We start from the raw sequence: 229926 nt of genomic DNA on the forward strand, positions 1-229926 counted from the left end.
GGGCTTTGTGTTTCCGTGTTTCGCTTGTGTTGAAAGCTTAGCTGGTTCGTTTTCGCGGTGTCAAATCGGCCGGTTTCGGCTTCTCGGCTCCGCGATGAACTCGCTTTGCATTCAATTTGTTCTTGTTCCAGAGCCGAGGCAGCACCTTGTGCTACTTATTCGCTTCTGGAGGCTTGCGCCGCAGTAGTCTACTCGGCCCGATTCGCGGTGTCAACCGCTCGTTCCGAGGTTCTTGCTGGCGACTCGACAAAAGTTACTCACGACCTTGACCGATGTCAAATCGCCTGGTCAGCGGGCTGCGGGAGCGGTGCGGACCGGCGCGGCGACCTGCGGACCGGGGCCCTTGGGCGCCACCGGACGCGGTCGCAGCCACAGCGAGGTGGTCCGCATCCCCTGCATCGCGGCCACGATCTGCTCCGGTGAGGCCACCTCGCGGGTGGCCACCGGCACCAGGTCGTAGCCCCAGATCCGGAACTCCTTCAGGACCGTGACCGGATCGTCGCCGAAACCCTCCGTCGCCGAGGCGGAGAACTCCAGGAACACGTGCGGGCGATCCCGGCGCAGCAGGCGCACCAGTCCGGCCAACGCCCGGTGACCACGACCGGGAGCGTCCACCCGGACGACGGACAGCTTGCGGCCCTGCAACGCCGGCACGGCCTCCAGCTCCTTGTCGAGCCTGGTCGCACGCACCCTCGGCACGTCGTCCCCGGCGTCCTCCGGCAGCGGCGACACCGACACACCGCCGGTCAACGCCGGTTGGGTGGCCAGCTCGCCGGTGCTCTCCCACGCGGCGGCGTCCACCAGGACGAGCTGTTGGGCGAGCCGTTCGGGCAGGTTGACGTCGACGTTGTGCCGCAGCAGCGCCCGCGCGGACGGGCAGGGCTCGACCGCGACCACGGCGCCGCCCGTGCCGAACCGGCTGAGCATGCGCACGGTCTGGTAGCCGACGTACGCGCCGACGTCGAGGAAGATGCCGTCCGGCTCGACCACCGAATCGATCAGCTCCGACAGGTCGGTCTCCCACACCCCGTTGCTGGACAGCATCGGCAGCATGAACGCGTCGTCCGACGGCAGGCGCAGCAGGCCGACGTCGGTCAGCACGAGAGAACTGCGCGGCACGGTGTCGCTGTGCCGTTCGTGCTCGCGCACCACCACCCGGCGCAGCGCGTCGGCGGTCTGCTGGGCCTGGTTGGCCGCGCGCAGACCCGAGTCGAGCTTGGTGTCGCGGTCCCGGATCACGTCCACGACCTTGGACTCCAGCGAGTCGATCCGGTCGAGGGTGCGTTCGAGCGCGACGGCGAGCTTGTCGATGCGGTGGGCCAGGGCGTCGCTCTGCTTGGCGCGCTTGGCGGCCTCGCCCACCACGGCGTCCTCGATCTCGCGCAGCCGCCGTCCCTGGCCGGCCATGTCGGCGCGCACCCGGACCACGCCGTCGTCGATGCCGACGAGCTGGTCGGCGAGGTGGCCCTGGTGGTCGGCGTGCTGTTCGAGTTCGGCGCGCAACACCTCCAGTTCGCCGAGACCGACGCCGGTGGAGATGTCGTCCTGGCGGCGGACCAGCTCGGCGACCGTGCGCTCGACCCCGTCCACCAGAGAACCGAGCACGTCACGCATGTGGTTGTCGTAGTGGTCGAGCACGCGCAGGACCATCTTGCGCAGTTGCGGCGCCATGGGCGTGCGGCTGGCCGTGCCGACGTCCGGCTGGCGCAGCAGGGCGTGCTTCGCCGAGTGCAGCGCCTTCATCGGATCGACGGTCGGTGAGGGCTTGGCGCGGCGTGCGCGCCAGCCTCGGTAGGCGTGCTCGACGCGTTCGCGGAGGAGTTCGCCGACCTTGGCGACGTCGCGCGTGGCGCGGACGTGCTCGCGTCCCTTGCTGCCGATGGCGACGGCGGCGGGCAGGTCGTCGGCGAGGGCGTGCATGAGTTTGGCGGCGGCCTGGATGTCGGGTTCGACGCCCTGGCGGCACGGCACGAAGATCACGGCGGACTTGTCGAACAGCTCGACGACCGCGCCGTGCTGCGAAGTGAGGATCGGTGTGGCAACGGCCGCGTGCCGGGCGAGCGTGTGCGCGATCCGGTCGTCCGCGCCGCCCCGGTGCAGGTGGACGAGGCAGTCCACGGTGCCGAGGGTGTCGACCAGTTCGATGCGCGGGTCGCCGGCGGTGGCCAGGCGCAGTCGTTCGGCGGCCTCGGGGTGGGCTTGCGCGTGGGTGACCTCGATGCGCAGCGTCACGTCGGTGCGGTCCGGGAAGGCGGAGAGGAACGCCGAGACGGCCCCCAGCACGTTGCCCGCGCGGTCGATGGTGTGGTTGGCCAGGGCGCCGAAGATCACGCCTTCGTGCTCTTCGGGTTTCTTGGCGTCGGCTACCCGCACCGGGAGCGGGAGAACGCGGACGGCCGGGCCGCCTTGGCGTTCCCGGGCGACGCGGGTCGTCTCGGAGGGGACCCAGAGTTCGTTGGCGTCGGTCGGCTGGTCGTCGTCGTCCATGAGGTAGTCGACGACGAATCGGCTGTCCGGGACCTGGTCGTTGGTGCCGACGCGGACCACGACCGGGTAGCCGGCGGTGGTGGAGGTCGGCAGGCCGGAGGCGCGGGCGGCGGCGTGGACGAGTTCGGCGATCGGGCCGGTGCCGAGGACGGAGACGCCGAGCTGGTCGTGCAGGACGGGGGCTTCGGCTCGGGCACGCGGGATCGCGCTCACCGGCAACCGGCCCGCGGCCACGCCGACGCTCGCGCACCAGTCGCGGAAGGCCACGCTGTCCGCGCCGAACGGGTCGGGGAACTGGGTGCGCAGCGCCGGGTCGGAGCGCCAGAGGGCGGCGGCCCAGCGGGTGCTGCCCCGGAGTCCGGGTGCGGGCTCACTCGCCCAGGCCACGAAACCCGCTCCGCCGTCGGGACCGAAGGCGGGGGGTGGGGTGGTGCGGACGGCCGGGGATTGCGTGCGGCCGGAGGTTGGGGTGGTGGCTGGGGTGGTGGCTGGGGTGTGCTCGACCGGGCCGGGTTGGGGCCGGTCGGAGGCGGGCTTGGGGTGGTCTCCGAGGGTGCCCGGCTGGGGCGCGGGGGCGGTGCGGTCGGTAACCGAAGCGGCGACACCGGGCTGGATCCGACCGGACGCGGGCACGGTGCGGCCGGTGGTCGGCTTGGCCTCGACGGCGGCGGATTTCGCGGAGGTGTCCGGGGTGGCCTGGCTATCGGCCGACGTCGAGGCACCAACGGCCGGCGCGCTCGGGTCGGCGGGCTCAGCGGCTGATCGAGCGGCGTTCGTCGAGGTCGACGCAGGGGAATTCGGGGCTGCCGGGCTGTCGGCGGTGGTCTTGGCGTCGGCAGCGGACTGGAGTGCGTCGGCGGCTGGTTTGCCGGAGCCGGCCGGAGTCGGCGCGGACCCGTTCAAACTGGCCCGGCTGTCGACCGACATCGCGGTGCCGATGGCCGGCGTGCTCTGGTCGGCGGGCTCAGCGGTTGGCCGGGAGCCGTTCGCCGAGGTCACAGCCGGGGTGTTCGAGTTGACCAGGCTGTGCGCGGAGGTCGTGACGTCGGCGGCCGGCTCGGTGACCGGTCGGGCACGGTCGGCTGAGGGCGGCGCGGCGGGGGTCGTGGCGGGCTGGGTGTCGGCGGAAGTCGCGGCACCGGCGGGGTGGAGCGAGTCGGCGGGCTCGGCGGAGGAGGTCCAGCCTTCGGGGCTGAACGCTGAGCCGGGGTGGGTTCTGGCGGCTTGGCGGTAGTCCGCGCGCAGTTCGTCCGGGATCTGGGTGCCGTCGGCGAGTTGGCCGAAGCCGTAGCGCACCTTCTGCGGCGTGTGGCCCTTGCGGATCAGCTCCGCCCGGTACGTCGTGCACAGTTCGGCGAGGTGCGGGTGTTCCGACAGGAGCACGCGCGGGCGGTCGGCGAAGTGTGCGGAGAGCAGCCAGGGGCGTTGGGGGTCGAAGCCGGCGAAGTGGACGCTGCGCACCGGCTCGCCGAGGGTCGTCAACGCCCCGTCCGGGCTTCGGTGCAGGTCGCGTTGGGGCGCGTTCCACACCGACAGGCCGACCGTCGCGTCACGCAGCACGTGCAGGTTCACCAGCGCGGGCGCCATGTCGAGCACGGCCTTGGTGGCGTCCGGGGTTCGGCGCAGCTGCACGTCCAGGGACTGCAGGAACGGCTCGGCACCAGGCGCGACCAGCAGGAACCCGGGGTCGAAGACGCCCGTCTCCAGCAGTTCGGTCGGCGTGGGCCGCAGGCCGTCGTCCGGCAGCGGGCGCAGCGATCTGGGCAGCAGGACCAGCGGGCCGCGGCGGACGGCGGCCTCGACCAGTTCGGTGAGCGGGTTGAGGACCTGCACCCACGGGTCCAGGTACAGCACCGGCACGCCCTGGCCCAGCAGCTGTTCGAGGAGCTTGGGTCGCAGCACGCCGCACAGCTGCGCGGCGGTGCAGCCGGTCGCCAGCTCGGCCAGTTCCTCCCGGCTCATCCCCAGGTCGGCGGGGGTGACCAGGCCCGGACCGGAGTTCTCCGGCAGGGCGTCGACCACCAGCGCCAGGAACCTGGCCTGGGGGTGGTTGGCCAGGAACGAGCTGGACAGCACCTTCACGGCGGGCAGCTCGGCGGCGGTCGCCACCGTGCACGCGATGAACGTGGGACGGGATTCCGAACGCGCGGGCACCTCGGTCACGGTCTGCAAACCTAGCTTCTCCGAGTGGCCGGTGCGGACCACCCGCACAGGTGTTTCCCTCACAGGACCGGCAACAGGGTGCGCAACTCGTACGGCGTCACGCTGCGCCGGTACGCGTCCCACTCGGTGCGCTTGTTGCGCAGGAAGAAGTCGTACACGTGCTCACCCAGCGCTTCAGGGAGCAGTTCGGAGTTCTCCATCTCGGTCAACGCCTCGCCGAGGTTCTGCGGCAGGTTGTCGTACCCGGCCGCACGTCGTTCCCGGTCGGTCAACGACCACACGTCGTCCTCGGCGGGCGGCGGCAGCTCGTAGCCCTTCTCGATGCCCTTGAGGCCGGCCGCGAGGATCACCGCGTACGCCAGGTACGGGTTGCAGGCCGAGTCCAGCGTGCGGACCTCCACCCGACGTGACGACGACTTGCCCGGCGAGTACATCGGCACGCGGACCAGCGCGGACCGGTTCGCGTGGCCCCAGCACACCGCCGTCGGCGCCTCGCCACCCACGATCAGGCGCTTGTAGGAATTCACCCACTGGTTGGTCACACCGGAGATCTCCCGGGCGTGCTTCAACAGCCCGGCGACGAACATCTTGCCCGTGTCGGACAGCTGGTACGGGTCCTCGGCGTCGTAGAACGCGTTCCGGTCGCCCTCGAACAGGCTGACGTGCGTGTGCATGCCGCTGCCTGGCTGGTTGGTGAACGGCTTCGGCATGAACGAGGCCCGCACACCCTGGGTGATCGCGACCTCCTTCACCACGTACCGGAACGTCATCACGTTGTCGGCCATGGTCAGCGCGTCGGCGTAGCGCAGGTCGATCTCCTGCTGGCCGGGCGCGCCCTCGTGGTGGCTGAACTCGACCGAGATGCCCATCGCCTCCAGCGCCTCGATGGCGTGGCGGCGGAAGTGCGTCGCGGTCTCGTGGCTGGTCTGGTCGAAGAAACCGCCGTTGTCCGCCGGAATGGGCTCGGCCCCGTCGTCCGGCAGCCCCTTGAGCAGGAAGAACTCCATCTCTGGGTGCACGTAGCAGGTGAAGCCCGCCTCACTGGCCTTGGCCAGGGTGCGGCGCAGCACGTGCCGCGGGTCCGCCCACGACGGCGAGCCGTCCGGCATGGCGATGTCGCAGAACATCCGCGCCGAGTAGTGGCTCTTGTCCGGCGTCTGCCACGGCAGCACCTGGAACGTCGACGGATCCGGCTTGGCCACCATGTCGGATTCGTAGACCCGGGCGAAGCCCTCGATGGCCGAGCCGTCGAAGCCGATGCCCTCGCTGAAGGCGCCTTCGAGCTCGGCGGGCGCGATCGCGACCGACTTGAGGAAGCCCAGAACGTCCGTGAACCAGAGCCGGACGAACCGGATGTCGCGTTCCTCAAGGGTGCGGAGCACGAACTCCTGCTGGCGGTTCATGACACGAAGCCTAGGTAAGGACGGTTAACCTCGCGTTGCCGACTCGGCCGAACGTGCTGCACCGTTTGCCGCCTTGACCGGAAACCGCAGGTCATGGCCCCGATCGGGTGTTTTGCCCTGTCCCGTTCCAGTGGGATCTACGATTCACCCATGCTCCCTCGTCGCACCCTGATCGGGTCGCTCCTGCTCGCCCTCGTGGCGGGCTGCACGTCGTCGGGCGGCGGCGGTGGTGACCTGCCCGCCGGGTCGGAACTGGTGACCAAGGCCGCCGCGGGCATGAAGTCGGTGACCAGCACCCACTTCCTGATCAAGGTCGACGGCGAGCTGCCCGGCGTGCCCGTGAAGGACGCCGAGGGCGACCTGAACGCCGAGGGCGAGTCGAAGGGCCGGGCCAAGATCGACCAGTTCGGCCAGCTCATCGAGGTCGAGTACGTGCTCGTCGGGCAGGACCTGCACTTCAAGGGTCCGACCGGCGGGTTCACCAAGCTGCCCGCGGCGCTCGCGGGCCAGGTGTACGACCCGACCGCGATCCTCGACCCGGACAAGGGTGTGGCGCGGGTGCTGGCCGAGGCGCGTGACGCGAAGACCGTCAGTTCGGCGGACGGCGTTTCGGTGGTCACGGCGACCGTGCCGCGTGACATCGTCGCCGGGCTGGTGCCGGGTATCGACTCCGACGTGGCCTCCACGTTCACCGTGCGTGAGGACAAGCTGGAGAAGGCGCTGTTCGAGCTGCCGAGCGGGGCGAAGGTCACCGTCGAGCTGACCGACTTCAACAAGCCCGTCACCGTTACGCCGCCCGCGTGAGCTCGGCGGTGAACTCGGCGGTGAAGGCGCGGCGGTTGGCGATCGGCGCCGGTGCCCTCGCCGTGCTGCTGGGGGCGCTGGACGCGTACGTGGTCGTCGGCGTGCTCGTGGACATGGTGCGTGACCTGGGCATTCCGGTGAACCACCTGGAACGCGCGACGCCCGTGGTGACGGGGTACCTGCTCGGGTACGTGGCCGGGATGCCGTTGCTCGGGCAGCTGTCCGACCGGTTCGGGCGGCGGTTGGTGCTGCACCTGTGCCTGGTGTTCTTCGCGGTCGGGTCGGCGGTGACGGCGCTGGCCGGTGATCTGCCGCTGCTGGTGGCCGGGCGGGTGGTGCAGGGGCTGGCCGGTGGGGCGTTGCTGCCGGTGACGATGGCGTTGGTCGCGGATCTGTGGTCTTCGGAACGGCGGGCTTCGGCGCTGGGTGTGGTGGGTGCGGCGCAGGAGTTGGGCAGTGTGCTGGGCACGCTGTACGGCGTCGGTGTGGCGTCGTTGTTCAACGCCTGGTCGTTCTTCGAGTCGGTGGAGCCGCAGAGCTGGCGGTGGGTGTTCTGGGTGAACCTGCCGTTGGCCGTGGTCGCGATGGTGGTCGTGCAGTTGACCGTGCCGCGGTCTTCTTCGGCGTCGTCTTCGGGGTCGTCGGTGCGGATCGATTTCGTCGGCGGCGGGTTGTTGGCGTTGGCGCTGTCGTTGCTGGTCGTCGGGCTTTACAACCCTGATCCGTCACGTTCGGTGCTGCCTTCGTGGGGGCTGCCGGTGCTCGGTGCGGCGGTGGTGGTGTTCGTGGCGTTCGTGCTGTGGGAGCGGCGGTCGTCGGTGCGGCTGTTGGACCCGACGGGGGTGGCCATGCGGCCGTTCCTGGCGTCGCTGGGGGTGTCGTTGGCGGCCGGTGCGGCGTTGATGGTGACGTTGGTGGACGTGGAGCTGTTCGCGCAGACCGTGCTGGGGCGTGACTCGGCCGCGGCGGCGGGGATGTTGGCGCGGTTCCTGATCGCGTTGCCGGTGGGTGCGTTGGTCGGTGGGTGGTTGGCGGCGCGGACCCGGCTCGGTGACCGGTGGGTGTCGTTCGCCGGGTTGGCGGTGGCCTGCTCGGCTTACGTGTTGATCGCGCAGTGGCCGGCTTCGGTGTCGTCGTTCGTGGTCGGGCGGGACCTGGCGGTGGCCGGGTTCGGGCTGGGGTTGGTGATCGCGCCGGTGTCGGCGGCGGTGCTGCGGGCCGTGCCGTCCGCGCAGCACGGTGTCGCGTCGGCTGCGGTGGTGGTGGCGCGGATGACCGGGATGTTGGTCGGCGTGGCCGGGTTGTCGGCTTGGGGGCTGCACCGGTTCCAGGAGCTGACGGCGGACCTGGACACGCCGTTGCCGTTCGGGATGTCGCCGGAGGAGTTCGCCGAGAAGGCGGCGGCTTATCGGGAGGCGCTGACGGCGGCGTTGCTGACGGAGTACCACGAGATCTTCTGGATCACGGCGGCGATCTGCGCGTTGGGCGCGGCGGCGTCCCTGCTCCTACCCCGCACGACTTCGACCCGGACCAGGACTCGGACTCGATCTCGGGTTCGGTGAAGGCAACGATCCGGTTGGTTATCATCGCGACGTGGCCTGGAACACCGAGGAAACGCGTCGACGCCTGAAGGAGGCGGCAGTCGTGGAGTTCGCCGCGCACGGGCTGGCGGGCACTCGGGTGGAGCGGATCGCGGCGCGGGCCGGGGTGAACAAGGAACGGCTCTACAACTACTTCGGTGACAAGGAACAGCTGTTCACCACGGTGTTGTCGGACGAGCTGGCAAAAATCGCCGCAGCCACGCCGTTCGATTCCCTGCGGGACGTCGGCGAGTACGCGGGCCGGTGCTTCGACTACCACGTGGCCCACCCACACCTGGTGCGGTTGTTGCAGTGGGAGGCCCTGGAGTACGGAGACGCGGCGGTGCCCGACGAAGACGGACGGGTCGCGCACTACCGCCGCAAGGTCGAGGCTTTCCGTGCGGCGCAGGCGGACGGCTTGCTGGCACCTTCGCCGGTAGCCGCGGATCTCATGTTCATGATCGTGGCACTGGCCGCGTGGTGGGCCGCCGTCCCCCAACTGGCCCGGATGGTGACCGGCCCAGTGGACGTCGCACGGCGACGTGCGGCGGTGGTCGAGGCGGCTCACCGAATGGCATCATCTGCGCAGGTCACAGCCACGCGGTAGACTCGTGATGCCATGATCACCAGCAACACGATCGGGTGATCATGACCCGAACACCTACAAAAAACGCCGTTATCGACCGACTAAAACGTCGGTTGAAACAACGAGGACCGCGACCAACCCCCGACGTGCACCAACCACCCGACCACCAGCCACGAGCCGGTGGCGGCAACGACGAGCCGGCGGCGGCGCAGACGGACTGCCGGAAACAGACCCGGCACCAGCCGAACCGCCAGCCCCGAGCCTCAGCCCTGAGCGCCAGGCCGGACGGCGACACGCTCGGGCAGAAGCGATCTCGCGGCGTCAGGCCGCGGTGCGGCCCGGCCAGCGGCGACGGACCAGCGTCAGGTGCAGCCGTCGCCGGTGCCAGGGCGAGGGTGCAGCGGGCACCGGGCTGGGGCTAGGCACGGGGCCGCGGCAGGGCACCGAGGCTGGGGCTGTGCTTTAGGGCGCAGCAGACCGGAGCCGGGGCTGGGCTCAGGGCGCGGCAGGCCAGCCGGGGGTGTGGGCGGGTACCGGGGCGGGGGCTCGGGTGTGGGCGGGTACCGGCGCCGGCCCGGCTGGGGTCAGGGGGCGGCGGGTACTGGGGTTGGGCGGGCGCCGAGGGCGAGGGTGGCGGCGGCGAGGGTTAGTAGGGCGGCGAGGGTTAGGCAGATTGTGGCGAAGCCGGCTGGGGCTAGGGCGGTTACGAGGACTGGGCTGATGCCGCCGCCTAGACCGACCAGGAAGCCGTAGCCGGCCAGGCCTGCTCCTCTTGCCTCGCCGGAGGCTTGGCTGACCAGCGATACGAGTGCGGGGATGGTGACGGCCAGGCCTGCTACGAAGATCGCGCTGCCGACCAGCAGTACGGGGAGTGTGGGGGCGGTGGCTTCCAGGGCTAGGCCGGAGGCGGCTACGAGGAATGCGGCTGGGGCTACGCGGTGGGCGGTGAAGCGGGTGATCAGGGGGCCTGCGAACAGGCCTAGGGCGATGCCGGGTAGGCCGGGTAGGCGCAGTAGGAGGAGGTCGGTGGCGTTGTGGATGCCGTAGCGCTCGCCGACGGTTGTGGTCAGGGCGGTGTACATGCCTACGAAGGTGAGTAGGAGGGTGATTGCGCCTGCGTAGGCGACTAGTAGGGGTGGGCGGCGGAGGAGGTTGCCCAGGCGGGTGAATGTGGCGGTCAGGGCGGTGGGCGTTGGGCGGGGGATTTGGGGGAGGCGGGTGATGGCCAGGGCTACGGCTAGCAGCATGGGGACCAGTAGCCAGAAGACCCAGCGCCAGTTGATTGCCTTGTCAACGCCCAGGGCGTACGCCTGACCGATCAGGCCGGCCAGGAGGAACGAGCCGGACACTGCCGTCACGCCTACTGCTCGGCGTGCGGGTGGGAGGGCTTCGGCGGCGTAGGCGAGTGACACGGACGGGATCGCTGCGGCCAGGAAGCCTTGCGCGGTGCGGGCCGCCAGTAGTGGGGCGAAGGCGGTGGACGTGCCTGCGATCAGGCAGACCACGGCGCCTGCGGCCAGGCCGAAGGCCATCACGTGGCGTCGGTCGTAGCGGTCGGAGATGGTGCCGAAGACGAGGGTGCCCAGGGCGAACGCGAAGCCGAAGCCGCCGCCTACCCACGCGGCCGTGGAGAGGGGGACGTCGTAGCGCTCCGCCACCCCGGACAGCAGCGGCACGGTGAGGTAGAGCTGGCCGACCGCGAGGATCACGGCCGCTACCAGGACTGCGACCAGCACGGGTGGGCGGGCCAGCTCGGGTGGGCGGTTGAGGGAGGTTCGCAACAGCGGTCTCCAGACGTGGCGCGGGACCCTAATTCCAACCTTGGCGTTGGAATTAGAGTACGGCGGGTCGGCTACCGACTCCAACGGTGGAGATGGAATGTGACGGGGGGAACGGCGACCGCAGGACGGGCGACCGCAGGACGAAAGGTCCGGGGCGGTGGGTGCGCCTGTGGTCGGGCGGGCCCACGGTGTTCAAGGGCAAGTCGCGAAGGTGCCCAGGGGCGGGTCGTGAAGGTGCGTAGGGGTCAGGCGTGAAAGCAGGTAGCGGTCGCGTTGGTGGGGCGACCGCTACCTGGTGACGAGAACGGTCAGCCCTCGCGCCAGCCGCTGGTGATGGGGAGACGGCGGTCGCGGCCGAAGGCTTTGAAGGTGATCTTGGTGCCCGGCGGGTACTGGCGGCGCTTGTACTCGGCCTTGTCGACCATGCGCAGCACCTTGTCGACCAGTTCGTGCGAGAAGCCCATCGCGATCAGGTCGCGGTAGCCCTTGTCGCCCTCGACGTAGTCGTCCAGGACCGAGTCGAGCAGTTCGTAGTCCGGCAGCGAGTCGGTGTCGACCTGGCCGGGGCGCAGTTCGGCCGACGGCGGCTTGCTGATCGAGTTCTCCGGGATCGGCGGGAGTTCGCCGAGCTTCTCGGCCTCGGCGTTGCGCCAGCGCGCCAGGTCCCAGACGAGCGTCTTGAGGACGTCCTTGATCGGCGCGAAGCCGCCCACCGCGTCGCCGTAGATGGTCGAGTAGCCGACGGCCAGCTCGGTCTTGTTGCCGGTGGCCAGCACCAGGTGGCCGTGCTGGTTCGACAACCCCATCAACGTGACGCCGCGGCACCGTGCCTGGACGTTCTCCTCCGCCAGCCCGGTCAGGCCGAGCTGGTCGACGAACGCGCTGACCATGCCCGCGATCGGCTGCTCCGAGTAGTGGCAGCCGGTGCGCTGGGCAAGGTCGTACGCGTCGGACTTCGAGTGGTCCGACGAGTACACCGACGGCATGGAGACGCCGTACACGTTGTCGGGCCCCAGGGCGTCGACGGACAGCGCGGCGACGACCGCCGAGTCGATGCCGCCCGACAGCCCGAGAACGACCGAGCGGAAGCCGTTCTTGTGCACGTAGTCGCGCAGCCCGGTGACGAGCGCGTGCCACACCTCTGCCTCGTCGGACAGCGGCTCGGCGGGCTGCGGGACGGGCAGCGGGTCGTAGGCCGGGAGTGGGTCATGGGACAAGGATCGGCGGTGGACCATAAACCCGGCGTAACTACCTTCGGTTCGCGGCGCGCCACCGGGGAGGTCCAGGTCCAGGACCACCAGGCGCTCCACGAACTGCGGCGCCCGGGTGATCAGCGAGCCGTCCGCGGCGACGACCATCGTGTCGCCGTCGAACACCAGCTCGTCCTGCCCGCCGATCAGGTTCACGTACGCGAGAGGCGCACGGGCCTCGGCCGCGCGGCGCGCCACCATGGGCAGTCGGGCGTCGTCCTTCTTTCGCTCGTACGGCGAAGCGTTCGGCGAGACCACCAGGTCCACGCCCGCCTCACCGAGTGCGGCGGCCGGCCCGCCCTCCTGCCACAGGTCCTCGCAGATCGCCATGCCGACCTCGACGCCGTGCACCCGCACGACCTCCAGCGCGTCGCCCGGCGTGAAGTACCGGCGCTCGTCGAACACGCCGTAGTTCGGCAGGTGGTGCTTGTTCTGCCGCGCCACCACCTCGCCCCCGTGCAGCACGGCGGCGGAGTTGCGCATCCCGCGCTCGTCGCGGTCGAGGTAGCCGACGAACACCGCCAGGTCGCCGCACCCCGCCTCGTCCAGCCTGGTCGCGAGCTTGGTCAACGCCTCCTTGGACGCCTCCGCGAACGACACGCGCAGCGCGAGGTCCTCGACCGGATACCCGGTCAGCACCATTTCGGGGAAGACGGCCAGGTGGGCGCCGGCCTCGGCGGCCTTGCGGGACCACTCGACGACGAGTTCGGTGTTGCCCGCCAGGTCGCCGACACAGGCGTTGACCTGGGCGAGGGCGAGTCGGAGCTGTGGCATGGAGGCATTCTCGCTCACTCGGAGCAACCTTGGCGGGCGTTGTGGCCGACGAGTCACACATACGATCGAAGGTGTGCGCCGTCGGATGATGTTCTTCCTCGCCCTCCCGCTCCTCGCCTCGTGCACGAGTGTCGTGCCCGGGTCACCCACCGCCGGGACCGCGCTGGAGCAGCGAGGACCGGCCGGCGCCGTGCCCGCCGGGTTGGAGCGGTTCTACAGCCAGCAGCTGGGCTGGGAGGACTGCGAGCCGTACGCGACGACCGGGTCGACGTCGACGCTGTTCAAGAACAAGAAGTCGATCGAGTGCGCCCGGATGGAAGTGCCGCTCGACTACGCCAAGCCCGAAGGCCGCACGATCAAGATCGGCCTGCTGCGGCAACGCGCGCTGCAGGACCGGATCGGGTCGTTGATCATCAACCCGGGTGGTCCGGGCGCGTCCGGCATGGCCGCCGCGGCGGGGCTGGCCTCGGAGGTGAAGTCGTCTGCGCTGGGCGACCGGTTCGACCTGGTCGGCTTCGACCCGCGCGGTGTCGGGGCGAGCGAGCCGCAGGTCAAGTGCCTGACCGACGCGGAACGGGATGCCGACCGGCTGGACAACGACGTGGACGCGTCGCCGTCGGGGGTGGCGCAGACCGAGGCGGAGAACAAGGCGTACGCGGAGAAGTGCGCGTCGGTGACCGGGGTCGACGTGCTGGCCAACGTCGGTACCAGGGACGTGGTGCGGGACCTGGACGTGATGCGGTCCGCGTTGGGCGACGAGAAGCTGACCTACCTCGGCTACTCGTACGGGACGCACATCGGCGCGGCGTACGCGCAGGCGTTCCCGGGCAACGTGCGGGCGCTCGTGCTGGACGGCGCGGTGGACCCGACGCAGAACCAGGTGGAGTCGCTGATCGCGCAGGGCGCCGGGTTCCAGAAGGCGTTCGACGCGTTCGCCGCGTGGTGCGCCACTCGTCAGGACTGCGCGTTGGGCACCGATCCGTCGAAGGCCAACCAGGCGTTCCGCGATCTGACGTTGCCGCTGGTGCAGCAGCCGGTGGGGGTGGGCGACCGGAAGCTGTCGTACAACGACGCCATCACCGGTGCCATCCAGGCGATGTACTCGGAAGAGCTGTGGGCGCCGCTGAACGCCGGGTTGGCCGAGCTGAAGAACAACCGCGGTGACGTGCTGATGCTGTTGGCGGACAACTACTTCGACCGCGACAAGCAGGGCCGGTACTCCACGATCACCGACGCGTTCGTGGCCGTGAAGTGCGTGGACGAGCCGCGGATGACGGACAAGAACGTGCTCAACGACGTGGCGCGCCGGTACAAGGCGGCCGCGCCGTTCCTGGACGACGGTCAGCCGGCGGCGGCCGCGCTGGACGCGTGCGCGTTCTGGCCCGTGCCGCCGAGCGTGCAGGAGCACAAGGCCGTGGCCGGGCTGCCGCCGGTGCTGGTGATGTCGACGACCGGTGACCCGGCCACGCCGTACGAGGCGGGCGTGAGCCTGGCGAAGGAGTTGGGTGGCGGGCTGCTGACGTTCGAGGGCAACCAGCACACCGTGTACTTGCACGGCAACGCGTGCGTGGACGAGGCCGGGCACGAGTATTTGATCAACCTGAAGCTGCCGGCCGCGGGAACGCGCTGTTCCTGAGGGTCACGCTTCCACCGGGCGCGAGGTCGCCATTATCGAGCGGTCACGGGAATCAGGCGTCGACTGACGCGGCCCAGCTGGCCAGGAGTTTCAGGCGTTCCTCGGTGGGGGAGCCGACTTTGGCGGTGTACATGCCCAGGAACACGTCCGGGTCGCCGGTGGGTTGCAGGGTTTCGTAGTCGAGGTCCAGATCGCCGACCACCGGGTGGTTGATGAGCTTGGTGCCGTGGGTCTTCTCCTGGACCTTGTGCTGCGCCCACAGTTTGCGGAACGTCTCGTCCTTCACCGACAGCTCCCCCACTAACGCGGCCAGCCGTGCGTCGTCGGGGTTGCGGCCGGCGTCGAGCCTGAGGAAGGCCACCATGTCGGCGGCGACCGCGGGCCAGTCGCGGTAGAACGTGCGCGCATCGGGGCGCAGGAACGTGTGCCTGGCCGAGTTGCGCTCCTCCGGTGTCATGGCGGTGAAGCCGTAGAGGGCATCCGCCAACGGGTTCCACGCCAGGACGTCCGAGCGCCTGCCCATCACGAACGCGGGCACGTCGTCGGCCATCTCCAGCAACCGGCGCAGGCCGGGGCGGACGCGTTGCGGGGCGGGGCGTTTGGAGAGGGCCGGGCGGACGAGGTTGCGCAGGTGGGCGCGTTCGGTCTCGTCCAGGCGCAGCACGCGTGCGACGGCGTCCAAGACGGAGTCGGAGACGGCGGGGGTGCGGCCCTGTTCCAGGCGCATGTAGTAGTCCACGCTCACGCCCGCCAGCAACGCCAACTCCTCGCGGCGCAGGCCGGGGACGCGGCGGCGGCCACCGCCGGGCAGGCCCACGTCGGCCGGGCGGACGCGAGCCCGGCGGCTGCGGAGGAACTCGCCGAGGTCGTGGTTCACCCACCCAGTATGGCCGGCTGTGGCACACCTAGCCTGGGTACTGCCAGTCCTAGGGAACGCGGCTCCACAGGTAGAGCAGAACCTCTGGTACCCGCGGAGATCAGGTCCAGTGTTCTTGGCATGACCTACGACCTTGCCGATACCTACGACCTGACCGACCGCACAGCCGTTGTCACCGGTGCCGCGAGTGGCATCGGCGCCGAGATCGCGCTCGTCCTCGCCCGGTCGGGGGCGAAGGTCGCACTGCTGGCACGTCGGGCGGACCGGCTCACCGGGTTGGCCGAGAAGATCGCCGCCGAGGGCGGCCAGGCGCTTGCGGTGTCCGCCGACATCACCCAAGACCTGACCGAGGCCGTGGCGACGATCCACGCCGCCTTCGGGCGGGTGGACCTGGTGGTGAACAACGCGGGCGTCATGCTCGCCAACCCCATCACCGAGGGCCGGGACGACGAGTGGCACCGGATGATCGACACCAACGTCAAGGGCCTGCTGAACGTGACCAAGGCGTTCACCGACGACCTGGTCGAGGCCGGTGCGCAGGGCCCGGCGGACCTGGTGAACATCTCGTCCGTCGGCGCGCACCTGGCGTTCCCCAACTACGGCGTCTACACCGCCACCAAGGCCGCCGTCACGCACCTGTCGGCGAACCTGCGCACCGAGTTCGGTCCGCTGGGCGTGCGGGTGACCAACATCGAGCCCGGCCTGGTCGCGACGGAACTGGGCGACCACATGGACAACCCGGACGTGGACGCGCACCTGGAGGCGTGGCTGGAGCAGGTGCCGCCGCTGTCGCCGGCCGACATCGGTGACGTGGTCGGGTTCGCGACCAGCCGGCCCAAGCAGGTGAACCTGCGGCAGCTGATCGTGCTGCCCACCGTCCAGGTCTGACGAACCGCAACCGCCCGCCGCCCACCGGCCCGAGGAGGGGTCGGTGGGCGGTTCAGTTCGACTTCCGGCTGCGGTAGGCACGCTGCTGGCACCCGCGCGAGCAGTACGCGCGGGGACGTCCGGAGGCCGGCTGCTCGACCGGGTTGCCACATACCCGGCAGGTTTCATCACGCTTTACATCACGCTGTCGAACCAGGATCTCGATACCGTCGAGCAGCCGCGCCAAGCCGAACTCGAACGGCGCCACGGATTGGTCGAAGCCCCCGGCCTCCCACAGCCCGGACACGACCGGGTAGCGGTCGAACCGGGCGAACAGCGTGTCGCGGGCGCCCCACCACTCCTCGTCGCTCAACCCGGTGGTCCGCTCCACCTGCGCGGCCTCGACCAGCGCCAACGCCTCCGCATCCACGAAGCGGCCGACCAGGCCGACCGCCGCGACCACCTCGGCCGGGGCGAGGGCGGTGTCCGCGAGGATGGCCAACGCGTGCTCGTAGTGGGCCATCGCGTTGGGGCCCGGCAAGTGCCGATTGCCCCGCAGCTCGGCCAGCCACGGGTGCCGTTTCCGCAGCTCCCAGGCCAGTCGGGCGAAAGCCTCCAGGCGCGCCCGCCACCCGCCGCCCGGTATCGCCGGGGGTGGTTCGCCGAGCACGGCGTCGCGCATGAGGTCGACCAAGTGGTCGCGGCCGGGCACGTGGCGGTAGAGCGACATGGTGGTGAAGTCCAGCCGTTCGGCGACCTTGCGCATGGACAACCCGGCCAGGCCCTCGGCGTCGGCCACCTCGACCGCGGCGCCCACGATCCGCTCCAAGGTCAGCGCCGACCGCTCGCCCCACAGGAGCTCGACTCCGCGGTCGGGATCGTCGGCTTTCCCCATCACGCACCTCCGTGCCCATGATATACATCGGATCTGTTTACGTCATAAACATTGGAGGTGTGGACATGGTCGAGTTCTACGTCTCCCCCAGCGGGGACGATTCCACGGCAGGCACCGTCGAGCGGCCGTTCGCCACGTTAGAGCGCGCACGACGTGCGGCGAGGGAGGCCGGCGGTGACGTCGTCGTGCACCTCAGAGCGGGCACGCACGTGCTCACCGAACCGTTCGAGCTGACCGAGGACGACTCCGGCCGCGACGGGCACCGGATCGTCTACCAGGCGTTCGGCCACGGCACCGACGCGCAGGAGGAAGCCGTGATCAGCGGCGGGCGCGAGATCACCGGCCAACGGGACCAGGACGGCGTGTGGCGGGCCGACGTCGGCGACCTGGTCACCCGCCACCTCACCGTGAACGGCCGGCGGGTCGAGCGTGCCGGTATCGACGCGATCCCCGGCGACGTGCGCCGCACCACGACCGGTTACGTCACCGACAGCCCGCTGAACTGGCGGAACGCGGCAGCGGTCGAGTTCGTGCACCGGGGCGTCTACCCGTGGACCGAGGCCCGCATCCCGGTCGCGTCGGTCACCCGTGACGGCGGCGAGACCGTGATCACCATGGCGCAGCCCGCCTTCGGCTGGGCGATGGAGATCTACAACTCCGAGTGGTCCGGCCAGGTGATGGTCGGTCCCCAGGAGCCGACCCGGCTGGAGAACGACCCGTCGTTCCTCACCGAGCCCGGCACGTTCGCCCTGGACCGCTCACGGCCCGGTCACCACGTCCTGCACTACCTCCCCCACCCGGACGAGCAGCCGAACGTGGTCGCCCCCGCCCTGGAAGTGCTGCTGCACGCCACCGGCACCCAGAACGTGACGTTCCGGGGCCTGGTGTTCGCCGACACCACGTGGCTGCGGCCGGGCGGTGACCGGGGTTTCCTGCACTACCACGCGAACGGCTACTACGACGGGGGCACGATCGGGAAGGTGGTGTTGGACGACGGTGCCCTGGCGGTGCCGGAGGAGCAGGAACTGATCCCCGCCTGCGTGCGGCTCGACGGGACCACCGGTGTGCGGTTCGAGGGCTGCCGCTTCACCCGGCTGGGCGCGACGGCGCTCGGCGCGACCGGCGACGCGGACCTGGTGGTGCGCGGCTGCGATTTCGACACCCTCGCCGCCTCGGCCATCGCGGTCACCGGCGGCCGCGGGGTGCTGGTCGAGGACAACCTCGTCGAACGGGTGGGGCTGGACCACTCCGGCTCCCCCGGCATCGCCCTCCTGAACACGGAGGACTGCACCGTCGCGCACAACCACGTCCGGGACGTACCGCACAACGGCATCACCGCGGGTCCCGGGCAGGGCACCCGCATCCTGCGCAACCTCACCACCGACGCCATGGGCGTGCTGGCCGACGGCGGCGGCGTCTACCTGTCCGGGCCACAAGGCGACGCCGAGAACGGCGCGGTGATCAGCGGGAACGTCATCAAGGACGTCCGCACGCCGTACAACTTCGGCCTCTACACCGACTACGGGGCCACCTGGGTGCGGGTCGAGGACAACGTGGTCGCCCGCGCCGACAACACCTCCGTCCTCAACGTCAGCCCGCCGTTGGAGCACGTCGTCTACCAGGGCAACTTCTGGGACGCCGACCCGGTGGGCAGCGACGCCGTGCCGGCGGGCGTCACCTACCTGGACAACACCACGATCACCGACCCGACCGGACTGGACGCCGCCACGGCCGCCATCCAGGCCCACGCCGGCCTGCTCACGAAACGGGCCTGACGAACGGGAACAGCACGGTCTGCCGGATCGACGTGCCGGTGAGCATCATCAGCACCCGGTCCACGCCCATCCCGAGACCGCCGGTGGGTGGCATGCCGTGCTCCAGGGCGGCGAGGAAGTCCTCGTCCAGCTCCATCGCCTCGACGTCACCGCTGGCCGCCTTCAACGACTGCGCCTCCAGCCGCCGGCGCTGCTCCAGCGGGTCGGTCAGCTCCGAGTAGGCCGTGCCGATCTCCGTCCCGAACGCCACCAGGTCCCAGCGTTCGGCCAGGCGGGGGTCGGCGCGGTGCTGCCGGGTCAGGGGTGACACCGAGGTCGGGAAGTCGGTGTAGAAGGTGGGTTCGACGGTGTTCGGCTCCACCAGCTGGTCGTAGGCCGCCTGCACCAGCGCGCCGTGGTCGGCTTCGTCCCCGAGTGCGATGCCGTGGCCGACCAAGACCTCACGGAGCTCGGCCAACGGTGTGTCCGGCGTGATCGTCTCGCCCACCGCACGGGAGACCGCCGAGTGCACGAGGACGATCGGCCACTCCCCCGAGATGTCCACTTCCACACCGTCGCGGACGGCGATCATGCGGCCGTGCGCGGCGACGGCGGCGTGCTGCACCAGTTCCCGCATGAGGTGCAGCATCGTCGTGTAGTCGGCGTAGGACTGGTACGCCTCCAGCATGGTGAACTCGGGGTTGTGGCCGGCGTCCGCGCCCTCGTTGCGGAAGTTGCGGTTCAGCTCGAACACCCGGTCCACGCCCGCCACGCACAGCCGCTTCAGGTACAGCTCGGGCGCGATGCGCAGGTACATGCGCATGTCGTAGGCGTTGATGTGGGTGACGAACGGCCTCGCGTTCGCGCCTCCGTGCACGGCTTGCAGCATCGGCGTCTCGACTTCGAGGTACCCGCGGTCGTGCAGGAAGTCACGGATGCCGCGCACGACCTCGCTGCGCACCCACAGCATCCGCGCCGAGTCCTCGTTCACCACCAGGTCCAGGTACCGCCGGCGGACGCGGGCCTCCGGGTCGGACAGGCCCTTGCGCTTGTCCGGCAACGGGTGCAGGCACTTCGCGGTGACAGTCCACGAGTCGGCCAGCACGGACAGCTCGCCCCTCCGCGAGTAGATCACCTCGCCGCGCACGCCGACGTGGTCGCCGAGGTCCACGCCCGCCTTCCACGGGCCGAGGTCCACCCGTTGGGCGTCCAGCATGAGCTGGATCTCGCCGGTGAAGTCACGGATGCGGGCGAAGCACAGGCCGCCCAGTTCGCGCAGCGCCACCACCCGTCCGGTCACCGAGACGACCTCGCCGAACAGTTCCCGGGACCGCGCCACCGAGTGTTCGCGCGGGTAGGCCACCGGGTACGGGTCGATGCCGTCGGCGCGCAGGCGGTCGAGTTTGGCGATCCGGATGCGCACCTGTTCCGGGCGGCGGACCTGCCGGGGCTCGACCTTGATCGCGTCGATCTCCGCCACCTCTGCCGCGAAGCCCGCGTCGGCGGTCTCGTACTGCAGCGCGCGGGACGAGCCGCGTTGGAACAGCGCCTTCAGGTTCGGCACGAACCCCTCGGCGACGCCCGCCGCGATGCTCACCCTGGGCAGGTGGCGGGTGCGGGTGAAGCACAGGTAGCGGGGCAGCCAGTCCGGGCCGTACTTGACGTTGGACCGGTACAGCGATTCGAGCTGGAAGAACCTGGACCCGAGGCTCAGCACCCGACGCCACGCCCGCAGCACCGGCCCCGCGCCGATCTTCTCGCCCTCCTCGAACACCGCCCGGAACATGGCGAAGTTCAACGAGACCCGCTGCACGCCCAGCCGCGTGCCGGCCGCCACCACCTCGGCCACCATGTACTCGTTGAGGCCGTTCTCGGCGGCCCGGTCGCGGCGCATCAGGTCCAGCGACAGCCCGCGCCTGCCCCACGGCACGAACGACAGCAGTCCGCGCAGCTCACCGTCCGCGTCGTAGGCCTCGACCATCACGCACCGGCCGTCGGTCGGGTCGCCCAGCCTGCCCAGCGCCATGGAGAACCCGCGCTCGGTCGCCGCACCGCGCCAGCGTTGGGCCAGGTCGAGGATCGACGCCATCTCGTCGGCCGGGATCTCGGCGTGCCGGCGGACGCGGGAGGTGTAGCCGGCGCGTTCCACCCGGCTCACGGCCTGGCGCACGGCCCGGCGTTCCGGGCCGTTCAGGGTGAACTCGCGCACGTCGAGCACGGCCTCGTCGCCGATCTCCAACGCCTTCAAGCCCGCCGCCGCGTAGACGCGCGCGCCCCGTTCGCTGGCGCCGAGCACGCCGGGCAGCCAGCCGTACCGCCTGGCCTCGTCCAGCCACGCCTGCACGGCCTGCGGCCACGCCTCCTCGTCGCCGACCGGGTCGCCGCTGGCCAGCGTGGTGCCGGCGAGGACCCGGTAGGTGAGCGCGGCGCGGCCGTCCGGGGCGAACACCACGCTCTTGTCCCGGCGGGTGGCGAAGTAGCCGAGCGAGTCGGGTTCGCCGTGCGCGGCCAGCAGCCGCCGCACGTCCAGCTCCTCGGTGTCGGTGAGCGACCGCCTGGACCGCACCCCGCGGAAGAACACGTACAGCGCGGCGATCGCGACGAGCATGCCGCCGAAGCCGAGCAGCACGCCCAGCCACTCCGGGCCCTCGCCACCGCGGCGTTGCGGCAGCACCTCGCCGGTGATCTGGTTCGCCGCCCACACCAGCTTGTGCCAGGTGCCGTGCAGGTGGCCCGGGAACAGCTCGGCCAGACCCCAGCCGACCAGGCACAACGCCACGACCCCGGTGAGGAACACGACCAGCGCCTGCCACCACGCGCCCGGCGCCAGCTTGGCCGGGAACGCGTCCTTGATCACCAGCAGCAGCACGATGACCGCGACGGTGAAGACGACGAAACTGCCGAGATCGATCGTCACTTGTAGCCGATCGGGTGACTCGTCGCTGCCGAGGAACGGTGCCGGATCGATCCAATAGCGGACGAGGAGGAACAACACCGAGACCGCGTTGAGTGCTTCGAACAGCAGCAACGTCCACAGGGCGGCCCTCTTGCGCCGGCGCAGGGCCGCGCCGAGCACGACCAGCACCAGGACGATGAACAGATTCGCCTCTACGGGTAGGCCGAGCAGGTACGACACCGCCAGAATGCCCTGGGCGAGGTCGGATTCCTCGTCGATCAGGAACAGCAGGACCGACGCCAGGGCCGCCAGCTGCACGACCGTGGCGACGACACCCGCCGTCCGCGACTTCCACCTGGTCACAGCCACGACACGCTCCAAAGGAACTCGGGTTGTCAATGATTGCCTCACTCGCCGGTCGGGTGCACGTTCGCGCGTCCGGGCGTGTCGAGGGGCCGGTGGTGGTGCTCAGCTCGGCGTTGGGCGGGGCGTGGTTCGACTGGGACGCGGTGGTGGCGCTGCTGCCGGACGCGCACGTGCTGGCGTTCGACCGGCCGGGCACCGGGCTGTCCGGCCCGGCGCTCGCACCGGCCTCGCTGGCACGTGAGGTGGCCGTGCTGGACGCGGTGCTGGCCGGGGCGCCGTCGGCGGTGCTGGTGGGGCACTCGATGGCGGCGCTGCACGTGGAGGCGTGGGCACGGCTGCGGCCCGGTCGGGTGCGCGGGCTGGTGGTGGTGGACCCGGATCCGGAGGTGCCGGGCGCGGGGCGGCCGTTCGACCTGTCGGCGCTGGTGGCGCGGTGGGTGCTGCGGTCCGGGCTGGACCCGCTGGTGGCCGCTCAGGGGATGCGGCTGCGGCGGTGGGCGGTGCGGGGTTCGACGCTCGGGCGGCGTGATCCGGCGTCGGCCGCGGCGCTGCGGTCGGTCTACGGGCGGGCGACGGTGACGCGGGCGGTGCTGGACGAGTTGGCGTCGTACCCGGCGCAGGTGGGCGCGGTGGAGCGGCTGCGGGCGTTCCGGCCGTTGCCGCCGGTGCCGTTCACCGTGCTCACGGCGGGTCGGCGGGAGTTCCCCGAGCACGTGGCGCTGGCCGCGTTGACGCCGACCGGGCGCAACGTGCTGGTGCCCGGCAGCCGCCACATGGTGCCGGTGGACCGGCCCGACGCGGTGGCGTTGGCCGTGCTCAGGGCGCTACGCGGCGCTTGAGCAGGCAGAACTCGTTGCCCTCCGGGTCTTGCAGGACGTGCCAGCTCACGTCCTGCTGACCGATGTCCACCAGTCGTGCGCCCAGGGCGAGCAGGCGCTCAAGCTCGGCGTCCTGATCGCGGTCCGTGGCGTTGACGTCGATGTGGAATCGGAGCTTCTGGCTCTTGGGCTCGGGGACGACGCCGAAGACCAGCGTGGGGAACTCGCCTTCGCGACCGATCTCGACGCCGTCGTCGTCGCGGGTGAGCACCTGGTAGTCGAGCACCGCGCACCAGAACCGGGCGAGCGCTTCGGGATCGGTGCAGTCCAGGACCAACTCGGTGATGCGGCAAGCCATGCCGTGTGAAGCTACTCGCACTCCGTGCATTTCCTCTTGCGTCGGTGTCAGGCTGGTCGGGTAACCGTGCAACAAGGCCCGGGGACCCGCGACGAAGCAGGCCCCGAGGGAGGACGGTCGACGATGACCTCTGTCGAGGCATCCAACGAAGTAGCCGCGCCTTACGGCAGCGGGGCAGGCAAGAACGCCGCCGCGACTGGCAAGAAGGTGCGCATCCACCACCTGCGGGAGATGAAGGAACGCGGCGAGCCGTGGCCCATGCTCACCGCCTACGACATGTACACCGCGGAGCTCTTCGACGAGGCAGGCATCCCGGTGCTGCTGGTCGGCGACTCCGCGTCCAACAACGTCTACGGCTACGACACCTCGCTGCCGGTGACCGTGGACGAGCTGATCCCGCTGGTCCGGGGCGTGACCCGGTCGGTGAAGCGGGCGCTGGTCGTGGCCGACCTGCCGTTCGGCTCCTACCAGGTCTCGGTCGAACAGGCCGTCGCGACCGCCGTGCGGTTCATGAAGGAAGGCCGCGCGCACGCGGTGAAGCTCGAAGGCGGCAAGCACTTCGCCCCGCACATCGAGGCCATCGTGCGGGCGGGCATCCCGGTCATGGCGCACATCGGGTTCACCCCGCAGAGCGAGCACCAGCTCGGCGGCTACCGGGTGCAGGGGCGCAGCGACGCGTTCGACTCCGTGGTGGAGGACGCGCACGCCGTCGAGGCCGCGGGCGCGTTCGCGGTCGTGCTGGAGATGGTGACCGGCGAGGTCGCCAAGCAGATCACGCACGACCTGCACATCCCCACCGTCGGCATCGGCGCGGGACCGGACACGGACGCGCAGGTGCTCGTCTGGCAGGACATGATGGGCCTGCGCCGCGGCCGCGCGCCGCGGTTCGTGAAGCGGTACGCCGACGTGGCGGGCGTGATGAAGTCGGCGGCGGAGCAGTTCGCGGCCGAGGTGAAGGGCCACCAGTTCCCCGGCCCGGAGCACACCTTCCACTGATCTGGTTCTTCCGGGTCGCCGCGCGGGCTTCCGGTCGGCGCGGCGACACCGGTGTTGATCCACTCTCAGCCGGTCTGCGGCAGAGTGGGCGCATGTACCCCGAGATCGAGCCCTACGACCAGGGCCTGCTCGACGTCGGCGACGGCAACCGCGTCTACTGGGAAGTCTGCGGAAACCCTTACGGCAAGCCGGTCGTGTTCCTGCACGGCGGTCCGGGCGGCGGCTGCGCGCCGGTGCACCGCAGGCTGTTCGACCCGGCCGTGTACCGGATCGTGCTGCTGGACCAGCGGGGTTGCGGGCGGTCCTTGCCGCACGCCTCCGAGCCGGGTGCGGACCTGTCCGCGAACACCACCTGGCACCTCGTCTCGGACCTGGAGAAGGTCCGCGAACACCTGGGTGTGGACCGGTGGCAGGTGTTCGGCGGGTCGTGGGGCTCGACGCTGGCGCTGGCGTACGCCGAGCGGTTCCCGGAACAGGTCACCGAACTGGTGTTGCGCGGCATCTTCACGTTGCGGCGCAAGGAATTCGACTGGTACTACGGCGGCGGGGCCGGGTTCCTGTTCCCGGAGCTGTGGGAGCGGGTGACGGCACTCGTGCCCGAAGGCGACGACGTGATCGAGACCTACGGTCGGCTGCTGAACGACCCCGATCCCGCCGTGCACGAACCGGCCGCGGTGGCGTGGAGCGTGTGGGAGGGCTCGACGGTGACGCTGGTGCAGCGGCCGGAGTTGGTGGAGGCGTTCGCGCAGCCCCGGTACGCGTTGGCGTTCGCGCGGATCGAGAACCACTACTTCCGGCACGCCGGGTGGCTGGAGGAAGGGCAGCTACTGCGTGACGCGGGCAAGCTCGCCGGCATCCCGGGCGTGATCGTGCAAGGCCGGTACGACGTCGCCACGCCGGCCACTTCGGCGTGGGAGCTGCACAAGGCGTGGCCGGGGTCGGAGCTGGTGATGGTGCCGGACGCCGGGCACGCGTTCGACGAGCCGGGGATTCTGCGGGCGCTGCTCGACGCGACGGACCGGTTCCGGAAATTGTGATCCAGCACACTCCCGCTTGGACATGTGATCCGGTCCGCGATCAGACTCCCGCGAATGGATCTCCGACTGGAACCGGTCACACCCGACAACGTGCTGGACGCGTGCAGGCTGAAAGTCGAACCGCGGCAGGAGGAGTTCGTCGCGCCCGTCGCGGTGTCCCTCGCCGAGGCTTACGCGCAGCCCACGACAGCGTGGCCACGACTGGTCTACGACGGTGAGCGGCTCGTCGGTTTCATCATGGGAGGCTTCGACCCCGCCAGTCCGGTCGACTTCTTCCGCTGCGGGATCTGGCGGCTCAACATCGCGGCGGGCCACCAGCGCGCCGGGTACGGGCGGTTCGCCGTCGAGGAACTCTGCGCCGAGGCACGCCGTCGCGGCCAGAACCGGGTCACCGTCCTGTGGGTACCGCACCCCGACGGGCCCGAGCAGTTCTACCTGCGCACGGGCTTCACGCCGACCGGGCAGACCTTCCACGGCCAGGTGGTCGCCGAGCGGTTCCTCGACCGGGACTGACGCGGTGTGCCGTCGGGCCGTCAGGGCTTGAGCGCCGCTTCCAGTGCCGGGCGTGCTTCGACCAGCGACGGGCCGTACCAGGTGAGGTAGCGGCCGGAGACGTGCACCGGGCGCAGGTTCGGGAAGAACTGCGGGCCGTCGTCCGGGGTGAACAGGTACGGCTCGTCGGGCAGCACGACGATGTCGGCGTCCTGGAGTTCGTCGAGTTCCGGACGCGGGTAGCGCTCGGAGTGGTCGGCGAAGGCGTTGACCACCCCGAGGCGCAGCAGGACGTCACCGGCGAACGTGTCGCGGCCCAGCACCACCCACGGTTTGCGCCACACCGGGACCACCGCGCGGGTCCACGGTGGGGTGATGTCGCGCCACAGGCGTTCGGCCTGGACCAGCCAGTCCGGTTCCACGTCCCACACCGTGCCCAGCAGGCGGCGCAGCGAACCCAGGGCGGCGGGGACGGTGGCGGGCGCGGCCGTCACCCACACCGGGATGCCGTCGGCACGGAGACGTTCCACGTCCTCGTGGCGGTTCTCCTCGCTGTTGGCCACGACCAGGTCGGGTTCGAGGGCCAGCACCCGGTCGACCTTCGGGTACTTCGAGCCGCCGACCCTGGTCACGTCCAGGTCGGGCGGGTGGGTGCAGTAGTCGGTGGCGCCGATCAGCAGCGCCGGGTCGACGGTGACCAGGGCTTCGGTGAGCGACGGCACCAGGCTGACCACGCGTCGCGGCGGGCCGTGCAGGACGACCGGCTCGCCGAGGTCGTCGACCGGCAGCATCAGATATCGGTGATCTTCAGGCCGGCGTGCGCCTTGTACCGGCGGTTGATCGCGATGAGGTTCGCGGTGAACGCCTCCACCTGGTGGGCGTTGCGCAGCCGGCCGCCGTAGACGCCCCGGAAGCCGGGGATCGTGTCGGCCAGTGCGCGCACCAGGTCGGTGGCTTCGCGGTCGTCACCGAGGACCAGGATGTCGTTGTCGACGACGTCGATGCTCAGGTCGGCCAGGTTGACCGCGGAGACGTGGTGGAACGCGGCCGTGACGCGGGAGTCCGGCAGGAGCGCGGCGGCCTGCTGGGCGGCGCTGCCCTCCGGCACGGGCAGCGCGAACGGACCCTGCTTGTCGAAGCCGAGGGGGTTCACGCAGTCGATCACGATCTTGCCGGCGAGCGGCCCGCGCACCGACGCCACGGTGTCCGCGTGCCCGTCCCACGGCACCGCGATCAGCACCACGTCGGCCTGCACGGCGCAGCCTTCGTTGTCCGCGCCACTGACGTGCCCGACACCCGTCAGCTCCCGCACCTCCTCGGCCGCGGCTTCGGCACGCTCGGCGTTACGCGACCCGATGACAACCTTCAGCCCCGCCTTGGCCCACCGCACCGCCAGCCCCTTGCCCTGCGCACCCGTACCACCCAGGACCCCGACGGTGAGCTCACGAATATCAGTCACCCGGCCATCACATCACAGGTGCTGGACCACGGCCGCTCTCATCGGGGTCGGGCTGACCGGATCACAGGCGTTCGAAGACGACCTTGCGGCGTTCCTGGTCGGCCTCCACCAGCCGCACGGCGATGCGTTCGCCTTCGGGGAGGTTCTCGCCCGTGCAACGGCCCATCACGGGTGGTTGGGCGACGAAGACGTCGGCGCCGTTGGTGTCGGCGCGTAGCACGATCGCCTCGAACTCGTGGCCGACCCGGTCTGCCAGCACCCACGCCTCTACCTGGTCCAGACAAGCCCGGTCGACCTTGCTCGCCAACGTGTCCGAGCCGCCCATCAGGCCGGGCAGCAGGGGCAGGGCCTTGGTCAGCCACTCGGGTACTGCCTGGCCCGCCGTCACGGCCAGGCAGACCTCGGTGGCGAAACGGTCCACGAGACGCCGTAGCGGCGCGGTCACGTGGGTGTACGGGGCGGCCAGGCCCGCATGGGTGGAGATCGTGGGGATTTCGCCGTTGAACGCCGTGTACCCGGCACCGCGCAGGAGACGGGTCGCGTCGACGAAGAGCGCCAGCGCCTCCGGGCGGCTCGGGTCGAGGCTCGCCAGCAGTCGGGACGGGGTCACGCCCTCCGGCCACGGCACGCCCAGAGCATGCGCGGATCGGCGCAACGCGTCCACCGCGCCGTCGTCCGCGTCCGGCAGGGTGCGCAGCACGCCGACCTTCGCCGCCAGCATGATCTTCGCCGCCGCCATGCCGGTGAGCAGCGAGATCTCCGCGTTCCACGAGTCGACGTCGGCGCGCGGCCGGACCACGAGCTTCCAGTCGCCGTCCCCGTTCGGCACGATTTCCTGCTCGGGCAGCTGCAACTCGACCGCACCCCGGTCGGCCGCGCGTTCCCGCCGCAGCCGGCCGAAGTCCGGCAGGGCCTCGATCGACGGGTGCGGCGTGCCCGCGTCGAACGAAGCCTGCACGGTCTCGTAGTCGAACTGGGCGGTCGAGCGCACCACCGCCCGGCGCACCCGCACCTCGACCGGCTCGCCGTCCGGGCCGCAGTCGAACGTCCACAGCACCGCCGGCCGCGTCTGCCCCGGCAGCAGGCTCGCCGCGCCCTCCGACAGCACCGGCGGGTGCAGCGGCACGTTGCCGTCTGGCAGGTACAGCGTCTGGCCGCGCTTGCGCACCTCGGTGTCCAGCGCGCCACCGGGCACCACGAAGGCGCCCAGGTCGGCGATCGCGTAGTGCACCCCGAACCCGGTGCCGACCCGTTCCACCAGCAACGCCTGGTCCAGGTCCTTGGCGCCGGGCGGGTCGATCGTCACCAGCGGCAACGCGGTCGCGTCCTCGCGGTCGTCCCGGCCGACGTCACCGGACACCGCCGCCTGCGCCTCGGCCAGCGCGGCCGCCGGGAACTCCTCGGGCAGGTCGAACTCGGCCCGGATGCCGCCGAAGTCCAGGTCCGCCCGACCAGTGCGGATCACCATGTGCTGCACCCTGACGACCCTAAGCCGGCCTCAGCGCTTGCCCCACTCCTTATCCACTTTGTCCTCGGCTTTCGTCCGCTCGCGCGCCAACTCCAGCGCGCGCTGGGCGGTGGCCTCGTCGGGGTAGGGGCCCATGCGGTCGCCGCCCCGGCAGCCCACGCCGTGCTCGACCGTCCGGTGGGTCAGGCAGTAGTACCACGCGTTCGGATCAGACGCCATGAGTCAAGGTTTCCATGCGCGGGAGCGCATGTCATGTTCACCACTTGGGTGGCGGAGGCGTCTGCACCGGCGGTGCTTGCACCGGGAAGGCACCCGACTGGGGGTACGTCGGCTGCGGCACCACCGGCGGCTGCGGGAAACCGCGCGGCGGGGTGTTCTGGTTGGCGTTGGCGAAATCGCCCGGGATCGGGTCGAGCACCGACACCAGCACCGTCCTGTGCTCCGGATCGGTGATCAGCGCGCCGCTGCGGTCCCGGTACACCAGCTCGCCGTCCGAGTCGATCTCCACGATCGCGCCGACCTCGGCCAGCTGGTCCTCGTCCAGGTCGACCAGCCGTTCCATCCGGGACGGCACCACCCGGTACAGCGGCCAGTTGAGGTGCGCGTAGGTGCGGTGGAACTCGGCCAGCAGGTGCGCCATCTGCTGCTGCCACGGCAGCGGCATCGCCTCGACCAGCGACCGCGGCAGCACCGCGTACGCCTGGTCGGTGCCGGGCGGACGCGTGTTGAGGTAGTCCCGCGTCGGCGTGCTCGACGCGGGCGGCCCGGCCGGGCGCTGGATGGGTTCGTGGTTGAACACCGTCGTGCCTCCCCTACACGCCCGGCCGGACGGCCAGTGGCATCAACTCGTGGTAATCCCAGTTGATCTTGCTGATCTTCACCACGTCACCGGTCTGCGGCGCGTGGATGTACTCGTCGCCGCCCAGGTACATGGCCACGTGGTGGACGGTGACCGGGTCGGCCGGGTTGGTGGCCCAGAAGACCAGGTCACCGGCCTTGGCCTCGCGCACCGGCAGGTACGCCCCACCGGACATGTACTGGTCGTTCGCCACCCGGGGGATCTTCACGCCGGCCTTGGCGAACGCCTTGACCAGGATGCCGGAGCAGTCCCACGCGTCCGGGCCGTTGCCGCCCCACAGGTACGGCTCGCCCAGCTGCTCCTTGGTGAAGTCGATCGCGGTGCCCGCCGCGTTAGACGCCAGCAGGTACTCCCCCGCGCCCTCGCCGCAGCCCGCCGGGTCGGTGATGTCGCCTTCCTTGCTGATCAGGAAGGCGGCCATGGCCTCCCAGTTGTGGTACCGGTCGGGGAAGGCCGACCGCTCCACGTCCTGGGCCGAGTCGCCGGGCCGCTGCTCCTCCCAGTTCGGCAGCTTGAGCAGCACGTCGTAGAACTTGTTGATCGCGTACTCGGGGTTGGTCACCTCGGCGGGCGTGCCCCAGCCCATCGACGGCCGCATCTGGAAGATGCCCAACGAGTCGCGGTCGCCGTAGTCGAGGCTGCGCAGACCCGATTCGGTCATGCCCGCCTGGATGGCGATCTGCCACGCCAACGGCGGCAGCTCGCGCTTGCGGCCGATGGAGATGATGTTGGCGACGGTGGTGAGCTGCTCGTCGGTGAGCCGCTCCGCGTCGGTGCGGCCCTTCTCCTCGCCGCCGCTCCCCCACGGGCCGATCGAGGCGTTGCAGCTCGCCATGCGGATGCCGGCGGCTTCCTCCGACGGGGTGTTCTCGTTGATCACGGTGGACACGCCGTTGGCCACGGCAATAGCGACCACGGCGACGACCGCGACCACCACCAACCCGATCTTCAGCATGTCACCCCACCTTGGTCCACTCGGTCACGACCCAGCCCTCGGGGAGATTCGCCACCGTGACGATCAGCTTGCCGTCTTTCAGCTCGGCTTCGAAGTCCGCCGAAGCGGTGGACGACTTGACGGGCTTGACCGCCTCGGCGATCACCGCCGGCACATTCGCCGGGTCGACCGACGCCAATCGGGGGAACATCTCGTTCGACGTGTGCTTCTTGAGCCCGGCCAGCCACTGCTCCTTGGTGGTCTTGCCGGGCACGAAGCTGCTGAACGCGTCCACCCACAAGTCGGCGACGATCTGCGCGTTCGGGTTCACCGGGGCCGAACTGGGCGCGGCGGTGGGGCTCGGCGCCTTCGTCGGCAACGGCGAGGTGGTGACGGTCGGCAGCACGCCGATCTGGTTGCCGCCGCTGGTGCGGGTCTGCGCGGTCGACGTGACGCCGGGCAGGCTCCCGTTCGACCGCGGGGCGACCGCGTTCGGGATCACCACGCTGATCGTGGTGACGACCACGGTCACGCCGACGATCGCCGCGACGAGGTGCTTCGGTGACCGCAGCGGCCAGCCCCACAGGCGTCGGTACACGGCCGCCCGGCCGCGATTGGTCCGAATCGGCATCAGCTGTCCCTGACTTCGAGCCCGCGTGACGGCCGGTAGATCACGTGGACCTGCCGTCCCGCCACGACCTCCGTCTCAGCGCGACGCGGCCCCGGCACGACCGGGGTGTCCGCGACGCGGTTGAACCCGCTGGGGACGCGGGACGGCACGAGCACCGCGTCGTCGGCCCGGTCGTAGTTCCGGTCCGTGAAGGGCGGCGCGTCGACCACCCTCGACCGGCCGGACGGCAACGCCGCCTGGCCGCTGCGCGCGCCGGAGGGCAGCGCCGGAGCGCCGTTCCCGCTCACGCCCACACCCAGCTCGCCGATGCTGTTGCCCGCCCGGTCCAACCGCTGGGAGGTCGCGGCCACCGGGTTGGCCGCCTCGGGCCGCACCCGCCGCCGGTCCCGCTGCGGCACCTCGGGGCCGTCCGGGTCCGAGTCGCGCACGGTGTCCCAGAACTCCTCCTGCGGCGAAGGGCCTTCCTTCTGCTTGCGCAGCCTGGACAGGACGCCGCCGCGCATCGGCAGCGCGTTGCTCGCCGAGCCGACCGACATCTCGACCATCTGCCACATCCGGCGCAGCGGTTTGCCGACCATGAAGCAGACCACGGTGAGCATCAGCCCGAGCAGCGTCCTGGTCAGCAGCGACAGCCCGGTCGCGTTGAAGATCGCCTGGAGCAGCAGCGCGTGCGTGCCCGCGAGCACCGCGAGCACCAACACGTTGAACACCGTCACGGCCGCCGCACGGGCGACCTTGCGCAGCAGGTCGTGGTGCACCAACGCGACCAGGCCGATCAGCGGGCCGGCCAGCGTGAGCACCCGCAGCAGCAGCTGGGCCAGCAGCACCGCGGCCTTCGCGAACAGCTGGAACAACGAGAACGCGACGGCTTGCAGCAGCGACAGGAACCCGGCGCCGGTGCGGCCGCCGTCCTCACCGCTGAAGTAGCCCTTCGTCGGGCCGAGCTGCGAGTAGATGTTCTTGTACTCGGCCTTCTTCGCGTCGAGCGCGGCCTGGTCGCCGTCCTTGTGCTCGCCGAGTTCCTGCACCGTCCACGCCTGGGCGGCCAGCAGCTGCGGCCCGAACTGGGCGGCCTGCGGAGCCTCGGGCGCGCCGAACTCGCCGCGCAGCCAGCTCTGGTAGACCACGGAGTCGTGCAGCCGCGACGGCAGCACGTCGAGGTTGTCCTGGCCCTGGCTCACGTCGATGAAACCCGCCTGGATCTCCGACGTCTTGGTGACCAGGGTGCTGTCGAGCAGGTTGTAGAACTGGGGCAGCGCCAGCGTGGACGTGGCCAGCCACATCGCGGCCAGCGCCCACAGCCCGCGTTTGCTGATCGAGGCCAGGTCGCCCTGCCAGATCTGGCGGAACATCAACACCGCCAGGATCAACGCGACCAGGCCGAACCAGCGCAGGTAGACGTTGTCGTAGACCTTCTGGACGCCGTCCTTGACCGCCTCGTCCAGCGGCTGGAGCAGACCCTGGCCGACGACCGTGTAGTGCAGGGCGTTCGTCGCGCCGACGATGTTCTTGCCGACGTTGAACAGCTCGTTGCCCATCCAGGTGTCCAGCACCGGGGTGGCGTTGGGCACCAGGCACTTCTCCTGGTAGGTGTGCCAGACCATGCCCGCGTACCCGTAGGTCAGGTACGGCGTGTCCGGCAGGCCGTTGCCGATCGGCGGGTCGATCGCGCCGACCATGCCGGAACCGGGGCGTTCCGGGTTTGGCGCTTCACCGCAGGGGGCAGCCTGGGCGGGCGTGGCGCCGATGACCACTTGGAGGCCGACGACCGCCACCACCACGGCCATCGCGCGCCACCGGGCACGGCCAGGCCGGCCGTGCGCTTCGGCGTGTTCCTGAGCGCGTCTGAAACGCCGCCGCGCGTAGAGCGCGGCGGCGACCAGCGCCACCAAGAAGAGGGTGCTCATGCGCACACCTCGCTAGCGCTCGGTGTGGCAAGAGCACCGCGCGCTGTGTTGGATGATTCGCTCGCAAGCTCGCTCATGCGGCGCCTTCCCGGCCCGGTCGGCGGTTTCCTCCCTCGCCGTGCGCCGAATCGACCAACTCGTCGGTCAGGCCGACTTCCAGGTCGGCGGCCAGCTCGTCGTCGTACTCGTCGCTGTACTGCTCGGCGTAGGCGAACGGGTCCTGCGGCGGCGAGGAGACCTCGATCTCGGTCGACTCCGCGCCCTCGCGCAGGGCGTCCGGCGTGGTGTCGAGCGAGTTGCGCAGGTGCTCCAGGTGCGGTCCGGAGAAGTCGATCCGGACCCGCTCCACGCCGCCCGCGCCGTCGGCGAAGATGAACTGGCGCGGCGCGCGGTCGCGTTCGAGGTTGGTGCGGACACCGCCGGGGCGGCGGCCCAGGCTGGCCACGACCTGCTCGTAGCCGGCGCCGACGGGCACCTTGAGCAGCCGCAGCGCGTCGGCCTGCGCCTGGTCGTCGTCCAACCGGCCGACGAACACCGAGTCGAGCAGGGTGACGAAGCCCTGGATCTTCAGGAAGTCCGCCGGGATCTGCGAGGACAGCAGCACGCGGACGTTCCACTTGCGGGAGTCGCGGGCGAACCGGTTCATCAGCACGCGGCCGGTCGGCACCTCGGACAGGAAGAACGCCTCGTCGATCCAGACGCCCTTGCGCAGGTCCTTCGGCCGCTCGTAGATCGACCGCTGGGTCAGCCACGCGGCCAGGTTCAGCATCTCCACGCCGAGCGCTTCCGCGTCCGTCCAGTGCTCGCGGCCGGTGCCGTCCTTCGGCAGGTTCAGGCCCGCCATCGTCAGCACGGTGAGCCGGTCGTCACGCGCCTCGTTGTACGGGTCGGCGTCCTCTTCGGGGATGAGCAGCGACATGCGCTCCCGCATCTCGTCGAGGAAGTCGGCGACGACGACCGCGTGCTCGTGGTGCTCGCTCGCGTCCCGCCGCAGCGCCTCGAACACCTGGCCGGGGTGCGCGTCCGGCCGGCCGCCGACCGTGCGGACCGCGCGCAGCAGCACGATCCGGGTCTGCGGCAGCCGGGCCACCTCGAACGGCAGCAGGCCGGACAGCACGTCCAGCACCAGGCGACGGCGGGTGGCCGCGGCGAGGGCGCGTTCACGCCGCCACGCCCGTTCCGGGTCCTCCTCGTCCATGAAGTGGTCGAGCTGCGGCTCGGCCACCACCCGGTACGGGTTGAGGATGCCCGCCTGGGCGTTGAGCAGGTTGATCGGCCGCGCGTAGGGCTTCAGCTCGGGCAGCTCGCACAGCGCGGCCAGCGGACCCGACGGGTCCAGCAGCGTCCAGTGCGCGCCCGCGCGCAACGTCTTGTAGACGATGCCGCCGCCGAGGAACGACTTGCCGGCGCCGAGGCCCGCGACCATCGCGGTCAGACCGGACGAGTCGCGCAGTTCCTGCGCCATCCACGGGTCCCACGCCACCGGGCGGCGGGTCGCGGTCACCGTCTCGCCCAGCAGGATGCCCCGCCGGTCGCCCACCTCGGCGGTGGCGGTCGGCACGGCGGACGCCGCCCACAGCACCGAACCGCGGCGCAGGTAGGCCGACGCCGACAGCGGCTCGCCCGGGATGAACTCGCGGGCGATCGCGTACTGCGCCTCGGGGTGCTCGATGGCCACCTTCGGCTTGTAGAGGTCGAGCAGGCCCTGGGCCAGGCGCAGTGCCTCGCGCTCGGTCGGGCCGGAGACGGCCAGCCGCCACCAGCTGCGCACCCGCGTGCCCAGCGCGGTGAAGCCCGACGTCATCTCGTCGTCGATCTCCAGCACCCGGGACGCCTGGCGGGCCAGCGACTGCGGCGGGTCCAGCTCGTGCTCGTCGGTGTAGTGCCGCACCTGCGAGCGGACCTTGCTCATCTGCCGCTGGAGCTCACCGGAGACCTCTTCGGGCCGGCGGACGTAGATCCGCGCCGACCACTCGACGGCGGCGGGCAGCCGGTCCGACCGCTGCACCCACGGGTCGTCCTGCTCGGGGATCTGCAGACCGTGCATCAGGCCCACGGTCAGCACCGCGACGTGCCGCTTGATGCCCGCGTTCGAGCCGGTGCGGCCGCGCACGGTGACCGTCGGCGCGTAGGGCTCCTGGTGGAAGTCCGCCGCGTCGGTGAAGCTGGCCAGGTCCTCCGGCTCCCACGGCGCGCCGGGGACGGCGGGCAGGTTGCGCGGCGCGGGCAGGCCCAGCGAGCACGACCGGTGCATCAGCCAGGACATCTCCTCTGCCGTGGCCGGGCGGCCCTCCAGTCCGGCGGAGCCGATCACCTGGTCCAGGTGGTCGATCTCGGACTCGATGGCCACGAGTTCGGCGTCCACCGCGTCCGGGAAGACCTTGCGCAGCACGGGAGCGGCGCGTTCGACCGCGCGGTCCATCATGTTGCGGGTCTGCACCTGGACGCCGAGGTAGACCTCCTTCTCGGCCATCGACCGGCCCATGAGCTGCTGCTGCTCGCCGACCATGTAGTCGTCGAAGCTCAGCGTGCCCGGGGTGTCCGGCAGCCGGCGCACGGCGTTGTGCACGTGTGCCTCGGCCCACATCCGGATCGGGTACGGCCGGTTGGTCACGCGCAGGTGCATCCAGCGGCCCTGGAGTTCGGCGTACTGGCCCGCGATCGCCGCGATCAGGTCCTGCCGCTGCGAGTCCGACCGGAACGACCAGCGCTGCGGCGCCAGCCGGTACCAGGCGTAGACCTCCTGGCCGGTGCGCAGCAGGTGCCCGTCGATGCTGCGCGCGGAGATCGACGGCGTGTAGTTGGGCACGGCCTGCTCGCCCGGCAGGCGGCGCCCGCGCTTGCTGTAGACCTTCCGGTCGTCACGCGCGGCGGCGGCGTGCTGTGCCACGTGCGCAGCGGATCGTCGGTCACGGTCACGCCGGCGTCCGAACACCGCGCACCTCCTTCTGACGGCGGTCTTGCTGCCTGCGGTGCTGGGACGGGGTGGCGGCGCTCGCGCGCTTCGCCCTCTTCTTAGGACGTTTGCGGGGGCGCTGGTGGTTGACCCGGATCCGCGCGGCGCTGGCCGCGCCACCCCGACCCGATGTCGTCTCGCGCGGCGAGGTCAGCTCGCGCACCCACATCGTCATGACCGACGACAGCGGGCGCTCGTGGCTGATCCGCGAACAGATGAACCTGGTCAGGGCGATCGTGATCACGAAGCCCCAGCCGGTGTTGATGAAGTCGAAGCCGAAGCCGACCTGGCGCTGGACAGCGGTGACCAACAGGAACACCACGATGCCGACACCCCACGCGACGTAGCGCGCCCGCCACGGGAAGGTCGCCTTGGGCGGGCCGAGCCAGACGGCGTCGACCCGGTAGACCTCGTCGTCAGTGCGTACCCGCAAGGGTCACCCGCCGGTGAACAGGCCCGCGATCCACGAGCCGATGTTGGCACCCGCGTTCGTGGTCACGGCCAGTCCGATGATCGCCAACGCGATGATGACGCCGCCGAGGCGTCGCATGACCCCGGCGTTGTCCCCCTTGCCGCCGCCCAGCCAGAGCAGCAGGAGGGCGACTGTGAGCAAGAGGAGGGGAACCAGGTTGTCGAGGATCCACTGGCGCACCCCACCTGTGCCCAGGGCGGGCGGCTGCTGCTGGGCGAGTGTTACCAGGGTCATGGCGGTCATCTCGTACTCCTGAGTACGCAGGACTTCGCCGGGCGAGCCGAGGGGTGCCCGTCCGGTTGGTGCGCTATCGAGTAGAACACGTCTTGGTCACCAGGTGTGTCGGCCGGCTAGCCATGGGTAGATCAATAACCATTCCCCTGCGAGTCGATTACGTCTAATCTGGCCACAGACATCATGGTTGGGGCGGAGCCGGTGGAGAACCGACCTCCTCGGATTCTCCCGATTGCCGAGATAGTTCACCCGACTGCGAACCCCCTGGTCACGCACCGTGTGCACGACCTCCAGCTCTCTGTCCGCCCGCCATTCCGACTAACCCATCCGGCCGAGCGGCAGGCACCCGAATGGTCCGCACACCGGAATGACGACGCCGAGGAGGCTCGCCGATGACCCAGCCGCCCGAGGCCGTGCCCGATCCAGCCGCCGGAGTGAACGAAATCACCGTCTCCGTGGCCGTCTCGGGCAGTGATCAGGTTACCGGGCAGGACCGGCAAACCGGGCGGCGGGTGCAGCGGACGGTCAACTTCGACCAGGACGTGCTGGAGCGGGCACGGGCGGCGGCCACCTACCTGGCGGCGTACGAGGCGGAAGCCGACGTGCGCAGCCTGGCCGACATCGTCAACCCCGCCGTGGCGGCCTACGTGGCCGAACTCGAACGCCGCTACAACGGCGGCGAAGCCTTCCGCCCCGTCCTCCGCATGCCCCCCGGCCGCCCCTCCCGCCGCACCTGAACGCAGAACTCACCCGCTCCGAACGCAGGACCCCGAGTTCAACGCTCAGGACGGGTGCGGAAGCACGGAAGGGGTCCCTTGCCACCCCCCAGGCGCGGAAGGGACCCCTTTGGCGTGACGGGTCAGCTGGAGCCGGAGATCCGCCAGAAGCCGCCGGTCGGCAGGGTGTCCGGGCCGACCGGGCCCTTGTTCCAGAAGTAGTCGTCGAAGTTGGCCTGCCAGCCGCTGCCGATCGAGCCCGTGGTCGCCCACCGCACCGACGCGGGCTGGGTGTCGATCGACGCCTGCGCCCACGCGTCACGGACCTTGATACCGCGAACCACTCGAACGGCCTCACTTGTGTAACGCCGTTGGCGCGCAAGGGATGTACAGGCGGACCAGTAGGTCGACGGCCGTCACGGTGGGCCGGGTGAATCCCGGGGCAGGCGAATTCCAAGCCGGGCGAATCCCGGCCGGGCGAATCAGGGCGGATGAGTCGGCATGTAAGCCGGATTCTGTTCCCGGGCGCCTCGCGGCGGTCCCGTTCGGCGGCCATCCATCTCGGCCTGCCGTTGCCGACAGGCTCTTGCGGCCTACCCGCAGGCATCGGGCGGGCAGCCCTCGAACGCCTGCGCAGGTGCCCTGGGGCACCCTCTTGGCCTTGCTCCGGGTGGGGTTTACCTAGCCGTTCCCGTCACCGGGAACGCTGGTGGTCTCTTACACCACCGTTTCACCCTTACCCCGGCTCGCGCCGAGGCGGTCTGTTCTCTGTGGCACTGTCCCGAGGGTCGCCCCTGGTTGCCGTTGGCAACCACCCTGCCCTGTGGAGTCCGGACTTTCCTCGGCGACGGACGTGAATCCGTCGACGCGGCCGCCCTGCCGACTCATCCGCGCCACCAGGATACCGACGTGTTCCCAGGCTGTGGAACCAGGTGGGGGAAACCTTGTCGTGATGTGGACTTGCTGCTCTACTCGAAACCATGGCAGGAATCGGGGGACTCACCCGCCGTCGGCACGTGGACTTCGGTCGCACCGCCGCCGCGATCTGTCACGGCTGACACTTTCACCTCGTACTCCGAGCCTTTTCCCGAAAGGTGTCAGCGATCCATGTCGTCCATTCTGCTGATTTCCGGCGGCCCCTCCCCGACCGCCCGGACCGGTGTCGTCGTCTCGCACGTCGACGGGCTGCTGCGCGAGGCCGGTTACGGCGTCCGGACCCTGCACGTCCGCCAACTGCCGACGTTGCCGCTGCTCACCGAGGACCTGCGGGACCCGGAGATCGGTGACGCGGTCGCGGCCGTACTGCGCGCGGACGGCATCGTCGTGGCCAGCCCGGTCTACCGCGCGGCCTACAGCGGGCTCGTGAAAGCGCTGTTGGACATGTTGCCGAAGAAGGCATTGCGCGGCCGGGTGATCCTGCCCCTGGCCACCGGCGGCAGCCAGGGATTCCTCGTCGCGATGGACTACGCGCTGAACCCGCTGCTCGCGGGCAAAGGCGCGGATTCGGTACTCCGCGGTGAATTCGTGCTCGACTCGGACATCGACGGCGGGACCATCGCGCCGAAAGCCGCCGAAGCGATTCGCGGCGCGGTGGACCGGTTCACGCCGGCCGTCGAGGAGGCCCGGTTCCGGCGTGAGCGGACCCGGCTGCGGCCCGCCGGCTAGCCGAGGTGCGAGGTGTCGTTGATCAGCCGCACGGAGGCGTGGCCGTCGGGGTAGAACTCGACCACCGACAGCGACGCGAGGTCGAGGTGCAGCCGGAACAGCAGTGACGGGCCGACGTCCAGGGCCATCCGCAGCAGCGACTTGATCGGCGTGACGTGGCTGACCACGACGACGTTCGCGCCGCCGAAGCGGGAGACGATGGCGTTGCGCGCCCGCCGCACCCGGTGGTGCACCTGGTCGAAGCTCTCACCGCCCGGCGCGGGCACGGACGGGTCGCCGAGCCACCGCCGGTGCACGTCGGGGTCCCGTTCGGCGGCCTCGGTGAAGGTCAGCCCCTCCCACGCGCCGAAATCGGTCTCGATCAGGTCGTCGTTCGACGAGAGTTCGGCGCCGGTGGCCGCCGCGACCGCACGCGCCGTCTCCTGGGTCCGCCCCAACGGCGAGGACACCACGGCGGTCAGGCCCTCGATCTTGGCCAGCCGGCGTGCCGCAGCCTCGGCCTGTCCCCGTCCGGCCTCGGTCAACGGCGGGTTGCCGCGCCCGGAGTACTTGCGACCGACCGACAGCGCGGTCTGCCCGTGCCGCAGCAGGTAGAGCCGGGTCGGTTCGCCGACCGCGCCCGTCCACGACGTGGGTGACGTGGTCGCCGCGTCCGGCTGCTGCGGCTCCGGCCGCGCCGGCTTGTCCTTGTCCGCCCTTTCCACGCCCGCCTGGTCGTCCATCGCCTGGTTCGCCAGCCGGTCCGCGCGCTGGTTGCGCTCGCGCGGGATCCACTCGTAGCTCACCCGGTCGAACGCCCGCGCCAGCTCACGGGCCTGCGCGACGAGCGGCTGCATCGACGGGTGCTTGACCTTCCACCGGCCGGACATCTGCTCGACCACCAGCTTGGAGTCCATCCGCACGTCCACGACGGACGCGCCGACCTCCGCCGCCGCACGCAGCCCGGCGAGCAGCCCCTGGTACTCGGCGACGTTGTTGGTGGCGATGCCGATGCCGCCGAAGCGCTCGGCCAGCACCCCACCGGACGCGTCGAGCACCACGGCCCCGTACCCGGCCGGGCCGGGGTTGCCGCGTGAGCCGCCGTCGGCCTCGACGACGACCTTCACAGACCCGATTCCCCGGTGCGCACCATGATCGCGTCGCACTCCTCGCACTGGACGACCTCGTCCGCCGGCGAGTCCTTGACCTGGGCGAACGCGTGGCGGTCCAGCTCGATCCGGCACGCGCCGCAGCGCCGCGACTGGAGCAGTGCCGCGCCGATGCCCTTGTGCGTGCGCACCCGGTCGTACAGCGCCAGCAGCGGCACCGGGAACTGGGTGACCATGAGCTTGCGGTCGGCGGTGCGCTTGGTCTCGGTCGACTCCAGGTCGGCCAGCGCGCTGTCCCGGCGACGTGCCGCGTCGGACAGCGCCTCCTGAGCCTTGTCCAGCGAGACCCGGGCGTGCTGGATGTCGGCCTCGACGGCCTCGCGGCGTTCCATCAGCTCCAGCAGGTCGTCCTCCAGCGCGGCGCGGCGGCGGCCGAGGGTGGCCAGCTCGTGCTCCAGGTCGGTGAGCTGCTTGGCGCCCACGGAGCCCGCCTGCAGCAGCTTGCGGTCGCGCTCCTCGCGGGCGCGGACCTGGTCGATCTCGGTCTCCTGTCGCTTGACCTCGCGGTTGAGGTCGCCCAGGGTCGTCTCGATCGTGGTCAGCGCGTCCTGCTTGGCGCGGAACTGCTTCTCCGCCTCGGCGATCTCCGCGATCTCGGGCAGCGTGCGGCGCCGATGGGTGACGCGCGACAGTTCGGCGTCGACCTTCGCGAGGTCGAGCAGCCTGCGCTGCACGGCGGGATCGGCTTTCACTGGGATGATCCTCCTGTTCGGCTCGTCACGCCGACGGTCCACGGGTCGGTCCGGCGGGTCGAGACGAGGACTTCGACCGTACCGCCGAACGTGGTGCGCACGACGTGCGCCGCCTGCGCGCACCACGGCCATTCACTGGCCCAGTGCGCCACGTCGACCAGCGCCGGACCGCCCGCGGCCAGGTGCTCGCCCGCCGGGTGGTGGCGCAGGTCCGCGGTGACGTAGGCGTCCACGCCGGCGCGGGTCGCGGCGGACAGGTAGCTGTCGCCCGCGCCACCGCACACCGCGACCCGCTGGACGGGCCGGTCCGGGTCGCCGGCCGCGCGCACGCCCCACGCCGTCTCGGGCAGGGCGTCGGCGACGCGCCGGGCGAATTCGCGCAGCGGTTCGGGCCGGTCCAGCTCGCCGATCCGGCCGGTGCCGGTGTACGACGGCAGTTCGACGGTCTCCGGGCTGCCGGCGTCCGGTTCGTACGCGGGCACGAGCGGGCCGGTGACCCGCAGGCCGAGGGCCTCGGCCAGGGCGTCCGAGACGCCGGGGTTGGCCACGTCGGCGTTGGTGTGGGCGGTGTAGAGCGCGACGCCCGACCGGATGAGCCGGTGGACCAGCGCGCCCTTCGGGTCGTCGGCGGGCACGCCGGTGACGCCGCGCAGCATCAGCGGGTGGTGCGCCACCAGCAGTTGCGCACCGACCTCCAGTGCTTCGTCCACTGTGGACTCGACCGGGTCGACGCAGAACAGCACCTTGGACACCGGTTCGGCGCGGTCGCCGCAGACGAGGCCGACGGCGTCCCAGGACTCCGCGGTCGCGGGCGGGTAGGCGGCCTCCAGGGCGGCCAGCACGTCGCCCAGCGTGGTCGACGGAACCCCGGTCACCGGTCCTCCAACACGACTCGCAGCGCGTCCACCAGCACAGCGAACTCCTCCGGCGCGCGGACCGCGACCCGCAGGTGGTCGGCGGTCAGGCCGGGGAACGTGTCGCCCCGCCGCACCGCGATCCCCTTGTCCCGCAACGCCTGCCGCACCCGTTCACCCTCCGGCACGCGCAGCAGCACGAACGGCGCGTCCGGCGGCACGACCACCAGATCACCCAACCGTGCGACGGCGAGCGAGGTGTGTTCGCGCGCCTCCCAGGCGAACGCCTCGGCCTCCGTCACGGCCGACGGCTCGCAGCACGCCGTGACGGCCTCCAGCACCAGGCTGCTCACCGGCCACTGCGGACGGGGCAGCGCCAGCCGGGCCAGCAGCTCCGGCGCGCCGAGCAGGTAGCCGGCGCGCAGACCCGCCAGGCCCCACGTCTTGGTCAGGCTGCGCAGCACCAGCAGTCCGGGCACGTCGGCGCGTCCGGCCAGCGACTCCGGCTCGCCGGGGATGGCGTCGGCGAACGCCTCGTCCACCACCAGCACCCGGCCGGGCCGGCTCAGCGAGGCGACGACCTCCGCCGGGTGCAGCACGGACGTCGGGTTGGTCGGGTTGCCCAGCACCACCAGGTCGGCCTCGTCGGGCACCAGGTCGGGCCGCAGCGTGTAGCCGTTCTCGGGCCACAGCTGCACCCGCTGCACGGGCACGCCCGCGTCCCGCAGCGCGACCTCGGGCTCGGTGAACGACGGGTGCACCACGGCGGCCAGGCACGGGTGCAGGTTCGGCAGCAGCGCGAAGCCCTCCGCGGCGCCGTTGAGCACCAGGACCTCGTCGGCGGAACGGCCGTGCCTGGACGCGACGGCCTCGCGGGCGCGTTCGTCGGCGGCGGCGGCCGGGTAGGAGCCGAGGTGGTCCATCGCGGCGACCAGCCGGTCGCGCAGCCACGTGGGCGGCGCGGGCATCCGCACGTTCACCGCGAAGTCCGCGAGTCCGGGCGCGGCGTCGACGTCCCCGTGGTGGCGCAGCAGCGCCCGGCCCGAATCCTGGCTGGTCATCGCCGCGAGTCTAGGCGATCTGCGACGCAGCCCAGTCCAGGTAGGCCCCCGGCAGCTCGCGCAGGATGCCCAGCGCCTCCGGCTCGGGCAGGTCCGGCAGCGCGCGCACCGCCTGCGAGGCCAACGACGTGCAGTGGGCCAGCGTGTCGGCGACCATGCTGGTCTGCCGCAGCTCCGCCAGCAGCCCGGTCACCTCCGCGTCGGACAGCTCGCGGCCGCGTTCGGCCAGGAGCGTGCGCTGGTTCTCGGTCAACACCCGGAGCAGCGGGAACGTGTAGACGCCCTGGCGGATGTCGTTGCCGACCGGCTTGCCCAGCCGCTGCGCGGTGGACGCCAGGTCCAGCAGGTCGTCCAGGATCTGGAACATCAGCCCGAACAGCGCGCCGAAGCGGGCCATGGCGGTCGTGGTCGGCTCGTCCGCGTCGGCGCAGTGCGCGGCCAGCACGCAGCCGACCTCGAACAGCGCGCCGGTCTTCAGCTCGACGGACCGCAGCGCGTTGTCCGGGGTGCGGCGCACGTCGTAGAGGTCCATGACCTCCAGCACCTGGCCCTCGACCAGGTCGGTCACCGTCCGGGCGAGCCTGCTCGCGGCGAACGGCGAGATGTGCTCCAGCGCGGCCTGGTTGGCGCGGGCCAGCATGCTCGTGTTGACCGGGACGGCTCCGACCAGCACGGCCGGGCCGGGGCCCCAGTCGGCGTTGACCGTGCGCACGCCGCGGCGTTCCTCGGCGTTGTCCATCAGGTCGTCGTGCACGAGCGAGCCCGCGTGCAGCAGTTCGACGCACGCCGCGGCGGTGACGGCCTTGGCGCTGATGGTGCCCGACACGGCCAGCGAGCCGGACAGGACCAGCACCGAGCGCAGCCGCTTGCCGCCGGCCGCGGTGATGCGGCCGGAGAAGGTGTTCACGACCGGCAGTGACGACGACGTCGCCAGGGCCCGGATCTCGTCCTCGACCTTCGGCAGCGCACGGGCGAGCGACGGCATGGTCGGCATGGTCGACTGCCCCGGATTCGACGACTTCGACGACTTCACAGTGGACACCCGGCGATCGTCTCCCGCCACACCTGAGAGCCCGCTGAGATCGCGCCGGAGCCGCACCGGGATCGCCGCCGACCGCCTACACCATGGAACTGGCCATCGCGAAGAACACGATGACGAAGCTCACCACCAGGTGCGCGAGTGAGGGCAGCTCACACCGGCCCACCCGGCACAACGACGGCTCGTTCACCGGTCGCCCACCTTCCCTGGCCGCCACGGCCGGACGCGCCCCGACGCCACCCGCTCCGAATAGGACGGACGAACCCGGCGCACGACACATGTGCGAGTCATTCACATTCCTTCCCGACACATTCCCCACTGCATTGTCGTCGGAATTCCAGGCCTGTTCGTTACCCGTTCTCACGCTTGCGCAGACTCTCCTCCGCGGCGGACAGCAGTCGGGCCCGGTCCTGCCTGGCCCGCCGCCTCCGGTCCCGCTCACGCACCCAGGCCAGCACGTCGTCGGCCCCCAGGCCGACCGCCTCCCGGTAGAACTCGTCCTCGAACCACCACCACGCCCGAATACCGTGCCGGGCAATGCGCACGGGCTGTTCCCGACGCGACACGTCCAGTGACGGGAAATCCGGGACCAGCGCCGGCGGGCACCCCGTGCCGACGAAGAAATGCCTTTTCCGGAACAGGAAACCCCGGTCGGTGAAGAATCCGGCGTTCGGGTCGGGCGCCAGCCCACCGGGCGAGGTCACGGGGCGGGGCCGGGCGAACGCGGGTGTCTCGGGCCACGTGCGGCGGCGCAGCGCCATCGCCGCCGCGGCGGCCACCAGGACCCCGAGCAGCACGACGACACCGACCACGACCCCGGACATCCGAACTCCCCACGAGCGCCGGTCGATTCGATGGTCGGGCCCGTGGTGCGCCGCCGTCCAGCGCCCTCACCCGGAGCGCCCAACCTGGCAGACTCACCTGCCGTGACGCTGACCGTCTCGTTCATCTGCACCGGCAACATCTGCCGTTCCCCCGTAGCCGCGATCATATTCCGCGAACACCTCCGCCGCGCCGGACTGGGTGATCTTGTGGAGGTGACCAGCGCGGGCACCGGCGGCTGGCACGTCGGCGACCCGGCCGACCCGCGCGCGGCGAAGTCGCTGGCCGACAACGGCTACCCGACCGAACACACCGCCGCCCAGGTCGACAAGAACCACCTCGACGCCGACCTGCTGGTCGCGCTGGACTCCGGACACGCCCGTGAACTGCGGCGGATGGTCTCCGATCCGGAGCGGGTGAGGCTGCTGCGCTCGTTCGACCCGGACGCCGACGGCGTGGACGTGCCCGATCCGTACTACGGCGACAAGCCCGGCTTCGACCGCGTGGTCGAGATGGTCGAGGCCGCCGTCCCGGGCCTGCTGGCGTGGGTCCGCGAACGGCTGTGACGCCGGCGTGCCGAGCGGCGCGGGCTTCGACACACCGCCTGGCAGGGCTCCGCGGAGGTCCCCGCCAAGGGGACCCCTGCTTTGATCCTGCCAGGTAGGACCGACAATTCGGGGCGGCCGGGCCTCGCCTGTGGACAAGTGCGCCGGCGGGTCGTGGGCTGTGGACAAGGGTGGAGCGGTGGTGACGGCGGCGGAGGCGGCGGCTGAGTTGACCGGGGTGGCGGCGGTCGGGGTCAGGCAGGTCGGGGGGTCGGTCTACGAGGTGGATCTGGCCGACGGTGACCTGGTGGTCGTCAAGCGGCACGACGATCCGAACGCGGTGCTCGCGGAGGCGGCGTCGTTGGAGTGGCTGGCCGAGCCGGACGGGCCGCCGGTTCCTCAAGTGCGCGGCCACGGCGGGCAGTGGCTGGTGATGGACCAGGTCGAACGCGGTCACTCCTCGCCGGGGGCCGCTGAGGAGTTCGGGCGGCGGCTCGCCGCACTCCACGCGACCGGCGCGCCCGCGTTCGGTGCTCCCCCACCGGACGGGCCGGCCGACGCCGCCATCGGCCTCGCGCCCATGCGCAACGTCCCGTCCACGACCTGGGCGGACTGGTTCAAAGAACACCGCATCGCCTACTACGCCCGGCTGGCCGTCGACGCGGGCGCGTTGACGAGCGCCGAAGCCGAAGTCATCGAAAAGGTGCGGGTGGAGGCCCCCGACGAGCCACCGGCCCGGCTCCACGGCGACTTGTGGAACGGCAACGTGCACTGGGCCGCCGACGGCCGCGCGTGGCTCATCGACCCCGCTGCCCACGGTGGCCACCGGGAGAGCGATCTGGCCATGCTCGCCCTCTTCGGCTGCCCCCACCTGGACCGCATCCTGGGCGCCTACGACGAGGTCGCCCCGCTGGCCGGCGGCTGGCGCGAACGAATCCCGCTGCACCAGCTGTTCCCGGTGCTCGTGCACGCCGCCCTGTTCGGCCGCGGCTACGCCCAACAGGCCTTGTCCACGGCACGTTCGCTGCCAAGATGACCCGATGGGGATCACGGCGTTCGACCGCGACGACTGGCAGTGGCTCAACGAGCCTGCCTCCTGGAGTAACCAGGACGGGCTGACCCTCACCAGCGACCCGGACACCGACTTCTGGCGCACCACCCACTACGGCTACACCCGTGACTCCGGGCACGTCCTCGGCGTGCCCGTGACCGGCGACTTCACCATCGTCACCTCGTTCACCGCCGACTACGCCGCCCAGTACGACCAGGCCGGCATCGCGCTGTGGATCGACGACCGGAATTGGATCAAGGCGGGCGTCGAACTCGTGGACGGCGAGTTCCAGGTCAGCACGGTCGTGACGCGTGAGTTCTCGGACTGGTCGGTGGTGCCCGGCGGGCCGGTGCAGCGTGTGACGATGTCGGCGGTGCGGGAAGGCGACGCGGTGACCATCACCTACGGCGTCGGCGACGCCGAGCCGACGACCATGCTGCGGCTCGCGTACTTCCCGCCCGAGGTGGAGGCGCTGGTGGGCGTGATGGCGGCGGCGCCGACGGGTCCCGGTTTCGCCGCGCGTTTCGGCCGGGTGCGGGTCACAACGGCCTAGGGCTTACCGTGGTCGTGTGCGGTTGAAGTTCCTGTTGCAGCCCGGCTGGCTGGCGTTGACGCTGACGGTCTGGGTGTTCGCGGGCGCCTGCTTCACGCTGCTCGCGCCGTGGCAGTTCAGCCGCGACGCGGAACGCGAGGCGCAGAACAACGCGGTCACCTCGTCCGTCCGCACCGACCCGGTACCCGTCACCACGCTGCTCGACCGGCCCAACGCCGACGTCGAGTGGCGGCGCGTCACGCTCACCGGCCGCTACCTGCCCGAGGGCCAGGCGGTGGCACGGCTGCGGACCGTGCAGGGTGAGGCGGCGTTCGAGGTGCTGACCCCGTTCCAGCTGGACAACGGCACCGTCGTGCTGGTCGACCGGGGTTACGTGCGGCCGGTCAACGGCATCAAGGTGCCCGAGCTGAAGCCCGTGCCGACCGACCAGGTGAGCCTTACCGCGCTGGTACGCCGGGACGAGTCGGACACGCGTGACGCGTTCCAGGAAGACCGGCACCGTCAGGTCTACTCGGTGAACTCCGCCGTGGTCGGGCGCGCCGCGGGCCTGGACATCCGGCCGGGGTACTTCCAGCTCACCGAGGGCCAGCCCGGCGTCGAAGCGGAACTGCCGCTGCCCAAGCTCGACGCGGGACCGTTCTTCTCCTACGCGTTGCAGTGGATCGCGTTCGGCGCGATGGCGCTGGGCGGCTGGCTGTACTTCACCGTCCGCGAGATCCGCCCCGGCGGCGCGCTGCACGAGCCGAACGAGAACAAGGTCAAGCGGAAGTCCGTCGCCGAAATGCTCGCCGAAGACGAGGCCGCACCAGCGCGCTGACCGCGCTCACAGCCGCCGCCGACGCGCCGACCACCCGGGACAGCTCCACCGCGCGCGTCACGTGACCCGCGTCCGGGTTGCGGCCGTGCCCGAGCACCGGCCGGTCCTCCGCGCCGTGCGCGTACACCGTGCGGCCGCCCAGCCGGACCTCCAACGCCCCCGCGAACGCCGCCTCGACCTGGCCGGCGTTGGGGCTGGGGTGCGCCGCCGCGTCCCGCCGCCACGTCCGCCACGCCTCACCCGCGGACCCGCCGACGACCGGCGCGCCCGCCACCGTGAGCAGTGCGGCCAGCCGCGACGGCAGCAGGTTCGCCACGTCGTCCAGCCGGGCCGCGGCCCAGCCGAACCGGCGGTAGCGCTCGTTGCGGTGGCCGACCATGGCATCCAGGGTGTTCGCCGCCCGGTAGCCGAGCAGACCCGGCACTCCCGCGACCGCGCCCCAGAACAGCGGGGCCACCACGGCGTCGGACGTGTTCTCCGCCACGGATTCGACGGTCGCCTTCGCCAGGGCCAGCGTGTCCAGCCGCTGAGGCTCACGCCCGCACAGGTTGGGCAAACGATTGCGCGCCGCGTCGAGGTCGCCGCCGTCCAGCTCACGGCCCATCGCGGTGCCCTCGTCGGCCAACGACGACCCGCCGAGCACGATCCACGTCGCGGCGGCCGTGGTCAGGGCCTGCACCACCGGGCTGCGCTTGCCGAGCCGTTCCGCCGCGACACCGGCGACGACCGTGCCGCCGACCAGCACGACGGTGTGCACGACACCGCCCACCTGGTGATCGCGGTACAGCTTGCGCTCCAACGCCGCCGCCGCACGTCCGAATCCCGCCACCGGGTGATACCTCTTGGGGTCGCCGAACACCGCATCAGCGGCCACGCCCAGCACCAACCCCACCGCGCGCCCCAGACTCACACTGGCACGGTAGCCCGCACGTGTCAGACCGCAGCATTAGGGTGGCCCACCGTGGAACCAGCCGGCCGCCTCAAGCTGTACGCGTACTTGGACGCCCGCGATCACCAGCGCACGTACCTGGCGATCATGCGGCTGTTCACGTCCACGCTGCTGGCGGACCTGTCGGCGGGCGAGGTCGCGGGCGCGCTGGCCGGCGCCGAACGGGAGGGCCGGGTCGAGCCGGGCGAGTCGCGCATCGAGAACGTGATCAACCGGCTCCGGCAGCTGGTCGAGTGGGGCAACCTGGTGCAGGGCAGGCGCGAGGTGGTCGCCTCCAGCATCGCCGAGTTCCAGCACGGCAGCGTCCGCTACCAGGTCAGCAAGCTCGCCGTCCGGGTGCAGCGCGACGTGGACGAGCTGCTGCGCGTGCCCGAGGGCGCGCGAGAGGTGTCCCGCGAACTGCTGCCCGCCGTCGAGCGAGGTCTCGGTCAGCTGGGGCAGTCACTGTCGGAGGCGCTGGTCAGTGGCGCGCGTCGGCCGCGCGAGGTACTGGCCGAGCAGGTCACCACGCTGTTCCTGCAACACGCCGAGCTCGCCGCGACCGTGCGCGACTTCTACGCCTACCTGGGGCAGGTCGTGACGCGGCACCACCTGGCGCCCGAGGAGATCTCCGGGTTCCGGAACCTGCTCGTCGAGTACATCCAGATGGTCGTGGAGGACGTGCTGCGGCACACCCCGGCGATCGCGGACGCCCTGGCCCGGCTGAACTCCGCACGGTCCGAGCTGCTCCGACTCCTGGGCCGCGCCGACCTGGGCGAACAAGTCGAACGGGCACGTGGCCGCTCGGCGGAGGACTGGCAGGAGCTGACCGACTGGTTCGTGGACCGGCCCGGCCGGCCGAGCCAGGTGACGGCGCTGCGCGAGGCGACCGCGCGGGCCATCGGGTCGCTGCTGGCCAGCGTGAAGCGGGCCACGTCGGGCGGCGGGCTGCTGCCGAGCCGTCGGGCCGAGCTGCTGAAGCTGGCCGGGTGGTTCGACTCGGGGTCACGGTCGCAGGCGCACGAGCTGTACGCGGCGGCGTTCGGGCTGTACTCGGCGCGGCACGTGTCCCCGGCGCCCGAGCACGACAGCGACAACGAGCGCACGCCGTGGCGCGACGGGCCGGTGGTCGACGTCCCGGTGAGCGTGCGCAGCCGTGGTGATCGCGGCGCGCGCGGGCGGACGTCGAGAATCCTGGACGACCCGATGACCGAGCAGTCGCTGCTGGCCGAGGCACGGGAAGCGGACGAACGGCGGGCGGCTTCGGTGGCCGAGCTGGCGGCGGCGGCTCCCCGGCTGGCGTCGACGACGTTGTCCGGTGAGGCGCTCGGCGTGTTGTGCGAGCTGCTGACGTTGGCCATGGCGCAGCGCGACACGGCGGCCGACTCCGGTTCGGCGACGGACCCGGTGCGCGGGCTGCGGGTCACCGTCGAGCACACCCGAGGGCAGGCGACGCGCATCCACTCGGCCGCCGGCACGTTGACCCTGCACGATTCGACGCTGGTGCTCGACTGATGTTCGACGACCTCTCCGAGATCGACGCGGCGAACGTGGTGCGCTGCGCGCGCACCCTGCTGCGGCGGCCGTTGCTGCGCGCCGACGGGCCGGACGGCGAGCTGCTGACGCTCGTCTACCGGCACCGGGCCACGTTGCAGGACCTGTTCGCCCGGCTGCTCGGCTACCGGCTGGTGGTGGAACGGCGGTACGCCCGGCTCTACAAGTCCGGGCCGGGCGCCGACGACTCGCGCGGCGTGCTCGGCATGTCCCCGCGCGGGTACGCGTACGTGGCGTTGACCATGGCCGTGCTGACCGGGATCGGACGGCAGACGTTGCTGTCCCGGCTGGTGGCGGACATCCGTGCGGCGGCGGTGGAGGCCGGGATCACCGTGGTGGACGACGTGGCCGACCGGCGCGCGTTGACGGCGGCGTTGCGGCACCTGGTGTCGCTGGGCGTGCTGCACGAGACCGAGGGCACGGTGGACGTGCACGCCGAGGCGTTGATCACCATCGACACCGACCTGCTCGGGCAGCTGCTCACAGGGCCGGTGGCCGAGGCTTCTTCCCCTTCCCGATTGGTGGAGCTGGCCGCCCGGCCCGGACCGCGCGGCGTCGAGCACGCGGTGCGGCGCAAGCTGGTGGAGAACCCCGTGGTGCTGTACGCGGATCTCGCTCCGGAGCAGGCGGACTGGTTGCGCCGCAATCAGCGCAAGGAGTCGGCGTTGCTGGAGACGTGCTTCGGCCTGCGCACCGAGTGCCGGGCCGAGGGCGTGCTGGCGGCCGACCCCGAGGACTACCTGACCGACCTGTACTTCCCCGGCACGTCCACCGTGGCGCGGATCGCGCTGCTGGCGTTGCCCGAACTGCTGTCCGCGGAGCCGCGTTCGGACGGGCGGCACGTGGTGGCGTCGCCGGAGTTGCGGTCGGTGTGCGAGCGGTTGGTGGAGGACTACCCGACCGCGTGGTCCAAGCAGTTCACCGAAGACCTGGACCGGCTGACCGACGAGGTGCTGGAACTGTTGCGGCGCATGGGGCTGGCGGTGTCCTCCGAAGAGGGCTGGCTGCTCAACGCCGCCGCGCACCGGTGGATACCGGAGCCGGACGGCGACCCGGAACGCGAAGTGGAGCCAGTCGTGCTTGATGTGCCGCCGAGCTGGTCGTTGTTCGATGAGGAGACCGCGTGAACAGGTGGCGGCTGCACAGGGGCGGCATCGTCAACATCTGGCAGTACACCGAGCAGACGTTCGACTTCTCCGGTGGGCGCGCGATCTTCCAGGGCACCAACGGGTCCGGCAAGTCGCGCACGCTGGAGCTGCTGCTGCCGCTGTGCCTGGACGGCGACCTGCGGCAGGTCGGCTCGAAGGGCTTCGACACCGTGTCGCTGCGGCGGCTCATGCTCGACGACTACGACGGCGGACCGAATCGCATCGGGTACGCGTGGGTGGAGCTCACGCGTGACTCCGGCGAATACCTGACCTGCGGGTTGGGTGTGAAGGCGTCCAAGACGTCGCAGGCGATCACCGACTCGTGGCGGTTCATCACCTCTCTTCGCGTGGGCCACGACCTGGCGTTGGTGGGTGCGGACCGCACGCCGTTGGGGCCGACGCAGCTGCGTGACCTGATCGGCGCGGACTGCGTGCTGGAGGAGGCCGCGTTCCGGGCCCGTGTCGCCGAGACCGTGTACGGCGTGCCCGCGCCCCGGTACGGCGACCTGCTGCACCTCCAGCGCACGCTGCGCAACCCGGACGTCGGGCTGAAAGTGCTGGAAGGGCAGCTGGAGCAGATCCTGTCCGACGCGCTGCCGCCGTTGGACCAGGCTCTGGTCGAGCAGCTGGCGACGTCGTTCGACGATCTGGAGTCGATCCGGGAGAACATCACCCGGCTGTCGTCGGCGGACGCGGCGTTGGGGACGTTCCTGAAGACGTACTCGGACTACGCGTTCGGCGGGTTGCGGTCGGCGGCCGATCGGTTGGGTGCGGCCGAGGACGGGGTGCGCAAGCAGGAGCGGGCCTCGGCTCGGTTGTCGGCGTCGCTGGAGGAGACGCTGGCGGCGCGTACGGCGGCGGAGCACTCGTTGGCGGTTCTGGAGGCGGGTGAGCAGCAGGCCGAGGAGACCATCGGGGCGTTGAAGGAACTGCCCGCGTTCCGCGATCTCCAGGACTTGCAGACGCGCGAGAAGCTGGTCGCGGAGAAGCGTTCGTCGGCGGCGGCGGCGTTGGACATGGCGAACAAGCAGCGGTTGCAGGAGGACGGCGCGGTCGACGGCGTGCTGCGATTGCTGCGGCGGTTGGCCGAGGACCTGGGTGCGGCGGAGGAGCTGGTCGAGCCGCTGCGCCACCACCTGCGAGTGGCCGGTCTCGATCCGGCTGCGGTACCCGACGTGCCACGCGTGTCCACTTTGGACCCCCTGGTTCGGACGGAATCGGTTCGGGCGAAGCCTGATCCCGAAGCCGAACCACTGCCCATCGAACGCCGGGTGCCGCCGGTTGTCGAGGAGTTGGCGTTGGAGCCTCTCGCGGCGCGCACGTCTTCGATCGCGTCTTCGGCGCGGCAGCGGGGAGCTTTGGCGCTCGCGTTGGCCGCGCAGGCGGCCGAGCTGGATTCGGCGCAACGGCAGGTGGACGCCCTGCGTCAGACCGCGCGGGATGCGCAGCACGCGGCGACCGAGGCGGCGGCGTTGCGCAACCAGGAGGCGCAGGAACTGGCGTCGGTCGCACAGGGCTGGCTAGCGGATGTCGAGGCTTGGCGCACGTCCGGCCCGTTGTCGGCGACTCAGCCCGACTCACCGCTGGCCGTGCCCACGTCGGTGGACCCCGCGGCCGCGCGCTCTCTGGCAAGTGCCGCACGCGAGTGGGTCGGTCCTCTGGTGACGGCCGCACGGGACGGTGCGCACGCGGTCGTGCAGCGGCGGGCGGAGCTGGCGGCGTCGATCAACGCGCTGGACGCCGAACTGTCCGGGCTGCGGTCCGGAACGGCGCAGGTGCCCGAACGGGGCCGTTTCGTCGCGGCGGAGCGAGACGCGACGGCAGGTGCGCCGTTCTACCGCCTGGTCGACTTCCAGCCCACCGTGGACGCCGCCGAGCGGGCAGGACTGGAGGCGGCCCTGGAGGCCTCCGGCCTACTGGACGCCTGGGTAACCCCGCCCTCCCCCGACACACGATCGGGTGATCAAGCCCCGAAAATGTACGGAAACACCGTTACCGCCCCTCGGTTGAATCGAGGAACCGCAACCACCCCCAACCCCTCCGACCATCCACCCACCACCCAGCCCGCCAGCCAGACGAACGCCGCAGCAGCGGCCGACCGGTCGACGGACCTGCCGGCCGGAGATGCGACGGTCCAAGACGTGCTGGCCCTGCCCGGCACCCCGGTGGACGGCCCGTCCCTGGCATCCGTGCTGGTCCCGGCCGTCGAGCCGAACTCGCCCGTGCCCGCGACGGTCGTGGCCGACCTGCTCGCGTCGGTGTCCCTGTGGTCCCTGCCGTCGACCCCGTCGGCGAGCGCATCGTCGCCGTCGCCGTCGCCGGGCCTGCCACTGTCGGCAGACGCGCTGCCGTCGCAAGGCATGTCAGCATCGGCAGACGCATCGGCATCGCCATCGCCATCTGCGGACACGTTCACGGCATCGGCATCGGCATCGGCGGGCACGTTCGCGGTGTCGCCGGGCGGGTTCGCGGTGTCGCCCGACGGCCGTTGGCGGGCGGGCGTGCTGACGGGCGCGTGGCGCAAGGACGCGGCGGAGTTCATCGGCGCGGGTGCCCGGGAAGCCGCACGCCGGCGGCGGATCGCCGAACTCGAGGACGAACTGGCCGCCCTGCGCGCCGATCTCGGCGTGGCGGAAGCCGAGCTGGCCGCCGCGAAAAACCTGGTCGAGCAGTGGGAATCCCACCTCGAACGCTTCCCTGCCGACCGCGAACTGGTCGCGCGGCACGGCCGCCTCCAGGCCGCCCAGGAATCCGCCGAACGCGCCGCCCGCCGGGCCGAGGAGCTGCGCGACGAACTCGCCACCGCCCAGTCCCGGGGCGAGGCCGCCGCTGCCGAGGTGGTGCGCCAGGCCGGTGACGCGGGCCTGCCCGCCACCACCGAAGGCCTGCACCAGGCCCAGCAGGCCGCCGCCGAAGCGCAGCGCACCGCCGACCGGCTGGGTGACGTGCTGCGACGCCAGTGCCAGAGCACCGTGGCCGACCTCACCGACGCCACCCACCGGTACCACGCGGCGGTGGAGGATCGGGGGGCCGCTGAGTCCGACGCTGAGGCGCGGTGCGTGGACTACGCGTCGCAGGCCTCCACTTTGGCCGAGCTGACCGACGCGATCGGCGGCGAGGCAAGGGAAATCGCGGATCAGCTGTCCACTTTGGAGCGTTCGCGGCGGGAGATGCGCGGCGAGCTCAAGGGTGTGCGGGAAGAAGTCGTGTCGGCACGCGAGCAGGCCGCGAAGCTGAGCGCGCAACTGGAGACGTCGGCCGAACAGCTCACCCAGGCCCGCGACGGCCTGACGCGCGCGACCGAGCACTTCAAGGCGACCGTGCAGGCACCGGGTGTGCTGGTGGCGGCGTTGCCGGACGTGCCGGAGGACGTCACGTCGGTGCGCGCGGCGCTGATGGCGTCCGACCGGCGCGGCGCGGGCGAGACGACGGTGATCACGAAGCTCCAGGCGTTGCAGACGTCGCTCGCCGGCAGCCACGACATCGCCGCCGAGCAGCACGTCGGCCTGCTGACCGTCACGGTCACCGGCGAGGACGGTGCCCGGCCGGTCGCGGTCGCGGCCCGGCAGGTGACCACGAAACTGGCCGAACAGCGCGGTTTCCTGGACGAGCAGTACCAGAACATCTTCGCCGACTACCTGATCCGCGACCTGGCCGAGTGGCTGCGCGGGCAGATCGCCGTCGCCGAGGACCTGTGCAAGCGGATGAACGAGGTGCTGGGCCGGGCCCGGTCGAGCCAGGGCGTGCACGTGAAGCTGGCGTGGAAGCCGTCGGCGGCGTTGGACGAGGGGACGCGCGACGCGTTGGCGCTGGTCCGCCTGCCGTACGCGGAGCGCGACCCCGAGCAGGACGCGACGCTGCGGCGCGTGTTCACCGAGCGCATCGAGGCCGAACGCGACGCGCACACCGGCAACTACGCGGAAATCCTGTCCCGCGCGCTGGACTACCGGACGTGGCACCAGTTCACCGTCACCGTGGCCGACACCGGCCCGGACGGCGGCCCGCGCGAACGCCGGTTGCGGCAGCTGTCGTCCGGCGAGACGCGGCTGATCTCGTACGTGACGCTGTTCGCCGCGGCGGCGTCGTTCTACGACGCGGTGAGCGACGAGTTCTCGCCGTTGCGGCTGGTGCTGCTGGACGAGGCGTTCGAGCGGCTGGACGACCCGACCATCGCACGCATGCTCGGCCTGCTGGTGGACCTCGACATGGACTGGGTGATCACCTGGCCCAGCGGCTGGGGCGTGTCCGACAAGATCCCCCGCATGCACATCTACGACGTGCTGCGACCCAAGAACGGGCGCGGTGTGGCGTGCACGCAGACGACGTGGGACGGCGCCGCGCTGGACCGCATCGACCCCTAGACCACGGGGGTGGCCGTGCGGCGGCGCCGCTGCAACGTCAGTTCGAACACCTCGACCAGCACGTGCGTCTCGCCGACGTCGATGCCCACCACCGCCGCGTAGGCCGGGTTGACCCCGCAGCAGGACCCGCGGCCGGCCGCCGTCCGAGCGACCTGCCCTGCTTCGACCACGACACCGTCGGAGATCAACTCGCCGACCACGGTGCTGACCGACGCCTGGCTCAGCCCGGTGACACCCGCCAGTTCGTGCCGGCTGCGCGGCTGGTCGAAGTACAGCGCGCGCAACACCCGCGCCGGTTACCGGCACGCAGGTCGTGCCGGGGTCAGCCGACGGCGGCCCACGACTGGATCATCCGGTAGGCGATGGACGCCCCCGGCGCGAGCAGCAGGTCCGGCACACTGCCCGGCTCGGCGAGCGCCTGTCGCACGTCGGCCCGACTGACCCACCTGGCCTGGGCGATCTCACCGTCCGCGAGCCGCAGTGGGTCGGTCGGGTCGGCCACCGCCTCGAACCCCACCATCAACGACCGCGGGAACGGCCACGGCTGGCTGCCGAGGTAGCGGATACCGCCGACCTCGACGCCCACCTCCTCCACGATCTCCCGCGCCACGCACGCCTCCAGCGACTCGCCCGCCTCGACGAACCCGGCCAGCACCGAGTACCGGCCCTCGGGCCAGCCCGCGCCGCGGGCGAGCAGCACCTGGTCCGCGCCGTCGTGCACCAGGCAGATCACCGCCGCGTCGGTGCGCGGGTACTCCTCGCGCCCGCACAGCTCGCAGACCCGCGCCCAGCCCGACTTGATCGACTCCGTCGGCCCGCCGCACATCGCGCAGAACCTCGCCGACCGGTGCCAGTGGAACAACGCCACCGCCGAGGTGAACAGGCCCGCGCCGGTGTCGTCCAGCAACGCGCCGACCGCCCGCAGGTCGAGCCACTGCGGCTCGTCGGTCAGCTCCGGGTTGAACCAGGCCCGACCGGTGGGCGCCGAGACGTCCGTCTCGTCCTCGGTCAGCGGAACCGCCCAGTACGCCACGCCGTCCTGCTCGCCGAGCAGCACGGCGGTGTCCGGCGGACCGTCACCGAACTCGGTGGCGGGGCGGTCGACCAGGCGCGATGCCTGGTCGGCCACCAACGTCCGGCCGCGCGCGTCCACGGTGAGGACGCGCGCCTTCGGCCACAACTGCGCGATGCGCTGCACGTCGCCGCGCAACGGCTCCTGCCGATCCACGGTGAACCGCGACAGGGCCGGCAGTTCCACCAGCTCGAAGCTCACGGCAGGGTCACACCGCCCAGCGCCCGCAGCTGCGTGGCCAGCAGTTCCGCGTCGCCCACCAGCACGCCGGTGAACGAACTCGGCGCGAAGAACTCCAACGCCACCTCGGTGACCTGCTCGACGGTGACCTCCGCCAGCCGGGCCGGGTGGCCGGTGAACCACTCGATGCCCAGCCCCAGGCCGGCGAGGTTCACCAGGAACGACGCCAACCCGCCCTGCGAGGACGTCGCCGTCAGCAGCGACCCGATCGCGTACCGGCGGGCGGTGTCCACCTCGGAGTCCGACGGCGGCACCAGGCCGAGCCGGCCCAGCTCGTACCGGGTCTCCAGCAGCGCCGCCGCGGTCACCTCGCTCGCCGTGTCGGCGTCCACCAGCAGCGTCGCCCCACCCGGCGTGAACTCCGGGTGCGACCGCGCGCTGTAGGTGTAGCCCTTGTCCTCGCGGATGTTCTCCACCAGCCGGGAGGAGAAGAACCCGCCGAACACCAGGTTCGCCAGCTGCAACGCCGGGTACCGCTCGTCGGTGCGCTCCAGACCGCGACCGGCGAGCCGGATCTGCGACTGCACGGCGCCGGGCCGGTGCACCAGCTTCACGTCACCGCCCCGCACGACCGGCAGCGGCGACAACGTCACCGCGGTGCCCTCACCGGTCCAGCCGCCCAGCGCGTCCTCGACCGCCTTCACCGCCGCGTCCGGCGCCACGTCGCCCACGACGACGATCACCGACCCGCGCGGCAGCACGGCCGACGAGTGCAGCGCGAGCACGTCGTCGCGCGACACCGCCGCGACCTCTTCCGCCTCGGGCATCTCCTTGGCGAACGGGTGGTCGCCGTACAAGTGGCGCTGCAGCGCCTCCCGCGCGATCACGTTCGGCTGCGACCGCGCCAGCCGGATGCGCTCCACCAGCCGCGCCCGTTCCCGCTCGACCTCCTCGGCCGGGTAGGTCGCGCCGGTCAGCACGTCGCGCAGCACGTCGAGCACGGTGCCGAAACCGGACACCAGCGCGTTGCCGGAGAACGCCAGCCGCTCCGGGTCGACCACCGCGTCCAGCTCGCCGCCGACGAGCGCCAGCTCGGTGTCCACGTCGATCCGGCTGCGGGTCGCGGTGCCGGTGAGGACGGTGTTCGCCAGCACCTCGGCGCGGGCCGCGTGCGTCGAGCCGACGCTGGTCGACGCCGGGTCGCCGAACGGAATCCGCAGCCGCACCTCGACCAGCGGCACCGACGACCGGCGCACCGCGATCACCCGCAGGCCGTTGGCCAGCGTGGTGTCCACCGTGTCCAGGTCCACGGCCGCCCGCTGCTCGCCCAGCTCCGGGAACGGGCGAGGCCCGAGCGCCGTGCGGCCGATCTCGTCGGCACTGCGGTGCTTGGTCGGGGCGCTCACTCGGTACCTCCGTCAACAGCGGTGCCAGCAGGGTTGAGGATCAGGACGGCGCGCGAGTCCGGACGCAACGCCTTGGCCGCCGCGGCGACCTCGTCGGTGGTGATGCGGGACAGCTTCTCCGGCAGGTCGTACAGCAGCTCGGCCCGCCCGAACAGCAGCTCGGCCGACCCGAGTCCGAGCGTCCGGCTGGTCAGCCGGTCGTGCTCGCGGTGCATGGTGGACACCCAGCGGGCGGTGACCTTCGCCAGCTCCTGCTCCGTCGGCCCTTCCTCGGCCAACCGCAGCAGCTCCTCGTCCACCGCCGCGATCACGTCCTCGGAGGTGACCTCCGGCGGGTGGATCGCGGTGATGCTGAACGTGTCCGGGTCGCGCGCCTCCAACGGCCCGAACAGACCGCACCCGGCACCGACGTCGACCACGATCGCGTCCCGGTGCACCAGCCGCTGCTGGAGCCGCGACCCGTCGCCGTCGGTCAGCACACCGGCCAGGACCAGGTAGGTGAGGTAGCCCTCCACCTCGGTCACCGGGTCCGGGATGCGGTAGCCCAGGGCGATGGCGGGCATCGGCGCGTGCTGGTCGGTGTGCTCGGCACGCAGCTCGCCCTTCGGCGCCGCCTCGGCGAACGACGGCCGGGCCGGCACCGGACGGGCGGGCACGTCACCGAAGTGCTTCTCGACGAGTGCCTTCGCCCCCTCGGGGTCGAAGTCGCCCGCCACCGTCAGCACGGCGTTGCCCGGCGCGTAGTAGGTGTCGAAGAACGCGGCGCAGTCGTCCACGGTGGCGTTCTCCAGGTCGGTGAAGTCGCCGTAGCCGTTGTGCGCGTTCGGGAAGGTCTGGAACAGGACCGGTGGCAGGAGGATCCAGGGGAACCCCCCGTACGGTCGGTTCAGGACGTTGAGTCGGATCTCCTCCTTCACCACGTCGATCTGGTTGCGCAGGTTCTCTTCGGTCAGCTTCGGCGCCCGCATGCGGTCCGCCTCGAGGAACAGCGCCCGTTCGAGAGCCGCCGACGGCAGCACCTGGTAGTAGTCGGTGTAGTCGGGATGGGTGGAACCGTTGAACGTGCCGCCCGAGGACTGCACGTGCCGGAAGTGGGCCAGCTTTTCGAGGCTCTCGCTGCCCTGGAACATGAGGTGCTCGAAGAGGTGTGCGAACCCCGTCCGCCCCTCGGGTTCGGAGCGGAAGCCCACGTCGTAGTGCACGCTCACCCCGACGACCGGGGCGCTGCGGTCGGGTGCGAGCACCACCCGCAGACCGTTGGGAAGCGTGAACCTGTGCAGTTCGGGTAGCGCCATGAACGCAGCCTACGGGTTCACACCACCACCGGGCTCGACGGTCACCCGGCCGCTGCGACACCCCGCTGCGCCCAGCGCGAACCGACCGGGTTCGGACCGGTCGACCAGCGCGTGGACGGTCGATCCGGTGCCGGGAACACGCCCGCCCGGCCCGGACCAACGCCCGTCTCAACAGACCGCCCACCCGGTGGAGCCGGCGCGTGTGGACACCGGGTTGGTTTCGGCCTATCCCCTGGACCCTGAGGCGGGCGCCCCTCCGGCTCGGGTTCCGGGGATGGCTCCATTGTCGAACCTCTGTTCGACGGTTCGCAAGATCACTTTCGGGTGAGGTCGCGTCGGTCGTTCTCGCCCGCGACGCCGGAGGCGGCGCAATCCAACACCGTCAGCCGCGAAGCGACCGCAGGTGTCCCGCTTGCGCCAGCACTCCGTCCAGAGCGCCGAGGAACGCAGGGAACCGCTGCGCGAAACGCCGCAAGTCCCCGCCCTCCTCGGCCTCGCCGAACCAGTACAGCCCCGGCCGCGTGCCGGCGAACGTCGCCAGCCACCGCTCCGCCTCCCCCAGCACCACCGCGTAGGGCAGCGACCGCGAGAACACCATCTCCCGGTCGGAGTCCGGGATGTCCTCGGGCGTCGCCGTGTGCAGGTACCCGCGCAACCCCCGCACGTGCTCCAACAGGGCACTCCCGCGCTTGGTCCGAGCGGGCATGGAACGCGCGCCTACCGCCAACGCCACACCGGCCACCACGACCACCAGCCCGAACAACGCTGCCGCGCCGACCAGCGCCAACACCACCGTCAGCACCACGCCGACCCCACCCAGCGCGACCCCGGCCCACCACCACAGGTTGCGCTCGGCGTCCGGCCGCCGGGCGAACCAGTTCTTGGCCACCACGTCGGCGTACAGCTCGTCCCGCACGCGGGTAAGGTCGATCCGCCGGCCCCTGAGCTCGGACAACAGCACCGCGTCCACTCCGTCGGGCAACAAGGCGTCGTACACCGCGCGCTCGTACCCGGACAGCGACGGGTCGGCGGGGTTGCGCCGCACGAACCGCCAGTCGTGCCCGTCGACCTCCTCGATCCACACGTAGTTGCGCACCGCGAGGTCCACGATCGTCGCGGTCACGTCGACCACGTCCACGTGCTCGTCCACCACGGTCCCGACCTGGCCGGGCAGCACCCCGTCCGGCGAGGCGAACGCCATCCGCCCGGAACCGTCGGTGACCAGCACGTTCACCGGCCCGACGTCACCGGCCAACGCCCGCGCGTCACGGCCGCGGAGGTACCACAACAACAACCCGCCGCCGAGCAGCAGCACGACCAGCCCGCCGAGTCCGGCGCCGGTCACAGGCGTGAGCGCGAACGCCGCCGCGAGCCCGGACCTCTCCTCGACCAGCGCGTTGGCCGGCGCGGCGCCCTCCTGCAACCCGACCGCCACGTCGATCCGCTCACCGGCGCCCAGACCGATCTCGGTCGCCCGCACGCCGCGGCCGTCGCCCAGCTCCGCACTGGTGCACGGCTTGGACGTGCCCGGCTCGCCGGCCAGGCAGCTCACCGATTTCGGCGCGTCCGGCGTGATCACGGAGACCTTCACCGAGTCGAGCGCGGTGTCCCAGCCGCCCGCGGGCTGCCAGCGCAGCTCCAGGGTGTCGCCGATCTTCGCGACGGCGCCCACCACGGCGTACTTCACCGTGGACGTGCCCGCCTGTAGTGCGATCGTCAGCTCGTCGGCCGATGCTGCAGCCGTGCCCTTGCCTTCGACGGCGACGTCGCCGACCTGGAAGACGCGGTCGCGGTTGTCGCCGACCGGGACGCGCAGGGGCACCACCCGAGTGGCCGTCCGGCCGTCGGGGACGGTGACCACCTCGGTCACGGTCAGCCTGCCGTCGCGCTCCAGTTTGAGCCGCACGTCGGCGCCGACCGTCCCGGGCAGTCCGGCCGTACTGCTCGGCTGCGCCAACGCCGTGCCGGTACCCGCGCACAGCGCGACCGCGCAGAGGGCCGCCGCTCCCCAGTTTTTCAACACGGGCGCGGAGAATAGCGGAGTTCCCCTAAGCTCTTGTGCTGATTCGGGCATCCGCGATATGGGGGACGACCAGCGATGACGCAACCACCGCCGCCGGGTGGCTGGCCGCCACCACGACCGGTTGGGCCGCCGCCGATGTCCGCCCCGCTCAACCCCCAGCAACCCCAGCCGACCCGCCAGTGGCCGACGCAGCAGCCGCCGCCCGTGCAAGCACCCCAGACCGGCCCGCAACCCCGGCCGTCGTGGCCCCAGCAGGCCCCCGTGATGCCGCCGCCGATGGCCACTCCTCCCCCGATGGGCGCGCCGCAGCCGCCGCCCTCGAACTGGGGACCGCCGCCCGGCCCGCCTCCGGGCTGGGGTCCGCCGCCCATGCCGTACCCGCCGCTGCCGCGCCAGAAGAGCAAGGGCCCGTTGCTGGCGGTGCTGCTGATCGGTTTCCTGGTGCTCGGTGTCGCCACGATCGGCATCGTGGCCGCGACCAGCGGCTCCAAGGAGGCGAGCGAGTCCGGCAACGCCGGGTACTCGAGCTACACGTACACGCCGGAGCCGACGACAACGACCACCACGACGACGACCACGACCACGAGCAACAGCACGCGGCCCTCGTCGTCGACCAACGAGCCGAAAGCCGGCCCGAAGGCCTCCATCACCCTGGGCGACAACCCGATCCACGCGGCCGGTCTGGGTGCGTTCAACATCGACGGCTGCGCGTTGCCCTCGATGGACTACTCGCCCGGCGGTCAGGACCAGTTCCTCAGGGCCGCGCTGCCGTGCATCGAGGCGATGTGGAAGCCGTCGTTCGAGCGCGCGAACCTGCCCTACCAGCCGGTCGAGCTGGTCATGGTGACCTCCCAGATCACGAACACGTGCGGCTCCATGGGCCCGGACCGCACCGCCATGTACTGCGACGGAACGATCTACTGGACGCCGAACCACTACGCGAGCGAGCAGGGCGCGGCGAACCCGAACCACCCCGGCAAGTACCTGGGGCAGCTGGCGCACGAGTACGGCCACCACATCCAGTGGCTGTCGGGCATCCTGCGGGCGTCCAGCCAGGCGCAGTACGAGAAGGGCGGCTGGGACACCCCGGAAGGCCTGGACCTCAACCGGCGCAAGGAGCTCCAGGCCACGTGCTTCGGCGGGATGACGCTGGCGCCCCTGTCGCACGGCGCGGTGCCCGGTGATGTGATCTCGGTGGCGTTGACGGACGCGGGCAACCGCGGTGACTATCCGATCTACCCCAATCGGGACCACGGCGCGCCCGAGAAGAACGCCGCGTGGGTCAACCACGGCTTCAAGAGCAACGAGACGAGCGCGTGCAACACTTGGGTGGCGAGCGCGGCGGACGTCAGCTGACCCGACTGGAGGACCGTGCACACGCCCGAGGAGCCCAAGAACAACCCGATCGTCCTCGTCGGCGTGTTCTCGATGATCGTGTTGTGCGTGTTGGGCCTCGGTGGCGTCACGCAGCTCGAAACGTCCCGGCAGATCAGCGGCCGGGCGGTGGCGGCGCCGGGTGCGACCGCCGTGCCGAGCGCGCAGACCGAGGCGCCACGGCCGCGTGCGGTGCACCGGCTGGCCGACCACCCGCTGCTCACGACGCCCGTGCGGCTGCCCGCGGTGGCCTGCCCGTTGCCGGGGTTCGGGGTGTCGGATGCCGAACTGTCGGCGTACTACAAAGCCGGGGTGGCGTGCCTGGACCAGGCGTGGCGGCCGGTGCTGGAGCAGGCGAACCTGCCGTTCGACTCGCCCGCGCTGGACACGTCGCCGGACCTGAGCGAGGGCCCGTGCGGCTCGGCGCCCGCGGAGAGTGAGGCGGTCGCGTACTACTGCGGTCGCAACAGGACCATCTACATGCCGACGCGGCGGCTGCGGGACAACGGTGGCGGTGAGCGCGCCGGGTCGCACCTGGCGACGTTGGCGCACGAGTACGGGCACCACGTGCAGGCGTTGACGGGGATGCTGCGGGCGGCGGACAGCAAGATCGTCGACGCGGGCGAGCAGTCCCCGGCGGGTTTGGAGATGTCGCGGCGGATCGAGTTGCAGGCCAACTGCTTCGCCGGGATGTTCCTGGTAGCGGCGTCCGGATCGATCGGAACCGGGTTGGCCCAGGAGGCGGCGGAGGACTTCCGGTACGCCGTGGAGGAGCCGCCGGAGAAGAACGCGCACGGCAGCCCGGACAACCAGGCGAAGTGGGCGACGCAGGGGTTCGTGGTGGGCGAGACGACCTCGTGCAACACCTATGCGGCTTCGGCGGACGCGGTCGGCTGAGCGCGCCTGGTCAGCAGGTAGGCGTAGAGGCCGCCGGCGAGGCCGCTCAGGCACATCAGCAGCGCGGTCAGCCGGGCGTCGAACGGCATGCCCTCGGGGGTGTTGGCGGCGGCTTGGACGGTGAACTCGCCGCTGGTGTCGGCGGGGACGACGACTTCCACTACCTCGTTCTGCTGGTGGCCGCAGCCGTCGAGTTTCGCGGTGTGGGTCTGGTCACCGATCGTGAGTTCGACTCGGTCGTAGGCGTCGGCGCCACCGCAGGACGCGGGGGTGACGACGGTCGCGGCGACCCGCTGGACCTCGGCGGATGTGCCCGGCCACGACAACGCGACCGCTGCCGCGACGCCTGCCAGCCCCACGACCAGCAGGACCAGCGCCCATCTGACCGGGCTTCGCGGAACCGCCACAGGGTGGATGGTCGCAGACTCGGCGGTGGGTTGTCGTGGGGGCCGACGGTGTTCTCCGCCCGCCAAACATCACCTGATCGTGATCTTGCACACCCTCGAACTCCTGTTCGAAACTGGTTCCATGAACCTGAACGCGAAACCCACCGAACCCGTTCGGCCGCCGGCACATCGCCGAATGTCGTACCGGGCACGGCGGCGAGATCTCCGACCTTGGGCTTCTCTTCGTCCGCCATGGCGGCGAGGTCGAGGGCACGGGTGGAGCCACCGAAGTCGACGAGGGTGGCCCGGTCTCCGGCCGGCCCGGTCACCGTGCCTGGAGCGCGCGCCCGCCGCACGGCCGCCGTGAGCGCGGTGCCGTTCTCGACCCCGCGCGACGGACGCACCGGACCGGCGTGATGTCGGCCCACAACCAGGCAGGCCCAGCGCACACCCACCACCCAGGTCCGCGCACGAGCCGCCAGACCACCACCCGCATCGCCCGACCTTCGACGCGCCGTCCGCCCGCGGGGTGCCGAAGGGCCGCGATGCAACGTGCGGACCGCCGCAGCCTCGGGCACGTCGTCCACCAACGGTGTGCGGTGGGGTGTCAGCGGGTGTCAGCGGGTGCCGGCGGGCTGTGATGTGGGCGTTGGCGGGTGATGGGGATTGTTCAGGCTTGTCGCGGCCTCACCTCCGCGACGCGCGTCGGGACGCAGAATGAGGAGGTGTCGACTGCTGCCAGGGTGCTGGTGATCGAGGACGCGGAGGCGATTGGCGCCGCGGTGAGCTCCGCCCTGCGGGATGCGGGTTACCAGGTGCAGGTCCGACCGGACGGGCGTGATCTGGAAGGCGAGTTGGCCCGGTTCCGCCCGGATCTGGTGGTGCTCGACGTGATGCTGCCCGGTCGGGACGGCTTCACGCTCCTGGAGGTCATCCGGCGGACCAGCGGGGCCGGGGTGGTGATGTTGACCGCACGGGACGGGGTGTCCGATCGGCTGCGCGGGCTCGACCGGGGCGCGGACGACTACCTGGTGAAGCCGTTCGTGCTGGCGGAACTCATCGCCCGGGTGAGTGCGGTGTTGCGGCGGTTGGGGCGGACGCCGTCCACCGTGCAGATCGGCGACCTGGTGGTGGACGCCGACTCGGCGGTGGTCTTGCGGGGTGACGTGCCGATCGAGTTGACCGCCACCGAACTGCGCCTGCTGCGGTACCTGGCCGCGCAGCGGGGGCGGGTGGTGGGCAAGACCCAGATCCTCACCGCGGTGTGGGGGTACGAGGACTACGACCCGAATCTGGTGGAGGTGCACGTCAGCGCCCTGCGGCGGAAGTTGGAGGAGCACGGCCCGCGGCTTCTGCACACCGTGCGCGGCCTCGGTTACGTGCTCAGGGCGGACGAGACGTGAGCCTGCGCACCGTCTCGCTGCGCCGACGGATCGCGCTCTCCGCGATCGGTGTGCTCGGCGTGGTGCTGATCGGGGTCGTGTTGTTGGTGGACGCGCTGTTCGCGGCCCAGTCCAAGCGGGATGTGGACACCGCGTTGTTGGAGAAGTCCCGGGTCGCGCAGCAGCTGGTCAAGCAGCGGGTGCGCGGGGCGGATCTGGTGAACCGGCTGGAAGGCCGGGGTGTTGAGGTCCGGCTGGTCATGCCGGACGGGACGGTGTTCGGGAAAGCGCCGGGCGAGGAGGTGACGAACGAGGTCAGCCGGGAGTTGATCGACGGGTCGGAGATCACGGTCTACACCGAGTCGTCGGTGATCACGGCCGCGCAGGCGCGGTTGCGGCGGTTGTTGCTGCTGGTCGGATTGGGCGCGTTGGCGGTGACGGCCGGGGCGATGGTGTGGGTGGTCCGGCGGGCGTTGGCGCCGCTGGACACGATGACCACGCTGGCCCGGTCGATCGCGCGGGGCGACCGGGGGTACCGGCTCAACCCGTCGCGGGCGGACAACGAACTCGGTCGGATGGCGGCCGCGTTCGACGACATGGTCGATTCGCTGGAGGGATCGGAGGAGCGGACGAAGCGGTTCGTGGCCGACGCGGCGCACGAACTGCGGACGCCTATCGCGGGCGTGCAGGCGGTGGCGGAGGCTTTGATGCAGACCGCCGGCACCGAGGAGCGGGAGCGGTTGAACCTGCTGCTGGTGCGGGAGTCGCGGCGGGCCGGGCGGCTGGTGGACGACCTGCTGGCGTTGGCCCGGATCGAGGCTGGCCTGGAGCTGTACCGGGAGCGGGTGGACCTGCTGGCGTCGGCCGAGGCCGAGGTGGGGCGGACGCAGTTGCTCGCGCCCGACTTCGACATCGTGACCGAGGGCGAGTCGGCGTTCGTCTCCGGTGATCCGCAGCGGTTGGCGCAGGTACTGGCCAACCTGGCCGACAACGCTCGGCAGGCCACCGGGCCGTCGGGCCGGGTGCGGCTGCGGGTGTCGAAGGCCGGGAGTTTCGCGCTGCTGGTCGTGTCCGACAACGGGCCGGGCGTCGTGCCGGAGGACCGGGAGCGGATCTTCGACCGGCTGGTGCGGTTGGACGAGGCGCGGGACCAGGGCACCGGCGGGTCGGGCCTCGGGCTGCCGATCGCCCGTGGCGTGGTGCGGGCACACGGTGGGGAGTTGACCTGCATCGACCCCGACGAGGCGCGACGCAGCCAAGACTCCGGCTACCTCGCCCCGCGCGGCGCGCGGCCCAGTGCCACGACCGTGGACGCGCCGGAGGACGGCAGTCGGAGTGCGGAGATGCCGGTCCCGGCGGGTACGGGTACGGGTACGGGTACGGGTGTGAAGGTGTCCGGGGCCGCGTTCGAGGTGCGGATCCCGCTGGCGGATTGAGCACGCGCCGCCGACGGGTTCGGTGGCAAAGGGGGTGCGGTGCCGATGGGAGGAGGGGTGCCGAGGGGATTGCGGGTCAGGCTTCCTTCGGCGGCGTGACCTTCTTGACGTAGAGGAGGCGGTCGCCCGCTTCCACGGCGTCGGCCTCCGGAGCGTCCACTCGGTACAGGGTTCCGTCGCGCACTACGCCGAGCACGATGTCCGGCAGGTGGCGGGGTGAGCCGCCGATCTCGGACGGTTCCACGTCGCGTTCGGCGATGGACAGGCCTGCGTCTGGAGTCAGCAGGTCCTCCACCATGTCGACCACGGACGGGGTGGCGGTGGCCATGCCCAGCAGGCGGCCGGCCGTCTCGCTGGAGACGACCACCGAGTCGGCGCCGGACTGGCGCAGCAGGTGCTCGTTCTCGCGTTCCCGGACCGACGCGACGATCTGGGCCTTGGGCGCCAGTTCGCGTGCGGTGAGGGTTACCAGGACTGCGGTGTCGTCGCGGTTCGCCGCTACGACCACGGCCCGTGCACGAGAAACGCCCGCTACACGGAGGACGTCGTTACTCGTCCCGGAGCCGTGCACGGTGACCAGGCCGATGGCCGACGCCGCGTCCAGGGACTCCTGGGCGGTGTCGACCACGACGATCGAGCCCGGCTCCGCACCGTCGCCCATCAGGGCGCTGACAGCGGACCGGCCTTTGGTGCCGTACCCGATGACGACCACGTGGTCCCGCACCTTGGTCCTCCATTTTTGGATGCGCAGCGCTTGCCGCGAACGCTCGGTGAGCACTTCGAGGGTCGTACCGACCAGGACGATGAGGAACAACACCCGCAAGGGGGTGATCACCAGAACGTTGACCAACCGGGCCGAGGCGCTGGCCGGGGCGATGTCACCGTATCCGGTGGTCGACAGCGACACGGTGGCGTAGTACACGGCGTCCAGGAAGGACAGCCCGTCGCCGTTGATATCGCGATAACCGTCACGGTCGAGGTAGACGATCAGGACGGCGGCGAACAACGCGGCGAGCGCGCCGATGACCCGTTTCAGGATCGCGCGGACCGGGCTCTGCACCACGTCCGGCATCCTGACCACACCGACGAGCGAGTGCCCCGGCAGGTCGGCCAGTGCCTCACCGTGGCCGAAGCGGTGCATCATGACAACCTCTCCGGGAGTAGCCGCCACAGCCGTGCGGCGGCCTCGGCGCCGCGGAGCAGCAGTGGCACGACGACGCGCTCGTTGGGCGCGTGGATGCGATCATCCGGCAACGTCGCGCCGAGGTACACCACCGGCACACCGAGCCAACCGTGCAGCAGGGCCGCGGGACCGGAGCCACCCGTCCGGCTGAACCGCACGGGCTCGTCGAACACGGCCTGCACCGCGTCCCGGACCGCGCCCACCGCCGGGTGGAACACGTCCACCGCATAGGGCGGCGCGCCGTCACCGCGTGCGATCACCTCGGCGTGCAACCCGGCCGGCGTGTGCTTGGCGACGAACTCGCGCAGCGCGTCGGCGACACGTTCGGGCCGCTGGTCGGGCACGAGCCGGAACGACAGCTTCACCGACGCCTGCGCGGGCACGATCGTCTTCAGGCCGGGCCCGGTGTAGCCGCCGTGGATGCCGTTGACCTCGGCGGTCGGCCGCACCCACACGCGTTCCAGTGTGGACCAGCCGGGTTCGCCGGACAGCCCCTGCGCGCCGCCGGCGTTCGCGAGCCACACCGCCTCGTCGAACGGCAACGCGGCGTAGTCGGCGCGTTCGGCCTCGGTGGGTTCGGTCACGTCGGCGTAGAAATCGCGCAGCTGCACGCGGCCGTCGGCGTCGTGGAGCGCGGCCACGAGCCGGGCGATGGCAGTCGCCGGGTTGGGGATGCTGCCGCCCGCCCGGCCGGAGTGCACGTCGGACGTGCCGCCGGTGAACACCACGTCGGCGCCGAACACGCCGCGCTGACCGGTGCAGATCGTCGGCGCGTCACGCGCGTACAGCGGTGTGTCGGTGAACACCACCAAGTCGCACGCGAGGGCGGCGCGGTGCTCGTCGAGGAGTCGGGTCAGGTGCGGCGAACCGGACTCCTCCTCCCCTTCGATGAACAGCTTGAGCGTCACCGCGGGCTGTGCCGCGCCGGTCGCCGCGAGGTGTGCCTTGACGCCGAGCAGGTGCATCGCGACCTGCCCTTTGTCGTCGCTCGCACCCCGCGCGAACAGCTCCTCGCCGACCAACGTCGCCTCGAACGGCGGGTGCTGCCACTGCTCGACCGGGTCGACCGGCTGCACGTCGTGGTGGCCGTAGACCAGCACGGTCGGCGCGTCGGGGTCGGCGGCGGGCCAGTGGGCGTACACGGCGGGCAGCGCGGGCCCCTCGTCCCAGACCCGGACGTCGGGCCACCCGTCGCGGCGCAGCGTCTCGGCGAGCCAACGGGCGGAGGCGCCCACGTCACCGTGGTGCGCCGGGTCGGCGCCGATCGACGGAATGGCCAGCCACTCGCGCAGACCGACCAGGAAGTCGTCGGCGAGTGCGGCCACGGCCACCCGCTCGGGATGTTCGGGATGTTCGGGATTTTCGGAATCACCGCTCACGATGCGGGAGGATAACCCTGGGGACGCCGTGCGGCGGCCGACATGACAGGGTGATCCCATGGAACCCACTCGTTCCCGTTCCTGGTCGGCGCTCGCGCTGGCCGGGCTGCTCGGCGTCGCCGGAGTCACACACTTCGCGAAGCCGAAGCCGTACGACGCGATCGTGCCACGCGCGCTGCCGGGCAAGCCTCGGACCTGGACTTACCTGTCCGGGGCCGCCGAGGTGGCGTTGGCCGCGGCGGTCGTCGTGCCGCGCACGCGCAGCCTCGGCGGGAAACTGGCGGCCGGGTTCTTCGCGGCGGTGTTCCCGGCCAATGTGAAGATGGCCTACGACTACCGCACGAAGTCGCCGAAGGTGAAGGCCATCGCCTACGGCAGGTTGCCGCTCCAGGTGCCGCTCATCCTGTGGGCCTTGCGCGTGGGACGCTCAACTCCCTGATCACTCTCGGCACTGGGTCGGACACCCAGCGCGCCTGAGGGGCTGTCATTGAAACCGCAACAAGTCCTAGGATGCCCGAGTGCAACCGCTCCTCCACCATGCCGCGTCGGCGCTGGGTTGGCGCGGCATCGTCGTTCCCGACGTCGCCGTGCTGGGCCACCAGGTGTCGGCTGTCGTGCGGGTTCGTGCCGACGTGCACGAGTGGCGCAGCGCGAACGGCTGGCCGCCACAGGCGGACCCGTCCTGGTTCCGCTCGTGGTTCGAGCCGGCCGCACACGACCAGCTGCCGGTGCCCGCGGTCGAGCTGGTCGGCGTCCTGGTGGGTGAGTCCACGGTGGACCGGGCGTTGCAGTCGTGCGGGACGTTGATGACGCTGGCGCCGTGCTCGGTGGTGCTGCCCGCGCCGCAGGGCTCGCAGTCGTGGCCGCTGATCGAACTGGACTACTACGGCATCGGCGTGGTCGCGGTGGACTCGGCGGGCGCGGCCGAGCTGATGGTGCCGCCGGAGGACCGGTCGACCGAGTTCGGCCCGTCGCTGTTCGGGCGTTGGCTGCTGGAAGTGCTCTACGACCGGGTGTTGAAGGAAGTCCCGGCGCACGCCCGGGTGAACACCTGAGCCGCTGTTTCAGGGCGGCTAGTTCGGGATCGAGCGGATCAGCTCGCGCAGACCGTCCGCGTCCAGCAGGTCCGCCGGGCGCAGCGTGTGGTCTTGGCGGACGTAGTGGAACGCCGCCCGCACCTTCTCCACCGGCGTCCCGGTCAGGGCCGCCCACGCCAACCGGTACGCCGCGAGTTGCACCGACAGCGCGGGCAGGCGGTCCTCGTCCGGCACGGCGCCGGTCTTCCAGTCGACCACGGTCCAGCCGCCGTCGTCGTCGGCGAACACGGCGTCCATCCGGCCGCGCACGGACAGGCCGTCGATCTCCGCTTCGAACGGCACCTCGACGTCGTGCGGGACGCGATCGGCCCACCGGCTGGCCAGGAACGCCTCCTGGAGCCGGCTGAAGTCGACGTCCGGTGCCGCACCTTCGTCGGCCGCTCCGGGGAGTTCGTCCAGGTCGAACAGGCGGCTCGCGCCGAACCGCTGTTCCAGCCAGGTGTGGAACGCGGTGCCACGACGGGCCAGCGGGTTGGGCGGGAACGGCAGGGGGCGGCGCAGGCGGCGGGCGAGGAGGTCCGGGTCGGCGGCCAGTTCGACCAGTTGGCTGACCGAGAGGTGGTCGGGCAGCACGACGCGTTCACGGCGGTCGGCCGCGGCGGCGCGTTCGGCCAGCAGGACGTCCACGTCCCGTGCCCAGCCCTCGGGGTCGTCCTCGGGGCCGTCCGGGAACTCGACGGGATCGGGCTCGACAGGATCGGGCTCGACGGCGGCGTGAACGGTGTGCGAGGGGTCCGTGAATGTAGAACTCAGGGGTCCTGAAGATTCGACTCTCGGGACCTGAGTGCTCGACTCTCGGTCGTCTTGGGGGTCGGGTGGGGGCTCGAAGTCCGAGGGTTCCGGTGGCTCCAACAGGTCCAGCGCGTCCAGGGAGTCCAGGGAGGCGGGTGGGTAGGACGAGTCCAGTGGGTCTGGCGGTAGGTCGTCGTCGGGTGGTTCGGGTGGCAGGTGCGGCAGGTCGTGGTCGGTGATGTGGGGGTCTGCGGGCGGTTGGGCCAGGTGGCGTTCCAGGGCGGTCAGGACCAGCTCAGCGCCCTCGGCCACGGCGGCGCGGCGCTTGCCGAGCGGGTCGGTGGGCCACTGGGCCGTCTTCGTCTGCGACGCGAGGGGGTTGGGGTCGTCCTCGGCCGGACTGGGCGCCCAGTGCGCGATGTCGGCCGGCGGGTGGTCGGCGGCCAGCACCGACTCGCGGATCTCGGTGAGGAACGCCGACGGCCCCTTGGGCTTGTCGCCCGTCTCGCCCCACCAGTGCCCGGACACCAGCAGGCTGTGCTCGGACCTGGTCAGCGCGACGTACAGCAGCCGGCGTTCTTCCACCAGCCGGCGGGCGTCGAAGTCTTCCTCGTGCCGGATCAGCGCCTCCTCCACCTCCTTGCGGTTGGCGTCGGGGGCGATGCGGAGCTTCGGCAGGTCCTCGGCGTCACCACGCAGGTCGGCGGGCAGTTCGGCCACGGCGCGCAGCCAGCTGGACGACTTCTTCCGCCCTGGGAACACGTCCTTCACCACGTGCGGCACGGCGACGATGTGCCACTCCAGGCCCTTCGCCGAGTGCATGGTCAGCACCTGCACCCGGTTCTCGGCCACCTCCACCTCACCGGGTTCGAGGCCGTCCTCGGCCTGTTCGGCGGTGTAGAGGTAGTCGAGCAGGGCGGGCAGGGTGGCCGACGGGCTGGCCGCGGCGAAGTCGTTGACCACGTCGGCGAACGCGTCCAGGTGCGCGCGACCGACGCCACCCGGCCGGGCCATCGCCTCGATGTCCAGCAGCAGGGTGCGTTCGACGTCGGCGACGAGTTCGGGCAACGGCTGGACCAGGCGTCGGCGCAACGCCGACAGCTCGGCGCCCAGCCGGCGAATCCGGCGGTACCCCTCGGCGGAGTACGCGGTCGGGTCGCCCGGATCGTCCAGCGCGTCCGCGAGACCGGCCTGTTCGGCGTGTTCACCCGGTAGGGCGTCGGCGAGCACGGCCAGCGGGTCGTCCGCCACGGCTTGACGGCTGGGCGCGCCGGCCAGGTCACGCGCCCGCGTCCACAACGCCGCCAGGTCGTAGGCGGCGATGCGCCAACGGGAGCCGGTGAGGAGGCGGGCGGCGGCCGTGCCGGCCAGAGGATCGACCAGGACGCGCAAAGCGCTGGTCAGGTCGCGCACTTCCGGCTCGTCGAGCAGACCGCCGAGCCCGACGACCTCCACCGGCAGGCCGCGTTCGCGCAACGCCGCCGCGATGTTCGCCATGTCCGAACGGCGGCGCACCAGCACCGCCGCGGTCGGCGGCTCGTCGCTGGTGTCGAGGTGGTCCTCCCACTGCGCGGCGACGGTGTCGGCCAGCCAGTCCAGTTCCTCGCGCACGTCGTTGAACAGCGCCACCCGCACGTCACCCGGTCCGGCGCCGTCACGGGCACGCAGTTCCTCGACGTCCAGGCCCATGGCGCGCAGCGGCCCGGACACCGCGTTGGCCAGGGCCAGCACCTCGGGCGGGTTGCGGAAGCTGGTGAGCAGGCCGTACTTCTTCGCCGGCGGGAAGTCGTGCACGAACCTCGGCAGGTTCGCCGCCGACGCGCCGCGCCAGCCGTAGATCGCCTGCGCCGGGTCGCCGACCGACGTCACGGGCATCGGCTCGCCCCGCCCGAACAGGGAACGCAGCAGCACGCGTTGCGCGTGGCCGGTGTCCTGGTACTCGTCGAGCAGCACCGCGCCGTAGCGCTCACGTTCGCCGCGCACGACCTCCGGGTGCTCGGACGCCAACCGGGCGGCCAGGGACATCTGGTCGGCGAAGTCCATCGCCGCTTCCCGCCGCTTGCGCGCCTGGTAGGCCTCCAGCAGCGGCAGGAGGTTCACCCGCAGGCGTTGGGCGTTGATCACGGCCTGCAACGACTGCGGCAGGCCGTCACCCTGCCGTTTGGTCTTCGGCGCGGACTCGATGATCGTGCACAGCCACGCGGCGTGCTTGCGCAGCGCGGTCGGCTCGACCAGGTGCTCCCCCAGCTCGCCGGCCAGTGCGAGCAGGTAGCCGGTGACGGTGGCGGGCACCTTGTCGGTGTCGATGTCCTCCGCCCACGTCGACACCACGCGGTGCGCGAGTTGCCACGCCGCGGTCTCGGTGAGCAGCCGCACGCCCGGCTCCACGGGCAGCCGCAGGCCGTGTTCGCCGACGAGCCTGCCCGCGTACGCGTGGTAGGTGAGGATCACCGGTTCGGTGGTCAGCACCGCGGCCCGCCGTTCGCCGCTCGGGTCGAGCCGGTCCAGCAGCGGCGACCCGCCCAACCGGCGCAGCCGGGCGCGCACCCGGTCGGACAGCTGGCGCGCGGCCTTGCGGGTGAACGTCAGGCCGAGGACCCGGTCGGGCGTGACGAAGCCGTTGGCCACCAGGTACACCACGCGGGCGGCCATCGTCTCGGTCTTGCCTGCCCCGGCACCCGCGACGACGAGCGCGGGCGCGGTGGGCGCGGCGACGACCGCGGCCTGCTCGGGGGTGGGTTTGGGCAGGCCGAGTGCTTCGGCCACCTCGAACGGGCTGGCGAGCGCCACCGACTCACCCGCACGTTCCACCCCGCCCGGCACGACCACATCCCGCATTCTCCGTTGTCGGGCCGAGCCACCTTCGGCGACCCGCAGGCCGCCACCGTAATCCCTGGTCAGACCTCCCCTATTGACTCACCTGCCGGCCGGACGAGTGCACCGGGCAGGTGGTGCGGGCCGGGCAGCGATCACAGTCCGCGTTCTCCGCCGCCCGGTACTCCGGCCCGACGCTGGACCCGGCCGCCAGCTGCACGGCCTCCAGCCACACCCGGACGCCCTGCTCGTCCAGCGGTACTTGCTCCCGCTCGACGGCACCGGTCTTCCTGTCCTCCTTGGCCACGTAGAGCAGCCGCGCGCCGCCCGGGTCGGTGCCGAGGCCCAGGTGCGTGAAGCCGCCCAACGCCGTCGCCAGCTGGTAGACCGCGAGCTGCGGGTGCTCCTGCGCCTTGTCCTTGGACACCGGGTTCTTGCCGGTCTTCACGTCCACCACGACCGGCCGCCCGTCCCGGTCGGTCTCCAGCCGGTCGACCCGGCCGCGCACCCGCAGGAACGGCCCGCCGTCCTGTTTGGGCACTTCGACCGAGATCTCCTCCTCGACCGCGACCTGGGTGAGCTGGGAGCGGCTGGACGCCAGCCACGCCAGGAACGTGTCCAGCATCCGTTCCACCCGGATCCGCTCGCGCCGGGAGAACCACGGCGCGCCCGCGTCCACCGCGGCCCACGCCTCGTCCAGCTTGACCCGCAGCTCCTTCTCGTCCGCGCCGGTCGCGGCGGCCTGCGCCAACGCGTGCACGAGGGTGCCGGTGATGGAGGCCAGCTCGGCCGGGTCCTGCCCGCCGTGCCGCTCCACGACCCACCGCAGCGGGCACTTCGCCAGGATCTCCACTGTGGACGGTGACACGCTCACCGTGTGCTCTTCTGTCCACAGAGGACTGTCCGTGGTCACGTCCGCCAAGCCGTACCACGAATCGGGGTGCGCGCCCGGCACGCCCTCGGCCGCCAAGCGGGCCAACTGCGCCGCCGCACGGTCACGGCGCTCGGGCGGCTCGTCGTCCGAACACACCACCCGCCGCAGCTCGCCGACCAGCTCGGCCAGCACCAGGCCGCGCTCCGGGGTGAACGTCGGCCGTTCCGGCTCGTCGGTGGACAGCTCCTCGATCTCGTCCAGGAACCGGGACGGCTGTTCGTCCTCCCCGCGCACCGCGCTGACCAGCAACGACTGCCGCGCCCGGCTCGCCGCGACCAGCAGCAGCCGCCGTTCCTCGGCCAGGATCGGCGCGACCGCGGACACCGTCTCGGTGGACATGCCCGCCACCACGTCGACCATCCGCTCGACGCCCAGCAGCGACCCGCGCAGCCGCAGGTCGGGCCAACTGCCCTCCTGCACGCCCGGCACCGCCACGACCGTCCACTCGCGACCGGCGGCGGCGTGCGCGGTCAGCACCGACACCGCCTCGCCGACCGGCGCGGACGCCGCCAGCGTGTCACCCACGATCTGCTGCGCGGCCAGGTAGTCGGCGAAACCCTCGGCCCCGGAGCCGGGCAACCGGTCCACGTACTTCGCCGCCGCCTCGAACAGCGCCACGATCGCGTCGAGATCCCGGTCCGCCTGCATGCCGACCGTGCCGTGCCGCGCGGACTGCGCCACCCACCGCAACTCCAGGCCGGTGGTCTGCCACAGCTCCCACAGCACCTGCTCGACCGTCAGCCCGTCCGCGATCCCCTTGCGCGCCTTGCGCAACAGCCCGCCGATCCGCCGCGCCGGCTGCGCCTCGGCATCCTCCAGCGCGGCCAACGTGTCGGCCGACTCGATCACCTCGACCAGCAGTTCGCCGCTGGGCCGGTCACGGCCGGCGGCCAGCTCCAGCCGGCGCAGACCGCGCCGCAACCGCCGCAGCGCCAACGGGTCGGCGCCGCCCAGCGGTGACGACAGCAGCATCGCCGCGGTGTCCTCGTCCAGGGTGCCCGGCACGGCCGCGCACCGCAGCAACGCCAGGAACGGCATCACGGCGGGCTGCCGCGCCAACGGCAGTTCGTCACGCGGCACGGCCACCGGCACGCCCGCCGCCAGCAGCGCCCGTTGCAACACCGGCAACGATCTCGTCGCCGACCGCGCCACCACGGCCATCTGCGACCACGGCACCTCGTCGATCAGGTGCGCCCGGCGCAGCTGGTCCGCCACCCAACCCGCCTCCTGCGCGGCGGACGCGAACAACTTCACCTGCACGTTCCCGGTGCCGTCCACCGACGACACCTCACGGGTCGGCGACGCGCCCGGCAGCCGTCCGGCGAGCCGTCCCACCGCGGCCCGGATCTCCGGTGCCATCCGATACCCCTGGCGCAGCACCACCGACGGCCCGTCCGCCTCGGCCAACAGCGTCGGATCGGCGCCCCGGAACGAGAACACCGCCTGATCAGGATCACCGGTCAGGACGAATTCCTGCGCGGCCTCACCCAGCACGCGGATGAACTCGAACTGCAACGGGTCGAGGTGCTGGGCGTCGTCCACGAGCAGGTGCCGCACCCGCCGCTGTTCGCCCGCCAGCACGTCCGGCTCGGTCTCGAACGCCAGCAACGCGCTGCCGACCAGCTCCGCCGCGTCGAACGACGGCGCGTGCCCCTGACCGCTGCTGGCCAGCAGGTTCACCTGCTCGTACTGGGTGGCGAACAGCCCGGCCGCCAGCCACTCCTCGCGGGAGTGCTTGCGGCCCAGCTCCACCAGGTCCTCGGGCGCGAGACCGCGTTCGGTGGCGCGCAGCATCAGGTCGCGCAGCTCGTTCGCGAACGCGGGCAGCGTCAACGCGGGCCGCAGCCGTTCCGGCCACTTCGGCGCACCCATGCTCACGTCGCCCGCCAGCAGTTCGCGCACCACCGCGTCCTGCTCCGGCCCGGACAGCAGCCGGGGCGCGGGCTCGCCGGCCAGCACCGCCTGCGCCCGCAGCACCGCGAACGCGTACGAGTGCACCGTTCTGACCAGCGGTTCCTGCGTGGTCGGCAGCACGCCGTCGACCCTCACGCCGGTCAGCAGACGGGTGATGTGCGCCCGCATCGCCTCCGCCGCACGCCGGTTCGGGACGAGCACCAGCACGTTCTCCGGATGCACGCCGCCGCGCAGCACCCGGTCCGCCACCACCTCGGCCAGCAGCGTCGTCTTGCCCGTACCGGGACCGCCGAGCACCCGCAACGGCCCGCCGGCGTGCTCGAACACGGCGCGCGCGGGCGCGTCCCAGTCACGCCGGGGCTCCTCCTGCCGCACCCGGCGCACCAACAACGGCGCCCTGTTCACTGCCACGCGGGAGATAGAACCACGCCCCACCGACAGTGTTGGATTGCCGCTCCTCCGGAGACGGCGGGCGACCTCGCGGGGTGGGCCCGGTTCGTACGGGTTCTTGACAAAGTGAAGTGGTCTAGGCCATTTTGGGACGCGCCGCCGCCGGTTCCCTGCCACCCTGGAGGACCGATGAAATCCCTGCGGCGAATCCTGATCCCGCTGGTCGCGGCGGCTACAACCCTCACAATCGCACCCCACGCTCAGGCCGCGCCCGACCCGGTGCTCGCCTCCCCGTACCTCTACCAGTGGGGTGCCAAGCCCAACCCGGTGACCGTGATGAACCAGACCGGGGTCAAGTCGTTCACCCTCGCGTTCGTGCTGTCGGACGGCGGCTGCAACCCGGCGTGGGACGGCAGCCGGTCGTTGACCGGGAGCGACGCGACACTGATCCGCAACATCCGCGCGGCGGGCGGTGACGTGATCCCCTCGTTCGGCGGCTGGTCGGGGCGCAAGCTCGGCCAGTACTGCTCCTCGGCGAGCGCGCTGGCGGGCGCCTACCAGAAGGTGATCAACGCCTACCAGCTCAAGGCGATCGACATCGACATCGAGGCCGCGGAGTTCGAGAACGGGACCGTGCAGGACCGGGTGCTCGGGGCGTTGAAGATCGTGGAGCAGAACAACCCCGGCATCCGGACGGTGATCACCATGCCGACGGACCGGTCCGGCCCGAACTCGTGGGGACGGCGGCTCATCACCCGATCGAAGGAACTTTCCGTGCCGATCGACGTGTGGTCGGTCATGCCGTTCAACTGGGGCGGGCCCAGCGACGTGGTGGCGGGCACGAAGACGTCGGTGGACGGGTTGAAGAACCACGTCAAGGCCACGTTCGGGCTCGGTGACGACGCGGCGTACCGGCGCAGCGGCCTGTCCTCGATGAACGGCATCACCGACACGGGTGAAACGATCACCCCGGCGAACTTCCGGGCGATCCGGGACTGGGCGGCGGCCAAGAACCTGTCCCGGTTCACGTTCTGGGCGAGCAACCGCGACAAGGGGGGCTGCGGCGGGTCCAGCAGCGATTGCAGCGGCACCAACCAGGGCACTTACGAGTTCACCCGGATCGTGGCCGGTTACACCGGCTGACGTGGAAAACTGGGTGGGTGGACGAACAGCTGCACGAATTGGTCCGCGAGGTCGTGCGCAAGATCCCTCGTGGGCGGGTCGCCACCTACGGTGACGTCGCCGACATCGCTCGCGCACCGTCGCCACGGCTGGTCGGGCAGGTCCTGAACCAGGACGGGCACGACCTGCCGTGGCACCGGGTGCTGCGCGCCAACGGCACGTGCGCGCCCCACATCGCCGACACGCAGCTGCAACTGCTGCGAGAGGAAGGTGTGGTGGCCGACGGCGGCAAGGTCGACCTGCGCACGTACCGCTGGGAGGACGCCGTTAAAGAGAAGGCGGAGGAGCCACCGGGTCTGTGGTGACCGCCGCGGTGACCCGCGTCTGAACGCGGGTCACCTCCGTCTCGATCTCGGGGTCACGGGTCAGCGCGGCGGCCAGGCGCAGTTGGGGCAGCGCCTCGGCGTGCCTGCTCTGCCGGCTGAGCGTGCGGCCGAGGAGCAGGCGCGTGTAGCCGTCCGACGGGTCGAGGTCGACCAGGGCGGTGAGCACGCCTTCGGCCTTGCCCAGCGCGGCGGACTGGAAGTGCGCCAACGCGAGTTCGGTCAGCACGGTCCGGTCCTGCGGTGCCTGCTCCGCCGCCTCGGCGAGGTAACGGGCGGCGCTGCTGGGGTCGCCGGCCGCGCGGAACTCGCGGCCCTTGCTCAGCAGCTCCTGGACGTCGGTCATTGCAGCTCCTCATCTGCCGAGGTGACGTGCGGGACCTGCGTCACGCCCAGTCGCCCGGCTTGGAAGTCCTCGATGGCTTGCAGGATCTCGGCGCGCGTGTTCATCACGAACGGCCCGTAGCGCGCGACGGGCTCGTTGAGCGGGAGTCCGCCCAGGATCAGGACGTCCCAGGTCGTGTCGGCCTGCATGGTGAGCGCTTGGCCCCGGTCGAACACGGCCAGGTGGCCTTCTTCGAGCGGGCGGTGCTCCGTGCCAACCGTGCCGCGGCCGGACAACACGTAGACCATCGCGTTGAAGTCCTCCGGCCAGGGCAGGGTCAGGCGGGCGTGCGGGCTGAGCGTGGCGTGCAGGTAGGTGATCGGGGTGTAGGTCATGCCCGGGCCGCGGTAGCCCGCCACGTCACCGGCGATGACGCGGACCAGCGCGCCGCCGTCGTCGCTGGACAGCAGCCTGGTGTCGCCCGCCGCGATGTCCTGGTAGCGGGGTGGCGCCCACTTGTCGGCCTTCGGCAGGTTGACCCACAGCTGCACGCCGTGCAGCAGACCGCCCTTGGCCACCAGGTCCTGCGACGGCAGTTCGGAGTGCAGGACGCCCGAGCCCGCCGTCATCCACTGCGTGCCGCCGTCGGTGATCAGCCCGCCGCCGCCGGCCGAGTCCTGGTGCTCGAACGCGCCGTCGATCAGGTAGGTGACGGTCTCGAAACCGCGGTGCGGGTGCCACGGCGCGCCCTTCGCCTCACCGGGGCCGTACTCGACGGCACCCATGTGGTCCAGGAGCAGGAACGGGTCCGCGAGGGCGAGGTCGACGCCCGGGAAGGGGCGGCGGACCTGGAAGCCTTCACCTTCGAGGAACCGACGCGCCTGCACGACCCGCTGCACCTTGCGCCACGCCGTGGTGGTTTCGGGCAGGTCGGGGAAGCGCGGGAGGGCGAGGGTGTCGGCGGTGACGGCGGGCATGACTGCCTCCTTCGGCGTGACCGCCAGGGTTCAGCGGTCTCGCTTCCGGCAACCTGGTTGAACCCTCAACTATTCCGTCACGGTCCTGCACGGTCTGAGCGTTGAACTCAGGGGTCCTGAACGTACGACTCACGCGTTCTGAACGTTGGACTCACGCGTTCTGAACGTTGGACACGCGCGTTCTGGGGGTTGGACACGCGCGTTCTCAAGGTTGGACACGCGGGGTGGGGAGGGTGGGGGTTAGGCGACGTCTTGGAAGCAGCGGGCTTCGTAGTAGCGGAGGAGGACGGCTTCGACTACGCGTAGGTGGGCGCCGATGGGGGCGGCTACTACGGCGGCGCCGGAGGCGGCTACGGCCTGGTGGAAGAGGCCGGGGGCGAGGAGCCAGGAGGCTACGGCCACGCGGCCGGAGGCCTGGGCTACGACGTCGGAGATGTGGGGTACGGCGGTGGCGGCGTAGCCGATGGTGACGGGGCCTACGCGGCGGGAGAGGGCGGTGGCGACGGCGCGGACGTCGGCCAGGGCGCGGGTGTCGGAGGAGCCGGCGGCGGCCAGGACGACCGAGTCGCCGGAACGCCAGCCGGCTTCGGTCAGGCGGGCCAGGAGGGCCGGGAGGAGGGCGGGGCCGATGGGGTCGGTGATGATGGCGTCCGGGTGGCCGGAGGCTTCGACCTGCGCGGGGATGTCGACGCGGACGTGGTAGCCGGCCGCGAGGAAGGCGGGGACTACTACGGCTGGGCCGGAGATCGTCTTCAGGACCGAGGTGACGTCGGGTTGGCGCACGTCGGCGTAGGCGACTCGCACGGGCACGCCGCCGAGGCGGGCGCGTACGAGCGCGGCGATTTCTTCGATCACGACCGCCCCAGCGGGGGCACGGGTGCCGTGAGCGACGAGAACCAGTGTCATACAGCCACTCCGGCGGGGTCCATGGCCAGGCGGTAGCCGCGCTTCACGACCGTCGCGACCATCCGGGGCTCGCCGAGAGCGGAACGGAGGCGGCCGATCGCGGTTTCCACGGCGTGCTCCTCGCCGCCGCTGGGCAGGGCCGCCAACAGGTCACGGCGGGACACCACCCGGCCGCGGGCGGCGGCCAGCACGCGCAGCACGGCCATCGGGGCGGGTGGGACGGGCCGCAGCTCGCCGTCCACCACGACGGCCTGGCCGCGCAGTTCGATGTCACGGGCGGCGATCCGGAGCCGCGTCGCCCGGGCGGGCAGTTCGAGGGTCAGCTCACGGGCCAGCGCGCCGATCCGGGCCCGCGCGGGCTGGACGACCGGAATCCCGGCCGCCACCAGCGGTCCGGCGGTGATCGAGCCGACGCCGACCACCAGCACGTCGTGCCGCAGCACCGAGATGAGCTCCGGCAGCTTGCCCATGGCACCCGCGACACGCAGCACGGAGGCCGCGGCGGGGGCGCTGGTGAACGTCATCGCGTCCACCTGGCCCGCCAGCACGGCCTCCAGCAAGCGCTCCAACGGCGCCGGGTCGGACGGGCCGGTCCACCGGTAGACGGGCACCGACACGACATCGGCACCCGCCGCACGCAGCGCCGACGTGAACTCCGGCAGCGGTTCCCCGTGCAGCTGCACGGCGATCCGCTGACCGGACACACCCGACCGCAGCAGGTGGTCCAGCAACTCCGCGTTGCTCTCCCCCTCCGGCGACCACGCCTCGACCAGTCCGGCGGCACGCACCGCGCCCCGGGCCTTCGGTCCGCGCGCCAGCACCTGCGCCCCGGACAGCCGGGACAGCAGCCGGGCGCCCAGACCCCAGCCCTCGGCGGCCTCGACCCAGCCGCGGAAGCCGATGCCGGTGGTCGCCACCACGACGTCCACCGGTTCCTCCACCACGGTCCGGGTCGCGGCCAGCAGCTCCGCGTCGTCGGGCAGCGGCACGATCCGGATGGCGGGACCGTGCAGCACGGCCGCGCCCTTGCGTTCCAACAAAGCGGACAGCTCGTCGGCCCGCCGGGCGGCGGTCACACCGACCGTGTACCCGGCCAGCGGGGCGGCGTTCACGGCGACCCGACCTGGATGACACCGTCGGTCACGACCACCGGGTGCACCGGCACCCCGGTCGAGGGGTCGTCCAGGCACTTGCCGGTGGTCAGCTCGAACGCCTGCTTGTAGACCGGCGACACGACCACGGGCACGCCGCCCCGGTCGCCGACTATCCCGCGCGACAGCACCGCCGCCCCGCTGAACGGATCGATGTTGCCCAACGCGTGCACCGTCCCCGCGGAGGTGAGGAACACCGCCACCTGGGACCCGTCGGGAAGCAGGGCGGCAACCCCGCGGTCGGGCTGGAGGGCGCTCAACTCGCACACAGGTGTCATCGGGAAACCTCCGGAACCCCTAGCAAAACCGGCACATTCTGGCCGCGCTCTTCGCGGAACGAGATCGTCGGGTCGGGCGTGCCGGGAGCGTTGACGAACGAGGTGAACCGGGCCAGCTTCTCCGGGTCCTCCAGCACGCCACGCCACTCGTCGGCGTAGTTGTCCACGTGCTTGGCCATCGCGGCCTCCAGGTCGGCGCAGATGCCGAGGCTGTCGTCCACGATGACCGAACGCAGGTGGTCCAACCCGCCCTCCATCGACTCGATCCAGGTCGAGGTGCGCTGCAACCGGTCCGCCGTGCGGATGTAGAACATCAGGAACCGGTCGATCAGCTTGATCAGCGTCTCGGTGTCCACATCGGACGCGATGAGTTCCGCGTGCCGGGGCGTGAAGCCGCCGTTGCCGCCGACGTAGAGGTTCCAACCGTTCTCGGTCGCGATGACCCCGAAGTCCTTGCCCCGCGCCTCGGCGCACTCGCGCGCGCAGCCGGACACGGCGGACTTGAGCTTGTGCGGCGACCGCAGGCCGCGGTAGCGCAGTTCCAGTTCGATGGCCAGCGACACCGAGTCCTGCACGCCGAACCGGCACCACGTGGTGCCGACGCACGACTTCACCGTGCGCAGCGCCTTGCCGTACGCGTGCCCGGATTCGAAGCCCGCGTCCACCAGCCGCGCCCAGATCTGCGGCAGCTGGTCCACGGTAGCGCCGAACAGGTCGATCCGCTGGCCGCCGGTGATCTTGGTGTAGAGGCCGAAGTCGCGGGCCACCTCGCCGATGACGATCAGCTTCTCCGGCGTGATCTCGCCGCCGGGGATGCGCGGCACGACCGAGTAGGTGCCGTTGCGCTGGATGTTGGCCAGGAAGTGGTCGTTGGTGTCCTGCAACGCGGCCTGCTCGCCGCCCAGGACGTGACCGTTGTCCAGCGAAGCCAGGATCGACGCGACGGCAGGCTTGCACAGGTCGCAGCCGCGGCCGCGGCCGTGCTTGCCGATCAGCTCGGAGAACGTGGTGACGCCGGTGGAGCGGGCGATCTCGAACAGGTCGGCGCGCGAGTGGTCGAAGTGCTCGCACAGCGCGCGGGACTGCTCGACGCCGCACTCGGACAGCAGCTTCTTCAGCATCGGCACGCACGAGCCGCAGCCGGTGCCCGCCTTGGTGCAGGCCTTGATGCCCGGCACGTCCACGGCTTCGCCGGAGTTGACCACGTCCACGATCTGCTGCTTGGTGACCGCGTGGCAGGAGCAGACCTGCGCGTCGTGCGGCAACGTCAGCTCGGGGCCGCCGCCCGCCGGGCCGATCAGCGCCACCGGGTCGCCCGGCACGGGCCGACCGACCAGCGGCCGCAGCAGCGGGTACTTGGACGCGTCGCCGACGAGGATGCCGCCGAGCAGCGTCTTGGCGTCGTCGGACACGACGACCTTGGCGTACGTGCCCGCCACGGCGTCGTTGACCACGACCTCCAGCGCGCCCTCTTCCTTGGCGTGCGCGTCACCGAAGGAGGCGACGTCGACGCCGAGGAGCTTGAGCTTGGTGGACATGTCGGCTCCGGGGAACTCCGCTTCACCGCCGAGCAGGCGGTCGGCCACCACTTCGGCCATGGAGTACCCCGGGGCGACGAGTCCGTACACCATGCCGTCCAGATTGGCGCATTCGCCGATGGCGTAGATGTTCTCGTCGGACGTGCGGCAGGCCTGGTCGACCACGATGCCGCCGCGCTCGCCGACCTTCAGGCCGAAGGAGCGGGCGAGCTCGTCACGCGGCCGGATGCCCGCGGAGAACACGACGACGTCCAAGTCCAGCTCGACACCGTTGGACAGCTTGGCGATGAGCCGGTCGCCGTCCTTCTCGATGGAGGACGCGGACGTGCCCGTGTGGATGGTCAGGTCGAGCTTCTCCACGAGCCGCTTGAGCAGCCCGGCGCCGCCCTCGTCGACCTGGAGCGGCATCAGGCGCGGTCCGAGTTCGACCACGTGCGGCGAGATGCCCATGCCGCGCAGCGCGTTCGCCGCCTCCAGCCCGAGCAGACCGCCGCCGAGCACCATGCCGGCGTGCCGGCCGCTGCTGTGCGCGGCCTCCACGGTGGCGCGGATGCCGTCCAGGTCCTCGATGGTCCGGTAGACGTGGCAGCCGGGCAGGTCACGGCCCGGCACCGGCGGTACGAACGGGATCGAGCCGGTGGCCAGGACCAGGGCGTCGTAGGGCTGCACCCGACCGGCGGTGGTGCGCACGACCTTGTCGTCCCGGTCGATGTGCACCACCTGGTCGTTCAGGTGCAGTTCCACGGCGTCGTCGTCGTGCGGCGCGAGGCTCAGCGAGTTCGCGTCCCAGTTGTCCACATAGGACGACAGCGCGACGCGGTCGTAGGCGGGGCGGGTCTCCTCGGCAACCACGCCGACCCGCCACTGGTCGGTGACGTCCTTCTCGCGGAGAGCCTCCACGAGCCGGTGTCCGACCATGCCGTGACCGACGATTACCAGCGTTCGCGTCATGGGACCAATCCCTTCTTCTGCCCGGTCAATGCTCACCGGACACCGTGTCGTGCACAGGTCGCGAATGTTTCGCAGGCGTTAAAGCAGCCTCACGCCGCACTTCAGAGCGTTGTGTGCGTCACACACCGGCATACGCGAGGCTCGGCACCCGCGCGAACACCCGGCGGCGCATGTAGAACCACCACGTCGTGGCCACGCACAGGCCGTAGAAAACGAGGAACGCGGTCAGCGCCGGCGCCAGCGTCTTGCTGCCCTCCAGCGAGAACTTGAACACCAGGTTCACCAGCACGCCGCCGAACGCCCCGATCGCACCCGCGATGCCGACCACCGCGGCGGCCTGCCGCTTGGCCGACTTCAGGTCGTCACTCTGGGTGGCGAAGATCGCCGGGATCATCCGGTAGGTGGAGCCGTTGCCGATGCCGGCCAGCACGAACAGCCCGATGAACGAGCCGAAGAACAGCGGGAAGCTGCGGATGTCGATGCTGACCAGCAGGCCGCTCGTGCCGATCCCGAGGCCGACGAACGTCATCAGGGTGATCCGCGCGCCGCCGAACCGGTCCGAGAGCCACCCGCCGAACGGCCTGCTCACCGAGCCGATGAGGGCGCCGAGGAAGGCCAGCCCGACGAAGCTCTTGTAGTCCACGAAGCTCAGCTTGATCAGCGACGGGAACGCGAACGAGAACCCGATGAACGAGCCGAACGTGCCGATGTAGAGGAACGACATCACCCACGTGTGCTTGTTCGACATCGCCTTCTTGTAGGACGTGCCGTCCGGCTTGGCCTGAGTGAGGCTGTCCATGAAGAACCACGCGCACGCGGTGGCGACCACGATGAACGGCATCCAGAACAGCGCCGCGTAGGCCAGGTTCACGCCGGTGCCGAGGGCGATCACGATCGGCACGACCAGCTGCACCATCGCCACGCCGAGGTTGCCGCCCGCCGCGTTGAGGCCGAGCGCCAGGCCCTTCTTGCCCTCCGGGTAGAAGAACGAGATGTTCGCCATGGAGGACGAGAAGTTGCCGCCGCCGAAGCCCATCGCGGCCGACGTGAGCAGGAAGAACCAGTACGGCGTGGTGGGGTTGGTCACCGCGACGACCAGCATCACGCAGGGGATCAGCAGCAGGCCCGCGCTGATCGTGGTCCACGCCCGACCACCGAACTTCGGCACCGCGAACGTGTAGGGGATGCGCAGCACCGCGCCGACCAGGTTCGGCACGATCAGCAGCCAGAACGTCTGACCGACGGTGAAGCTGAAGCCCACCGAGCCGAGGCTGACGACCACGATGCTCATCAGGCTCCACACGGTGAAGCCCAGGTTCTCCGCGAGGATCGAGAAGATCAGGTTCTTGCGAGCCACCTTCTTGCCGGTGCTCTCCCAGAACTGGGGGTCTTCCGGCTCCCAGTGGTCGATCCACCGGCCGCCGCGCTTCGCCTGCGGTGCAGGGCTTGCAGTGTCCACCATCGTGCTCATCGGACCTCCTGGACCACGTTTCCGTTGCGCAGACCGTAAGAACGGCGGGTTACCTGGATGGGTGCGAGGACGTGTCGCCGACGGCAACTCCCCCGCACATCACACCGACTGGGGTTGTGAGGCCGCGAGCCAGTCGACGATGCCGCACACGGCGTCCTTGCAACCGCCACAGCCCGTGCTCGCGCGAGTGACCTCCGCGATCGCCGAGATCGTGGTCGCGCCCCCGCGCCAGGCGCTGACCAGCTGTCCCTTGCTGACGGTGTTGCACCGGCAGACCACCGCGGACGCGGGCAGGTCGGCCGGACTGGCCTCGTTCTCGGCCGGCAGCGCGCGCCCCAGCAGCAGCGCGAGCCGGTCGGTGGGTGCGGGCAGGCCGCGGTCGAACAGCTGGGTGATGGCCGCGGCGGCGTCCGGCGCACCCAGCACGATCGCGCCGGTGACCTTGTCGTCGCGCAGCACGAGCTTGGCGTACCGGCCGCGCGCCGGGTCCTGGAAGCACAGCACCTCGTCGTCCACCGAGTCGACGCCGACGTGCACGTCGCCCAACGCGGCCAGGTCGACGTCACGCGCCTTGAGCCTGGTCACGACGGTGGTGCCGGCGTAACGGGCGGCGGGCGCCGCGCCGGTGAGCCGGTCGGCGAGCACGGCGGCCTGCTCCCACGCGGGCTGGACCAGGCCGGACACCGTGCCGACGTGCTGGGCGCAGTCGCCGATGGCGTGCACCCTGGGGTCGCTGGTGCGCAGCGCGTCGTCGACCAGGATGCCCCGGTCGATCTCGATGCCCGCCTGCTCGGCCAGCCCGGTCTCCGCGCGCACGCCCGCCGAGACGACGACGAAGTCCGCGGGCACGTGCGTGCCGTCGTTGAGCTCCAGGCCCTCGCCGGGCGTGTACTTGGTGGCCAGCACGCCGAGCCGGAACTCGATGCCGAGCCCCCGCAACGTCGTGGCCAGCACGCGACCCGCGCCCGCGTCGAGCTGCCGTTCCATCAGGTGCTTGACCGGGTGCACCACGGTGACCAGGCAGCCCCTGCCGGCCAGACCGCGGGCGGCCTCCAGGCCGAGCAGCCCGCCGCCGATCACCGCGACCGGCGTGCCCGGTGACGCCTTCTCCACGATCTGGGCGCAGTCGTCCAGCGAGCGGAACGCCACCACGCCGGGCGCCAGGCCACCGTTGCCGTTGAGCAGGCCGTCGGTCGGCGGCACCCACGACCGCGAGCCGGTGGCCAGCACCAACGCGTCGTAGGGCACCTCGGTGTCGTCCACGTGCACGACCCGGCGGGTCCGGTCGATCTTGGTGACGGTGCCGCCCAGCCGCAGGTCGATGTGGTGCTTGGCGGCCCAGTCCGTGCCGTGCAGGCGCACGGCGTCGGGCGTCAGCGACCCCGCCACCACGCTGGACAGCAGCACCCGGTTGTACGCGGGGTGCGACTCGTCGCCCAGCACGGTCACCGAGACCCGTTCCGCCTTGGGGTCGCGGCGGCGGATCTCGTCGGCCAGCCGCGCGCCGGCCATGCCGTAGCCCACGATGACAACGTTCCTCATACGGACTCCAATCGGACCGCGCACACCTTGAACTCGGGCATCCGGCTGGTCGGGTCCAGCACCGGGTTGGTCAGCAGGTTGGCCCGGCCCTCACCCGCGTAGTGGAAGGGCAGGAACACCACGTCGATCCGCATCGACGGCACGCAGCGCACCCGCGCCACGGTCCGTCCGCGCCGGGACACCACGGCGGCCAACTGGCCGTTGCCGAGACCCGCCCTGATGGCGGTGTCCGGGTGTACCTCTACATACGCCTCCGGCTCGGCCCGGTTCAGCTCGCTCACGAGCCGGGTCTGCGCGCCGGACTGGTAGTGCTGGAGCACCCGGCCGGTGGTGGCCTGCAACGGGTAGTCGGCGTCCGGCATCTCCGCCGGTCCCCGGTGCTCGACCGGGATGAACCTGGCCCGACCGTCGGGGTGGGCGAAGCGGTCCAGGAAGTTGCGCGGCGTGCTCTCCTGGATCACCGGCCAGTGCAGCGCCTCGCCTTGGCGCAAGCGCTCGTAGGTGACGCCGGAGTAGTCGGCCGCGCCGCCCTTGGACGCCCGGCGCAGCTCCTCGAACACCACCTCGGGCTCGGTCGGGAACCGCTCGGCGGGCTGGCCGAGGCGGGTGGCCAGGCCACGCAGCACGTCGAGGTCGCTGCGCACGCCCTCGGGCGGGGCCACCGCCACCTGGCGCAGCAGGATGCGGCCTTCGAGGTTGGTCATCGTGCCGCTCTCCTCCGCCCACTGCGTGATCGGCAGCACGACGTCGGCGACCGCGGCCGTCTCCGACAGCACCAGGTCGGCCACGACCAGCAGGTCCAGCGACTTCAGCCGGTCGGCGACGTGCTGGGAGCGCGGCGCGGAGACGATGACGTTGCTGCCGAACACCAGCAGCGCCTTCGGGCCGTTGGGTTGGCCGAGGGCGTCTAGGAGCTCGTAGGCGGACCGGCCAGGACCGGGCAGGTCGTCCACGCCCCAGATGTTCATGATGTGCTCGCGGGCCGCCGGGTCGTCGATCTTGCGGTAGCCGGGGAGCTGGTCGGCCTTCTGGCCGTGCTCGCGCCCGCCCTGGCCGTTGCCCTGACCGGTGAGGCAGCCGTAGCCGGAGCCCTTCGTGCCGGGCAGGCCCAGCGCCAGCGCCAGGTTGATCCACGCCGACACGGTGTCCGCGCCGCTGGCGTGCTGCTCGGTGCCGCGGCCGGTGAGGATGTAGGCCTTGCCCGCCTCGGCCAGGATGCGCACGGCGGCCCGCTGGTCGGCGACCGGGACACCGGTGACCCGCTCCACCCGTTCCGGCCACCACGTCGCGGCGATGCGCCACGCGTCGTCGAAGCCGGTGGTGCGCTCGTCCAGGTACTCCTTGTCCAGGTAGCCGTCGGCGACGGCGGTGTGCAGCAGGCCCAGCGCCAGCGCCAGGTCCGTGCCGGGCGCCGGTTGCAGGTGCAGCGTGGCCAGTTCGGCGGTGGGCGTGCGGCGGGGGTCGATGACGATCAGTTCGGCGTTCTTCAGGTGCTGCACGAACGGCGGCATGGTCTCCGCCGGGTTGCCGCCGACCAGCAGGATCGCGCCCGCGCCGTCCAGGTCGGTGACCGGGAACGGCATGCCGCGGTCCAGCCCGAACGCCTTCATGCCCGCCGCCGCGGCGCTGGACATGCAGAACCGGCCGTTGTAGTCGATCTGCGAGGTGCCCAGCGCGACCCGGGCGAACTTGCCCAGCAGGTACGACTTCTCGTTGGTCAGCCCTCCGCCGCCGAACACGCCGACCGAGTCGGGGCCGTGGGTCTCGCGCAGGTCGCGGAGCTTGTCGGCGATCAGGTCGAGGGCCTCGTCCCAGGTGGCCGGACGCAGCTCACCGTCCCGGCGGACCAGGGGCGTGGTCAGCCGGTGGGGCGAGGTCAGCAGCTCTGCCGACGTCCAGCCCTTCTGGCACAGGCCACCGCGGTTGGTCGGGAACTCCCGCGGCGACACCCTGCCGTTGTCGATCGACATGGCGCACTGGAGCGCGCAGTACGGACAGTGTGTGTCGATTCTGGGGGAGTCGGTCACGTGTCCGACGGTAAGAAGGGTCTGTTAACGACAGAACGTGGAATGTTTCATCCAGGGGAACTTGACTGCTCAGCACGCCTGCACTGAGGGTGAGGTCACACCAGTTCGACGACCTTGGCGGCCGTTCGCTCCAGTCCGACGAGAGATTGTCGGCTCGAACGGGGGTGCAGGGCGTGGACCGCCAGCCGGAACAACGTCGCCCGCAGGAGGATCTGCGGCCACTCGTCCAGGTGCGCCCAGCGCTGCAGGATGCCGTGATCCGCGCCACCCCAGGCGAGCGCGTCGACCGCGACGACCGCCGCGCCGTACGTGCCGGGACGCCAGTAGGCGACGAAGTCGATGATGGCGGGGGCGGCGTCACCCGCGAACAGCACGTTGCCGAACAGGTCGCCGTGCACGACTTGCGGCTTGAGCGCGACCGGCTTGCGGTAGCCCGCGCACAGCTCGAACAGCCGACCGCCCAGCTCGGGGTCGAGATCGACCTTCTCCTCGTCCCACGCGGCGCGGTCGGCGGTGGCGAACAGGTCGGTGCGGGCGTCCAGGAACCGGGGCTTGGTCAGCTCGGCGGTCGCCCGGTGCAGCTTCACGGCGACGTCCACGACCTCGTCGTGACGGGGCTCGGCCCGACCGGACAGGTACTTGGTGGCCGCCCAGCCGCCGACCACGTACCGGCCGTCGGTGGACCGCAAGGGTCTGGCGACACGCAGGTTGTCCACGTCCAGGGTGTCGAGGGTCTTGGCGACCCACGTGGCCTCGGCCGGCTTGCCCGCCGGCCGGATGGCCGCGTCACCGCACCGCCACACCGGACCGCCGTCGATCAACTCCGGCTCGGCGTCCCGCGCGCCGAAAGCGGCGCGCACGTGCGACGGTGGCGGCTCCGGAGATGGGGTCACGGCCGGCACGCTACCTGCACTCGGCGCGGTGTTGGTGGACCTCGGACCCCGAACATGTGGTGTCCGCACGTTCGACCTGACCGCAAAACGGCGGTCTCAGCATGAAGTCCAGGTCACAGTGTTGAATTGCGCCGCCTCCGGCGTCGCGGGCGAGGTCGCCTGGAAGTCGGTCGTTCGTGCCTGATTTCCCACGATCGAAGAGCGTGACCGTCTGAAATCAGGCACGAACGACCGACGCGACCTCGCGGTTGTCCACAGGGGGCGTCCGCGACCTCGTAGTTGTCCACAGGCGGGCGTCAGACCATCGCGGACTGTCAGCCCCGCCTGGCAGGATCAAGACCAGGGGATCCCCTGGCGGGGACCCCTGCGAAGCGTCGGTTCAGTAGGTCGGCAGCGAGGGGTCCACCTCGCGGGCCCAGGCGAGCACGCCGCCACCCACGTGCACGGCGTCCTTGAACCCGGCCCGGTGCAGTGCGGCCAGTGCCTCGGCCGAACGGGCGCCGGACTTGCAGTGCAGCACGAGCGGCTTGTCCTGCGGGAGCTCCGCGAACGCCTCGCCCGACAGGATGCGGTCCTTCGGGATGAGCACCGAGCCCGGGATCTTCACGATCTCGTACTCGTGCGGCTCGCGGACGTCCACCAGCAGGAAGTCGTCGCCGGCGTCCTGCTTCTGCTTCAGCTCCAGCGGCGTGATCGTGTTGCCCGCGGCGGCCTGCTGCGCGTCGTCGGACACCACGCCGCAGAACGCCTCGTAGTCGATCAGCTCGGTGATCTTGATGCTCTCCGGGTCCTTGCGGATCTTGATGGTCCGGTAGGACATCTCCAGGGCGTCGTAGACCATGAGCCGGCCGAGCAGCGGGTCGCCGATGCCGGTCAGCAGCTTGATCGCCTCGGTCACCATGATCGAGCCGATCGACGCGCACAGCACGCCCAGCACGCCACCCTCGGCGCACGACGGCACCATGCCGGGCGGCGGCGGCTCGGGGTAGAGGTCGCGGTAGTTCAGGCCCTGGCCGTCCGGCGCGTCCTCCCAGAACACGCTGACCTGGCCCTCGAACCGGAAGATCGAGCCCCACACGTACGGCTTGCCCAGCAGCACGGCGGCGTCGTTGACCAGGTACCGGGTGGCGAAGTTGTCCGTGCCGTCCAGGATCAGGTCGTAGTCCCGGAAGATGTCGAGCGCGTTCTCCGAGTTCAGGTGCGTCTGGTGCAGCACCACCTTCACGAACGGGTTGATCTCGGCCACCGAATCACGCGCCGACTCGGCCTTGGGCTTGCCGATGTCGGACTGGCCGTGGATGACCTGGCGCTGGAGGTTCGACTCGTCGACGATGTCGAAGTCGACCACGCCCAACGTGCCGACGCCCGCTGCGGCCAGGTAGAGCAGGGCCGGGCTGCCCAGACCGCCCGCCCCGACGACCAGGACCTTCGCGTTCTTCAGCCGCTTCTGCCCGTCGACCCCGACATCCGGGATGATCAGGTGGCGGCTGTAGCGCGCGACTTCTTCCTTGGTCAGCTCCGCTGCGGGCTCCACGAGCGGCGGAAGCGCCATCTGAGTCCTCCTCGACGAAACATGTCCTGTACCGACGGACAACACCAGCCTGCCCGTACGTCTTCCCCGATGGGAAGTCGTCCCAAGGCGCGGGACGACCCTGCCGGGGCGTGTCCTACTGGGGCGCGACCGGGAACGGGTTCGGCTTGCACACCTTGCCGTCGGCGGTCACGGCGTTGCGGTCGCCGCCTGGGACCGAGTTGAGCTGCGCGACGTAGTCGTTGGCCACGCCGAACGACTGCTGCATCATCACCGGGGCGAAGCCGCCGTCGACCGCGCAGCCCACGTGGCCGTTCTTGAGGGCGTGCCCCACCTCGTGGTTGATGGCGTAGGTGCGATAGCCGCTGATGTCGTTGCCGTAAACCTTCGCACCGCGCACCCAGCGGGCCGCGTTGATGATCACCCGACCGCTCGTCGGGTGCCAGCACGACGCCTCGAACTGGATCGAGAACCCGCACATCGCGTGGGCGGTGTTCGTCGTGGTGAGGGCGATGGTGAAGTCGACGTCGCCGCCCTCGACCCGCTGCATGGCGGCCGTGCCGGTGCCGATCCAGCTGCGCGGGTCGGCCAGGATGCCGTCGACCGTCCGGGCGAACGCCGCGGGGTCGCCGTTGTAGTCGGCCGGCTCGACGCCGTCCTCGATGGCGATCTCGTACTTGTACAGCTTGCCGGTGCCCGCCTGCGGAGTGCTGCCGGGGATCACCGCCCACGTGCCCACGCCCTGCTCGGAGAACTTCGGCCCGTCCGGCAGCTGCGCGGTCGGGAAGTTCTTCAGGTCCACCTCGACCGGCGGCTTCTCGGTGGCGGCGGGCGGGCCGGTGGTGGTCGGCGGGGTCGTCACGCCGGTGCCCGTGTCGGCGGCGGTGTCCGTCTCGCCGGTGTTCGTCGGCGCGGCGGTGTCCAGCACGACCAGGGCGGTGAGCACGAGCAGCACGGGGATGGCGTAGATGCGCCAGCCGTAGCTCGCGATCAGGCCTTTCATGCCCTTGCGACGCTTGCGGCGCTTGCGGCCGGCCGGTTCCCAGGACGCGGCCAGCGGCTCCGCGCCGGTGCGGCGCGTGCCGCGGCGGTAGCGGTCCTCGGACAGCGACGGCCGGTCATCAGCGGACGGCGCCGTCTCACGCTCGCCCTGCGACGTCCGGTTCACGGCAACCAGGGTGCCACAACCCCACCCCTAGGGCGGAGCGCAGGTGACCTGCGCGTCATCGACGATCTGAACCGATCCAACTCACCACGCCTCCCGGTCCGCCGCCTCCCACATGCCCACCACGGCACGGGCCACCGACACCGGCCGTTCCATCTGCGCCACGTGCCCGGTCCGGGGCAGCACGAGCAGCCGCCCGCGCGGGATCAGCCGGGCCACCCTGGGCGCCTTGCGCACGCTGACCAGCCGGTCCTCGGTACCCCACACCACCAGCGTCGGCGCGGTGATCTTCGGCGCCAGCAGCCACATCGACTTCGACCGGGGCACCAGCCAGCTGCGGATCAGGTCGATCGTGCTGGCGCTCAGCGCGCTGCCCGCCCACGCCTGCGCGGACCTCTCGGTGTACTCCTGCTCGCTCTGCTCGATCCGGTTCGGCGGCACCGAGTGGGGGTTCGCGAAGCACAGCCGGAGCATCTGGTGAGTGCGCTCACGCGGCGTCACGGCGGCCAGCTGTTCCCGCACCCGCGGGCCGACGACCGGCAGGAACGCCAGCGGCAACCGTGGGTCCGACACCCGGCGCAGGCTCGGCCGCAGGTCCGGCACGGCGGGCGAGACCAGGGTCAGGGTGCGCACCAGGTCGGGGCGGGCCGCGGCGACCATCAACGTGATCGCGCCGCCCATCGAGTTGCCGAACAGGTGCACCGGGGCGGGACCGAGCGATTCGATGTACTCGATGACGACCCGCGCGTGGGTGGCCATCCGGAAGTCGTAGCCGTCGATCGGCTCGGACCGGCCGAACCCCGGCAGGTCCAGCGCGTGACCCTCGACGTGTTCGGAGAGCTGCGCGGCCAGGTCCGTCCAGTTCGTCGCCGAACCGCCCAGTCCGTGCACGTAAACGGCCGTGGAATCGGTCGGCCCGGGGGTGCGCCGGACGTGCACGCTGTGCCCGCCGACCTGGACGTAGTCACCAGGCCAAGGCTGGATCGTTGTGTCCAGCGCGGGCAGCGGCGCGGCGGACAGGGGCACGTGGGTGATGGCGGTTCTGCGCGCCTCCAGGACGTGGGTCACCACTCCAGGATGCCTGCTCGCGCGTCCTACGAAACGAGAAGCTTTCCCGGAACGCTGCTACCAGCGAGTAAGGTTGCCGACGAGCCGGAAGGGCAATCCCTTTCCGGTTCCGCGATTATTGGTTGGCTGGAGGCACCATGACGGAGACGGCCCAGACTGCGGTCGGGCACCACGGCGGCGCGGCGGGGCGGGGTGTACGACTCCCACGCACCGCTCGACGTGCCCAGTTGCTGGCCGCGGCGCAGGACGTGTTCGTGACCAACGGCTACCACGCCGCCGCGATGGACGAGATCGCCGAGCGCGCCGGCGTCAGCAAGCCGGTGCTCTACCAGCACTTCCCCGGCAAGCTCGAGCTGTACATGGCGCTGCTGGAGTCCCACGTGGACGAGCTGGTGAACCGCGTGCGCGGTGCGCTGGCGTCCACCACGGACAACAAGCAGCGGGTCAAGGCCGCGGTCGCCGCGTTCTACGACTTCGTGGACGGCGAGGGCCAGGCGTTCCGGATGGTGTTCGAGTCGGACCTGCGCGGCGAGCCCGCGGTGGCGCGTGCCGTCGAGCGGGCGACGACGGACAGCGTGGAGGCGATCACCGACACCATCACCGCCGACGCCGGCCTGGACGAGCACCGGGCCCGGTTGCTGGCGGTGGGTCTGGTGGGGTTGAGCCAGGTCACGGCACGCGCGTGGCTGGCGGACGACCGGAAGCTGGCGAAGGAAGACGCGATCGCCCTGATCTCGAACCTCGCCTGGCGGGGCATCGGCGGCGGCTTCCCGTTGCAGCACTGAGCACGACAGCGAGACAGCACTGAGCACGACAGCGAGTGGGGCCGTCCCGACGACGGCCCCACTCGTCGTGCTTCACCTCGTCGTGCTCCACCTCGTCGTGCTCCACCTCGTCGTGCTCCACCCCGTCGTGCTCCACCCCGTCGTGCTCCACCCCGTCGTGCTCCACCCCGTCGTGCTCCACCCCGTCGTGCTCCACCCCGTCGTGCCCTAACCCGTCATTCACCCCGTCGTTCACGACAGCGGTGTTCACCACAGCGCCCGGTTCACCACAACGCCCGGTTGTCCACAGCTGCGCCGGTTGTCCACAGGCCGGCCGCGATCGCGCGGGATTGTCGGTGTTTGCCGGCAGGATCAAAACAAGGGGTTCCCCTTGCCGGGGGACGCTTGGTCAACGACGGTCATGGGTGGCTGGCGATGGGTGGCCGGTCATGGGCGGCTGGCGATGAGCGGCTGCGGTGATGTGTGCTCTGACCTCGGTCGCTCTTTCCAGGGGCAGCATGTGACCGGCACCGAGGTGGATCACCAGCTCGGCGTGTGGCAGTTCGTCGGCTAGCACCCTCGCGTGGCGCAAAGGCGTGAGGCGGTCCTCCGCACCCGCCAGGACCACCGACGGGATGTCGGCGAACGCGGCCAGTGCCTTGCGCCGGTCGTGCTCGTTCAGCGAGTCGCGGAAGCCGACCATGCTCACCGGGTGGCACCGGCCGACCATGGCGGCCGTCATCGCGACGTGCCGCCACGACGGTCGCTTGCCGAACAGCAGCCACCGCAGGCCCGGCCGGGCGACTTCCGTTCGGCGCAGGAGCTCCGCCCGCCGAAACCGGGCGATCCGGCGGTTGACCACCTTCTCCCCCGCCATGAACGCCCGGCCGAACGCGGTGGGCAACCCGAGCGTCGAGTCGGCAAGTTCACCCGAAGAGGTGGCTACCAGGACCACGCCGGCGACGCGGTCGAGCAGCGAGAGGTGCTGCTCGGCCAACGCCATGATCGTCATCCCGCCCATGGAGTGCCCGACCAGCACGATCCGGCCGGTGGGCACCCGTGCCGCGATCAGCTCGGCCAGGTCGTCGGCGCACTGGGCGATGGTGGCCGTCCCGAGCGGCGCGGGCGCCGAGCCGCCGTGACCCCGGTGGTCGTACCGCAGCACCCGGCCCGGCAACTCCGCGGCCACCAGGTCCCACGACGTGTGGTCCAACGTCCAGCCGTGCAGCAGCACGGTCGTCAGCTCCGCGTCCCGCGGCCCGTCGTCCACGACGTGCAACGCGGTGCCGTCCGAGGTCACGAACCGCTGGTCGACCTCCCGGCTCACACCCGTCCGGGCGCTCATCCGAGCAGGAACGACCGACGCCACGCCCGCATCCCGGGCCTGCCGATCAGACCGACCTCGTCCAGGAACTTCATGATCCGCTCCCCCGACCAGCGGATGGTCTCCTGCCAGTGCGGGTTGGCCAGCGCGGCCTTGTGCGCCACGTCCTTGTCCAGCCCGACGGCCGCGTACACGTCCGGGTTGACGAGCGAGCGGGTGATGAACATGGACGTCGTCGCGATCAGCCACCGCTGGTAGGGCAGCTCTTTCTTGGTCAACTCCGCCATCCCCCGGACGACCTCCTCGCGCGCGAACCGCACGTGCCGGGCCTCTTCGAGCACGTGGATCCGGTTGACCATGCGCACCAGCGGCTGCACGGTCTCGTCGGCCATGGTCTCGCGCTGCAACCGGTCCAGGATCTCCTCGGCGACCAGGATCGACCCGTACAGCGCGGGGCCGTAGCCGATCACCGGGAGCAGTTTGCCCAGCTGGTAGGTGTACTGACTGGGGCCGTAGGGCGGGCAGCCGATCGTCTCCACCATCCGCGCGAACATCGTGGAGTGGCGGCACTCGTCGGCGACCTCGGTCAGCGCGTACTGCGCGTGCTTGGTCGTCGGGTCCGAGCGGTAGACCTCCTTGAGCAGCATCTGCATCAGCAGGATCTCGAACCACAGGCCGACACTCGCGACGCTGGCGACCTCGTGCCGTGACAGCTCGATGCGCTGCTCCGGGCTCATCCGGTCCCACAGTTCGGTGCCGTAGAGCGAGCACCGGTGCTCGGGGGTGTACCGCAGGCCGTCCACCAGCGGTGCGGACCAGTCGATGTCGACCTCGGGGTCGTAGAACTTGTCGGCCGAGGAGTTGAGCAGACGTTCGGCGGTCTTCTCGCGGTCCGCGACCTTCAAGATCCTCGTCATCGGGTCCCTCCCCGGAAGTATGTGATACTTGAAGTAACGGTTACTTCTGGTAGCGTGCGTCACATGGCTCGCACTGTCAAGGCCGGAACGGACGCGCGTCGCGAACGGTGGAAGGGGCACCGCGAGGCGCGGCGCGCCGAGTTCGTGGAGGCGACCATCCGTGCCGTCGCCAAGCACGGCCCGGACGTCGGCATGGACGAGATCGCCGCCGAGGCGGGCGTCAGCAAGCCGGTGCTCTACCGGCACTTCGCCGACAAGTCCGACCTCTACCTCGCGGTCGGTCAGCGCGGCACCGAGATGCTGATGGACCGGCTCGGACCCGCCCTCAGCCAGGACGGGCCCCTCCGAGCCCGGATCAAGCGGATCGTGGACGCGTACCTGTCGGTGATCGAGGAGCACCCCAACCTGTACCGGTTCGTGGTGCGCAAGTCGTTCACCGACCGGCCGGTCGAGCAGGACGTGGTCAACGAGGACAAGCAGCTGATCGCGGCGGCCCTGGCCCGGCTGCTCGGCGACTACCTGCGCGCGTTCGGGATGGACTCCGGCGGCGCCGAGCCGTGGGGGCACGCGCTGGTCGGCATGGTGCAGAACGCCGGTGACTGGTGGCTGGACCGGCAGTCCATGACGCGGGCGAGCCTGAGCGACTACCTGACCACGATCATCTGGCACGCCATCGACGGCCTGCTCCGCTCCGCGGGCGTGGAACTCGACCCGGACGCCCCGCTGACCGCGGATTTCGCCGAAGAACCCCGGTTGCGGCTGGTCAACATCGAGGAGGCGTGATGTCGGAGGAGCACGAGCACGGCGAAGAGGGGTACACCGGCGCGGCCGTGCTGGTGTTCGACGAGCGGGAGGTGCCGGTGAGCGTGCAGCTGCGCGGCTACTTCCAGCCCATCGACGGCCGCTACCACTGGTACGGCCGGGTCGGCGCGAACGAGCAGGTCACCGAGCTGGTGGAGGGCGGTGCGCGGACCGCGCTGCTGCGCACCCCCGACGGCACGGCGACCGGGTCGTTGACCGACCCCGACCCCTGGCGGCGATACCGGGTGGCGGGCATCTCGACCCCGCCGTTCACCGTCGGCTGACCAGGGGCGAAAAACGCGGAAGGGGCACCCGATCGGGTGCCCCTTCTGGCGTTCTGGCGAACTCGGCGGGGCTCAGTCGCCCGAGACGAAACCGACCCGGCGCTGGTCGCTCGGACCGATCTCCACGTACGCGATGCGCGCCGCGGGCACCACGTAACGGGCACCCTTCTGGTCGACCAGCACGAGCTGCCCGGTACCCGCCTTCAGAGCGTCCGCGACCTGCGCCTCGACCTCTTCGGGGGTGAGCCCGCTGGACACCACGAGTTCCCGCGGGCTGTCCGCGATCCCGACCCTGACCTCCACGCTGACCTCCGTGCGGCGTTGATGGCTTTCGAACCCAACCCTAGCCGAGCCCGAGCGCCGACATGCGCCTTGTGTGGCTCTGCTGGAGGCGGCGGAACAGCGCCGCGATGCCCGCCAGGTCGCCCGAGCCGCGGACGATCAGCTCGGCCAGCCCGTCCCGCTCCGCCACCACGTACTGGGCCTGCGTCAACGCCTCGCCGAGCAGCCGGCGGCCCCACAACGTGAGCCGGTCGCGCAATTTCGGATCGGTGCCGCAGGCGGCCTGGACTTCGCGTTCGGCGAACGCCGAGTGGCCCGTGTCGGCCAGCACCGCGAGCACCAACTCCTTCGTCGGCGCGTCCAGCCACTCGGCGACCTCGCGGTAGAAGTCGGCCGCCAGACCGTCGCCGACGTAGGCCTTGACCAACGACTCCAGCCACGACCGGGGCGCGGTCGAGGCGTGGAAGGCGTCGAAACCCGCGGCGAACGGCCGCATGGCCTTCTCCAGCGAGTGGCCGCGGTCGGCCAGGTACTGCTCCAGCAGCGTGAAGTGGCCGATCTCGGCCGCCGCCATCTGCGACAACGCGGCCCGCCCGGACAGCGTGGGCGCGGTGCGCGCGTCCTCGGCCATCCGGTCGAACGCCGACAGCTCGCCGTACGCGAGCGCGCCCAGCAGGTCCACGACCCCCTCGGCCACCTGGCCCTCTTCACCCACCGCAACCGCCTGACCGGCCGCTCGATCCACTCCCGGGTCGCTCATACCGGCGAGCCTAGTCGGGTGTCCTTCACAACACGTCAGGCACGCGAAACCGCACTTCACCTCGCGTTCCATCCCGATCGGCCTAGTCGGCGGGTAGACTCGACAGTCGACGCCCGGCGCGGCGCGGCCCAATGGGGGCTCGCAGCGGTGCCGAAGGCTGAACTGCGGCGGCACCGTGCCGTCAGGAGAGGGTGCGCGCACACACCTCGCTGGCCCTCCCGCGACCCCGCCCGGCCCCTTGCGGTGGCCCCAGTGGCGATGACGCGGTCGAGCGGCCCGTACAGGCCGTGGCGCGCTGGTACGAGAGAGGCGATCATCCTGACCGCGACAAACGAAGAGACCCATATCGACCCGGTGGCCTTGGAGCACAGCGAGGCGGGAGTGCCCGCGGAGGACACCTCCCACCCGCTCGTGGCCGACGCTCCGGTCAAGCCCGATTCACCGACGTTCGGCGAGCTGGGCGTGCGCGAGGAGATCGTGCGCGCGCTGGCCGAGGCGGGCATCCACCGGACGTTCGCCATCCAGGAGCTGACCCTGCCGCTAGCGCTGGCCGGCGACGACGTCATCGGTCAGGCCCGCACCGGCATGGGCAAGACCCTGGGCTTCGGCATCCCGCTGCTCCAGAACATCACCGTTCCGGGTGACGGCACGCCGCAGGCGCTGGTCGTCGTCCCGACGCGTGAGCTGTGCCTGCAGGTCACCCACGACCTGACCGACGCGTCCAAGCACCTCGGCGTGCGCGTGCTGGCCATCTACGGCGGCCGGCCGTACGAGCCGCAGATCGCGGCGCTCCGCAAGGGCGTCGACGTGATCGTCGGCACGCCGGGCCGGTTGCTGGACCTGGCCGAACAGCGCCACCTGGTGCTCGGCAAGGTGCGCAGCCTGGTGCTGGACGAGGCCGACGAGATGCTGGACCTGGGCTTCCTGCCCGACATCGAGCGGATTCTGCGCATGGTGCCCGACGAGCGGCAGACCATGCTGTTCTCGGCGACCATGCCCGGCCCGATCATCACGCTGGCGCGGACGTTCCTCAACCAGCCCACGCACGTGCGGGCCGAGGAGAACGACGCGGGCGCCATCCACGAGCGCACCGAGCAGTTCGTCTACCGGGCGCACGCGCTCGACAAGTCGGAGTTGCTGGCGCGCACGTTGCAGGCCCGTGAGCGCGGCCTGTCGATGGTCTTCACCCGCACCAAGCGCACCGCGCAGAAGGTCGCGGACGAGCTGGTCGAACGCGGTTTCGCCGCGGCGGCCGTGCACGGCGACCTCGGGCAGGGCGCGCGCGAGCAGGCGCTGCGGGCGTTCCGGTCGGGCAAGATCGACGTGCTGGTGGCCACCGACGTGGCGGCGCGAGGTATCGACGTCGAGGGCGTCACGCACGTGATCAACTACCAGTGCCCCGAGGACGAGAAGACCTACGTGCACCGCATCGGCCGCACGGGTCGCGCGGGGCGCACGGGTGTCGCGGTCACGCTGGTGGACTGGGACGAGATGCCGCGCTGGAAGATGATCAGCGACGCGCTCAACCTGGGCAAACCGGAGCCGGTGGAGACGTACTCGACGTCGGACCACCTGTTCGCGGAACTGGACATCCCGGCAGGTTCGACCGGCCGGCTGCCGATGGGCCTGCGCACACGCGCGGGCCTGGGCGCCGAGCCCGAGGAGAACCTCAAGGGCGAGAAGAAGACGCGCAAGCGTCGCCGCACCGGTCGTTCGGGCGACGCCGCACCGGCCCCGGAGACCAACTCCAACGCCGGCGGCAGCACCACCGGCTCCGGCTCCGGCGAGGAAGGCGGCACCCGCCCCCGCAAACGCCGCCGCAGCCGCGCCGGCGTGGCGTCGACCGAGAACGGCCAGACGACCGAGGCATCGGCCGAGGTCACCGCCGGTGCACCGACCACCGAGTCCGCGTCCTCCGGTGCCGCACCTTCGTCCGCCGAGGGCGACCGCCCACGCAGGCGCAGGCGTCGCCGTCCGACCGGTAACGGCGAGTCGGGCGAGTCCGCTCCGGCCGAGTAGGGAAGAATCGTGGTGGGCAGCGCGGATTCGAGCGCTGCCCGGCCCGACCAGGCCGGAGACGCACGATCGGGTGATCATGGCCCGAAAATGTACGGAAACACTGTTCTCGTACCTCGGTTAAACCGAGGCACCCCGAACCACCCCCGCACCCCGTGACCCACCCCGCCCGCCGGGATGACGTTCGGATCGCGGCAGGAGTTCGGCCCCCAGCGGGACCCAGGCTCGACGGGACGAGCTCGACGGACTTGACGGGACCTGGCCGGGCTTGGGATAGGCAGAGCTCGGCCACGGCGGGACATGGGCTCAGCACGACATGGGCTCAACGGGACTCGGGCCACCGGCCAGACCAGGCCCCGGCCCGACCCCGGCGCCAGCCCATCCGGTGCGGACCTGGCCCGCTGAGACTTTGCCCGCGCTACTGATCGGACCTGGCCCGGTGCGGGCTTGGCCCCGGTGCGGACCCGACCCCGCTTGGACCCTGGACCTCGGTGTGGACGGGTCGTGGTGCGGTTTTGGGCGGGGTGTGGCATGTGGCTGCGGGCCTCGACTGCGGACGCCTCACACCGAGCACTTCCCAGTGGTGGCAGCATGTCGCCAGACCGACGTGATAGATCACCGACCATCGGGAGCCGGGCAGTGGGCCAGCCGGAGCAGGCGGAGTCGAACGGGCAGGTCGTGCTGGACGAGGACGTCCTGGCCGAGCCCATCGAGCCGCAGGACGACGACACCCCGGAGCCGGTGCCGTCCAGGTCGTGGCGGACCAGGGGGGATTTCATCGGTCTGACGCTGGTCGTGGTCGCGGTGCTGGTGGCGAGCCTGGTTCTGTGGCTGACCAGCGACGCGCGCAACACCACCAGCCAGACCGGGCCGTCCCAGATCACGCCGCTGCAACCGGCCACGGCGCTGCCGCCGACGCTCTCCGAGATCTGGCGGGCGCCCAGCGGCGCGACGCCGGTTCCGGTGAACCTCGACTCGGTCGTGGTCACCGGTGACGGCGGCGAGGTCGTCGGCCGGGACGCGGTGACCGGCGACGTCCGGTGGCGCTACGCCCGCGACTGGCCCCTGTGCACCGTCTCCACGGCCTGGGGCCGGATCTTCGCGGTGCACCGGAAGGAGACCAACTGCTCCGAGGTCACCACCCTCGACACCGCCTCCGGCAAGCGCGGCCCGCAGCGCAACGGTGACGCCGAACTCGGCACCCGCCTGCTGAACGAGGGCTCGCACGTGCTCACCACCGGCGAGACGTTCGCCGAGGTCTACCGCCGCGACGACCTGGTCCGCTCGATGGAGTACGGCCGGCTGCGCGCCATCGTGAACCCGAACAAGCAGCCGCGCACCAACTGCACGTACGGCTCGTTCGCGGTCACCGGCGGCAAGATCGCGTTGATCGAACGCTGCCCCACCCAGGACCCGTCCGACCGGCTCACGGTGCTCAAGCCCAACCCCGAGAAGTCCGACGAGCCGCAGGTCATCAGCACCGCGGTGACCGGTGAGAAGGGCGCCCGGGTGATCGCGGCGACCGCGAACCGGGTCGCGATCGCCGGACCGGGCCGGATCGTGGTGTACGACTCCGAAACCGGTGGGCTGGTCGCGACCTACCCGGTCGACGTCACCGCCGAGGACCTGGCGGGCGACCCGCCCGGCCGCGTGGTATCCACCTTCACCAGCACCGCGAACATCTACTGGTTCACCGGGTCGAAGACGGTGGCGCTGTCGCTGGCCGACCTGAACCCGCTGTGGACCGCCGACGACACGCTCGGCCCGGGCACCACGCTCGCCGGCCGACTGCTGCTGCCGGTCCAGGACGGTCTGAAGGTGCTCGACCAGGTCACCGGCGAGGAGATCGGCTCGATCCCGGTGAACCGCGACGGCCACACCGGTCCGGTCGAGATGGCCACCGAGGGGCCGGTCGTGCTGGAGCAGCGCGGCGGCACGCTCGTCGCACTCCGGTAAGCCCACGATCATCGCGCCCGGTGCGGGTCGGCCGAGGTGAAGATGGCGCGGAGCTGGTGATCGTCGTCGATTCGTCACGGTGAGAGTGACAACTGCGGCGACTGTCGTTCGGTGGGGCTGAGGTAGCCGGCGTTGCGCGTCGCGACCCGGTGACCCCGTGGCACTGCGGGTAAGCACCAGCGCCCGCGCGGTGAGTGGGGCAGACTGCGAGACGTGCACTCGCAGTTCAGCCCGCACCGCGCGGAACGCGTGGACCTGCCCGGTCGGCACGGCCCGATCGCGGCCCTGCGCGCGCCCGCCGCCGGACGCGACCTCGGCGCCACCGCGCTGCTGCTCCCCGGCTACACCGGGTCCAAAGAGGACTTCGCGCCCCTGATCGACCCGATCGCCGACGCCGGTGTGGAAGTCGTCGCCGTCGACCTGCCCGGCCAGTACGAATCGGTCGGCCCGATCGCGGAATCCGACTACCGGCCCGCCGCCCTCGGCGCGTCGATGGCCGAACTGGTCGCGAAACTCGCCGCCGAGGGCAGGCGCGTGCTGCTCCTGGGCCACTCGTTCGGCGGCCTGGTCGCGCGCGGCGCGGTGCTGGCGGGCGCGCCGGTGTCCGGGTTGACGCTGCTCTCGTCCGGCCCGTCCGAACTCCCGCCGGGCGAACGCCGCGCCGCCCTCGACTACGGCGAGATCATCCTGCGCGAACAGGGCGTCGAGGCGTCGCAGCAGGTCCACGAGACCCGCCAGGCACTGCACCCGCGCTGGCAGATGATCCCGCAGGAGCTGAAGGACTTCTACCGCGAACGGTTCGTCCGCTCCTCACCCGCCGGCCTGCTGGGCATGGGCGAAGCGCTGCGCACCGAACCGGACCTGGTCGCGAAACTGGCCCGTGTCGCGCGCGGGGCGGGCATCCCGTGCCTGGTGGTGTGCGGCGAACTGGACGACGCCTGGTCGGCGGCGAGCCAGCGGGACATGGCCGAACGGCTGGACGCCGACTTCGCCGTGCTGTCCGGCGCCATGCACTCGCCGAACACCGAGACCCCGGACGCCCTGCTGGCCACGCTGCTGCCGACCTGGCGCGCCTGGCTCAGCTAATGCCCCGAACTCACGCCCACCAGTAGAACCACAGGGTCGACGCCGCCAGCAGCACGACCACCAGGCCGCACACCGCCACGGTCCAGCCCCTGCGGCGGTCGGCGACGATCTGGGCCACCACCGCGGCCACGGCCGTCGCGATGTGTCCGGCCACCACGTCCAGCCCCGGACCTGGTAGTTCGTTGTTGCCCGCGTAGATCTGGAAGCCGATCAACGCCAACGCCAACAGCACCAAGCCGACGGCGAGGGCGCCGCTGACGCCGCGCCACAACCTGGCCAGACGCGGTTCGGGTCTGCTGTCCACCATCGTCACCCGGCCACTCTACGGCGCGAGCAACGCCCACGGATCGATCGTCGGCGCCGCCTGCTGGCCCTCCGGGCAGGAGCGGCGGAAGTCACACCACGTGCACTGGTAGCCGGTGCGCGGCGGGAACAGGATCTCCGGGTCGCCGCCCGCGGCGAGGGTGTCCGAGGCCAGCCTCAGCTCGTCCGCGGCTTCCTCGGCCCGCGACACGTGCCGCGCCAGGCTCTCCTCGGTGTGCTCCCACACCGCCACCGTGCCCGACGGCAGGTGGTGCAACTCCACCCGGTGGCACGGCTTGCGCAACGTCCGCCGCGCGGCCAGCGCGTACAGCGCCAACGCCTGCGAGCCCCGAGCGTCGTCCACGGTCAGCGCGTGCCGCCCGGTCTTGTAGTCCACGATCACCAGCTCGCCGTCGCGCAGGTCGATCCGGTCGACCCGGCCCTCGGCGACGATCTTCGACGTCGGCGTGGACACCCACCGCTCGATGCCGACCGGCTCGATCGACGTGTCCAGGTCGGTGACGTAGTCGCGCACCCACCCGACGGCCCGGTCCCGGTAGACGGCCGCCTGCTCGGCGTCCCGGAAGCCGTCGTTCTTCCACTGCCGGTGCAGCAGCGCCACCGCCTGCTCGGGCGTGCGGCGCTCGGCGGGCAGGTCGAACAGCGCCTTCAACGCGTTGTGCACGACCGCGCCGAGGGTGTTGTGCGCCCACGCCCCACCGCGCGGTGGCGATGGCCGGTCGAGGTAGGCCATGCGGAACCGACGCGGGCAGTCCGCCCACGTCGAGAGTTTCGCCGGCGTCACCCGCACCAGCTTCTTCGGCATCGCGCCGAAGTCGAACCCCAACTGTTCCTGCACACCTCAACGCTACTGTGTTGATGGCCGCTGCTCCGCAGACGGCGGCGAGGTCGCCTGGACCGACGCGACCTCGCGGGGTCCGGCTGTTCCTCAACCGACGATCACCTTGCATCCGGTTGCTCTGTCGGCGAGTGCGTCCAGCACGTCCGGCGAGGTGGTCTCCGCGCCGAGACGGACCGTCTTGTTGGTGCCGTGGTAGTCGCTGGAGCCGGTGGTCAGCAGCCCTAGGTCGCCCGCCAGCCCGCGCAGCCGGGCGCGGGTTTCCGGGTCGTGATCGGGGTGGTCGACTTCGACGCCGGCCAAGCCCAACGCGGCGAGGTCCGCCACCACCTGCTCGGTGACGATCGGGCCGCGCGACGAGGCAAAAGGGTGCGCGAGCACCGTCACCCCACCGGCCTCGGTGATCATCTCGATGGCCCGCGCCACGGGCGTGTCGGTGCGCGGCACGTAGTAGCGCCCGCCGGTCAGGTACCGGGCGAACGCCTCGTCGACGCTGGTCACCACGCCGGCCCGGATCAACGCCATGGCGAGGTGGGGACGTCCGGCCGGCGCGTCGGTCGGCATGGCCGCCATCAGCTCGTCGGGGTCGATGGGGAAGCCGTCGGCGACCATCCGCTCGGCCATCCGGCGCAGCCGGTGCCGTCGTTCGAGGCGCAGCCGCAGCTGCTCCTCGACCAACGCGGACGAGGTGTGGTCGTAGAGGTAGGCGAGCAGGTGGACGGTGACGACCCGACCCCGACCGTCGTCTGAGGCACAGGACAACTCCGCGCCGCGCACCAGCTTCAGGCCGGGCGGCAGCGCGTTGGCTGCCTCCGCCCAGCCGGCGGCGGTGTCGTGGTCGGTGATCGCGACCGCGCTCAAGCCGGCGGCGGCCGCGGCCGCCACCAGCTCCGCGGGCGTGTCGGTGCCGTCGGACTCGGTCGAGTGGGTGTGCAGGTCTATGCGCACCCACCCAGTCTCCACCACGGCCGAGTCCGGACTACGGCACCATCTTCTTGCCGCGCGCCGCCCGCTGCGCCTTGATCATCGAGAAACGCTCGGCCTGAGCCTTCTTGTCACCGAAGGTCAACTCCGAGATGGCGTCGTAGACCTCCTCGGGGTTGGGCAGGAACTCGATCCGGTTGAGGGCCTGGATCTGACCTGCCGACTCCACGACCAGGGTGCCGAAGCCGAACATCCGCCCGAGCACCGACCGCTCGTAGGTGAGGTCGGTGACCTTGCTGATCGGCATCATGGCCACCTTGGTCTCGAAGACCCCCGAGGAGATCATGAAACGCTTGTCGGTGACGACGATCCGCTCCACCCACCACTCCATGACGAAGTAGGCCAGCCTGAGCAGCACGAACAGCGAGGCGTACCAGAGTATGTTCTGGATGATGCCTGCGTTGTCGGGCAGCAGGTACGAGATCATCATCGCGCCGGCCAGCAGTGCGCCGGCTTCGAGGAGATCCCAGAGCAGACTGCTCCAGTGCCTGCGGACCCGGATGACCCGACGCTCCGTGGGGAGCAGGTACTCGTCGGGGTCCCGTGGTGCGAACATGCCTTCGACCTCTCGCCGTCGGGGAGGAGCCGGGCGACTCAGAACAATTGTTTCACGAAGGTGATGAGCGCCTCAGCGGCTTCCCGCAGTGTGCCCAGGATGTTCTGCACCAGCTGAGCCGCTTGCTGCGGCTCCGCGATGAGGAAGAACAGGACCAAGCCGACCCCGGTGTAGGTCAGAATCTTCTTCAGATTCACGGTGATCAACCCCGTTCGCTACCGCACCCGTTTGGCGCCAGTGAAAACCGTTGTACCGCACTCCGCGACACGTCGGGAGATTTGTACCGCACTTGGGTCAGCGAGCTGCACCGCCAACCCGGGGTGACTACTCTTGGTAACCGTGACGGCCGAACGTGAGCGACGAATCCGCTGTGTCGGCGGCGTGGTCCATGACTCGAACGGGCGACTGCTACTCGTGCGGCGGAGCAATCCCCCAGGTGAGGGACTGTGGTCGCTACCGGGTGGCCGAGTCGAGCCTGGTGAGACCGATGAGACCGCAATTGTGCGGGAACTATGGGAGGAAACGGGACTCTCCGTGACCGTAGGGGGGTGGGTCGGCAGTGTCACCCGTCCGGCGTCACACGGTGTTTACGAGATCCACGACTACGCCTGCCAGGTGCGATCCGGCGTCCTCCGGGCGGGGGACGACGCATCGGATGCCTGCTGGGCCGACGCTGCGATCTTGGCCACACTCCCACTGACCGAGATGCTGTTGGACACCCTCGCGGAGTGGGATCAGCTCCCCCGGAGCTGATCAACTTCGCCCGATCAGGGGAACCAGACCAGCCGCTGGCCGTGCGGCGCCGTCTTGGCCAACGCCCGCGCCGACCGCACTTCGCCGTCCTCGAACCGGACCAGCCCCACCACGCCGAACGCCGCCTCGTCCGGCCCCGGCCGCAGGTCGTCCCGCCCCGGCAGGACGTGGATCAGGCCGGCCGCGTACCCCTCGTGGCTCAACCACCACACCGGGCGGTCCAGCGCGCGCAGCGCCCGGACGAACTCCTCCCCCGGCACGTACGGCAGCACGTTGCTGGTCAGGACCACCAGCGGCAACTCGGCGGGCACCCGGTCGGCGGCCTTTCCCAGGTCCGCCACCGCGTCACCGACCACGAACTCCGGCGGCGACTTGCGCTGCACCGTCGCGGCCACGCCGAACAACCGCAGCCGCTCCGGCTGATCGGCCCACACGCATGCTTCGAGCCACGCGTACGTGTCCTCGTCGGTCAGGTCGGCGGGCGCCCGGTCCAGCCCCACCTTGGCCGCGATCTTCACCGTTTTGGGGATCTTCGGCAGCTCCGCGCCGGGCGCCAACTCCAACGAGCAGTGCAGCCCGAGCGCCGCCTTCGCCGGTCCCGCGACCAACTGCCCGGCCTGCTGGGTCTGGTAGCGGTAGCCGTACTGGTCCAGTCCCAGCAGCAGACCGGCGGAGCAGCCGACCTCCAGCAGCCCGACCGGCCCCTTGATCAGCCCGAGCGCCGGGTAGATCACCGCCGCGCGGCGCACCTCGTTGGTCTGGGTGCTGTGACTGGAGATCAGCGCCCGCATCTTGTCCGCCCGATCCAGCACGAAGCTGCGGAACAACGGCCACGTGTTCTCGTCCGCGCCGTACGTGCCGCCGAGGGACGGGTAGTAGTTGGACAACTCGTGGAACGGCTCGGCCTGCACCAGCCGGTGCGCCGCCGCCAGGAGCAGGGTCGCGTGCGCGAACCGCTCCGGGGCGGCGGTCAGCAGACCGGCGACCTCCGGATCGTCGGCGGCGTGTGTGGCCAGGTGCTCGTAGAGCGGGGAGACGCCGTGCGCCTCCTGCTGGGCGAACCCGGCCAGTCGTTGCCGCACCAGATCCAGTGAAGTCACTTCACTCCTTGGGTTCGGGCCTGCCCGGCTGCTCGCCGCCACGTGCGTCGCCGTAGGAGCGCTTGGGCACCATGACCTTCCGGCGGAACACGCAGACGACCGTTCCATCCTGTTTGTACCCGCGAGTCTCGACGTAGACCACGCCGCGGTCGTCCTTGGACTTCGACGGCGTCTTGTCCAGCACCTCGGTCTCACCGTAGATGGTGTCACCGTGGAAGGTCGGCTTGATGTGCTTGAGCGACTCGACCTCCAGGTTCGCGATGGCCTTGCCCGACACGTCCGGCACGGACATGCCCAGCAGCAGCGAGTAGATGTAGTTGCCGACGACGACGTTCTTGCCGAAGTCGGTGGTCTCCGCCGCGTAGTGCGCGTCCATGTGCAGCGGGTGGTGGTTCATGGTGAGCAGGCAGAACAGGTGGTCGTCGTACTCGGTGACCGTCTTCCCGGGCCAGTGCTTGTAGACCGCGCCGACCTCGAACTCCTCGTAGTAACGCCCGAACTGCACCGCACGCCTCCGTTGGCTGGCTGTGTGATCGAAGAACCACTCCGACAGGGGGGACAGTGTGAGCACTGGGGGAGTACCCTCGGCAACTGATCTGTGAGCGAGTACACCGCTACAGACAGCCGACCCGAGGAGGTGAGGACTACCGATGAGTAACGACCCCCATCCTGCGAGTACCTCGCGCGTCCTCATCGGGGAGCCGGCTTTCCACAGCTAGGCCCAGCGGTACCGGTCGGGGACGTGCCGTCGTCGTTCGTCGAATCGACGCTCCCCACCAGGAGGACCTCCGTGCCCAGCTTGCCCTCGCTCGGTGGCCTGAGAGGCCGCGCGCAGGAACGCCCCGCGGTGCCGATCCCCGTGCCGCTGTCCGCGTACGTCGTGGACTGCGGCGTCTACGTGGACGGCAAGCGCCTGCCCGGGCGGTGGTCGCACACCGACGCGGTGGAAGAGGTGCGCAAGCGCGGCGACGGGTTCGTCTGGATCGGGCTGCACGAGCCGGACGAAGAGCAGATCCAGGGCATCGCGGACACGTTCGGGCTGCACGAGTTGGCCGTCGAGGACGCCGTGCACGCGCACCAGCGGCCGAAGCTGGAACGCTACGACAACATGCTGTTCATGGTCTTCAAGACCGTGCGGTACATCCAGAACTCGTCACCGGACACGGCCAACGAGATCGTCGAGAGCGGCGAGATCATGGTGTTCCTGGGCCGCGAGTTCGTGGTGACGGTCCGGCACGGCAACCACTCCGGGCTCGCGGCGGTGCGCCGTGAGCTGGAGGAGGAGCCGGAACGGCTGCGCAGCGGGCCGGCCGCGGTGTTGTACTCGATCGCCGACCACGTGGTCGACAACTACCTCGACGTGACCGACCACATCGAGGACGACATCGACCAGATGGAGGCGCTGGTCTTCCAGCCGCGCAGCCGGGTCAGCGCCGACCAGATCTACCTGATGAAGCGCGAGGTGCTGGAGCTGCGCCGGGCGGTGATGCCGCTGGCCGTGCCGCTGCGGCGGTTGGCGGAGGGCTACACGCCGCTGATCCCCGAGCAGGTGCGCTCGTACTTCCGCGATGTCGACGACCACCTCACCGAGGTGTCCGAGCGCGTGATCAACTTCGACGAGCTGCTGACCACGCTGGTCAACGCGGTGCTGGCGAAGATCACGCTCCAGCAGAACTCGGACATGCGCAAGCTCGCCGCGTGGGTGGCGATCATCTCCGTGCCGACCATGGTCGTCGGCGTGTACGGCATGAACTTCGAGTACATGCCGGAGCTGCACTGGCGTTACGGCTACCCCATGGTGATCTCGGTGATCCTCGTGGTGTGCCTCACCCTGTACCGAATATTCCGTCGCAACCAGTGGCTGTGAATCCCCCTCCCCCTTCCTGCGACGGGATGTTCCGACATGACCAGAATGTTCACCAACCTGCGGTTCTGGGTCCTCACCTTCCTGATCGGCTGGCTCGCCACGGTCACCCTCCTGATCGCCAATGGCCAGTAGCGCACGCCGGCCACGCGACCACGACGCGAGGTCGCCGTCCCGGGGCGACCGAGCCCGCCGTCTGCGGAGCAGCGGCAATCAAACACAGCTCTAGTTCCAGGGTTGGGTGTCCCAGGTGAACGGGATGCCGTGGCCCACGCCGGTGCCGAGGCGGAGCGAGATGCCCGCCGGCCACAGCTTGAGCAGGAGCTGGAACTCGTACCGGTCCGCCATGTGCGTGCGCCGGGGTTCGTAGACCAGCAGCGCCAACGGCGCCATCGGGGTGGCGCGCGCGGCGGCGTCGGCGAGGATCGAGCGGCCCATGGCGCGGTCGGCCGGTGACACGTACTGCCAGACCACGGAGTGCCAGACGACGGTCAGCACGTCGCGTTCCGGGCGGGCCAGTTGGTCGGCCAGCCACTCCGGGCCGGTCGCCTGCTGGACCGGGACCGGGTCGAGTTGGGCCAACTCCAGGGCTTCCTGGAGCCGGGCGAAACGGGCCGGCTGGTCGCCCCACACGAACGACGACAGGTGCAGCCGCCCGCTCTCCCTGGTCACGTCCACCGGGTGGAGGTCGCAGCCGGCCCGTCGGACCAGGCGCAGGTTGTGGCTGAAGTCGACCGGCGGCCGACCGGTCCACCTCGGGTCGAGGGTGAACGGGCTGCCCGGGTCGCCCACCGTCCCGCCGTCGACCCGGTAGGCGATGCGGTGCGGGCGGAGGTTCAGGCCGCCGGACGCGCCGACTTCGAGCAGCCGGATCGGGAACGTGGCGCGCCGGCCGGCTTCGTCGGCGGCCAGGTGGGTGGCGGTCTGGAGGCCGCCGAACAGGGGCGCGTTGCGGCCCGGCTCGTTGGTCTGCACGACCGTGGACGTGATCAGGCTGTGCAGTTCGTCGGTGTGCTCGTGCAGCACGGGCAGCACGTCGTCCCACAGGGTGTCGAGGTCGGGTTTGCCGCCGGCCGTCGGGTAGTGCTTGGAGAGGGTCGGGACGCGGCCTTCCAGGACCAGCCGGTGCAGGGCGCCGGCGAACCGGAAGCCGGGGACGGTGCCCTTGCGGTCGCACTCGGCGCCCGCCATCACCCGCGCGGTGATGCCGCCGCGCGCCAGATCGTCCGCCGCCGCCACCAGCAGGGTGTGGGTGAGCGGGCTGTGGACGTGGCAGGCGCGGGACGCATCGAGGAACAACTCGGCGAGCACACCGTGACGCTAACCCGATTTCCCTTGTGCGGCAGTAGGAGGCGGGTGGTTTTCACCCTTTCACTGGCGAGGTGTCGCCGACGGTGACAGCGCTTAGGCTCGATGGATGCCGAAGGTGCTCGCGGTGGCGGACGAAGTGGTCGAGCGGTTGTGGACCGAACAGGTGCGCGGGCTGGACGTGGACCTGATCGTCGCGGCGGGTGATCTGCCGTTCGACTACCTGGAGTTCCTGGCGAGCGCGCTGGACCGGCCGTGCGTGTTCGTGCCGGGCAACCACGACGCGGACCTGACCGGGTACTCGAACGTCCGGGGCCTGTGGACCAAGGCCGGTATCCCGGCGCGCTGGCCCGGTCCGGCGGGCGGGGTGAACGCGGACGAGCGGGTGGTGGACGTCGCCGGGCTGCGGATCGCTGGTCTCGGTGGATCGATCCGGTACAGCGGTGGGCCCAACCAGTGGACCGAGCGGCAGCAGGCGCGGCGGCTGCGGCGGGTGCTGCGGACCGCGCAGTGGCGGCGGTTGCGCGACGGGCGCGGGGTGGACGTGCTGCTGACCCACTCGCCGCCGTTGGACTGCGGTGACGAGCCCGATCCGCCGCACCGGGGGTTCGCGTGCCTGCGTGACGCCGTGCGGCGGTTACGGCCCCCGCTCATGCTGCACGGGCACATCCACCCGCACGGTGTCGTGAAGGAGGACCGCACGCTCGACTCGACCCGCGTGGTGAACGTGGTGGGTCACAAGGTGTTCGACATCCCGGTCGGGTCCGAGGCCGGCCTCGGGGTTGGGCGGGAGGAGCGCCGTGCGCCGTGACACCGGGTTCCCCCAGGCGGACGCGGAGAACGACTTCCTGCGCGCCCGCCGTCGCCAGGTGATGTCGCGGTTGGCGGCGTGGCTGCGCCGGGAGCCGGACGACGTGAACATCATGCTGCCGTTCCACGAGGTGGTGGAGTCGCTGGGGATGCTCAGCGAGCGGCGGTTGGGGATGCAGACGATCAGGCTGGACTCGATCGTCGGCAGCGTGGACCGGACCCGTGACTTCGACCGCCGGTTCCGGCCGACGTCGGCGCGGGTGCGGGAGCGGTGGCAGCGGTTGGCGCTGGCCCAGCGGCGGGGCGAGGCGGTGCCGCCGATCGAGGTGTACCGGGTCGGTGACCTGCACTTCGTCCAGGACGGGCACCACCGGGTGTCGGTGGCGCACGCGTTGGGGCTGGAGGTGATCGACGCTTTCGTCACCGAGGTCGTGACGCGGATCGCGGCTCACGGGATCCGGCATCGCGGTGACCTGATCGTGAAGGACTACCGGCGGCTGTTCCTGGAGCGGGTGCCGTTGAGCGGTCAGGCGCGGGCGGCGGTGGTGCTGTCGGACCCGTGGGACTACGCCGAACTGGGCGAGCACGTGGAGGCCTGGGGGTTCCGGCTGATGCAGGACGAGGGCGTGTTCCTGGACCGGACGGCGATCGCGAAGCGGTGGTACGCGGAGGAGTACGAGCCGGTGGTGGAGATGCTCCGGCAGGCCGAGTTGGTCGGTGACCGGACGGAGACCGAGGCGTACATGTGGGTCGCGGCCGAGCGCTACCGCCTGATCCGCACGCACCGGTGGGACCAGGACGTCATCTCCACGCTGCGCTCGCGGCGCTGAGCCGCGCTGTCCCGCTCATCGCTGGCTCTCCAGCTTCGGCAGTGGGCGGGCCTGGTCCATCACGCGGTCGGTGTAGCTGTCGAGCAGGCGGGTCGCGACCTGCTGGCCGTAGCCCAGGATCACCGCCCAGAGCAGCAGGGCGGCCTGGGACGCCACGCCGATGAGCCCGGTCGTCACCCCGGCGCCGAGGGCCAGGATGCCGACCACCGCCAGGGCCGCGCCGAGCAGGACCTTGATCAGGGCCTGGTAGCCGACCATCACGTACGGCGAGAGGCTGGGACGCCGCCGCAGGAGCAGCACGACCGCCGACAGCACCGCCCCGAACGCGCCGAGCACCTGGATCAGCCACACGTCGGCTCCGGCTGCCGTCTTGCCCGACGGGCATACGGTCGGCAGCCGCTCGGAGCCGACGCACATCGGGATCAGGCCCGGCTTCACCAGCCCCACGATGCCCAGCAGGGTGTTGACCACGAATAACACCGCCGACGTCGCGATCAGCTTGTTCCGCAGCGCCCGCGACCCGGCGTGCGCGAAGTCGGACGCGTCGAACGCCGCCCGTAACGCGTCGACGACCAGCTCGCGTTCCACCGACAACGGGTACTCGCCCGGCCGCATCTCCTCCAACGCGATGCGCCGAGGGTCGTGCTCGTCCAGGTTCTCGGCCACCCGCGCCTTCAGCCCCGGCAGCCGACCGAGGAACCCGTTACCGGCGGCCACCACCGCGATCTCCGCTTCGTGCACCGACCGCCAGGCCCGCTCGATGTGCCACCCCGACCACCACGACGCGACCGTCCGCCACCGCGACTCGGTGCGCGTGATCATGTCCTCGACAACGGCGGCCTCCTGCTCCGCCACCGCCCGCCACTGCTGGCTCTCCAGATCGAGCGGATCCGGCGGCCCCAACGCGGCGAGATCCGCCCGCACGCGGTCCAGCCGCGACTGCACCACCAGCCGCCAGTCCGTGACCCGAGGTTTGCGTGCGCCCATGACCAGCATCGTGTCAGGGGGGTACGACAATTCGGCGATCACCCGAACGAGTGATCGACCGGAATCCCTGGACAAAAGTGCCACCAGCTCGGCCCGACCTGGTGACACTTTTGTCCACGTGCCCTCAGGCCGTCTGGCCCGGCTCCACCAGTTCACGCAGGCGCGGTGGCATGCGTTTTTCCAGGCCGAAGGGTTCCAGGTGGGCTTGGAGGACGCCGTCGAAGGCGCGTTTCACCGAGGTGGTGTCCCAGGTGTCGCTCTCCAGGATCGGCTGCTTGAAGTACGGATGGCCGACCAAGTGCAGCTGGCGGCCGTTGCACCGGACGATCTGACCGGTGATGCCGTCCGCCGCGTCGCTGAGCAGGAACAGCACGAGCGGCGCGACCTTGCCGGGGGTGCGGTCGGCGGGGATGGCGCGCAGGGAGCGCTCCGACTTCCACACCATTCTGGTGTGCGCGACCGGGCAGACGGCGTTGACCCGGATGTTCTCCGCCTCCAGGTCCAGGGCCCAAGACGAGCTGAGCGACGCCACCGCGCCCTTCGTCGCCGCATACGTGGCGAGTTTGCGTTGGCCGAGAAACGCACCCGACGAAATGTTCACGATCGAGCCGGAGCCCTGCTCCCGCATCACCCGCATCGCGGCCATTCCGGTGTATATGACCCCCAGGAGATTGACCTCGACGATCCGTCGGATCGATTCCGGGTCGTCCTCCCAGGGCAGGGTCTCGTAGTTCAGCCCGGCGTTGTTGACCAGGCCGTCCACCCGGCCGAACTCCGACTGGCACATTCCCACGATCTTCTCGGCCTCGCTCGGATCGGCCACGGTGTGCGTGCTGGCCACCGCCCGCCCCCCGTACGCCCGGATGTGCTCGGCGACCTGTTCGGCCTGTTCCGCGTCGACGTCGTTGACCACGACCGACGCTCCGGCCTGGGCGGCGTGCATCGCGTAGGCCTCCCCCAGGCCCCGGCCCGCCCCGGTGATCACCACTGCTTTGCCGTCAAGGATCCCCATCTCGCGCTCTTCTCTGTGCTCGGCGGACTCCCCTGCCCCGACGCCTTTCGGCCGGAGTCGTTCCCGCCTTCGACCAGGGTGGGGACCGACAACAGTTGTGGCGCGACAAATTCGGCGAGGTGTGGGTTTGCTGCGCTGAATGGCCTATGGAGTTCGTCCCGGCCGATGGCCCCGGCTGGTCAGTAACTGCCCGTGACCTCCGTTGAAAGCACGAAGGGCCGCCCCCGACGAACGGGGACGACCCTTCGTGCAACCTTTTTCAGCCGCGGTAGGTCAGGTTTCGGCCGTTGTTCGGGTCGAACAGCTGCACTTTGTCCGCGTCGAACCAGATCTCGGCCGGTTCGCCCACCACCGCGGTGGACGTCGCCGAGATCCGGGCGACCAGGGACACGCCGCCACCTGGCACATCGGCCGAACCCGCGTCGGCTGCCAACTCGGCCAACTCCGCCGAGGTGGCCTGTTCACCCGACAGACTGAAATAGGCGAACTTGTCCGAACCCATTGACTCCAGCACGTCCACTTGATTGGTGAAAGTCGCCCCGGTCGAGCGAACGTGGTCTTCCACCAATCGGGCGTCCTCGAAATGCTCGGGCCGCAGCCCCATGATCACTTCACGGGGTGCTTCGGTGCCTTCCAGCAACCCGCGCACCCGGTCGGTGAGCGGCACGTCGCCGAGCGCCGAGCGCAACGTGCCGTCCTCCAACGCGGCCGGCACGAAGTTCATCGCGGGCGAGCCGATGAACCCGGCGACGAACAGGTTGGCCGGGTTGTCGTAGAGGAACTGCGGCGCCCCGATCTGCTGCACCGCGCCACCGCGCATCACGACCACCCGGTCACCCAGGGTCATCGCCTCGGTCTGGTCGTGGGTCACGTACACGGTGGTCGTCCCGAGTTGCTTCTGCAGCCGGGACACCGACGTGCGCATCTGGACCCGCAGTTTCGCGTCCAGGTTGGACAGCGGCTCGTCCATCAGGAACGCCTTGGGGCTGCGCACGATCGCCCGCCCCATGGCCACCCGCTGCCGCTGCCCACCGGACAGGTTGGACGGCTTGCGGTCCAGGTGCTGGGTCAGGTCCAGGATCTCGGCGGCGTCGCGGACCTTCTTCTCCACCGTCGCGTCGTCCACTTTGGCCAGCCGCAGCGGGAAGGCCATGTTCTCCTTCACCGTCATGTGCGGGTACAGCGCGTAGGACTGGAACACCATCGCGATGTCGCGGTCCTTCGGCGCCCGCTCGTTGACCCGCTCGCCGCCGATGCGCAGCTCGCCGGAGGTGATGTCCTCCAGGCCCGCGATCATGTTGAGGGTCGTGGACTTCCCGCAGCCGGACGGGCCCACCAGGATGATGAACTCGCCGTCGGCGATCTCGATGTCCACGTCCCGCACGGCCACCGCGCCGTCGGGGTACTGCTTGGTCACGCTGTCCAGAACGATCTCGGCCATTGCTTCACCCCTTGACGGCGCCGGAGGTCAACCCGGCGACGATCCGACGCTGGAAGAACAACACGAACAGGATGATCGGGATGGTGATCACCACCGCGGCGGCGGCGATCGACCCGGTCGGGTCCTCGAACTGCGAGCCGCCGGTGAAGAACGACAGCGCGACCGGCACCGTTCGGGAGCTCTCGGTGGAAGTCAGCGAGATCGCGAACAGGAAGTCGTTCCAGCAGAAGATGAACACCAGGATGGCCGTGGTGAACACGCCCGGCGCGGCCAGCGGCGCGATGACCCGGCGGAACGCCTGACCGGGCGTCGCGCCGTCCATCTTCGCCGCCTTCTCCAGCTCCCACGGGATCTCGCGGAAGAACGCCGACAGCGTGTAGATCGCCAACGGCAGCGCGAAGGTGATGTAGGGCAGGATCAGGCCGAGCCAGGTGTCGAACAGCCCCAGCCCCCGCTCGATCTCGAACAGCGGCGAGACCAGCGAGATCTGCGGGAACATCGCGATCAGCAGCGACACCCCGACCAGCAGCCGCTTGCCGGGGAAGTCGAGCCGGGCGATCGCGTAGGCGGCCATCGTGCCGAACACCACCGCGACCGCGGTCGCGATCAGCGCGATGCCGATCGAGTTCACCAGGGCGCGGACGAACTCGGTCGTGGAGAAGATCGCCGCGTAGTTGTCGAACGTCCACGCGCGCGGGATGAAGTTGCCGTCGCCCAGGGTTTCCTTGGTCTTGAACGACAGCGACACGATCCACAGCACCGGGAACAGCGCGTACGCCACGACCAGGACGTTGAGGACGGTCCAGCGCGCCTTGCGGCCCGTGGTCACCGCCCCGCCGATGCCGGCCATCAGCGCCTCCCCCCGCCGTCGCTGCCAGGGGCAGCGGTGCCGAACAGCTTCACGAACACGAACGCGATGATCGCCACCGCGATGAAGATGAGCACCGACATGGTGGAGCCGATGCCCAGGTTCAAGCCCTTGATCAGGTTGTTGTAGGTCAGCATCGACACCGACGAGGTGCCTTGGGAGCCGGCCGTGAGGACGAACAGGTTGTCGAAGATGCGGAACGCGTCGAGGGTGCGGAACAGCAGCGCCACCAGGATCGCGGGCTTCATCACCGGCACCATCACCTTGGTGAACCGCTGCCACGCGGTCGCGCCGTCCATCGCGGCGGCCTTGAGCAGGTCCTCCGGCACCAGCGCCAGGCCCGCCATGAGCAGCAGCGCCATGAACGGCGTGGTCTTCCAGATCTCCGCCAGCGTCACCACCATGATCGCCGGGAGCTTCTCGGTGAGCACAGGATCACCGCCCGCGACCGTCTCGGCCAGGTAGCCGGTGCCCGGCGTCCACGCGTAGCGCCAGGAGAACGCGGCGACGACCGTGACGATGCCGTACGGGATCAGCGTGGACGTGCGCACGATGCCCCGGCCGACCAGGGTGCGGTGCATGATCAGCGCCAGCGCCATGCCCAGCACCAGCTCGATCGCCACGGACACCACCGTGATCAGCACCGTCACCCACATGGCGTTCCACCAGTAGGGGTTGGACAGCACGGTGATGTAGTTGTCCAGGCCGACGAACTCGGTGCGGTCCGGGAACTTCAGGTCGTAGCGCTGCAGCGACAGCCAGATCGAGTAGATGATCGGCCAGCCCGCGACCGCGGCCATGATGAGGATCGCGGGCGCGCACAGCAGCAGGCCGAGCCGGCGTTCGGCCTTCTTGCCCTCGCTCAGCGCGGCTTTCGCCTTCGGGGACAGCTTCGGCTTCGCCGCGACGGCGACGGCGGTTTCATCGTTCAGGGCGTGGCTCACGGCAGCACCCCCTTCGAGTCGAGCGCGTCCTGGAGTTCGGTGCGCAGCCGGTCCGCCGTCGCCCGCGGGTCGATGCTCGCGGGAGGCGACAGGATCGTGGAGATCACCGTGGAGACGTTCTGGTACGCGGGCGTGCGCGGACGTGCGCTCGCGGTCTTCAACGTCTCCAGGATCGCTTCCTTCATCGGGTACGGCTCGGCCATCTCCGGGTCGTCGTAGACCGATTCGATGGTCGGCGGCACGCCGTCGTTGATGGCGGCGAACTTCTGGCTCTCCGCGCTCCGCAGGCACATCACCGCGTCGAACGACTCCTCGGAGTGCTCGGTGAACGCGCTGACCGCGTAGTTGATGCCGCCGACGGTCACCTCAGCCTGCTCACCCGGGTCGATCGACGGGTACGGCGCCCACTTGAGGTTCTTCGCGAAGTCGGGTTTCTCCTGCGCGGCGGCGTAGACGTACGGCCAGTTCAGCATGAACGCGGCGTTGCCGCCCTCCATGGCCAGCCGCGCTTGGTCCTCGGCGGCGTTGGAGAACGACGGGTCGACCACGTCGGAGGTGGCGAACTTCTTCAGCACTTCCAGCGCTTTCACCGCGCCGTCGTCCACGACGGCCTTGGTGCCGTTCTCGTCGAGGATCTGCCCGCCCGCGGAGTTGACCAGGGTGTTGTAGAGCACGACCAGACCCTCGTACTGCTTGCCGGTCGCCGTGACCAGGCCCGGTTTGCCCTGCGCCTTGAGCTGGGAGCCGAGCTCGACCATCTCGTCCCACGTCTTCGGCGGCGTCGGCACCAGATCGCCGCGGTACCAGAGGAGCTGGACGTTGGTGTTGTCCGGAGCGCCGTAGAGCTTGCCCTCGTAACGGGCCGTCTCCAGCGGTGTCTCCAGCGTGCCGTCCTCGACCTGAGACTTGGCCTGGCCGGTGAACTCCTTGATCCAACCCGCCTCGGCCAGTTCGGCGGTCCACGTGACGTCGAGGGCCAGCACGTCCATGTCGCTGTCCTCGGCGGCCAGTCTGCGGACCATCTGCTCGCGTTGGCCGTCGGCCTCGCGCGGCAGCTTGTTGTAGACGATCCGGTAGCCGTCGGCCGTCGCGTTGCAGTTGTCGACGATCTTCTGGAAGTTCTCCTGCGGGTACTTGTAGACGTTGATGGTGATCCCGCCGTCACCCGAACCACAGCCCGCCAGCACGGACGTCGCGATGAGCGCGGCGCCACCTGCGGCGGCCAACCGATGACTTGTGCCCCTCACCGGTCCTGCCTCCTTCCCGACAACGGAGGAGCCAGACCGCAATGCCCGGCACCTCGTCGTGCCCCACCGACGGCCGTGGCCAGCCGGTGGAACGAACGTAGGCCCGATGATCAGGTGCCGCAACCACGGGAGCCCGGAAGGGCCTTACCCGATGGTGTCGTGTCGCAAACCTCGTTCTTCCGGTCAGTCCTTCTTCGCGTCCGACGGGCGCATGGCGAGCCGGGCGAGCAGGTCCCGGCCGCGTTCGGCCGAACGCGGCTGGCACAGCACGTCGTACCGGCCCGCGACCAGCTGGCTGGCGCTCTGGAAGTCCCGCTTGCCGCGCGCCGAGCCGTAGCCGACCGCGGCGAAGATCAGCCCGAAGGCGATACCGACGACCAGGCCCGCGACGATCGGCCCGAGGCTCGAACCCGGGGTGGTGTTGAACAGGCTGAGCAGGACGCCGACGAACAGACCGAACCACGCGCCCGAAGCCGCGCCGGTGCCCAGCACCCGGCCCCAGGTGAGCCGGCCGGTGACCCGTTCGACGAGCATGAGGTCCACGCCGACGATCGTGACCTCCTGGACGGGGAAGTCCCCATCGGCCAGGAAGTCGACCGCGCGCTGTGCCTCCTCGTACGTGCCGTAAGAGCCGATGGGCCAGCCCGTGGGCGGGGTGGGCAGTCGGGGAGGCACCCCGGGTCGGTTCTGGCCGGAGAAGGAACTCGTCACGGTGACCACCTCTTCGCGGTGCTGATCACCCCATCCTGCCAACACGGGGGGAACAGCGCGAAACGGGTTGGCGGGAAACTGACGCGAACGTGATGTAGCACCCGTCTGCCGCGCCCTCGGCAGTGCCACACCACCCTCCGGCCGCACCGCCCTTGCCTCATTTGCCGTACTTGCCGCAGGAGGCACCGGTAGTCGTGCTGTTAGGAGTCCCCCGCGCAGGGGGACCCCTGTTTTTGATCCTGCCGGCCGGGACCGACATTGCACGACGTCCGAGGGCCGGGCTGTGGACAACCCGCCGGCCTGTGGACAGTTGCCGCGCTGTGGACAGTTGCCCGGCGTCAATTGTTCGGCGTCAACTGCCTGTCGTCAGCCGGCTGTCGTCAACCGGCTGTCGTCAGCCGCGGGACTGGTAGTCGCGGAGGAGGCCTCGGCTGATGATGGTCTTCTGGATCTCGCTGGTGCCCTCGCCGATGAGCAGGAACGGGGCCTCGCGCATCAGGCGCTCGATCTCGTACTCCTTGGAGTACCCGTAGCCGCCGTGGATGCGGAACGCCTCCTGGGTCACCTCGGCGCAGTACTCGGACGCGATGAGCTTCGCCATGCCCGCCTCGACGTCGTTGCGCGCGCCGGAGTCCTTCAGCCTCGCCGCGTTCACCATCATCAGGTGGGCGGCTTCGACCTTGGTGGCCATCTCGGCCAGCTTGAACGCGATGGCCTGGTGTTCCACGATCGGCTTGCCGAACGTCTTGCGCTGCTGCGCGTACTCGATGGCCAACTCGAACGACCGCAACGCGATGCCGCACGCCCGCGCCGCCACGTTGACCCGGCCGACCTCGACGCCGTCCATCATGTGCCGGAAACCGCGTCCCGTGGCACCGCCCAGCACCTGCTCGGCGGGGATCCGGAAGCCGTCGAACACCATCTCGGTGGTGTCGACGCCCTTGTAGCCCATCTTGTCGATCTTGCCGGGGATGGTGAGGCCGGGCACGACCTCGCCGTAGCCCTCGGGCTTCTCCACCAGGAACGTGGTCAGGTTCTGGTGCGCCTTCTCCGCGCCCTCGTCGGTCTTCACCAGCACGGCGGTGAGGTTGGACGTGCCGCCGTTGGTCAGCCACATCTTCTGGCCGTTGATGACGAAGTCGTCGCCGTCACGCTTCGCGCGCGTCCGGATCGCGGCGACGTCGGAACCCAACTCCGGCTCGGACATGGAGAACGAGCCGCGCACGTCGCCGGTCGCCATCCGCGGCAGGTACTTCTGCTGCTGCTCGGGCGTGCCGTGCTGCTTGAGCATGTGCGCCACGATGAAGTGGGTGTTGATCACCCCGGACACCGACATCCAGCCGCGGGCGATCTGCTCGACCACCAGGGCGTAGGTCAGCAGCGACTCGCCGAGCCCGCCGAACTCCTCGGGGATGGTGAGCCCGAACAGGCCCATCTCCTTCATGCCCTCGACGATGTCGGCCGGGTAGGTGTCACCGTGCTCCAGCGCCTGGGCGTGCGGGATGATCTCCTTGTCCACGAAGGTGCGGACCGTCGACAGGATCTCCTCCTGGACGTCGGTCAGTCCTGCGGTCCGGGCCAGGCGCGCCATCGCGGTTTCCCTTCGTAGCTCTCGGGTTACCGGCGAGTATGGACCGGTTAACGCACGTTCGCGCTACGAAGGTGCTCATCGCCACGCGCTGAACCGAAACAGCGGTTAGCCTGTGCCCCCGCACCGACCGTCAGGGGGAACCACATGTCGCAGCCGTACTACCAGCAGCCGGGCTACTACCCGCCCAAGCGCACCAACGGCATGGCGGTCGCGGCACTGATCACCGCGTTCCTGTTCTCCCCGGTGGGCATCGTGCTGGGCATCGTGGCCCGCAAGCAGATCCGCCAGACCGGCGAGGACGGCTGGGGCATGGCCACCGCCGGCCTCATCATCGGCGCCGTGTTCACGGTGCTCGGCCTGCTGGCGTTCGTGCTGTGGGTCGTGCTGATCGTCTGGCTGTACCGGGAAGCCGGCACCATCCCGCCCCGGTGACCCGGCTCAGGAGGCGCGCAACTCCAACGCGCCGCCGCAGTGCCGGCACACGTCGGCGAACACGTGGACGTCGGCTGAGCAGCCCGGACAGCTGCGGAAGCTGCGCTCCAACAGGTCGTCCGACGGGCGGCGGCGGAACAGTCGTCTCCGGTCGTTGCGGTGTCGTGACATGACGACCACCATGCACACGCCCCACCCCATGATCGCCAATCGCAGGCGCCACTTGTGGGAATGCTCACCGGTGAAGTAACCAGCCCGTTACCTCACCGGCACGCCGAGTCACTCCTCAACTGTTGGAGCACCCGTCACGAGCTACCGCCCGGCCTGCCCCAGATCAGGTTCTTCTCCCACAGTTCGCCCAGCGAGTACTCGGTCAGCCATTCGCCGATCCGTTCGCGATCCGGGCGAGCGAACGTCGAGGCACCGTCGACCCGCTCGACCACGACCAGGTCGTCGAGATCGAACTGGTTCATGAGGGTGACCGACTGCGTGGCGATGAGCACCTGGCTGCGCTCCGACGCCTGCCGCAGCAATGACGCAGCAGCCGCGCAACATCTCGAACACGCGCACGAAGTTGCTCTTGCCCGCGCCGTTGGCGCCGACGAGCACGTTGAGCCGGCCGAGGGATACCGAAGCCGAACGGATCGAGCTGCAGCCCTCGATATCGGTGGGCTTCAGCTCCCTGTCGGTCACGCGATCACTCTACGACCACGGACCGACAGGGAGCCGCACGAAGTCACTCCTCCGGCGGCGACCACACGTCGGAGCGGGACATGCCGGCGGCTCGGCCCTTGGAGGAGATGACGAGGGCCATCTTGCGGGAGGCCTCGTCGATCATCTCGTCGCCGAGCATCACGGCGCCGCGCTTGCCGCCCTTTTCGGACGTGAAGTAGTCGTAGGCGTCGAGGATGTTCTCGGCGTGGTCGTAGTCCTCCTGCTTGGGGCTGTACACCTCGTTGGCCGCGTCGATCTGGCCCGGGTGCAGCACCCACTTGCCGTCGAAGCCCAACGCGGCCGAGCGGCCTGCCACGCGCTTGAAGCCGTCGACGTCGCGGATCTGGAGGTACGGGCCGTCGATGGCCTGCTTGTCGTGCGCACGGGCCGCCATCAGGATCTGCATCAGGATGTAGTGGTAGGCGTCGCCGACGTCGTAGCCGGGCGGCTGCTCGCCGACGACCAGGGACTTCATGTTGATCGACGCCATGAAGTCGGCCGGGCCGAAGATGATCGTCTCCACCCGCGGCGACGCGACGGCGATCGCGTTGACGTTGATCAGGCCGAGGGCGTTCTCGATCTGCGCCTCGATGCCGATCCGCCCGACCTCGTAGCCCATGGTCTTCTCGATCTGGGTGAGCAGCAGGTCGAGCGCGTGCACCTGCTCCGCGGTCTGCACCTTGGGCAGCATGATGCAGTCCAGGTTCGCGCCCGCGCCCTCCACGACCTCGGTGACGTCGCGGTAGGTCCACTCCGTGGTCCAGTCGTTGACCCGGACCACCCGGGCTCGTGAACCCCAACCGCCCTCGTTCAACGAAGCCACGATGGTCTTGCGCGCGTCCGGCTTGGCCAGCGGCGCGCACGCGTCCTCCAGGTCGAGGAACACCTGGTCCGCGGGCAGCGTGCGAGCCTTGTCGATCATCTTCTGGCTCGATCCGGGCACGGCCAGACACGAGCGACGGGGACGCTGCTGGTCGACCACTGGGGTACCTCCTCGTACCGGCCGGTAACTACTTGTTGTGCGAAGGGTGGCACGCACGCGGGGTGCCCGCTATTTCGTGAGTCACGATTCACAGGCCCGTGGCAGGCTGAACCGGTGGAGATCGAGCAGGTGCTGGACAACGCGCTGCGCAAGGCCGCCGCGATCTGGATCAGGCCGTCCGGCCACGAGCCGCGACTGGTGTGGGCGCTGTGGCGGGACGGCGCGGTACTGGTGGCCGTCGGCGGCACCGAGCAGGTGGTTCCGGGGCTCGAAGACGGCGTCGCGTGCACGGTGACCGTCCGCTCCCCCACCACGCACTCGCACCTGGTCGACGCACCCGCGACCGCGTACAGAACAGAGTTGGACGACGAAGCCGCGGCGGCCCTCAAGACAGCCCGGTTGAACGGCCGCCCGGAGTGGGAATCGGTCTACCGCTTGGAGTTCGCGTGATCACTGTTCCCGACGACTTCGGCGCCATCCTCGGCGAGGAGGCGCTGCCGTGGCGCGCCACCCTGCCCGCCCTGGCCACGAAGTTCTGCGCCCGCTGGCGCCTCACCCCGGACGGCGACCTGCTCAACGGCAACGTCGCCGTCGTCCTCCCGGTCCGCCGCGCCGACGGCCACCCGGCCGTGCTCAAGCTCACCTGGCAGGACGCCGAGACCCGGCAGGAGCCGCTGGCGCTGCAGAAGTGGGGCGGCGAGGGCGTGGTGCGACTGCTGGATCACGACGACGAGCACGGCGCGCTGCTCCTCGAACGCCTCGACCACACCCGGTCGCTGATCGACGCACCGCTGGAGGAGGCACTGGCCGTCACCGGCGGGCTGCTCCGCCGGTTGCGCGTCCCGGCCGGGCCGGAGTTCCGCCGCCACGAGCCGGACGACCTGGTCGAGGAGAACGCCGGACTGGACCGACCGGTGCCGGGCGGGTTCGTCGAGCAGGCCGGCGAGCTGGGCCGGGAACTCACCGCGAGCGCGGGAAACACGCTGGTCAACGAGGACCTGCACTACGAGAACGTGCTGCGCGGCGACCGCGAGCCGTGGCTGATGATCGACCCGAAACCGCTGTCCGGTGACCGCGAGTTCGGCGTGATCCCGTTGCTGTGGAACAGGTTCGGCGAGATGGACGGTGAACGCGGCCTGCGCGACCGGTTCGCCGCGCTGTGCGATATCGGCGAGCTGGACGTGGAGCGGGCGCGCGCCTGGACGTTCTACCGCGCGGTGGACAACTGGATGTGGTCCCTGGGCCTCGACCTGGCCGACGCGGCGGCGGCGTGCGAGGCCATCGCGCGCACGTTGCGGCCGTAAAGCCTGGTCATGGGTCCACTGTGGAACGCAGCGCCGAGCCGTTCGGCGGACTAACCTGATCACGTGGTCGCCGTGAACAGGGTTTTTGCCGCTCAGCTCGCCGGCCTGCCCGTGTTCGGGCCCGACGGCGAGTCCATCGGCAAGGTCCGTGACCTGGTCATCGGCCTGCGGGTGGACCGCCAACCGCCGCGCGTCCTCGGCCTGGTGCTGGAACTGGCCACCCGGCGGCGCATCTTCGTGCCGATGCTGCGGGTCACCTCGATCGAGCCGAACGCGGTGACGTTGGCCACCGGTTCGGTCAACCTGCGCCAGTTCCACCAGCGCGCCAACGAGGTGCTGGTCGTCGGCGAACTGCTGGACGCCCGCGTGACGCTCGACTCCGGCACGGTCGTGGTGCTGGTCGACGCCGCCATGGAACCCACCCGCACCCGCGACTGGCGGATGACCAGGGTGGCGGTCCGGGAGCGCACCGGGAGGCTGTCCCGGCGCGGACCGGTGCAGGTGCTGCACTGGGAGGAGGTGTCCGGGCTGTCGGCGACCGCGTTGGCCGCGGAGCCGCAGGGCGCCCAGCACCTGGTGGCGGTCTTCGACACGATGCGCGCGGCCGACGTGGCGCTCGCCCTGCACAGCCTGCCGGTGAAGCGGCGCTACGAGGTGGCCGAGGCGTTGGACGACGAACGGCTCGCCGACGTGATCGAGGAGATGCCCGAGGAGGACCAGAAAGACATGCTGGCGCACCTCGACGACGAGCGCGCCGCGGACATCCTGGAGGCGATGGACCCCGACGACGCGGCCGACCTGCTGGCCGAGCTGCCCGAGGGGGAGAAGAACCGGCTGCTGGAGCTGATGGAGCCGGAGGAGTCCGCGCCGGTCAAACGGCTGCTGGAGTACAGCTTCGACACCGCGGGCGGGTTGATGACGCCGGAACCGGTGGTGCTCGCGCCGGACGCGACCGTGGCGGAGGCGCTGGCACACGTGCGCAACCCGGACCTCACGCCCGCGTTGGCCAGCATGGTGTTCGTGTGCCGGGCGCCGACCGCGACGCCGACCGGGCGTTACCTGGGGTGCGTGCACATCCAGCGGCTGCTCCGCGAACCGCCGTCCGACCTGGTCGCGGGAGTGCTGGACACCGACCTGGCGACGTTGTCGCCGACCGCGTCGCTGGGCGACGTGACCCGCTACTTCGCCGCGTACAACATGGTGTGCGGGCCGGTGGTGGACGAGAGCGACCACCTGCTCGGCGCGGTCACCGTGGACGATGTGCTGGACCACCTGCTGCCGGCCAACTGGCGCGAAACGGGGCTGACCCATGCCTGAGCTGCTGCCGCGTCGACGGCTCGACCAGCCGCGCACGCCGGGCTTCCGGTTGTCGCTGGACCCGGAGGCGTTCGGGCGGTTCTCCGAACGGCTCGCCCGGTTCCTCGGCACCGGCAAGTTCCTGTTCTGGCAGACCCTGCTGGTGATCGTGTGGATCACGCTCAACCTGTTCGCGGTGACGCTGCGCTGGGACCCGTACCCGTTCATCCTGCTCAACCTGGCGTTCTCCACCCAGGCCGCGTACGCCGCGCCGCTGATCCTGCTCGCGCAGAACCGGCAGGACGACCGGGACCGGGTGTCGCTGGAGGAGGACCGGGCGCGGGCCGCGCAGACGAAAGCCGACACCGAGTACCTGGCGCGTGAGCTGGCCGCGCTGCGGATCGCCGTCGGCGAGGTGGTGACCCGCGACTACCTGCGCAGCGAGCTGGAACGGGTGTTCCGCGAACGCAAGCGCACCGTCAAGGACGACGTGCCGTCGTCATGAGGGTTCTTCGGTGCCCAGTCGGTCGCACGTGCGGCCGAACGCCTCCAACCCGGTGTGGTCGAACGCCTCCGCGAAGTGCCGCGCCACGCCCGTGAGGTGCGTGCCGGACGCGACGCGCAGCCGGTCCAGGCCCTGCGCGGTGAGCACGGCCACCACGCCGCGGCCGTCGCCGTCGGCCCGTTCCCGCAGCACCAGGCCCGCGCGTTCCAGGCGGTCGACCAGCCTGGTGACGCCGGAGCGGGACAGCAGCACGGCTTCGGCCAGTTCGGTCATCCGCAATCGGTACTGCGGTGCCTCGGCGAGCTGCACCAGGACGTCGTAGGACGCGAGCGACAGGCGTTGCTCGGCGATCAGTTCGGCTTCCAGAATCCGAGTGAGCCTCGCATGCGCCCGGAGAAAGGATCGCCACACCCCCAGCTCGGCACGGGTGGGCAACCGGGTAGATCCGGTTTCCGGCACGGATACCGATGTTACGGAAAGCACGCGACCGGCTGCGCGCTGCCCCTGTCTCCGAGGTGACCGACCGGTAGCTTGGAGGTGCACGGTCCGCCGTAGCATGGCGGTCCCACCACATCTTTCGAAGGCGCTTCCAGTGACTCTTCCTTCCGTTGACGACGTGCAGAAGGCGTTGGCCGGTGTGCAGGACCCGGAGATCCGGCGTCCCATCACCGACCTGGGCATGGTGAAGGGCGTCGTGGTCGGCGGCGACGGGGTCGTGGACGTGGCGGTGTTCCTGACCGTGTCCGGCTGCCCGTTGCGGGACAAGATCACCGCCGACGTGACGGCCGCGGTGTCCGCGCTCGACGGCGTCACCGGTGTCCGCGTCGAGCTGGACGTGATGAGCGACGCGCAGCGCACCGAGCTGCGCAAGTCGCTGCGCGGTGGCGTCGAGGAGCCGGTGATCCCGTTCGCGCAGCCCGGGTCGTTGACGCGGGTGTACTGCGTGGCGTCGGGCAAGGGCGGTGTCGGCAAGTCGTCGGTGACGGTGAACCTGGCCGTGGCGATGGCCGCGCGCGGGCTGTCGGTCGGCGTGGTGGACGCCGACATCTACGGCCACTCCATCCCGCGGATGCTGGGCACGGAGGGCAAGCCCACCCAGGTGGAAAAGATGATCATGCCGCCGCAGGCGCACGGCGTGAAGCTCATCTCGATCGGCATGTTCACGCCCGGCAACGCCCCCGTCGTCTGGCGCGGCCCCATGCTGCACCGGGCGTTGCAGCAGTTCCTGGCCGACGTGTTCTGGGGCGACCTGGACGTGCTGCTCCTGGACCTGCCGCCGGGCACCGGTGACATCGCCATCTCGGTCGCGCAGCTCGTGCCCAACGCCGAGATCCTGGTCGTGACGACGCCGCAGCAGGCGGCGGCCGAGGTGGCCGAGCGGGCCGGGGCGATCGCGTTGCAGACGCGGCAGCGGGTGGCCGGCGTGATCGAGAACATGTCGTGGCTGGAACTGCCGGACGGGACCCGGATGGACGTGTTCGGCTCCGGTGGCGGCCAGGCGGTGGCCGACTCGCTGACCAAGGCCGTCGGCTCCGACGTGCCGCTGCTGGGCCAGGTCCCCCTCGACCCGCGCGTGCGGGAGCAGGGCGATTCCGGGACGCCGATCGTGCTGGCACACCCCGAGTCGCCGGCGGGCCAGGTCCTGACGGCGGTGGCGGGCAAGCTGTCGACCCGTTCCCGCGGCCTGGCCGGCCGCCTGCTGAACGTCTCCCCCGCCGGCCGCTGACGCCTGCGGGCGCCGGTCCGCGGGTGGTCACCTGTCACCGCTCGCCGCTCGCTACTCGCTGCGGAGCGTGATGTGCTCGTCGGCTTCCCCCGGGGCGAGGGCGCCACCGTAGATCGCCAGACCGTTGGCGAACTCCGTGCCCTGCTCGACGAGGAACTCGATCGTGTTCTCACCGCGTCGGAGCGCCGTGGCGTCGAACCGCCACGTGTAGTGGGCGCCGCTCCCGTTGTCGGGCCTCACGCGTTGAGACGGCAGCCGTGCACCGTTCACGATCACCGTGACGTCCGTGCGTCGATCCTCGGTGTCGGGTTGCCACTGGACGTCGGCGGAAAGGCGCGCCGTGAGTTCGACCTGCTCGCCTTCGAATTCGCCGAGGGGCACTTTGTACACGAAGCGACCGGAGGAGTTGCCGTAAGCGTGGGCGTGGGTCACGCTCATCTCCTCGTACAGCTCCTTGCGGGACTCGTAGCCGGGTCCGTCGGGCTGCCACCGGGAGGCTGCGACGTCGTAGGACGACGGTGTGATCTTCACGTCGAGCCTCTTGTCGTCCGCCTGGGACGTAGCCGGTTGCTGCGGGAGCATCCAGGCGAAGACCGCGACCACCAGCGCCGCGATACCCACGAGTAAGGCGCCCAGGCCCGCGACCGCCCCTGCCCTGGTCCAGGGTCCCTCCATGCACTACCTCCACGCTCGCCCTGGCCGAATGGCGGCCCAGGCGGAACCACCACTCACGACGTTCACCCCAACAGGTCGACCGAGCCCGCTTGCGTCAGGTCGCGTCCGGGTCGTACGGCGGGCGTTCGCCCTGCTGGAGGGGCCGCTCATGGGCGGCCGGGCTGCTTGCCGGAGGTGCGGCGGGGTGGCCGTTGGGCTTCTCGCTGGGCGAGTCGTCCCACAGGTGCTTGGTGATCGCGCGCTTCGGGTCGAAGTTGCGCAGTTCCCGCAGGTCTTCCAACGGCTTGCGCAGCTGCTCGAACTCCGGCCCCATCTCCTGCTTCAACTGCTCACGCGCGCCGGTCGCGTAGTCGCGCACCTGGCGGACGGTCTTGCCCACCCAGGCCGCGGCCGAGGGCAGTCGTTCGGGGCCCAGGATGAACAGGCCCGCGATGACGATGATGAGGATCTCAACCCATCCGATGCTGTCGAACACCCGCGTGTCCCGCCTTCCGCGCCCCGGCCCGACTCCCGCCCCAATCCGACTGCCAGCGTAGCCGTCAGTCGGACCTGAGGGTCACCTGCACGGTCAGCTCCCGGCCCTGCCTGGCCAGCACGACCGGCACCGTCTCGCCGATTTCATGGTCCCGTACGGCAACGGTCAGCTCGGCGGCGTTGCGGACCATCCGGTCGCCGACCCGGGTGATCACGTCGCCCTCCTCGATGCCGGCCGCGTCGGCGGCGCCGCCCTCGGGAACGTTCTGCACCTGCGCGCCCTCCGCCGTCTCCGCCGACGCCGACCGCACGTTGATGTTCATGTCCGCGTGCTTGACCGCGCCGTCGCGGATCAGCGCCTGCGAGACCTTGCGCGCGTAGTTGCCGGAGATGGCGAAGCCCAGGCCCACCGATCCGCCCGTCTCGGTCCGGATCGACGAGTTGATGCCCACCAGCGCACCGGACGAGTCGACCAGCGCCCCACCGGAGTTGCCGGGGTTGATGGCCGCGTCGGTCTGGATCGCGTCGTAGGTGACCTGCGGCCCGCCGTTCTCGCCCGCCGCCGTCACCGGGCGGTGCAGGGCGCTGACGATGCCTTCGGTCACGGTGTTCGACAGTGACAGCGGCGAGCCGATGGCCAGCACGGTGTCGCCCACGGCCAGCTCGTCGGAGTTGCCGAACTGCAGCACGGTCGGGTTGTCCACCTCGACCTTGATCACCGCGAGGTCGGTCTTGGAGTCACGGCCGACGACCTGCGCCACGGCCCGCTTGCCGTCGGTGAACACCACGGTCAGCTTCGCCGACGTGTCCTGCACCGCCGGGGCGACCACGTGGTCGTTGGTCAGCACGTACCCGGCGCCGTCGATGACCACGCCGGAGCCGACGCCCGCCACGTTCGCGCCCTTGAACTCGATCGACACCACGCTCGGGGTGACCCGCTTGGCGATGTCGGCGACCGACCCGACCGGGCGTTCCTTGCCGGGTAGCACCTCGGCGAGCGTGACGCCGCCGTCGGTCAGCGGGTTGTCGACCCGGCCCAGCAGCCAGCCGACCACACCGCCCCCGGTGCCGACCAGCAGCGCGGCCACCAGCAGCAGGATCAGGCCCATCGGCTTCACGCGCCGCCCGAACAGCAGTTCGGGGACGCTGAGCTGCGGACCGGCCTGCGGTTCGGCCTTGGGTTCGGTATCGGGTTGCTCGGTGACGGCGGGCGGGCCGATCACGGCCGACGCGCCCGGATCGCGCCACGCGTCGCCCGCGGGCTTGCCCTCCCAGAAGACGGGCTCCACCTCGGGCTCGCCGTTGAGGTCCACCGGCGGGCGCTGCAAGCGGGTGTCGGCGTCGCCCTGCGGCCGGCCGAACGCCGTGGACAGCGCCTCCGGGGGCGGCGGCGCGAGCTGCACGGAACCGTTGCCGTTGAGGCTCGGCCGGTCGGCGGAGAACGCGCTCTCCACGCCCTGCGGCCTGCCGAACACCGCCTCCTGGCCGGGGTCCACGGCCGGGCGGTTCAGCGGACGGGGTGCGAGCCTGCGGTGCACCCCGTCGTCAATGCCCGACCTGGGGGTCCCGTTGCCCTGCTCTGGCTCGCTCATCGCTCCCCGCACGTCGTCACACCATGGTTGTCGCGGGGTCAATCGTGCCCGCAGACCGGTGAAGTTGCCGTCAGCGGGCTTGGTCAGCGCTCCAGGCCGGTGTCCACCGCCGGGCGCAGCACGCCCATCTGCTCGTGGTCGGCGTCGGTCAACGACGGCGCGACGGCGGGCGTGGGCTGCGGGGTGTTGCCCTGCGCGGGCGTGGGCACCGGGTCCTCGCCGCCGGGGGCGACGAGCACGAGGGCACCGAGCATGAGACCGGAGACGACCACGCCCGCACCCTGGCGTGCGCGTTTACCCCCGAAGAGCCCTGCACCGAAGCGGCCACCGCCGCTCGTTCCGAAAGGGCGGGTCTGTCCCAACACGGGACCGCTGCCGAACGCGACCCGGTCGGGCCGCTGCACCGTGACGAGTTGACCGTCCTCGGTGACCGCGAGGCCGTCCGGCGCGCTGGGCAGCTCGACTTCCTGCGGGATCGCGCCCAACCTGGCCAGCAGACCGGCCGGCGCGCACGGGGCGTCGGCACCGCGCACGGCGGACCGCGCCTGCTGCTGCGAATACGCCTCGGCCGCGCAGAACGGGCAGCGCGCCAGGTGCGCGGACGCCCTGCTGTGCGCCGAGGCCGACAGCTCGCCGTCGACGAAGGCGACGACCGCGTCGGGCAGCAGGTGCTGCTCGGGCAGTTGCCAACCTCGCAGGTCGGTCATGCAGAGTCCTCCTGAACCAGACCCCGACGGCGTTCCAGTGCGACCCGCAGAGCCTGCCGGCCCCGGTGGATCCTGCTCCTCACGGTACCCAGTTTGACGCCGAGGGTGGCGCCGATCTCCTCGTAGGAGAGTCCTTCCACGTCACACAGCACGACGGCGGCGCGGAACTCGGGCGGCAACTCGTCGAGCGCGGCCTGGAGCTCCGGGTCGAGGTGCGTGTCGGCGTAGATCTCCTCGGGCGTCGGGTCGTCGCCCGGGATGCGGTCGGTCTCCTCCGGCAGGGCCTCCATGCGCACGCGCGAGCGGCGGCGGGCCATGTCGAGGAAGAGGTTCGTGGTGATGCGGTGCAGCCAGCCCTCGAACGTGCCGGGCTTGTAGGACGCGAGGGACCGGAACACCCGGATGAACGTCTCCTGGGTCAGGTCCTCGGCGTCGTGCTGGTTGCCGGTCAGGCGGTAGGCCAGCCGGTAGACCCGGTCGGCGTGGTCGCGGACCACTTGGTCCCACGAGGGCGCGATCCAGTCCGCGTCGTCGATGGGCGCGGTCGGTGCGGCGGTCGGCTGCTTCATCGGGCGGTTAAGCACCTCCACTGGGCTGGCTGCCCTGCTGCACGGGTCAACGCTCGGCTTCCCTGACGTGTTCCCGATGGTCTTGCTCGTCATGCGTTGGGACCTAGAGTGACGGGTTCCCTTATAACCATCGTGAGAGTGGGCTGAGAGCACGCTGAGAATCCGGGTTGTCGCCGAGAACGGCCCGAACCGCCGCCGGCGGCGTTAGCCTTCCTGCTGTGGATGCGCCGACGCGCGAGTACGTGGAGCGCTACCTGCCCGAGGACGCCGTGGTCAAGGCCGCCAGGGCTCGTGGCGCCGAGTTGGGATGCGTGCCGATCGGGTCCGGCGGCGGGGCGGCGTTGCGGTTCCTCGCCGCGGCGTTGCAGGCCAAAGCCGTGGTCGAGATCGGCACGGGCGCCGGTGTCGGCGCGTTGTACCTGCTCGGCGGCATGCCCGCGACCGGCGTGCTGACCTCGATCGATGTCGCGCCGGAACACCAGCGGGCGGCGCGGGTGGCGTTCGCGGAGGCGGGCATCGCGGTGTCCCGGACCCGGTTGATCATGGGTCGGGCGCTGGAGGTGCTGCCCCGGTTGACCGACGGCGCGTACGACCTGGTGTTCGTGGACGCGGCCAAGTCGGAGTACCCGAAGTACCTGGAGGAGGGCGTCCGGCTGCTGCGGCCGGGCGGGGTGATCGCGTTCGACAACGTGCTGTGGCACGGACGCGTGGTCGACCCGTCACAACGGGACCCGGACACGGTGGCGATGCGGGAAGTGGCGCGGGCCGTGCGGGACGACGACCGCCTGGTGGCCGTGATCCTGCCCTTGGGCGACGGGCTGCTGGTAGCGGCAAAGACCGCCTGACCCCTCGCTCGACCGCCCGACACGCCCAAGCCCACCAAGCCCGTCTGGCTGCACTTGACGCCGCACCCGCGCACCCCCGAACTCGAACCCCGGCGCACCGGCACACCTGCGGACCGGCGGACCGGCGGACCGGCGAGCCAGGCAACGGCTTCGCAGGGGTCCTCGCCAAGGGGACCCCTGCTTTTATCCTGCCGGAGGGGTCCGACAATTTCGCGTGGTCAGAGCGCCGCTGTGGATAACCGACCGGGTTGTGGACAGCTGTTGTCGGGCTGCGGACGGCCGGGCGGTGGTGGACGGCCAGCGGTCGGTTGCCGACGGGTGGGGCGGTTGCGGACGAGGCAGGGCGGTCGCGCGCAGGCGGGGCGGTCGCGGACAGGCGAGGCGGGGCGGTTGGTGCTGGTCAGGGGCCGAAGCGGTGGCGGTAGGCGCTGGGGGTCAGGCCGGTGCGGCGGTGGAAGTGGGCTCTCAGGTTGGACGGCGATCCGAGGCCGCTTCGGCGGGCGACGACGTCCAGGCGTGATTCGCCGCGCTCGATGAGGCTGCGTGCGAGGTCCACTCGTTCGGCGGTCAGCCAGGCCAGCGGCGTGGTGCCGAGTTCGGCTTGGAACCGGCGGTGCAGGGTGGCTTGGCTGACGGCGGCACGGCCGGCCAGCGCGGCGACGGTCAGGGGCTCGTCCAGGTGTGCCCTCGCCCAGGTCAGGACGTCGGCCAGTGAGTCGTCCGGCACCTCGGGCACCGGGCGGGTGACGAACTGGCGTTGGCCGCCGTCACGGTGGGCGGCGAAGACCAGGCGTCGGGACACCGTGTTCACCACCTCGGTCCCGTGGTCCTGCCGGATCAGGTGCAGGCCCAGGTCCAGGGCCGCGGCACTGCCGGCTGCCGTGTAGATCTGGTCGTCTTGCACGTACAGCACATCCGGGACCAGCGTCACCTGCGGAAACAGCTCACCGAACAGGTCGGCCCACTGCCAGTGCGTGGTGGCGCGACGGCCGTCCAGCAAGCCCGCGTGCGCCAGCGTGAACGCGCCGGTGCAGAAGCTGACCAAGCGCGCGCCCCGCTCGTGAGCACGGCGGACCGCGTCGAGCAGCGGTTCCGGCGGGCGGACCCAGCTGTCCGGCCGGTTGGACACGATCACGGTGTCAGCGCCGTCGACCTCCGCCAAAGAGGGAACCCCAGTGAGGGTGAAGAAGCCGTGGTTCATCCGCACCGGCCCCATGGCGCTCAACGTGAACGAGTACCAGGGCCGATCGCCGAGCTCCGGCCGGCGCAGCCCGAACAGCTCGGTCCCCACGCCCATCTCGAACGGGTTCGAGCCGGAGTCGACGATCATCACCACGCGGTGCGAGGATTCTGGCGGCATGTGCGATTCCTAGCACTCACACCGACGTGACGGCACCGCCCAGCATCAGCGGCATGGATCCGATCAACCTCACCGAAGCGCTGGCCAGCTTCGACGCCCTGTGGAGCCCGCGCATCGTCACCACGGTCAACGACTACGACATCCGCGTCGCCAAAGTCCGCGGCGAACACCTCTGGCACGCCCACGACGACACCGACGAGTTCTTCCTCGTCCTCGAAGGCCGGCTCGACATCGCCTTGGAGGACCGCACGGTGCACCTGGAGCAGGGCGACGTGTTCGTGGTCCCCCGAGGCGCACGGCACAAGCCGTCGTCGGAGGCCGGCGCGCGCATCCTGATGATCGAGCCCAGCGGCACGTCGACCGTCGGGGACCGCCACGAGGAGGTCCCCGACCACGTCGACGCGACCGCCGGCCACGCACTCACCGGCCACGCGCTCGCCGGCCACGACGAGGTCAGTGGGCGGTGACACCCTTCCCGAGCACGGTCACCCCACCCGCCGACACGGTGTAGCGCTGCCGGTCCGTCGCCGGGTCCACGCCGATCAGCGCGCCGTCGGGCACCACGACGTTCTTGTCCAGGATGGCCCGCCGCACCACCGCCCCGCGCCCGATCCGCACGCCCGGCAGCAGCACGCTGCCCTGCACCACCGACCCGGTCTCCACGACCACGTCCGAGCTGATCACCGACCCGTGGATGGTGCCGGAGATGATCGACCCCGGCCCCACCATGGAGTCCTCGGCACTGCCGCCCGCGATGAACTTCGCGGGCGGCAACGGCGGGGTCGCCGTCCGGATCGGCCACGCCTGGTTGTAGAGGTTGAACACCGGCCGCACCGACACCAGGTCCATGTGCGCGTCGTAGTAGGCGTCGATGGTCCCCACGTCACGCCAGTAGCCGCGGTCCCGGTCGGTCTCGCCCGGCACCTGGTTGTCGGCGAAGTCGTAGACGTGCGCCTGCCCCTGGTCGACGAGCATCGGGATGATGTCGCCGCCCATGTCGTGGTCGGAGTCGGGGTTGGCCGCGTCCGCGCGCAACGCCTCGATCAGCGCCTCCGTGGTGAACACGTAGTTGCCCATCGACGCGAAGGTGACCTCCGGGTCGCCCGGCACGTGCGGCGGGTCCGACGGCTTCTCCAGGAACCGGGTGATCAGCCCGAACTCGTCGGAATCGATGCAGCCGAACGCCTTGGCCTCGGTCCGCGGCACCCGGATGCCCGCGACGGTGACGCCCGCCCCGGTCTCCACGTGCTGGTCCACCATCTGCCCGGGGTCCATCCGGTAGACGTGGTCGGCGCCGAAGATGATCACGTGCTCCGGCTTCTCGTCGTTCACCAGGTTCAGCGACTGGAAGATCGCGTCCGCGCTGCCGGTGTACCAGCGCGGCCCGAGCCGCTGCTGCGCGGGCACCGGCGTGACGTACTGGCCGAGCACATTGGACAGTCGCCAGGTGGTCGAGATGTGGCGGTCCAGGGAATGGGATTTGTACTGGGTGAGCACGCAGAGCTTGACGAAACCCGCGTTCACCAGGTTGGACAGGACGAAGTCCACCAGCCGGTAGTTACCGCCGAAGGGCACCGCCGGCTTTGCCCGGTCGGCGGTCAACGGCCACAACCGTTTGCCTTCGCCACCGGCGAGGACAATTCCTAGAACATGCGGTTGCCCTTTCACAGCAACGACCCTAACCGGGTCGGCACCGGCTCACCAACGGCGAAGTAACGCAGACTCGCCTCGTTCACCCGGCTGCCCCCGGCTGCGGGGTTACGGTGAGCGGCGTGCGAATTGGACTGCTCACACGGGAGTACCCGCCAGAGGTCTACGGCGGGGCTGGGGTGCACGTCGGTTTCCTGGTGCCGAGGTTGCGCGAACTGGTCGACGTGGACGTGCACGCCTTCGGCGGGCCGCGCGCGGACGCCAGGGCGCACAACGCGGCGCACGGGCTGGAACAGGCGAACGCCGCGTTGGCCACCCTGTCGGTGGACCTGGAGATGGCCGCCGCGCTGGGCGACGCGCAGCTCGCGCACTCGCACACCTGGTACGCCAACATGGCCGGTCACCTGGCCAAACTGCTCCACGGCATCCCGCACGTGGTGACCGCGCACTCGCTGGAGCCGCGCCGGCCGTGGAAGGCCGAGCAGCTCGGCGGCGGCTACCGGATCTCCTCGTGGGTGGAGCGCACCGCGTACGAGGCGGCGGACGCGGTGATCGCGGTCAGCGAGGGTATGCGGGCCGACGTGCTGGACTGCTACCCGGCGTTGGACCCGGCGCGGGTGCACGTGGTCCGCAACGGGATCGACACCTCGGCTTACCACCCTGTTTCCGAAACCGATGCGCTGGTCCGGCACGGGATCGACCCGGACCGACCGATCGTGACGTTCGTGGGGCGGATCACCCGGCAGAAGGGTGTCGGCCACCTGGTCGCCGCCGCGCACCGGATCTCGCCGGACGCGCAGATCGTGCTGTGCGCGGGCGCGCCGGACACCCCGGAGATCGCCGAGGAGACACGCCTGGCGGTGGCGGAGCTGGCGGCGGCCCGGCCGGGGGTGTTCTGGATCCGGGAGATGCTCCAGCCGGCCGAGGTGCGGCAGATCCTGAGCCGTTCGACGGTGTTCGTGTGCCCGTCGGTGTACGAGCCGCTGGGCATCGTGAACCTGGAGGCGATGGCGTGCGGGACGGCCGTGGTGGCGTCCGACGTCGGCGGCATCCCGGAGGTCGTGGACCACGGGCGCACCGGGCTGCTCGTGCACTACGACGAGAAGGACGTCGAGACGTACCGGACGGCGTTGGCGGACGCCGTGAACGAGGTGCTGGCCGATCCGGAGCGGGCGGCGGCGTTCGGCGCGGCCGGGCGGCAGCGGGCCATCGAGGAGTTTTCCTGGGCGACCGTGGCCGAGCAGACGGTGGCCGTGTACCGCGCCGCGTTGGGTTCGTGAGCACGCGTTTCTGTGCCGCACAGCGATCCCTTAACAGCGTTAAGTGATCGTTTGACACCGTAGTGTGACGGGCGCCACCCCCATCCGAGTGCAACCGGAGGGGGTGGCAATCGCCTTTACCCAGTAGGGGCAACTACTGGGGGCGGCAATGCGATGGCTTGTTCTCCTGCTCGCGTTGGTGGCTGGTGGGTGTGCGACGCCCGCGTTCAGCGCCGAGCAGGTCAGGTTGACCATCGAGGGCCGGGCGGTGTTGGACGCGCCCGGCTTACAGGCGCGCGCCGAGGCCGAGCTGAGCTACACGTTGTCGTTCGGCTACGTGGCCCGGACCGGCAAGGAGGCGGTGAGCTGCTGGTTCGCCCGAACCGGCAAGGCGTTCGAGATCGACACCCGGCTGTGGTGCGGTCCGGTGCAGGTGCCCGGCACCGCGGCCGCCACCGACTGGGTGCCGGTGCCGTTGAAGGAGGTCGAGCGGGACGACTCCGGGGTGCGGCTGGAGGTCCAGCCGCCGCAGGTGCCCCCGCTGGGCTCGCGGAGCACACCGGTGGGGAAGCTGGTGCGCACCGACGGCCGGGAGACCAGCGCCGACCAGGGCGTCGGCGAGGCCGGTCCGGACTTCCTGGCGGTGCTTCCCGACGACGGCCAAGCGCTCGACCCCGCGTCCGCGACGGTGCGGGACGACCAGCTCGAAGTGCACGTGACGGGGTACTCGTCGCCGTCGGTGTGGCCGACGGCCGAAGGTGACCTGCGGGCCGAGCACGGGGTGGCGTTACGGGTGCTGCGGGTCCGGGTGACCCGGCACAGCGAGGTCGACTCGGCGTTCGGGCAGACACCGTGGCGCGGCTGGCTGCCGCAGCCGCCCGAGCTGGCGCTGGACGTGCCGGGGCGGCGGCACCGGCTGCCCGCCGACCGGATGCCGGACAACGGGTCGGCGCTGATCGTCTACACGGTGCCGGTCACGGGCGGGGCGGAGTCGCTGGTGCTCAACACCGTGGGGGCGAAGTCGCTGGAACAGCGGGTCGAGGTGCCGTCGGGGCTGGTCATCGGTGACGCGCCCGTGGTGCTGCGGCGTGCTCCCGGACCGGAGTCGATGTCGGTGTCGACGCCGGTGGCGGTGGGCGCGCCGGAGCCGACCGGGTCGGTGGAGGTCGTGCGGGCGCGGTTGGGGCGGCAGCGGCCGGTGTTGTCCAACGGGCAGTACGAACTGGCCACGGTGGGTCCCGGGATGGCGTTGTTGGAGCTGCGGTTGGAGGGGCACGGGGTGCCGAGCGTGCTCGGGGCGGGGCAGACGGCGGGTCTGCTGGCGGTGACGCTGCCGAACGGGGAGCCGGCGCGTCAGGTCGGCGCGCGTCACGGCGGGGACACGTTTCCAGTGGCCGTGGTGTTCGAGGTGCCGGAGGACGTGCGGTCGGTGTCGTTCTCGGTGACGTCGGGGACGGTGACGTTGCCTCAGTTGGGCACGGTCGCGGTGACCGGTGGTGCGGCGGTCGGCGTGCCGCTCGACTTCTGAGCCTTCTGCGCGGTGATGGCGGCTGTGGCCGCCAGCGCCAGCCACACCGTGATCAGGACGACCAGGCCTGGCCAGCCGTGGGCCTGGTACGCGGCGCTGCCCGCCGTGCCGCCGGTGCTGCTGCCGATGTAGAACGCGAACAGGTAGACGCCCGACGCCTGGCCCCTGGCGTGCTCGGGTGCGCGCGCGCCCACCCAGCCGCTCGCCACGGCGTGGGCGGCGAAGAAGCCGCCGGTGAACAGGGTGAGGCCGATGGCGATCGTGATCAGGTTGTCCGGGAGGGTGATGGCGGCGCCCGCCGCCGCCACGGCCAGGCCGGCGAGGGTGATCCGGGCGCGGCCGTGCCGGTCGGCCAGCCGGCCTGCGGGAGCCGAGGTGCCGCCCGCCGTGTAGGCGAGGAAGACCAGGGCGGCGACGCCGGTCGGCAGGCCGAGGTCGGTGGTGAGGCGGAAGCCGATGACGTTGAAGACGGAGATGAACGCCGACACCGCGAGGACGGCGATCGCGTACTGGCAGAGCAGGACGCGGTCGGTGAGGGCGTCTTTGAGCGCGCTCGGCCGGCGTTCGGTGTGGTGGCCCTTCGGTAGGAGGAGGGCGGCGGTGACCGCTGCGGCCGCGCCGAACGCGCCGGCGAGGGCCAGGGCGATGCGCCACGACGTGCCGTCGGTGGCGAGGCCGGTGATGAGGCGGCCGAGCATGCCGCCCGCGCTGTTGCCCGCGACCAGGGCGCCGATGGCCGCACCGACGTGTGTCTTCTTCGCCTCTTGGGCGAGGAACGCCATGGCGGTCGCCGGGACGCCTGCCGTGGCGATGCCTTGCAGGGCTCGGGCGGCGATGAGGGTTTCGTAGGTCGGGGCGAGCGGCAGCAGCAGGCCCAGGGCGGCGGCGGTGAGGACGGACCAGACGATCACGCGTCGGCGGCCGACGCGGTCGGCGAGGGCGGCCATCGGGAGGACGCCGAGGGCGAGGGCGCCGGTGGCGGCGCTGATCGTGAGGGACGCTTGGGTCGGGGTGAGGCGGAACTCGTTCGCGATGTCGGGCAGGACCGACTGCGGGGCGTAGAGCAGGGCGAACGTGGCCAGGCCCGTTGCGGCGACTGAGGTGACGAGGCGGCTTGGCACATCTTCGACGCTAATCCATGCGTCCAATACGGTGGTTTGCGAGGATCGATGCTGTGATGGATGAATTGGTGCCCCGGTTGGCGGTGCTGCGGGCGTTGGCGGCGGACGAGCACGTGACCCACGCGGCCGAGTCCGTGGGCGTGCCCCAGCCGACGGTGAGCCGGTGGTTGGCCGCTTTGGGGTCGTCGTTGGGCGCGCCGGTGGTCGTGCGATCCGGCCGGCGAGTGCGCCTGACCAGGGCCGGTCGGCTGCTCTGTGAGGCAGCGGACCGGGCGCTGGCCGTCCTGGAGGCCGGACACCGTGCGGCGGCGGAGGAAGTTTCACCCGAACGTGGCCAAGTCGCACTCGGCTTCCTGCACCTTCTGGGCAGGTCAGTCGTACCAACCCTGGTCAGCGACTTCCGCGCGATTCACCCATCCGTGCGATTCCGCCTGGTCCAGGACTCCCGCCAGGACATCCTGGACCACCTCGCCAACGGCGTGGTCGACCTCGCCCTCGTATCCCCGCCGCCGACCGATCCGACGTTCGCGCACGCCGTGGTGCGCGAGGAGGAGCTGGTACTGGTCGTCCCGCCCGGCCACCGCTTGGCCGGCCGCACGTCGGTGCGAGTGGCGGAGCTGGCGGGCGAGGAATTCGTAGGCCTGGAGCCCGGATACGGCCTGCGACAGATCACCGACGACCTCTGCGCGGCAGCCGGCTTCGTACCCACCCTCGCGTTCGAGGGCCAGGAAACCGAAACCGTGCGAGGCCTGGTCGCGGCAGGCCTGGGCGTCGCCCTGCTGCCGCACGCCGACTCACCGTCCGGCCTCCCCGAAATCCCCCTCACACCCCGCACGGCCCGCGCAATCGCCCTGGTCTGGCCCGCCGACACCCCCCTCCCACCCGCCGTCCACGCCTTCCGCGACCACGCGCTCGCCACCTGACCCCACCGCCCGGCCCGCCACCCCTCGCCCACCAATGGCCACCCGCCCGCCGATCCCGCGCGCCCAGGCAGCCGATTCCTCCCACCTGCCGACCCCGCACCCGCCCAGCCGATCGTGCCCACCGGCCGGCCGATCGCGCTCGCCGGCTGAGCCGCTGGCCGGTCGATCTCGCCTACCCGTTCGTCGGCGTGGCTTGGGCCGGGTCGGCTTGGGCCGGGTCGGACAGCTTGGGTCGGGGGGTCGGCGGGTTCGGCTGGGTCGGCGGCTGGGGATTGGCAACTCACGGCGGGTCGGCGGCTGGGTGGGTGACGGCGGGGCTGGGGGCGTGGGTGGTGGTTTGGCCGGGTTGCGGTTCCTCGATTCAACCGAGGGGCGGTAACGGTGTTTCCGTACAATTCGGGGCGATGATCACCCGATCGTGTTGGTCGGGGTTTCGGTGTAGGTCTCGACTAGCTCGATCAGGGTTCGGGCGGCGAAGCCGGTTGCGCCTGCCACTACCTCGTCGTACACCTTGTCCGCCCTCGCGGGGCCGGCGATGTCCAGGTGGGCCCACGGCACGTTGCCTACGAACTCGCGCAGGAACAGGGCCGCGGTGATGCCACCCGGTCCCGGCGGGCATTGGCGGACGTCGGCGATGTGGCTTTGGACGTCCTCCGCCAGGTCCTCCAGCAGGGGCATGCGCCACCAGGATTCGCCTGCCGCGGTGCCGGCCTCCGCAACGCGGGCGGCCAGGGTGTCGTCGGTGGCGAAGAAGCCGCCGGTGCGGACGCCGAGGCTTACCTTCATCGCGCCTGTGAGAGTCGCCACGTCCACCAGCACGTCCGGCTTCAGGTTGTGGACGGCGTAGGCCAGGGCGTCTGCCAGGACCAGCCTGCCCTCGGCGTCGGTGTTCGTCACCTCGGTGGTGATCCCGCCGTATTGGGTGATCACATCACCCGGTCGGTACGCGGAGCCGGACACGTGGTTCTCGGCCGCCGGGACCAGGCCGGTCACGCGCACGGGCAGGCTCTGCTTGGCGATGCCGATCATCGCCGCCACCACCGCCGCACCGCCGGACATGTCCGTCCGCATCAGGTGCATGCCGTCGGCCGGCTTGATGGAGATACCACCGGTGTCGAACGTGATGCCCTTGCCCACCAGCACCAGGTGCGGCTGGCCGGCCTCGGTCCCCGGCCACGTCAGCTCGATGAACCTCGGCGGACGGGACGAACCACCACCCACCGCCAGCACACCGCCGAAGCCCTGCTCGGCCAGCCACTGCTCGTCACGGATGTCGACTTGGAGACCCGGCACCGCCCGTGCCGCGCGAGCCGCCGCGGCGGCCAACCAGGACGGATCTTTGACGTTTGACGGTGTGTTCGCCAGATCCCGGCTCAACGACGTCGCCGCCGCCAACGTGTTCGCCTTCCGCACGACGTCCGCGAACCCGGACGCGAGCCCCGCAGCGGTCGCTACCAGGCGCAATGACCTCACCCGTTTCGGCGGCTCCTCCCCGGTCACCTTGAACCGGTACCCGCCCACCGCCGCACCCAGCGTGAACGCCGCCACCGCCGATGCCGTCACGTCATCCGGCAGCAGCACGTCGAACGTCGTCCCGCCCGCCTTCTCCGCATCCGCGTGCAGCGCCCGCACCAGCGACGCCCCCGCCCTGCGCCAGTCGCCCGGCCCACCGTCACCCACACCGACGACCCACGTCCGCCCCTGCTTGGACGTCGCGCCGGCCTTCCCGCTCACCTCAGCGACGTCCAGGTCCGCCTCCGACGCACCCGGCCCGAACCGCACCGGGTCACCGGGGAACGCGACGAGCACCGCGGGCACACCTCGCCGGAGGGTGTCGGCCACCTCGACGGTGACCAGCGGGGTGGGCAGGGGTGCTCGCACGGGGACCTCCCGGTGAGGCCGACGGAAGTCGGCGAGGGCGATAGGGGGCGACAGACGTCAGGTCAGCCGACCAGGGTTACAACGTCGCACGTCGCAGGCTCGCCACGACGCCTACAGGGCACGGCGTCACCAGGCTCGTCACGACGTAGCGATGCCCCGGTTCCACAGTGGAAACCGGGGCCTCGACGCTTTCTAGCTCCGGCTGGTCAGCCGGCGGCTGCCTTGAGGGCGTCGCCCAGGGCGTTGGCCTCATCCGCCGACATCTCGACGACGAGGCGCCCACCACCCTCGAGCGGAACGCGCATCACGATGCCACGCCCCTCCTTGGTCACCTCGAGGGGACCGTCGCCGGTCCGGGGCTTCATGGCCGCCATCGCGTGCTCCCTCCGTCAACATCTTCCCCGTCCGACCAGGGCCGGATACTCCGGCCATTCTCCCCTATGCGGACTCGGCAGCGAAACCGAACCGATCTTTCCGACCCGCCGGTGGCCGGTTGACGATCTTCACCGAGCCGTCGATCAGCGCCAGGATCACCGTGCGCCAACGACTTCAGTGCCCCCGCCGGCCGTCACCTGGTCGTGACCATCGACGGCGCTGTGGCGTGTCGCGGGGTGGCCCTGACAGACTCGGTTCTCGTGCGAGCCCGTTCCGCGCTCTTCGACGTCTACGGCGGCCACCTCCGCGAGCGGGGTGGTGCGGCGACGATCGCCGCGCTCGTCCGGTTGCTGGAGCCGCTTGACTTCGCCGCGCCCGCTGTGCGCACGGCGGTGTCGCGCACGGTGCGGCAGGGTTGGCTGGAACCCGTCCGCCTGCCGGGCGGTCCCGGCTACGCGATGACGCCCCGCGCGGAACGGCGGCTGGACGAGGCGGCGGCCCGCATCTACCGCACCCGGCCGTCCACCTGGGACGGTCGGTGGCACGTGGTGGTGCTGGAGGAGCTGCCCGCGCGTGAGGCGCGGGAGCGGCTGGCCTCCTCGCTGCAACTGCTCGGTTACGGCCCGCTCGGCCCGGTGACGTGGATCGCACCGCGCCCGTCCCCGGAGCTGGCGGACGTGCTGGCGGGCGAGGGTGTGCGGGCGAGCACGTTCCACGGCGAGCACGAGGGCGACCCGGCCGAGTTGGCCGCCCGCGCGTGGGACCTGGCCACGCTGGGCCGGGACTACGCGCGGTTCGTCGCCGAGTGGGAGCCGGTGGTGTCCGCTGTGGACGGTACGTCGCCGGCCCAGGCGTTCGCCGCCTCGCAGCGGTTCCTGCACGCGTGGCGCAAGTTCCTGTTCCGCGATCCCGGCCTGCCGCGCGAACTGCTGCCCGCCGACTGGCCGGGCACGGACGCGGCCGAGTTCTTCGACCGGCACACCAACCGCCTCGCGCCCGCGGTGGCCAAGTTCGTCGACGACAGCCTCGCCCATCACTGACCGGAGGTCTTCCCGTGTCCGAACTCCTCATCGACGACGCTGACGGCGTTCGCACCTTCACGCTCAACCGGCCCGAGTCGTTCAACTCGTTCACGGTGGCGTTGAAGGAGCGGTTCCTGGAGGCCGTGGTCAAGGCCGCCGAGGACGACGACGTGCGGGCGGTGGTCATCACCGGCGCGGGGAAGGCGTTCTGCGCGGGTCAGGACCTCAAGGAGCACATCTCGCTGCTGGAGGCGGGCGACCCGGCGCCGTTGAACACGGTGGAGCAGCACTACAACCCGCTGATCAAGACGATCGTGGGCATGCCGAAGCCGGTCATCGCGGCGGTGAACGGCATGGCGGCGGGCGCGGGCGCGTCGCTGGCGTTCGCCAGTGACCTGCGGATCGCCGGGGCGGGCGCGAAGTTCCTGATGGCGTTCGCGAACGTGGGCCTGACCGCGGACTCCGGCGCGTCGTGGACGTTGCCGCGGCTGATCGGGCACGGCCGGGCGATGGAGATGATGCTGCTCGCGCAGCCGGTGGACGCGGAGGAGGCGTTGCGGATCGGCATGGTGGGCCAGGTGGTGCCGGACGGCGAGGTGCTGTCCACGGCGCAGGCGCTGGCCCGCAAGCTGGCCGCCGGGCCGACCACGGCCTACGCCAAGATCAAGGAGGCGATGGCGTTCTCCGGTGAGCTGGCGGCGGCGCTGGACGTGGAGGCGCGCACGCAGGCGGAGGCGGGCGCCACGGCGGACCACCGGGAGGCGGTGGCCGCGTTCGTGGCCAAGCGCAAGCCGAACTTCACCGGCCGCTGAACCGGCTGCCCGACCGGCGCTGAACCGGCCGCTGGACCGCCCGCCGACCGCTCAGCCGGCCCGGAAGCAGGCCGCGATGTGGTCGTCGACCATGCCGGTGGCCTGCATCAGCGCGTAGCAGGTGGTGGGGCCGAGGAACACGAAGCCGCGGCGCTTCAGCTCCTTGGCCAACGCCTTCGACTCGGGCGTGACGGCGGGCACGTCGGCGATCGTGGCCGGCCGTTGGTGGTGTTCGGGCGCGAACGACCACAGCAGGTCGTCCAGCGGCACGTCGAGTTCGGCGATCGCGCGGGCGTTGTTGATCGTGGCGTTGATCTTGGCCCGGTTGCGGACGATGCCCGCGTCGGCCATCAGCCGGTCGAAGTCGGCCGGCCCGAACTCGGCCACGAGCTTGGGCTCGAAGCCCGCGAACGCGGTCCGGAAGTTCTCCCGTTTGCGCAGGATGGTGATCCAGGACAGACCGGACTGGAACGATTCGAGCGCCATCCGCTCGAACATCGCCACCTCACCGTGCAGCTCGACACCCCACTCGGTGTCGTGGTACTCGATGTAGTCCGGCGTGCTGTTGCCCCACGGGCAGCGGACGAGGTCGGTCATGCGGTGCACTCCCAGGCGGCACGGTATGGCGCTGCTTCGCGAGGGTCCCCGCCAGGGGGACCCCCGGTTTTGATCCTGCCGGCTGGGACCGACAATTCCGGGTCGTCGAGCCACACCTGTGGACAACTGCCGGGCTGTGGATAAGTGCCCGGCCGCGTGCCGGAGTGCGCGCGTGGTGCAGGAGCCGCGGACGGTCGTGCCGAGCGTCCACTCGCCATGCCGGTCCGCGTTGTGCCGGTCGACGCCGCCCCACCCCATGCCGTGCCGGTCCGTGCCGGTCCATGCCGTGCAGTTCCACGCCGTCCCAGGCAGTGCCGTGCAGGTCTGCGCCGTCCCCGCCCGTGCGTCAGTCCGGACCTGCAGGTCAGGCTGGGTCACGCTCGGGCTCCCGGTCGTGTTCCGGTTCCCGGTCGTGTTCCGGCTCCGGCTCCCGCTCCGATTCCCGCTGCCGCTCGACGTCCAGTTCGGCTTCGAGTTCGGCGACCCGGGCGCGCAGTTGCTCGACCTCGGTGGCCAGGCGGTCGAGCGCCCAGTCCACCTCGGTCATCTTGTAGCCGCGCAGGACCTGCTGGAACTTCAGGTCGCGCACGTCGTCGGGGGTCACGTCATCGGCCGGCAGGCGGGTCGGCGACGCGCCCGGCGGCAGGGGGGCCAGTTCCTCGCCACGCCCGAACACCAGCGCGGCCAGCAGGAACACCACGGCCGCCACGAGCGCCATGACGACGATGTAGATGAGCGCTGAGGTCACAACACGATCGTGACACACACCCGCCGGTCAGACCGACGAGAACGCCACACACCGGCGCGCCAGAACGGCGAGCCGAAGCTCGATCACGAACGAGACGAGCGTCGCGGCGCCCACCGGTGGCGACATGACCAGCCTCGTCACGTCCAGGTAGGCGGTGGCGGCCAGGATCGCCACGTTGCCGAGCACGGTCACGGCGACCGCGCCGACGGCGACCGCGCCCGCGAGCCTGGACAGGGTCACGGTGCTCAGCGTCGTCCGGGCGAGTCGCCGTCCGACCAGCAGCGCCACGATCGCCACGCCGGCCACGATCCACGCCGTGGTGTCGTTGAAGCGGGCGATCGCGAGGTACCAGTCGGGCGGCGGTGCGTCGAAGTCGTTCCAGGCGCCGATCCAGAACCTGCGGTTCAGCTCCCACATGACGAAAGTCAGCGGGATGACCAGCATCACCGCTCGCAACGTGCGCGCGCCGTGTGCCAGGCCGAGCAGGCCCTGGTACTCGCGGGCGATGGTGGTGACCGGTCCGAACTCGGCGACGGCACGGCGTTGGGCGGCCTCCTCGGTGAGTCCGCCGTCCCGGTGCGCGGCGGCGGCGTCGTGGAGGCTGTCCCGCGCTTCGGCGAGCAGGTCGTCCTTGACGTGCTCCGGGCCGCGCAGCCGCCGGTCCAACGCGGTCACGTAGTCGTCGATCAGGCCTGCGCCGGCCACGGGCCACCTCCCAGCACGCCCTCGATCGCGGTGGTGAACTCGCGCCACGCGGTGCGCTCGGCGGCCAGGGCCCGTTGACCAGCCTTGGTGAGCCGGTAGGTGCGGCGCTGACGGCCGCCGACGGTGCTCCACTCGCTGGCCACGAGTCCGGCCGTCTCCAGTCGGCGCAGGGCCGGGTAGACGGTGCCGGTGGGCAGGTCCAGCGCGCCGCCGCTGCGCTTCTGCAACGCCTCGATGATGGCGTAGCCGTGCAGCTGGCCGCCGTCGAGCGTGGCCAGCAGGAGCGCGTCGAGATGACCTCGCAACGCGTCGGACTTCATGGGTAGTGAGTCTACGGGTCAGGACAGGGGTAGGAATCCGGGACATCCCCGATGTTGCATTGCCTGCCTACATATAACGTCCCTACTCATGGATGCTCTCGGACTGGCCCGGCTCCAGTTCGCCACCACCACGTCGTTCCACTTCCTGTTCGTGCTGCTGACGCTCGGACTGGTGACCGTGGTCGCGGTGACGCAGACCCGGGCCACGCTGTCCGCCAACCCCGTGCACGCGCGGATGACGCGCTTCTGGGGTCGGCTCTACGTGGTCAACTACGCGCTCGGCATCGCGACCGGCATCGTCATGGAGTTCCAGTTCGGGCTGAACTGGTCGGGCCTGTCGACGTTCGCGGGCGACGTGTTCGGCGCGCCGCTGGCGCTGGAGACGCTGGTGGCGTTCTTCCTGGAGTCCACGTTCCTCGGCCTGTGGATCTTCGGCTGGGACCGGCTCGACAAGTGGGTGCACCTGGCGCTCATCTGGCTGGTCACGCTGACCGCTTACGCCTCGGCGTTCTGGATCATGATGGCGAACGCGTTCCTCCAGCACCCCGTCGGGCACGAGCTGCGGGACGGCGTGCTGCGGATGGTCGACTTCTCCGCCCTGCTCGCCAACCCGACGTTCGGCATCGCGTTCCTGCACGTGTGCTTCGCCGCGCTGACCGTCGGCGGCGTGTTCCTGACCGGGGTCAGCGCCTACCACTTCATCCGGCGCACCACCGAGGTCGAGTTCTTCCGCCGGTCGCTGCGGCTGGGCGTGGTGCTCACCGCCGTGGCCACGCCGTTGCTGGTCGGGGTCGGGTTCGCGCAGTTCCCGATCGTGCAGGAGTACCAGCCGGAGAAGTTGGACACGGTCGGCGCGCTCGACGGGAGCGGGCTCGGGTTCATGATCCAGATCGGGTTCGTGCTGCTGCTGGTGAGCTGGGCGACGGTGCCGCTGCTGTTCCGCGACTGGGTGGTGAAGCTGCGGTTCCCGCTCTACCTGATGGTGGTCGGCATCCCGCTGCCGTTCGTCGCGGCGATCGGCGGGTGGCTGTTCCGCGAGATCGGGCGGCAGCCGTGGCTGGTGCAAGGGCTGCTGACCACGTCCGACGCGGTCTCGCACGTGAGCCGGGACCAGATGCTCGTGTCGTTCATCGCGTTCACGGCGGTGTTCGCGGTGCTGGCGATCGCCGACTGGGTGCTGATCGCCCGGCTGGCGCGGCGCGGACCGGTGTCGTCCGACGAGTCGCCCGTGTCGCCGCTCGTTCCGGCTCTGTGAGGGGTGGTTGTGTCGTGGAAGGTGTGTGGGTCGGCCTGCTGGCGTTCCTGACCTGCGGGTACTTCGCGTTGGCCGGGTTCGACTACGGGGTGGGGGTGCTGCTGCGGGTCGTCGGGCGGGACGAGCGGTCGCGGCGAGTGGTGCTGCGGGCGGTGACGCCGTTCTTCCTCGGCAACGAGGTGTGGCTGGTCGCGGCGGTGGGCGTGCTGTTCGGTGCGTTCCCCCGGCTGGAGGGCGAGCTGTTGTCGTCGCAGCACACGGTGTTCTCGGTGCTGTTGGCCGGTTTGGTGTGCTTCACGGTCGCGGTGCAGTTGCGGTCGCCCGCTTGGGATTTCCTGTTGGTGGGCGGGGCTCTGGTGGTCGCGGTGAGCTGGGGTGTGCTGCTGGGACGTGTGCTCGGTGGGCCGTCGGTGCTGTGGGGTGCGGGGTTGTTGGTGTTGTTCTCGTTGCACGGTGCGGTTTTTCTGGCTTGGCGGCTGCCGGGCGAGTTGCGACGACGGGCGGTGCGGCTGGCGGTTTTGCTTGTGCTGCCTTGTGTCGCGTTCGTGGTGGCGGCGGTTTTCACGGCCGGATCGGTGGCTGTGCCTGCGTTCGGGTTGGTGGCGGTGATCGCTGTCGGCCTGTTGGGCGGGGCTTGGGTGGCGTTGCGTGCTGAGCGGTATCGGGTGGCTTTTGCTTGCACTGCTTTGGTTTGCGCGCTACCGGTGGTGGCGGTGTTCGGGGCTCGGTCGGTGGTGACGGTGTCGGTGATGGCGGATCTGTCGACGTTGCGGGTGTTGACGTGGGCGGCGGTCGTGGTGGTGCCGTTGGTGTTGGCGTTCCAGTGGGCTACCTGGTGGATGTCCCGTGCGGCACGTTGATCGGCGGTACGCGGTCGTTCTCGGTGTGTTGGCGGTCGTCACGGCGGTGGTCGTGTTGGGGCAGGCCGAGGTGTTGGCTTCGGTGCTGTCCGGTGGCTGGTCGGCGTGGTGGCTGGTGGCGGTGGTTGTGGCGCGCGGGGTCGTGGTGTGGGGCGGGCGGGTCGTGACGCAGCGCTTCGCGTCGTCGACGAAGGCTTCTCTGCGCAAGCAGGTGCTGCGCGGTTCTGCCGGGCCGTCGGTGCGGGCCGGGTCGGTGGTGACATTGGTGGTGAAGGGGCTGGACGCGGTCGAGCCGTACTTCGCCGGGTACCTGCCCCAGCTCGCGGTGGCGGCCGTCGTGCCGGTCGCGGTGGTGGTGCGGCTGTCGTTCGCCGACCTGACGTCGGCAGTGGTGGTCCTGGTGACGTTGCCGCTGGTGCCGGTGTTCGCCGCGCTGGTCGGGCTGCACACCCGCGATCGGACGCGGGCGCAGTGGGCCGGGTTGGCGGTGCTGGGCGGGCATTTTCTGGACGTGGTGCGCGGGTTGGGCACGTTGAAGGTGTTCGGGCGGGCGGCGGCGCAGGCCGGGACGGTGCGGGCGATGGCGGGGGCGCACGCGGCGTCGACCATGCGGACGTTGCGGGTGGCGTTCCTGTCGGCGTTGGTGTTGGAGCTGGTGGCGACGCTGTCCGTGGCACTGGTGGCGGTGCCGGTGGGGTTGCGCCTGCTGCACGGCGGGGTGACGTTGCAGGTGGCGCTGTTGGTGTTGTTGCTGGCACCGGAGGCTTACCTGCCGTTGCGTTCGGCCGGCGCGCAGTTCCACGCGTCCGCCGAGGGATTGGCGGTGCTGGAGGCCGCGGCTGCGCACGGACCCCCGCCCAGCGCTTCGCACGGGTCGCCGCCAAGGGGAACCCTTGATTTGATCCTGCCAGAAGGGACCGACAAATCCACGCCATCGGGCACGGCCTGTGGACAACCGGCCGTCCGGCACGCCGTGACGGTGACCGGGGCTCGGGCGCCGGACCTGCGGACTGCCGAGATCGTGGTGGACCGGGTGGTGGTGCGGTATCCGGGGCGGGACGCGCTGGGTGGGATGTCGTTGCGCATCACGCCTGGTGAGCGGGTGGCGTTGGTGGGGCCGAGCGGGGTCGGGAAGAGCACGTTGCTGGCGGTGCTGATGGGGTTCGTGACGCCCGCGTCCGGGCGAGTGCTGGTCGGTGGGGTGGACTTGCGGGAGGTGGACCGCGAGTCGTGGTTGCGGCAGCTCGCGTGGGTCCCGCAGCGGCCGACGCTGTTCCCCGGCACGGTCGGGGAGAACATCGCGTTGGGGTCTGGCGGTGGCGTTCGGGACGTTCGGGCTGCGGCTGCGGCGATGGGGTTGGAGCACTTGGTCGATGCCGAGCACGCTCTGTCGTCGGGTGAGCGACAGCGGGTGGCGTTGGCGCGGGCGCTGGTGCGGGACGACGCTCGGATGCTGCTGTTGGACGAGCCGACGTCCCGGTTGGACAGCGGGACCGAGGAGGCCGTGCTGCACGCCACCCGACGGCTGACGTCCGGACGCACGGCGTTGATCGTCGCGCACCGGCCGGTGATGCTCGGCGAGGTCGACCGGGTGGTGGCGTTCGGGTGAGGCGACTGGTGCCGGCGGTGGTTGCCGGGGTTGCCGCCGAACTGGCCGGGATCGGGCTGATGACGACCGCTGTGTGGCTCATCATGCGTGCCGCCGAGCAGCCGCCGTTGTCGGCGTTGACGGTGGCGATCGTGGCGGTTCGGGCGTTGGCCGTCACACGTGGTGGTATGCGGTACGTCGAGCGGTTGGCCGGGCATTCGGCGGTGTTGCGGCACCTGGCGGAGGTTCGGGGACGGGTTTACGACGCGTTGGTGCGCCGGCCGTTGAACGGTGGTGACGCGCTCACCCGGCTCGTGTCCGATGTGGACTCCATGCAGGATGCGTTGTTGCGCTGTCTGTTGCCGGGCGCGGTGGCGGTGGTCGTTGGCGTGATCGCCTTGGTGGCTACGGGGTTTGCCTGGCCGTTGCTGGTTGGGTTGTTGGTGACCGTATGTGTCATCCCTTGGGCCGCTCATGCGCTCGCGGTACGGCACCTGCGGGCGCTGGCACCGTTGCGGTCGGCGTTGGCGGAGCAGACCGTGGTGCTTCTGGACGGCGCTGCCGAGCTGACCGCGTTCGGGGCGCTGGAGCGGGAACTGGCCGCGACCGGGCAGGTGGTCGACTCGCTGGCCGAACGGGAACGGCGGGGCGGCCTCGGTGCGGCGGCACTGGCGGCCGTGGCGGTGGGGGTGCAGTTCGGGGTCGCGTTGGCGTTCCTGCTGTCGGGCGCGCCCGCGCACGTCGTGCTGGGCTCGGTCGCCGTGCTGGAGGTGGCGTTGCCGCTGGCGTCGGCCGCCCAACGGTGGGCTGAGGTGCACGGATCGGTCCGCCGCGTGCGCGAGGTGCTATCCAGGCCGGAGGAAGCCGCGCCACCGGAAACAGAGCTGCCCGTCGGTCGTGTCGGGGTCGTGGGCGCCAGCGGGGCAGGGAAGAGCACGTTCCTGCGACAGCTGGCCGCCGCGCACCCCGGCCTCGCCAAGGGCGTGCTGGACGACGCACACGTCTTCCACGCCACCGTCGAGGCCAACGTCCGCCTCGCCCGCCCCGACGCGTCACAGCATGACCTGGACCGGGTGGCCGCGTTGGTGGACCTGGACGTCCCCTGGGACACCGTCGTCGGCGAAGACGGCGACTCACTGTCCGGTGGCCAACGCCAACGACTGCTCCTAGCACGAGCGCTGTTGGCCGACCCCGAAGTCCTGCTCCTGGACGAACCGGTCGAAGGCCTGACCATCGACCACGGTGACGCCGTTCTGCACAAAGTGCTCGACCACACCACCCGAACGGTCGTCCTGGTCACCCACCGCCTGGCACCGCTGGTCGACTTCGACCACATCCTGGTGTTCGAAGACGGCCGGATCACCCAGCAGGGCACCCACGCCGACCTGATCGACACCCCCGGCTACTACCGCGACCGCTGGAGCACCGAACGCCTGCCGGTGACCGCCAACAGTCGCCGATAGGGACCCCAACTCACGTCCACAAATGACTCGGCCGGAACTCAGGCCAACGCCCGCAACACCCGCGCCGGCGGACGGGTGCCCGTGATGCTCGCCACCATCTCCACCACCCGACGGGTCTGCCGCACCTGGTGCGCCCGGAACACCTTCGCGCCGGTCCACGCGGCCACCGACGTCGCCGCCAGCGTGCCGTCCACCCGGTCCTCCAGCCCCGTGCCCAGGGTCTCACCGATGAAATCCTTGTTGGACAACGCCATCAGCACCGGCCACCCGGTCGCCACCAGCTCGTCCAGCCGCCGCAACAGCTCCAAGCCGTGCCAGGTGTTCTTGCCGAAGTCGTGCGTCGGGTCGATCAGCACACCGGCCGCCGGCACGCCCAGCGCCACCATCCGCTCGGCCCGCTCGACCAGTTCCGCCGCCACGGACGCCACCACGTCGGTGTACCGGACCCGGTGCGGATCGGTGCGCGGCTCCAGGCCACCGGTGTGCGAGCAGACGATGCCGACACCGAACTCCGCCGCCACCTCCGCCAACGCCGGGTCCGCGCCCGCCCACGTGTCGTTGATCAGGTCCGCGCCCGCCGCGCACACCGCGCGCCCCACCTCGTGCCTCCACGTGTCGACGCTGATCACCAGGTCCGGGTACCGCTCACGCACCGCCGCGACGAACGGCACGACCCGGCGCGCCTCCTCGGCGGCGTCCACCACCTCGCCTTTGGAACCGGCCTTCACCCCGCCGATGTCGACGATGTCCGCGCCGTCGGCGACCGCCCGGTCCACCGCGGCCATGGCGGCGGTGTCCTCGAACGTCGCGCCGCGGTCGTAGAACGAGTCGCGCGTCCGGTTGACGATCGCCATCACCAGCGCACGGTCTTGGGCGACCTCTCGTGAACCGAACAGCATGACCGCATCGTGCCACGGCACAGCAATGGGTGAGCTGAGTCACAGGCCGTTGCTACTCGTGAGTATCCCTAGTGTTTACTCACCGGTAACACCCTGCGTGATTCCGGTCACGGTCAAGGAGGACCTCGTGCGCCGATCACTCCCCCTGCTGCTCGCCGCCCTCATGGCGCTCGTCCTGGCGCCACCCGCCCAGGCCGCGCCCGGTTTCGCGGTGGCCTACGAGACCATCCCGGGCCAGGGCGGCACCCCGCTCAAGGCCTTCGTCGTCACGCCCACCGGACGCGGCAGCGGACCGTTCCCGCTGCTCGTGCTGCCGTCGAGTTGGGGGGTGGGCAACATCGAGTACGTCGGCGCGGCGGCCAAGCTCGCCTACGAGTCCGGCTACTCGGTGATCAGCTACACCTCCCGCGGGTTCTACGACTCGGCCGGCGAGATCGACGTGGCCGGGCCGGACACCGTGGCCGATGTCAGCCGGGTGATCGACTGGGGCCTCGCCCGGGCGAACGGCGACCCCGGGCGCATCGGCGTCGGCGGCATCTCCTACGGCGCCGGCCAGTCCCTGCTCGCCGCCGCGGCCGACCCGCGGATCAAGGCCGTCACGGCGCTGAGCACGTGGACCGACCTGGCCCGCTCGCTCTACCCGAACGAGACCGTCAGCGCGCAGGCCGTCGAACTCCTGCTGACCGCCGGGAAGCTGACCGGCCGCCCCGGTCCGGTGCTGCGCGAGGCGGAGACCGCCTACCGGGAGGACCGGTTCACCGACGTCCTGCCCATCTCGCCGCCGCGCTCCCCCGCGTCCAAGGTGTCGTCCATCAAGGCCGCGGTGATGATCGGCAACGCGTGGAACGACGGGCTGTTCCCGCCCGGCCAGATCACCGACTTCTTCGGCGCGCTGGGCAGCCCCAAGCGGCTCATGCTGTCCCCCGGCGACCACGCCACCGCCGAACTGTTCGGCGCGGCCGGGCTGCCCAACGAGATCTGGACGTCCGTCGGCCGTTGGTTCGACCACCACCTCAAGGGCGTGGACAACGGCATCGACCGCGAGCACCCCGTGCAGGTCAAGCCGAACAACGGCGGCGGCTGGCGTTCGTTCCCGTCATGGGCGGCGGCCACCACGAGGACCGACACGGTGCCGTTGACGGCGGACCGGATCGGCGCGGGCCGGGCGACCATCGCGGAAAGCGGCACGGTCCTGGTGTCGGGCGCGTTGCAGGGCTTCCTGAGCATCCCCGTGGGCGTGGCGACGCCGCTGATCGACCGGGGCTCGGCGGCGGTGTGGCACGGGCCGGTGCAGTGGACCGCCACCACCGTCAGCGGCACGCCACGCGCGCACCTGACGGTGACCCCGAGCGCCGCCAAGACCACGCTCTACGCCTACCTGTACGAGGTGAACCCGCTGGGCCTGGGCGCGCTGGTCACGCACAAGCCCGTGACTCTCACCGGCACCGGCACGCGGGCCGTCGACCTGGACCTGGAACCGGTGGTGTGGAACGTGTCGCCGGGCAACCGGCTGGTGCTGGTCGTGGACACTGTGGACGGCCGCTACAAGGGTTCCAGCGCGCTCGGCTCGTCCGTGACGTTCGGCGCGGATTCATGGCTGACGGTGCCACGGGGTTGACAGCGCAGGCTGCGCCGGGGCCGACCGGGCTCGACGGTCATGCTTCGCAGGGGTCCTCGCCAAGGGGACCCCTGCTTTGATCTTGCCAGAAGGGTCCGACAATTGCGGGTGCTCGGACGCGGCCTGTGGACAAGTGCCGAGCGTGGCCCGTGCTCGACGCGAACCTGACCCGCGGACCTGACCCGCGAACCTGACAGCGGTTGACAGGATTTCCTGCCAGGATCCCCGCCATGGAATCGAAGTCGACGTTCAAGATCACCAAATGGGACCAGACCGCCTACGACGAGGCGGAGCCGCAGCTGGGCCGGGTGCTCGTGGACAAGGCGTACAACGGGGTCATGGAGGGCACGAGCACCGCCGAGCTGACCACGTGCCAGCCATCCGAAAGCTCGGGCGGCTACGTGGGCACCGAGCGGTTCGTCGGCACGCTGGACGGCCGGGCCGGGACGTTCGTGCTCCAGCACGGCGCGGTCATGTCGGCGGAGGGCGCGCGGTTCTGGGGCCACATCGTGCCCGGATCGGGCACCGGCGAGCTGGCCGGGATCTCCGGCACGGCCCGGCTGGAGCACGAGCTGATCACCCTGGACCACGACCTTGGCTGACCGGGAACGGGTGATCGCCTACCGGGTCGCCGCGCACCAGTTCGACCGGACCACCACCGAGGCGTCCGCCCTGCGCGTGTTCGACCTCGGGTTGCAGGACTCCGAGCGGTCGGCCGTGCCCGCGTTGGCGGCCCGGCTGGACCGGGTGCCCGACCTGGACGCCTTCACCCTCACGTGGAGCGTGCGGGGCGCGCCGCACTGGCACCGCGCCGACGAGGTGCCGGCGTTGGCGGCCCGGCTGTGGCCGTTGAGCGACGCCGACGCGGTGGCCCGGATGAACCGGCCGCCGATCGACAACGGCCTGGAGGTGCTGCACGACGTCGCGACCGCACTGCGGGAGGTGGTGACGGAGCCGATGACGAAGGGCGAGGCGTCGTCCCGGCTCACCCCCCGCGTCCAGCCCGCCGTCACCGGCTGGTGCCGGGGCTGCGACGCCACGCACGTGTTCGACCCGATCTTCCGGCTCGCCGTGCTCCCCGCCGGGCTGCGATTCGACCCGGCGGAGAAGACCGTGACGTTCGTGCCGCTGGAGAACCGGCACGACGTGCCCGACGCCTCCCACGGCTTCGGCGCCCTCATCGCCGACTACCTGCGGCTGCACGGCCCGGCCGGACCGTCCGAGGTGGCGCACTACTTCGGCGCGCCGGTGCGCGAGGTGAAGGACGTGTGGCCCGACGACCTGGTCGCCCTCTCCAAGCGCGAGTGGCTGCCCGCCGACCGGATCGAGGCGTTCGAGAACCCACCGGAACCCGAGGTGGTGCGGCTGCTCCCGCCGCTCGACCCGTACCTCAACGCCCGCGACCGCGACCTGCTGGTACCGGACAAGGCGCACCAGAAGGAGGTGTGGCGCATCCTCGGCCGGCGCGGCGCGCTGCTCGTGGACGGCGAGATCATGGGCACCTGGCAGGCCAAGACGACCGGCTCCCGGCTGGACGTGAAGGTGTCGCCGTTCGTACCGCTGGACGTCGACATGTTCACCGAGGAAGCCACCCACCTGGCCACCGCCCGCGGCCTCGACGAGGCCAAGTTGCACTGATTGGTCAACCGCAACCCCCGACGCGACCTCGCCCGCCGTCTGCGGAGCAGCGGCAATCAAACACCACAGGCGTCGAGGGCTGCGTCAACGTCGTCGGTGACGACCAGCGAGTCCAGCGCGAACCGGGACACGAACCCGCGTCCGTGCAGCTCGGCCAGCCACTCCAGCAGACCGCGGTAGTGGCCGTCCACGTCGAGCAGCACCACCGGCTTCGCGTGCATGGCCAACACCCGCGACGTCCACACCTCGAACAGCTCCTCGCAGGTGCCGATGCCGCCGGGCAACGCCAGGAACGCGTCGCCGTGCGCCTCCATCAACGCCTTGCGGTCGCGCATGTTGTCGACCACCAGCAGGTCGTCGGCGTCGGTGTCGGCCAGTTCGCGGTCCACCAGGCCGCGCGGGATCACGCCGGTGGTGCGGGCGCCGCCCTCACGGGCCGCCCGTGCCACCGCGCCCATCATCGACGTGCGGCCACCGCCCCACGCCAGCGACCAGCCCCGGTCCGCGATCCGCTTGCCGACCTCGGCCGCCAACTCCAGGTAGCTGTCGGGGACCGTCCGCAACGATCCGCAGTACACCGTCACCGTGGTCAATGTGCGTCCGCCCAGGCCTTGTGCGCGTCGTTCACCACGCGCACCGCGTCGTCGATGTCGTCGGTCAGGTACAGCAGGTCCAGGTCCTTCTCACCGACCTTGCCGCTGGCCAGCACCGAGTCGCGCACCCAGTCGTACAGGCCCTGCCAGTAGGCCTTGCCGAACAGCACCACCGGGAACTTCGTGACCTTCTTCGTCTGCACCAGGGTCAACGCCTCGAACAGCTCGTCCAGCGTGCCGAACCCGCCCGGCAGGCAGATGAACGCCTGCGAGTACTTGATGAACATGGTCTTGCGCACGAAGAAGTAGCGGAAGTTCACGCCCAGGTCGACCCACGGGTTCAGGCCCTGCTCGAACGGCAGCTCGATGCCCAGACCGACGGAGAACCCGCCCGCCTCCGAACAGCCCCGGTTGACCGCCTCCATCGCGCCCGGACCACCGCCGGTGATCACCGCGAACCCGGCCTCGGCCAGCGCGCCGCCCAGCTTGCGGCCGGTCTCGTACTCGGGGTGGTCACGGCCGGTGCGGGCGGAACCGAACACGGTCACCGCGCTGGGCAGCTCGGCCAACGCGCCGAAACCCTCCACGAACTCCGCCTGGATGCGCAGCACCCGCCACGGGTCGGTGTGCACCCAGTCGCTCGGGCCGCGCGAGTCCAGCAACCGCTGGTCCGTGGTGGTCAGCTCGTCGCGGCGCCCACGACGCAGGACGACCGGTCCGCGCTGCTTCTCCCTGGGGTGCTCGTCCACGCTGTCCGTCATTAGCTGGAGTCTAGTGGCGGGTGACCGGTCAGCTCAGGAAGCGGGTCAGGACTTCAACGCAGTGCCGGATCTGGTTCACCGGGACGTTCTCCTGCTGCGTGTGCGCCAGCAGCGGGTCGCCGGGGCCGTAGTTGACCGCGGGCATGCCGAGGGCGGCGAACCGGGCCACGTCCGTCCAGCCGAGCTTGGCGACGGGGGTGCCGCCGGCGGCCTCGATCAGTTCTCGCGTGGTCGGCGCGCTGAGGCCGGGCAGGGCGCCCGGGGACATGTCGGTGACCGTGACGTCGTAGCCGTCGAACAGCTCGCGCAGGTGCTGTTCGGCCTGCGCCGGCGTGCGGTCGGGGGCGAACCGGTGGTTGACGGTGAGAACGGCCTCGTCCGGGACGACGTTGCCCGCCACCCCGCCGCTGATCTTCACCGCTTGCAGGCCCTCGCGGTACAGGCAGCCGTCGATGTCGACCTGGCGGGGCTGGTAGGCCTCCAAGCGGCGCAGGGCCTCGCCGATGGCGTGGATGGCGTTCACGCCCATCCAGCCGCGGGCGGTGTGGGCGCGGACGCCCTTGGTGCGGATGTCGATGCGCATCGTGCCCTGGCAGCCCGCCTCGATCACGCCGTTGGACGGCTCGCACACGATCGCCAGGTCGCCCTTCAGCCACTCCGGCAGGTCGCGTTCGATGCGGCCGAGGCCGTTGCGGACGGCTTCGATCTCCTCGCAGTCGTAGAACACGAAGGTCAGGTCGTGGCGCGGGTCCTGGACGGTGGCGGCGAGGTTCAGCATCACCGCGTCACCGCCCTTCATGTCGACCGTGCCGCAGCCGTGCAGGATGCCGTTCTCCAGCCGGGACGGCAGGTTGGCGTTGATCGGCACGGTGTCCAGGTGGCCGGCCAGCACGACGCGGGTCGGCCGGCCGAGGTTCGTGCGGGCCAGCACGGCGTTGCCGGACCTCGCGACTTCGAGGGTGGTCTGCTCCTTGAGCGAGCGTTCGACGAGGTCGGCGAGGCGGGCTTCGTCGCCGGAGACGCTGGGCACGTCGACCAGCGCGGCGGTCAGCTCGACGGGATCGGCGGCTAGGTGCAAGGTGTCGGCCACTTGGCGCACGTTACCGTTGGTCCCCGTGAGCACCGCAAACCCCACCGGCGCGTACGGCGTCGGACTCGCCACCGTCACCCCTACCGGCGCTGTGCTGGACACGTGGTTCCCGTCGCCGTCGCTCGGGTCCGCCGAGTCCGGCGTGGCGCTGCTGTCGTCCGCGGAGATCTCGGCTGCGCTCGGTGAGGCCGCCGCCAAGCAGCTCGGCGCGGACGCCGAACGTGACGTGGAGGTGGTCGGCGTCCGGGTCGGCATCGCGTCGCTGTCCGACGCGCCCACCTCCACCTACGACGTGTGGCTGCGGCTGCACCTGCTGTCGTCGCGGCTGGTCCGGCCGCACGGGGCGAACCTGGACGGCGTGTTCGGGCTGCTCAACAACGTGGTGTGGACGAACTTCGGGCCGTGCGCGGTGGAGGGGTTCGAGCAGACCCGCCTCCGTCTGCGCGCCCGTGGCCCGGTGACCGTTTTCGGGATCGACAAGTTCCCCCGCATGGTCGACTACGTCGTGCCGTCCGGTGTGCGGATCGCCGACGCCGACCGGGTGCGGCTGGGTGCGCACCTGGCGTCCGGCACGACCGTGATGCACGAGGGTTTCGTGAACTTCAACGCCGGCACCCTGGGCAGCTCGATGGTCGAAGGCCGCATCTCCGCCGGAGTGGTCGTCGGTGACGGTTCGGACGTCGGCGGCGGCGCGTCGATCATGGGCACCCTGTCCGGCGGCGGCAAGCAGGTCATCTCCGTCGGCGAGCGCTGCCTGATCGGCGCGAACGGCGGCGTGGGCATCTCGCTGGGCGACGACTGCGTCGTCGAGGCGGGCCTCTACATCACCGCGGGCACCAAGGTCACCGGCGCCGACGGCACCGTGGTCAAGGCCGGCCAACTCTCCGGCATGTCCAACCTGCTGTTCATCCGCGACTCCGTCTCCGGCGCCGTCAAGGTCCTCCCCCGCAAGGGCACCGGCGTAGAACTCAACGCCGCCCTCCACTCCAACGACTGACCGTCCGCCACTCACCTGACACGAACGTTCAACTCGCCTGTTCCGAACGTTGGACACGCGCGTGTCCGACGTTCAGAACGCGCGTGTCCAACGTTCGGGACAGGCGAATTCAACGTTCGGAACGGGCGGGGTCAGGGGGTTAGGCGGTCTGCGGCGGTGGCGATGCGGTCGTCGGTCGCGGTGAGGGCGATGCGGACGTGCTTGTCGCCGGTGGGGCCGTAGAAGGTGCCGGGGGCGGCCAGGATGCCGCGGTCGGCGAGCCAGGCGATGGTGTCCCAGGCGTTTTCGCCGTCCCGGGTGGACCACAGGTAGAGGCCGGCTTCGGAGTGGTCCACGGTGAACCCGGCCTTGGTCAACGCGGGCAGCAGCAGGTCACGACGTGCCCGGTAGCGCTCGCTCTGCTCGGCCACGTGCGCGTCGTCGCTCAACGCCGCCGTCATGGCCGCCTGCACGGGCCGGGGCATGATCATGCCCGCGTGCTTGCGCACCTCCAGCAACGACGCCACCAACGCCGGATCACCCGTCACGAACCCCGCCCGGTACCCGGCCAGGTTGGACGACTTCGACAGCGAGTGCACGGCCATCAAGCCGTCCAGGCTCCCGCCGTTCACCGAAGGCAGCAGCACCGACACCGGCTGCGCCGTCCACGACAACGCCAGGTAGCACTCGTCGGACGCGACGACCGCCCCCACCGCACGGGCATCCGCCACGGCCTGCGCCAACTGCGAGGCGTCCTGCACCCGACCGGTCGGGTTGGACGGCGAGTTCAGCCACACCAACCCCGTCCCGGGCGGCGGCGGCTCGCCGTCGGCCAGCCGCACCGGAGTCGCACCGGCCAGCCGCGCGCCCACCTCGTAAGTCGGGTACGACAACGCCGGGATCGCCACCACGTCACCCGGCCCCAGGCCCAGCAACGTCGGCAGCCAGGCCACCAGCTCCTTCGACCCGATGGTCGGCAGCACCGCCACGGGGTCGAGCGCCGGCACACCGTGCCGCCGCGTCAACGCGCCGACCACGGCCTCCCGCAACTCCACGACACCGTGCGTGGTCGGGTAGCCGGGCGAGTCCGCGACCGTGCCGAGGGCGCGCTGGATCAGCTCCGGGACCGGGTCCACCGGCGTGCCGATGGACAGGTCGACCACGCCACCGGGGTGCGTGCGCGCCTTGGCGGCGTGGTCGGCCAGCGAGTCCCACGGGAAGTCCGGCAGCCTCATCCGAGCCGCACCCGACCTGCCCGAACCAGGGTTACCCGAAGTCACTCGTGCGACGCCTGCGGCGGGAGAGCCTTGATGAAGCCCGGGTCCGCGCTGACCTTGCCGACCTTGGAGGCCCCACCGGGGGAGCCCAGCTCGTCGAAGAAGTCCACGTTCGCCTTCGTGTACTCCTTCCACTCGTCCGGCACGTCGTCCTCGTAGTAGATGGCCTCCACGGGGCACACCGGCTCGCAAGCACCACAGTCGACGCACTCATCCGGGTGGATGTACAGCATCCGGTCGCCTTCGTAGATGCAGTCGACGGGGCACTCTTCGATGCACGCCTTGTCGAGCACGTCCACGCACGGCTGGGCGATCACATAGGTCACTGCGCTCTCCTGCTCTTGTTCTGGTCCACACCGCGCAAGCCGGAGAGTACGCGGCGGATTCGATTGTCCAACGGTCAGGCTTGCCTTATCAGCACCGTGCTCCAGCTCACAGACCGCCGCTCACCTGCACCCGGCACGATGCGGGGGTGGAGCACGTCACCGAGTTGGAGCAACGGTGCGCGGACGCGTGGCCGGCGTTGGTGGACCGACCGCTCGGGCAGTGGCGGCTGCGCGCCGCCGGCGGGTTCACCGGACGGGCGAACAGCGCGCTGACCACGGGTGATCCGGGTCTGCCGGTCGCCGACGCGTTGGCCGAGGTGATCGGGTTCGCGACCGCGCACGGCATCACACCGACCGCCCACGTGGTCATCGGAGCACCCGCCGAGGCGGGGGTCGAGGCGGCCGGTTGGCGGGTCGATCTCGATCACCCGGGTGGCGCGGAGTCGCTGGTGATGACCGGCCGGACGGCTGGGTTCGCAACTCCGAAGTCGGCCGACGTGGTCGTGTCGGATTCCCCGGTTCCCGAATGGTGGGAGCTGGCCGCCCAACCGGACCCCACGGCGGCGCAACGGCACGTGCTGGCGTCCGGGGACAAGGTCGGCTTCGGCACGGTCACCGAACACGGGCAGGTGCTGGCCGCCGTGCGCGGCGCCGTCGTCGGCGACCTGCTCCACGTGGCACGGCTCGCCGTGCGCCCCGAGGCGCGCAGGCTGGGTCTGGCCCGCCGCCTGATGGGCGGTCTGGCGACGTGGGGGCTCGACCACGGCGCGACGACGTGCGCGTTGCAGGTGGCCGAGCACAACAAGCCCGCGATCACGCTCTACGAGTCCCTGGGCTGCGTCGAGCACCACCGCTACCGCTACTGGGTCTCGAACCACTCGTAGGCGGCCGCGCGGACCCGTTTCAACGCCGACCGCTCGCCGAAGTAGTCGCCCACCACGCCGACCACGGGCAGCATCCCCAGCGCCTGGTGGTAGAACCGGCCCCGCGGCCGCTTGTCCAGCTCGTCCTCCAGCTTCCAGAGGACCTTGGCCAGCTTCCAGATCGTCGCGCCGATCGCCTTGAACGTGGACCGCTCCCGCAGTTCCTCGGTCAGCTCGGCGGTCTGCTCGTCCTCCCGGGGATCGACCGCGCGCCCGTCGACCTCCCGCTGGAACAGCACGTGCGCGAGCAGCCGCACCCGGTCCTCGGTCGAGGTGAACCCGTGCTCCCCCGCGATCGCGGACAGCAGCAGTCCCTGCCCCGCCGCGCCCAGCGCGGACTGGATCGGCAGCCGGTCGGCCAGCACGCCGCCGATACCGGGCAGGGCCGCGATCAGCGACACCAGCCGGCCGACCCGGTTGAGCCAGAACTCGTCGCGCTGGTGCACGTCCATCCGGACCCACGCGGCCGTGCCGGGCACCTTCACCGCGGCCAGCTGGTCCCACAGCTTGTCCACGAGCCTGCGGTCGGCGCCTTTCTCGACCTCCCGGTCGCGCAGGCCGAGCAGGTTCGCGTCACGGAGGGTGTCCAGCAGCGGCCCCGTCGCCCGGACGAACGGCCGCAACGCCCGCACCACGTCCCGGTCAGTGATCGTCTCGGGCACCGGCCTGCCTCCCCATGTGGGCGCCGACCGCGATGGCGCTCGGCAGCACACCGCCGGCGAACAGCACCAGCGTGCGCCAGTCGTTGAGGAGCACCACGTCACCGCCCGGACCGAACAGGCCGAACAGCAGCAACGTGCCGATCCACACCAGCAGCGGCGACACCGCGGCCAACGTGCGGTGCGCGTGCCGTGACGCGGCCAGCACCAGCAGCGGCGTGGTCACGATCGCGAGCACCACCGTGACCGGGAACGGCCAATCCTCCACGCGCGGCAACAAGGTGCCGTCCAGCCGCAACGGCAGGAAGAACAGCTCCAGCACCGCGAGCACGAACGCCGCGACCGCGATCCCGACGAGCGCCAGGCGATCGCTCAATCCAGCCCCCCGAACAGGTCTGTCTCCGCGCCCTCCGCGGGACCCTTGGCCAGCACGTAGTACTCGGCCTGCACGACGGGCTGCGCGATGCCGTTGGACAGCGCGTAACTCGCGCCACCCGAACCGTCCTGCCACACGCTGACCTGCGTGGAGTGCGCCCGCAACGCGCGCAGCTTCGCCACCAGGTGCTCGGAGATGTCGATGGTGCTGGTGATGACGGCGTCATCGGTGACCGGCAGCTCGCCCTCGGCGGGCAGCCGCCACGGCAGGTCCGCCATCTCCGCCAACGCGGCGGCGCCCGCCTCCGTCGCCGCACGCGACGTCACGGCGTGGAAAACGCGGTCCACGTCCACCGCCGCCGCCATGGTGATCTGGTGCGCCCGGATGTGGTCGGGGTGGCCGTAGCCGCCGAACGCGTCGTAAGTGACGACGACCTGCGGCTTCACCGAGGTGATGATCTCCGACAGCGCGGCGACCTGCTCGTCGAACGAGCCGCTCGCGAACGCGCGCGGGTGGTTGTTCGCCTCGACACCCGCCATCCCGGAGTCCCGCCAGCGGCCGATGCCGCCCAGGAACCGGTGGTCGGTCACGCCCAGCGCCGCGCACGCCGATCTCAGCTCGGCGACCCGGTACCCGCCGAGTTGATCGGCGGCGTCCGCGGCCAGCTCCCGGAGCGCCGGCGGGATGATCTCGCCCTCCTCGCCGAGGGTGCAGGTGACCACGGTGACGTGCACACCCATCGCCGAGTAGCGGGCGATGGTGCCGCCCGTCCACAGGCTTTCGTCGTCGGGGTGTGCGTGTACCAGCAGCAGCCTGGGTGGAGCAGTGAGCGTCACCGGATCAGAGTAGTTGCTGTGTTGGATGGCGCCGCCTCCGGCGTCGCGGGCTCGGTCGCCTGGAAGTCGACCGCTCGCGCCTGATTTTCCGACGATCTAAAAAGCGTGATCGCCGGAAAATCAGTCACGAACGGTCGACGCGACCTCGCGGGCGGGTCAGGGCCACCGAATGGCGGTGGCCCTGACGACACGCACTAGCCGACCAAAGCCGGCATTACCTCGGCGAAGTGGCAGGCGGAGAGGGTGCCCTCGCCGTCGCCGCGCCGTTCCAGCTTGGGCTCCTCGACGGCGCAGATGTCCTGCGCCTTCCAGCAGCGGGTGCGGAAGCGGCAGCCCGACGGGGGGTTCACCGGCGACGGAACGTCACCGGCGAGCACGATCCGCTGGCGCTGGCGTTCCACCTTCGGGTTCGGCACCGGCACCGCGGACAGCAGCGCCTGCGTGTACGGGTGCATCGGCCGGGCGTAGATGTCCTCCCGCTCGCCGATCTCGATGATCTTGCCGAGGTACATCACCGCGACCCGGTCGGAGATGTGCCGGACGACCGACAGGTCGTGCGCCACGAACAGGTACGCCAGCCCGAGGCGCTCCTGCAACTCCTCCAACAGGTTCACCACGCCCGCCTGCACCGACACGTCCAGCGCGGACACCGGCTCGTCGAGCACCACGAGCTTCGGGTTGAGCGCGAGTGCGCGGGCGATGCCGATGCGCTGGCGCTGACCGCCGGAGAACTCGTGCGCGTACCGGTTGCGGTGCTCCGGGTTTAGGCCGACGAGCTCCATCAGCTCGTTGACCCGCCGCTGCACGTCACCGCCGCCGTCGCCCTCCGGCAGGCCGTGGATCTTGAACGGCTCGGAGATCAGCTCGTTGATCTGCCAGCGCGGGTTCAGCGAGGCGTACGGGTCCTGGAACACGATCTGCATGTTCCGCCGCACGGTCCGCAGCCCGCGACCGCGCAGCGAGGTCAACTCGCGGCCCTCGAACTTCACCGAGCCGGACGTCGGCTTGTGCAGCTGGAGGATGGCCCGCCCGGTGGTGGACTTGCCGCAGCCGGACTCGCCGACCAGGCCCAGCGTCTCGCCCGGGTACAGGTCGAAGCTCACCCCGGACACGGCCTGCACCTGGCCCACGGTGCGCGGGATGATGCCGCCGCCGCGCACCGGGAACGACTTGACCAGGTCCTTGACCTCCAACAGCGGGGTCTCGCCCGGACGTCCGCCGGACGCCAGTCCCCCGGCCTGCGGGTTCACCGCCGGAGAATCTTGCCGAGTCGACGTCATGAGGTCGGGTTCTCCTCTTCTTGCAGCCGCGCTTCCACCACGTCGACGTCCTCGGCGATGGGCATGTCCGGGTTCGCGATGGTCAGCGAAGCCGGGTTCTCCACCACGCCGATCTCGTCGTGCGCGAACAACCGCTGCGGGTTCTCGATGGTGGCCAGGTGCGCGGAGCGGTGGCACCGCGCGAAGTGGCCGGACCGGTCGGTCTCCAGCAGCAGCGGCTCGGTCTCGCGGCACTCGTCGATCGCCAGCGGACAGCGCGGCGAGAACGAGCAGCCCTGCGGCAGGTTCATCAGCGAGGGCGGCGCGCCCTTGATCGGGGTGAGCCGCTTGCCCAGCATGTTCGGGTTCGGGATGGAACCCAGCAGGCCGACCGTGTAGGGCATCCGCTGGGCCTCGAAGACCTCGTCCACGGTGCCCTGCTCGACCACGGTGCCGCCGTACATCACCTGCACGCGGTCCACCATGCCCGCCACCACGCCCAGGTCGTGCGTGATGACCACGATGCCGGCGCTCGTCTCGTCCCGGATGCGCAGCAGCGTGTCCAGGATCTGCGCCTGCACCGTCACGTCCAGCGCCGTGGTCGGCTCGTCCGCGATGATCACGTCCGGGTCGTTGATGATCGCCATGGCGATCATCGCGCGCTGCCGCATACCGCCGGAGAACTCGTGCGGGTACTGCGCCGCGCGGCGGTCCGGCTGCGGGATGCCGACCAGTTCCAGGGCCTCGACGGCCTTGGTCCAGGCCGCCTTCTTCGACACGTCGTGGTGCGCCCGGTACGCCTCGGCGAGCTGCCAGCCCACCGTGTACACGGGGTTCATCGACGTCATCGGGTCCTGGAAGATCATCGAGACGCCGTTGCCGCGGACCGGCTGCATCTGCTTGTAGCTCAGGCCGACGAGTTCGCGGTCCTTGAACTTGATCGACCCGCCGATCCGCGCGGTCTTGGGCAGCAGGCCCATGATCGCCATCGACGACACCGACTTGCCCGAACCCGACTCGCCCACGACGCCCAGCACCTCGCCGGCGCCGAGGGTGAACGACACGTCCCGCACCGCGTGCACGGTGCCGTCGTCGGTCGGGAAGTCCACCGAGAGGTTCTCGACCCGGAGCAGCTTCTCGCCGCCGGAGCCGGCCGTGTTCTCCCAGGCCGAGGACTCGGGTGTCTGCATCACGTCCATCTCACTCATGCCTTCACCCTCTTCTGCCGCGGGTCGAAGGCGTCCCGGAGACCGTCGCCGATGAAGTTCACCGACAGCGAGATCAGCACGATGAACACGAACGGCAGGAAGAACACCCACGGGTGCAACGTCAACTCGTTCTTGTTCTGGCTGATCATCAGGCCGAGCGACGTGTCCGGGCTCTGCACGCCCAGACCGAGGAACGACAACGCGGCCTCCAACAACACCGCCTGCGCGATGGCCAATGTGGCGTTGACGATGATCACGTCAATGGTGTTGGGCAGGATGTGCCGGAAGACGATCCGGAACGTGGACGCGCCCAACGCGCGGGCGGCCTCCACGAACTCCTTCTCGCGCAACGACAGCACCATGCCGCGGATCACGCGGGCGACCGACAGCCAGCCGATCAGGCCCAGGTACAGCGCCACGACCAACCAGTTGCTGTTGCTGCCGCTGCCGCCCGTCACCGAGACCACGAAGGTGTTGCGCGCCAGCACAGCCGCGATGATCAGGCTGGGGATGACCAGCAGCAGGTCGATGAAGCGGCTGATCAGGGTGTCGACCCAGCCCTTGAGGTAGCCGGCCAGCGCGCCCAGCACCACGCCGATGACCGTGGACAGGAACGCCACGATCATCGCGATCTGCAACGAGAACTGGGTGCCGCGGATGATCTGGGCGACCATGTCGCCACCCAGCCGGTCGGTGCCGAACGGGTGGTCGCCGCTGGGCGGCAGGTACCGCTTGAAGCCCAGGTCCGTGTACGGGTACTTCCAGAACACGCCGCCCAGGAAGGCGAACAGCACCAGCGCCACGAACAGGATCAGGCCGAACACGGCCAGCTTGTGCCGGGTGAACCGGCGCAGGATGACCTGCCACTGCTTGCGCGCCGTGGTCGCGTCGAATGTGCTCGCCTCGCCCTGCGGGGGCGCGGGAGCCTGCGCCACGGGGGAACCGATCTCAGTCAAGGCGAATCCTCGGGTCCAGAACGGCGTACATGATGTCCGCGATCAGGTTGAACGCGATGATGAACACGGCCGTCACCATCATGAAGCCGAGCACCTGGTAGGGCTCGATCTTCACGATCGCCTCGATGACGAACTTGCCCATGCCCGACCAGCCGAACACCGTTTCGGTGATCACCGCGCCACCGAACTGGGCGCCGATGTTGAGCGAGGACACCGTGACGATCGGGATGAGCGCGTTGCGGAACGCGTGTCGGAAGATGGACCTGGCCTGCGAAACACCCTTTGCCTGCGCCGTGCGCACGTAGTCGGCGTTGAGGGTCTCCAGCATCGAAGCGCGCTGGAAACGGCTGTAGAGCGCGAATTGGATGAGCACCAGGCAGATCGTGGGCAGGACGAAGGCGCCGCTGTACTGGAACACCTGCTCGCCGAAGCCGCCGCTGAACCCCTCGCCCGGTGGACCCGCGGTGGTGATCCACCGGTCCGCGCCGATCGACTCCAACCAGTTGTTCAGCTGGATGCCGCCCGCCTTGAGGATCAGGGCTACGCAGAACAACGGCATCGAGAACATCGTGAACGATATCCCGGTCGCCGTGTAGTCGAATATCGAATACTGTCTGACCGCGCCGAGGACGCCGACGGCGATACCGAGGAACAGCGCGATGATCTCCGCGCCGAGGACCAGCCGCGCGGTCACACCGAACGCCTTGATCAGCTCTTCCTTCACCGGCCGGCCCGCGTTGCCGGGGGTGACGGACTCGCCCCAGTCGCCGGTCACGAAGTCTCCCGCCCAGGAGACATAGCGCTCCACGAACGGCTTGTTGTAGCCCGTCCGCTCGTAGGCAGCGGCGATCTCCGCCGGTGTCCGGGGCTTCTGGAGCTTCCACTCGCCCAGGGGGTCGCCCATGGCGTTGACGAGTCCGAAACAGAGGAATGAAGCGACGATCAACAGCGGAATCGAGATCAACAACCGCCGGATTGTGTAACGGAACATGACGAGTCTCTAGTCTCCCTAGGCACCCCCGCGTGCGAGCGTGGGAGCCTACCGGACGCGGACACCGTCCGGGGGGCCGGTGCTTGTGGCACCGGCCCCCCGGCGGTTGGGTAATGCTTTAACTATCCGGACCCAAGCCCGACTTTACTTCTTCTGCCAGGCGTAGAGGTTCCAGGTCACGCCACCACCGACACCGATGTAGGAGATCGGGCCGATGTCCGCGCTCGACGCGGCGAAGTCGGGCAGCTGGAACAGCGGGATGCTGTGCAGGTCATCACGCATGATCTTGTCCGCTTCGTTCATCATGGTGATGCGCTTCTGGTAGTCCAGTTCGCGGTTCGCGGCAGCCCACTTCTCCGTCAACGCGGCGGAGTCGTAGTTGTTGTAGTTACCGGAACCACCCTTGGCCTTCTGCGCGTAGTTGCCGAACGCGCCGGCCTTCAGCGGGGCACCGACCCACGCGAACAGCGCGGCGTCGAACTCGCTCGCCGGGAGTCGCTTGTCGTTGAAGTCGGCGGTCTGGTCGTCGATGATCTCGATGCCGGCCTGCTTGCACTTGTCCTGCAGGATGCGGACGGTGTCGGCACGACGCGTGACGATCCGGTGGCCCAGCTTGAAGGACGCCCGGAACTCACCCTTGGTGTAGATGCCGTCGGCGCCCTGCTTCCAGCCGCCGTCCTCAAGGGTCTTCTTGGCCGCCGCGACGTCACCGTTGCCGACGTCGCCGTAGTGGTCCTCGTAGCCGACCTCGTTGGGCTGGAACGTCAGGCTGCCCAGCGGCTTGGCGTTCGGGTCCACGTCCGCCACCAGCTTCTCGACCAGCTGCTGCCGGTCGAAGCACTGGGCGATCGCCAGGCGCAGGTCCTTGTTGTTCTTGAACAGCGGCAGCGCCATGTTGAAGTCGACGTGCTCGTAGGTCTGGCCACCGGCCGCGAAGACCTCGAACGCGTCGTCGCCGCGCAGCGACTGGGCCACGGCCGGGTCGGCCTGCGGCGCGATGACCTTGACTTCCTTGTTCTGCAGCTGCTGCGCCGCCGACTGGGCGTCCTGGTTGGTCTTCAGGATGACCTTGGCCGGACCGCCGGGGTTGCCCCACCACTTCGGGTTGCGCACCAGGACCGTCTGGTCCTTCAGGTCCGCGGACTCGATCATGTACGGACCGCCGGACAGCGCGACCGACGGGTCGAAGCCGAGCCAACCCTTGGTGTAGAAGTCGGCGACCTTCTGGACGGTCTCGTCGTTCTGCGTCGGCAGCACCTTGGTGATGTCCGCGACGCCGCTCTTCTGCTCCAGGATGTGCGCCGGCAGCAGGCTGTCGCTACCGGGCTGCGAGAACAGGCCGCGGTAGTCCGCGAACGCCTGGTCCTTGAAGAACGTCGTGGTGATGGTCTTGCCGTCTTCGGAGCATTCGAGCTTCTCGATGTTCTCGTAGCCCGTGGGCGACGAGTCGAAGATCGAGGCCTCGGCGCCGTCCGCACCCTTGACGGTGGCCTTGCTGGCGGCCACCAGCCACTTCAGGTGGAAGTCGTCGCAGTCGATGGCTTCGCCATCGGACCAGACGGCGGCCTTCTGCACCTTCCACTCGATCGTCTGCGGCTCGCTCGACGTGACCTTGACGGACTCCATCAGGTCGCCGTCGATCTTGATGACGACCTTGCCGTCGACCAGTTCGGCGATGTACGGCGAGGGCTGCACGTTCGACAGCGCGATGGTGCTGACGAAGTTGTTCGTCGCGCCGATGTTGTTGTTGTAGTTGCGGAACGCGTCTTCGACCGCGACCGCGACCTCGCCGATGTCCTCCACCTTCGGACGCTTGAACAGCTCGTCCTGACCCCCGATCGCGCCGGGGTCGAGGTCCTGTGGCCCGCCTTGGTCGCCGCTGCCCGCTCCGCCGCCACTGCAGGCGCTCAACGCGAGCGCGGCCGTGGTCAACAGCGCAAGCGCCGAGACAGCCTTTGATCTCCTCATCGACACGTGCCCTCCTAGCACTGGGTTGGAGCGACCGTTTGGGCCGACTTCCACCCATAACCGTGATGTGCCAAACGCGCCCCGAACCGACACACCGTTGCAGCACGATAAGAACCAGTGCGCGGCATGGTCACTGCCCAAGGGCCGATCGTGACCAAAGGGTGACACGTTGGTCGCAGCATGCGACTCCGTCGTTACCGGGCGGGAGCGTTCGTTAACCGGACGACGGGAATACTGTCAATATTGCACCGGGAACGCATCTTGAAGCCAGTGTTTCGTAAGAGTCAACGGTCAACGGTCTTCGCGTTGCCAGGTCCGCGCGGTGCTCATCGGACCGGCGAACGGTGCACCCGCGCTGACGTTGCCGGCCTCCGGTAGGACCACCAGCAGGTCCGCTACCTGGAACAACGGCATCGAGACGGCCTGCTGCCAGAGGATCGGCTCGATCGTCCGCAGGGCGTCGGCGAGCAGCAGCCCGCCACTGAGGGCCTGCTCGATGACCGGTTGGACCGCTTGGTCGCAGAAACCGGACAGATTCGCCGGAATGGGTGTACCGCCGTCCTCCGGTGACGGGCGACACCCGAATGCGGAAGCCAGAACGGCGACCGAATCACCGGTGTCCAGCTGCGGCACGACCGCAATGTCGACGGTCTCATTGGAAGTGGCGGTATCCGACAGATCTTGGCCGAACAACTGATTGGGCTGCGTTGTCAGGACGCGTGAAGCGATTCCGGACAATGACAGTTGACGCTGAACCTGGTTCGCGATGGTGACGTACGGCTCGACACCGGCCGGTGCGGCGATGGTCAACTCCAGCGGCTTGTTGTCACGCCCCCACTGCCCGTCCGTCGGCCGGGTGTAACCCGCCTCGGTGAGCAGTTGCACCGGGTCACCGACCTTGGCGGGCATGGTCGGGACGTAGCCGGACTTGCTCGGCGCGACCACCTGGGCGTCGGCGCGCAGGCTCGCGCTCGGACCGCTGCGGGTGCCGGTGGCGATCAACGCGTCGCGGTCGAGCGAGTTCATGACCGCGGTGCGGACGCGGACGTCCTGCATTCGCGGGGAGGCGGGCCGCAGGAGGAGTTGGACGACTTCCGGACGCGGTACGACGACCGTGGAGAGCGGGGTGGTCTTGGCCAGTTCCTCGACGTCCTTGATCGCGATCGCGTCGGCGCGGATGAGGGCGACCTGGTCGTCGCCGGTGTTCAACGCCTCGATCGTGTCGTGCTGGCTGGCCCGGCGCAGGACCAGCCGGTCGAGCGCGGGCGGCTGCTCCCAGAACCGGTCGTTGCGCTCCAGGATGATCTCGCCGCGCGGCTGGTCCAGGGTGCGGACCGCGAACGGCCCGGCGGTGGCCGGGAAGCTGTCCGAGAGGGCCGCGCTCCACCCGCCGGGGGCGTCTTTGAGCAGGTGGGCGGGCAGGAGGTTGCGGAACAGGCTCCGCCAGCCGGGGTAGGGCCTGCTGAACACGACCTCGACCACCTTGCCGCCCTCGCGGCTGGTGATGTCGTCGATCAGCCGGTACCCGGCCGGGTCCACGACGCCGGGCTCCTCCCGCATCCGCTGCCAGAGGTAGACGAAGTCCTCGGCCGCGATCGGCGCCGAATCCGACCAGCTCGCGTCCCGCCGGAGCGTGTAGGTGACCGTGTACGGTTCCGCGCTGGTCACCTCGGCGCTGACCACGAGGTCCAGGTCGAGCCGCGGGCTGCCGTCCGCGTCGGTCCGGAAGGTCGACGGCAGCAGCAGCGCGGCCAGCGCGGTGGTGACGGTGCTCTGGGCGGCCAGGGTGTGCGGGTTGTAGCCGCCCTTGACGTCGTCCATGCCGACGACGATCTCGTTCAGCTTCTCCTTCGGGACGACCGTCATCCCCGGCGTCGACGGCACGAGGGGCGGAGGTGGTGTCGCCGAGCAGCCCGCCAGGGCAAACGCAGCCACCACCGCTAGAACCGTTCGCTTCCCCATGAGTACGAGCGTGCCAGACGCCGCTGACAGTTGACGGCCAGGTCCCGCGACTCCCGCTCCGATTCACCACACACACCCACGCACACGTGGCCGGCGACACACTGCCGACCTCCGCGCGCGGTCACACGGCCGTCACGCGGCCGCCGCGTGATCGTCCCGCCGACGTCACGCGCCCGTGACGCGGAAAGCGACGGGCACCCAGGGCCGTAGCCCTGGGTGCCCGTCAGCACACCCTATATATAAGGAGTAGAAGATCAGCCCCGCAGCTTGTTGCGGTTGCGCTCGCGGCCGCGCTGGTTGGCGTCCAGGATGACCTTCCGCACCCGCACGACCTCCGGCGCGACCTCGACGCACTCGTCGGCGGCGCAGAACTCCAGCGCCTCCTCCAGCGACAGCTTCCGCGGCCGGGCCAGGGTCTCCATCACGTCCGCGGTCGACGTGCGCATGTTCGTCAGCTTCTTCTCACGGCAGACGTTGACGTCCAGGTCCTCCGCGCGCGGGTTCTCGCCGACGACCATGCCCTCGTACGCGTCCGCGCCCGGCTCCACGAAGAACGTGCCCCGGTCGGCCAGCTGGATCATCGCGTACGCCGTGATCGACCCGGACCGGTCGGCCACCAGCGAACCGTTGTGCCTGGTCCGGATCTCGCCGGCCCACGGGGCGTAGCCCTCGGACACCGCGTTCGCGATACCGGTGCCGCGCGTCTCGGTCAGGAACTCGGTGCGGAACCCGATCAGGCCGCGCGACGGCACCACGTAGTCCAGCTTGATCCGACCGGACCCGTGGCCGGACATGTTCTCCATCCGGCCCTTGCGGTTGGCCAGCAGCTGGGTGATGGCGCCCAGGTGCTCCTCCGGCGCGTCGATGGTCAGGCGCTCGAACGGCTCGTGCAGCTTGCCGTCGACCGTCTTGGTGACCACCTGCGGCTTGCCGACGGTCAGCTCGAAGCCTTCCCGCTTCATCTGCTCGACCAGGATGGCCAGCGCCAGCTCACCGCGGCCCTGCACCTCCCAGGTGTCGGGGCGCTCGGTGGGCAGCACGCGCACCGAGACGTTGCCGACCAGCTCCGAGTCCAACCGGGCCTTGAGCACGCGCGCGGTCAGCTTGGTGCCGCCGCCGCGACCGGCCAGCGGGGAGGTGTTCACGCCGATCGTCATCGAGATCGCGGGCTCGTCCACGGTGATCCGCGGCAGCGGCTCGGGGTTGTCCACGTCGGCGAGCGTGTCGCCGATGGTGATCTCCGGGATGCCGGCGATGGCGACCAGGTCACCCGCGCGCGCCGTCTCGGCGGGCACGCGGTCCAGCGCCTCGGTGATCAGCAGCTCGGTGATCCGGACCTTCTGGATCGTGCCGTCCTCACGGCACCACGCGACCGTCTCACCCTTGCGGATGGTGCCGGACTCGATGCGGCACAGCGCGATGCGGCCGAGGAACGACGACGCGTCGAGGTTGGTCACCAACGCGCGCAGCGGCGCGTCCGCGTCACCCATCGGGGCCGGGATGTGCTTGAACAGCACCTCGAACAGGACGTCGAGGTTCTCCTCGTCCGGCAGGCCGCCGTCCTCGGGCTGGTTCAGCGACGCCCGGCCGGCGCGCGCCGACGCGTAGACGACCGGCAGGTCCAGCACCGATTCGTCGGCGCCGACCTCGCTGGCCAGGTCGAGCAGCAGGTCGTGGGCCTCTTCGACGACCTCGGAGATCCGGGCGTCGGGGCGGTCGACCTTGTTCACCACCAGGATCACCGGCAGACCGGCGGCCAGCGTCTTGCGCAGCACGAACCGGGTCTGCGGCAGCGGGCCTTCGGAGGCGTCCACCAGCAGCACGACGCCGTCGACCATGGACAGGCCGCGTTCGACCTCACCACCGAAGTCGGCGTGGCCGGGGGTGTCCACCACGTTGATGGTGACCGGGCCGTCGGGCGTCTCGCGGCGGACCGCGGTGTTCTTGGCGAGGATCGTGATCCCCTTCTCGCGCTCCAGCTCGCCCGAGTCCATGACCCGGTCGACGAGCTCGGCTCGCGCGGAGAAGGCGCCGGACTGGCGAAGCATGGCGTCGACGAGTGTGGTCTTGCCGTGGTCAACGTGCGCGACGATCGCGACGTTGCGCAGGTCGTTGCGGACCAGCGTTTCCTTGATCGACGCGGTGGCCGTGGGCACGCGGAACTCCTAGAGCTGTCTGTGCGGGGGAAGCCAGGCGCCGGACGTTGGATCGCGCGCAGCCTTGACGACAGCCTACCGGGCGGAACGCCCTTACCACACACGTACCGTAGGTGAGGTCAGCCTCACCTACCCTGTGGACACCCGGATGAGTGGAGCACGGCGCGTGGGCAAGGTCAAGGTGAAGAAGAAGTGTTGTCGGTCTACACCGCGGTGCAAGCGTTGCCCGGTCGTGGTGCTGCTCAAGGCCAGGGAGAAGGCCGCGAAGAAGGCCGCGAAGCAAGAGCGCAAGGACGAACGCGAAGTCGGCAGGCCCGGCAAGATCGGCAAGATCGGGAAGGTCGGGAAGGTCGCGAAGAAGGACCGGAAGACGGCCGTGTGAGACCCACCACCCGACATGCGCCGGGTGGGACGCGGGCCGCTCGCGGCTAGCCCATCACTGCCTCGTTGACCCTGGCCAGCTCGGGCGCCGTCCGGGTGGCCTGGAACTCGACCACCTGGTACTTCGCCAGCTTGCGGATCGCGAGCGGGTCCGTGGCGAGCAGCGCGTCCAGCTTCCCGCGCAGCATCGGCCGCGCGATGATCACGCTGCCCACGCGGGGTACCTGACGGCCCGAGGCCAGGAAGCGCCCGGCCTCGTACTGCTTCTTCAGCCACTCCACGTGATCCGGCAAGGCGTAGTCGACCTCGTCCAACGGGGCGGTGTACTCCAACAGCACGACGTACATGGAAAGAATGTAAACCGCGACACACGGGGGTAACACGGTAAGATCGCGGTTATGCGCACTCTCCACCCGTTCTGGTGGTCCGCCTTCAGGCGGCCCTGAGAACTGCGCGTCAGACGAACGCAGGCCGCCCGCTGGGCGGCCTTCGTGCTTTCGGGGGGCCACGTCGAGCGGGCACACCCGAAGGGATGACCATGATCAGGCTGTCCGCGATCACCCCGTCCGGCCCCGTCCAACTGGGCAACTACCTCGGCGCCATCAGGCGGTGGGCCGCCGAGGGCACCGAAGAGGACGTCTACTTCATCAGCGACCTGCACGCGATGACGACCTCGCACAACCCGTCGAGGCTGCGATCACTGACCCGGGAGCAGTTGGCGGTGCTCATCGCCGCCGGCGTCGATCCGAGGTCGGTGGCGGTGCAGTCCGACCTGGTCCGCGAGCTGGGCGCGCTGACGTGGGTGCTGGAGTGCACCTGCACCTACGGCGAGGCCGCCCGGATGATCCAGTTCAAGGAGAAGTCGGAGGGCCGGTCGTCGGTCCGGTTGAGCCTGCTCACCTACCCGGTGCTGATGGCCGCCGACATCCTGTTGCAGGGCGCGCACGAGGTGCCGGTCGGTGACGACCAGCAGCAGCACGTGGAGCTGGCCCGGGTGCTGGCGCGGCGGTTCAACGGCACGTACGGCGAGGTGTTCGTGATGCCGCGTTCCGTGGTGCCGCCGACCGCGGCGCGGGTCCGTGACCTGGCAGATCCGACCCGCAAGATGGACAAGTCCGCCAAGGACGCCGCGGGCACGGTCTTCCTGCTCGACCCGCCTGACCTCGTGCGCCGCAAGATCCAGCGCGCGGTGACGGACGACCGGGGTGAGGTGCGTTACGCGCCGGACGAGCAGCCGGGCATCGCGAACCTCCTGGAAATCCTGGCGGCGTGCACCCGCAAGGACCCTGCGGAGCTGGCGGGCACCCTGAAGGGCTACTCCGAACTGAAGGCCGTCACCGCCGACGCGGTGGTCGAGGAGCTCCGGTCCGTCCGCGAGAAGACACAGGAACTCCTCAACGACCCCGCCGAGCTGGACCGCGTACGCGCCCACGGCGCCGAACGCTCCCGCGAACGCTGCAACCACCGCCTGGACGCAGCCCTCCGCATGTCCGGCCTCGGCTGACCCCCTTCGAGAGTCGAACCTCCAAGTCCCGAGAGTCCTGCGTTCCGGTACCCCGAGTTCAACACTCAGGTCGGTCGGCCCGTGTCCTGAGCGTTGAATTCAGGGGTCCTGAGCGTTCGACTCTCGCGGTCTGGAGGTTCGACTCTCGGAGGGGTTAGGGGAGGAGGGGGTGTAGGGCGGGGAGGAGGACGCGGTCCGCGGGGAGCCAGTCGAGGGTGTCCAGGTCGGCTGCGGTGAGCCAGCGGAGGGCGTGGTGTTCGACGGCTTCGGGTTCGCCGTCCGTGAGGTGGGCGGCGAACACCCGGAGGAGGAGGTCGGAGCGCAGGGGGACGTCGGGGCCTACCTGGTCGCCGGGCTCCACGGTGACGTTCAGTTCCTCGCTGCACTCGCGGACCACGGCGGCGTGATCGGTCTCGTCGGGCTCCACGCGTCCGCCTGGTAGTTCCCACTTGCCTGCGGCGTCGGCGGGGTAGGAGCGTTGCTGGGCCAAAAGCAGGCCGTTGCGGATGATTGCGGCACCTACTACTACGCGCGCGCTCCGCAACTCCACGCTGCGTTGCGACACGGCCGCAGCACGCGCTTGCAGGACCTTCAACGCCAAACCCCGCCCCACGAGCACGTCGGCCAGGCGTCCGAACGGCCCACCGGGGCTGGACCACTCCACCGAGTCGACCACCATCGTGCCGCCGCCGGTGTGCAGCAGGTCCGTGACCAGCGTGAACCGGGGCAACGGCCCACCGACCAGCTCCGCCGACACCCCCGTGGTGTCGGCCCGCGTCACGACCAGCCTCCCGTTGACCGGCCCCACCGACCCGGCCAGCTCCGCCCCCACGAACAGCACCGGCCCGCCCAAGATCCGCACGCCCAGGCCACGGACCGCACGGGCCAGCAACCGGGCGTCCAACAACGCGGCGGCGACCGTCCGCAACGGGGCGTCGACCAGCGTGGTGGTTCTGAGCTCGGGCACGAACGACGATCCTGCCATCAGCACGACCGGTCACCAGCCACAGCCGGCCATCACCGGAAGAGCGGCCAGCGCACCTCCAGCCGGGCGCCGCCCTCAGGCGACTCACCGGCCCGGATCGTGCCCTTGCGCCGACGCACCAGGTGCGCGACGAGAGCCAACCCCAACCCGAACCCGCCGGTGGCACGTCCGCGGTCCGATTCGACCCGGTAGAAGCGGTCGAACACCTTCTGCCGGTGCTCCTCGGGGATGCCGTGGCCGTCGTCGTCCACCAGCAGCCGCACTTCACGCGCGGCCGGCAGCACCGAGATCCGGATGAACGTGCGGGCGTAACGGGCCGCGTTGCGCAGCAGGTTGTCCAGCACCAGTTCGACCTCGGTCCCCGCGGCGGAGATCAGGCACGCGCTGATCGGCGCGGCGATCTGCACCAGCAGTTCCGTCTCGCCCAGCCGGTCCACCGCGGCATGCGCCTGCAACACCAGGTCGACGGGCTCGGCGCGGGGCAGTTCGCCGGTGTCCGCCCGCGCCAGGATCAGCAACGCGTCGACCAGCGCGGACATCCGCACCGACTCCTCCACCACCGATTCCAGCACCTCGATGGAGAAGTCCGGGTCGGGGTGCGCCACCGCCACCTCGGCCTGCGCCCGCACGGACGTCACCGGTGACCGCAGCTCGTGCGCGGCGTCACCGGTGAACCGGCGCAGCCGTTCGGTGGCCTCGTCCCGTCGGGCCAGCAGGGCGTTCAACGCCTCCGCAAGCGCTTGCAGCTCGTCCCGTGCGGCCGGCACCGGCAGCCGTTGACCGCGCGGCAGCTCACCCGCCGCCACCCGCATCCGCTCCACCGGCCGCAACGACGACCGCACGGCCAGCCACGTCGCTATCCCCACCAGCCCCGCGACCAGCACCGCGGCCACGGCCAGCCACCGCGTGCCGAGGCTGTTGGCCTCCTGGTAGCCGACGAGCGTGTCACCGGCGACGTGCAGCTGCGGCGTGCCGTCGGCCGTGAACTCCACCCGCCCGATCCACCGGTGCGCGCTGGACCCGTCGATCCGCAGCACGGGTTCACCGGCCTTGAGCCGCCGGATGTCCGCCGTCGTCAGGTCCGGCCGAGGACCGCCGTCCAACGGGTTGCCCGCGGTGTCCAGCACGCGCATGTTCCCTGATCTGGCCAGCTCCGAGTCCACCGCGCTGACCTGCACGAACCCGATCAGGCGGGGGGCGAGCAGGGTCAACGCAAGCAGGCACAGCAAGGCCACGCCGGTCGCCACGACGGTGATCCGGAACCGCAGCGTGCGCCGCAGCCACCACCGGCGCGGGTTCACCTGCGCCTGGTCCCCGCCGAACCCAACGCCGCGTCGAGATCAGGCGTGGACGCCAGGTAGCCGTGGCCGCGCACGGTCCGCACGACCTCGCCAGCGCCCATCGCGTCCAGCTTGCGCCGCAGGTAGCCGACGTACACCTCGACCGCGTTGCGGGTCGCCGCCTGCTCGTCGCCCCACACCGTGCGCAGCAGCTCGTCCTTGGTCACCACCGACCCGGCCCGGCTGGCCAGCACGTCGAGCACCGCGTACTCGCGGGGCGACAACGCCACCGGCTCACCGGCCCAACTCACCTCGCGCATCGCCCGGTCCACCACCAGTTCGCCCAGCTTGAGCCTGCGGCGCGCCAGGTCCGCCGAGTTGCGCCGCAACAACGCCCGCACCTGCGCCACCAGCACCACGAACGAGAACGGTTTCACCAGGTAGCCGTCGGCGCCGAGGTCGAGGCCGTCGGCCTGGTCCACCTCGCCGTCCTTGGCCGACACCATCAGCACGGGCGTGCGCACGCCCTCCGCCCGCATCCGCTGCAACACCCGGTAGCCGGACAGGCCGGGCAGCATGATGTCCAGCAGCACCACGTCGAACGCGCCGGTCAACGCCACCCTCAGCGCGTTGGGGCCGTCGGCGGCGGTGACCACCTCCATGCCCTCCGCGGACAGGCCGCGTTCCAGCGCGCGGCGTACACCGATCTCGTCGTCCACAACCAGCACCCGTGGTCTCACGCCCACAGCATGCCCGGTCAGGGGGACAATCGGCGCGGGAGTCTCAGTGCGCTCTCAGCCTCTCAGCGCGGTCTCAGGGCCACCGGAGGAGTGTCTGGGTTGTCGGGTCGCAAGGGGCTACCCGGTAGGAGGAGGGGACATGAACCGGAGAAGGGTGACCGTTGTGGCGGCGGCGGTCGGTGTGATCGCCGGGGCCACCGGGCTGGGGGTGCTGGCGATGCCCGCCGGCGCGGGGCCCGCACCGGTGCTGCCGGACGTCAGCGCCGAGGCGCTGGTCGAGTCGGTGCTCAACGCCAAGCCGGCCGCGTTCGGCGGTTCGGTCGCGGTGAACAACGACCTCGGCATCCCGGTCATCGCCGGTGTGCCGCAGCTGTCGGACGGTGCGAGCACGCTGCGGATGTGGACCGACGGCGAGGGCAAGCTGCGGGCGCAGCTGCCCGGCGGCGACTCGGAGCGCACGTTCGTGGACGACGGCGAGACCGCGTGGCTGTGGGACTCGGCCGAGCAGACCGTGACCAAGATGCCGCACGGTTCGTTCGAGGAGCGGAAGCCGGAGCTGAAGCCCGGTGAGCAGCAGGCCGCGCCCGCGGACCCGGTGACGCTGTCCCGCCAGGTGGTGGCGGCGGTCCAGGAGTACAGCGACGTCACCGTCGACGGCACCGCGCGGGTCGCCAACCGGCCGGTGTACGAGCTGGTGCTGACCCCGAAGCCGACCGAGAAGACGGTGTTGCGCGAGGTGCGCGTGGCGGTCGACTCGGAGCTGCGGGTGCCGCTGCGGGTGGCCGTGCTGACCAACGGCACGGACGCGCCCGCCGTGCAGGTCGGGTTCTCCGAGCTGAACGTCGGCCCGCAGGACGCGTCGCTGTTCTCGTTCACCCCGCCCGCCGGGGCGAAGGTGAGCGAGCCGGAGTCCCACGAGCCGACGGCGGAGGACAAGGCCGCCGCCGAGAAGGCGATCACCGAGGCGAACCCGCAGGTCATCGGCGAGGGCTGGGACACCGTGCTGGCCGCACGCGTGCCGCAGGACGCGCTGACGTTCCTCGCCGAGGGGCAGCAGGGTGAGCAGCGCGGCAACGGCCGCTGGCAGGAGGAGGGCGAAGGCCGGGAGGTCGACGTCCAGGGCCTGCTCAGGCAGCTGGGCAAGCCGCTCAGCGGCGCCTGGGGTTCGGGCACGCTCATCACCACCCGGGTCGGTGGCGTGCTGATCGCCGACGACGGCCGGGTGGCCGTGGGCGCGGTGCCGGAGCAGGTGCTGGTGGACGCGATCGGTCAGGTCAAGTGACCACTTCGACCAGCGCACGGGTGGGGTCGGCCGCTTCGGCGGCCGGCTCCACCCCGGTCTTCGCGGCCCGGACGCGGGGACTGCGCAAGGTGTACGGGCGCACGGTCGCGGTGGACCGGGTGGACCTCGACGTGCCGGAGGGCGCGGTGCTCGGGATGCTCGGACCGAACGGGTCGGGCAAGACCACCACGATCCGCATGCTGCTCGGGCTCGTGAAGCCGACCGAGGGGGAGGTCGAGCTGCTGGGCAAGGCGCTGCCCGACGGCGTCGCGCAGGCGTTGCCGCACGTGGGCGCGCTGGTCGAGGGTCCGGGGTTCCACCCGTTCCTGTCCGGCCGGGAGAACCTGCGGCGGGCGGCGGCGTTCGAACCGCTGCTGGCCACCGGTGACATCCGGCAGGCCGTGGAGGACGCGTTGGAGCGGGTCGGCCTCATGGCCGCCGCGCACCGCCGTTACCGGGGGTACTCGCTGGGCATGAAGCAACGGCTGGGGCTGGCCTCGGCGCTGCTCGTGAAGCGGAAGTTGATCGTGCTGGACGAGCCGACCAACGGCCTGGACCCGGCGGGCACCCGCGAGGTGCGCCGGGTGATCGCCGACCTGCACGCGTCGGGCAGCACGGTCGTCGTGTCGTCGCACCTGCTCAGCGAGATCGAGGCGACGTGCACGCACGTGGCCGTGCTACACCGGGGAACCGTTGTCGCGCAAGGCGAACTGGCCGAGTTGCTGCACGCGGACAGCAGCTCGCTGCTGATCGTCACGCCGGACGTGGACGACGCGTTGAACGCGTTGCGCGCCGGGCGGATCTCGGCCCGTCCCATCGAGGATGGCGTCCGGGTCGAGCTAATGGGCACGACCGCGCCCGTGGTGCTGGAGACGTTGGTGCACGCGGGGGTCGCGGTGCACGAGGCGCGCCGGCACCGCACCGGCCTGGAGGAGCTGTTCGCGCGGCTCACCGAGGCCGAGGAGTCCGACCACAACCTGTCCGCGGTGGACACGATCGAGGAGGGGACCCGATGAGCGCGCTGGTCGCCACCCGCGCCCCGCTGGGCAGGCAACTGCGCTCGGAGCTGCGCTGGATCCTGCGCCGGCCGCGGACGGTGATCGGGCTCGCGTCGCTGTGCCTGGTGCCGATCCTGGCCGGGGTCGGGCTGTGGTTCGCGGTGGACGGCGACGGCCCCGCCGGACCGGGTCTGGCCGCGATCATCGCGGGCAACGGCCTGGTGCTGCCGGTGTTCACGCTGTTCCTGGCGCTGCCCCTGCTGCTGCCGCTGGTGGGTGCGATCTGGGCGGCCGACGGGCTGGCCGGTGAGGCGCAGCACGGCACGTTGCGCGGGTTGATGATCTCGCCGGTCGGCCGGATCAGGCTGCTGGGGATCAAGGCGTTCGGCGTGGCGACGATGTCGTTGGTCGCGGTCACGTTGATCGCGTTCGTCGGTGCGATCACCGGTGTGGTGCTGTTCGGCGGCGAGGGGATGCTCACGCTGTCCGGCTCCACGCTGTCGTTGGGCGAGGCGCTCGGGCGGATCGTGCTGACGATCCTGCTGGTCACCGTGCAGGTGTGGGGTGTGGCGGCGATCGCGATGGCGATCTCGGCCTGCACCGAGCACCCGCTGGTGGTGATGGCCGCGACGATGGCCGGTGTGATCGTGTTCGCGGTGCTGGGCGCGTTCAGCGCGCTTGACTGGCTGCACCCGTACCTCATCACGTCGGCGTGGCAGGGCCTGGTCGACGTGATGCGCGACCCGTTGCCGACCGAGGAGTTGTGGCGCAGCACGGCGTTGGCGGGGTGCTACATCGTGATCGGGATGTCGCTGGCGGCGATGCGGTTGGTCACCAAGGACAATTAGGTCTGTGTTGCTGGAGACCGAGCGGTTGGCGTTGCGCGCGTTCGTCGAGTCCGATGTGGACTCGTCAGCCTGGTTGCTCGGTGAGCCGCGGGTGATGCGGTACATCGAGGACGGCAAGCCGGTGTCCCGGGCCGACGTGGAGCGCGTCGTGCTGCCGAAGGTGCTGGCCGGCGGCTGGTGGGCGGCGCACGAGAAGGCGTCGGGCGCGTTCATCGGCTGGTTCGAGCTGAGTGCGGTGTCGGGGGGTGTGGCCGAGTTGGGCTATCGGCTACACCCCGACTTCTGGGGCCGCGGCTACGCCACCGAAGGCGCGTCCGCGCTGGTGGCTTGGGGTTTCGCGACCGGGTTGGAGCGGATCGTGGCCTACACGATGACCGTGAACACCGGGTCGCGGCGGGTCATGGAGAAGGTCGGCCTGAAGTACGTGCGGACGTTCCACGAGGAGTGGCCGGACTACATCGAAGGCGCCGAACACGGCGACGTCGAATACGCCCTCGACCTCAACCGATGAGCTTCGCAGGGGTCCTCGCCAAGGGGACCCCTGCTTTGATCTTACCGGCGGGGTCCGACGATTTCGGTGCGGAGTCGGGCACCGGGGCGCATTCAGGCAGGTGAATGGTCCTTTCAGTCGATGACCGCGACTCAGCCGATGATCGCGACCCCGTCGTGGTCCACGGACAGCGTGACCCGGTCTCCGGGCGACGGGGGCTCGGCGACCGGTGCCACGGCCTCGAAATCGTCGTCCCCGATGCGCACCAACAGCCGGACGTGGTCACGGCGGTGCACGCGTTCCAGCACCTCGGCCTCGATCGTGCCGGACGGATCGGTCCGCAGCGCGGTGGCCCGCAGGCCGACCCGCGCGTCCACGCCGACCAAAGCCCAAGCCACCGAGGCGGGCAGGACCTTGCCGCAGCCCAGGAACCGCGCGGTCTCCACGTCGGCCGGGCGTTGCCACACCTCCGTGGGCACGCCGACCTGCACGATCCGACCCGCGCGCATCACCGCGACCCGGTCCGCCAGCGTGAACGCCTCGTCGTGGTCGTGCGTCACCACCAACGCGGTCGCGCCCGTCTCGCGGAGCAACCGCGCCAGGTCCACCGCCAACTGCTCCCGCAACGCCCGGTCCAGCGCGGACAGCGGTTCGTCCAGCAGCAGGAGCTTCGGCCGGGGCGCGAGGGCACGGGCCAGCGCGACCCGTTGCTGCTCGCCGCCGGACAGTTCGGTCACCCGCCGCTTCCGGTAGCCGGCCAGGCCGACCAGTTCCAGCAGCTCGGCCACCCGCTTCTCGCGCGCCTCCCGCTCCACCCGGTGCATCCGCAGCCCGAACGCCACGTTGCCCGCCACGTCCCGGTGCGGGAACAGCTGACCGTCCTGGAACACCAGCCCGAACCCCCGCCGGTGCACGGGCGTCCCGGCCAAGTCCGTCCCGTCCCACGACACCACGCCCGCGCCGACGGGCTCCAACCCCGCCACCGCGCGCAGCAACGTCGACTTCCCGCACCCGGACGGCCCGAGCAGCGCGACCACCTCGCCGTCCGCGATGTCCAGGTCCACGTCGGACACCGCCGGCACCGGGCCGTAGCGGACGCTCAACCCCTTGACCCGCAACGACATCAGAACTCCCCGCCGCTCGGCACCCGCAACCGCTCGATCACCAGCACCGCCGCTGTGGTCACCACCATCAGCAACGCGCACGCCGCGTAGGCCATCTGGCTGTTCAACTCCCCCGGCCGCGACATCAGCCGGGCGATCACCACCGGCAACGTCGGCGCGTCCGGCCGGGCCAGGAAACTCGTCGCGCCGAACTCCCCCAACGCCACCACGAACCCGAACCCGGCCGCCGCCACCAACGACCGCGACGCCAACGGGAAGTCGACCTCCCGCCACACCCGCCACGGGCTCGCGCCCAACGTCGCCGCCGCCTGCCGCAGCCGTTCGTCCACGGCCCGCAGCACCGGCAGCACGATCCGCACGATCAACGGCGTCACCACCAGCGCCTGCGCCAACGGCACCAGCAGCGGTGACGTGCGGAAATCGCCGGGCAGGGCGTCCATCGTGATCAGGTAGCCGAAGCCGAGCGTCACCGCCGACACCCCCAACGGCAGCATCAGCGCGGTGTCCAGGGTTTCCGCGAACCACGAACCGTGCCGCCGCAGACCCACCAGCACCACCGCCGACACCACGCCGACCAGCAACGCCACCATCGTCGCGTCGGTGGCCGTGCGCACGGAGTTGAGCGCCGCGTCCAGCCCGGACACCGCCAACGTCCCCCGCTCCCCCGTGCCGGCCAGCGCCGCATACCCGGCGAAGCTCCAGCCGTCATCAGTGGCCAGGGACCGCACCACCAGCCCGACCACCGGCGTGAGCAGCAAAGACACCACCAGCCAGGCCGCCACGACCACGCCCCACTCGCCACCCACCGGCCGACGCGTCGGCTCGATCCGCAGCGGCAACGCCTTCTCCCGCTTCCGCCGCGCCAGACCGCCGATCACCAGCACCGCGATCACCGCGGCGAACTGCACCAGCGACAACGCGGCGGCTCCCGACAGGTCGAACAGCTCCACCGTGCGCAGGTAGATCTCGGTCTCCAGAGTCCGGTGACGGGCGCCGCCCAGCACCAGCACGACACCGAAACTGGTGGCGCAGAACAGGAACACCACCGACGCCGCCGACCCGATCGCCGGGGCCAACGACGGCAGCACGACGGACGTGAACGCGCGGACGCGTGACGCACCCAGAGCGCGCGCCGCGTCCTCCGCACGCCGATCGACCCGCGCCCACAGGCCACCGACCGTGCGGGCGACCACGGCGACGTTGAAGAACGCGTTGGCCAGCACGATCGGCAGCACCCCGCCGTCCGGCCACAACGCCCGGAACGCCAGCCCCACCACCACGGTCGGCAGCACGAACGGCACCATCACCGCCGCCCGCACCACCCCCGCGCCGCGGACCCGGCAACGGGCCAGCAGGAACGCCACCGGCATGCCCGTGACCAGCGCCAACGCCGTCGCCCCGGCGGCCTGACCGAGGGTGAACCCGACCAGGTCCCAGGTGTCGGCGCGGGCCAGCACGGGCAGCACGCCGCCCTCACCCAGCCCGAGCCCGACGATCGCCAGCACCGGCCAGGCGAAGAACACCCCCAGGAACGCCAGGGGCAGCAGGGCCGCGAACGACCAGGTCAGCCTCGGACCCAGTCTCGGACTCAGCCCTGGACCAACGTGCGCCACTGCTGCACCCACCGCTCGCGGTTCGCGTCGACCTGGTCGGCGGGCAGCGATCGGGCGGTGGCCGGCAGCGGCGCGGCCTTCGTCCACGCCTCGGGCAGCGCGACACCCTCGCGTGACGGGTAGACGTACATCGTGCCCGGCACGTCGGCCTGGACCTTCTCGCCCAGCAGGAAGTCCACGACCTTCTTGGCGTCCTCGGCGTTCTTCGCGCCGTTCAGCACGCCCGCGTACTCGACCTGGCGGTAGCAGGTGTCCAGCAGCGCCTTGGTGCGCGGCGTGCCGTCGTCACCGATCTCCGCCGACGGCGAGGACGCGTAGGACACCACGATCGGCCGCGGCCCCTTGCCGCTGGAACCGGAGAAGTCCTGCGTGTAGGCCTCCTCCCAGCCGCTGACGACCTTCACGCCGTTGGCCTTGAGCTTGCCCCAGTAGTCCGCCCAGCCGTCCTCGCCGAACGCGGCGATCGTGCCGAGCAGGAACGCCAGGCCCGGCGACGACGTGGCCGGGTCCTCGACCACGAGCATGTCCTTGTACTTCGGGTCGGCCAGGTCGGCGTACTGCGTCGGCTCGCCGATGTCCTTGAACGCGGCCACGTCGATGTTCAGGCACACGTCGCCGACGTCCACCGCGTGCAGCCGGTTGGGCGGGTCGAGCCGGTAGCGCTGCGCGCCCTTCTCCGCCTCGGGGCTCGCGTACTCGGCGAACACACCCTCCTTGAGGGCGCGGGAGGCGAACGTGGAGTCCACGCCGAAGGCGACGTCCCCGATCGGGACGTCCTTGGTCAGCACCAGCTTGTTCGTCATCTCACCGGCGTCACCGCTGGCCAGGGGCTTGATCGTGATGCCGGTGTCGGTCTTGAACTGCTCCAGCAGCGCGGGCGTCAGCGCGAACGAGTCGTGCGTCACCAGCGTGACGACCCGCTCCCCCGCCGGCTGGTTGGAAGTGGTCACCGAACAGGCCGTGAGCAGCGCGAACGCGCTCGCGACGGTCAGCACTCGTCGAAACATCATCTCTCCCTACACCGGCATGACCCGGATCAGGTGTGGACGGTCGAAGGCTCGCGCGCCTTCCTCTCAGCCCGGCGCACCGGACTCCCGTGGTGAACGGGCAGCCTACCCCGCGTGGTGGGACGATCAGGGCCATGGCCGAGCTGCTGACCGACGACCAGGTGACCAACGCGCTGAGCACGCTGCCCTCGTGGCAGGCCCAGGACGCCGCGCTGGTGCGCACGGTGGAGTTGGAGAGCTTCGCGCAGGCTCTCCAGGTGGTGAACCGGGTCGCGGAGATCGCCGAGAACGACAACCACCACCCCGACATCGACATCCGCTGGCGCACGGTGACGTTCCGGTGCAGCACGCACTCCAGCGGCGGGATCACCGCGCTGGACGTGTCACTCGCGGAGGAGATCGACGGGGTGCTCGACGTCTTCCTGTGATCGCTCCGCCGGCTGCCTCAGCACCACGGCGATCGTGACGAGCGTGAGCACGCCCACAGCCGGGTACACCCAGCCCAGCGCGGAGTAGTACCAGGGCCGCGGGATGATCCAGATCGACGGCTGCACCCTGAGCAGGAACGAGATCAGGTAGCTGCCGATGGCCACGATCCACGCGATCGCCGTGACGGTCGCGAGTCGGTGCTGTGCCTTGTAGATCAACCACATCAGGGCCGGCACCGCCCACACCCAGTGGTGGCTCCACGAGATCGGCGAGACCAGCAGGCCGAGGAACTGCACGGCGACGATCATCGCCAGCGTGTCCTTCGCCTTCACCGCCGCGTGCAGGGCGAACCCGGCGAGCACGACGGCCACCGCCACCCCCAGTACGAACACGGGCCCGGTCTCCACGTCGTAACCGACCGTGCGGGACAGCGCGCCGCGCAACGACTGGTTGATCGCCGAGCCGACCGGCCCGACCCTCGTCGCGTCACCGAGCAGGTGGAACCAGTACTCGTTCGACAGGCTCGGCGAGATCAGGTAGCCGAGCCCGACCGTGCCGAAGAACGCCGCCACCGACCACACGGCCGCCTTGTACCGCCGGGTGAGCAGGAAGTAGAGCCCGGAGATCGCGGGCGTGAGCTTCAACCCGGCCGCGATCCCGACGCCCGCGCCCTGCTTCCAGCTCCGCGCGCTGACCATCGTGCCGAGCAGGAGGGCCGCCAGGACCAGGTTGATCTGGCCGTAGTTCAGCGTGGTGCGGACCGGTTCGACCCAGATGAACAGCCCGGCCCACAGCAGCGCGCGGCGCGGGTCGTTGCTACCGACCAGCTGCAACGACTTCCGGGTGATGAACCACAGGCAGGCGAGGCTGACCAGCTGCCAGAACCACCGCGCCGCGCCCCACGGGACCCAGGACAGGGGGAGGAAGACGAGCGCGGAGAACGGCGGGTAGGTGAACGGGAGGGCGAACTGGTCGGAGAACTCCTTGAGCCGCCAGTCGTAGAGCAGACCGGTGAACAGCTCGGGCGAGGCGTTCCGGTAGACCATCAGGTCCACCATGGTCATCTTCGTCTGGAAGGCGACCATCGCCAGGTGTCCGAGCAGGGACAGGCCGAACACCCACGGCGCGAAGGCGAGCACCCGCCCCTCAAGTGCACGCAGTCCCACCCTCTACCTCCACGATCGTGTGAATTGCACGACTGCCAGGCCACGAAACCGGGTACCCCGGCGTCTAGACGAGTGGGAGATCAACGCAAGGGGATAATCGCATGACCACCGACATCGTCGTGTTCACCGTCAGCGCACTGGCCATGCTGGCCACCGCCGGAGGCGTCTTCGCCCTCGCCCGCCACAGCCGTAACCACGTGCGCTGACGCCACAGCACAGTACCTCGGGGCGGTGCGCTGAGCGCACCGCCCCGAATCTTGTTCACATCTGACACGCCCACGTACCCAGGCCGCGCCATCCTCACCGCGCCAGACGATCGAGCAACCCCGCATACCGCTCGCGTCCCCCACGGCACAGCGCCCGGACTCGATCCTCACGGACCCGGCGCGCTGCGGCGTCGGCGATGGCCCGCACCACGGCTTCGTGCTTGCCCACCACCAGTACCACTCCGGGCCGAGGTAGCTGGGAGCAGTGATCAGACGTTGAAGCGGAACTCCACCACGTCGCCGTCGACCATCACGTAGTCCTTGCCCTCGATGCGGACCTTGCCGGCGGCCTTCGCGGCGGACATGGAGCCGGCTTCGACGAGGTCGTCGAAGGAGACGACCTCGGCCTTGATGAAGCCGCGTTCGAAGTCCGTGTGGATCACGCCGGCCGCCTGCGGGGCGGTTGCGCCCTTGGGGATGGTCCAGGCGCGGGCTTCCTTCGGGCCGGCGGTCAGGTAGGTCTGCAGGCCCAGGGTGTGGAAGCCGGCGCGGGCCAGGGCGTACAGGCCGGGCTCGTGCTGGCCGATGGACTCCAGCAGTTCGGCGGCGGACTCCTCGTCCAGTTCCAGCAGCTCCGCCTCGACCTTGGCGTCGAGGAACACCGCGTCGGCGGGCGCCACCAGTTCGCGCAGCTCCTTGAGCTTCGCCTCGTCGGTCAGCACGGCCTCGTCGGCGTTGAACACGTACAGGAACGGCTTGGCGGTGAGCAGGCTCAGCTCGCGCAGCAGCGAACCGTCCACTTCGGACTGGGCGGAGAACAGCGTGCGGCCGCCGTCGAGGATGTCGCGCGCCTTCTGCGCCGCCTCCAGCGCGGGACGGCGGTCCTTCTGCGTCCGGGCTTCCTTCTCCAGCCTCGGCACGGCCTTCTCCAGCGTCTGGAGGTCGGCCAGGATCAGCTCGGTGTTGATCGTCTCGATATCGCTGACCGGGTCGACGCGCCCGTCGACGTGGATCACGTCGGAGTCGTCGAACACGCGGATGACCTGGCAGATCGCGTTGGCCTCGCGGATGTTGGCGAGGAACTTGTTGCCCAGGCCCGCGCCTTCGGACGCACCCTTCACGATGCCCGCGATGTCGACGAACGACACCACCGCCGGCACCTCGCGCTCGGAGCCGAAGATCGCCGCCAGCTTGCCGAGGCGGGCGTCCGGCAGCGGCACCACGCCGACGTTCGGCTCGATGGTCGCGAACGGGTAGTTCGCCGCCAGCACGTCGTTGCGCGTGAGGGCGTTGAACAGGGTGGACTTGCCGACGTTGGGCAGGCCGACGATGCCGAGGGTCAAACTCACGGTGAGTGAGTCTACGCGCCCCCAACGCCGTGTCCGATTCCCGCGAGACCACACCTCCCACCGCTGGCAGAGTGGTCGCCATGCTCCTCGACGACGAACGCGCCTACCGGGCCGTCGCCGCCCGCGACGCCCGGTTCGACGGGTGCTTCATCCTCGCGGTGCGCACGACCGGCATCTACTGCCGCCCGTCCTGCCCGGCCGTGACGCCCAAGCGGCGCAACGCCGAGTTCTACCCGACCGCGGCTGCTGCCCAGTCCGCCGGCTACCGGGCGTGCCGGCGGTGCCTGCCCGACGCCGTGCCGGGCTCGCCGGAGTGGAACCTCCGGGCCGATCTGGCGGCCCGCGCCATGCGCCTGATCTCGGACGGCCTGGTGGAACGCGAGGGCGTGCCGGGGCTGGCGTCACGCCTGGGCTACTCGGAACGCCACCTGACCCGCGTCCTGACCGCCGAACTGGGCGCCGGGCCGCTGGCGTTGGCCCGCGCCCACCGCGCGCATTCCGCGAGGTTGCTGATCGAAACGACGGCGCTGTCGTTCAGCGACATCGCGTTCGCCGCGGGTTTCGCCAGCGTGCGGCAGTTCAACGACACGATCCGCACGGTGTTCGCGACCACCCCGTCGGCCATGCGCTCGACCCGTGCGGCGTCGACCACGGCGGGCCGCATCACGCTCCGCCTGCCGTACCGGCCGCCGTTCGACGCGGCGGGTCTGCTGGCGTACTTCCGGGCCAACGCGATTCCCGGCGTGGAGCACGTGACGGACCACTGCTACGCGCGTTCGCTGCGGTTGCCGCACGGTCAGGCGACGGTGCGGTTGGAGCCCGCGGCGGGGTACGTCTCGTGCTCGCTGCGGCTGACCGACCTGCGTGACCTGGGCAGCGCCGTGAGCCGGGTGCGGCGGCTGCTGGACCTGGACGCCGACCCGGTGGCCGTGGACGACTTCCTGTCCGCCGACCCGGCGTTGCGCCCGTCGGTCCTGGCCCGGCCGGGGGTGCGGCTGCCGGGCAGTGTGGACGGCGGGGAAACCCTGCTCAGGGCCCTCGGCCACAATGCGCCGGGTGAGCGTTTGGAACACCCGGACGGCTCCGTGACGCACCTGTACCCGTCGCCGTCGGCGATCGGCTCGCCGGTGGCCGAGGCGTTGGCCGACGGCACGTTGCGGGTTGACGTGGGCCGTGACGCGGACGAGCTGCACGCCGAGCTGTCGGCGTTCCCCGGCGTCGGCCCGGACGTCGCCTCGTACGTCGTGATGCGCGTTCTCGGCGCCCCCGACATCCCTTTGACCAGCGACAACACCGCGTGGCGCCCTTGGCGCTCGTACGCCGCGATGCACCTCAGGAGGACTGCGTGAGCACCGGCCACGTGTCGACCATCGACACCCCGATCAGCCCTTTCACCGCCATCGTCGCGATGGACGGCGCCGTCCTGGCCAGCGGCTGGACCGCGAGTTCCGACGAACTGCTCCCCCAGGTCTCCCCGTCACTGCGCCCCACCACCCTCACCACCCGCCGTGACCTGGGCGCGGTCACCAAGGCCATCCGCGCCTACCACTCGGGTGACCTGGACGCGATCACCGACATCCCGGTCCGCCAACGCGGCGGCGAGTTCATGCAGCTGGCGTGGGACGCGCTGCGCACCGTCCCGGCGGGCAAGCCGGTCAGCTACGCCGACCACGCCCTGCTGGCCGGCCGCCCCGCCGCGGTCCGCGCCGCCGCCACCGCGTGCGCCAAGAACGCCGCCGCCCTCTTCGTCCCCTGCCACCGCGTCGTCCGCACGGGCGGCGCCATCGGCAACTTCCGCTGGGGCCCGGACGTGAAGCGCTGGCTCCTGCACCACGAGTCCTGACGCCGTCCGCCGGCACGAACCGAGTTGTCCACAGGCGCGGCACTTGTCCACAGGCACGGCAAGGAGCACGGCAAACCGTCGGTCCCCCTGCTTGGATTAAAACCGGGGGTCCCCTGGGCCGCCCCTGCTTCTACCTGCCCGAAATCGGTTCTGTCGCGTGGCAAATAGGAGGCGGGACGGCCGCTAGGCCGGGTCAGTCCTCGTCACGTGGGCGGGGACGGCGGGTGGGACGGCCGCCTTCGCGCGGTGCGGCGGGTCGGCGGGGGCGGTCGGCGGGGACGGCGCCCGCGGCCGGTGGACGGGGTCGCTTGGGGCGGTCCTCGTCCGAGGCCGAAGCCGAAGCCGAGGCGGGACGGCGGCGTTCCGGGGCCTCACCGCGAGGGCGCTTGGGGCGGTCCTCGGGCTGCGGCTTCTCGGTGCGGTCGGCCGAGCGTTCGGCGCGGTCGGCCGAGCGTTCAGGGCGTTCCGGCCGGCGGGGCTTGTCCGGTTTGCGCTTGGCCTCGCGGATCTCGTCCTTCGTCGGCCGGTTCGGGTCCTTCTGCGTCGTCACCCGGATGATGCCGAGGATCACCGTGCACGCCGTGGTCACCGCCATCGCCGGGAACCCGTCGATCAGCGGTTTGCCCAGCGCGAGGCCGGCCGCCGCGAGTCCACCGCTGGGCATGCCCTGGGTGAACACCACCAGCACCGGCACCACGATCGCCAGGATCAGCGGCGGCTGGACGATCGGGCCGAACATCGAGCGCCGCTCGACGAACACCACCGCACCCACGCAGCCCACGAAGAACGTGATGGCGAACACCCAGCCCACGGTGTGCGTGGCCGAGCCGACATCGACGAACGTGCCGACGATGGCCAGCACGAACGCGATGAGCACAGCGGCCCACCAGGGCAAACCCCGAAAGCTGCCGAACATGGCGCGGTCGTTCCAGCGGACGTCGGCAACCTCGTCGTCCTCAGGCTCGCTGCGCGAGTCGTCACGCATTGCAGCGGTCACGCACACTCCTCGTTCGGCTCAGTCCGACACACTCTATTACGCCTCGCGGGCGTCCAAGGGTGCACCAAGGCCGGCCTCGTCCGTCCGCCGCACCAACGGCAGGGGCGTGACGTCGGACGACGCGTTGCTCAACGGCTCCACGGCGGCCCGGAACCCCTCCAAAGCGTCCAGCTCACGCCGCCGCGCCGACAGGAACCGCTGGAGGTGCGTACTGGACAGGTTGACCGCGTCGATAGCGCCGTCCGCGGCCCTGTGCGCACGTGAAGCCGCCGCTCTGACCTGCTCCACGTCGTCCGCCAACGCACGGTCGGTCACCGCGAACATCGCCGCCGAGGCGATCACCGCGAACCCGGTCGGCCCGCACAGGAACACCCGCCGGTCGAGCAGCCATCGCAGCAGCTCGGGATCGGTGTCCAGGGCCGCCACGACGGCGCCGTCGTTGGGCACGAACATGATCGTCCCGTAGATGGCGTCCGCCCACCGCTGGTAGCCCTTGCCCGCCAGCTCCGCGGCGCGCGCTCGGATGTTCCTGACGTGCACGCGCAACGCGTCGACGCGCTCGGACGCGTTGTCGGTCTCCACCGCCTCCGCCCACGTGGCCATGCTCATCTTCGCGTCCACGGGCACCTGCCGGCCGCCGCCGACGTTGAGCACCAGGTCCGGCCGCACGGAACCACCGCCGGCGACGTCGACCTGCAGGCTGAAGTGGATGCCTTCGCGCAGGCCCAACACCCGCGCCGTCTCCACCAGCACCTTCTCGCCCAGCTCACCGCGACCGCTGACCGACGAGAACGCCACCTCGTACCGCTGCAACGCCGCCCACTGCGCGTCGCCGCGCTCCCGTTCGGCCTGCACCGCGGCCAGCGCGGCGTCCGTGCGCCGCACGCTGTCCTGGTAGAGCCGCCACAGGAACACCAGCGCACCCGCGAGCAGGAGCGCCACGACCACCGCCGCCGTGCTGAGGACCGCTGTCACACCCCAGATCATGTCGCACCGCCAGATTTGGACCGAATGCTGTGAGATCACACGTCCGAGCGACACGCCGAGTCGGAGTACCGGTTCTGTCGGTGGTCGCCCTTAGCGTGGCCGGCATGAAGATCCTGCACACCTCCGACTGGCACGTGGGGCGCACGTTCCACGGCCGTGACCTGCTCGTGGAGCAGGAGTCGGTGCTGGGCGGGATGGCCGAGACGGTGGCGGACGAGCGGGTCGACGTGGTCGTGGTGGCGGGCGACCTGTTCGACCGGGCGGTGCCGAACGCCGAGGCGGTGGCGGTGTGCTCGCGGGTGTTGAAGCGCATCCGCGCGGCCGGCGCGAAGATCGTGATCACGCCGGGGAACCACGACTCGGCGGCACGGCTGGGCTTCCTGGGCGCGTTCGCCGAGGCGGGCGGGCTGCACCTGCGCACGCGCGTCGCCGAGCTGCACGAGCCGGTGCTGTTCGCCGACGCGCACGGGCCGGTGGCGGTGTACGGAATCCCTTTCCTGGAACCGGAAACGGCCCGGCACACCCTCGGGGTCGAGGTCAAGGGCCACGGCGGTGTGCTCACCGAGGCGATGCGGCGGGTGAAACAGGACTTGGCCGCCCGGCCGGGCACGCGGTCGGTGGTGTTGGCGCACGCGTTCGTGACGGGCGGCGAGCCGTGCGAGTCGGAGCGGACCATCGCGGTGGGCGGTGTGCAGGACGTGTCGGGCGCGGTGTTCGCCGGGGTCGACTACGTGGCGCTGGGGCACCTGCACGGGCAGCAGACGTTGGCCGAGCACCTGCGGTACTCGGGCAGCCCGGTGGCGTACTCGTTCTCCGAGGCGCGGCACCACAAATCGGTGTGGCTGGTCGAATTGGACGCCGGCGGCTTGGCCGGGGTGGAGCGGCGTTCACTGCCGGTGCCGCGGGCGTTGTCCACGTTGAACGGCGCACTGGAAGACCTGCTCCTGGCGCCCGACCACGAGCCGATCGAAGATCACTTCCTGTCGATCACGCTGACCGATCAGGTGAGGCCGCTGGACGCGTTGCGGCGGCTCCAGAAGCGGTTCCCGCACGCGGTGCACGTGGAGTGGCGGCCGGAGGGCGGGCGGACCGGCGAGCTGCGGTTCGCCGAACGGGTGCGTGGCCGCAGCGACGAGGAGATCGCCTGCTGCTTCATCGAGGACGTGCGCGGCGACCGGCCGGGCCCGCGTGAACTGGACCTGCTGCGCGACGCGTTCGCCGCCGCCGCACGGGAGGGCGACTCGTGAAGCTGCACCGGTTGGCGGTCAGCGGGTTCGGCCCGTACGCCGGGTGCGAGGAGGTCGATTTCGACGTCCTCGGCGCGGACGGCCTGTTCCTCCTGCACGGCGACACGGGCGCGGGCAAGACGACGCTGCTCGACGCGGTGGCGTTCGCGCTGTTCGGCAAGGTGCCCGGTGCGCGCGGCGACGTGAAGCGGCTGCGCTGCGACTACGCGCACCGCGACACCCAGACCTACGTCGAGCTGGAGCTGACCGTGCGCGGTCGGCGGTTCCGGATCAAGCGCAGCCCCGAGTACGAGCGGCCGAAGAGGCGCGGCGACGGCGCGACCCGGCAGCAGGCCCAGGTGTCGCTGACCTGGATCAGCGGCTGGACCGGCGAGGGCCACAGCCGCATCGACGACGTGGCCCGCGAGGTCGAAGGGCTGCTCGGGATGACCGCCGAGCAGTTCTTCCAGGTGGTGCTGCTGCCGCAGGGCGAGTTCGCCCGGTTCCTGCGCGCGGAGACCGCCGAGCGGGAGAAGCTGCTGGAGAAGCTGTTCGGCACGGAACGCTTCCTCGACGTGGAGAAGTGGTTCCGCGAGCGCCGCAAGGAACGCAAGCGCGACGTCGAGCGACTCGGCCTGGTGCACCGCGACCTGGTGCAGCGTGTCGCCGAGGTGGCGTTGGAGGAGCCGCCGGAGGGCGGTGGCGACCAGGAGTGGCTCAGCTCGCTGCTCAAGCGGCTGGACGAGGCCGAACGCGAGACCGACCTGGTGGCGGCCGACGCCGTCGCCCGGCGTGCCGCCGCGGAGAAGGACTGGCAGGAGGCACGGGCGCGGCACGAACGCGTCCGTCGCGTGCGGGAGGCGCGCCGGAACCTCGACCGGTACGCCGAGGTGGAACCGAGCCTGCGGGCGTGGGTCGCCGAACGTGACGCCGCACGTCAGGCGGCGGTCGTGGTGCCCGCGCACGAACGGGCGGTGAAGCTGGCACGCGAACTCGACGCCGCCGTCGCCCAGGAGCGGGCGGCGGCCGACGCGGTGTCCGCCCTCGGCTACCAGGGCACCGACCTGCGCGGCGACGGTGAACGCCTGCGCGAGGAGGCCGGCGGCCTGACCAGCCTGGCCGCCGAGGCCGAGCGGCAGCGCGTCGACCAGCGGCGGATCGCGCAACTGGACCGGGACGTCGCCACCACGTCCCAGCAGCTGGCCACGCTCGTCGCGCAACTGGACGAGGTGCCGCCCCGACTGGAGGCCGCGAAGAAGGCCGTCGAGGAGTCGCTGGAGGCCGCCGCACGGTTGGCGCAGGTGTCCGGTCTGGCCACCGCCGCGGCCGAGCTGCCGCGCGTCGAAAAAGCCTTCCAGGAGGCCGACGACGCGCGCCGGGTCGCGGTGGACGCGCAGCTCAAGACCTACGAGAAGCTGCTCCGGATTCGCCGGGAGCGGCTGGAGGGCATGGCCGTCGAGCTGGCCGGGCAACTGCACAGCGGCCACGAGTGCCCGGTGTGCGGTTCGGTCGAGCACCCGTCGCCCGCGCAGCCGATGCTGGGTTCGGTGACGGCCGCCGACGAGGAACGGGCCGCCGAGGACGACCAGCGCGCGCTCGACCGGCGGCAGAAGGCCGAGCAGGAGGCGCAGAAGCTCGAAGCGCGGCTGGGGTTGCTGCGCGAGCAGTTGGGCGACCGGCCGCCGGCCGAGCTGGAGCGCGAGCACCGCAACGTGTCGGCCCTGGCCGAGCAGGTCGAGAGCAGGCAGGCCGCGCTGGCCGAGCTGGAGACCAAGGTGGACCGGGCGCTCGAACAGCGCAACGCGCTGGAACGCCAACTGGCCGAAGCCGGCGCGCAACGCAAGGAGCTGGTGGAGGCGGTCGAGGAGCGCGGCGCGCGGCTGGAGGAGGCGCGCGGCGACTTCCCGGACGTGGTGACGCGCCGGGCCCACCTCAGTGACCTGGCCGACGCGCTGACCGGGTTGGCGACCCGCCGCGCGGCCGTGGCCGAGCACGAGGAACGCCTCGCCGACCAGCGGCTGGAGGTGTCGCGGCTGGCCTCGATCGCCGGGTTCGCCGACGTGGCGGACGCCCTGGCCGCCGCACGCCCGGCCGCCGCCGTCGCCGAGCTGGAGACCCGCATCCGCGACGTCGAGAAGACCCGGACCGCCGCCGAGAGCACCCTGGCCGAGCTGCCCGACACCGACCCGGACGCCGAGGTCGACGTGACCGGCACCGAGGAGCGGTTCCGCCAGGCGAGCGACCGGGCGACCGCGGCCACCACGGCGCAGACCAACGCCCGCACGAGAGCCGCCCGCGCCGCCGACCTGGCCGAGAAGCTCAGGGCCGCCTGGCTGCGGCTGGAGCCGGTGGAGGCGGAGTACTCGGAGCTGGACGCGCTGACCGACGTGATCAACGGCATGGGCCAGAACGCCAAGAGCATGACCCTGCGCACCTACGTCCTGGCCGCCCGCCTGGAAGAAGTCGCCGTGGCCGCCGGCGCGCGCCTGGAACGCATGAGCCAGGGCCGCTACCGGTTCGTCCACTCGATCGAGGCCGGCCCGCGCGGCACCAGGGGCGGCCTCGGCCTGGACGTCATGGACGACTACTCGGGCCGGCAACGACCGGCGAAGACCCTGTCCGGTGGCGAGTCGTTCCTGGCGTCCCTGGCGCTGGCCCTGGGCCTGGCCGACGTCGTCGCCGCGGGCGCCGTGCTCGACACCCTGTTCATCGACGAGGGCTTCGGCACCCTGGACGCCGAGACCTTGGAACTGGTCATGACCACCCTCGACGAACTCCGCGCCGGCGGCCGCGTCGTCGGCCTCGTCTCGCACGTCGAAGAGCTGCGCCAACGCATCCCCACCCGTCTCCGCGTGCGCAAGGCGCGCGAGGGCTCATCCCTCGAACTGACCGCCTGACCCCCGCTCCCGCTTAGCATCAGGGGATGGCGTACCGGTCCGCGTTCCCCATGCTGATCTGCGACGACCTGGCGCGGTCTATCGCGTTCTACTGCGACGCCCTCGGCTTCACGGTGGCGTACCGCTTCCCCGAGGACGGCGATCCGGTGTACGTCGCCGTCGAGTTGACCGACGGCTCGAAGCTCGGGCTCGGGCAGGTCGCCCCGGACGGCAAGGGCGTGCACGGCCTGCCCCAACGCCCGGCCACCGGCCACCACTTCGAGCTGTGCGTCTACCACGACGACGTGGACGCGGCCGTCGCCGATCTCGAACGCCGGGGCCACCCCGTCCTCCAGCGGCCCAACGACACGCCCTGGGGTGAGCGGATCGCGTTCGTGGCCGACCCGGACGGCAACCCCGTCATGATCACCGCGTCCGCCGGCGAGGGTTAGGACGCCAGCAGCCCGCCCCGGTACGCGGCGGCCTGGAGTTCGAACAGCTCGAAGTAGTGGCCCCGCAACGCCATCAGCTCCTCGTGCGTGCCCTGCTCGATGATCCGCCCCTGGTCGAGCACGACGATCCGGTCGGCGTTGCGGATGTTCGCCAGCCGGTGCGTCACCAGGATCGTGGTGCGCCGCGCGGTGGCCTCGCGCAGGCCCTCGAACACGCGCGCCTCGGCCTTGGCGTCCAGCGCGGCGGTCGGCTCGTCGGCCACCAGCACCGCCGCGTCCCGGTACATGCCGCGCGCGATGCCCATCCGCTGCCACTGCCCACCGGACAGGTCCTGACCGTCGTTGAACTGCCGCGACAGCACGGTGTCCGGCCCGGCGGGCAACGACGCCAGCACCTCGTCCGCGCCGGACTTCGCCACCGCCTGCTGCCACGCATCCTCGTCGTCGCGCTCCAGCCGGCCGACCGTCACGTTGTGCCGTGCGGTCATCGGCCACTGCGCCGGGTCCTGCGCGATCACCGCGATCGACGAGTGCACCGAGTGCGGGTCGGCCGTCGCCAGGTCCACGTCGTCCCACGCGACCGTCCCGGACGAGGCCGGGAACAGGCCGGTCAGCACCTTGCCGAGGGTCGTCTTGCCGGACCCGTTCTCCCCGACCAGCGCGATGACCTCGCCCTTGGCCACGGTCAGGTTCACGTCGAGCAGCGCGGGCTTGGGAGCACCGGGGTAGGTGAAGGAAACATCCGTCAGCGTGATGTGGGACGGGTCGGCCGGTGCCTTGACCGGTGAACTGCCCTGCGCCCGTTCCGCGCCTTCGACCAGCAGTTTCCGGTAGAAGTCGATGTAGAACGAGTCCTCGTACAGCGAGTTGACCGCGCGCGTCGTGGTCGCCAGCGAGGAGAACCCGGTGCGCATGGCCAGCACCGCCGTGCCCGCCAACGCCAGCTCCATGCCGCCGGTGTGCAGCAGGAGGCCCAGCACGACGTACGCGATCGCGGTGCCGACACCGGCCAGCGCGCGCCCGGTCAGCCGCACCAGGTTCGTCCGGTGGGCCATCCGGATCTCGTCCGCCACCAGGCTGTCGGCGATGCGCCGGTGTTCGGCGAGCAGGCGTTCCTGCAACGTCAGCGCGTGCCGTTCCAGCGCGAAGTCGCGGTCCGTGGCGACTTCCTCCACGACACCTTTGCGGGTGTTGCGGGTCACCGAGTCGAGGAAGTGCTCGTACCGCAGTTTCGAGGCCCGCGCCGACGCCCAGGCGTTCGCGAACGCGGCCAGCAGCAGCGCCGGCGCCAGCCACGGGTTGAGCAGCCCGACCGTCACCACCGCCGCGATCAGCGAGATACCGCCGGACACCAGGTCCGCCAGGTACCGCAGGCTGCTTTCCAGCGACCGCACCCCGCGCCGACCGCCCTGACGTGCCAGTTCACGGAAGTCCGCGTCCTCGAACGCCAGCAGCGAGGCCCGCACGAGCACGGCGGTCACCTCGTCGTTGGCCTCCCGCGTGACCCTCGGCCGAAGCGAACTCTCGACCGCCGCCACCGCCGTGTCGAGCAACGCCCGGACCACGAACGACCCGACCACCACCGCCAACGCGGGCAACGCCTCCACGATCCGCTGCGGCGTGGGGCCGTCCCGCAGCAGCGCCGCGAACACGTCCGCCGTGGCCAGCAGCCCGAACGCCGTCACACAGCCGGACAGCACGTGCACCACGCCCGCCAGCACGGTGAGCCGGGGCGACGTGCGCCAGGCCAGCTGAACCACCATCGCGACCGCCGACGGCAGGCTCCGCAACGCCTTGCCCAAGCTCACGGACGTCCCAGCGCGGCGACGGGCCCACTTGGGGGTGGCGACGTTCTCCACCCCGATCAGCACGGTGCTCATCGTTCCAGCAAACGCGAACTCCCCTTGCCCGCCAACCGCTTTCACCGTCAGCGCAGCTCAGTGGGCCGGAACCCCGAAATTGTCAGACCCCGCCGGCAGAATAAAAGCAGGGGTCCCCTTGGCGAGGACCCCTGCGAAGCATGACGGGCGGCGTGCGGCCGACCGATCGGACAGGTCAGCGCACCATGTCCTTGCGCAGTTCGCGGGGCAGGGCGAAGGCGATCTTCTCGTTGGCCGTGGTGATCTCCTCGACGCTGCCGTAGCCGCGCTCGGCCAGGAACTCCAGCAGCTCCATCACCAGGATGTCCGGCACCGACGCGCCCGACGTCACGCCGACCGTCGTCACGCCCTCCAGCCACGCCGGGTCGACCTCGCGCGCGTAGTCGATCAAGTACGAGGCGCGGGCGCCCGCCTGCAACGCCACCTCGACCAGCCGCACCGAGTTGGACGAGTTCTTCGACCCGACCACCAGCACCAGGTCGCACTCCGGCGCCATCGTCTTCACCGCGGTCTGCCGGTTGGACGTGGCGTAGCAGATGTCGTCCGACGGCGGCTCCTGGAGATCCGGGAACCGGTCCTGCAACTGGCGCACCCGCACCATCGTCTCGTCCACCGACAGCGTGGTCTGGGACAGCCAGACCACCTTGGACGGGTCGCGCACGACGACCTTGTCGACGTCCTCCGCCTTGTCCACCAGCTGGATGTGCGACGGCGCCTCGCCGTACGTGCCCTCGACCTCTTCGTGTCCTTCGTGGCCGATCAGCAGGATGTCGTAGTCCTCGCGGGCGAACCGCTTGGCCTCGTTGTGGACCTTGGTCACCAACGGGCAGGTGGCGTCGATGGTGCGGAGCTGCCGGGACGCCGCCTCCTCGTGCACCGCGGGCGACACGCCGTGCGCCGAGAACACCACCAGCGCGCCCTCGGGCACCTCGTCGGTCTCGTCCACGAAGATCGCGCCACGACGCGACAAGGTCTCCACGACGTGCTTGTTGTGGACGATCTCCTTGCGCACGTAGACCGGGGCACCGTACTGCTCCAGCGCCTTCTCCACGGTCACGACGGCACGGTCCACGCCTGCGCAGTAGCCACGCGGCTTGGCCAGGAGCACTCGCTTGTCCATGGTCCCCAGGGTACGGCGTGCCGGATGTAGGCATCCGACGGCCGACTGCGGCAGGCTGTAGGCATGAAGCCTCTGCCGCTGACCGTCCGCCTCGCCGCGGGACTGGCGGTCACCGCCGTCGAGCAGGCCCGGAAGCTGCCGCAGCAACTCGCGGGCCTCCCGGTCACCGTGGTCAGTGAAGCCTTGCAGCTGTCCATGCGGGTCCAGCAGCGGGTGACGGAACTCGCAATCAAGGGTGACGACGTGCTCGCCGTGCTGCGCCCGGTGGAGCAGGAGCCCGAGTGGGCGACGTTCGACGAGGACGAGCCCGCGACGCCGTCCGAAACGCTGTCCGAGCCCGCCGAGGACCCGTGGGCGGAGGAGGAGCAGGCGTTGGCTGTCGAGCTCCCCGCGGTGCTGCCGACCTACGACGAGCTGTCGTTGGCGCAGCTCCGGGCCCGGTTGCGCACGTTGTCCGCGGAGGATCTGGAACAGCTGCTGGCGCACGAGCGCACGCACGCCGCCCGTCCCGAGTTCACCGGCATGCTCACGCGCCGCATCGCGAACCTCAAGAACACGTGACAGACGAGAAGTCCAGCCCCGAGAACCCGTGGCCGGTGCGGACCGTCGCACGCAAGATCTTCGACTGGATCAACCGCCTCGGTGACGTGTGGGTGGAGGGCCAGGTCACGCAGCTGAGCGCGCGGCCCGGCACGTCCACGGCGTTCCTCACCCTGCGTGACCCGTCGGTGGACATGTCGATGCAGCTGACCGCGCCGGTGAACATGGTGCGCGAGTTGCAACTGTCCGAGGGCAGCCGGGTGGTGGTGCACGGGAAGCCGAACTTCTTCCCCAACCGCGGCACGCTGAGCCTGCGGGTGGACGAGATCCGCCAGGTCGGCATCGGCGAGCTGCTGGCCCGGATCGAACGCCTCCGCAAACTGCTCAACGCCGAGGGCCTGTTCGACCCGCGCCGCAAGCGCAAGCCGCCGTTCCTGCCGAACAAGATCGGCCTCATCACCGGTCGGGCGTCGGCCGCCGAACGGGACGTGCTGACCAACGCGCACGCCCGCTGGCCGGGCGCGCGGTTCCGGGTCGTGAACGTTGCGGTGCAAGGGGTGTTGGCGGTGCCGCAGATCCTCACCGCACTGTCGACTCTGGACCGCGACTCCGAAGTGGACGTCATCGTGCTGGCGCGCGGCGGCGGCAGCGTGGAGGACCTGCTGCCGTTCTCCGACGAGGCGTTGTGCCGGGCGGTGGCGCAGTGCCGCACGCCGGTGCTGTCCGCGATCGGGCACGAGCCGGACACCCCGCTGCTGGACCACGTGGCGGACGTGCGCTGCTCCACGCCCACCGATGCCGGCAAACGGGTGGTTCCGGATGTGGCGGAAGAAGGCGAGCGAATCCGCCAATTGCGCGACCGCAGCCGCCGCGCGCTGCACGGTTGGGTGGACCGGGAGCGCAAGCTGCTCGCCGCGCTGCGCACCCGACCTGCGCTTTCCGACCCGTACGGGCCGCTGGACCGGCGCGCGGAGGACGTGGACCGGCTGCGTGAACGGGCCCGGCGGGCGGTGCGCAACCGTCTCGATTCAGAGACCGCCGGCCTGATCGCCACGACAGCACGCTTGACGACCCTCGGACCTGCCGCCACGCTGGCGCGGGGGTATGCGGTGGTGCAACTCGTCACACCCGAAGGGGTCGACGGAGTGCTCCGATCGATCTCCCAGGCACCCGCGGGCACCCAGTTGAGGGTGCGCGTGGCCGACGGTGCCGTGCACGCGGTGGTCACCGCCGGCGGAGCCGGCGATCAGACGACCGCCGACGGCGATCAGGCAGAGGAAGGAGGCGGTGGTGCCGAACACGGCACGTGAGCCCACGTTCCTGCCCTTGACGATGGCCGCCGCGAGTGAACCGGACGACGAGGGAGCCCGCGCGGTGCGCAGCCGCGCCGAATCGGCCGACCGGGCCGCCGCCGATTGCTGGCTGTCACTGGTCGCCGGCTGCACGTCCGGCCGGCAGACGTTGATCAACCGGTTGCGCGACCTGTCCGAGGCCACCTCCGGTTACGCCGGGATGCGGTGGTGGTCAGGTCACGGCTCGGTGCACCGCAGGCGGGTCACCGCCGCCGAGCACCGCATCGACGACGCGGTGCGCGAGGGTGACGGCGCGGAGTTCGCCGAGGCGTTCATCGGCTACGACCAGGCGGTCGCGACCGTCGTGGTGCACGTCCAGAACCGATTGGGGAAGTTGTCCACGTGAGTGAGCCGGGCTACGAGCAGGCCAGGGACGAGTTGGTGGAAGTGGTCCGCAGGCTGGAGGCGGGCGGCCTGTCGCTGGAGGAGTCGTTGGCGCTGTGGGAACGCGGCGAGGCCCTGGCCAAGACCTGCGAACGGCAGCTCGCGGGGGCCCGCGAACGGATCGATCAAGCACTCAGTGTGACCGAGGAGGACGTGGCCGAAGCGTGACGACATGCGAGGATTGGTCTACCGGCCGGTCATCGCAGGAGGAACGTCATGGTCACAGGCAGTAGCCCGTCCGAACGTCGGCGCGAGGCACCAGACCGGAACCTCGCGCTGGAACTGGTCCGGGTGACCGAGGCCGCCGCGATGGCCGCCGGGCGCTGGGTGGGCCGCGGCGACAAGAACGGCGGCGACGGCGCGGCGGTGGACGCCATGCGCAAGCTGATCGGCACCGTCTCCATGCGCGGTGTCGTGGTGATCGGCGAGGGCGAGAAGGACGAGGCGCCCATGCTGTTCAACGGCGAGGAGGTCGGCAACGGCGACGGCCCCGACTGCGATGTCGCGGTCGACCCGATCGACGGCACCACGCTGATGGCCAAGGGCATGCCGAACGCGCTGGCGGTGCTCGCGGTGGCCGAGCGAGGCGCGATGTTCGACCCGTCCGCCGTGTTCTACATGGAGAAGCTGGCGACGGGGCCGGAGGCGGCCGACGTCATCGACATCACCGCGCCGATCGCGGAGAACATCCGCCGGGTGGCGAAGGCCAAGCACCTCGACGTGTCCGACGTGACCGTCTGCATCCTGGACCGGCCGCGGCACGAGTCGATCGTGAAGGAGGTGCGGGCGGCGGGCGCCCGGATCCACTTCATCTCCGACGGCGACGTGGCGGGCGCGATCTCGGCGGCCCGGCCCAACACCGGCATCGACCTGCTGGTCGGCATCGGCGGCACGCCCGAGGGCATCATCGCGGCGGCGGCGCTGAAGTGCATGGGCGGTTCGATCCAGGCCAAGCTGTGGCCGAAGGACGACGACGAGCGCGGCCGGGCGCTGGACGCGGGCCACGACCTGGACCGGGTGCTGCTGACCGACGACCTGGTGCAGGGCGACAACGTGTTCTTCTGCGCGACCGGCGTCACCGACGGCGACCTGGTGCGCGGCGTGCACTACCGGGCGGGCGGCTGCACGACCCAGTCGATCGTGATGCGGTCGAAGTCCGGCACGGTGCGGATGATCGACGGGTTCCACCGGCTGGAGAAGCTGCGCCAGTACGCGTCGGTGGACTTCGACATCCCGCCCACCGGCGAGGACGCCCTCCCGCCGCTCCCGTAGGCCGATCCCGTAAGCCGCTGCCGTAGCCGCTCTGTAAGCCGATCCGTAGGCCGATCGCCACCGACCGCTGTCAACGGTCAACCCAGCGTTACCGCCGATCGGATGTGGTGATCACCGAGCGTTCATCCCTAGTTTCCGATTCGTCCCCGAGCACCCTGCGCCGGGGACGGAGAGGAAAGTGATGAAGGTTCGCACCCTGTTCACCGCCTTCGCGGTGGCGGTCGGAGCTGCTTTCGCCATGGCGGCCGGGGCGGTGGCGGCCCCGGCGGACGAGGGCGAGGTCACCCCGTTCGTCGTCGGCGGCGGCAACGCCACGCAGACCTACTCGTTCATGGTGTCCCTGCAGAGCACCTCGGGTAGTCACTTCTGCGGTGGCTCGTTGATCAAGGCCAACTGGGTCGTCACGGCCAAGCACTGCGTGTCGGGCCGGACGCCGTCTTCCATCCGGGCCCGCGTCGGCTCGACCAGCCGCACCAGCGGCGGCACGGTCGCGACGGGCGCGCAGATCGTCACCAACGCGTCGTACGACATCGCGCTGGTGCGCCTGGCCACCTCGGTGAGCCAGACGCCGATCACGGTGGCGTCGACGTCGGGCGCGGTCGGCACCGCCACCCGCATCATCGGCTGGGGCCAGACCTGCGCGCCGCGTGGCTGCGGTGGCGCGCCGGTCACGTTGCAGGAGCTGAACACGTCCATCGTGTCGGACGGCAGCTGCTCGGGGATCTACGGCACGTACGAGATCTGCACGAGCAACCCCGGCGGCAACTCCGGCGCCTGCTACGGCGACTCGGGCGGCCCGCAGATCAAGTCCGTGGGCGGTGCGTGGCAGCTGGTCGGCGCCACCAGCCGTGCCGGCAACAACAACTCCACCTGCGCGACCGGCCCGTCGATCTACATGGACGTGCCGGCGTTCCGCTCGTGGATCAGCGGGTACGCGGGCGCGGTCTAGACCGTTCTTCCGATATCCGAAGGGCCGTCCTGCCTCCGGGTGGGGCGGCCTTTCCGCTATCCCGATTCGTTATCACAGCAGTTGCAACCAGGGGGTTCGGCGCAGCGTCTCCAGGGTCAGTACACAGCTTGATCTCTGGGGGTTGCGCGATGCGCAGAGCAGCTTTGGTGGTAATCGCTTTCCTGGCCACGGCGTGCGGGACGTCCGAGGCGTCCGGCCCGGCTTCGTCGCCGTCATCCGAACCGGCTTCTTCTTCGGTGTCCGCGCCGCCGTCTTCTTCTTCTGAAGTGCCATCGTCATCAACCGTGCCGTCGTCCGACGCGCCCACGTCGGAGCCGCCCGCCCCGTCGCCCACGCCCGCGCCTCCGGTGGAGACCACGAAGAGCCCCGAACCGCAGCCCGCGCCGCCGCCCCCGCCGGTGACCGTGGCCGGCACGCCGTGCGACATCACCGAAGGCGCGTGCATCCGGTTGTCCACCAGGGAGAGCTGGCTGATCAGCGGTGGGCACGTGAGCTACGGCCCGGTGCCGATCACCTCCGGCCGACCCGGTTACGAGACGCCCGTCGGCTACTTCCCGGTGCTGTGGAAGGTGCGGGACGACTGGAGCAGGCCCTACAACGCGCCCATGCCGTTCTCCACGTACTTCGTCAGCAGCGGCATCGCGTTCCACGAGGGCAGCCTCACCGACGAGTCGCACGGCTGCATCCACCTGTCCCGCGAGGCGGCGTCGCGGTACTTCGACGCCCTCCAGGTGGGTGACCAGGTCCAGGTGGTCGCGTAACCGTGTGTGTTCGAGCGCCTCGAACGGGGTAACCCCGGTTCCGAGGAGTGATTCGGATGAAGAAGACGCTCGGCACCGCAGTGGCCGCGTCGGCCTTGATCCTCGGCCTCGCGGCTCCCGCCACGGCTTCGGCCAGCACGCCCTGTTCGATCTCCGACGGGGCGTGCCTGAAGCTGTCCACGAACCAGGCGTGGCTGGTCTACCAGGGCAACGCCAGCTACGGCCCCGTCCCGGTGACGCACGGCCGGCCCGGTTACGAGACGCCGGTGGGCACGTTCTCCGTCCTGCGCAAGGTCCGCGACGACTGGAGCAAGCCCTACAACGCACCGATGCCGTACTCGGTGTACTTCACCAGCAGCGGCATCGCGTTCCACGAAGGCAGCCTGACCGATCTGTCGCACGGCTGCGTGCACCTGTCGCACGACGCCGCGGTGACGTTCTTCGACAACCTGTTCGCCGGCGAGCAGGTCCAGGTCGTGCCTTGAGTTCGCTCAGCCCGCGTTGCTGGAGTGGCCCGGGAACAGGTGTGCCTCCGGGTTGAGCAGCACGGCGATGTTGTTGACCGCGGTGGCGGCCTCACCGAACCCGGTGGCGATCAGCTTCACCTTTCCGGGGTACTGGGCGACGTCGCCCGCCGCGTAGACGCGATCCCGGGCGGTGCGCATGGTGGTGTCCACCAGCACCGCCCGGTGGTCCAGTTCCAGGCCCCACGACTCGATCGGCCCCAGGTCGGCGGTGAAGCCGAGGGCCGCGACCACGGCGTGCGCGGGCAGCACCTTGCGGTCGCCGCCCTTGAGGCCCAGTTCCACCTCGGCCAGGTCCGGGTCGCCGCGCAGTTCCAGCACCTCGGCGTCGGTGATGATCTCCACGCCCAGGTCGCGCACCTGCCGCACGGTCGGCGGGTGCGCGCGGAACGTCGCACGGCGGTGCACCAGGGTGACGCTGGACGCGATCGGGTGAAGCGCGAGGGCCCAGTCGAACGCCGAGTCGCCGCCGCCGACGACCACCACGTCCTGGCCGGTGTGCACGTTGAGCTTGGGCACGAAGTGCACCATGCCGCGGTCCAGCCAGCCGTCGCCCGCGGGCAGCGGACGTGGCCGGAACTCGCCGATACCCGCCGTGATCAGCACCGCGCCGGCGCGCACCACACCGCCGTCGGCCAGCCCGACCTCCAGTCGACCGTCCACATCGGACAACGTGCGGGCCTGGCGGCCGAGCAGGTAGGTCGGCTTCCACTGGTCGGCCTGCTGCACGAGCGCGGTCACCAGCTCTCGCCCGCGCACCGCCGGGAACCCGGCCACGTCGAAGATCATCTTCTCCGGGTACATCGCGGTGATCTGGCCACCCGCCTCCGGCAGCGCGTCGACCAGCGCCACGGACAGGTCCCGGAATCCCGCGTAGTACGCCGCGAACAGCCCTGTCGGGCCCGCACCGACGATGAGCAGGTCGACCTCAAGCTCCATGACTTCGACCATAGGTGTTCCAGCCCACTCTTCCCACCCTTCTCGGGCCGACTCGGGCGAGCCGGTCCAAACTCGGTGTCATGGCTGAACAGGAGTACCGCGTCGAACACGACACCATGGGCGAGGTCAAGGTGCCGGTCGACGCGCTGTGGCGTGCGCAGACGCAGCGCGCGGTGGAGAACTTCCCGATCTCCGGCAGGGGCCTGGAGCGCGCCCAGATCCGCGCGCTCGGCCTGCTGAAGGCCGCCGCGGCCCGGGTGAACGAGCGGCTGGGGGTTCTGGAACCCGAAGTCGCCGCGGCCATCGCCGCCGCCGCCGACTCGGTGGCCGCGGGCGAGCACGACGCGCACTTCCCGGTGGACGTGTTCCAGACCGGGTCCGGCACGTCGTCGAACATGAACGCGAACGAGGTCATCGCCACCCTGGCCACCCGCGCCCTGGGCCGCGAGGTGCACCCGAACGACCACGTCAACGCCTCGCAGTCGTCCAACGACACGTTCCCGACCACGCTGCGGGTGGCGGCGACGGAGGCGGTGGCGCGTGACGTCATCCCGGCTCTGGAGCACCTGGTCTCGGTGTTGGACGCCCGTGCCGCCGACTGGACGTCCCTGGTGAAGTCGGGTCGCACGCACCTGATGGACGCCGTCCCCATCACCCTGGGCCAAGAGGTCGGCGCGTGGGCCACCCAGGTCCGCTACGGCATCGAGCGCCTGACGTCGTCGCTGCCGCGCCTCGCGGAGCTGCCGATCGGCGGCACCGCCGTCGGCAGCGGCCTCAACGCGCCGGCCGGTTTCGGCGCGGCCGTCTCCGCCGAGCTGGCCTCCGTCACCGGCCTGCCCCTGACCGAGGCCCGCGACCACTTCGAGGCCCAGGCCACGCAGGACGGCGTCGTGGAGATCTCCGGCCAGCTCCGCGCCACCGCCGTGGGCCTCTACAAGATCGCGAACGACCTGCGCTGGCTGGGCTCCGGCCCCCGAACCGGCCTGGGCGAGCTGGCGCTGCCCGACCTCCAGCCCGGCTCATCGATCATGCCCGGCAAGGTCAACCCCGTGATCTCCGAGGCCACGATGATGGTCGTGGCCCAAGTGATCGGCAACGACGCAGCGGTCGCGTTCGCCGGCTCCCAGGGCAACTTCCAGCTCAACGTGATGCTGCCCGTCATCGCCCGCAACGTCCTCGAATCCTCCCGCCTCCTCGCCTCGGTCGCCCGCCTCCTGGCCGACAAGGTCCTGACCGGCGCCCAACCCCAGATCGACCGGATGCGCGAGTACGCCGAGTCCTCCCCCTCCATCGTCACCCCCCTGAACCGCTACCTCGGCTACGAAGAAGCAGCCTCAATCGCCAAGCAGTCCCTCAAGGAACGCAAAACCATCCGCGAGGTAGTCCTGGAACGCGGCCACGTCCCCACCAAACTCACCGAATCCCAACTAGACCAAGCCCTAGACGTCCTCCGAATGGCCAACGGCGGCCGCTAACCCCAAGTCGCGAGAGTCGAACCCCCAGACCCCGAGAGTCGAACCCCCAAGTCAACGTTCGACTCTCGCGTTCCGAACGTACGACTCACGCGCGTGTCCAACGTTCGGAACGTGCGTGTCCAACGTTCGGAACGTGCGTGTCCTGCGTTGGGAACAGGCGAGTTCAACGCTCGGAACGTGCGAGCTGGGCGTTTGGCTCGAGCTGGGGCGGGAGGGCGGTGTCGGCCGTGCGCCCTCGTAGGCCGATCACGCAGCCCAAGGCCACCGCCGCAGCGCCCAGCACCGCCACGGCGGTCAGTTCCTGCGCACCCAGAGCGACCGACGCCGCCAGCCCCGCCACCGGCATCAGGCCGATCAGCACGCCGGCCCGGTCCGCGCCCAACCGCGCCACCGCGAAGTACCAGAGCCCGAACGCCACGGTCGTCAGCACGACCCCCAGCACCACCATCGCCGTGCCTTCCCGCACCGAAGGCACCTGCCACCCGCCGAACACCGTCCCCAACGCCCCACCGGCCACGGCCGCGAGCAGGCAGCACCACGTCGACACCGCCACCCCGCCCAGCCGGCGCACCACACCCACCGCGAACAGCGTGAACGACACCTCGCCCGCCATCGTCAACAACGCCAGCACCAGCCCCGGCCCGTGCCACGCCCCACCGCCGGACAGCACCACCACCCCGCCGACCACGACCACTGCGCCCACCACCGCGAGCACGGCCGGTTTCCGCCCCGCCACCAGCGGCGCGACCAACGCCAACACCAACGGACTCGCACCGAGCACGGCCGCGACGAACCCCGGCTCGGCGTACCGCTGCGCGAACAGCAGGCACGCGTTGAACCCCAGCATCCCGGTCGCCACCAGCCCGACCAGCGCCGGCCAGTCCCGCCGCCCCGGCACCGGCAGCCGCCCGCCCCGCAGGTAGATCCACGCGAGCAGCGCCAACCCGGCCAACGCGTACCGCATCGCTTGCCCCGCGAGCAGCGGATATTCCAGCAGCATGCCGCTCACCGGCACGGATGCGCCCACCATCACCGCTGCCAACGCACCTGACGCGATCGCGGTCCTCGTAGTTCTCATGCCCAGAACTCTCACCGACCAGTGGTCCAGGTTTAAGCTCCACTTCGATGAGCGCCAACTGGACCACTTCCCGCGAACTCCTCCTCCCCGCCCCGCAGGGCCGGCGCGCGGTGGAGTCCGAGCTGCGCCGCGCGGTGCGGGACGGACGCCTCGCGCCGGGCACCCGCCTGCCGTCCAGCCGCGACCTGGCGGCCCAGCTCGGCGTCGCCCGCGGCACCGTCACGGCCGCGTACGCGCAGCTCATCGGCGAGGGTTACCTGACCGCACGGCGTGGTTCAGGCACCGTCGTCGCCGCCGCCGTCACGTGGCCGGGCGCGGTCGCCGCCGACCCCGAGCCCGCCCCGCGCTTCCGGTACGACCTGCGGCCGGGCGTGCCCGCGTTGAGCGCGTTCCCGCGTGAGGAGTGGTTGCAGGCGCAGAAGTCGGCACTGATGGACCTGTCCACCGACGACCTCGGCTACCCTGATCCGGCCGGTTTCGGGCCGCTGCGCCGTGAGCTGGCGGACTACCTGGGCCGGGTGCGCGCGGTGGCCGCGCGACCGTCCGAAGTGGTCGTCACGAACGGCGCGGCGGAGGGGATCTCGTTGCTGGGCCGGGTGTTGCACGCGGCCGGGCACCGCAGTGTGGCGGTCGAGGAGCCGAGTCACTTCGGCGGCGCGGAGATGCTGGCGTCGCACGGCCTGACCATCTGCCTGATTCCCGTTGACGACAAAGGTCTTCGCGTCGATCTGCTGTCCAAAACGGACTGTCGTGCCGTGTTCGTCACGGCGGCGCACCAGTTCCCGTTGGGTGTCGTGCTGCACCCGACGCGTCGCCGTGCCCTGTTGGAGTGGGCGCGCGCGTGCGACGGGTTGGTGGTGGAGGACGACTACGACGCCGAGCACCGTTACGACCGGCCGGCTCTGGGGGCGATGCAGGCGCTCGACCCGACGCGCGTGGTGTACCAGGGCAGTGCGAGCAAGGTCCTGGCGCCCGCGTTGCGGCTGGGGTGGCTGGTGTTGCCGAGCGCGCTGCGCGATGTCGTCGTGGACCGCAAACGTCTGGACGACCTCGGCACCGGGACGTTGCACCAGGCCGCGTTCGCCCGGCTGCTCAGCACCGGCGGGTACGACCGGCACCTGCGCCGCACGCGTCAGCTGTACCGGGCTCGGCGGGACGCGTTGCTGGACGAACTGCGCAACGTCCTGCCGGACTGGGAGCCGATCGGGGTGGCGGCGGGCTTGCACGTCGTCCTGCGGCTGCCGGAGGGCACGGACGACGTGGCGTTGCAGGACCGGCTGGCCCGGCGTGGCGTCAACGCTCTGGCGTTGGCCAATTACGCCCGGACGCCGATGTTCCCCGGACTGGTCCTCGGGTACGCGGCGTTGACGCCGGACCGGCTCCGGGAAGCCGTCCGAGAGCTGCGCGCGGCGATCTAAGCCGGTTTTTGTCGGTGGTCGGGTGCACCATGGTCCACGTGTTGTTCACCGAAGTCGTCGAGACGTCCGCCGCGGTCACGGCGACGCGTTCCCGCCTGGCCAAGGTCGCCGCCCTGGCCGAGCTGGTGCGCCGGATGAGCACGCCCGCGGTGGTGTCGTTCCTGGTCGGCGTGCCCAGCCAGGGGCGGATCGGCGCGGGCTGGCGCACCGTGTTCGACCTGGCCGTACCGCCGGCCCCGCAGCCTTCGCTCACGGTGTCCGAAGTGGACGAGGCGCTGGGCGCGTTCGCGTCGGCCGGCGGCAGGGGTTCGACAGCACGGCGTGCGGCGTTGCTGACCGACCTGTTCGGCAGAGCCACGGCGGCCGAACAGGACTTCCTGCGTCGGCTGCTGACCGGGGAACTGCGCCAAGGTGCACTCGAAGGGGTGATGTTGGACGCGATAGCGCGGGCGGCCGACGTGCCCGGCGAGGTGGTGCGGCGGGCGTTCATGCTCTCGGGGAAGCTGCCGGAGACGGCCGTGGCCGCGATGACCGGCGAGGACGCCCTGGCCCGGTTCCGGCTGGAAGTCGGCCGCCCGGTGCGGCCGATGCTCGCTTCACCGGCGGAGTCGCTGAACGAGGCGCTGGCCGAGTTGGGGTCGTGCGTGGTGGAGCACAAGCTGGACGGCGCGCGCATCCAGGTCCACCGGTCGGGTGACGAGATCCGCATCTTCACCCGGACGTTGCGCGAGATCACCGCGACGGTGCCCGAGTTGGTGGAGTTGGTGCGCGGGCTGCCCTGCACGTCGGTGGTGCTGGACGGCGAGACGCTGGCGTTGAACGACGACGGCAAGCCCCGGCCGTTCCAGGAGACGATGAGCAGATTCGGCGCTCTGCTCGATGCCGCCTCCGCTGGGAAGCGCACGTCGGCGGGAGACGTCCGTGAGCTGCTGCTGAGCCCGTTCTTCTTCGACTGCCTGCACCTGGACGGCGTGGATCTGCTCGACGAGCCGCTGCGGGCGCGGCTGGACGCGTTGCGCGCGGTGGCCGGTCGACACGTCATCCCGGGAGTGGTCGCGCCTTCCGAGGACGACGCGGCCCAGGTGCTGGACGAGGCGTTGGCCGCCGGTCACGAAGGCGTGATGGTGAAGTCACTCGATTCGGTGTACGCGGCGGGCCGGCGTGGGCGGGCGTGGCAGAAGGTGAAGCCGGTGCACACGCTCGACCTGGTGGTGCTGGGCGTCGAGTGGGGCAGCGGTCGGCGCAAGGGTTTGCTGTCGAACCTGCACCTGGGTGCGCGCGACCCCGACGGCGGGCCGCCGATCATGGTCGGCAAGACGTTCAAGGGGCTCACCGACGAGCTGCTGGCGTGGCAGACGCGGGAGCTGATGGCGATCGCGACGGAGAAGACGGACTGGGCGGTGATGGTCAGACCGGAACTGGTGATCGAGATCGAGTTGGACGGCGCGCAGGTCAGTCCCCGGTACCCCGGCGGGGTGGCGCTGCGGTTCGCCCGGGTGCTCCGGTACCGGCCGGACAAGGACGCGGGCGAAGCGGACACGATCGACGCGGTCCGCGCGCTGCTCCCGAAGCGCGGGGCGGGCCAGGAAGACACGACTGGGTGATCATGGGCCGAAAATGTACGGAAACACTGTCACCGGCCCTCGGTTGAAACTACGGGTCCATTCAGGTGACGTCGATCAGCGCGGAAAGCCTGTCCTACAGCGTCGCCTTCCCCCACAGCGGTGGCATCCAGGCGTCCGTCGGGCCGAGCCTCGGCGGCGGGACCTTCGGGTTTCGGGACTTCCCGGCGATCGACGTCGGCCTGCTGGTGGTCGACGGCACGTCCGCGCTGGTCCTCCAGCCCGGCGTCATCCCCTGAGCCGGGTACCGCCCCCCGTCTGGGGACCGCCCCGCATCGGGGGTCGGAGCCGCAGTAGTGTGGCCTTGGAGGAACGCACAACCTCAGACCCCGTATCGATGACCCGTACTGGTCCGCACAACCAGGGCGAATCCGCCCGAACGCGGGTATCGTCAAGGTCTCGTGCGGTTCATCGAAGGGCTCCGGCCCAGCTACGACCTGACCTACGACGACGTCTTCCTCGTGCCCGGCCGATCGGCCGTGGAATCGAGGTTCGGCGTCGACCTGTCGACCTCCGACGGCACGGGGGCGACGATCCCGATCGTGGTCGCGAACATGACTGCGGTGGCGGGACGCCGGATGGCGGAAACCGTGGCCCGCCGCGGCGGCTTGGTGGTGCTCCCCCAGGACGTGGCGCCGCAAGCGGTCGCGGAGATCGTCGGGTGGGTCAAGACGCGGCACCCCGTGTGGGACACCCCGCTGACCCTCCACCCCGGTGATTCGGTCGCCGACGCCGTCAACCTGCTGCACAAGCGTGCGCACGGGGCGGTGGTCGTGGTCGACGACGACGGCCGGCCGACGGGTGTCGTGGACGAGGCGGCGTGCGCGGGCGTCGACCGGTTCACCCGGTTGCACGACGTAGCCGACGAGCACATGGTCACCCTCCCGTTGGACACCCCTCCGCGTGAAGTCTTCGAACGGCTGCACGGCGGCACCCAGCAGGTCGTGCTCGGCGTCGACGCCGACGGCCGTCTGAGGGGCGTGATGACCAGCCTGGGCGCGCTGCGGGCCGAGGTCTACCAGCCCGCCCTCGACAGCACGGGCAAGCTCCGCGTGGCCGCCGCCATCGGCGTGAACGGCGACGTCACCGCCAAGGCCGAGGAACTCCTCCAAGCCGGCGTCGACGCCCTCGTCGTGGACACCGCGCACGGCCACCAGGAGAAGATGATCTCCGCCCTCAAGGCCGTCCGCGAGGCCCGACCGACCGTCCCGGTCGTCGCCGGCAACGTCGTCACCGCCGAAGGCGTCCGTGACCTGGTCGAAGCCGGCGCGGACATCGTCAAGGTCGGTGTCGGCCCCGGCGCGATGTGCACCACCCGGATGATGACCGGCGTCGGCCGCCCGCAGTTCTCCGCCGTCGCCGAGTGCGCCGAGGAGGCCCGCAGGCTCGGCCGGCACGTCTGGGCCGACGGCGGCGTCCGCCACCCGCGCGACGTGGCCCTCGCCCTCGCCGCCGGGGCCGCGAGCGTCATGGTCGGCTCCTGGTTCGCGGGCACCTACGAGTCCCCCGGCGACCTCCAGCGCGATGAGCAGGGCCGCCTCTACAAGGAGTCGTTCGGCATGGCGTCCAAGCGGGCCGTGTCCGCGCGCACCCGCACCGACAACGCGTTCGACCGGGCCAAGAAGGGCCTGTTCGAGGAGGGCATCTCCACCTCGCGGATGCGGCTGGACCCGATCCGCCCCGGCGTCGAGGACCTGCTCGACTCCATCACCGCGGGAGTCCGGAGCGCCTGCACCTACGCCGGCGCGCAGACGTTGGAGGAGTTCCACGCCAGGGCGACCCTCGGCATCCAGAGCGCCGCCGGGTTCGCCGAGGGCCGCCCCCTCCCCGCCGGCTGGTGATGCGGTTCTGACACCCCGATCTGGACAGGTGGACCAGGTGGACGAAGCCGTCGCGGTGAAAGACCTGGTGAAGGTCTACAAGAGCGGCCAGAGACCGGCCGTGGACGGGCTGGGCTTCGCGGTCCGCCGGGGTGAGGTGTTCGGCCTGCTCGGCCCGAACGGGGCGGGCAAGACGACCACCGTGGGAGTACTGACCACCAGGGTCCGGCCGACGTCCGGCACGGCCCTGGTGGAAGGCGTGGACGTGGTCGCGGACTCGCAGCGGGCACGGCAGCTGCTCGCCGTCGTGCCGCAGCGCAACAACCTGGACCGGGCCCTGAACGTCCGGCACAACCTGCTGTTCCACGCCGCCTACCACGGCATCGGGCGCGCGGAACGGGTCCGGCTGGCCGACGAGATCCTGGAGCGGATGGGGCTCAAGGACCACGCGACGAGCCTGGTGGACACGCTTTCGGGCGGCCAGGCGCAGCGGTTGATGATCGCGCGCGCCCTGATGCACCGGCCGAAGGTGCTGTTCCTGGACGAACCGTCGACCGGTCTCGACCCGCAGGCCCGGCTGTTCGTGCACGACCGGGTGACCGCGCTGCACGCGGACGGCGTCACGGTCGTGCTCACCACGCACGACATGGACGAGGCGCACAAGCTGTGCGACCGGGTCGGCATCGTCGACCACGGCAAGCTGCTCGCCCTCGACTCCCCCGACGAGCTGACCAGGACCCTGCCGGGCAGCACCACGCTCAGCGTCACGGTCACCCTCGACGGCACCGGTCCCGAGCCGGTGACCGCGGGGCTGGGCAAGGTCGAGGGCGTGCAGCGGGTGGAGAACGTGCAGGACATGTTCCGCCTCTACACCGACGTCGCGCCCGCCGCGGCGCTGCCGGAGGTGCTGCGCACCCTCGAACGGCTCGGCACACCGGTCACCGACCTGTCCATCGGGACGCCGAGCCTGGAAGACGTGTTCATCCACCTGACCGGGCGGGAGCTGCGATGACGTCGCTGCGCACGTTCAACGCCATCCTGTGGCGGGACATCTTCGTGACCGGTCGGGAACTGCCGAGCTTCCTGGCGCAGGTGATCATCCAGCCGTTCTTCATCCTGTTCATCTTCGCCAAGGTGCTCGGCGACATCGGGTTCGTGCAGGACGACTTCGCGGCCGTGCTGCTGCCCGGCATCGTGGCGATGAACGGGTTCCTCGGCGCGTTGCAGAACACCACGTTGCCGCTGGTACTGGACTTCTCGTGGACGCGCGAGATCGAGGACCGGTTGCTGGCGCCCATCCCGATCCCGCTGGTCGCGGTGGAGAAGATGGTGTTCGGGGCGTTGCGCGGCCTGCTCGCCGCCGTGCTGATGGTCCCGATCGGGTTCGTGATGCTGGACATCACCTGGCCCGCGTCCGGCATACCCACGGCTCTGGTGGTGGTCGTCCTGGGCTCGTTGGCGGGGGCGGCGGTGGGCATGGTCATCGGCACGTCGGTCTCACCGCGGCACATCACCGTGATGTTCGCGGTGATCCTGACGCCGTTGCTGTTCACCGGTTCGGCCCAGTTCCCGTGGCCCGCGTTGGACAGCCTGCGCTGGTTCCAGGTCCTGTGCGCCCTCAACCCGCTCACCTACGTCAGCGAGGGCATGCGGGCCGTCCTGGTCCCCGACGTGCCCCACATCCCGCTGTGGGTGTGCTTCGTAGTGCTGATCGCCTCGATCCTCGGCTTCGGCGCCCTGGGCATGCGCGGCTTCATGCGCCGAGCGCTGGACTAGCACGTTCCGAACGTTCAACTCGCCTGTTCCGAACGTTGGACACGCGCGTTCCGAACGTTGGACACGCGCGAGAGTCGTACGTTCGACTCTCGCGGTCCGAGGGTTCGACTCACGGTGTTTGCGGGGCCTCCCCGGTCGGTGGCGACCGGGGAGGCCCTGGAGGGGTAAGGGGTCAGAGTGTCAGGAGGCGTAGTCCTCCAGCATCTCGGTGACCAGTGCGGCGATCGGGGAGCGCTCCGACCGGGTCAACGTCATGTGCGCGAACAGCGGGTGGCCCTTCAGCTTCTCGATGACCGCCGCGACGCCGTCGTGCCGGCCGACGCGCAGGTTGTCGCGCTGCGCCACGTCGTGGGTGAGCACCACCCGCGAGTTGGTGCCCAGCCGCGACAGCACGGTGAGCAGCACGTTGCGCTCCAACGACTGCGCCTCGTCCACGATCACGAACGAGTCGTGCAGCGACCGGCCCCGGATGTGGGTCAGCGGCATGACCTCCAGCATGCCGCGGTCCATGATCTCCTCCACCACGTCCTGGCTGACCAGCGCGCCGAGGGTGTCGAACACCGCCTGCGCCCACGGCTGCATCTTCTCGCTCTCGGAACCGGGCAGGTAGCCCAACTCCTGCCCGCCCACCGCGTACAGCGGACGGAAGACCACGACCTTGCGGTGCTGGCGGCGTTCCATGACCGCCTCCAGGCCCGCGCACAGCGCGAGCGCCGACTTGCCGGTGCCGGCCCGTCCGCCCAGCGAGACGATGCCGACCTCGGTGTCGAGCAGCAGGTCCAGCGCCACGCGCTGCTCGGCCGACCGGCCGTGCAGCCCGAACGCCTCGCGGTCACCCCGCACCAGCCGGACCTGCTTGTCCGGCGTGACCCGGCCCAACGCGCTCGACGTGCCCGCCAGCAGGCGCAGCCCGCTGTGGCACGGCAGCTCCGCGACGCGGGCGAGGTCGAGGTCGAACAGCGACGGGTCGATCACGCCGTCGCGGTACAGCGCGTCCACCACGGACTGGTCCACGTCCACGTCGGACATCCCGGAATACCCCGACAGCGTGACGTCGTGGGCCCGGTACTCCTCGGCGGCGAGACCGACCGCGCCCGCCTTGACGCGCAGCGGCATGTCCTTGGTGACCAGCGTGACGACGTTGCCCTCGGCCGCGAGGTTGAGCGCGCAGGCCAGTATCCGGGCGTCGTTGGAGTCCGTGCGGAAACCCGCGGGAAGCACCTCCGGATCGGAGTGGTTGAGCTCGACGCGCAGCGTGCCGCCGTGATCACCGATCGGCACCGGGTTGTCCAGCCGACCGTGCTGGAGCCGCAAGTCGTCGAGCAGTCGCAGCGCTTCCCGGGCGAACCAGCCCAGTTCGGGGTGGTGCCGCTTGCCCTCCAGCTCACTGATCACCACGAGCGGCAGCACGACCTCGTGCTCGGCGAACCGCGTGGAGGCCAGGGGGTCGGAGAGCAGCACGGACGTGTCCACCACGTACGTGTGGGTCGTCGGCGCGCCACGGCGCCGGGAAGTGCTGCGCGATGAGCCTGAGGAACGGCTCGCGGGTCGTCGTGCGTTCACGGCAACTCCCTCACGAACGCGGCACCCGCGTCCGCTCCTCGCTGGGCCAGGCACCACCCTGATCGACCGGAACGCCTCGCTAGCGAGAGGCGTACCGACCACGAGGGCCGGGTGCCGGCCCCCTCGCGCTTACCGCCACAATCAGGGCCTCCCTGCGCGGTCCGCAGTGGACGCGTCCCGCCATCCGGAAGTTACCTCCGCAGGTCCCTCTTGTGCAGGCAGCCACACAGGTGATTCGTCAATTCGTCACCTCGTCGCAAAACGCGGGAAAGACGGCCACTTCGCGTGCTCACGGGCGACAGCAGGCCGTCACATCGGCGCAACAAGACCTCGTCCACGCAGCTCAGAGCCGGTGCGGCCGGACGCGGAACGGCCGATTACCCAGGGTCGCGGGACAGCCAGGGCACCCCCGCCTCGACCTCCTCCGCCAGCGCGGCCGGCGTCAAAGGTTCATCGAGGAGTCTCAGGTAACGGTCACTCAAGGTGTCCGTGTGCGCACGCAAGTCGAGCCAGGCCCGGACCAGCCGCACGCCCTCCACGTACGTCGTCGTGTACGCCCGCCACAGAGGGTCACCGAGGAAGCGCAGCATGTGGCGGGCCCGGCGTTGCGAGACGAGCAGCCAGCGGCACAGGAAGTCGACCACGTCGTCCGGGTGGGCACGCCGGTCGTGCAGCATCAGGGCCGCGTCCTGGCGCACGGTGAGCAGCCCGGACAGCGCCGTCTCGACCCGTTCGGCCAGCGCGCCGTCCATCCGCAGGCCCAGGTCGCCCATGATCTCCTCGGTCCACCGGCCCCAGCCCGCGCCGACCACGGCGTGCAGGCCGAGTTCGGCCATGCCCTCCGCCATCAGGCACTGCGGCGAGTTGATCAGGAACAACGACTGCTCGGCGTGCCCGCGCTTGCCGACCAGCCCCACCTCCTTGCGGCAGTGCTCGGTGTGGTGGCCGGGGTAGGACTCGTGCGCGACCAGGTTCGGCAGGTTCGACATCCGGTGGCCCAGGTCGGCGTTGATCGCCACCCGCGACCGGAAGCCGCCCAGGTAGTAGTTGAACCCGCTCCACGGCTTGTCGGTGACGATCTCGTACTCCACGAGCTCGTTCGTTGGCAGCTCGAACCGCTGCCGGACGCGGTCGCGCAGCGCGCTGGACAGGGCGTGCACGGTGGCCTTGAGCCGGCGCGGCGGCACCTCGTCCAGGGCGCGGTGGTCGGCGAGCCGTTCGGCCAGCGAGCCGGGGCCGGGCAGCAGGTCGTCCAGGAGGGCGTGCGCGCGGCGGTAGGTGTCGGTGTGGCCGGGGCGGATGTCCACCTGGAAGTAGGCCTTGACCTCGTCCACGAACGGCACGCGCACGCCGGCGAGCTTGCGCGCGATGGTCTCGGCAGCGACCAGGTGGGCGTCCAGGAACCGTTTGCGCTCCGGCTCCAGGTCGACTCCGCGCAGCTCACGACGCAGCAGCGCGGCCCGTTCGGCCAGCGCGGCCGGGTGCGGCTTCGGTTCGTTGTCGACCGCGCGGCGCAGCGCCCGGTCGCCGGTGAACGAGTCGACCAGACCGGGGTGCAGGCGGTCGAGCCGCAGCCCGAGCACCAGGTACTCGCGCACCACCCCGCCGGCGTCCATAGGACGGAAAGCCTACGTCACCCGTCTGGGCTACCGGTCGCGCGCCGCGACCAAACCGGAAAAAGAAAAGATCACACGATCGTAGGTCACCGCTTATTGGTCGGAGCGCGGGTTGGGTATGTTTCGCGCCGAACGGGAGGATCCGTTCGGCGCGACGAAGTGCATTCAAGGAGAGAAACTCGTGCCGATGCAGGCGCAGCGACGACTCCCATCGCCACGAGCCTCGTGATGGTGACCTCGCCCGCGTTCACCGACGATATCGACGTCGCCGGCCAGTGCGGCCGGGGGAACGCCGACGACGCAGCCAGCCCTTGCTTCATCGAACACACAAAGGAGTCAGTTTCATGCTGAAGAAGATTGGCGCAGCTTCCGCCATCGCCGCGGCGATGCTGCTGCTCGCGTCGCCCGCCAACGCCCAAGTCAGCATTCTCCCGATTACCATCGAGGACAGCAACGTCAACTTCTGCCACAACGACATCGTCGCCTCCGCCGCCGCCATCACTATCCCGCTCTTGGGCGCCCCCGAGGCCGAGAACACCGAGGGCGGCGACTGCACGGTCTGGGAGGACGTGAACGTCATCGTGGACGAGGACGATGACGACCACGGCCACAAGCCGCACGGCCACGGCCACGGCCACGGCCACGGCCACCACGACAACGACGACTGACGGGCTGACGGGTTACCACAGGACGCCTTCTTCAGCGAACCGGGGAACGGAACGTAGCCGTTAAGGTGCTAGTCCCGATGGACGTGTCACACAATGGTGGCTGTCGACACCCCTGGTATCTGATTCCTGGGTGACCATTCCACTGCGGGCCTCGACGTCCGGGATCACCGAAGACTCCGGAAGATCGGGATCGCGCAGAGGAGAGTGAGCGTGCCGGAGAGGGCAGGCGGCGACGTTAAGCGCCCGTTTCCGAACTGAGGGCGCTTGAGGGCCTTTGGTGCGGGGACGAGGGAACTCCTGGTAGATCGGACGGTGTCCATGCTCCGTTCCACCAGGAGTTCCGTTGTTATCGGGCCCGATCCCCGCCGGCGGTGTCACTGCGGGTGCCCAGTGCTGCCGTCTCGCCTCGTCCCACGAGCCCACCCGACGGGTCAGCAGGTATTCCACCGACGTCACCGACGCCCAGTGGGCGGTGCTCGATCCGCTCCTGCTGGACCCGGCGTGGCTTGAGGGTCGGGGCGGGCCTCGGGAGAAGCACTGCCGCCGGGTGATCGTCGACGCGATCCTCTACGTGGTGGACAACGGCATCAAGTGGTGCGCCCTGCCCGCGGACTTCCCGCCCTGGCCGACGGTCTACAGACGCCTCGCCGTGTGGGAGAAGGCCGGTGCGACGCAGCGGCTGCTCGACGGGCTTCGCGACCGCGCCCGGCTCGAGGAGGATTGGGTGGCGGCGCCCTCGGCGGCGATCGTCGACTCGCAGTCGGTACGCGCGGCCGAGACCGTCGGGAAGGCGACCCGCGGTTTCGACGCGGGCAAGAAGGTCAACGGCCGTAAACGCCACATCGTCGTGGACACCGTCGGGTTCCTGATGGCGGTACTGGTCACTCCGGCCTCCACGCAGGACCGCGTCGCCGCCCGCAGCCTGCTGCAGCGCATGCACGGCACCGTAGGCGGGCGCGTCGCCCTGGTGTGGGCCGACGGCGGCTACACCGGCATCCTGCCCGACTGGGCCCGCGCCACCCTCGGCCTGGAGTGGAGATCGTGAAACGCCCCGACCTGCCGCATTTCACGGTGCTGCCCCGCCGTTGGGTGGTGGAAGAACCCTGGCCTGGATCACCGGCCACCGTCGTTGCGTCCGCGACTACGAACGACTACGCCATCACCACGAGGCCATGGTCCGCTGGTCCATGATCCGCATCACCAGCCGTCGACTCATGCAACCGCAGCAGTTCGGAAACGGGCGCCACCATCGAAGCGTTTGCGCGTCGGGTGGAGGTCGGTGCCCGCGAGCTCGCGGCGCAACTGAGCGGCCCGTTCGGCCGGCGCCGCCGGGTGCTGCCTCGGCTCGTTGTCCACCGCGCGGCGCAGCGCCCGGTCGCCGGTGAACGAGTCGACCAGACCGGGGTGCAGGCGGTCGAGCCGCAGCCCGAGCACCAGGTATTCACACACGAAGTCAGCGCCGTTCATGGGTCGCCCAGCCTACGTCACCCGTCTGGGCGGCCGGTCGCACGCCGCGACCAAACCGGAAAAAGAAAAAATCACACGATCGTAGGTCACCGCTTATTGGTCGGAGCGCGGGTTGGGTATGTTTCGCACCGGAACGGGAGGATCCCGTTCGGTGCGACGAAGTGCATTCAAGGAGAGAACCTCGTGCCGATGCAGGCGCAGCGACGACTCCCATCGCCACGAGCCTCGTGATGGTGACCTCGCCCGCGTTCACCGACGATATCGACGTCGCCGGCCAGTGCGGCCGGGGGAACGCCGACGACGCAGCCAGCCCTTGCTTCATCGAACACACTAAGGAGTCAGTTTCATGTTGAAGAAGATTGGCGCAGCTTCCGCCATCACCGTGGCGATGCTGCTGTTCGCGTCGCCCGCCAACGCCCAAGTTCTCGAAGTTTTCCCGGTTGACATCGACGACAGCAACGTCAACTTCTGCCACAACGACATCGACGCCGCCGGCGCCGCCATCACCACCACCGTCACTGGCCTCCTCCCCGCGGAGGAGGAGACCAGCGAGGGCGGCAGCCACGACTGCACGGTCTGGGAGGACGTGATCATCATCGTGGACGAGGACGATGACGACCACGGCCACAAGCCGCACGGCCACAAGCCGCACGGCCACGGCCACGGCCACCACGACAACGACGACTGACGGGCTGACGGGTTACCACAGGACGCCTTCTTCAGCGAACCGGGGAACGGAACGTAGCCGTTAAGGTGACAGTTCCGATGGACGTGTCACACAATGGCGACTGTCGACACCCCCCGTATCTGATTCCTGGGTGACCATTCCACTGCGGACCTCGACGTCCGGGGATCACCGAAGACTCCGGAAGATCGGGATCGCGCAGAGGAGAGTGAGCGTGCTGGAGAGGCAGGCGGCGTTAACATCATCGACGACTGATCTCGACTTCACGTGAGTTTCGACCCGGGGGCCACCGGAACGCATTCCGGTGGCCCCCACTCGATTGTGGTCTCCATTCACACAACCGAGATCGCAGTGTTCGCCCAACGTCAGCCACCGGTGATTCCGCGAGTCCCCCAGAAGAGCAAGAACACTCAAGAAGGTGAGCGGCGCCTCCATCCCGCATTCGCCCAAGCTGCGGGCTCGAGTTCACCAGCGGGCCGCTGGTGGGCGAGCAATGACCCTGAAGCGGTTGTCGGCCTGCGGAAACATTGTGGCCGTTCTCGACGCCGCGGTGCGACCGGGTCGACGGAGCGTTCATCACCCGTTGTGTCGATCAGAAACTGCGCCGTAGGTCGTGTCGTGAACGGCGACGAGTCGACATCATCGACGAGGACTGCGACCCCCGACTCGGTCCCCGTCGGGGCACCGCCGCTCGGCGGCGCCCCCCTATCGCGTGGTCAGGACCCGAAGCGGCGGTGGCGGATCGCGTAGTCGCGCAGGGCGCGCAGGAAGTCGGTGCGGCGGAACTCCGGCCAGTAGGCCTCGCAGAACCAGAACTCCGAGTGCGCCGACTGCCACAGCATGAAACCCGACAACCGCTGCTCGCCCGAGGTGCGGATGAGCAGGTCCGGGTCGGGCTGACCGGACGTGTAGAGGTGTTCGGCGATGTGGTCGACGTCCAGGACCTCGGCCAGCTCCTCGATCGTGCCGCCGGACTCGGCGTGCTTCTGCAGCAGCTTGCGGACCGCGTCGGCGATCTCCTGCCGCCCGCCGTAGCCGACCGCGACGTTGACCTCCAGGCCGGTGCGCGCCTTCGTGCGCAGGGCGGCCGCGGACAGCCGGGCGGCGGTCTCGGTGGGCAGCATGTCGAGTGCGCCGACGTGCCGGATGCGCCACGGGTTACCGGGCTCGGCCAGCTCGTCGACGATGTCGGCGATGATGTCGAGCAGCGGTCCCAGCTCTTCGGTCGGCCGGTTGAGGTTGTCGGTGGACAGCAGCCACAGCGTCACCACCTCGACCTCCGCCTCACGGCACCAGGTCAGCAGCTCCAGGATCTTGCGCGCGCCGGCGCGGTGGCCGTGCGCGACGTCGGCGAAGCCCGCCTCCTTGGCCCAACGACGGTTGCCGTCCAGCACCACGCCGACGTGACGTGGTCGTTGCTTGCCGTCGAGCCATCGGTTGAGGCGGAACTCGTAACCCTTGAGCAGGACGCTCTTGACCCGTTCGCGAAGACCCACGCTGGAAGAGCGTACGCCGGGTGTGCGTGGTCACGCCGTCGTGTGCTGACCACGTCTCCCGCGCTCCCGTAACCTCGTGAGGGTGACCGCGTCGATGCATCCCCAGCCCCCCGCGCCCGCGATGCGGCCCCGCCTGCGGGGTTGGCTGCACCTCTGGTCCTTCGTCGTGTCGGTCGCGACCGGTGCGACGTTGATCGCCCTCGCGGCGTCCACGGTGTCGGCGAAGGCCGCGCTGGCCACATCCGTGTACGGGGCGACCGTGCTCGGCCTCTTCGGCGTCAGCGCCCTGTACCACCGGGTGAACTGGGTCAGCGTGCGGGCACGCACGTGGATGAAACGCCTCGACCACTCGATGATCTTCGTGTTCATCGCCGGCACCTACACCCCGTTCGCCCTGCTGGCCATGCCCCCGGGCACGGGCAACGTGGTCCTGCTGGTCGTGTGGGCAGGTGCGCTCGGCGGCGTCACGTTGAAACTCGCCTGGCCACACGCCCCGAGGTGGCTCGGCGTACCGATCTACATCGCCCTGGGCTGGGTCGCGGTATTCGTCCTCCCCGACCTCCTGCACCACGTGGGCGTGGCGGCCCTGGTCCTACTCCTGGCAGGCGGCCTCCTCTACACCGCCGGCGCCGTCTTCTACGCGACCCGCTGGCCCAACCCCTGGCCCCAGGTCTTCGGCTACCACGAGTTCTTCCACGCCGCCACGGTGCTGGCGGCACTGTGCCACTACATCGCCATCTGGTTCGCGATCTACTCCTGACCACTCGATACTCGGCCGCATGACATCCGTGGCGGGCAGGGCGGTGCGGTGGGTGGCGAAGTCGGCTTCCGTGGCGTGGCGGTGGGCGAAGTTGTGCAGCGGCGCCGACGGGTCCAACTGCCAGGCCGGGTCGTACGAACCCACGGTGAACAAGGCGAATCCCCCGTTTCCCGAATTAGCGGGGAACGGGGGGCTCGTCACGCCAGATCGGGTCCCTGTGCGCGCAGGTCGTCCACCCGGGTCATCGCCTCGCGCAGTTCGGTCAGCCACGTGTCCGCGTGCTCGCCGACCAGCCGCACCGCCCACGCCAGCGCCTCCGACCGGGACCGCGCCACGCCCGCCGCGACCAGGGTGTCCAGCACCTTGCGCTCGGGCTGCCGCAGCCGCGTCATCACGGGCACCGACAACGTCGTGAACATCTCCTCCGTGTCACCGAGCCGCGCGCCCCAGGCGACCTTGCGCCGGTAGCGGTGCTCGGCCTGGCGGGCGATCTCGATCCGCTCGTCCCTGGTCTGCTCGCGGAACCGGCTGATCCGGCCCGACTCGGCCGCGCCACGCTCGGCGTCGTCGGCGAACTCGCCTTCCAGAGCGGGCAGAGTGCCCACCACCCAGATCTCTTCCCGGTCCACCGCCACCACCGGCGCCTCGGTGAACCAGCCGTCGGGCAGCCTGCCGCTGAACCAGGCCGCCGCGTCGTCCGCCGGGGGCTGGTCGGCCTGCTGCCAACCGCCCCGTCCGCCCCATCCACGTCGCATCGGAGCACCACCTCGATTACATGATTACGTCGATGCAGACGCTACGCTGGCAACACGTGCCCAGCAGGTCGGTTCGCTACCGGTGGACAACCGCCAGGGCCGTGGTCAGCTCCGCCACGGACGTCACCGGCCGGTCGCACACGTACCCGCGGCACACGTACGCCGCCGCGCCGCCGTCCACCAACGGCCGGTCGGCCAGCAACGGCGCGGAGTCCGGCGCGCCCGCCACCACCACACCGCCGCCGTGCACGCCCCGCCACGCGGCGCTGACCAGGTCGGACGCGTCACCGACCACCGCGACCTGCACCGGCCCCAGCGCCAACGCCTCGGCCACGCTCAGCCAGTGCCCGGCGAACCGGGGCTCACGGGCGGCCAGCAGCCCGGCCCGCGCGACGGCGGCCTCGGCGGCGTCCCGGTAGGTCGACGGCCCGCCCAGCACGGACGCCGTCACCAGCGCCGAGGCCAACGACGAAGCGCCGGACGGGCTCGCGTTGTCCGACGGGTCCGACGGCCGCTGCACCAACGCCTCGGCGTCGTCGGCCGTGTCGTAGTAGACGCCGGGCTCGGAACCCGCGAACCGGGCCAGCGCGGTGTCCAGCAGCCCACAGGCGACGGTGAACCACTTGACGTCACCGGTCGCCTGGTGCAACGCCAGCAGGCCGTCGGCGAAGCACCCGTAGTCCTCCAGCACGCCCGCCGCCGTGCCCGCGACACCGTGACGAGACGTCCGCAGCAGCCGCCCGTCGACCAGGTGCACGTCCAGCACGAGCGAAGCCGCCCGCGCCGACGCCTCCACCCACCGCGGCTCCCCGAACACCGCGCCCGCCTCGGCCAGCGCCGCGATCGCCAACCCGTTCCACGCCGTCACGACCTTGTCGTCACGCCCCGGCTGCGGCCGCCGGTCGCGCACCTCCAGCAGCTTGGCCGCGATCTCCGGATCGGGCGAACCGAGCATCCGCAACGTCGAGCTGCCGTGCTCGAACGTGCCCTCGTCCGTCACGCCGTAGAGCTCCGCAGCGCGCGCTCCGGTCGCCAACCCCAGCGCCTCGACCAACTGCGCGGGCGTCCACACATACGTCAAACCCTCGACGCCCTCGGTGTCCGCGTCGAGCGACGCCGCGAACCCGCCCTCCGGCGTGCCGAGGTCGCGCAACAGGAACTCCGCCGT

215 protein-coding genes, 1 other RNA gene, 3 pseudogenes and 1 riboswitch (1 of these 220 only partly in view) are annotated in these 229926 nt (G+C 70.7%); of the genes and pseudogenes, 91 read left to right on the forward strand and 128 right to left on the reverse strand.

Translation table 11 applies throughout. The features are described from left to right. Nucleotides 1-288 precede the first annotated feature (288 nt). Nucleotides 289-4650 carry an FkbM family methyltransferase gene (locus ALI22I_RS25020; protein WP_143532424.1) on the reverse strand — a complete coding sequence of 1454 codons (4362 nt, stop codon included), beginning with the start codon at nucleotides 4648-4650 and terminating at the stop codon, nucleotides 289-291. Nucleotides 4651-4709: 59 nt separating this feature from the next. After that, nucleotides 4710-6053, reverse strand: a complete 1344-nt coding sequence (locus ALI22I_RS25025; protein WP_077007997.1) for a glutamine synthetase family protein — start codon at nucleotides 6051-6053, stop codon at nucleotides 4710-4712. Nucleotides 6054-6203: 150 nt separating this feature from the next. Between ALI22I_RS25025 and ALI22I_RS25030 the strand changes: the two genes are divergently transcribed. The 3 genes from ALI22I_RS25030 to ALI22I_RS25040 are packed head-to-tail and all read left to right on the forward strand — an operon-like array spanning nucleotide 6204 to nucleotide 9044. Next, nucleotides 6204-6857, forward strand: coding sequence for an LppX_LprAFG lipoprotein (locus tag ALI22I_RS25030; protein ID WP_077007998.1), 654 nt, complete (start codon nucleotides 6204-6206; stop codon nucleotides 6855-6857). Beyond that, the gene (locus ALI22I_RS25035; RefSeq protein WP_238598561.1) at nucleotides 6854-8419 is read left to right on the forward strand and encodes an MFS transporter; all 1566 of its coding nucleotides are present in this window, start codon (nucleotides 6854-6856) and stop codon (nucleotides 8417-8419) included. The genes ALI22I_RS25030 and ALI22I_RS25035 overlap by 4 nt, the downstream gene beginning before the upstream one ends. A gap of 31 nt (nucleotides 8420-8450) precedes the next feature. Further along, a complete protein-coding gene (locus ALI22I_RS25040) occupies nucleotides 8451-9044 on the forward strand; it encodes a TetR family transcriptional regulator (protein WP_077007999.1) in 594 nt (197 codons plus the stop codon). 563 nt (nucleotides 9045-9607) lie between these two features. Here ALI22I_RS25040 and ALI22I_RS25045 read toward each other — a convergent pair. Then, nucleotides 9608-10804, reverse strand: a complete 1197-nt coding sequence (locus tag ALI22I_RS25045) for an MFS transporter (protein WP_143532425.1) — start codon at nucleotides 10802-10804, stop codon at nucleotides 9608-9610. A gap of 308 nt (nucleotides 10805-11112) precedes the next feature. Further along, nucleotides 11113-12828: an NAD+ synthase gene (locus ALI22I_RS25050; RefSeq protein WP_077008000.1), complete on the reverse strand. Its 1716-nt coding sequence runs from the start codon at nucleotides 12826-12828 to the stop codon at nucleotides 11113-11115. Nucleotides 12829-12913: 85 nt separating this feature from the next. On the opposite strand from ALI22I_RS25050, the gene ALI22I_RS25055 reads away from it, so the two are divergent. Further along, a complete protein-coding gene (locus ALI22I_RS25055; RefSeq protein WP_443216966.1) occupies nucleotides 12914-14464 on the forward strand; it encodes an alpha/beta hydrolase in 1551 nt (516 codons plus the stop codon). Between the two features lie 52 nt (nucleotides 14465-14516). Here the strand turns inward: ALI22I_RS25055 and ALI22I_RS25060 are convergent, their stop codons facing one another. Then, nucleotides 14517-15341: a helix-turn-helix transcriptional regulator gene (locus ALI22I_RS25060; RefSeq protein WP_077008001.1), complete on the reverse strand. Its 825-nt coding sequence runs from the start codon at nucleotides 15339-15341 to the stop codon at nucleotides 14517-14519. Nucleotides 15342-15461: 120 nt separating this feature from the next. Between ALI22I_RS25060 and ALI22I_RS25065 the strand changes: the two genes are divergently transcribed. Further along, entirely contained in the window at nucleotides 15462-16229 is a 768-nt protein-coding gene (locus ALI22I_RS25065; protein WP_077008002.1) for an SDR family oxidoreductase, read from the forward strand. A gap of 52 nt (nucleotides 16230-16281) precedes the next feature. Here the strand turns inward: ALI22I_RS25065 and ALI22I_RS25070 are convergent, their stop codons facing one another. After that, entirely contained in the window at nucleotides 16282-17103 is an 822-nt protein-coding gene (locus tag ALI22I_RS25070) for a TetR/AcrR family transcriptional regulator (protein WP_077008003.1), read from the reverse strand. A 65-nt stretch (nucleotides 17104-17168) separates the two neighbouring features. Between ALI22I_RS25070 and ALI22I_RS25075 the strand changes: the two genes are divergently transcribed. After that, nucleotides 17169-18878, forward strand: coding sequence for a right-handed parallel beta-helix repeat-containing protein (locus tag ALI22I_RS25075; protein WP_077008004.1), 1710 nt, complete (start codon nucleotides 17169-17171; stop codon nucleotides 18876-18878). Here the strand turns inward: ALI22I_RS25075 and lysX are convergent. Continuing rightward, entirely contained in the window at nucleotides 18862-22122 is a 3261-nt protein-coding gene (gene lysX, locus ALI22I_RS25080; RefSeq protein WP_083752022.1) for a bifunctional lysylphosphatidylglycerol synthetase/lysine--tRNA ligase LysX, read from the reverse strand. The genes ALI22I_RS25075 and lysX overlap by 17 nt on opposite strands. A 29-nt stretch (nucleotides 22123-22151) precedes the next feature. Between lysX and ALI22I_RS25085 the strand changes: the two genes are divergently transcribed. After that, entirely contained in the window at nucleotides 22152-22958 is an 807-nt protein-coding gene (locus ALI22I_RS25085; protein ID WP_077008006.1) for an alpha/beta fold hydrolase, read from the forward strand. On the opposite strand, the gene ALI22I_RS25090 is transcribed toward ALI22I_RS25085, so the two are convergent. Beyond that, nucleotides 22936-23295: a VOC family protein gene (locus ALI22I_RS25090; protein ID WP_077008007.1), complete on the reverse strand. Its 360-nt coding sequence runs from the start codon at nucleotides 23293-23295 to the stop codon at nucleotides 22936-22938. The genes ALI22I_RS25085 and ALI22I_RS25090 overlap by 23 nt on opposite strands. A 123-nt stretch (nucleotides 23296-23418) precedes the next feature. Here ALI22I_RS25090 and panB point away from each other — a divergent pair, with 123 nt between their 5' ends. From panB to ALI22I_RS25105, 3 genes are all read left to right on the forward strand, one after another. Beyond that, nucleotides 23419-24291 carry a 3-methyl-2-oxobutanoate hydroxymethyltransferase gene (gene panB / locus ALI22I_RS25095; protein ID WP_077008008.1) on the forward strand — a complete coding sequence of 291 codons (873 nt, stop codon included), beginning with the start codon at nucleotides 23419-23421 and terminating at the stop codon, nucleotides 24289-24291. Between the two features lie 92 nt (nucleotides 24292-24383). Continuing rightward, entirely contained in the window at nucleotides 24384-25328 is a 945-nt protein-coding gene (gene pip, locus ALI22I_RS25100; protein WP_077008009.1) for a prolyl aminopeptidase, read from the forward strand. 54 nt (nucleotides 25329-25382) lie between these two features. Further along, a complete protein-coding gene (locus tag ALI22I_RS25105) occupies nucleotides 25383-25841 on the forward strand; it encodes a GNAT family N-acetyltransferase (protein WP_077008010.1) in 459 nt (152 codons plus the stop codon). 20 nt (nucleotides 25842-25861) lie between these two features. On the opposite strand, the gene ALI22I_RS25110 is transcribed toward ALI22I_RS25105, so the two are convergent. The 11 genes from ALI22I_RS25110 to ALI22I_RS25160 form a co-directional block, all read right to left on the reverse strand. Continuing rightward, complete coding sequence (locus ALI22I_RS25110; RefSeq protein ID WP_077008011.1) at nucleotides 25862-26611, reverse strand: helical backbone metal receptor; 750 nt, start codon at nucleotides 26609-26611, stop codon at nucleotides 25862-25864. Then, nucleotides 26611-27279, reverse strand: a complete 669-nt coding sequence (gene npdG / locus ALI22I_RS25115; protein ID WP_077008012.1) for an NADPH-dependent F420 reductase — start codon at nucleotides 27277-27279, stop codon at nucleotides 26611-26613. Before npdG ends, ALI22I_RS25110 begins: the two co-directional genes overlap by 1 nt. A gap of 61 nt (nucleotides 27280-27340) precedes the next feature. Further along, nucleotides 27341-28747 (reverse strand): RNB domain-containing ribonuclease, encoded by a 1407-nt coding sequence (locus ALI22I_RS25120; protein WP_143532426.1) that lies wholly within the window; start codon nucleotides 28745-28747, stop codon nucleotides 27341-27343. Nucleotides 28748-28777: 30 nt separating this feature from the next. Then, nucleotides 28778-28966 (reverse strand): hypothetical protein, encoded by a 189-nt coding sequence (locus ALI22I_RS25125; RefSeq protein WP_077008013.1) that lies wholly within the window; start codon nucleotides 28964-28966, stop codon nucleotides 28778-28780. 37 nt (nucleotides 28967-29003) lie between these two features. Continuing rightward, complete coding sequence (locus ALI22I_RS25130) at nucleotides 29004-29546, reverse strand: hypothetical protein (protein WP_077008014.1); 543 nt, start codon at nucleotides 29544-29546, stop codon at nucleotides 29004-29006. A 13-nt stretch (nucleotides 29547-29559) separates the two neighbouring features. After that, on the reverse strand, nucleotides 29560-30561 hold the full coding sequence (locus ALI22I_RS25135; RefSeq protein WP_143532427.1) for a C40 family peptidase: 1002 nt from the start codon (nucleotides 30559-30561) through the stop codon (nucleotides 29560-29562). 1 nt (nucleotide 30562) lies between these two features. After that, nucleotides 30563-31171 carry a hypothetical protein gene (locus tag ALI22I_RS25140; protein ID WP_077008015.1) on the reverse strand — a complete coding sequence of 203 codons (609 nt, stop codon included), beginning with the start codon at nucleotides 31169-31171 and terminating at the stop codon, nucleotides 30563-30565. Continuing rightward, nucleotides 31171-33078: a hypothetical protein gene (locus ALI22I_RS25145; protein ID WP_077008016.1), complete on the reverse strand. Its 1908-nt coding sequence runs from the start codon at nucleotides 33076-33078 to the stop codon at nucleotides 31171-31173. Before ALI22I_RS25145 ends, ALI22I_RS25140 begins: the two co-directional genes overlap by 1 nt. A 73-nt stretch (nucleotides 33079-33151) precedes the next feature. After that, on the reverse strand, nucleotides 33152-35968 hold the full coding sequence (locus tag ALI22I_RS25150) for an ATP-binding protein (protein ID WP_077008288.1): 2817 nt from the start codon (nucleotides 35966-35968) through the stop codon (nucleotides 33152-33154). A gap of 25 nt (nucleotides 35969-35993) precedes the next feature. Further along, nucleotides 35994-36467, reverse strand: coding sequence for a hypothetical protein (locus tag ALI22I_RS25155; RefSeq protein WP_179118356.1), 474 nt, complete (start codon nucleotides 36465-36467; stop codon nucleotides 35994-35996). A 3-nt stretch (nucleotides 36468-36470) separates the two neighbouring features. Then, nucleotides 36471-36749: a hypothetical protein gene (locus ALI22I_RS25160; protein ID WP_077008017.1), complete on the reverse strand. Its 279-nt coding sequence runs from the start codon at nucleotides 36747-36749 to the stop codon at nucleotides 36471-36473. Nucleotides 36750-37132: 383 nt separating this feature from the next. On the opposite strand from ALI22I_RS25160, the gene ALI22I_RS25165 reads away from it, so the two are divergent. Continuing rightward, nucleotides 37133-37477 carry a hypothetical protein gene (locus tag ALI22I_RS25165; protein WP_077008018.1) on the forward strand — a complete coding sequence of 115 codons (345 nt, stop codon included), beginning with the start codon at nucleotides 37133-37135 and terminating at the stop codon, nucleotides 37475-37477. A 122-nt stretch (nucleotides 37478-37599) separates the two neighbouring features. On the opposite strand, the pseudogene ALI22I_RS25170 reads toward ALI22I_RS25165, so the two are convergent. Both ALI22I_RS25170 and rnpB read right to left on the reverse strand, forming a co-directional pair. Next, nucleotides 37600-37818, reverse strand: a pseudogene (locus ALI22I_RS25170) (DUF6345 domain-containing protein); the annotation flags it as partial. A 126-nt stretch (nucleotides 37819-37944) separates the two neighbouring features. Beyond that, nucleotides 37945-38343: RNase P RNA component class A (gene rnpB, locus ALI22I_RS25175), an RNA gene on the reverse strand. A 220-nt stretch (nucleotides 38344-38563) separates the two neighbouring features. On the opposite strand from rnpB, the gene ALI22I_RS25180 reads away from it, so the two are divergent. Further along, nucleotides 38564-39121, forward strand: coding sequence for an NAD(P)H-dependent oxidoreductase (locus ALI22I_RS25180; RefSeq protein WP_077008020.1), 558 nt, complete (start codon nucleotides 38564-38566; stop codon nucleotides 39119-39121). Here ALI22I_RS25180 and ALI22I_RS25185 read toward each other — a convergent pair. The 6 genes from ALI22I_RS25185 to ALI22I_RS25210 all read right to left on the reverse strand — a co-directional run bounded on the left by ALI22I_RS25185 (nucleotide 39118) and on the right by ALI22I_RS25210 (nucleotide 44739). Then, nucleotides 39118-40227 (reverse strand): bifunctional RNase H/acid phosphatase, encoded by a 1110-nt coding sequence (locus ALI22I_RS25185; RefSeq protein WP_077008021.1) that lies wholly within the window; start codon nucleotides 40225-40227, stop codon nucleotides 39118-39120. The two genes, ALI22I_RS25180 and ALI22I_RS25185, sit on opposite strands and share 4 nt — an antisense overlap. After that, on the reverse strand, nucleotides 40224-40961 hold the full coding sequence (locus ALI22I_RS25190) for a zinc ribbon domain-containing protein (RefSeq protein WP_077008022.1): 738 nt from the start codon (nucleotides 40959-40961) through the stop codon (nucleotides 40224-40226). The genes ALI22I_RS25185 and ALI22I_RS25190 overlap by 4 nt, the downstream gene beginning before the upstream one ends. Further along, nucleotides 40958-41836: a Nif3-like dinuclear metal center hexameric protein gene (locus ALI22I_RS25195; protein ID WP_238598562.1), complete on the reverse strand. Its 879-nt coding sequence runs from the start codon at nucleotides 41834-41836 to the stop codon at nucleotides 40958-40960. Before ALI22I_RS25195 ends, ALI22I_RS25190 begins: the two co-directional genes overlap by 4 nt. Beyond that, on the reverse strand, nucleotides 41833-42876 hold the full coding sequence (cobC, locus tag ALI22I_RS25200; protein ID WP_077008023.1) for an Rv2231c family pyridoxal phosphate-dependent protein CobC: 1044 nt from the start codon (nucleotides 42874-42876) through the stop codon (nucleotides 41833-41835). The genes ALI22I_RS25195 and cobC overlap by 4 nt, the downstream gene beginning before the upstream one ends. Nucleotides 42877-42886: 10 nt before the next feature. Next, nucleotides 42887-43918, reverse strand: coding sequence for a polyprenyl synthetase family protein (locus tag ALI22I_RS25205; protein WP_238598563.1), 1032 nt, complete (start codon nucleotides 43916-43918; stop codon nucleotides 42887-42889). A gap of 347 nt (nucleotides 43919-44265) precedes the next feature. Then, nucleotides 44266-44739: a hypothetical protein gene (locus ALI22I_RS25210; RefSeq protein ID WP_077008024.1), complete on the reverse strand. Its 474-nt coding sequence runs from the start codon at nucleotides 44737-44739 to the stop codon at nucleotides 44266-44268. 108 nt (nucleotides 44740-44847) lie between these two features. Here ALI22I_RS25210 and ALI22I_RS25215 point away from each other — a divergent pair, with 108 nt between their 5' ends. From ALI22I_RS25215 to ALI22I_RS25230, 4 genes are all read left to right on the forward strand, one after another. Continuing rightward, nucleotides 44848-45303 carry a low molecular weight protein-tyrosine-phosphatase gene (locus ALI22I_RS25215; protein ID WP_077008291.1) on the forward strand — a complete coding sequence of 152 codons (456 nt, stop codon included), beginning with the start codon at nucleotides 44848-44850 and terminating at the stop codon, nucleotides 45301-45303. Nucleotides 45304-45463: 160 nt separating this feature from the next. After that, complete coding sequence (locus ALI22I_RS25220) at nucleotides 45464-46318, forward strand: fructosamine kinase family protein (RefSeq protein WP_077008025.1); 855 nt, start codon at nucleotides 45464-45466, stop codon at nucleotides 46316-46318. A gap of 4 nt (nucleotides 46319-46322) precedes the next feature. Continuing rightward, entirely contained in the window at nucleotides 46323-46886 is a 564-nt protein-coding gene (locus ALI22I_RS25225; protein ID WP_077008026.1) for a DUF1349 domain-containing protein, read from the forward strand. 16 nt (nucleotides 46887-46902) lie between these two features. After that, entirely contained in the window at nucleotides 46903-47703 is an 801-nt protein-coding gene (locus ALI22I_RS25230; protein ID WP_077008027.1) for an SURF1 family cytochrome oxidase biogenesis protein, read from the forward strand. Here ALI22I_RS25230 and ALI22I_RS25235 read toward each other — a convergent pair. Next, a complete protein-coding gene (locus tag ALI22I_RS25235; RefSeq protein ID WP_077008028.1) occupies nucleotides 47645-48613 on the reverse strand; it encodes a cobalamin biosynthesis protein in 969 nt (322 codons plus the stop codon). The genes ALI22I_RS25230 and ALI22I_RS25235 overlap by 59 nt on opposite strands. Before the next feature lie 51 nt (nucleotides 48614-48664). Here ALI22I_RS25235 and ALI22I_RS25240 point away from each other — a divergent pair, with 51 nt between their 5' ends. From ALI22I_RS25240 to ALI22I_RS25250, 3 genes are read left to right on the forward strand one after another with little or no spacing between them, the layout of a single operon-like run. Continuing rightward, entirely contained in the window at nucleotides 48665-50146 is a 1482-nt protein-coding gene (locus ALI22I_RS25240) for a DUF2397 domain-containing protein (RefSeq protein ID WP_077008029.1), read from the forward strand. Beyond that, nucleotides 50146-51312 (forward strand): TIGR02678 family protein, encoded by a 1167-nt coding sequence (locus tag ALI22I_RS25245; RefSeq protein WP_077008030.1) that lies wholly within the window; start codon nucleotides 50146-50148, stop codon nucleotides 51310-51312. Before ALI22I_RS25240 ends, ALI22I_RS25245 begins: the two co-directional genes overlap by 1 nt. Beyond that, nucleotides 51309-55694, forward strand: a complete 4386-nt coding sequence (locus ALI22I_RS25250) for an SbcC/MukB-like Walker B domain-containing protein (RefSeq protein ID WP_077008031.1) — start codon at nucleotides 51309-51311, stop codon at nucleotides 55692-55694. Before ALI22I_RS25245 ends, ALI22I_RS25250 begins: the two co-directional genes overlap by 4 nt. Here the strand turns inward: ALI22I_RS25250 and ALI22I_RS25255 are convergent. From ALI22I_RS25255 to ALI22I_RS25275, 5 genes are all read right to left on the reverse strand, one after another. Further along, nucleotides 55691-55981, reverse strand: a complete 291-nt coding sequence (locus ALI22I_RS25255; protein ID WP_238598564.1) for a hypothetical protein — start codon at nucleotides 55979-55981, stop codon at nucleotides 55691-55693. The genes ALI22I_RS25250 and ALI22I_RS25255 overlap by 4 nt on opposite strands. Nucleotides 55982-56016: 35 nt before the next feature. Continuing rightward, the gene (nudC, locus tag ALI22I_RS25260; RefSeq protein WP_077008032.1) at nucleotides 56017-56967 is read right to left on the reverse strand and encodes an NAD(+) diphosphatase; all 951 of its coding nucleotides are present in this window, start codon (nucleotides 56965-56967) and stop codon (nucleotides 56017-56019) included. Further along, entirely contained in the window at nucleotides 56964-58352 is a 1389-nt protein-coding gene (locus ALI22I_RS25265; protein ID WP_077008033.1) for a M16 family metallopeptidase, read from the reverse strand. Before ALI22I_RS25265 ends, nudC begins: the two co-directional genes overlap by 4 nt. Continuing rightward, the gene (locus tag ALI22I_RS25270) at nucleotides 58349-59647 is read right to left on the reverse strand and encodes a M16 family metallopeptidase (protein WP_077008034.1); all 1299 of its coding nucleotides are present in this window, start codon (nucleotides 59645-59647) and stop codon (nucleotides 58349-58351) included. Before ALI22I_RS25270 ends, ALI22I_RS25265 begins: the two co-directional genes overlap by 4 nt. A 382-nt stretch (nucleotides 59648-60029) precedes the next feature. Then, nucleotides 60030-61670: a DUF2207 domain-containing protein gene (locus ALI22I_RS25275; RefSeq protein ID WP_077008035.1), complete on the reverse strand. Its 1641-nt coding sequence runs from the start codon at nucleotides 61668-61670 to the stop codon at nucleotides 60030-60032. Nucleotides 61671-61946: 276 nt separating this feature from the next. Between ALI22I_RS25275 and ALI22I_RS25280 the strand changes: the two genes are divergently transcribed. Next, the gene (locus ALI22I_RS25280; RefSeq protein WP_238598565.1) at nucleotides 61947-63026 is read left to right on the forward strand and encodes a neutral zinc metallopeptidase; all 1080 of its coding nucleotides are present in this window, start codon (nucleotides 61947-61949) and stop codon (nucleotides 63024-63026) included. 15 nt (nucleotides 63027-63041) lie between these two features. Next, nucleotides 63042-63941 carry a neutral zinc metallopeptidase gene (locus tag ALI22I_RS25285; RefSeq protein ID WP_077008037.1) on the forward strand — a complete coding sequence of 300 codons (900 nt, stop codon included), beginning with the start codon at nucleotides 63042-63044 and terminating at the stop codon, nucleotides 63939-63941. Here ALI22I_RS25285 and ALI22I_RS25290 read toward each other — a convergent pair. Then, entirely contained in the window at nucleotides 63911-64348 is a 438-nt protein-coding gene (locus ALI22I_RS25290; protein ID WP_077008038.1) for a hypothetical protein, read from the reverse strand. The two genes, ALI22I_RS25285 and ALI22I_RS25290, sit on opposite strands and share 31 nt — an antisense overlap. Nucleotides 64349-65052: 704 nt before the next feature. Here ALI22I_RS25290 and ALI22I_RS25295 point away from each other — a divergent pair. Together ALI22I_RS25295 and ALI22I_RS25300 are read left to right on the forward strand one after the other, a co-directional pair. Then, entirely contained in the window at nucleotides 65053-65730 is a 678-nt protein-coding gene (locus ALI22I_RS25295) for a response regulator transcription factor (RefSeq protein WP_077008039.1), read from the forward strand. Continuing rightward, nucleotides 65727-67145 carry a sensor histidine kinase gene (locus ALI22I_RS25300; RefSeq protein ID WP_083751996.1) on the forward strand — a complete coding sequence of 473 codons (1419 nt, stop codon included), beginning with the start codon at nucleotides 65727-65729 and terminating at the stop codon, nucleotides 67143-67145. The genes ALI22I_RS25295 and ALI22I_RS25300 overlap by 4 nt, the downstream gene beginning before the upstream one ends. Nucleotides 67146-67221: 76 nt before the next feature. On the opposite strand, the gene ALI22I_RS25305 is transcribed toward ALI22I_RS25300, so the two are convergent. Together ALI22I_RS25305 and ALI22I_RS25310 are read right to left on the reverse strand one after the other, a co-directional pair. Next, complete coding sequence (locus ALI22I_RS25305; RefSeq protein WP_077008040.1) at nucleotides 67222-68289, reverse strand: potassium channel family protein; 1068 nt, start codon at nucleotides 68287-68289, stop codon at nucleotides 67222-67224. Beyond that, nucleotides 68286-69707, reverse strand: a complete 1422-nt coding sequence (locus ALI22I_RS25310) for a M20/M25/M40 family metallo-hydrolase (RefSeq protein ID WP_179118358.1) — start codon at nucleotides 69705-69707, stop codon at nucleotides 68286-68288. The genes ALI22I_RS25305 and ALI22I_RS25310 overlap by 4 nt, the downstream gene beginning before the upstream one ends. Before the next feature lie 58 nt (nucleotides 69708-69765). On the opposite strand from ALI22I_RS25310, the gene ALI22I_RS25315 reads away from it, so the two are divergent. Beyond that, nucleotides 69766-70146, forward strand: a complete 381-nt coding sequence (locus ALI22I_RS25315) for a DoxX family protein (protein ID WP_077008042.1) — start codon at nucleotides 69766-69768, stop codon at nucleotides 70144-70146. Between the two features lie 79 nt (nucleotides 70147-70225). After that, nucleotides 70226-70762, forward strand: a complete 537-nt coding sequence (locus ALI22I_RS25320; protein WP_077008043.1) for a hypothetical protein — start codon at nucleotides 70226-70228, stop codon at nucleotides 70760-70762. An 18-nt stretch (nucleotides 70763-70780) separates the two neighbouring features. Here ALI22I_RS25320 and ALI22I_RS25325 read toward each other — a convergent pair whose 3' ends face one another. Then, a complete protein-coding gene (locus ALI22I_RS25325) occupies nucleotides 70781-74374 on the reverse strand; it encodes an ATP-dependent helicase (protein WP_077008044.1) in 3594 nt (1197 codons plus the stop codon). A gap of 70 nt (nucleotides 74375-74444) precedes the next feature. Next, complete coding sequence (locus ALI22I_RS25330) at nucleotides 74445-77603, reverse strand: ATP-dependent helicase (RefSeq protein ID WP_077008045.1); 3159 nt, start codon at nucleotides 77601-77603, stop codon at nucleotides 74445-74447. Nucleotides 77604-77777: 174 nt separating this feature from the next. Here ALI22I_RS25330 and ALI22I_RS25335 point away from each other — a divergent pair, with 174 nt between their 5' ends. Further along, on the forward strand, nucleotides 77778-78731 hold the full coding sequence (locus tag ALI22I_RS25335; RefSeq protein ID WP_143532428.1) for a chitinase: 954 nt from the start codon (nucleotides 77778-77780) through the stop codon (nucleotides 78729-78731). Nucleotides 78732-78748: 17 nt separating this feature from the next. Next, nucleotides 78749-79075 carry an MGMT family protein gene (locus tag ALI22I_RS25340; RefSeq protein ID WP_077008046.1) on the forward strand — a complete coding sequence of 109 codons (327 nt, stop codon included), beginning with the start codon at nucleotides 78749-78751 and terminating at the stop codon, nucleotides 79073-79075. Here the strand turns inward: ALI22I_RS25340 and ALI22I_RS25345 are convergent. From ALI22I_RS25345 to ALI22I_RS25405, 13 genes are all read right to left on the reverse strand, one after another. Continuing rightward, entirely contained in the window at nucleotides 79038-79439 is a 402-nt protein-coding gene (locus ALI22I_RS25345; RefSeq protein ID WP_077008047.1) for a tetratricopeptide repeat protein, read from the reverse strand. The two genes, ALI22I_RS25340 and ALI22I_RS25345, sit on opposite strands and share 38 nt — an antisense overlap. Next, nucleotides 79436-80395 carry a pirin family protein gene (locus tag ALI22I_RS25350; RefSeq protein WP_077008048.1) on the reverse strand — a complete coding sequence of 320 codons (960 nt, stop codon included), beginning with the start codon at nucleotides 80393-80395 and terminating at the stop codon, nucleotides 79436-79438. Before ALI22I_RS25350 ends, ALI22I_RS25345 begins: the two co-directional genes overlap by 4 nt. A 240-nt stretch (nucleotides 80396-80635) precedes the next feature. Then, the gene (locus ALI22I_RS25355; RefSeq protein WP_077008049.1) at nucleotides 80636-81301 is read right to left on the reverse strand and encodes a sirohydrochlorin chelatase; all 666 of its coding nucleotides are present in this window, start codon (nucleotides 81299-81301) and stop codon (nucleotides 80636-80638) included. Further along, the gene (locus ALI22I_RS25360; protein ID WP_077008050.1) at nucleotides 81298-82413 is read right to left on the reverse strand and encodes a uroporphyrinogen-III synthase; all 1116 of its coding nucleotides are present in this window, start codon (nucleotides 82411-82413) and stop codon (nucleotides 81298-81300) included. The genes ALI22I_RS25355 and ALI22I_RS25360 overlap by 4 nt, the downstream gene beginning before the upstream one ends. Beyond that, complete coding sequence (gene nirD, locus ALI22I_RS25365) at nucleotides 82410-82730, reverse strand: nitrite reductase small subunit NirD (RefSeq protein WP_077008051.1); 321 nt, start codon at nucleotides 82728-82730, stop codon at nucleotides 82410-82412. Before nirD ends, ALI22I_RS25360 begins: the two co-directional genes overlap by 4 nt. Next, nucleotides 82727-85219, reverse strand: coding sequence for a nitrite reductase large subunit NirB (gene nirB / locus ALI22I_RS25370; RefSeq protein WP_077008052.1), 2493 nt, complete (start codon nucleotides 85217-85219; stop codon nucleotides 82727-82729). Before nirB ends, nirD begins: the two co-directional genes overlap by 4 nt. Nucleotides 85220-85337: 118 nt before the next feature. Next, entirely contained in the window at nucleotides 85338-86690 is a 1353-nt protein-coding gene (locus ALI22I_RS25375; protein ID WP_077008053.1) for an MFS transporter, read from the reverse strand. Nucleotides 86691-86789: 99 nt separating this feature from the next. Further along, nucleotides 86790-88232: an FAD-dependent oxidoreductase gene (locus tag ALI22I_RS25380; RefSeq protein WP_077008054.1), complete on the reverse strand. Its 1443-nt coding sequence runs from the start codon at nucleotides 88230-88232 to the stop codon at nucleotides 86790-86792. Then, nucleotides 88229-90202, reverse strand: coding sequence for a molybdopterin oxidoreductase family protein (locus tag ALI22I_RS25385; protein WP_077008055.1), 1974 nt, complete (start codon nucleotides 90200-90202; stop codon nucleotides 88229-88231). Before ALI22I_RS25385 ends, ALI22I_RS25380 begins: the two co-directional genes overlap by 4 nt. Before the next feature lie 152 nt (nucleotides 90203-90354). Beyond that, nucleotides 90355-91152: a TIGR02569 family protein gene (locus tag ALI22I_RS25390; RefSeq protein WP_077008293.1), complete on the reverse strand. Its 798-nt coding sequence runs from the start codon at nucleotides 91150-91152 to the stop codon at nucleotides 90355-90357. A gap of 379 nt (nucleotides 91153-91531) precedes the next feature. Continuing rightward, the gene (gene moeZ / locus ALI22I_RS25395; RefSeq protein ID WP_077008056.1) at nucleotides 91532-92704 is read right to left on the reverse strand and encodes an adenylyltransferase/sulfurtransferase MoeZ; all 1173 of its coding nucleotides are present in this window, start codon (nucleotides 92702-92704) and stop codon (nucleotides 91532-91534) included. A 115-nt stretch (nucleotides 92705-92819) separates the two neighbouring features. Continuing rightward, nucleotides 92820-93851, reverse strand: a complete 1032-nt coding sequence (locus ALI22I_RS25400; RefSeq protein WP_077008057.1) for a DUF3152 domain-containing protein — start codon at nucleotides 93849-93851, stop codon at nucleotides 92820-92822. An 81-nt stretch (nucleotides 93852-93932) separates the two neighbouring features. Beyond that, nucleotides 93933-94916, reverse strand: coding sequence for an alpha/beta fold hydrolase (locus tag ALI22I_RS25405; RefSeq protein WP_077008294.1), 984 nt, complete (start codon nucleotides 94914-94916; stop codon nucleotides 93933-93935). Nucleotides 94917-95053: 137 nt separating this feature from the next. Here ALI22I_RS25405 and ALI22I_RS25410 point away from each other — a divergent pair, with 137 nt between their 5' ends. Together ALI22I_RS25410 and ALI22I_RS51175 are read left to right on the forward strand one after the other, a co-directional pair. Beyond that, nucleotides 95054-95701, forward strand: a complete 648-nt coding sequence (locus ALI22I_RS25410; RefSeq protein ID WP_077008058.1) for a TetR/AcrR family transcriptional regulator — start codon at nucleotides 95054-95056, stop codon at nucleotides 95699-95701. Nucleotides 95702-95768: 67 nt separating this feature from the next. Next, on the forward strand, nucleotides 95769-95912 hold the full coding sequence (locus ALI22I_RS51175; protein WP_179118359.1) for a hypothetical protein: 144 nt from the start codon (nucleotides 95769-95771) through the stop codon (nucleotides 95910-95912). A gap of 177 nt (nucleotides 95913-96089) precedes the next feature. On the opposite strand, the gene ALI22I_RS25420 is transcribed toward ALI22I_RS51175, so the two are convergent. Both ALI22I_RS25420 and ALI22I_RS25425 read right to left on the reverse strand, forming a co-directional pair. Further along, nucleotides 96090-97025 (reverse strand): alpha/beta fold hydrolase, encoded by a 936-nt coding sequence (locus ALI22I_RS25420; RefSeq protein ID WP_077008060.1) that lies wholly within the window; start codon nucleotides 97023-97025, stop codon nucleotides 96090-96092. Next, a complete protein-coding gene (locus ALI22I_RS25425) occupies nucleotides 97022-97921 on the reverse strand; it encodes an AurF N-oxygenase family protein (protein WP_077008061.1) in 900 nt (299 codons plus the stop codon). Before ALI22I_RS25425 ends, ALI22I_RS25420 begins: the two co-directional genes overlap by 4 nt. A 63-nt stretch (nucleotides 97922-97984) precedes the next feature. Here ALI22I_RS25425 and ALI22I_RS25430 point away from each other — a divergent pair, with 63 nt between their 5' ends. Both ALI22I_RS25430 and ALI22I_RS25435 read left to right on the forward strand, forming a co-directional pair. Beyond that, on the forward strand, nucleotides 97985-98704 hold the full coding sequence (locus tag ALI22I_RS25430) for a TetR/AcrR family transcriptional regulator (protein WP_077008062.1): 720 nt from the start codon (nucleotides 97985-97987) through the stop codon (nucleotides 98702-98704). Next, nucleotides 98704-99006, forward strand: coding sequence for a DUF4873 domain-containing protein (locus ALI22I_RS25435; protein WP_077008063.1), 303 nt, complete (start codon nucleotides 98704-98706; stop codon nucleotides 99004-99006). The genes ALI22I_RS25430 and ALI22I_RS25435 overlap by 1 nt, the downstream gene beginning before the upstream one ends. A gap of 72 nt (nucleotides 99007-99078) precedes the next feature. On the opposite strand, the gene ALI22I_RS25440 is transcribed toward ALI22I_RS25435, so the two are convergent. Both ALI22I_RS25440 and ALI22I_RS25445 read right to left on the reverse strand, forming a co-directional pair. Next, nucleotides 99079-99309 (reverse strand): DUF3107 domain-containing protein, encoded by a 231-nt coding sequence (locus ALI22I_RS25440; protein ID WP_077008064.1) that lies wholly within the window; start codon nucleotides 99307-99309, stop codon nucleotides 99079-99081. Between the two features lie 40 nt (nucleotides 99310-99349). Further along, nucleotides 99350-100048 carry a ferritin-like fold-containing protein gene (locus ALI22I_RS25445; protein ID WP_179118360.1) on the reverse strand — a complete coding sequence of 233 codons (699 nt, stop codon included), beginning with the start codon at nucleotides 100046-100048 and terminating at the stop codon, nucleotides 99350-99352. A gap of 258 nt (nucleotides 100049-100306) precedes the next feature. Here ALI22I_RS25445 and ALI22I_RS25450 point away from each other — a divergent pair, with 258 nt between their 5' ends. The 3 genes from ALI22I_RS25450 to ALI22I_RS25460 all read left to right on the forward strand — a co-directional run bounded on the left by ALI22I_RS25450 (nucleotide 100307) and on the right by ALI22I_RS25460 (nucleotide 105106). Then, nucleotides 100307-102067: a DEAD/DEAH box helicase gene (locus tag ALI22I_RS25450; RefSeq protein ID WP_083752024.1), complete on the forward strand. Its 1761-nt coding sequence runs from the start codon at nucleotides 100307-100309 to the stop codon at nucleotides 102065-102067. 636 nt (nucleotides 102068-102703) lie between these two features. Then, nucleotides 102704-104020, forward strand: a complete 1317-nt coding sequence (locus ALI22I_RS25455) for an Rv3212 family protein (protein WP_238598566.1) — start codon at nucleotides 102704-102706, stop codon at nucleotides 104018-104020. 213 nt (nucleotides 104021-104233) lie between these two features. Continuing rightward, entirely contained in the window at nucleotides 104234-105106 is an 873-nt protein-coding gene (locus ALI22I_RS25460; RefSeq protein WP_077008067.1) for an alpha/beta fold hydrolase, read from the forward strand. Nucleotides 105107-105116: 10 nt separating this feature from the next. Here ALI22I_RS25460 and ALI22I_RS25465 read toward each other — a convergent pair whose 3' ends face one another. The 5 genes from ALI22I_RS25465 to ALI22I_RS51180 form a co-directional block, all read right to left on the reverse strand. Next, nucleotides 105117-105419: a hypothetical protein gene (locus ALI22I_RS25465; RefSeq protein ID WP_083751999.1), complete on the reverse strand. Its 303-nt coding sequence runs from the start codon at nucleotides 105417-105419 to the stop codon at nucleotides 105117-105119. 9 nt (nucleotides 105420-105428) lie between these two features. Next, complete coding sequence (locus tag ALI22I_RS25470) at nucleotides 105429-106268, reverse strand: RecB family exonuclease (protein WP_077008068.1); 840 nt, start codon at nucleotides 106266-106268, stop codon at nucleotides 105429-105431. A gap of 90 nt (nucleotides 106269-106358) precedes the next feature. Further along, nucleotides 106359-107216, reverse strand: coding sequence for a PHP domain-containing protein (locus ALI22I_RS25475; protein ID WP_077008069.1), 858 nt, complete (start codon nucleotides 107214-107216; stop codon nucleotides 106359-106361). 31 nt (nucleotides 107217-107247) lie between these two features. Further along, a complete protein-coding gene (locus ALI22I_RS25480) occupies nucleotides 107248-107808 on the reverse strand; it encodes a PH domain-containing protein (protein WP_077008070.1) in 561 nt (186 codons plus the stop codon). Between the two features lie 38 nt (nucleotides 107809-107846). After that, entirely contained in the window at nucleotides 107847-108005 is a 159-nt protein-coding gene (locus tag ALI22I_RS51180; protein ID WP_179118361.1) for a hypothetical protein, read from the reverse strand. Between the two features lie 142 nt (nucleotides 108006-108147). Between ALI22I_RS51180 and ALI22I_RS25485 the strand changes: the two genes are divergently transcribed. Continuing rightward, on the forward strand, nucleotides 108148-108561 hold the full coding sequence (locus ALI22I_RS25485; protein WP_077008071.1) for an NUDIX hydrolase: 414 nt from the start codon (nucleotides 108148-108150) through the stop codon (nucleotides 108559-108561). A gap of 14 nt (nucleotides 108562-108575) precedes the next feature. Here the strand turns inward: ALI22I_RS25485 and ALI22I_RS25490 are convergent, their stop codons facing one another. Further along, on the reverse strand, nucleotides 108576-109661 hold the full coding sequence (locus ALI22I_RS25490; RefSeq protein WP_077008072.1) for a DUF2332 domain-containing protein: 1086 nt from the start codon (nucleotides 109659-109661) through the stop codon (nucleotides 108576-108578). 1 nt (nucleotide 109662) lies between these two features. Continuing rightward, entirely contained in the window at nucleotides 109663-110166 is a 504-nt protein-coding gene (locus tag ALI22I_RS25495) for a MaoC family dehydratase (RefSeq protein WP_077008297.1), read from the reverse strand. Between the two features lie 285 nt (nucleotides 110167-110451). On the opposite strand from ALI22I_RS25495, the gene corA reads away from it, so the two are divergent. After that, nucleotides 110452-111528 (forward strand): magnesium/cobalt transporter CorA, encoded by a 1077-nt coding sequence (gene corA / locus ALI22I_RS25500; RefSeq protein WP_077008298.1) that lies wholly within the window; start codon nucleotides 110452-110454, stop codon nucleotides 111526-111528. Between the two features lie 222 nt (nucleotides 111529-111750). Here the strand turns inward: corA and ALI22I_RS25505 are convergent, their stop codons facing one another. Next, entirely contained in the window at nucleotides 111751-112836 is a 1086-nt protein-coding gene (locus ALI22I_RS25505; RefSeq protein ID WP_077008073.1) for a DUF2332 domain-containing protein, read from the reverse strand. A gap of 106 nt (nucleotides 112837-112942) precedes the next feature. Here ALI22I_RS25505 and ALI22I_RS25510 point away from each other — a divergent pair, with 106 nt between their 5' ends. Beyond that, the gene (locus tag ALI22I_RS25510; RefSeq protein WP_077008074.1) at nucleotides 112943-113644 is read left to right on the forward strand and encodes a metallophosphoesterase family protein; all 702 of its coding nucleotides are present in this window, start codon (nucleotides 112943-112945) and stop codon (nucleotides 113642-113644) included. Then, nucleotides 113634-114473, forward strand: coding sequence for a chromosome partitioning protein ParB (locus ALI22I_RS25515; RefSeq protein ID WP_077008075.1), 840 nt, complete (start codon nucleotides 113634-113636; stop codon nucleotides 114471-114473). Before ALI22I_RS25510 ends, ALI22I_RS25515 begins: the two co-directional genes overlap by 11 nt. A 15-nt stretch (nucleotides 114474-114488) precedes the next feature. On the opposite strand, the gene ALI22I_RS25520 is transcribed toward ALI22I_RS25515, so the two are convergent. The 8 genes from ALI22I_RS25520 to ALI22I_RS25555 form a co-directional block, all read right to left on the reverse strand. Next, complete coding sequence (locus tag ALI22I_RS25520) at nucleotides 114489-115460, reverse strand: hypothetical protein (RefSeq protein ID WP_077008299.1); 972 nt, start codon at nucleotides 115458-115460, stop codon at nucleotides 114489-114491. 124 nt (nucleotides 115461-115584) lie between these two features. Then, nucleotides 115585-116472, reverse strand: a complete 888-nt coding sequence (locus ALI22I_RS25525) for an SDR family NAD(P)-dependent oxidoreductase (RefSeq protein WP_077008076.1) — start codon at nucleotides 116470-116472, stop codon at nucleotides 115585-115587. A gap of 259 nt (nucleotides 116473-116731) precedes the next feature. Beyond that, nucleotides 116732-117913: an ABC transporter ATP-binding protein gene (locus ALI22I_RS25530; protein ID WP_077008077.1), complete on the reverse strand. Its 1182-nt coding sequence runs from the start codon at nucleotides 117911-117913 to the stop codon at nucleotides 116732-116734. A gap of 4 nt (nucleotides 117914-117917) precedes the next feature. Beyond that, entirely contained in the window at nucleotides 117918-118763 is an 846-nt protein-coding gene (locus ALI22I_RS25535; RefSeq protein WP_077008078.1) for a carbohydrate ABC transporter permease, read from the reverse strand. Continuing rightward, the gene (locus tag ALI22I_RS25540) at nucleotides 118763-119725 is read right to left on the reverse strand and encodes a carbohydrate ABC transporter permease (protein ID WP_083752001.1); all 963 of its coding nucleotides are present in this window, start codon (nucleotides 119723-119725) and stop codon (nucleotides 118763-118765) included. The genes ALI22I_RS25535 and ALI22I_RS25540 overlap by 1 nt, the downstream gene beginning before the upstream one ends. Further along, nucleotides 119722-120972, reverse strand: coding sequence for an ABC transporter substrate-binding protein (locus ALI22I_RS25545; protein WP_077008079.1), 1251 nt, complete (start codon nucleotides 120970-120972; stop codon nucleotides 119722-119724). The genes ALI22I_RS25540 and ALI22I_RS25545 overlap by 4 nt, the downstream gene beginning before the upstream one ends. A 183-nt stretch (nucleotides 120973-121155) precedes the next feature. After that, the gene (locus ALI22I_RS25550) at nucleotides 121156-121692 is read right to left on the reverse strand and encodes a general stress protein (protein WP_443216961.1); all 537 of its coding nucleotides are present in this window, start codon (nucleotides 121690-121692) and stop codon (nucleotides 121156-121158) included. A gap of 385 nt (nucleotides 121693-122077) precedes the next feature. Next, nucleotides 122078-123274: an acyl-CoA dehydrogenase family protein gene (locus ALI22I_RS25555; protein ID WP_077008080.1), complete on the reverse strand. Its 1197-nt coding sequence runs from the start codon at nucleotides 123272-123274 to the stop codon at nucleotides 122078-122080. Nucleotides 123275-123418: 144 nt separating this feature from the next. Here ALI22I_RS25555 and ALI22I_RS25560 point away from each other — a divergent pair, with 144 nt between their 5' ends. Then, complete coding sequence (locus ALI22I_RS25560) at nucleotides 123419-123706, forward strand: DUF4190 domain-containing protein (protein ID WP_077008081.1); 288 nt, start codon at nucleotides 123419-123421, stop codon at nucleotides 123704-123706. 6 nt (nucleotides 123707-123712) lie between these two features. On the opposite strand, the gene ALI22I_RS51185 is transcribed toward ALI22I_RS25560, so the two are convergent. The 4 genes and pseudogenes from ALI22I_RS51185 to ALI22I_RS25570 form a co-directional block, all read right to left on the reverse strand. Beyond that, complete coding sequence (locus ALI22I_RS51185; protein WP_179118362.1) at nucleotides 123713-123877, reverse strand: hypothetical protein; 165 nt, start codon at nucleotides 123875-123877, stop codon at nucleotides 123713-123715. A gap of 134 nt (nucleotides 123878-124011) precedes the next feature. Then, on the reverse strand, nucleotides 124012-124239 hold the full coding sequence (locus ALI22I_RS25565) for an AAA family ATPase (RefSeq protein WP_179118363.1): 228 nt from the start codon (nucleotides 124237-124239) through the stop codon (nucleotides 124012-124014). 31 nt (nucleotides 124240-124270) lie between these two features. Further along, nucleotides 124271-124399 (reverse strand): annotated as a pseudogene (locus tag ALI22I_RS55675) (AAA family ATPase); the annotation flags it as partial. A 43-nt stretch (nucleotides 124400-124442) separates the two neighbouring features. Next, nucleotides 124443-125402 (reverse strand): HpcH/HpaI aldolase/citrate lyase family protein, encoded by a 960-nt coding sequence (locus ALI22I_RS25570; protein WP_077008082.1) that lies wholly within the window; start codon nucleotides 125400-125402, stop codon nucleotides 124443-124445. Between the two features lie 114 nt (nucleotides 125403-125516). On the opposite strand from ALI22I_RS25570, the gene ALI22I_RS25575 reads away from it, so the two are divergent. The 4 genes from ALI22I_RS25575 to ALI22I_RS25590 all read left to right on the forward strand — a co-directional run bounded on the left by ALI22I_RS25575 (nucleotide 125517) and on the right by ALI22I_RS25590 (nucleotide 128507). Further along, on the forward strand, nucleotides 125517-125852 hold the full coding sequence (locus ALI22I_RS25575) for a hypothetical protein (RefSeq protein WP_238598567.1): 336 nt from the start codon (nucleotides 125517-125519) through the stop codon (nucleotides 125850-125852). Then, complete coding sequence (locus ALI22I_RS25580) at nucleotides 125849-126706, forward strand: aminoglycoside phosphotransferase family protein (protein ID WP_083752002.1); 858 nt, start codon at nucleotides 125849-125851, stop codon at nucleotides 126704-126706. Before ALI22I_RS25575 ends, ALI22I_RS25580 begins: the two co-directional genes overlap by 4 nt. Nucleotides 126707-126769: 63 nt before the next feature. After that, nucleotides 126770-128023 (forward strand): magnesium transporter MgtE N-terminal domain-containing protein, encoded by a 1254-nt coding sequence (locus ALI22I_RS25585; protein WP_077008083.1) that lies wholly within the window; start codon nucleotides 126770-126772, stop codon nucleotides 128021-128023. Next, entirely contained in the window at nucleotides 128016-128507 is a 492-nt protein-coding gene (locus ALI22I_RS25590) for a DUF1003 domain-containing protein (RefSeq protein ID WP_077008084.1), read from the forward strand. The genes ALI22I_RS25585 and ALI22I_RS25590 overlap by 8 nt, the downstream gene beginning before the upstream one ends. On the opposite strand, the gene ALI22I_RS25595 is transcribed toward ALI22I_RS25590, so the two are convergent. Beyond that, nucleotides 128502-128966 (reverse strand): MarR family winged helix-turn-helix transcriptional regulator, encoded by a 465-nt coding sequence (locus tag ALI22I_RS25595; protein WP_077008085.1) that lies wholly within the window; start codon nucleotides 128964-128966, stop codon nucleotides 128502-128504. The genes ALI22I_RS25590 and ALI22I_RS25595 overlap by 6 nt on opposite strands. A 133-nt stretch (nucleotides 128967-129099) precedes the next feature. Here ALI22I_RS25595 and ALI22I_RS25600 point away from each other — a divergent pair, with 133 nt between their 5' ends. Next, nucleotides 129100-130233 carry an Mrp/NBP35 family ATP-binding protein gene (locus tag ALI22I_RS25600; protein ID WP_443216962.1) on the forward strand — a complete coding sequence of 378 codons (1134 nt, stop codon included), beginning with the start codon at nucleotides 129100-129102 and terminating at the stop codon, nucleotides 130231-130233. A 51-nt stretch (nucleotides 130234-130284) separates the two neighbouring features. On the opposite strand, the gene ALI22I_RS25605 is transcribed toward ALI22I_RS25600, so the two are convergent. The 5 genes from ALI22I_RS25605 to sigE form a co-directional block, all read right to left on the reverse strand. Further along, complete coding sequence (locus ALI22I_RS25605; protein ID WP_143532432.1) at nucleotides 130285-130908, reverse strand: hypothetical protein; 624 nt, start codon at nucleotides 130906-130908, stop codon at nucleotides 130285-130287. Nucleotides 130909-131002: 94 nt separating this feature from the next. Then, nucleotides 131003-131383, reverse strand: a complete 381-nt coding sequence (locus ALI22I_RS25610; protein ID WP_077008088.1) for a sec-independent translocase — start codon at nucleotides 131381-131383, stop codon at nucleotides 131003-131005. A gap of 64 nt (nucleotides 131384-131447) precedes the next feature. After that, a complete protein-coding gene (locus ALI22I_RS25615) occupies nucleotides 131448-132974 on the reverse strand; it encodes a S1C family serine protease (RefSeq protein ID WP_077008089.1) in 1527 nt (508 codons plus the stop codon). 83 nt (nucleotides 132975-133057) lie between these two features. Beyond that, nucleotides 133058-133681, reverse strand: coding sequence for an anti-sigma factor (locus ALI22I_RS25620; RefSeq protein ID WP_077008090.1), 624 nt, complete (start codon nucleotides 133679-133681; stop codon nucleotides 133058-133060). Further along, nucleotides 133678-134250, reverse strand: a complete 573-nt coding sequence (gene sigE / locus ALI22I_RS25625) for an RNA polymerase sigma factor SigE (RefSeq protein WP_077008091.1) — start codon at nucleotides 134248-134250, stop codon at nucleotides 133678-133680. Before sigE ends, ALI22I_RS25620 begins: the two co-directional genes overlap by 4 nt. A 218-nt stretch (nucleotides 134251-134468) precedes the next feature. On the opposite strand from sigE, the gene ALI22I_RS25630 reads away from it, so the two are divergent. After that, entirely contained in the window at nucleotides 134469-135095 is a 627-nt protein-coding gene (locus tag ALI22I_RS25630; protein WP_077008092.1) for an O-methyltransferase, read from the forward strand. A gap of 400 nt (nucleotides 135096-135495) precedes the next feature. On the opposite strand, the gene ALI22I_RS25635 is transcribed toward ALI22I_RS25630, so the two are convergent. After that, nucleotides 135496-136455, reverse strand: coding sequence for a helix-turn-helix domain-containing protein (locus ALI22I_RS25635; RefSeq protein ID WP_077008093.1), 960 nt, complete (start codon nucleotides 136453-136455; stop codon nucleotides 135496-135498). 53 nt (nucleotides 136456-136508) lie between these two features. On the opposite strand from ALI22I_RS25635, the gene ALI22I_RS25640 reads away from it, so the two are divergent. Continuing rightward, nucleotides 136509-136922, forward strand: a complete 414-nt coding sequence (locus tag ALI22I_RS25640) for a cupin domain-containing protein (RefSeq protein WP_077008094.1) — start codon at nucleotides 136509-136511, stop codon at nucleotides 136920-136922. On the opposite strand, the gene glgC is transcribed toward ALI22I_RS25640, so the two are convergent. After that, nucleotides 136909-138123, reverse strand: coding sequence for a glucose-1-phosphate adenylyltransferase (gene glgC / locus ALI22I_RS25645; RefSeq protein WP_077008095.1), 1215 nt, complete (start codon nucleotides 138121-138123; stop codon nucleotides 136909-136911). The genes ALI22I_RS25640 and glgC overlap by 14 nt on opposite strands. A gap of 104 nt (nucleotides 138124-138227) precedes the next feature. On the opposite strand from glgC, the gene glgA reads away from it, so the two are divergent. Both glgA and ALI22I_RS25655 read left to right on the forward strand, forming a co-directional pair. Continuing rightward, nucleotides 138228-139385 carry a glycogen synthase gene (gene glgA / locus ALI22I_RS25650; RefSeq protein WP_077008096.1) on the forward strand — a complete coding sequence of 386 codons (1158 nt, stop codon included), beginning with the start codon at nucleotides 138228-138230 and terminating at the stop codon, nucleotides 139383-139385. 148 nt (nucleotides 139386-139533) lie between these two features. Beyond that, entirely contained in the window at nucleotides 139534-140892 is a 1359-nt protein-coding gene (locus tag ALI22I_RS25655) for a hypothetical protein (protein WP_143532433.1), read from the forward strand. Here ALI22I_RS25655 and ALI22I_RS25660 read toward each other — a convergent pair. Next, a complete protein-coding gene (locus ALI22I_RS25660; RefSeq protein ID WP_083752004.1) occupies nucleotides 140832-142013 on the reverse strand; it encodes an MFS transporter in 1182 nt (393 codons plus the stop codon). The two genes, ALI22I_RS25655 and ALI22I_RS25660, sit on opposite strands and share 61 nt — an antisense overlap. Nucleotides 142014-142069: 56 nt before the next feature. Between ALI22I_RS25660 and ALI22I_RS25665 the strand changes: the two genes are divergently transcribed. Then, on the forward strand, nucleotides 142070-142936 hold the full coding sequence (locus tag ALI22I_RS25665) for a LysR family transcriptional regulator (protein ID WP_238598568.1): 867 nt from the start codon (nucleotides 142070-142072) through the stop codon (nucleotides 142934-142936). 408 nt (nucleotides 142937-143344) lie between these two features. Here the strand turns inward: ALI22I_RS25665 and ALI22I_RS25670 are convergent, their stop codons facing one another. After that, a complete protein-coding gene (locus tag ALI22I_RS25670; RefSeq protein WP_077008098.1) occupies nucleotides 143345-144817 on the reverse strand; it encodes a leucyl aminopeptidase in 1473 nt (490 codons plus the stop codon). Nucleotides 144818-145023: 206 nt separating this feature from the next. Then, the gene (locus tag ALI22I_RS25675; protein ID WP_012783412.1) at nucleotides 145024-145191 is read right to left on the reverse strand and encodes a DUF3117 domain-containing protein; all 168 of its coding nucleotides are present in this window, start codon (nucleotides 145189-145191) and stop codon (nucleotides 145024-145026) included. A gap of 261 nt (nucleotides 145192-145452) precedes the next feature. Between ALI22I_RS25675 and ALI22I_RS25680 the strand changes: the two genes are divergently transcribed. Further along, nucleotides 145453-146232 carry a PaaX family transcriptional regulator gene (locus ALI22I_RS25680; RefSeq protein ID WP_077008305.1) on the forward strand — a complete coding sequence of 260 codons (780 nt, stop codon included), beginning with the start codon at nucleotides 145453-145455 and terminating at the stop codon, nucleotides 146230-146232. A gap of 14 nt (nucleotides 146233-146246) precedes the next feature. Continuing rightward, nucleotides 146247-147026 carry an enoyl-CoA hydratase-related protein gene (locus ALI22I_RS25685; protein WP_077008099.1) on the forward strand — a complete coding sequence of 260 codons (780 nt, stop codon included), beginning with the start codon at nucleotides 146247-146249 and terminating at the stop codon, nucleotides 147024-147026. Between the two features lie 51 nt (nucleotides 147027-147077). Here the strand turns inward: ALI22I_RS25685 and ALI22I_RS25690 are convergent, their stop codons facing one another. From ALI22I_RS25690 to ALI22I_RS25705, 4 genes are all read right to left on the reverse strand, one after another. Next, the gene (locus ALI22I_RS25690) at nucleotides 147078-147623 is read right to left on the reverse strand and encodes a DNA-3-methyladenine glycosylase I (RefSeq protein WP_077008306.1); all 546 of its coding nucleotides are present in this window, start codon (nucleotides 147621-147623) and stop codon (nucleotides 147078-147080) included. Nucleotides 147624-147987: 364 nt separating this feature from the next. Beyond that, a complete protein-coding gene (locus ALI22I_RS25695; RefSeq protein WP_083752005.1) occupies nucleotides 147988-148371 on the reverse strand; it encodes a DivIVA domain-containing protein in 384 nt (127 codons plus the stop codon). 27 nt (nucleotides 148372-148398) lie between these two features. Next, nucleotides 148399-149076, reverse strand: coding sequence for a permease prefix domain 1-containing protein (locus tag ALI22I_RS25700; RefSeq protein WP_083752006.1), 678 nt, complete (start codon nucleotides 149074-149076; stop codon nucleotides 148399-148401). Further along, on the reverse strand, nucleotides 149058-149396 hold the full coding sequence (locus tag ALI22I_RS25705; protein ID WP_077008101.1) for a PadR family transcriptional regulator: 339 nt from the start codon (nucleotides 149394-149396) through the stop codon (nucleotides 149058-149060). The genes ALI22I_RS25700 and ALI22I_RS25705 overlap by 19 nt, the downstream gene beginning before the upstream one ends. Nucleotides 149397-149484: 88 nt before the next feature. Between ALI22I_RS25705 and ALI22I_RS25710 the strand changes: the two genes are divergently transcribed. The 4 genes from ALI22I_RS25710 to ALI22I_RS25725 are packed head-to-tail and all read left to right on the forward strand — an operon-like array spanning nucleotide 149485 to nucleotide 154562. Next, nucleotides 149485-150651, forward strand: a complete 1167-nt coding sequence (locus ALI22I_RS25710) for a cytochrome ubiquinol oxidase subunit I (protein ID WP_077008102.1) — start codon at nucleotides 149485-149487, stop codon at nucleotides 150649-150651. 14 nt (nucleotides 150652-150665) lie between these two features. Next, complete coding sequence (locus tag ALI22I_RS25715) at nucleotides 150666-151511, forward strand: cytochrome d ubiquinol oxidase subunit II (protein ID WP_077008103.1); 846 nt, start codon at nucleotides 150666-150668, stop codon at nucleotides 151509-151511. Beyond that, nucleotides 151498-153120 (forward strand): thiol reductant ABC exporter subunit CydD, encoded by a 1623-nt coding sequence (gene cydD, locus ALI22I_RS25720; RefSeq protein ID WP_077008104.1) that lies wholly within the window; start codon nucleotides 151498-151500, stop codon nucleotides 153118-153120. The genes ALI22I_RS25715 and cydD overlap by 14 nt, the downstream gene beginning before the upstream one ends. Further along, a complete protein-coding gene (locus ALI22I_RS25725) occupies nucleotides 153117-154562 on the forward strand; it encodes an amino acid ABC transporter ATP-binding/permease protein (protein ID WP_077008105.1) in 1446 nt (481 codons plus the stop codon). The genes cydD and ALI22I_RS25725 overlap by 4 nt, the downstream gene beginning before the upstream one ends. A gap of 38 nt (nucleotides 154563-154600) precedes the next feature. On the opposite strand, the gene folP is transcribed toward ALI22I_RS25725, so the two are convergent. Next, nucleotides 154601-155461: a dihydropteroate synthase gene (gene folP / locus ALI22I_RS25730; RefSeq protein WP_077008106.1), complete on the reverse strand. Its 861-nt coding sequence runs from the start codon at nucleotides 155459-155461 to the stop codon at nucleotides 154601-154603. Between the two features lie 127 nt (nucleotides 155462-155588). Here folP and ALI22I_RS25735 point away from each other — a divergent pair, with 127 nt between their 5' ends. From ALI22I_RS25735 to ALI22I_RS25745, 3 genes are all read left to right on the forward strand, one after another. Next, nucleotides 155589-157079, forward strand: a complete 1491-nt coding sequence (locus ALI22I_RS25735; RefSeq protein ID WP_238598569.1) for a CocE/NonD family hydrolase — start codon at nucleotides 155589-155591, stop codon at nucleotides 157077-157079. A 230-nt stretch (nucleotides 157080-157309) separates the two neighbouring features. Then, nucleotides 157310-157681, forward strand: a complete 372-nt coding sequence (locus ALI22I_RS25740) for a DUF3224 domain-containing protein (RefSeq protein WP_077008107.1) — start codon at nucleotides 157310-157312, stop codon at nucleotides 157679-157681. Continuing rightward, a complete protein-coding gene (locus ALI22I_RS25745) occupies nucleotides 157674-158717 on the forward strand; it encodes a DNA glycosylase AlkZ-like family protein (protein ID WP_077008108.1) in 1044 nt (347 codons plus the stop codon). The genes ALI22I_RS25740 and ALI22I_RS25745 overlap by 8 nt, the downstream gene beginning before the upstream one ends. A gap of 56 nt (nucleotides 158718-158773) precedes the next feature. On the opposite strand, the gene ALI22I_RS25750 is transcribed toward ALI22I_RS25745, so the two are convergent. Genes ALI22I_RS25750 through dapE form a run of 3 tightly spaced genes read right to left on the reverse strand, consistent with a single transcriptional unit; the run spans nucleotide 158774 to nucleotide 161161 of the window. Continuing rightward, complete coding sequence (locus ALI22I_RS25750) at nucleotides 158774-159301, reverse strand: TIGR00730 family Rossman fold protein (RefSeq protein WP_238598570.1); 528 nt, start codon at nucleotides 159299-159301, stop codon at nucleotides 158774-158776. A gap of 5 nt (nucleotides 159302-159306) precedes the next feature. Further along, nucleotides 159307-160071 (reverse strand): TIGR00730 family Rossman fold protein, encoded by a 765-nt coding sequence (locus tag ALI22I_RS25755; protein ID WP_077008110.1) that lies wholly within the window; start codon nucleotides 160069-160071, stop codon nucleotides 159307-159309. Between the two features lie 28 nt (nucleotides 160072-160099). After that, complete coding sequence (gene dapE, locus ALI22I_RS25760; protein ID WP_077008111.1) at nucleotides 160100-161161, reverse strand: succinyl-diaminopimelate desuccinylase; 1062 nt, start codon at nucleotides 161159-161161, stop codon at nucleotides 160100-160102. A 25-nt stretch (nucleotides 161162-161186) separates the two neighbouring features. On the opposite strand from dapE, the gene dapD reads away from it, so the two are divergent. Continuing rightward, on the forward strand, nucleotides 161187-162158 hold the full coding sequence (dapD, locus tag ALI22I_RS25765; RefSeq protein WP_077008112.1) for a 2,3,4,5-tetrahydropyridine-2,6-dicarboxylate N-succinyltransferase: 972 nt from the start codon (nucleotides 161187-161189) through the stop codon (nucleotides 162156-162158). Nucleotides 162159-162289: 131 nt separating this feature from the next. Here the strand turns inward: dapD and dapC are convergent, their stop codons facing one another. Continuing rightward, a complete protein-coding gene (dapC, locus tag ALI22I_RS25770; protein WP_077008113.1) occupies nucleotides 162290-163372 on the reverse strand; it encodes a succinyldiaminopimelate transaminase in 1083 nt (360 codons plus the stop codon). A gap of 41 nt (nucleotides 163373-163413) precedes the next feature. After that, on the reverse strand, nucleotides 163414-163740 hold the full coding sequence (gene fdxA / locus ALI22I_RS25775; protein WP_077008114.1) for a ferredoxin: 327 nt from the start codon (nucleotides 163738-163740) through the stop codon (nucleotides 163414-163416). A 146-nt stretch (nucleotides 163741-163886) separates the two neighbouring features. Between fdxA and ALI22I_RS25780 the strand changes: the two genes are divergently transcribed. Then, nucleotides 163887-164624, forward strand: coding sequence for a GNAT family N-acetyltransferase (locus ALI22I_RS25780; protein ID WP_077008115.1), 738 nt, complete (start codon nucleotides 163887-163889; stop codon nucleotides 164622-164624). Here ALI22I_RS25780 and ALI22I_RS25785 read toward each other — a convergent pair. The 10 genes from ALI22I_RS25785 to typA all read right to left on the reverse strand — a co-directional run bounded on the left by ALI22I_RS25785 (nucleotide 164600) and on the right by typA (nucleotide 177034). Then, nucleotides 164600-165325, reverse strand: a complete 726-nt coding sequence (locus ALI22I_RS25785) for a hypothetical protein (protein ID WP_077008116.1) — start codon at nucleotides 165323-165325, stop codon at nucleotides 164600-164602. The two genes, ALI22I_RS25780 and ALI22I_RS25785, sit on opposite strands and share 25 nt — an antisense overlap. Beyond that, a complete protein-coding gene (locus tag ALI22I_RS25790) occupies nucleotides 165306-165698 on the reverse strand; it encodes a hypothetical protein (protein WP_077008117.1) in 393 nt (130 codons plus the stop codon). Before ALI22I_RS25790 ends, ALI22I_RS25785 begins: the two co-directional genes overlap by 20 nt. Beyond that, complete coding sequence (mshB, locus tag ALI22I_RS25795) at nucleotides 165695-166534, reverse strand: N-acetyl-1-D-myo-inositol-2-amino-2-deoxy-alpha-D-glucopyranoside deacetylase (protein ID WP_077008118.1); 840 nt, start codon at nucleotides 166532-166534, stop codon at nucleotides 165695-165697. The genes ALI22I_RS25790 and mshB overlap by 4 nt, the downstream gene beginning before the upstream one ends. A 194-nt stretch (nucleotides 166535-166728) precedes the next feature. Further along, the gene (locus ALI22I_RS25800) at nucleotides 166729-167784 is read right to left on the reverse strand and encodes an ABC transporter ATP-binding protein (RefSeq protein WP_443216963.1); all 1056 of its coding nucleotides are present in this window, start codon (nucleotides 167782-167784) and stop codon (nucleotides 166729-166731) included. 26 nt (nucleotides 167785-167810) lie between these two features. Then, a complete protein-coding gene (locus ALI22I_RS25805; RefSeq protein ID WP_077008119.1) occupies nucleotides 167811-169001 on the reverse strand; it encodes an ABC transporter ATP-binding protein in 1191 nt (396 codons plus the stop codon). After that, nucleotides 168998-169957: an ABC transporter permease gene (locus tag ALI22I_RS25810; RefSeq protein WP_083752009.1), complete on the reverse strand. Its 960-nt coding sequence runs from the start codon at nucleotides 169955-169957 to the stop codon at nucleotides 168998-169000. Before ALI22I_RS25810 ends, ALI22I_RS25805 begins: the two co-directional genes overlap by 4 nt. Continuing rightward, entirely contained in the window at nucleotides 169950-170948 is a 999-nt protein-coding gene (locus ALI22I_RS25815; RefSeq protein ID WP_083752010.1) for an ABC transporter permease, read from the reverse strand. Before ALI22I_RS25815 ends, ALI22I_RS25810 begins: the two co-directional genes overlap by 8 nt. A gap of 144 nt (nucleotides 170949-171092) precedes the next feature. Further along, on the reverse strand, nucleotides 171093-172916 hold the full coding sequence (locus ALI22I_RS25820; protein ID WP_077008311.1) for an ABC transporter family substrate-binding protein: 1824 nt from the start codon (nucleotides 172914-172916) through the stop codon (nucleotides 171093-171095). A gap of 291 nt (nucleotides 172917-173207) precedes the next feature. Then, a complete protein-coding gene (locus tag ALI22I_RS25825) occupies nucleotides 173208-174878 on the reverse strand; it encodes an ABC transporter family substrate-binding protein (protein ID WP_077008120.1) in 1671 nt (556 codons plus the stop codon). Nucleotides 174879-175132: 254 nt separating this feature from the next. Further along, nucleotides 175133-177034: a translational GTPase TypA gene (gene typA, locus ALI22I_RS25830; RefSeq protein WP_077008121.1), complete on the reverse strand. Its 1902-nt coding sequence runs from the start codon at nucleotides 177032-177034 to the stop codon at nucleotides 175133-175135. 148 nt (nucleotides 177035-177182) lie between these two features. Here typA and ALI22I_RS25835 point away from each other — a divergent pair, with 148 nt between their 5' ends. Then, nucleotides 177183-177416, forward strand: coding sequence for a hypothetical protein (locus ALI22I_RS25835; RefSeq protein ID WP_077008122.1), 234 nt, complete (start codon nucleotides 177183-177185; stop codon nucleotides 177414-177416). Nucleotides 177417-177462: 46 nt separating this feature from the next. Here ALI22I_RS25835 and ALI22I_RS25840 read toward each other — a convergent pair whose 3' ends face one another. Further along, nucleotides 177463-177762 (reverse strand): YciI family protein, encoded by a 300-nt coding sequence (locus tag ALI22I_RS25840; protein WP_077008123.1) that lies wholly within the window; start codon nucleotides 177760-177762, stop codon nucleotides 177463-177465. Nucleotides 177763-177953: 191 nt separating this feature from the next. On the opposite strand from ALI22I_RS25840, the gene trpS reads away from it, so the two are divergent. Further along, on the forward strand, nucleotides 177954-178919 hold the full coding sequence (trpS, locus tag ALI22I_RS25845; protein WP_077008312.1) for a tryptophan--tRNA ligase: 966 nt from the start codon (nucleotides 177954-177956) through the stop codon (nucleotides 178917-178919). A 154-nt stretch (nucleotides 178920-179073) separates the two neighbouring features. Here the strand turns inward: trpS and ALI22I_RS47935 are convergent, their stop codons facing one another. From ALI22I_RS47935 to ALI22I_RS25860, 3 genes are read right to left on the reverse strand one after another with little or no spacing between them, the layout of a single operon-like run. Beyond that, nucleotides 179074-179886 (reverse strand): NUDIX domain-containing protein, encoded by an 813-nt coding sequence (locus ALI22I_RS47935; protein ID WP_238598571.1) that lies wholly within the window; start codon nucleotides 179884-179886, stop codon nucleotides 179074-179076. Between the two features lie 50 nt (nucleotides 179887-179936). Further along, the gene (locus ALI22I_RS25855; RefSeq protein WP_077008124.1) at nucleotides 179937-181205 is read right to left on the reverse strand and encodes a sensor histidine kinase; all 1269 of its coding nucleotides are present in this window, start codon (nucleotides 181203-181205) and stop codon (nucleotides 179937-179939) included. After that, entirely contained in the window at nucleotides 181202-181924 is a 723-nt protein-coding gene (locus ALI22I_RS25860) for a response regulator transcription factor (RefSeq protein ID WP_077008314.1), read from the reverse strand. The genes ALI22I_RS25855 and ALI22I_RS25860 overlap by 4 nt, the downstream gene beginning before the upstream one ends. A 139-nt stretch (nucleotides 181925-182063) precedes the next feature. Between ALI22I_RS25860 and ALI22I_RS25865 the strand changes: the two genes are divergently transcribed. The 4 genes from ALI22I_RS25865 to ALI22I_RS25880 are packed head-to-tail and all read left to right on the forward strand — an operon-like array spanning nucleotide 182064 to nucleotide 185563. Next, nucleotides 182064-183206, forward strand: coding sequence for a LolA family protein (locus ALI22I_RS25865; protein WP_077008125.1), 1143 nt, complete (start codon nucleotides 182064-182066; stop codon nucleotides 183204-183206). Continuing rightward, nucleotides 183203-184222, forward strand: coding sequence for an ABC transporter ATP-binding protein (locus tag ALI22I_RS25870; protein WP_077008126.1), 1020 nt, complete (start codon nucleotides 183203-183205; stop codon nucleotides 184220-184222). The genes ALI22I_RS25865 and ALI22I_RS25870 overlap by 4 nt, the downstream gene beginning before the upstream one ends. Continuing rightward, nucleotides 184219-185052, forward strand: coding sequence for an ABC transporter permease (locus ALI22I_RS25875; protein WP_077008127.1), 834 nt, complete (start codon nucleotides 184219-184221; stop codon nucleotides 185050-185052). The genes ALI22I_RS25870 and ALI22I_RS25875 overlap by 4 nt, the downstream gene beginning before the upstream one ends. A gap of 4 nt (nucleotides 185053-185056) precedes the next feature. Then, nucleotides 185057-185563, forward strand: coding sequence for a GNAT family N-acetyltransferase (locus ALI22I_RS25880; RefSeq protein ID WP_077008128.1), 507 nt, complete (start codon nucleotides 185057-185059; stop codon nucleotides 185561-185563). Between the two features lie 131 nt (nucleotides 185564-185694). Here the strand turns inward: ALI22I_RS25880 and ALI22I_RS25885 are convergent, their stop codons facing one another. The 3 genes from ALI22I_RS25885 to ALI22I_RS25895 form a co-directional block, all read right to left on the reverse strand. Beyond that, nucleotides 185695-186666 (reverse strand): ABC transporter ATP-binding protein, encoded by a 972-nt coding sequence (locus tag ALI22I_RS25885; protein WP_077008129.1) that lies wholly within the window; start codon nucleotides 186664-186666, stop codon nucleotides 185695-185697. Next, nucleotides 186666-188279, reverse strand: a complete 1614-nt coding sequence (locus tag ALI22I_RS25890; protein WP_083752011.1) for an ABC transporter permease — start codon at nucleotides 188277-188279, stop codon at nucleotides 186666-186668. The genes ALI22I_RS25885 and ALI22I_RS25890 overlap by 1 nt, the downstream gene beginning before the upstream one ends. Beyond that, nucleotides 188255-189286 carry a thiamine ABC transporter substrate-binding protein gene (locus tag ALI22I_RS25895; RefSeq protein ID WP_143532445.1) on the reverse strand — a complete coding sequence of 344 codons (1032 nt, stop codon included), beginning with the start codon at nucleotides 189284-189286 and terminating at the stop codon, nucleotides 188255-188257. Before ALI22I_RS25895 ends, ALI22I_RS25890 begins: the two co-directional genes overlap by 25 nt. After that, nucleotides 189277-189387: riboswitch (TPP riboswitch) on the reverse strand. (Overlaps the previous gene by 10 nt.) Nucleotides 189388-189420: 33 nt before the next feature. Here ALI22I_RS25895 and ALI22I_RS25900 point away from each other — a divergent pair. Beyond that, entirely contained in the window at nucleotides 189421-189714 is a 294-nt protein-coding gene (locus tag ALI22I_RS25900) for a 4a-hydroxytetrahydrobiopterin dehydratase (protein WP_077008131.1), read from the forward strand. Here the strand turns inward: ALI22I_RS25900 and ALI22I_RS25905 are convergent. The 3 genes and pseudogenes from ALI22I_RS25905 to ychF form a co-directional block, all read right to left on the reverse strand. Beyond that, nucleotides 189670-190881 carry a mannosyltransferase gene (locus tag ALI22I_RS25905; RefSeq protein ID WP_077008132.1) on the reverse strand — a complete coding sequence of 404 codons (1212 nt, stop codon included), beginning with the start codon at nucleotides 190879-190881 and terminating at the stop codon, nucleotides 189670-189672. The genes ALI22I_RS25900 and ALI22I_RS25905 overlap by 45 nt on opposite strands. Nucleotides 190882-191181: 300 nt before the next feature. Continuing rightward, nucleotides 191182-191316: pseudogene (locus ALI22I_RS53920) on the reverse strand (CopG family transcriptional regulator); the annotation flags it as partial. A 40-nt stretch (nucleotides 191317-191356) separates the two neighbouring features. Next, a complete protein-coding gene (gene ychF, locus ALI22I_RS25910) occupies nucleotides 191357-192436 on the reverse strand; it encodes a redox-regulated ATPase YchF (RefSeq protein WP_077008133.1) in 1080 nt (359 codons plus the stop codon). 80 nt (nucleotides 192437-192516) lie between these two features. Between ychF and ALI22I_RS25915 the strand changes: the two genes are divergently transcribed. Next, nucleotides 192517-193785, forward strand: coding sequence for an AlkA N-terminal domain-containing protein (locus tag ALI22I_RS25915; RefSeq protein ID WP_077008134.1), 1269 nt, complete (start codon nucleotides 192517-192519; stop codon nucleotides 193783-193785). Then, entirely contained in the window at nucleotides 193782-194279 is a 498-nt protein-coding gene (locus ALI22I_RS25920) for a methylated-DNA--[protein]-cysteine S-methyltransferase (RefSeq protein ID WP_077008135.1), read from the forward strand. The genes ALI22I_RS25915 and ALI22I_RS25920 overlap by 4 nt, the downstream gene beginning before the upstream one ends. Nucleotides 194280-194472: 193 nt before the next feature. Here ALI22I_RS25920 and ALI22I_RS25925 read toward each other — a convergent pair whose 3' ends face one another. Both ALI22I_RS25925 and ALI22I_RS25930 read right to left on the reverse strand, forming a co-directional pair. Further along, the gene (locus ALI22I_RS25925; protein WP_077008136.1) at nucleotides 194473-195276 is read right to left on the reverse strand and encodes a DUF6542 domain-containing protein; all 804 of its coding nucleotides are present in this window, start codon (nucleotides 195274-195276) and stop codon (nucleotides 194473-194475) included. 36 nt (nucleotides 195277-195312) lie between these two features. Continuing rightward, complete coding sequence (locus tag ALI22I_RS25930; protein ID WP_238598572.1) at nucleotides 195313-196251, reverse strand: DNA recombination protein RmuC; 939 nt, start codon at nucleotides 196249-196251, stop codon at nucleotides 195313-195315. A gap of 116 nt (nucleotides 196252-196367) precedes the next feature. On the opposite strand from ALI22I_RS25930, the gene ALI22I_RS25935 reads away from it, so the two are divergent. Genes ALI22I_RS25935 through ALI22I_RS25945 form a run of 3 tightly spaced genes read left to right on the forward strand, consistent with a single transcriptional unit; the run spans nucleotide 196368 to nucleotide 200817 of the window. Then, on the forward strand, nucleotides 196368-197510 hold the full coding sequence (locus ALI22I_RS25935) for an exonuclease SbcCD subunit D (protein ID WP_077008316.1): 1143 nt from the start codon (nucleotides 196368-196370) through the stop codon (nucleotides 197508-197510). After that, nucleotides 197507-200386, forward strand: coding sequence for an AAA family ATPase (locus ALI22I_RS25940; RefSeq protein WP_077008138.1), 2880 nt, complete (start codon nucleotides 197507-197509; stop codon nucleotides 200384-200386). The genes ALI22I_RS25935 and ALI22I_RS25940 overlap by 4 nt, the downstream gene beginning before the upstream one ends. A 26-nt stretch (nucleotides 200387-200412) precedes the next feature. Then, on the forward strand, nucleotides 200413-200817 hold the full coding sequence (locus ALI22I_RS25945) for a VOC family protein (RefSeq protein ID WP_077008139.1): 405 nt from the start codon (nucleotides 200413-200415) through the stop codon (nucleotides 200815-200817). Here ALI22I_RS25945 and ALI22I_RS25950 read toward each other — a convergent pair. Next, nucleotides 200814-202697 (reverse strand): ABC transporter ATP-binding protein, encoded by a 1884-nt coding sequence (locus ALI22I_RS25950; protein WP_077008140.1) that lies wholly within the window; start codon nucleotides 202695-202697, stop codon nucleotides 200814-200816. The two genes, ALI22I_RS25945 and ALI22I_RS25950, sit on opposite strands and share 4 nt — an antisense overlap. 175 nt (nucleotides 202698-202872) lie before the next feature. After that, complete coding sequence (locus tag ALI22I_RS25955; protein WP_077008141.1) at nucleotides 202873-203817, reverse strand: 4-hydroxy-3-methylbut-2-enyl diphosphate reductase; 945 nt, start codon at nucleotides 203815-203817, stop codon at nucleotides 202873-202875. Between the two features lie 63 nt (nucleotides 203818-203880). Here ALI22I_RS25955 and ALI22I_RS25960 point away from each other — a divergent pair, with 63 nt between their 5' ends. The 8 genes from ALI22I_RS25960 to ALI22I_RS25995 all read left to right on the forward strand — a co-directional run bounded on the left by ALI22I_RS25960 (nucleotide 203881) and on the right by ALI22I_RS25995 (nucleotide 209581). Beyond that, nucleotides 203881-204378 (forward strand): lipid droplet-associated protein, encoded by a 498-nt coding sequence (locus ALI22I_RS25960; protein ID WP_077008142.1) that lies wholly within the window; start codon nucleotides 203881-203883, stop codon nucleotides 204376-204378. Beyond that, nucleotides 204375-205667 (forward strand): exodeoxyribonuclease VII large subunit, encoded by a 1293-nt coding sequence (xseA, locus tag ALI22I_RS25965; RefSeq protein WP_077008143.1) that lies wholly within the window; start codon nucleotides 204375-204377, stop codon nucleotides 205665-205667. Before ALI22I_RS25960 ends, xseA begins: the two co-directional genes overlap by 4 nt. Then, nucleotides 205648-206055: a sugar ABC transporter substrate-binding protein gene (locus ALI22I_RS25970; protein ID WP_077008317.1), complete on the forward strand. Its 408-nt coding sequence runs from the start codon at nucleotides 205648-205650 to the stop codon at nucleotides 206053-206055. The genes xseA and ALI22I_RS25970 overlap by 20 nt, the downstream gene beginning before the upstream one ends. Further along, a complete protein-coding gene (locus ALI22I_RS25975; protein WP_053719410.1) occupies nucleotides 206052-206261 on the forward strand; it encodes an exodeoxyribonuclease VII small subunit in 210 nt (69 codons plus the stop codon). The genes ALI22I_RS25970 and ALI22I_RS25975 overlap by 4 nt, the downstream gene beginning before the upstream one ends. Nucleotides 206262-206309: 48 nt before the next feature. Beyond that, entirely contained in the window at nucleotides 206310-207365 is a 1056-nt protein-coding gene (gene glpX, locus ALI22I_RS25980; RefSeq protein WP_077008144.1) for a class II fructose-bisphosphatase, read from the forward strand. Between the two features lie 181 nt (nucleotides 207366-207546). Beyond that, complete coding sequence (locus tag ALI22I_RS25985; RefSeq protein ID WP_077008145.1) at nucleotides 207547-208314, forward strand: S1 family peptidase; 768 nt, start codon at nucleotides 207547-207549, stop codon at nucleotides 208312-208314. A 305-nt stretch (nucleotides 208315-208619) separates the two neighbouring features. Continuing rightward, nucleotides 208620-209096 (forward strand): L,D-transpeptidase, encoded by a 477-nt coding sequence (locus ALI22I_RS25990; protein ID WP_238598573.1) that lies wholly within the window; start codon nucleotides 208620-208622, stop codon nucleotides 209094-209096. A gap of 56 nt (nucleotides 209097-209152) precedes the next feature. Beyond that, nucleotides 209153-209581, forward strand: coding sequence for a L,D-transpeptidase (locus ALI22I_RS25995; protein WP_077008147.1), 429 nt, complete (start codon nucleotides 209153-209155; stop codon nucleotides 209579-209581). 6 nt (nucleotides 209582-209587) lie between these two features. Here ALI22I_RS25995 and ALI22I_RS26000 read toward each other — a convergent pair whose 3' ends face one another. Next, nucleotides 209588-210559, reverse strand: a complete 972-nt coding sequence (locus ALI22I_RS26000; protein WP_143532434.1) for an NAD(P)/FAD-dependent oxidoreductase — start codon at nucleotides 210557-210559, stop codon at nucleotides 209588-209590. Between the two features lie 80 nt (nucleotides 210560-210639). Between ALI22I_RS26000 and ALI22I_RS26005 the strand changes: the two genes are divergently transcribed. Next, nucleotides 210640-212034, forward strand: coding sequence for a class II fumarate hydratase (locus ALI22I_RS26005; protein WP_077008149.1), 1395 nt, complete (start codon nucleotides 210640-210642; stop codon nucleotides 212032-212034). A gap of 163 nt (nucleotides 212035-212197) precedes the next feature. Here ALI22I_RS26005 and ALI22I_RS26010 read toward each other — a convergent pair whose 3' ends face one another. After that, on the reverse strand, nucleotides 212198-213112 hold the full coding sequence (locus ALI22I_RS26010) for a DMT family transporter (RefSeq protein WP_077008150.1): 915 nt from the start codon (nucleotides 213110-213112) through the stop codon (nucleotides 212198-212200). Between the two features lie 47 nt (nucleotides 213113-213159). On the opposite strand from ALI22I_RS26010, the gene pdxR reads away from it, so the two are divergent. The 6 genes from pdxR to ALI22I_RS26040 all read left to right on the forward strand — a co-directional run bounded on the left by pdxR (nucleotide 213160) and on the right by ALI22I_RS26040 (nucleotide 219748). Further along, nucleotides 213160-214530, forward strand: a complete 1371-nt coding sequence (gene pdxR, locus ALI22I_RS26015) for a MocR-like pyridoxine biosynthesis transcription factor PdxR (protein WP_077008151.1) — start codon at nucleotides 213160-213162, stop codon at nucleotides 214528-214530. Between the two features lie 38 nt (nucleotides 214531-214568). Beyond that, entirely contained in the window at nucleotides 214569-216134 is a 1566-nt protein-coding gene (locus tag ALI22I_RS26020; RefSeq protein ID WP_077008318.1) for an ATP-dependent DNA ligase, read from the forward strand. A 65-nt stretch (nucleotides 216135-216199) separates the two neighbouring features. After that, a complete protein-coding gene (locus ALI22I_RS26025) occupies nucleotides 216200-216391 on the forward strand; it encodes a hypothetical protein (RefSeq protein ID WP_077008152.1) in 192 nt (63 codons plus the stop codon). A 162-nt stretch (nucleotides 216392-216553) separates the two neighbouring features. Next, complete coding sequence (locus tag ALI22I_RS26030) at nucleotides 216554-217993, forward strand: GuaB1 family IMP dehydrogenase-related protein (RefSeq protein WP_077008153.1); 1440 nt, start codon at nucleotides 216554-216556, stop codon at nucleotides 217991-217993. A gap of 37 nt (nucleotides 217994-218030) precedes the next feature. Further along, nucleotides 218031-218984: an ABC transporter ATP-binding protein gene (locus tag ALI22I_RS26035; RefSeq protein ID WP_077008319.1), complete on the forward strand. Its 954-nt coding sequence runs from the start codon at nucleotides 218031-218033 to the stop codon at nucleotides 218982-218984. Next, nucleotides 218981-219748 (forward strand): ABC transporter permease, encoded by a 768-nt coding sequence (locus ALI22I_RS26040; RefSeq protein WP_077008154.1) that lies wholly within the window; start codon nucleotides 218981-218983, stop codon nucleotides 219746-219748. The genes ALI22I_RS26035 and ALI22I_RS26040 overlap by 4 nt, the downstream gene beginning before the upstream one ends. Nucleotides 219749-219928: 180 nt before the next feature. Here the strand turns inward: ALI22I_RS26040 and ALI22I_RS26045 are convergent, their stop codons facing one another. Beyond that, nucleotides 219929-221224, reverse strand: a complete 1296-nt coding sequence (locus ALI22I_RS26045) for a PhoH family protein (protein ID WP_077008155.1) — start codon at nucleotides 221222-221224, stop codon at nucleotides 219929-219931. Nucleotides 221225-221688: 464 nt separating this feature from the next. Beyond that, entirely contained in the window at nucleotides 221689-222927 is a 1239-nt protein-coding gene (locus ALI22I_RS26050) for a DUF885 domain-containing protein (RefSeq protein ID WP_077008156.1), read from the reverse strand. 344 nt (nucleotides 222928-223271) lie between these two features. Between ALI22I_RS26050 and ALI22I_RS26055 the strand changes: the two genes are divergently transcribed. Both ALI22I_RS26055 and ALI22I_RS26060 read left to right on the forward strand, forming a co-directional pair. Beyond that, the gene (locus ALI22I_RS26055) at nucleotides 223272-223595 is read left to right on the forward strand and encodes a hypothetical protein (RefSeq protein WP_077008157.1); all 324 of its coding nucleotides are present in this window, start codon (nucleotides 223272-223274) and stop codon (nucleotides 223593-223595) included. Nucleotides 223596-223938: 343 nt separating this feature from the next. Then, nucleotides 223939-224640 (forward strand): IS5 family transposase, encoded by a 702-nt coding sequence (locus ALI22I_RS26060; protein ID WP_202971075.1) that lies wholly within the window; start codon nucleotides 223939-223941, stop codon nucleotides 224638-224640. Between the two features lie 167 nt (nucleotides 224641-224807). Here the strand turns inward: ALI22I_RS26060 and ALI22I_RS49590 are convergent, their stop codons facing one another. Next, nucleotides 224808-225062: a hypothetical protein gene (locus tag ALI22I_RS49590; protein WP_179118355.1), complete on the reverse strand. Its 255-nt coding sequence runs from the start codon at nucleotides 225060-225062 to the stop codon at nucleotides 224808-224810. A gap of 346 nt (nucleotides 225063-225408) precedes the next feature. Here ALI22I_RS49590 and ALI22I_RS26065 point away from each other — a divergent pair, with 346 nt between their 5' ends. Continuing rightward, a complete protein-coding gene (locus tag ALI22I_RS26065) occupies nucleotides 225409-225750 on the forward strand; it encodes a hypothetical protein (RefSeq protein ID WP_077008158.1) in 342 nt (113 codons plus the stop codon). Between the two features lie 713 nt (nucleotides 225751-226463). Here ALI22I_RS26065 and ALI22I_RS26070 read toward each other — a convergent pair. After that, nucleotides 226464-227243: an isoprenyl transferase gene (locus ALI22I_RS26070; RefSeq protein WP_077008159.1), complete on the reverse strand. Its 780-nt coding sequence runs from the start codon at nucleotides 227241-227243 to the stop codon at nucleotides 226464-226466. A gap of 94 nt (nucleotides 227244-227337) precedes the next feature. Here ALI22I_RS26070 and trhA point away from each other — a divergent pair, with 94 nt between their 5' ends. Continuing rightward, nucleotides 227338-228003, forward strand: coding sequence for a PAQR family membrane homeostasis protein TrhA (gene trhA, locus ALI22I_RS26075; protein ID WP_077008320.1), 666 nt, complete (start codon nucleotides 227338-227340; stop codon nucleotides 228001-228003). Nucleotides 228004-228200: 197 nt separating this feature from the next. On the opposite strand, the gene ALI22I_RS26080 is transcribed toward trhA, so the two are convergent. Then, complete coding sequence (locus ALI22I_RS26080) at nucleotides 228201-228758, reverse strand: hypothetical protein (RefSeq protein ID WP_077008160.1); 558 nt, start codon at nucleotides 228756-228758, stop codon at nucleotides 228201-228203. 76 nt (nucleotides 228759-228834) lie between these two features. Then, a protein-coding gene (locus ALI22I_RS26085) for a thioredoxin domain-containing protein (RefSeq protein ID WP_077008161.1) crosses the window boundary here: on the reverse strand, nucleotides 228835-229926 show its 3' portion. It continues 879 nt past the right edge of the window; 1092 of the gene's 1971 nt are visible here — the last part of the coding sequence; its start codon lies off the right edge, out of view; its stop codon occupies nucleotides 228835-228837.

It is taken from the genome of Saccharothrix sp. ALI-22-I (assembly GCF_001984175.1).
Lineage (GTDB): Bacteria > Actinomycetota > Actinomycetes > Mycobacteriales > Pseudonocardiaceae > Actinosynnema.

Bases quoted from the DNA above. Each gene is read 5' to 3' on its own strand.
- panB (WP_077008008.1), top strand. From the start codon at position 23,419: ATGACCTCTGTCGAGGCATCCAACGAAGTAGCCGCGCCTTACGGCAGC.
- ALI22I_RS26005 (WP_077008149.1), top strand. From the start codon at position 210,640: ATGGCTGAACAGGAGTACCGCGTCGAACACGACACCATGGGCGAGGTC.
- ALI22I_RS25755 (WP_077008110.1), bottom strand. From the start codon at position 160,071: ATGACGGACAGCGTGGACGAGCACCCCAGGGAGAAGCAGCGCGGACCG.
- ALI22I_RS25805 (WP_077008119.1), bottom strand. From the start codon at position 169,001: ATGAGTGAGATGGACGTGATGCAGACACCCGAGTCCTCGGCCTGGGAG.
- moeZ (WP_077008056.1), bottom strand. From the start codon at position 92,704: ATGGCGCTTCCGCCGCTCGTGGAGCCCGCAGCGGAGCTGACCAAGGAA.
- ALI22I_RS25070 (WP_077008003.1), bottom strand. From the start codon at position 17,103: ATGGGGAAAGCCGACGATCCCGACCGCGGAGTCGAGCTCCTGTGGGGC.
- ALI22I_RS25620 (WP_077008090.1), bottom strand. From the start codon at position 133,681: ATGACCGACCTGCGAGGTTGGCAACTGCCCGAGCAGCACCTGCTGCCC.
- ALI22I_RS25180 (WP_077008020.1), top strand. From the start codon at position 38,564: ATGTCGTCCATTCTGCTGATTTCCGGCGGCCCCTCCCCGACCGCCCGG.
- dapC (WP_077008113.1), bottom strand. From the start codon at position 163,372: ATGAGGCTGCCGGACTTCCCGTGGGACTCGCTGGCCGACCACGCCGCC.
- nirB (WP_077008052.1), bottom strand. From the start codon at position 85,219: ATGACGCGAACGCTGGTAATCGTCGGTCACGGCATGGTCGGACACCGG.
- ALI22I_RS25425 (WP_077008061.1), bottom strand. From the start codon at position 97,921: ATGACGAGGATCTTGAAGGTCGCGGACCGCGAGAAGACCGCCGAACGT.
- ALI22I_RS25900 (WP_077008131.1), top strand. From the start codon at position 189,421: ATGGCCGAGCTGCTGACCGACGACCAGGTGACCAACGCGCTGAGCACG.
- ALI22I_RS25270 (WP_077008034.1), bottom strand. From the start codon at position 59,647: ATGGCGCTACCCGAACTGCACAGGTTCACGCTTCCCAACGGTCTGCGG.
- cobC (WP_077008023.1), bottom strand. From the start codon at position 42,876: ATGACCAGCCAGGATTCGGGCCGGGCGCTGCTGCGCCACCACGGGGAC.
- ALI22I_RS25335 (WP_143532428.1), top strand. From the start codon at position 77,778: ATGAAATCCCTGCGGCGAATCCTGATCCCGCTGGTCGCGGCGGCTACA.
- ALI22I_RS25960 (WP_077008142.1), top strand. From the start codon at position 203,881: ATGAAGCCTCTGCCGCTGACCGTCCGCCTCGCCGCGGGACTGGCGGTC.
- ALI22I_RS25165 (WP_077008018.1), top strand. From the start codon at position 37,133: ATGACCCAGCCGCCCGAGGCCGTGCCCGATCCAGCCGCCGGAGTGAAC.
- ALI22I_RS25430 (WP_077008062.1), top strand. From the start codon at position 97,985: ATGGCTCGCACTGTCAAGGCCGGAACGGACGCGCGTCGCGAACGGTGG.
- ALI22I_RS25105 (WP_077008010.1), top strand. From the start codon at position 25,383: ATGGATCTCCGACTGGAACCGGTCACACCCGACAACGTGCTGGACGCG.
- pdxR (WP_077008151.1), top strand. From the start codon at position 213,160: ATGAGCGCCAACTGGACCACTTCCCGCGAACTCCTCCTCCCCGCCCCG.
- ALI22I_RS25885 (WP_077008129.1), bottom strand. From the start codon at position 186,666: ATGTCGTTGCGGGTCAAGGGGTTGAGCGTCCGCTACGGCCCGGTGCCG.
- ALI22I_RS25675 (WP_012783412.1), bottom strand. From the start codon at position 145,191: ATGGCGGCCATGAAGCCCCGGACCGGCGACGGTCCCCTCGAGGTGACC.
- ALI22I_RS25085 (WP_077008006.1), top strand. From the start codon at position 22,152: ATGATTGCCTCACTCGCCGGTCGGGTGCACGTTCGCGCGTCCGGGCGT.
- ALI22I_RS25125 (WP_077008013.1), bottom strand. From the start codon at position 28,966: ATGGCGTCTGATCCGAACGCGTGGTACTACTGCCTGACCCACCGGACG.
- ALI22I_RS25655 (WP_143532433.1), top strand. From the start codon at position 139,534: ATGCGATGGCTTGTTCTCCTGCTCGCGTTGGTGGCTGGTGGGTGTGCG.
- nirD (WP_077008051.1), bottom strand. From the start codon at position 82,730: ATGACACCTGTGTGCGAGTTGAGCGCCCTCCAGCCCGACCGCGGGGTT.
- ALI22I_RS25535 (WP_077008078.1), bottom strand. From the start codon at position 118,763: ATGGCCGGCATCGGCGGGGCGGTGACCACGGGCCGCAAGGCGCGCTGG.
- ALI22I_RS26080 (WP_077008160.1), bottom strand. From the start codon at position 228,758: ATGCGACGTGGATGGGGCGGACGGGGCGGTTGGCAGCAGGCCGACCAG.
- ALI22I_RS25025 (WP_077007997.1), bottom strand. From the start codon at position 6,053: ATGAACCGCCAGCAGGAGTTCGTGCTCCGCACCCTTGAGGAACGCGAC.
- ALI22I_RS25530 (WP_077008077.1), bottom strand. From the start codon at position 117,913: ATGGCCGAGATCGTTCTGGACAGCGTGACCAAGCAGTACCCCGACGGC.
- pip (WP_077008009.1), top strand. From the start codon at position 24,384: ATGTACCCCGAGATCGAGCCCTACGACCAGGGCCTGCTCGACGTCGGC.
- ALI22I_RS25915 (WP_077008134.1), top strand. From the start codon at position 192,517: ATGCTCCTCGACGACGAACGCGCCTACCGGGCCGTCGCCGCCCGCGAC.
- folP (WP_077008106.1), bottom strand. From the start codon at position 155,461: ATGCTGTTCGGTTCACGAGAGGTCGCCCAAGACCGTGCGCTGGTGATG.
- ALI22I_RS25140 (WP_077008015.1), bottom strand. From the start codon at position 31,171: ATGCCGATTCGGACCAATCGCGGCCGGGCGGCCGTGTACCGACGCCTG.
- ALI22I_RS25030 (WP_077007998.1), top strand. From the start codon at position 6,204: ATGCTCCCTCGTCGCACCCTGATCGGGTCGCTCCTGCTCGCCCTCGTG.
- ALI22I_RS25945 (WP_077008139.1), top strand. From the start codon at position 200,413: ATGGCGTACCGGTCCGCGTTCCCCATGCTGATCTGCGACGACCTGGCG.
- ALI22I_RS25820 (WP_077008311.1), bottom strand. From the start codon at position 172,916: ATGAGGAGATCAAAGGCTGTCTCGGCGCTTGCGCTGTTGACCACGGCC.
- ALI22I_RS25480 (WP_077008070.1), bottom strand. From the start codon at position 107,808: ATGTTCGCACCACGGGACCCCGACGAGTACCTGCTCCCCACGGAGCGT.
- ALI22I_RS25380 (WP_077008054.1), bottom strand. From the start codon at position 88,232: ATGAGGAACGTTGTCATCGTGGGCTACGGCATGGCCGGCGCGCGGCTG.
- ALI22I_RS25875 (WP_077008127.1), top strand. From the start codon at position 184,219: ATGAGCGCGCTGGTCGCCACCCGCGCCCCGCTGGGCAGGCAACTGCGC.
- ALI22I_RS25420 (WP_077008060.1), bottom strand. From the start codon at position 97,025: ATGAGCGCCCGGACGGGTGTGAGCCGGGAGGTCGACCAGCGGTTCGTG.
- trpS (WP_077008312.1), top strand. From the start codon at position 177,954: ATGATCAGGCTGTCCGCGATCACCCCGTCCGGCCCCGTCCAACTGGGC.
- ALI22I_RS25210 (WP_077008024.1), bottom strand. From the start codon at position 44,739: ATGTCCGGGGTCGTGGTCGGTGTCGTCGTGCTGCTCGGGGTCCTGGTG.
- ALI22I_RS25090 (WP_077008007.1), bottom strand. From the start codon at position 23,295: ATGGCTTGCCGCATCACCGAGTTGGTCCTGGACTGCACCGATCCCGAA.
- ALI22I_RS26050 (WP_077008156.1), bottom strand. From the start codon at position 222,927: ATGGACGCCGGCGGGGTGGTGCGCGAGTACCTGGTGCTCGGGCTGCGG.
- ALI22I_RS25065 (WP_077008002.1), top strand. From the start codon at position 15,462: ATGACCTACGACCTTGCCGATACCTACGACCTGACCGACCGCACAGCC.
- ALI22I_RS25560 (WP_077008081.1), top strand. From the start codon at position 123,419: ATGTCGCAGCCGTACTACCAGCAGCCGGGCTACTACCCGCCCAAGCGC.
- ALI22I_RS25740 (WP_077008107.1), top strand. From the start codon at position 157,310: ATGGAATCGAAGTCGACGTTCAAGATCACCAAATGGGACCAGACCGCC.
- ALI22I_RS25510 (WP_077008074.1), top strand. From the start codon at position 112,943: ATGCCGAAGGTGCTCGCGGTGGCGGACGAAGTGGTCGAGCGGTTGTGG.
- trhA (WP_077008320.1), top strand. From the start codon at position 227,338: ATGCATCCCCAGCCCCCCGCGCCCGCGATGCGGCCCCGCCTGCGGGGT.
- ALI22I_RS26000 (WP_143532434.1), bottom strand. From the start codon at position 210,559: ATGGAGCTTGAGGTCGACCTGCTCATCGTCGGTGCGGGCCCGACAGGG.
- ALI22I_RS26055 (WP_077008157.1), top strand. From the start codon at position 223,272: ATGCTGAAGAAGATTGGCGCAGCTTCCGCCATCGCCGCGGCGATGCTG.
- ALI22I_RS25525 (WP_077008076.1), bottom strand. From the start codon at position 116,472: ATGGGGATCCTTGACGGCAAAGCAGTGGTGATCACCGGGGCGGGCCGG.
- ALI22I_RS25605 (WP_143532432.1), bottom strand. From the start codon at position 130,908: ATGGAGGGACCCTGGACCAGGGCAGGGGCGGTCGCGGGCCTGGGCGCC.
- ALI22I_RS25835 (WP_077008122.1), top strand. From the start codon at position 177,183: ATGAGTGGAGCACGGCGCGTGGGCAAGGTCAAGGTGAAGAAGAAGTGT.
- ALI22I_RS49590 (WP_179118355.1), bottom strand. From the start codon at position 225,062: ATGAACGGCGCTGACTTCGTGTGTGAATACCTGGTGCTCGGGCTGCGG.
- glpX (WP_077008144.1), top strand. From the start codon at position 206,310: ATGGTCACAGGCAGTAGCCCGTCCGAACGTCGGCGCGAGGCACCAGAC.
- ALI22I_RS25985 (WP_077008145.1), top strand. From the start codon at position 207,547: ATGAAGGTTCGCACCCTGTTCACCGCCTTCGCGGTGGCGGTCGGAGCT.
- ALI22I_RS25615 (WP_077008089.1), bottom strand. From the start codon at position 132,974: ATGAGCGAGCCAGAGCAGGGCAACGGGACCCCCAGGTCGGGCATTGAC.
- ALI22I_RS25110 (WP_077008011.1), bottom strand. From the start codon at position 26,611: ATGCTGCCGGTCGACGACCTCGGCGAGCCGGTCGTCCTGCACGGCCCG.
- ALI22I_RS25445 (WP_179118360.1), bottom strand. From the start codon at position 100,048: ATGAGCGACCCGGGAGTGGATCGAGCGGCCGGTCAGGCGGTTGCGGTG.
- ALI22I_RS25520 (WP_077008299.1), bottom strand. From the start codon at position 115,460: ATGGGCGCACGCAAACCTCGGGTCACGGACTGGCGGCTGGTGGTGCAG.
- ALI22I_RS25690 (WP_077008306.1), bottom strand. From the start codon at position 147,623: ATGACCGACCTCGTCCGCTGCCCGTGGGGCAACAGCACGCCGGACTAC.
- ALI22I_RS26065 (WP_077008158.1), top strand. From the start codon at position 225,409: ATGTTGAAGAAGATTGGCGCAGCTTCCGCCATCACCGTGGCGATGCTG.
- ALI22I_RS25590 (WP_077008084.1), top strand. From the start codon at position 128,016: ATGCCTGAGCTGCTGCCGCGTCGACGGCTCGACCAGCCGCGCACGCCG.
- ALI22I_RS51185 (WP_179118362.1), bottom strand. From the start codon at position 123,877: ATGTCACGACACCGCAACGACCGGAGACGACTGTTCCGCCGCCGCCCG.
- ALI22I_RS25955 (WP_077008141.1), bottom strand. From the start codon at position 203,817: ATGGACAAGCGAGTGCTCCTGGCCAAGCCGCGTGGCTACTGCGCAGGC.
- ALI22I_RS25935 (WP_077008316.1), top strand. From the start codon at position 196,368: ATGAAGATCCTGCACACCTCCGACTGGCACGTGGGGCGCACGTTCCAC.
- ALI22I_RS25640 (WP_077008094.1), top strand. From the start codon at position 136,509: ATGGATCCGATCAACCTCACCGAAGCGCTGGCCAGCTTCGACGCCCTG.
- ALI22I_RS25055 (WP_443216966.1), top strand. From the start codon at position 12,914: ATGATGTTCTTCCTCGCCCTCCCGCTCCTCGCCTCGTGCACGAGTGTC.
- ALI22I_RS25145 (WP_077008016.1), bottom strand. From the start codon at position 33,078: ATGAGCACCCTCTTCTTGGTGGCGCTGGTCGCCGCCGCGCTCTACGCG.
- ALI22I_RS25410 (WP_077008058.1), top strand. From the start codon at position 95,054: ATGACGGAGACGGCCCAGACTGCGGTCGGGCACCACGGCGGCGCGGCG.
- ALI22I_RS25435 (WP_077008063.1), top strand. From the start codon at position 98,704: ATGTCGGAGGAGCACGAGCACGGCGAAGAGGGGTACACCGGCGCGGCC.
- ALI22I_RS25865 (WP_077008125.1), top strand. From the start codon at position 182,064: ATGAACCGGAGAAGGGTGACCGTTGTGGCGGCGGCGGTCGGTGTGATC.
- sigE (WP_077008091.1), bottom strand. From the start codon at position 134,250: ATGAAGCAGCCGACCGCCGCACCGACCGCGCCCATCGACGACGCGGAC.
- ALI22I_RS25840 (WP_077008123.1), bottom strand. From the start codon at position 177,762: ATGTACGTCGTGCTGTTGGAGTACACCGCCCCGTTGGACGAGGTCGAC.
- ALI22I_RS25355 (WP_077008049.1), bottom strand. From the start codon at position 81,301: ATGACACTGGTTCTCGTCGCTCACGGCACCCGTGCCCCCGCTGGGGCG.
- ALI22I_RS25995 (WP_077008147.1), top strand. From the start codon at position 209,153: ATGAAGAAGACGCTCGGCACCGCAGTGGCCGCGTCGGCCTTGATCCTC.
- ALI22I_RS25375 (WP_077008053.1), bottom strand. From the start codon at position 86,690: ATGAGCACGATGGTGGACACTGCAAGCCCTGCACCGCAGGCGAAGCGC.
- ALI22I_RS25280 (WP_238598565.1), top strand. From the start codon at position 61,947: ATGGCCACTCCTCCCCCGATGGGCGCGCCGCAGCCGCCGCCCTCGAAC.
- ALI22I_RS26040 (WP_077008154.1), top strand. From the start codon at position 218,981: ATGACGTCGCTGCGCACGTTCAACGCCATCCTGTGGCGGGACATCTTC.
- ALI22I_RS25325 (WP_077008044.1), bottom strand. From the start codon at position 74,374: ATGCGGGATGTGGTCGTGCCGGGCGGGGTGGAACGTGCGGGTGAGTCG.
- ALI22I_RS25555 (WP_077008080.1), bottom strand. From the start codon at position 123,274: ATGGCGCGCCTGGCCCGGACCGCAGGACTGACCGACGTCCAGGAGGAG.
- ALI22I_RS25825 (WP_077008120.1), bottom strand. From the start codon at position 174,878: ATGGGGAAGCGAACGGTTCTAGCGGTGGTGGCTGCGTTTGCCCTGGCG.
- ALI22I_RS25050 (WP_077008000.1), bottom strand. From the start codon at position 12,828: ATGCCACAGCTCCGACTCGCCCTCGCCCAGGTCAACGCCTGTGTCGGC.
- ALI22I_RS25225 (WP_077008026.1), top strand. From the start codon at position 46,323: ATGGGGATCACGGCGTTCGACCGCGACGACTGGCAGTGGCTCAACGAG.
- ALI22I_RS25815 (WP_083752010.1), bottom strand. From the start codon at position 170,948: ATGTTCCGTTACACAATCCGGCGGTTGTTGATCTCGATTCCGCTGTTG.
- ALI22I_RS25350 (WP_077008048.1), bottom strand. From the start codon at position 80,395: ATGCCCGCCGTCACCGCCGACACCCTCGCCCTCCCGCGCTTCCCCGAC.
- ALI22I_RS25160 (WP_077008017.1), bottom strand. From the start codon at position 36,749: ATGACCGCCATGACCCTGGTAACACTCGCCCAGCAGCAGCCGCCCGCC.
- ALI22I_RS25385 (WP_077008055.1), bottom strand. From the start codon at position 90,202: ATGTCGATCGACAACGGCAGGGTGTCGCCGCGGGAGTTCCCGACCAAC.
- ALI22I_RS25635 (WP_077008093.1), bottom strand. From the start codon at position 136,455: ATGCCGCCAGAATCCTCGCACCGCGTGGTGATGATCGTCGACTCCGGC.
- ALI22I_RS26010 (WP_077008150.1), bottom strand. From the start codon at position 213,112: ATGAGAACTACGAGGACCGCGATCGCGTCAGGTGCGTTGGCAGCGGTG.
- ALI22I_RS25075 (WP_077008004.1), top strand. From the start codon at position 17,169: ATGGTCGAGTTCTACGTCTCCCCCAGCGGGGACGATTCCACGGCAGGC.
- ALI22I_RS25135 (WP_143532427.1), bottom strand. From the start codon at position 30,561: ATGCTGAAGATCGGGTTGGTGGTGGTCGCGGTCGTCGCCGTGGTCGCT.
- ALI22I_RS25705 (WP_077008101.1), bottom strand. From the start codon at position 149,396: ATGAAGTCCGACGCGTTGCGAGGTCATCTCGACGCGCTCCTGCTGGCC.
- ALI22I_RS25450 (WP_083752024.1), top strand. From the start codon at position 100,307: ATGACGCGGTCGAGCGGCCCGTACAGGCCGTGGCGCGCTGGTACGAGA.
- ALI22I_RS25895 (WP_143532445.1), bottom strand. From the start codon at position 189,286: ATGTTTCGACGAGTGCTGACCGTCGCGAGCGCGTTCGCGCTGCTCACG.
- ALI22I_RS25315 (WP_077008042.1), top strand. From the start codon at position 69,766: ATGGAACCCACTCGTTCCCGTTCCTGGTCGGCGCTCGCGCTGGCCGGG.
- ALI22I_RS25345 (WP_077008047.1), bottom strand. From the start codon at position 79,439: ATGACCGACGTCCAGGAGCTGCTGAGCAAGGGCCGCGAGTTCCGCGCG.
- ALI22I_RS25950 (WP_077008140.1), bottom strand. From the start codon at position 202,697: ATGAGCACCGTGCTGATCGGGGTGGAGAACGTCGCCACCCCCAAGTGG.
- ALI22I_RS25120 (WP_143532426.1), bottom strand. From the start codon at position 28,747: ATGGTGATCCGCACTGGTCGGGCGGACCTGGACTTCGGCGGCATCCGG.
- ALI22I_RS25710 (WP_077008102.1), top strand. From the start codon at position 149,485: ATGGATGCTCTCGGACTGGCCCGGCTCCAGTTCGCCACCACCACGTCG.
- ALI22I_RS25305 (WP_077008040.1), bottom strand. From the start codon at position 68,289: ATGATGCACCGCTTCGGCCACGGTGAGGCACTGGCCGACCTGCCGGGG.
- ALI22I_RS25245 (WP_077008030.1), top strand. From the start codon at position 50,146: ATGTTCGACGACCTCTCCGAGATCGACGCGGCGAACGTGGTGCGCTGC.
- ALI22I_RS25665 (WP_238598568.1), top strand. From the start codon at position 142,070: ATGGATGAATTGGTGCCCCGGTTGGCGGTGCTGCGGGCGTTGGCGGCG.